Source organism: Streptomyces sp. ME19-01-6 (assembly GCF_033793745.1).
Classification (GTDB): Bacteria; Actinomycetota; Actinomycetes; order Streptomycetales; family Streptomycetaceae; genus Streptomyces.
Genome location: NZ_JARAXF010000008.1, coordinates 115,344 through 316,839, shown reverse-complemented (window position 1 = coordinate 316,839; position 201,496 = coordinate 115,344). Strand labels below are relative to the sequence as shown.

General features: G+C 73.4%; 145 protein-coding genes and 8 pseudogenes. 89 read left to right on the top strand and 64 right to left on the bottom strand.

The features are described from left to right. The 7 genes from PV419_RS21570 to PV419_RS21540 all read left to right on the top strand — a co-directional run. Positions 1-2,464: SDR family NAD(P)-dependent oxidoreductase (locus PV419_RS21570; RefSeq protein WP_319691271.1), on the top strand; the 2,464-nt coding region annotated here is incomplete at its 5' end. A gap of 50 nt (positions 2,465-2,514) precedes the next feature. Further along, positions 2,515-9,036, top strand: coding sequence for an SDR family NAD(P)-dependent oxidoreductase (locus PV419_RS21565; RefSeq protein ID WP_415925358.1), 6,522 nt, complete (start codon positions 2,515-2,517; stop codon positions 9,034-9,036). Between the two features lie 154 nt (positions 9,037-9,190). After that, entirely contained in the window at positions 9,191-19,978 is a 10,788-nt protein-coding gene (locus PV419_RS21560; RefSeq protein WP_415925357.1) for an SDR family NAD(P)-dependent oxidoreductase, read from the top strand. 66 nt (positions 19,979-20,044) lie between these two features. Next, a complete protein-coding gene (locus PV419_RS21555; protein WP_319691267.1) occupies positions 20,045-30,067 on the top strand; it encodes an SDR family NAD(P)-dependent oxidoreductase in 10,023 nt (3,340 codons plus the stop codon). Between the two features lie 77 nt (positions 30,068-30,144). Beyond that, complete coding sequence (locus tag PV419_RS21550; protein WP_319691265.1) at positions 30,145-31,938, top strand: carbamoyltransferase; 1,794 nt, start codon at positions 30,145-30,147, stop codon at positions 31,936-31,938. A 39-nt stretch (positions 31,939-31,977) separates the two neighbouring features. Further along, a complete protein-coding gene (locus PV419_RS21545) occupies positions 31,978-33,699 on the top strand; it encodes an ABC transporter ATP-binding protein (protein WP_319691263.1) in 1,722 nt (573 codons plus the stop codon). Next, on the top strand, positions 33,696-35,126 hold the full coding sequence (locus PV419_RS21540) for a hypothetical protein (protein ID WP_319691261.1): 1,431 nt from the start codon (positions 33,696-33,698) through the stop codon (positions 35,124-35,126). The genes PV419_RS21545 and PV419_RS21540 overlap by 4 nt, the downstream gene beginning before the upstream one ends. A gap of 107 nt (positions 35,127-35,233) precedes the next feature. On the opposite strand, the gene rfbB is transcribed toward PV419_RS21540, so the two are convergent. Both rfbB and rfbA read right to left on the bottom strand, forming a co-directional pair. Continuing rightward, a complete protein-coding gene (rfbB, locus tag PV419_RS21535) occupies positions 35,234-36,211 on the bottom strand; it encodes a dTDP-glucose 4,6-dehydratase (RefSeq protein WP_319691259.1) in 978 nt (325 codons plus the stop codon). A gap of 10 nt (positions 36,212-36,221) precedes the next feature. Further along, a complete protein-coding gene (gene rfbA / locus PV419_RS21530; protein WP_319691257.1) occupies positions 36,222-37,091 on the bottom strand; it encodes a glucose-1-phosphate thymidylyltransferase RfbA in 870 nt (289 codons plus the stop codon). A 640-nt stretch (positions 37,092-37,731) separates the two neighbouring features. On the opposite strand from rfbA, the gene PV419_RS21525 reads away from it, so the two are divergent. Genes PV419_RS21525 through PV419_RS21510 form a run of 4 tightly spaced genes read left to right on the top strand, consistent with a single transcriptional unit; the run spans position 37,732 to position 42,254 of the window. Next, complete coding sequence (locus PV419_RS21525) at positions 37,732-38,850, top strand: diaminopropionate ammonia-lyase (RefSeq protein WP_319691255.1); 1,119 nt, start codon at positions 37,732-37,734, stop codon at positions 38,848-38,850. Then, complete coding sequence (locus PV419_RS21520) at positions 38,847-40,238, top strand: M20 family metallo-hydrolase (protein WP_319691254.1); 1,392 nt, start codon at positions 38,847-38,849, stop codon at positions 40,236-40,238. Before PV419_RS21525 ends, PV419_RS21520 begins: the two co-directional genes overlap by 4 nt. Positions 40,239-40,248: 10 nt before the next feature. After that, complete coding sequence (locus PV419_RS21515) at positions 40,249-41,574, top strand: sensor histidine kinase (protein ID WP_319691252.1); 1,326 nt, start codon at positions 40,249-40,251, stop codon at positions 41,572-41,574. After that, positions 41,571-42,254, top strand: a complete 684-nt coding sequence (locus PV419_RS21510) for a response regulator transcription factor (protein WP_319691250.1) — start codon at positions 41,571-41,573, stop codon at positions 42,252-42,254. The genes PV419_RS21515 and PV419_RS21510 overlap by 4 nt, the downstream gene beginning before the upstream one ends. Before the next feature lie 39 nt (positions 42,255-42,293). Here the strand turns inward: PV419_RS21510 and PV419_RS21505 are convergent, their stop codons facing one another. The 4 genes from PV419_RS21505 to PV419_RS21490 all read right to left on the bottom strand — a co-directional run bounded on the left by PV419_RS21505 (position 42,294) and on the right by PV419_RS21490 (position 45,745). After that, entirely contained in the window at positions 42,294-43,184 is an 891-nt protein-coding gene (locus tag PV419_RS21505; protein WP_319691248.1) for a DUF2797 domain-containing protein, read from the bottom strand. 50 nt (positions 43,185-43,234) lie between these two features. Further along, complete coding sequence (locus PV419_RS21500; RefSeq protein WP_319691247.1) at positions 43,235-43,498, bottom strand: DUF6332 family protein; 264 nt, start codon at positions 43,496-43,498, stop codon at positions 43,235-43,237. A 100-nt stretch (positions 43,499-43,598) separates the two neighbouring features. Beyond that, on the bottom strand, positions 43,599-44,336 hold the full coding sequence (locus PV419_RS21495; protein WP_319691245.1) for a maleylpyruvate isomerase family mycothiol-dependent enzyme: 738 nt from the start codon (positions 44,334-44,336) through the stop codon (positions 43,599-43,601). A gap of 56 nt (positions 44,337-44,392) precedes the next feature. Beyond that, positions 44,393-45,745: an MFS transporter gene (locus PV419_RS21490; RefSeq protein WP_319691243.1), complete on the bottom strand. Its 1,353-nt coding sequence runs from the start codon at positions 45,743-45,745 to the stop codon at positions 44,393-44,395. A 2-nt stretch (positions 45,746-45,747) separates the two neighbouring features. On the opposite strand from PV419_RS21490, the gene PV419_RS21485 reads away from it, so the two are divergent. Beyond that, on the top strand, positions 45,748-47,013 hold the full coding sequence (locus tag PV419_RS21485; protein ID WP_415925353.1) for an ROK family protein: 1,266 nt from the start codon (positions 45,748-45,750) through the stop codon (positions 47,011-47,013). Between the two features lie 63 nt (positions 47,014-47,076). On the opposite strand, the gene PV419_RS21480 is transcribed toward PV419_RS21485, so the two are convergent. The 5 genes from PV419_RS21480 to PV419_RS21460 all read right to left on the bottom strand — a co-directional run bounded on the left by PV419_RS21480 (position 47,077) and on the right by PV419_RS21460 (position 50,413). Further along, a complete protein-coding gene (locus PV419_RS21480) occupies positions 47,077-47,997 on the bottom strand; it encodes a phosphotriesterase (RefSeq protein WP_319691240.1) in 921 nt (306 codons plus the stop codon). Positions 47,998-48,026: 29 nt separating this feature from the next. Beyond that, on the bottom strand, positions 48,027-48,629 hold the full coding sequence (locus tag PV419_RS21475) for a DUF4865 family protein (protein WP_319691238.1): 603 nt from the start codon (positions 48,627-48,629) through the stop codon (positions 48,027-48,029). Positions 48,630-48,671: 42 nt separating this feature from the next. Next, on the bottom strand, positions 48,672-49,262 hold the full coding sequence (locus tag PV419_RS21470) for a TetR/AcrR family transcriptional regulator (RefSeq protein ID WP_319691236.1): 591 nt from the start codon (positions 49,260-49,262) through the stop codon (positions 48,672-48,674). A 65-nt stretch (positions 49,263-49,327) separates the two neighbouring features. Next, entirely contained in the window at positions 49,328-49,870 is a 543-nt protein-coding gene (locus PV419_RS21465; RefSeq protein ID WP_319691234.1) for an ATP-binding protein, read from the bottom strand. Between the two features lie 213 nt (positions 49,871-50,083). Beyond that, on the bottom strand, positions 50,084-50,413 hold the full coding sequence (locus PV419_RS21460; protein ID WP_319691298.1) for a hypothetical protein: 330 nt from the start codon (positions 50,411-50,413) through the stop codon (positions 50,084-50,086). Positions 50,414-50,596: 183 nt separating this feature from the next. Between PV419_RS21460 and PV419_RS21455 the strand changes: the two genes are divergently transcribed. Continuing rightward, a complete protein-coding gene (locus PV419_RS21455; RefSeq protein ID WP_319691233.1) occupies positions 50,597-51,727 on the top strand; it encodes a PLP-dependent cysteine synthase family protein in 1,131 nt (376 codons plus the stop codon). 46 nt (positions 51,728-51,773) lie between these two features. On the opposite strand, the gene PV419_RS21450 is transcribed toward PV419_RS21455, so the two are convergent. Beyond that, a complete protein-coding gene (locus PV419_RS21450; protein WP_319691231.1) occupies positions 51,774-52,247 on the bottom strand; it encodes an SRPBCC family protein in 474 nt (157 codons plus the stop codon). Between the two features lie 224 nt (positions 52,248-52,471). Next, entirely contained in the window at positions 52,472-53,308 is an 837-nt protein-coding gene (locus tag PV419_RS21445; protein WP_319691229.1) for a DeoR/GlpR family DNA-binding transcription regulator, read from the bottom strand. 311 nt (positions 53,309-53,619) lie between these two features. On the opposite strand from PV419_RS21445, the gene PV419_RS21440 reads away from it, so the two are divergent. Next, a complete protein-coding gene (locus PV419_RS21440) occupies positions 53,620-55,860 on the top strand; it encodes a hypothetical protein (RefSeq protein ID WP_319691296.1) in 2,241 nt (746 codons plus the stop codon). Here the strand turns inward: PV419_RS21440 and PV419_RS21435 are convergent. From PV419_RS21435 to PV419_RS21410, 6 genes are all read right to left on the bottom strand, one after another. After that, positions 55,830-58,265 carry a right-handed parallel beta-helix repeat-containing protein gene (locus PV419_RS21435; RefSeq protein ID WP_319691227.1) on the bottom strand — a complete coding sequence of 812 codons (2,436 nt, stop codon included), beginning with the start codon at positions 58,263-58,265 and terminating at the stop codon, positions 55,830-55,832. The two genes, PV419_RS21440 and PV419_RS21435, sit on opposite strands and share 31 nt — an antisense overlap. 170 nt (positions 58,266-58,435) lie before the next feature. Beyond that, positions 58,436-59,038 (bottom strand): hypothetical protein, encoded by a 603-nt coding sequence (locus PV419_RS21430; RefSeq protein ID WP_319691226.1) that lies wholly within the window; start codon positions 59,036-59,038, stop codon positions 58,436-58,438. A 109-nt stretch (positions 59,039-59,147) separates the two neighbouring features. After that, the gene (locus PV419_RS21425) at positions 59,148-60,866 is read right to left on the bottom strand and encodes a GAF domain-containing sensor histidine kinase (RefSeq protein WP_319691225.1); all 1,719 of its coding nucleotides are present in this window, start codon (positions 60,864-60,866) and stop codon (positions 59,148-59,150) included. 88 nt (positions 60,867-60,954) lie between these two features. Then, the gene (locus PV419_RS21420) at positions 60,955-61,851 is read right to left on the bottom strand and encodes a universal stress protein (RefSeq protein ID WP_319691223.1); all 897 of its coding nucleotides are present in this window, start codon (positions 61,849-61,851) and stop codon (positions 60,955-60,957) included. A 122-nt stretch (positions 61,852-61,973) separates the two neighbouring features. Further along, positions 61,974-62,387, bottom strand: a complete 414-nt coding sequence (locus PV419_RS21415) for an ATP-binding protein (RefSeq protein ID WP_319691294.1) — start codon at positions 62,385-62,387, stop codon at positions 61,974-61,976. 256 nt (positions 62,388-62,643) lie between these two features. Beyond that, positions 62,644-65,025 (bottom strand): phosphoketolase family protein, encoded by a 2,382-nt coding sequence (locus PV419_RS21410; RefSeq protein WP_319691221.1) that lies wholly within the window; start codon positions 65,023-65,025, stop codon positions 62,644-62,646. A gap of 136 nt (positions 65,026-65,161) precedes the next feature. Between PV419_RS21410 and PV419_RS21405 the strand changes: the two genes are divergently transcribed. The 3 genes from PV419_RS21405 to PV419_RS21395 all read left to right on the top strand — a co-directional run bounded on the left by PV419_RS21405 (position 65,162) and on the right by PV419_RS21395 (position 67,087). Beyond that, positions 65,162-65,611 (top strand): cyclic nucleotide-binding domain-containing protein, encoded by a 450-nt coding sequence (locus PV419_RS21405; RefSeq protein WP_319691219.1) that lies wholly within the window; start codon positions 65,162-65,164, stop codon positions 65,609-65,611. A gap of 54 nt (positions 65,612-65,665) precedes the next feature. Next, complete coding sequence (locus tag PV419_RS21400; RefSeq protein ID WP_319691218.1) at positions 65,666-66,262, top strand: TlpA disulfide reductase family protein; 597 nt, start codon at positions 65,666-65,668, stop codon at positions 66,260-66,262. A gap of 108 nt (positions 66,263-66,370) precedes the next feature. Next, complete coding sequence (locus tag PV419_RS21395; protein WP_415925352.1) at positions 66,371-67,087, top strand: response regulator; 717 nt, start codon at positions 66,371-66,373, stop codon at positions 67,085-67,087. 254 nt (positions 67,088-67,341) lie between these two features. On the opposite strand, the gene PV419_RS21390 is transcribed toward PV419_RS21395, so the two are convergent. Together PV419_RS21390 and PV419_RS21385 are read right to left on the bottom strand one after the other, a co-directional pair. After that, positions 67,342-68,232 carry an MOSC domain-containing protein gene (locus tag PV419_RS21390; RefSeq protein WP_319691214.1) on the bottom strand — a complete coding sequence of 297 codons (891 nt, stop codon included), beginning with the start codon at positions 68,230-68,232 and terminating at the stop codon, positions 67,342-67,344. Between the two features lie 81 nt (positions 68,233-68,313). Continuing rightward, positions 68,314-68,826, bottom strand: a complete 513-nt coding sequence (locus tag PV419_RS21385; protein ID WP_319691213.1) for a DUF6643 family protein — start codon at positions 68,824-68,826, stop codon at positions 68,314-68,316. Between the two features lie 226 nt (positions 68,827-69,052). Here PV419_RS21385 and PV419_RS21380 point away from each other — a divergent pair, with 226 nt between their 5' ends. After that, positions 69,053-70,378, top strand: a complete 1,326-nt coding sequence (locus PV419_RS21380) for a TerD family protein (protein WP_319691212.1) — start codon at positions 69,053-69,055, stop codon at positions 70,376-70,378. A gap of 9 nt (positions 70,379-70,387) precedes the next feature. On the opposite strand, the gene PV419_RS21375 is transcribed toward PV419_RS21380, so the two are convergent. Beyond that, positions 70,388-71,617 carry a glycosyltransferase gene (locus PV419_RS21375; protein WP_319691210.1) on the bottom strand — a complete coding sequence of 410 codons (1,230 nt, stop codon included), beginning with the start codon at positions 71,615-71,617 and terminating at the stop codon, positions 70,388-70,390. Positions 71,618-71,684: 67 nt separating this feature from the next. Here PV419_RS21375 and PV419_RS21370 point away from each other — a divergent pair, with 67 nt between their 5' ends. From PV419_RS21370 to PV419_RS21335, 8 genes are all read left to right on the top strand, one after another. Continuing rightward, on the top strand, positions 71,685-72,509 hold the full coding sequence (locus PV419_RS21370; protein ID WP_319691209.1) for a glutamate racemase: 825 nt from the start codon (positions 71,685-71,687) through the stop codon (positions 72,507-72,509). A gap of 180 nt (positions 72,510-72,689) precedes the next feature. Then, positions 72,690-73,259 (top strand): hypothetical protein, encoded by a 570-nt coding sequence (locus PV419_RS21365; RefSeq protein ID WP_319691208.1) that lies wholly within the window; start codon positions 72,690-72,692, stop codon positions 73,257-73,259. Between the two features lie 141 nt (positions 73,260-73,400). Beyond that, positions 73,401-74,417, top strand: coding sequence for a methyltransferase (locus tag PV419_RS21360; protein WP_319691206.1), 1,017 nt, complete (start codon positions 73,401-73,403; stop codon positions 74,415-74,417). Positions 74,418-74,883: 466 nt separating this feature from the next. After that, positions 74,884-75,765, top strand: a complete 882-nt coding sequence (locus PV419_RS21355; protein ID WP_319691205.1) for a TauD/TfdA family dioxygenase — start codon at positions 74,884-74,886, stop codon at positions 75,763-75,765. Further along, complete coding sequence (locus PV419_RS21350; RefSeq protein ID WP_319691204.1) at positions 75,656-76,549, top strand: thioesterase II family protein; 894 nt, start codon at positions 75,656-75,658, stop codon at positions 76,547-76,549. Before PV419_RS21355 ends, PV419_RS21350 begins: the two co-directional genes overlap by 110 nt. Before the next feature lie 140 nt (positions 76,550-76,689). Next, a complete protein-coding gene (gene hppD / locus PV419_RS21345; protein WP_319691202.1) occupies positions 76,690-77,835 on the top strand; it encodes a 4-hydroxyphenylpyruvate dioxygenase in 1,146 nt (381 codons plus the stop codon). Then, positions 77,832-79,013, top strand: a complete 1,182-nt coding sequence (locus tag PV419_RS21340; protein ID WP_319691200.1) for an alpha-hydroxy acid oxidase — start codon at positions 77,832-77,834, stop codon at positions 79,011-79,013. Before hppD ends, PV419_RS21340 begins: the two co-directional genes overlap by 4 nt. Continuing rightward, complete coding sequence (locus PV419_RS21335; RefSeq protein WP_319691198.1) at positions 79,010-80,386, top strand: PLP-dependent aminotransferase family protein; 1,377 nt, start codon at positions 79,010-79,012, stop codon at positions 80,384-80,386. The genes PV419_RS21340 and PV419_RS21335 overlap by 4 nt, the downstream gene beginning before the upstream one ends. Before the next feature lie 16 nt (positions 80,387-80,402). On the opposite strand, the gene PV419_RS21330 is transcribed toward PV419_RS21335, so the two are convergent. Beyond that, positions 80,403-81,449 (bottom strand): O-antigen ligase family protein, encoded by a 1,047-nt coding sequence (locus PV419_RS21330; protein ID WP_319691197.1) that lies wholly within the window; start codon positions 81,447-81,449, stop codon positions 80,403-80,405. Between the two features lie 248 nt (positions 81,450-81,697). Here PV419_RS21330 and PV419_RS21325 point away from each other — a divergent pair, with 248 nt between their 5' ends. From PV419_RS21325 to PV419_RS21315, 3 genes are all read left to right on the top strand, one after another. Continuing rightward, a complete protein-coding gene (locus PV419_RS21325) occupies positions 81,698-82,177 on the top strand; it encodes an NUDIX domain-containing protein (RefSeq protein ID WP_319691196.1) in 480 nt (159 codons plus the stop codon). 55 nt (positions 82,178-82,232) lie between these two features. Further along, complete coding sequence (locus PV419_RS21320; RefSeq protein WP_319691195.1) at positions 82,233-83,060, top strand: 3-hydroxybutyrate dehydrogenase; 828 nt, start codon at positions 82,233-82,235, stop codon at positions 83,058-83,060. Between the two features lie 116 nt (positions 83,061-83,176). Continuing rightward, positions 83,177-83,308 (top strand): hypothetical protein, encoded by a 132-nt coding sequence (locus PV419_RS21315; RefSeq protein WP_319691193.1) that lies wholly within the window; start codon positions 83,177-83,179, stop codon positions 83,306-83,308. On the opposite strand, the gene PV419_RS21310 is transcribed toward PV419_RS21315, so the two are convergent. Next, positions 83,309-83,608: a hypothetical protein gene (locus PV419_RS21310; protein ID WP_319691192.1), complete on the bottom strand. Its 300-nt coding sequence runs from the start codon at positions 83,606-83,608 to the stop codon at positions 83,309-83,311. Between the two features lie 2 nt (positions 83,609-83,610). Here PV419_RS21310 and PV419_RS21305 point away from each other — a divergent pair, with 2 nt between their 5' ends. Further along, positions 83,611-83,946 (top strand): LacI family DNA-binding transcriptional regulator, encoded by a 336-nt coding sequence (locus tag PV419_RS21305; RefSeq protein WP_415925351.1) that lies wholly within the window; start codon positions 83,611-83,613, stop codon positions 83,944-83,946. Here the strand turns inward: PV419_RS21305 and PV419_RS21300 are convergent. The 4 genes and pseudogenes from PV419_RS21300 to PV419_RS21285 form a co-directional block, all read right to left on the bottom strand. Beyond that, a complete protein-coding gene (locus tag PV419_RS21300; protein WP_415925350.1) occupies positions 83,876-84,760 on the bottom strand; it encodes a glycoside hydrolase family 5 protein in 885 nt (294 codons plus the stop codon). The two genes, PV419_RS21305 and PV419_RS21300, sit on opposite strands and share 71 nt — an antisense overlap. 98 nt (positions 84,761-84,858) lie before the next feature. Next, a pseudogene (locus PV419_RS21295) lies at positions 84,859-85,680 on the bottom strand (family 43 glycosylhydrolase); the annotation flags it as partial. A 74-nt stretch (positions 85,681-85,754) separates the two neighbouring features. After that, positions 85,755-85,980: pseudogene (locus tag PV419_RS21290) on the bottom strand (IS5/IS1182 family transposase); the annotation flags it as partial. A 93-nt stretch (positions 85,981-86,073) separates the two neighbouring features. Beyond that, complete coding sequence (locus PV419_RS21285) at positions 86,074-86,229, bottom strand: hypothetical protein (protein ID WP_319691189.1); 156 nt, start codon at positions 86,227-86,229, stop codon at positions 86,074-86,076. 104 nt (positions 86,230-86,333) lie between these two features. On the opposite strand from PV419_RS21285, the gene PV419_RS21280 reads away from it, so the two are divergent. Together PV419_RS21280 and PV419_RS21275 are read left to right on the top strand one after the other, a co-directional pair. After that, positions 86,334-87,149 carry a phytanoyl-CoA dioxygenase family protein gene (locus PV419_RS21280; protein WP_319691187.1) on the top strand — a complete coding sequence of 272 codons (816 nt, stop codon included), beginning with the start codon at positions 86,334-86,336 and terminating at the stop codon, positions 87,147-87,149. Then, positions 87,146-87,484, top strand: coding sequence for a hypothetical protein (locus PV419_RS21275; protein WP_319691185.1), 339 nt, complete (start codon positions 87,146-87,148; stop codon positions 87,482-87,484). The genes PV419_RS21280 and PV419_RS21275 overlap by 4 nt, the downstream gene beginning before the upstream one ends. Positions 87,485-87,666: 182 nt before the next feature. On the opposite strand, the pseudogene ribA reads toward PV419_RS21275, so the two are convergent. Next, positions 87,667-88,060, bottom strand: a pseudogene (gene ribA, locus PV419_RS21270) (GTP cyclohydrolase II RibA); the annotation flags it as partial. Between the two features lie 50 nt (positions 88,061-88,110). On the opposite strand from ribA, the pseudogene PV419_RS21265 reads away from it, so the two are divergent. Continuing rightward, positions 88,111-88,227, top strand: a pseudogene (locus tag PV419_RS21265) (helix-turn-helix domain-containing protein); the annotation flags it as partial. A 285-nt stretch (positions 88,228-88,512) separates the two neighbouring features. On the opposite strand, the pseudogene PV419_RS21260 reads toward PV419_RS21265, so the two are convergent. The 5 genes and pseudogenes from PV419_RS21260 to dhaK form a co-directional block, all read right to left on the bottom strand. Then, positions 88,513-88,656, bottom strand: a pseudogene (locus PV419_RS21260) (maleylacetate reductase); the annotation flags it as partial. Positions 88,657-88,690: 34 nt separating this feature from the next. After that, positions 88,691-91,261: a polysaccharide lyase family 8 super-sandwich domain-containing protein gene (locus tag PV419_RS21255; RefSeq protein WP_319691183.1), complete on the bottom strand. Its 2,571-nt coding sequence runs from the start codon at positions 91,259-91,261 to the stop codon at positions 88,691-88,693. 122 nt (positions 91,262-91,383) lie between these two features. Beyond that, the gene (locus tag PV419_RS21250) at positions 91,384-91,818 is read right to left on the bottom strand and encodes a PTS fructose transporter subunit IIA (RefSeq protein ID WP_319691181.1); all 435 of its coding nucleotides are present in this window, start codon (positions 91,816-91,818) and stop codon (positions 91,384-91,386) included. 33 nt (positions 91,819-91,851) lie between these two features. Continuing rightward, the gene (gene dhaL, locus PV419_RS21245; protein WP_415925349.1) at positions 91,852-92,499 is read right to left on the bottom strand and encodes a dihydroxyacetone kinase subunit DhaL; all 648 of its coding nucleotides are present in this window, start codon (positions 92,497-92,499) and stop codon (positions 91,852-91,854) included. Positions 92,500-92,565: 66 nt separating this feature from the next. Next, on the bottom strand, positions 92,566-93,558 hold the full coding sequence (dhaK, locus tag PV419_RS21240; protein WP_319691180.1) for a dihydroxyacetone kinase subunit DhaK: 993 nt from the start codon (positions 93,556-93,558) through the stop codon (positions 92,566-92,568). A 141-nt stretch (positions 93,559-93,699) separates the two neighbouring features. On the opposite strand from dhaK, the gene PV419_RS21235 reads away from it, so the two are divergent. From PV419_RS21235 to aroQ, 16 genes and pseudogenes are all read left to right on the top strand, one after another. After that, entirely contained in the window at positions 93,700-95,799 is a 2,100-nt protein-coding gene (locus tag PV419_RS21235; protein ID WP_319691179.1) for a pyridoxamine 5'-phosphate oxidase family protein, read from the top strand. A gap of 194 nt (positions 95,800-95,993) precedes the next feature. Continuing rightward, positions 95,994-96,908: a sugar ABC transporter permease gene (locus PV419_RS21230; protein ID WP_319691177.1), complete on the top strand. Its 915-nt coding sequence runs from the start codon at positions 95,994-95,996 to the stop codon at positions 96,906-96,908. Then, positions 96,905-97,762 (top strand): carbohydrate ABC transporter permease, encoded by an 858-nt coding sequence (locus tag PV419_RS21225; protein ID WP_319691175.1) that lies wholly within the window; start codon positions 96,905-96,907, stop codon positions 97,760-97,762. The genes PV419_RS21230 and PV419_RS21225 overlap by 4 nt, the downstream gene beginning before the upstream one ends. Continuing rightward, the gene (locus tag PV419_RS21220) at positions 97,759-99,105 is read left to right on the top strand and encodes an ABC transporter substrate-binding protein (RefSeq protein ID WP_319691174.1); all 1,347 of its coding nucleotides are present in this window, start codon (positions 97,759-97,761) and stop codon (positions 99,103-99,105) included. The genes PV419_RS21225 and PV419_RS21220 overlap by 4 nt, the downstream gene beginning before the upstream one ends. After that, entirely contained in the window at positions 99,102-99,824 is a 723-nt protein-coding gene (locus PV419_RS21215; RefSeq protein WP_319691173.1) for a glycerophosphodiester phosphodiesterase, read from the top strand. Before PV419_RS21220 ends, PV419_RS21215 begins: the two co-directional genes overlap by 4 nt. Before the next feature lie 162 nt (positions 99,825-99,986). Then, on the top strand, positions 99,987-101,186 hold the full coding sequence (locus PV419_RS21210; protein ID WP_319691171.1) for an acyl-CoA dehydrogenase family protein: 1,200 nt from the start codon (positions 99,987-99,989) through the stop codon (positions 101,184-101,186). 163 nt (positions 101,187-101,349) lie between these two features. Continuing rightward, entirely contained in the window at positions 101,350-102,210 is an 861-nt protein-coding gene (locus tag PV419_RS21205; protein WP_319691288.1) for an aminoglycoside phosphotransferase family protein, read from the top strand. A 247-nt stretch (positions 102,211-102,457) separates the two neighbouring features. Then, positions 102,458-102,679, top strand: a pseudogene (locus PV419_RS21200) (iron chelate uptake ABC transporter family permease subunit); the annotation flags it as partial. A gap of 110 nt (positions 102,680-102,789) precedes the next feature. After that, a complete protein-coding gene (locus PV419_RS21195) occupies positions 102,790-103,014 on the top strand; it encodes an iron chelate uptake ABC transporter family permease subunit (protein ID WP_319691169.1) in 225 nt (74 codons plus the stop codon). A gap of 89 nt (positions 103,015-103,103) precedes the next feature. Then, positions 103,104-104,006, top strand: coding sequence for an oxygenase MpaB family protein (locus PV419_RS21190; protein ID WP_319691167.1), 903 nt, complete (start codon positions 103,104-103,106; stop codon positions 104,004-104,006). Between the two features lie 60 nt (positions 104,007-104,066). Beyond that, entirely contained in the window at positions 104,067-106,274 is a 2,208-nt protein-coding gene (locus PV419_RS21185; protein WP_319691166.1) for a serine/threonine-protein kinase, read from the top strand. 67 nt (positions 106,275-106,341) lie between these two features. Continuing rightward, complete coding sequence (locus tag PV419_RS21180; RefSeq protein ID WP_319691164.1) at positions 106,342-107,895, top strand: NAD(P)/FAD-dependent oxidoreductase; 1,554 nt, start codon at positions 106,342-106,344, stop codon at positions 107,893-107,895. Between the two features lie 98 nt (positions 107,896-107,993). Beyond that, the gene (locus tag PV419_RS21175) at positions 107,994-109,097 is read left to right on the top strand and encodes a nitronate monooxygenase family protein (protein ID WP_319691162.1); all 1,104 of its coding nucleotides are present in this window, start codon (positions 107,994-107,996) and stop codon (positions 109,095-109,097) included. Positions 109,098-109,173: 76 nt separating this feature from the next. Next, complete coding sequence (locus PV419_RS21170) at positions 109,174-110,733, top strand: acyl-CoA synthetase (protein WP_319691160.1); 1,560 nt, start codon at positions 109,174-109,176, stop codon at positions 110,731-110,733. A gap of 19 nt (positions 110,734-110,752) precedes the next feature. Continuing rightward, positions 110,753-111,448: an alpha/beta hydrolase gene (locus PV419_RS21165; protein WP_319691158.1), complete on the top strand. Its 696-nt coding sequence runs from the start codon at positions 110,753-110,755 to the stop codon at positions 111,446-111,448. Further along, the gene (gene aroQ / locus PV419_RS21160) at positions 111,445-112,131 is read left to right on the top strand and encodes a gamma subclass chorismate mutase AroQ (RefSeq protein WP_319691156.1); all 687 of its coding nucleotides are present in this window, start codon (positions 111,445-111,447) and stop codon (positions 112,129-112,131) included. Before PV419_RS21165 ends, aroQ begins: the two co-directional genes overlap by 4 nt. 30 nt (positions 112,132-112,161) lie before the next feature. On the opposite strand, the gene PV419_RS21155 is transcribed toward aroQ, so the two are convergent. Beyond that, complete coding sequence (locus tag PV419_RS21155; RefSeq protein ID WP_319691154.1) at positions 112,162-113,211, bottom strand: saccharopine dehydrogenase family protein; 1,050 nt, start codon at positions 113,209-113,211, stop codon at positions 112,162-112,164. 133 nt (positions 113,212-113,344) lie between these two features. Between PV419_RS21155 and PV419_RS21150 the strand changes: the two genes are divergently transcribed. Continuing rightward, positions 113,345-114,328 carry an AraC family transcriptional regulator gene (locus tag PV419_RS21150; RefSeq protein ID WP_319691152.1) on the top strand — a complete coding sequence of 328 codons (984 nt, stop codon included), beginning with the start codon at positions 113,345-113,347 and terminating at the stop codon, positions 114,326-114,328. Here the strand turns inward: PV419_RS21150 and PV419_RS21145 are convergent. Further along, complete coding sequence (locus PV419_RS21145) at positions 114,280-115,911, bottom strand: acyl-CoA synthetase (RefSeq protein WP_319691150.1); 1,632 nt, start codon at positions 115,909-115,911, stop codon at positions 114,280-114,282. The genes PV419_RS21150 and PV419_RS21145 overlap by 49 nt on opposite strands. Positions 115,912-116,073: 162 nt before the next feature. On the opposite strand from PV419_RS21145, the gene PV419_RS21140 reads away from it, so the two are divergent. The 5 genes from PV419_RS21140 (at position 116,074) to PV419_RS21120 (ending at position 120,709) form a co-directional block, all read left to right on the top strand. Beyond that, positions 116,074-116,880, top strand: coding sequence for a crotonase/enoyl-CoA hydratase family protein (locus PV419_RS21140; RefSeq protein WP_319691148.1), 807 nt, complete (start codon positions 116,074-116,076; stop codon positions 116,878-116,880). A gap of 104 nt (positions 116,881-116,984) precedes the next feature. Further along, positions 116,985-117,944 carry a Zn-ribbon domain-containing OB-fold protein gene (locus tag PV419_RS21135; protein WP_319691146.1) on the top strand — a complete coding sequence of 320 codons (960 nt, stop codon included), beginning with the start codon at positions 116,985-116,987 and terminating at the stop codon, positions 117,942-117,944. After that, positions 117,941-119,041 carry a thiolase domain-containing protein gene (locus PV419_RS21130; RefSeq protein WP_319691144.1) on the top strand — a complete coding sequence of 367 codons (1,101 nt, stop codon included), beginning with the start codon at positions 117,941-117,943 and terminating at the stop codon, positions 119,039-119,041. The genes PV419_RS21135 and PV419_RS21130 overlap by 4 nt, the downstream gene beginning before the upstream one ends. A gap of 100 nt (positions 119,042-119,141) precedes the next feature. Further along, positions 119,142-120,308 carry a thiolase domain-containing protein gene (locus tag PV419_RS21125; protein ID WP_319691142.1) on the top strand — a complete coding sequence of 389 codons (1,167 nt, stop codon included), beginning with the start codon at positions 119,142-119,144 and terminating at the stop codon, positions 120,306-120,308. Positions 120,309-120,466: 158 nt separating this feature from the next. Beyond that, on the top strand, positions 120,467-120,709 hold the full coding sequence (locus PV419_RS21120) for a DUF397 domain-containing protein (RefSeq protein ID WP_319691141.1): 243 nt from the start codon (positions 120,467-120,469) through the stop codon (positions 120,707-120,709). Positions 120,710-120,734: 25 nt separating this feature from the next. Here the strand turns inward: PV419_RS21120 and PV419_RS21115 are convergent, their stop codons facing one another. The 3 genes from PV419_RS21115 to PV419_RS21105 all read right to left on the bottom strand — a co-directional run bounded on the left by PV419_RS21115 (position 120,735) and on the right by PV419_RS21105 (position 124,676). Beyond that, complete coding sequence (locus tag PV419_RS21115) at positions 120,735-123,056, bottom strand: hypothetical protein (RefSeq protein ID WP_319691139.1); 2,322 nt, start codon at positions 123,054-123,056, stop codon at positions 120,735-120,737. Positions 123,057-123,179: 123 nt separating this feature from the next. Then, entirely contained in the window at positions 123,180-123,908 is a 729-nt protein-coding gene (locus PV419_RS21110; RefSeq protein WP_319691138.1) for a leucine-rich repeat domain-containing protein, read from the bottom strand. Between the two features lie 33 nt (positions 123,909-123,941). Then, positions 123,942-124,676, bottom strand: a complete 735-nt coding sequence (locus PV419_RS21105) for a maleylpyruvate isomerase family mycothiol-dependent enzyme (RefSeq protein WP_319691136.1) — start codon at positions 124,674-124,676, stop codon at positions 123,942-123,944. Positions 124,677-124,724: 48 nt separating this feature from the next. Here PV419_RS21105 and PV419_RS21100 point away from each other — a divergent pair, with 48 nt between their 5' ends. Continuing rightward, a complete protein-coding gene (locus PV419_RS21100; RefSeq protein ID WP_319691134.1) occupies positions 124,725-125,327 on the top strand; it encodes a CGNR zinc finger domain-containing protein in 603 nt (200 codons plus the stop codon). Positions 125,328-125,383: 56 nt separating this feature from the next. Here the strand turns inward: PV419_RS21100 and PV419_RS21095 are convergent, their stop codons facing one another. Then, positions 125,384-126,457 (bottom strand): isoafricanol synthase, encoded by a 1,074-nt coding sequence (locus PV419_RS21095; RefSeq protein WP_319691132.1) that lies wholly within the window; start codon positions 126,455-126,457, stop codon positions 125,384-125,386. Positions 126,458-126,707: 250 nt separating this feature from the next. Between PV419_RS21095 and PV419_RS21090 the strand changes: the two genes are divergently transcribed. The 3 genes and pseudogenes from PV419_RS21090 to PV419_RS21080 form a co-directional block, all read left to right on the top strand. Beyond that, a complete protein-coding gene (locus PV419_RS21090; protein ID WP_319691286.1) occupies positions 126,708-129,698 on the top strand; it encodes an ATP-binding protein in 2,991 nt (996 codons plus the stop codon). Between the two features lie 151 nt (positions 129,699-129,849). Continuing rightward, complete coding sequence (locus tag PV419_RS21085; RefSeq protein ID WP_319691131.1) at positions 129,850-130,350, top strand: hypothetical protein; 501 nt, start codon at positions 129,850-129,852, stop codon at positions 130,348-130,350. A 39-nt stretch (positions 130,351-130,389) separates the two neighbouring features. Next, a pseudogene (locus PV419_RS21080) lies at positions 130,390-132,506 on the top strand (glycosyl hydrolase family 95 catalytic domain-containing protein); the annotation flags it as partial. A gap of 83 nt (positions 132,507-132,589) precedes the next feature. Here the strand turns inward: PV419_RS21080 and PV419_RS21075 are convergent. Continuing rightward, positions 132,590-134,599, bottom strand: coding sequence for a peptidoglycan recognition family protein (locus tag PV419_RS21075; RefSeq protein ID WP_319691129.1), 2,010 nt, complete (start codon positions 134,597-134,599; stop codon positions 132,590-132,592). Between the two features lie 232 nt (positions 134,600-134,831). Continuing rightward, positions 134,832-135,923: an aminoglycoside phosphotransferase family protein gene (locus tag PV419_RS21070; protein ID WP_319691127.1), complete on the bottom strand. Its 1,092-nt coding sequence runs from the start codon at positions 135,921-135,923 to the stop codon at positions 134,832-134,834. Between the two features lie 227 nt (positions 135,924-136,150). Here PV419_RS21070 and PV419_RS21065 point away from each other — a divergent pair, with 227 nt between their 5' ends. Further along, positions 136,151-137,671 (top strand): hypothetical protein, encoded by a 1,521-nt coding sequence (locus tag PV419_RS21065; RefSeq protein WP_319691126.1) that lies wholly within the window; start codon positions 136,151-136,153, stop codon positions 137,669-137,671. Positions 137,672-137,707: 36 nt separating this feature from the next. On the opposite strand, the gene PV419_RS21060 is transcribed toward PV419_RS21065, so the two are convergent. Beyond that, positions 137,708-139,243, bottom strand: coding sequence for a PP2C family protein-serine/threonine phosphatase (locus PV419_RS21060; protein ID WP_319691125.1), 1,536 nt, complete (start codon positions 139,241-139,243; stop codon positions 137,708-137,710). A 319-nt stretch (positions 139,244-139,562) separates the two neighbouring features. On the opposite strand from PV419_RS21060, the gene PV419_RS21055 reads away from it, so the two are divergent. The 8 genes from PV419_RS21055 to PV419_RS21020 all read left to right on the top strand — a co-directional run bounded on the left by PV419_RS21055 (position 139,563) and on the right by PV419_RS21020 (position 152,485). Then, the gene (locus PV419_RS21055) at positions 139,563-140,978 is read left to right on the top strand and encodes a HEAT repeat domain-containing protein (RefSeq protein ID WP_319691124.1); all 1,416 of its coding nucleotides are present in this window, start codon (positions 139,563-139,565) and stop codon (positions 140,976-140,978) included. Between the two features lie 164 nt (positions 140,979-141,142). After that, positions 141,143-142,273 (top strand): glycosyltransferase family 1 protein, encoded by a 1,131-nt coding sequence (locus PV419_RS21050; protein ID WP_319691123.1) that lies wholly within the window; start codon positions 141,143-141,145, stop codon positions 142,271-142,273. Positions 142,274-142,307: 34 nt separating this feature from the next. Continuing rightward, entirely contained in the window at positions 142,308-143,612 is a 1,305-nt protein-coding gene (locus PV419_RS21045; RefSeq protein WP_319691122.1) for a glycosyltransferase, read from the top strand. A gap of 544 nt (positions 143,613-144,156) precedes the next feature. Continuing rightward, positions 144,157-145,464 carry an SGNH/GDSL hydrolase family protein gene (locus tag PV419_RS21040; protein ID WP_319691121.1) on the top strand — a complete coding sequence of 436 codons (1,308 nt, stop codon included), beginning with the start codon at positions 144,157-144,159 and terminating at the stop codon, positions 145,462-145,464. Beyond that, entirely contained in the window at positions 145,461-149,075 is a 3,615-nt protein-coding gene (locus PV419_RS21035) for a hydantoinase B/oxoprolinase family protein (RefSeq protein ID WP_319691120.1), read from the top strand. The genes PV419_RS21040 and PV419_RS21035 overlap by 4 nt, the downstream gene beginning before the upstream one ends. A gap of 199 nt (positions 149,076-149,274) precedes the next feature. After that, positions 149,275-150,927, top strand: a complete 1,653-nt coding sequence (gene abc-f, locus PV419_RS21030) for a ribosomal protection-like ABC-F family protein (protein WP_319691285.1) — start codon at positions 149,275-149,277, stop codon at positions 150,925-150,927. Positions 150,928-151,014: 87 nt separating this feature from the next. Next, positions 151,015-151,965, top strand: a complete 951-nt coding sequence (locus tag PV419_RS21025; RefSeq protein WP_319691119.1) for a phosphotransferase — start codon at positions 151,015-151,017, stop codon at positions 151,963-151,965. 265 nt (positions 151,966-152,230) lie between these two features. Continuing rightward, on the top strand, positions 152,231-152,485 hold the full coding sequence (locus PV419_RS21020; RefSeq protein WP_319691118.1) for a WhiB family transcriptional regulator: 255 nt from the start codon (positions 152,231-152,233) through the stop codon (positions 152,483-152,485). A gap of 11 nt (positions 152,486-152,496) precedes the next feature. Here the strand turns inward: PV419_RS21020 and PV419_RS21015 are convergent, their stop codons facing one another. Beyond that, the gene (locus PV419_RS21015) at positions 152,497-153,549 is read right to left on the bottom strand and encodes an iron-containing redox enzyme family protein (protein ID WP_415925356.1); all 1,053 of its coding nucleotides are present in this window, start codon (positions 153,547-153,549) and stop codon (positions 152,497-152,499) included. A 2-nt stretch (positions 153,550-153,551) separates the two neighbouring features. Further along, positions 153,552-155,162 carry an FAD-dependent oxidoreductase gene (locus PV419_RS21010; RefSeq protein WP_319691117.1) on the bottom strand — a complete coding sequence of 537 codons (1,611 nt, stop codon included), beginning with the start codon at positions 155,160-155,162 and terminating at the stop codon, positions 153,552-153,554. A gap of 149 nt (positions 155,163-155,311) precedes the next feature. Here PV419_RS21010 and PV419_RS21005 point away from each other — a divergent pair, with 149 nt between their 5' ends. Both PV419_RS21005 and PV419_RS21000 read left to right on the top strand, forming a co-directional pair. Continuing rightward, complete coding sequence (locus tag PV419_RS21005; RefSeq protein WP_319691116.1) at positions 155,312-155,977, top strand: HemK2/MTQ2 family protein methyltransferase; 666 nt, start codon at positions 155,312-155,314, stop codon at positions 155,975-155,977. After that, positions 155,949-156,200, top strand: a complete 252-nt coding sequence (locus PV419_RS21000; RefSeq protein ID WP_415925348.1) for a CDGSH iron-sulfur domain-containing protein — start codon at positions 155,949-155,951, stop codon at positions 156,198-156,200. The genes PV419_RS21005 and PV419_RS21000 overlap by 29 nt, the downstream gene beginning before the upstream one ends. 43 nt (positions 156,201-156,243) lie before the next feature. On the opposite strand, the gene PV419_RS20995 is transcribed toward PV419_RS21000, so the two are convergent. Both PV419_RS20995 and PV419_RS20990 read right to left on the bottom strand, forming a co-directional pair. Continuing rightward, positions 156,244-157,179 (bottom strand): S1 family peptidase, encoded by a 936-nt coding sequence (locus PV419_RS20995; RefSeq protein WP_319691115.1) that lies wholly within the window; start codon positions 157,177-157,179, stop codon positions 156,244-156,246. A 307-nt stretch (positions 157,180-157,486) separates the two neighbouring features. Next, the gene (locus tag PV419_RS20990; protein WP_319691113.1) at positions 157,487-157,993 is read right to left on the bottom strand and encodes a mycothiol transferase; all 507 of its coding nucleotides are present in this window, start codon (positions 157,991-157,993) and stop codon (positions 157,487-157,489) included. A gap of 217 nt (positions 157,994-158,210) precedes the next feature. Between PV419_RS20990 and PV419_RS20985 the strand changes: the two genes are divergently transcribed. After that, positions 158,211-159,617, top strand: a complete 1,407-nt coding sequence (locus PV419_RS20985; RefSeq protein ID WP_319691279.1) for a S1 family peptidase — start codon at positions 158,211-158,213, stop codon at positions 159,615-159,617. 36 nt (positions 159,618-159,653) lie between these two features. Here the strand turns inward: PV419_RS20985 and PV419_RS20980 are convergent, their stop codons facing one another. Genes PV419_RS20980 through PV419_RS20970 form a run of 3 tightly spaced genes read right to left on the bottom strand, consistent with a single transcriptional unit; the run spans position 159,654 to position 162,591 of the window. Then, on the bottom strand, positions 159,654-159,941 hold the full coding sequence (locus PV419_RS20980; RefSeq protein ID WP_319691112.1) for a DUF1876 domain-containing protein: 288 nt from the start codon (positions 159,939-159,941) through the stop codon (positions 159,654-159,656). 22 nt (positions 159,942-159,963) lie between these two features. Beyond that, positions 159,964-161,361, bottom strand: coding sequence for a nicotinate phosphoribosyltransferase (locus PV419_RS20975; RefSeq protein ID WP_319691111.1), 1,398 nt, complete (start codon positions 161,359-161,361; stop codon positions 159,964-159,966). A gap of 45 nt (positions 161,362-161,406) precedes the next feature. After that, the gene (locus PV419_RS20970; RefSeq protein ID WP_319691110.1) at positions 161,407-162,591 is read right to left on the bottom strand and encodes an acyltransferase family protein; all 1,185 of its coding nucleotides are present in this window, start codon (positions 162,589-162,591) and stop codon (positions 161,407-161,409) included. A 261-nt stretch (positions 162,592-162,852) separates the two neighbouring features. On the opposite strand from PV419_RS20970, the gene PV419_RS20965 reads away from it, so the two are divergent. Next, positions 162,853-163,764, top strand: a complete 912-nt coding sequence (locus tag PV419_RS20965) for an endonuclease/exonuclease/phosphatase family protein (RefSeq protein WP_319691108.1) — start codon at positions 162,853-162,855, stop codon at positions 163,762-163,764. Here PV419_RS20965 and PV419_RS20960 read toward each other — a convergent pair. Further along, positions 163,761-164,639, bottom strand: a complete 879-nt coding sequence (locus PV419_RS20960; RefSeq protein WP_319691107.1) for a LysR family transcriptional regulator — start codon at positions 164,637-164,639, stop codon at positions 163,761-163,763. The two genes, PV419_RS20965 and PV419_RS20960, sit on opposite strands and share 4 nt — an antisense overlap. A 130-nt stretch (positions 164,640-164,769) precedes the next feature. On the opposite strand from PV419_RS20960, the gene PV419_RS20955 reads away from it, so the two are divergent. From PV419_RS20955 to PV419_RS20945, 3 genes are read left to right on the top strand one after another with little or no spacing between them, the layout of a single operon-like run. After that, positions 164,770-165,138 carry a nuclear transport factor 2 family protein gene (locus PV419_RS20955; RefSeq protein WP_319691105.1) on the top strand — a complete coding sequence of 123 codons (369 nt, stop codon included), beginning with the start codon at positions 164,770-164,772 and terminating at the stop codon, positions 165,136-165,138. A 2-nt stretch (positions 165,139-165,140) separates the two neighbouring features. After that, complete coding sequence (locus PV419_RS20950) at positions 165,141-166,277, top strand: flavin-dependent oxidoreductase (RefSeq protein ID WP_319691103.1); 1,137 nt, start codon at positions 165,141-165,143, stop codon at positions 166,275-166,277. A gap of 10 nt (positions 166,278-166,287) precedes the next feature. Further along, a complete protein-coding gene (locus PV419_RS20945) occupies positions 166,288-166,974 on the top strand; it encodes an alpha/beta fold hydrolase (RefSeq protein WP_319691101.1) in 687 nt (228 codons plus the stop codon). Here the strand turns inward: PV419_RS20945 and PV419_RS20940 are convergent. Beyond that, positions 166,965-167,996, bottom strand: a complete 1,032-nt coding sequence (locus PV419_RS20940; RefSeq protein ID WP_319691100.1) for a hypothetical protein — start codon at positions 167,994-167,996, stop codon at positions 166,965-166,967. The two genes, PV419_RS20945 and PV419_RS20940, sit on opposite strands and share 10 nt — an antisense overlap. A 91-nt stretch (positions 167,997-168,087) precedes the next feature. Next, positions 168,088-169,038 (bottom strand): sensor histidine kinase, encoded by a 951-nt coding sequence (locus PV419_RS20935; RefSeq protein ID WP_319691098.1) that lies wholly within the window; start codon positions 169,036-169,038, stop codon positions 168,088-168,090. 230 nt (positions 169,039-169,268) lie between these two features. Here PV419_RS20935 and PV419_RS20930 point away from each other — a divergent pair, with 230 nt between their 5' ends. The 4 genes from PV419_RS20930 to PV419_RS20915 all read left to right on the top strand — a co-directional run bounded on the left by PV419_RS20930 (position 169,269) and on the right by PV419_RS20915 (position 172,374). Beyond that, positions 169,269-170,150 (top strand): alpha/beta hydrolase, encoded by an 882-nt coding sequence (locus tag PV419_RS20930; protein ID WP_319691096.1) that lies wholly within the window; start codon positions 169,269-169,271, stop codon positions 170,148-170,150. 180 nt (positions 170,151-170,330) lie between these two features. Then, a complete protein-coding gene (locus PV419_RS20925) occupies positions 170,331-170,654 on the top strand; it encodes a hypothetical protein (RefSeq protein ID WP_319691094.1) in 324 nt (107 codons plus the stop codon). Positions 170,655-170,708: 54 nt separating this feature from the next. Beyond that, complete coding sequence (locus PV419_RS20920) at positions 170,709-171,539, top strand: SAM-dependent methyltransferase (protein WP_319691092.1); 831 nt, start codon at positions 170,709-170,711, stop codon at positions 171,537-171,539. A 67-nt stretch (positions 171,540-171,606) separates the two neighbouring features. Next, the gene (locus PV419_RS20915) at positions 171,607-172,374 is read left to right on the top strand and encodes an N-acetyltransferase (RefSeq protein WP_319691090.1); all 768 of its coding nucleotides are present in this window, start codon (positions 171,607-171,609) and stop codon (positions 172,372-172,374) included. Between the two features lie 57 nt (positions 172,375-172,431). On the opposite strand, the gene PV419_RS20910 is transcribed toward PV419_RS20915, so the two are convergent. Together PV419_RS20910 and PV419_RS20905 are read right to left on the bottom strand one after the other, a co-directional pair. Further along, positions 172,432-175,263 (bottom strand): AfsR/SARP family transcriptional regulator, encoded by a 2,832-nt coding sequence (locus PV419_RS20910; protein WP_319691089.1) that lies wholly within the window; start codon positions 175,261-175,263, stop codon positions 172,432-172,434. Positions 175,264-175,448: 185 nt separating this feature from the next. Continuing rightward, positions 175,449-176,303 (bottom strand): pentapeptide repeat-containing protein, encoded by an 855-nt coding sequence (locus PV419_RS20905; protein WP_319691087.1) that lies wholly within the window; start codon positions 176,301-176,303, stop codon positions 175,449-175,451. A gap of 140 nt (positions 176,304-176,443) precedes the next feature. On the opposite strand from PV419_RS20905, the gene PV419_RS20900 reads away from it, so the two are divergent. Further along, positions 176,444-176,899, top strand: coding sequence for a helix-turn-helix domain-containing protein (locus PV419_RS20900; protein ID WP_319691085.1), 456 nt, complete (start codon positions 176,444-176,446; stop codon positions 176,897-176,899). Positions 176,900-176,950: 51 nt separating this feature from the next. Here PV419_RS20900 and PV419_RS20895 read toward each other — a convergent pair whose 3' ends face one another. The 3 genes from PV419_RS20895 to PV419_RS20885 all read right to left on the bottom strand — a co-directional run bounded on the left by PV419_RS20895 (position 176,951) and on the right by PV419_RS20885 (position 179,007). After that, on the bottom strand, positions 176,951-177,304 hold the full coding sequence (locus PV419_RS20895; RefSeq protein WP_319691083.1) for a hypothetical protein: 354 nt from the start codon (positions 177,302-177,304) through the stop codon (positions 176,951-176,953). A gap of 117 nt (positions 177,305-177,421) precedes the next feature. Further along, positions 177,422-178,063: an NAD(P)-dependent oxidoreductase gene (locus PV419_RS20890; RefSeq protein ID WP_319691082.1), complete on the bottom strand. Its 642-nt coding sequence runs from the start codon at positions 178,061-178,063 to the stop codon at positions 177,422-177,424. A 2-nt stretch (positions 178,064-178,065) separates the two neighbouring features. After that, complete coding sequence (locus PV419_RS20885; RefSeq protein ID WP_319691079.1) at positions 178,066-179,007, bottom strand: EamA family transporter; 942 nt, start codon at positions 179,005-179,007, stop codon at positions 178,066-178,068. Positions 179,008-179,053: 46 nt separating this feature from the next. Between PV419_RS20885 and PV419_RS20880 the strand changes: the two genes are divergently transcribed. Further along, positions 179,054-179,551 (top strand): MarR family transcriptional regulator, encoded by a 498-nt coding sequence (locus PV419_RS20880; protein WP_319691078.1) that lies wholly within the window; start codon positions 179,054-179,056, stop codon positions 179,549-179,551. Between the two features lie 68 nt (positions 179,552-179,619). On the opposite strand, the gene PV419_RS20875 is transcribed toward PV419_RS20880, so the two are convergent. Genes PV419_RS20875 through lxmK form a run of 3 tightly spaced genes read right to left on the bottom strand, consistent with a single transcriptional unit; the run spans position 179,620 to position 182,995 of the window. After that, on the bottom strand, positions 179,620-180,582 hold the full coding sequence (locus tag PV419_RS20875; protein ID WP_319691076.1) for a hypothetical protein: 963 nt from the start codon (positions 180,580-180,582) through the stop codon (positions 179,620-179,622). A gap of 38 nt (positions 180,583-180,620) precedes the next feature. Next, the gene (locus PV419_RS20870) at positions 180,621-181,847 is read right to left on the bottom strand and encodes a T3SS effector HopA1 family protein (protein WP_319691075.1); all 1,227 of its coding nucleotides are present in this window, start codon (positions 181,845-181,847) and stop codon (positions 180,621-180,623) included. Then, complete coding sequence (lxmK, locus tag PV419_RS20865; RefSeq protein WP_319691072.1) at positions 181,844-182,995, bottom strand: class V lanthionine synthetase subunit LxmK; 1,152 nt, start codon at positions 182,993-182,995, stop codon at positions 181,844-181,846. The genes PV419_RS20870 and lxmK overlap by 4 nt, the downstream gene beginning before the upstream one ends. Positions 182,996-183,305: 310 nt before the next feature. Between lxmK and PV419_RS20860 the strand changes: the two genes are divergently transcribed. Continuing rightward, positions 183,306-183,470, top strand: a complete 165-nt coding sequence (locus tag PV419_RS20860; protein WP_319691071.1) for a hypothetical protein — start codon at positions 183,306-183,308, stop codon at positions 183,468-183,470. A 117-nt stretch (positions 183,471-183,587) separates the two neighbouring features. Here the strand turns inward: PV419_RS20860 and PV419_RS20855 are convergent, their stop codons facing one another. Further along, complete coding sequence (locus PV419_RS20855) at positions 183,588-184,049, bottom strand: helix-turn-helix domain-containing protein (protein ID WP_319691070.1); 462 nt, start codon at positions 184,047-184,049, stop codon at positions 183,588-183,590. Positions 184,050-184,208: 159 nt separating this feature from the next. Between PV419_RS20855 and PV419_RS20850 the strand changes: the two genes are divergently transcribed. Beyond that, positions 184,209-186,857: a LuxR C-terminal-related transcriptional regulator gene (locus tag PV419_RS20850; protein WP_319691069.1), complete on the top strand. Its 2,649-nt coding sequence runs from the start codon at positions 184,209-184,211 to the stop codon at positions 186,855-186,857. Here the strand turns inward: PV419_RS20850 and PV419_RS20845 are convergent. Continuing rightward, on the bottom strand, positions 186,805-188,085 hold the full coding sequence (locus tag PV419_RS20845) for an MAB_1171c family putative transporter (protein WP_319691068.1): 1,281 nt from the start codon (positions 188,083-188,085) through the stop codon (positions 186,805-186,807). The two genes, PV419_RS20850 and PV419_RS20845, sit on opposite strands and share 53 nt — an antisense overlap. Continuing rightward, positions 188,078-188,641 carry a ParH-like protein gene (locus PV419_RS20840; RefSeq protein ID WP_319691067.1) on the bottom strand — a complete coding sequence of 188 codons (564 nt, stop codon included), beginning with the start codon at positions 188,639-188,641 and terminating at the stop codon, positions 188,078-188,080. The genes PV419_RS20845 and PV419_RS20840 overlap by 8 nt, the downstream gene beginning before the upstream one ends. A 254-nt stretch (positions 188,642-188,895) precedes the next feature. Between PV419_RS20840 and PV419_RS20835 the strand changes: the two genes are divergently transcribed. The 6 genes and pseudogenes from PV419_RS20835 (at position 188,896) to PV419_RS20810 (ending at position 201,429) form a co-directional block, all read left to right on the top strand. Next, positions 188,896-189,375: an AraC family ligand binding domain-containing protein gene (locus PV419_RS20835; protein WP_319691065.1), complete on the top strand. Its 480-nt coding sequence runs from the start codon at positions 188,896-188,898 to the stop codon at positions 189,373-189,375. Between the two features lie 427 nt (positions 189,376-189,802). Continuing rightward, entirely contained in the window at positions 189,803-191,092 is a 1,290-nt protein-coding gene (locus PV419_RS20830; protein ID WP_319691064.1) for a beta-ketoacyl synthase N-terminal-like domain-containing protein, read from the top strand. A 67-nt stretch (positions 191,093-191,159) separates the two neighbouring features. Continuing rightward, complete coding sequence (locus PV419_RS20825; RefSeq protein ID WP_319691063.1) at positions 191,160-197,660, top strand: type I polyketide synthase; 6,501 nt, start codon at positions 191,160-191,162, stop codon at positions 197,658-197,660. A 66-nt stretch (positions 197,661-197,726) separates the two neighbouring features. Next, positions 197,727-199,161 (top strand): annotated as a pseudogene (gene mptB / locus PV419_RS20820) (polyprenol phosphomannose-dependent alpha 1,6 mannosyltransferase MptB). Next, positions 199,158-200,408 (top strand): glycosyltransferase 87 family protein, encoded by a 1,251-nt coding sequence (locus PV419_RS20815; RefSeq protein ID WP_319691061.1) that lies wholly within the window; start codon positions 199,158-199,160, stop codon positions 200,406-200,408. The pseudogene mptB and the gene PV419_RS20815 overlap by 4 nt, the downstream one beginning before the upstream one ends. 61 nt (positions 200,409-200,469) lie before the next feature. Then, positions 200,470-201,429, top strand: coding sequence for a lysylphosphatidylglycerol synthase transmembrane domain-containing protein (locus PV419_RS20810; RefSeq protein ID WP_319691059.1), 960 nt, complete (start codon positions 200,470-200,472; stop codon positions 201,427-201,429). Positions 201,430-201,496 lie beyond the last annotated feature (67 nt).

The following is a 201,496-nucleotide window of genomic DNA, read 5'->3' as shown; positions in this document are numbered from 1 at the left end:
CGAGTACTGGTTGCGGCATGCGCGACAGGCCGTGCGGTTCGCCGACGGTCTGGCATGGCTGGGCAGGCAGGGCGTCACCGACTACGTCGAGATCGGCCCCGACACCACGCTGACCGCGCTGGCCGCCGATCACCTCGCCTCGGTCAGCACCGAGATCCCCTCCCTCGCGGTGCCGACCACCCGGCCCGACCACGACGAGATCACCACGTTCACCCAGGCTCTGGCCCGGCTGTACACCCGGGGCACGGCCGTCGACTGGCCCACGCTGGCCCCGGCCCCCCGGCTCGACCTGCCCACCTACGCCTTCCAGCGGCAGCGCTACTGGCTGGAAGCGCCCGAGCCCGCCGGCGACCGCGGCCCCGCCACGGCTGACCGGGCGTTCTGGTCCGCGGTGGAGAGCGAGGACGTGGACGCGCTGGCCCGCACGCTGGGCGTCGACGAGGAGGAGCGGCGCTCTCCACTGCGGGAGATGCTGCCCGTGCTGTCGGGCTGGCGTCGCCGCTCCCAGGAGCGTTCGGCGGCGCAGGACCTGCGCTACGCGGTGACATGGCGGCCGATCGCCGAACCGGCCGCCACGCTGACCGGCACCTGGCTGGTCGTCACCGCGGGCGGGGCGGCCGCCGAGCTGTGCCTCGAAGCCCTGGCCCGCCAAGGAGTCGACGTCGTGCGCGCCGACGTCACCGGCGACGCGCCCGACGCCATCGCCGACCGGCTGCGCGCCGCCCGGCCCGACACGCCCGTGCGGGGCGTCCTGTCGCTGCTGGCGCTCTCCGGCACCACGGACCCGTCGTGGGTCCTGGGCTCGGGCTTCGCCCTCGTGCAGGCGTTGGGCGACCTCGAGGTCGCGGCGCCCCTGTGGTGTGTGACGCGCGGCGCGGTCGCGGTCGCGGGCGACCAGGACGTCGACCCCGACCAGGCCCAGCTGTGGGGGTTCGGCCGGGTGGCCGCCCTCGAACACCCCGACCGCTGGGGCGGTCTCGTCGATCTGCCCACCGAGGCGGATCCGCGCGCCGCCGCCCGGCTGTGCGCCGTCCTGGCGGGCGCCACGGGCGAGGACCAGGTGGCCGTCCGTACGGGCGGACTGCTGGCCCGGCGGCTGACGCGGGCGCCACAGACCGCCGCCGACCCCGGACCTCGCTGGACACCGCGCGGAGCCGTGCTGGTCACCGGCGGCACCGGGGCGCTGGGCGCGCATGTCGCCCGTCGGCTGGCCGACGCCGGGGCCGAACACCTGGTCCTCACCAGCCGCCGGGGCCCGGCCGCGGCGGAGGCCGCCGCGCTGGAGGCCGAACTGACCGGGCTGGGGACCCGGGTGACGGTGGCCGCCTGCGACGTCGCCGACCGGGAGGCGCTGGCCGCCCTCCTCGGCGAACTCGCCGCGGACGGCGTCAAGATCAGCGCGGTGATGCACACCGCGGGCACCGCGGCGCCCACCGGCATCGCGGACACCGGCCCCGAGGAGGTGGCGGCCATCTGCGGCGGCAAGGTCGACGGCGCCCGCCACCTCGACGAGCTCTTCGCCGACACCGACCTGGACGCCTTCGTGCTGTTCGCCTCGACGGCCGGGGTCTGGGGCGGCGCCGGCCAGGGCGCGTACGGCGCGGCCAACGCCTATCTCGATGCCCTGGCCCAGCGGCGCCGGGCCAGGGGCCGCACCGCCACTTCGATCGCCTGGGGACCCTGGGGCGGGGGCGGCATGGCCGCGCGCGACGACGCCGAGGCACATCTGCGCCGGCGCGGTGTTCGCCCGCTCGCGCCGCAGGCGGCGCTCGATGTCCTCCAGCAGGCCATCGACCACGACGAGCCGCTGCTCACCGTGGCCGATGTCGACTGGGAGCGGTTCGCGCTGTCGTTCACCGCGGCGCGGCCGAGCACCCTGCTCGACGAGATCCCCGAGGTCAAGCGGGCCCAGGCACCCGCCGAGCCCGCGCCGGAGACCGCGGCGCGGCTGGACCAGCGGCTCGCCGGGCTCTCCGGCCCCGAGCGGCAGCAGGCGCTGGTCGAGCTGATCCGCACCCAGGCGGCCCAGGTGCTCGGACACGCCACCATCGACGGGATCGAGCCGGGCAAACCCTTCCGGGACCTCGGCTTCGACTCGCTGGCGGCGGTCGAGTTCCGCAACCGGCTGGGCGAGGCCACCGGGCTGGCCCTGCCCGCCACATCGATCTTCGACTATCCGACGCCCCGTGAGCTCGCCGGACATCTGCGGGCCGCACTGGGCGAGGACGAGGTCACCGAGGCCTCGGTACTCGCGGAGATCGACCGGCTGGAGGGCAGTCTCGCGACGGTCGCGGCGGCCGGAGCCGGCTCCCACCCGGACATCGTGGCCCGGCTGGAGGCGCTGCTGGCGCGCTGGGGCGGCGGCACGGGTGAGACGGCCACCCAGACGACCACGGCCGAACACATCCGCTCCGCGACGAGGGACGAGGTCTTCGACTTCATCGACAACGAGCTCGGAGTCTGAGCGTGAGCGGCGAGCAGGAAAAAGGGCGCAGGACACGGATGGGATCCACGATGGGTGACGACGACAAGACTCTCGACTACCTCAAGCGGGTGACCGCCGACCTGCACAAGGTCCGTGGGCGGCTGCGCGAGGTCGAGCAAGCCGAGCGGGAGCCGATCGCCATCGTGGGGATGGGATGCCGGTTCCCCGGAGGCGCCGGCTCCCCGGAGGACCTGTGGCGGCTGCTGGCGGACGGCACCGACGCCATCGGGGAGTTCCCCGCCGACCGCGGCTGGGACCTGGGCGGCCTGTTCGGCGCCGACCAGGGACAAGGCGGCACCTCGGCCACGCGGGCCGGCGGATTCCTGTACGAGGCCGCCGAGTTCGACGCGGAGTTCTTCGGGATCTCGCCGCGCGAGGCGGTGGCGATGGACCCGCAGCAGCGGCTGCTGCTGGAGACGTCCTGGGAGGCCCTGGAGCGGGCCCACATCGACCCGCGGTCGCTGCGCGGCAGCCGGACCGGTGTCTTCGTCGGCACCAACGGCCAGGACTACGCGACGCTGTTGCTCGGCGCGCCCCAGCAGGAGGTGGCGGGCCATGTGGGCATCGGGAACGCGGCCAGTGTCGCCTCCGGCCGCATCTCCTACACCCTCGGCCTGGAGGGGCCGGCCCTCACCGTGGACACCGCCTGCTCGTCGTCGCTGGTGGCGCTGCACCTGGCCGCGCACGCGCTGCGCACCGGGGAGTGCACCATGGCGCTGGTCGGCGGGGTGACGGTGATGTCGACACCCAGCATGTTCACCGAGTTCAGCAAGCAGCAGGGCCTGGCGCCCGACGGCCGCGTCAAGGCCTTCGCCGCCGGGGCGGACGGCACCGCGTGGGGCGAGGGCGTCGGCGTCCTGCTGGTGGAGCGGCTGTCGGACGCGCGCCGCAACGGCCACCAGGTGCTGGCCGTGATGCGCGGCAGCGCGGTGAACCAGGACGGCGCGTCCAACGGGCTGACCGCGCCGAACGGTCCGTCGCAGCAGCGGGTGATCCGCCAGGCCCTGGCCAACGCCCGGCTGTCCGCCGCCGAGGTGGACGTGGTCGAGGCGCACGGCACGGGTACGTCGCTGGGCGATCCGATCGAGGCGCAGGCGCTCCTGGCGACGTACGGTCAGGACCGGCCCGAGGACCGGCCGCTGCTGCTCGGCTCGGTGAAGTCGAACATCGGCCACACCGCGGCCGCCGCGGGCGTGGCGAGCGTGATCAAGACGGTGATGGCGATGCGCCACGGCACCGTGCCGCCCACCCTGCACGTGGACGAGCCCACCCCGCACGTCGACTGGAGCGCGGGCGCGGTGCGGCTGGCGACCGCCGCCACCGCATGGCCCGACAGCGGGCAGCCCCGCCGGGCCGGAATCTCCTCGTTCGGCGTCAGCGGTACGAACGCCCACATCATCCTCGAGCAGGCGCCCGCGGCCGACGAGCAGCCCCCGGAGGCCGACCGGACGGCGCCGCTCGCCGAGGCGGGAGCGGCGCTGCCGTGGGTGGTGTCCGGGCACACTCCGGCCGCGCTGCGCGGTCAGGCGGCGCGGCTGCGCGAGTTCGCCACCGCCGCGGACCCGGCCGGCGTCGGCAGGTCCCTGGCGCTGAGCCGGGCGGGCCTGCGGCACCGTGCCGTCGTCCTGGCCGGGGACCGGGACGGGCTGCTCGGCGGGCTGGACGCGGTCATCGCCGACGAGCCGTCCGCGCACGTGGTGACCGGCTCGGCCGCAGCGGACGCCTCCGGCGTGGTGTTCGTCTTCCCCGGTCAGGGCTCCCAGTGGGCCGGTATGGCCACCGAACTGCTCGACTCGGCACCGGTGTTCGCCGATTCGATGGACAAGTGCGCCCAGGCGCTCGCGCCGCACCTGGACTGGGACCCGATCCACGCGCTGCGGAACGCGGAGCCGCTGGAGCGCGACGATGTCGTCCAGCCCGTGCTGTGGGCGGTGATGGTGTCGCTGGCCGCGCTGTGGCGCTCCCTCGGCGTCGTCCCGTCCGCGGTGGTGGGCCACTCGCAGGGTGAGATCGCCGCCGCGTGCGCCGCCGGCGCGCTGTCGCTGGAGGACGGGGCGCGGCTGGTGGCGCTGCGCAGCCGGGTGTTCGCGGAGCACCTGTCCGGCAAGGGCGCCATGGTGTCCGTCGCGGCGTCGCCGGGGCGGGCCGAGGAGCTGATCGAGGGCCGAGAGGGCGTGTGGATCGCGGCGGTCAACGGTCCGGAGTCGACCGTCGTAGCGGGCGACCTCGACGCCCTCGCCGAGGTGCGCGCCGCGGCGGAGAGCGCCGGGCTGCGGCCGCGGAAGGTCGGGATCGAGTACGCGTCGCACACCCCGCACACCGAGCGGGTGCGGGACCAACTGCTGGAGCTGGCCGCGCCCGTGACCCCCCGGGCCGGTGAGGTGGCGATGTACTCGACCGTCACCGCCGCGCCGGTGCGCGGCGAGACGCTGGACGCCGAGTACTGGTACCGCAACCTGCGCGAGCCGATCCGCTTCCAGGACACCGTCCGCGCCCTGCTCACCGAGGGCAACACCGTCTTCGTGGAGGTCAGCCCGCACCCGGTGCTGCTGCCGCCGGTGCAGGACACGGCACAGGACAGCGGCCGGGACGCGGTCGTCACCGGGACCCTGCGGCGCGACGACGGCGGGACCCGGCGCATGCTGACCTCACTGGCGCACCTGTGGGCGCACGGGGTGGACGTCGACTGGCGCGCGGTGTTCGGCGACGGCACACCGGTGGACCTGCCGACGTACGCCTTCGAGCGCCGCCGGTACTGGCTGTCGGGGTCCGGCCACGGGGCGGGGGACGTGTCCGGGGCCGGGCTGTCGCTCGTGGGGCATCCGCTGCTGGCCGCGGGCGTGGAGGTGGCCGAGGACGACCGGTTCGTGTTCACCGGCCGGCTGTCGCGGGACACCCACCCGTGGCTGGCCGACCACACGGTGCTCGGCCAGGTGCTGGTGCCGGGCACCGCGCTGGTGGAACTCGCCCTGCGGGCCGGGCAGCACACCGGCTGCGAACAGGTCGCGGAGCTGGTGCTGCAGAGCCCCCTGACCCTGTCCGCGGAAGGGGCGGTCGACATCCAGGTGACCGTCGGCGGGCTCGACGAACACGCGCAGCGCCCGGTGCGCGTCTTCTCCCGCGCCGCCGCCGGGGACGACGGCGTACCGGCCGAGTGGACCGGCCACGCCACCGGCACCCTGACGGCTGATCCGGCCGCCACGCCCCCGGCCGCCGCACCAGGGGTGTGGCCGCCGGAGGGCGCCCATCCGGTGAGCACCGACGGGCTGTACGAGCGACTGCGGGACTGGGGCTATGCGTACGGCCCGGTGTTCCGCGGGCTGCGCGCCCTGTGGCGGCGCGGCGAGGAGCTGTTCGCGGAGATCGCGCTGGGTGAGCAGGGCGCGGACGAGGCCGGACGGTTCGGGGTGCACCCGGCCCTCGCGGACGCGGCCCTGCACTGCCAGGTGGCCTCCGCCCTCGACCACGGCACCGAGGTGGAGCCCCGGCTGCCGTTCTCCTTCAGCGGTGTCCGCCTCCACGCCACCGGCGCCACCACCGCACGCGTCCGACTGGCGCCGAACGGCGCCGACTCCGTCTCGGTGACCATGACCGACACCGCCGGGCTGCCCGTGCTGACCATCGACGCCCTGGCCATGCGGCCCGTGTCGGCCGCCGGCCTCGAGCCCGGGCCCCGCCTGGACGCGCTCTTCCAGCTCGACTGGACCGCCCTGCCCGCGGCTCCGGCCGAGGAGCCGCGCCTGGCCCTGCTCGGCGAGGGGCCGCTCGGCGAAGGGCCGGCGATCGACGGCGCGCGGTCCTTCGCGGACCTGGCCGCGCTGCGGGACGCCGTACGGTCCGGCGACCCGGCGCCGGACGTGGTGATCCTGCCCCTTCCGGACGCCGGCCGGCAGGAGATTCCCGCGGCGACCCGGACCGCGGCGGGCACGGTGCTGGCCGCCGTCCAGGACTGGCTCGCCACCGAGGAGATGATGTCGGCCTGTCTGGTGGTGGTGACCCGCGGCGCGGTGTCCGCAGCGCCGGGCGACACGGTCGACGTCGCCCAGGCCGCGGTACGGGGTCTGGTGCGCTCGGCGTGTTCGGAGAACCCCGGCCGGATCGCTCAGCTGGACCTGGACGGCGACGTCCGGTCGGCGGCGGCGCTGGCCGAGGTGGTGGCCGCGCAGCTGGCGGCGGGCGAGCTCGAGGCCGCGGTGCGGTTGGGAGAAGCGCTGGTACCGCGGCTGGGCCGGGTGGCGCGGGAGACGGCGCTGACCGTACCCGAGGGCGGGGCGTGGAGCCTGGACGTGGACGGCAGCGGGTCCCTGGAGGGCCTTGGCCTGGTGTCCTGCCCGCAGGCCGAGGCGCCGCTCGCCGAGGGGCAGGTACGCCTGGAGGTGCGCGCCACCGGAGTGAACTTCCGGGATGTGTTGCTCGCCCTGGGCGTGGTCAAGATGGCCGAGTCCTTCATGGACGTGGCCTTCGGCTGCGAGGGCGCCGGCGTGGTGGTCGAGGTCGGCCCCGGCGTCACCCGCTTCGCGGTCGGCGACCGGGTGATGGGGCTGCTGTCGGGTTCGTACGCCGGGCCGCTGTCGGTCACCGACAGCCGGACCCTGGCGCCCATGCCGCGCGGCTGGTCGTTCGCGCAGGCGGCGGTGGTGCCCACGGTGTTCATGACCGCCTACTACGGGCTCCAGGACCTGGCCGGGATCCGCGAGGGGGAGTCGCTGCTGGTGCACGCGGCGGCGGGCGGCGTGGGCATGGCGGCCGTGCAGCTGGCCCGCCACTGGGGCATCGAGGTGTACGCGACGGCCAGCGAGCCGAAGTGGCCGGTGGTGCGGGGGACCGGCGTGCCGCCCGAGCGGGTGGCCAACTCGCGCACCCTGGAGTTCGGCGAGCGGTTCCGCGCCGAGACCGAGGGCCGTGGCGTCGATGTCGTACTGAACTGCCTGGCCAGGGAGTTCACGGACGTCTCGCTCGATCTGCTGGCGCCGGGCGGCCGGTTCATCGAAATGGGCAAGACCGACATCCGGGAGGCCGATGCCGTCACCGCGGCCTGGCCGGGCGTCGTGCTCTACCGCTCCTTCGACCTCGGCGACGCCGGCCCGGACCGGATCAACGAGATGCTGGCGCACCTGGTGGAGCTGTTCGACCAGGGGGCGCTGACCCCGCTGCCGGTGACCGCCTGGGAGACCCGGCAGGCCCCGGAGGCGTTCCGGTACTTCAGCCAGGCCCGCCACATCGGCAAGGTCGCGCTCACCACGCCGCCCGGCCCGCTGGACGGCACCGTGCTGGTCACCGGCGGCACGGGCGTCATCGGCGCCGCGGTGGCCCGCCACCTCGCCACCGCCCACGGCGTACGGGACCTGGTGCTGACCAGCCGCCGGGGGGCGGACGCGCCCGGCGCGGCCGACCTGGTGGCCGAGCTCGCCGGACTCGGCGCCACCGCACGGGTGGTGGCCTGCGACGTGGCCGACCGTGAGCCGCTGGCCCGGCTGCTGGCCGAGCTGCCCGCGCTGCGCGGGGTGGTGCACGCCGCGGGCGTCATCGACGACGGGGTGGTGTCGGCCCTGACACCGGAGCGCCTCGACGCGGTGCTGCGGCCGAAGGTGGACGCGGCGTGGCATCTGCACGAGCTGACCCGCGACCGTGACCTGTCGCTGTTCGTGCTGTTCTCCTCGGCCGCGGGGGTGTTCGGCGCGCCGGGGCAGGGCAACTACGCGGCGGCGAACGCGTTCCTGGACGCGCTGGCGCAGCAGCGCCGCCGGGCGGGGCTGCCGGGGCAGTCGCTGGCCTGGGGCCTGTGGGCCGACCGCAGTGAGCTGACCGGGGACCTGGACCAGGCGGACCTGGACCGCATGGGCCGCACCGGTGTGCAGCCGCTGTCCACCGAGAACGGGCTCGCCCTGTTCGACACCGTCGTCGCGCGCAACCAGGCCCACACCGTGCCGGTGCGCCTGGACGTCTCCCGGTTCACCGGGGCCATCCCGCCGCTGCTGCGGGGGCTGGTGCGCGGCGCCGCCAAGCGGGCCGTCGCCGACGCCTCGGTGGCGTCCGCGGCCGGCGGCGGGCTGGCCGAGCGCCTGGCGGGCCTGGCGCCCCAGGAGAGCGAGCAGCTGCTCACCGACGTGGTGCGCACCCAGGCCGCGGTGGTGCTTGGCCACGACGACCCCGCCGCCGTGGGCGCGGAGCGGCCGTTCAAGACGATGGGCTTCGACTCGCTGACCACCGTGGAGCTGCGCAACCGCCTCAACTCCGCGACCGGTCTGCGGCTGCCGGTCACGGTCGTCTTCGACTACCCCACGCCCGCCGCGCTGGCCGCCCATCTCCGACACCACCTGGTGCCCGAGATCGACCCCGTGGAACTGGCCGCGGCCGGGATCGACCGGCTGGAGGCCGTCCTCGCCGAGGTCACCGGCGACGACCCCGGCCGGGCGGAACTCACCACGCGGCTGCGTGCCCTGCTGGCCAAGTGGACGGACGCCGAGGCCCGGGACGACGGCCCCGACCTGGACTCGGCCACGGACGCGGAGTTGTTCGACCTCATGGACAACAGGCCGTGGACCAGCTGACCCGACAGGCGGGCCGCCCCGCTCCCACACGACGTGCCCCGTTGATCGCCACAGATCGTTGAAGAAGGCCTCGATGTCGAACGAGCAGAAGCTCCGCGAATACCTCAAGCAGGCGATCGCAGACGCCCGCGACGCCCACACCCGGCTGCGCGCGGTGGAGGACGCCGCCCGCGAGCCCATCGCCATCGTCGGGATGAGCTGCCGGTTTCCCGGAGGGGTGAGCTCGCCCGAGGAGCTGTGGGAGCTGGTCGCCGACGGGCGCGTGGGCATCGCGGACTTCCCGGCGGACCGCGGCTGGGACCTGGGCGCCCTGTACGACCCCGACGGCCTGCGCCCGCGCAGCTCCTACATCCGTAAGGGCGGGTTCATCGACGGCGCCGCCGACTTCGACGCCGAGTTCTTCGAGATCTCGCCCCGCGAGGCGCTGGCGATGGACCCGCAGCAGCGGGTGCTGCTCGAAGCGTCCTGGGAGGCGTTCGAGCGGGCCGGCATCGACCCCGGCGAGCTGAGCGGCGAGAAGGCGGGTGTCTTCATCGGCGGCGTGCTGTCCGGCTACGGGGCCGGCGGCCCGGGCGGCCCGCAGGACAGCGAGGGCTATCTGCTGACCGGCAGCGCCTCCAGCATCCTGTCCGGGCGGATCTCCTACACCTACGGCTTCGAAGGGCCCGCGGTCACCGTCGACACCGCGTGTTCCTCGTCGCTGTCCGCCCTCCATCTGGCGATGCGCTCGCTGCGCACCGGCGAGAGCTCGCTCGCCCTGGCCGGCGGGGTGATGGTGATGGCCACCCCGGACGCGTTCACCGAGTTCAGCAAGCAGCGCGGGCTCGCCAAGGACGGGTACTGCAAGGCGTTCGCGGCGTCCGCGGACGGCACCGCCTGGGGCGAGGGGGCCGGGCTGCTGGTGCTCCAGCGGCTGTCCGACGCCCGGCGGGAGGGCCGCCGGATCCTGGCCGTCGTCCGGGGCTCGGCGCTGAACCAGGACGGCGCGTCCAACGGGCTGACCGCTCCCAGCGGTCCGGCCCAGCAGCGGGTGATCCGTCAGGCGCTGACCGGCGCCGGAGTGTCAGCGTCCGAGATCGACGTCGTGGAGGCGCACGGCACCGGCACCACCCTGGGCGACCCCATCGAGGCCCAGGCCCTCATCGCGACGTACGGTCAGGACCGGCCCGAGGACCGGCCCCTGCTGCTCGGCTCGGTGAAGTCGAACGTCGGCCACACCCAGGCCGCGGCGGGCGTCGCCGGGGTCATCAAGATGGTGATGGCCCTGCGCCACGGTGTCGTACCGCCGACCCTGCACGTGGACGAGCCCACCCCGCACGTCGAGTGGAGCGCCGGAGCCGTCGAACTGGCCACCGAGCGCGTCCCCTGGCCGAAGACCGGCAGGCCCCGGCGGGCGGCGGTGTCCTCGTTCGGCATCAGCGGCACCAACGCCCACGTCATCCTGGAGCAGGCACCCGACGAGGCCGAGGACGCCGAGGCCCCCGAACCGCCCGCCGAGCCGCTGATCAGCGGTGGCCCCCTGCCCTGGACGCTGTCCGCCAAGAGCGGGCCCGCGCTGCGCGGCCAGGCCACCGCGCTCCGCGCCTTCCTGACCGGTGGCGAGGCGGACGCCCTGTCGGATCCCGCCGTCGCCGCCGCGCTGGCCTCCACCCGGGCCGCCCTCGGCCACCGCGCCGTCGTCCTCGCCGCCGACCGCGCCGCGTGCCTGACCGAACTCGACGCGCTGGCCGACGGAGCCGACGACACGGCGGATACGGCGGACACCGTGCGCGGCGTCGCCAGGCCCGGGGCGAAGACGGCGCTCGTCTTCCCCGGCCAGGGGTCGCAGTGGGCCGGCATGGCCACCGGGCTGCTGGAGTCGTCCCCGGTGTTCGCCGAGTCCTTCCGGGAGTGCGCCGAGGCGCTGGCTCCCCACGTGGACTGGGACCTGCACGAGGTGGTGCGGGACGAGACGGCGCTCACCCGCGTCGATGTGGTGCAGCCCGCGCTGTGGGCGGTGATGGTGTCGCTGGCCGCGCTGTGGCGCTCCCTCGGCGTGGTCCCCGCCGCGGTGGTGGGCCACTCCCAGGGAGAGATCGCCGCCGCGTGCGCCGCCGGTGTGCTGTCCCTGGCGGACGGGGCCCGGCTGAGCGCCCTGCGCAGCAGGGTCATCGCCGAGGACCTCGCCGGCCAGGGCGGCATGGTCTCGGTCGCCGCGTCCGTGGAGCGGACCACCCAACTCATGGGGGACCGCGACGGCGTGTGGGTGGCCGCGGTCAACGGCTCGGCCGCCACCGTGATCGCCGGTGCGCCGGACGCGCTCGCCGAGGTGGTCGCCGCCGCCGAACGCGAGGGGGTGCGGGCCCGCACCATCCCCGTGGACTACGCCTCCCACACCCCGCACGTCGAGCCGCTGCGCGAGCGGCTGCTGGAACTGGCCGCGCCGATCACCCCGCGCGCCGGGACCGTCCCGATGCACTCCTCGGTGACGGCCGGACCGGCGGACCCCACGGCCTGCGACGCGCGGTACTGGTACCGCAACCTGCGCCAGCCGGTGCGGTTCGCCGAGACGGTGGACTCCCTGCTGGAAGCCGGGGTGGACACCTTCGTCGAGGTCAGCCCGCACCCGGTGCTGACCGCCGCGATCGAGGACGTGGCCGCGGCCGCGGGTCGGCGCGATGTGGTGGTCGCCGGGTCGCTCCGCCGCGACCAGGACGAACGCGCCGCGCTGACCAGGTCGGTGGCCACGCTGTGGACCCGGGGTGTCGATGTCGACTGGTCGGCGCTCCTCCCGCCCGCCACGGCACCGGTCGACCTGCCCACGTACGCGTTCCAGCGGCAGCGGTTCTGGCTGCCGGCCCCGGCGCTCACCGGCGACGCCTCGGACCTGGGGCTCGACCCGGCCGACCACCCGCTGCTGACCGCCGCGACCCGCCCCGCCGGCGCCGACTCGGCCGTGCTCTCCGGCCGCCTGACCCTGGCCGCCCAGCCGTGGCTGGCCGATCACGCGGTGCTGGGCTCGGTGCTGCTGCCCGGCACCGCGTTCGTGGAGCTGGCCCTGGCGGCGGGCCGGGAGTTCGGCTGCGGGCACCTCGCGGAGCTGACCCTGCAGACCCCGCTGACCCTGGGCGGGACCGCGGGCGTCACCCTCCAGGTGCAGATCGCCGAGGCCGACGCGTCCGGCGCGCGGACCGTGACCGTCCATTCCCGCCCCGACGACGCCACCGGCAGGGACGGAACCGACGGCCCGGCGGAGTGGACCCGGCACGCCGCCGCGACCCTCACCCCCGACACGGCACCGGCCCCCGCCGAGCCCGGTCCCCTGGGCGGGACCTGGCCGCCGCCGGGAGCCTCGGCCATCGAGGTGGGGGACTTCTACGACACGCTCTTCGAGCGCGGCTACGAGTACGGCCCGGCCTTCCAGGGACTGCGGGCGGTGTGGCGGCGCGGCGACGACGTGTTCGCCGAGGTGGCGCTGGCGGACGACACCACGGCGGAGGGCTTTGTCGTCCATCCCGCCCTGCTGGACGCCGCGTTGCACGCCACCGGACTCGGCGGGCTCTTCGGGGACGAGGGCGCGGTGCGCCTGCCGTTCGCCTGGTCCGGGGTACGGGCCTGGGCGACCGAGGCCCGTACGGCACGGGTGTGGCTGACGGCCGCGGGCGAGGACGCCGTACGCGTCCGGGCCGCCGACGCGAGCGGCGCCCCCGTCGCGGCCGTGGACCAGTTGGTGCTGCGCCCCCTGGCGACCGCGCCGGGGAGCTCGGCCGCGGCCCGGTCGCTGTATGTGCCCCGCTGGGACCGGTGGCAGCCGCAGGGGCCCGTGGCGGCGGCGCGGGTGGCGGTGTGGGCCGACGGCGCCCCGGTCGAGGACGCCCTGGCCGAGGGCCCGGACGTGGTGCTGCTCGACTGCGCGGCCGTGGCGGTGCCCGACGACGACGTCCCCGGCGCGGTACGGATCCTGAACCGTGCGGTGCTGGCCCGGATCCAGGAGTGGCTGGCGCACGAGGGCGCCACGGCCGCGCGGCTGGCCGTGCTGACCCGCGACGCGGTGCCGGCCGAGGCGGGCGACCGCGTGGACCCGGTGCACGCGTCGGTGCACGGGCTGGTGCGGTCCGCGCAGTCCGAACACCCGGACCGCTTCTGGCTGATCGACGGCGACGGCGCCCAGGTCCCGGCCGAGGTGGTGGCCGCGCTGGTGGCGGCGGCCGAGCCCGAGGCCGCTGTCCGCGGCGACCGGCTCTTCGTCCCCCTGCTCACCCGGCCCGGCGCGCCCGCCACCGAGGCCGCGGCCCCGTGGTCCGGCGAGGGCGCAGTACTGATCACCGGCGGCACCGGAGTCGTCGGCTCGGCCGTGGCCCGGCACCTGGTGGCGGCACACGGCGTCACCGAACTGGTCCTCGTCGGCCGCCGCGGGGCGGACGCGCCCGGCGCGGCGCGGCTCGCCGCGGAGCTGACCGAGGGGGGCGCCCAGGTGCGGCTGGCGGCCTGCGACGTGGCCGACCGTGACGCGCTGGCGGTCCTTCTCGACTCCATTCCGAAGCTGCGGGGCATCGTCCACGCGGCCGGCGCCCTGGACGACGGCGTGGTCACCGACCTGACGCCCCAGCGCCTCGACACCGTGCTGCGGCCGAAGACCGACGCCGCCTGGCACCTCCATGAACTCGCCCGCGACGTGGCCACGTTCGTGCTGTTCTCCTCGGCCGCCGGGACGTTCGGCACCCCGGGACAGGCCAACTACGCCGCTGCCAACACCTTCCTGGACGCGCTCGTCGTCCGCCGCCGCGCCGAGGGTCTGCCCGCCCACTCCCTGGCCTGGGGCCTGTGGGAGGAGACCAGCGAGCTGACCGCCGGTCTCGACGAGGTGGACCGGCGCCGGCTGAGCCGGGCCGGGCTGCGCCCCCTCACCACGCAGGAAGGGCTCGCCCTCCTGGACCACGCCCTCGCATTCGACCACCCCCACACGCTGCCCGTCCGGCTCGACCTGCCGCGTGCGTCGACCGACGGCCGTGAGCCGCCGCGGCTGCTGCGCGCCCTGGTGCGCACCCCCGCCCGCCGCGCGGCCGGCGCCGCACCGGCGGGCGGCTGGCGGGAGCGGTACGACGCGGCACCGGAAGACGAGCGCGAGGACCTGCTGGTGGCCCTGGTCCGGGCGCAGGCCGCCACCGTACTCGGCCACACCGGTGCCGACGCGATCGCCACGGACCGCGGCTTCAAGGACCTCGGCTTCGACTCGCTCACCGCCGTGGAGCTGCGCAACCGCCTGGACGAGCTCACCGACATACGGCTGCCCGCCACCTTGGTGTTCGACTACCCCAACGCGGGCGCGCTGGGCGGCTACCTCCACTCGCTGCTGACCGGCCGGGCGCCCGGGCACGACGAGGTGGCGCGCCTGGTCGCGCCGGACGAGCCCATCGCGATCGTCGGGATGAGCTGCCGGTTCCCCGGCGGGGTCGACTCCCCGGAGGACCTGTGGGACCTGCTCGTCCAAGGTGGCGAGGGGCTGGGCCAATTCCCCACCGACCGCGGCTGGGACCTGGAGGCGCTGTACGACCCGACCGGCGAACGCCCCGGCAGCTCCATGGTGGACCGGGGCGGCTTCCTCGACGACATCGCCGACTTCGACGCCGCGTTCTTCGGCGTGGCGCCGCGTGAGGCGGTGGCGATGGACCCCCAGCACCGGTTGCTGCTGGAGCTGTCGTGGGAGGCGATCGAACGGGCCGGTATCGACCCGACGCGCCTGCGGGGCAGCCGTACGGGCGTGTTCTCGGGCCTGATGTACCACGACTACGCGGCCCGGCTGCGGTCCGTACCCGAGGACGTCGCCGGATTCCTCACCGGTGGCAACGCGGGCAGCGTGGCCACCGGCCGGGTGGCCTACACGCTCGGCTTCGAGGGCCCGGCCGTGACGGTGGACACCGCGTGCTCCTCGTCGTTGGTGGCGCTCGACATGGCGGTCGCCGCGCTGCAGCGCGGCGAGTGCGACCTCGCCCTCGCGGGCGGTGTGACCGTCTTGGCCACGCCGGTGGTCTTCGCCGAGTTCACCCGCCAGCGCGGCCTGGCCCGGGACGGCCGCTCCAAGGCGTTCTCCACCGACGCGGACGGGATGGGGGTCGCCGAGGGCGCCGGCCTGGTGCTGGTGGAGCGGCTGTCGGACGCGAGGCGCAACGGACACCGGATCCTCGCCGTTGTACGGGGCTCCGCGGTCAACCAGGACGGCGCGTCCAACGGCCTGACCGCGCCCAACGGCCCCTCGCAGCAGCGGGTGATCCGCCAGGCGCTGGCCAAGTCGGACGTCACCGCGGCCGAGGTGGACGTGGTGGAGGCCCACGGGACCGGCACCTCCCTGGGCGACCCGATCGAGGCCCAGGCGCTGCTCGCCACCTACGGCCAGGACCGGCCGCAGGGCCGTCCGGTGCTGCTGGGCTCGGTGAAGTCGAACATCGGGCACACCCAGGCGGCCGCGGGCATCGCCGGGGTCATGAAGATGGTGCTGGCGATGCGCCACGGCACCGTGCCCGCCACCTTGCACGTGGCCGAGCCGAGCCGGCACGTGGACTGGACGGCGGGCGACGTCGAGCTGGCGACCGCCGCCGTTCCCTGGCCCCAGACGGGCGGCCCGCGCCGCGCGGCGGTGTCCTCGTTCGGGATCAGCGGCACCAACGCCCATGTCGTCCTCGAACAGGCACCCGAGCCCGAGCCGACCGCCGAGCCGGCGCCCCCCGCCGTCGACGCGCCGGCCGGCGCGGTGCTGCCGTGGACGCTCTCGGCCAAGTCGGCCGCCGCGCTCCGCGGCCAGGCCGCGCGGCTGCGCGACGCCGCCGAGGGCGTCGACCTCGCGGCGGCCGCGGCCGCCCTGGCCGCCACCCGGGCGGCGTTCGACCATCGCGCGGTGGTCCTCGCCGCCGACCACGCCGGGTTCGCCGGTGGCCTCGACGCCTTGGCCGACGGAGAGCCGCTCGACGGCCAGGTGGTGACCGGCACGGTGCGCCCCGGCGCCACCGTGGCGTTCGTCTTCCCAGGACAGGGCGCCCAGTGGACGGGCATGGCGCTCGGGCTGCTCGACTCCTCGCCCGTCTTCGCCCAGTGGCTGGAGCGCTGTGACGAGGCCCTGTCCGCCCACACCGACTGGAACCTGCTCGACGTGCTGCGCGGCGCGGACGGCGCCCCGTCGCTGGAGCGGGTCGACGTGGTGCAACCGGCGCTGTGGGCCGTGATGGTGTCGCTGGCACAGCTGTGGCGCGCCGTCGGCGTGACCCCCGCGGTGGTCGTGGGCCACTCGCAGGGCGAGATCGCCGCGGCCTGTGTGGCGGGGGTGCTGTCCCTCTCCGAGGCGGCCCGGATCGTGGTGACCCGCAGCGCCGTCATCGCCGGCCAACTGGCGGGCCGCGGCGGCATGGCGTCGCTCGCGGTGCCCGCCGACCGGGCGCGGGAGCTCATCGAGCAATACGCCAACAACGCCAGCAAAGCCGACAACGCAGACGACGCAGACGGCGTCGGCGCGGTCTCGGTGGCCGCCGTCAACGGCCCCGCCGCGGTCGTCATCGCGGGCGACGAGGAGCCGCTGCGTCAGGTGCTCGACGGTTGCGCGGCGGACGGCGTGCGCGCCCGCCGGATCCCGGTGGACTACCCCTCCCACGCCCCGCAGGTCGAACTGGTCCGGGACCCGCTGCTGGCGGAGTTGCGCGACATCACCGCCGGCCCGGCCGACATCCGGTGGCACTCCACCGTGACCGGGGAGCCGATGGACGGCCCGGAGGCCGACGCCGAGTACTGGTTCCGGAACCTGCGCGAGCCCGTGCGGTTCGCCGACGTGGTGGCCGCGCTGGTGGACCAGGGCGTGGACACCTTCGTCGAGGTGAGCCCGCACACCGTGGTCACCGCCGCCATCGACGACATCGCCCTTGCCGCCGACGGGCGCGAGGTGGTCGTGGTCGGCACGCTGCGCCGTGAGGAGGACGAGCGCACCGAACTGCTGCGCTCGGCGGCCACGCTGTGGACGCGCGGCGTCCCGGTCGACTGGCCCGCGCTGCTCCCGGGCACCGCCGCCCCCGTGGACCTGCCGACGTACGCCTTCCAGCGCGAGCGGTTCTGGCTGGAGGCGCCGCAGGAGTTTGGCGACGCGAGCGGCGTCGGGCTGCGGCCGACCGGCCACCCCGTACTGACGGCCGCGGTCACCCCGGCCGGCACCGACACCGTCCTGTTCACCGGGCGGCTCTCGGTCGCCGGTCAGCCCTGGCTGGCCGACCACACGGTGCAGGACACCGTGGTCCTGCCGGGCGGCGCGCTGCTCGACTGGGCACTCCACGCGGCACACCACCTCGGGGCGAGCGGAGTCGCGCGGTTCGAACAGGACACGCCGCTGGTCCTCGACGCGACGGGCGCCGTACGGGTGCAGCTGATGGCCGGCGCGCCGGACGAGACGGGCCGCCGTGAGCTGACCGTCCACTCGCAGCCGGAAGACCAGCCGGAAGAGCGGGCGCACGACCAATGGACCCGCCACGCCGTCGGTGTACTGGAGCCCGCGGACCACACGACAGACACGACATACACGACAGACACGGGGAACACCGGGGACACCGGATTCGCGGAACTGGCCGGCGTATGGCCGCCGTCGAAGGCGACGCCGATGGACGTGACCGGCCGCTACGACGAGCTGTTCCAGCGCGGCCACGCCTACGGCCCGGCGTACCAGGCGCTGCGTGCCGCCTGGCGGCGCGGCGACGAGGTGTTCGCCGAGGTGGTCGTCCCCGAGGAGGCGGCGGGCGGCGCCGGCTCGCGGGCCGCGCTCCTCGACGCCGTCTGCCACGCCTGGCTGCCGGGCGACGCGGACCGGGCCGACCCCGCCGAACCGGTGCTGCCCGCCGCCTGGTCCGGGGTGCGGCTGTGGGCGGACGGCGCCCGGTCCGTACGGGTGGCGCTGTCGCCCGCGGGCGAGGACGCCGTACACATCCGGGCCGTCGACGACCTCGGCACCCCCGTCCTGAGTCTGGACCAGGTGGCGCTGCGACCGGTTGCGGCCGAGCGGCTGCGGCCGGCCGGGGCGACCGCCGCGCGCTCGCTGTACGCGGTGAACTGGCAGCCGTGGGATCCGGCGCGGCCCACCGGGCCCACCGCGCCCGCGGAGCGCGCGGCGCCGGCGGGCCCGACGCGTGCGCGGCTGTGGCCGAGCGAGGCATCGATCGAGGAGATCGCGGCGGCCGTCGCCGAGGGCGTCGACCTGGTGCTCTGGGACTGCGCGGACAGCCGAGCGCACACCTCGGCGGCCGATGGCGATGTGCCAGGCCGGGTCCGCGAACTGCTCACCGACGTGCTGGAGCGGGTGCGCGAGTGGCTGGCCGACGAGAAGCTCGCCGACACCCGGCTGGTCGTGGTGACCCGCGGCGGGGTCGAGGTCTTCGACGCGGACACGGTGGATCTGTCGCAGGCGGCGGTGCACGGGCTGCTGCGCTCGGCGCAGACCGAACACCCCGACCGGCTCTGGCTGGTCGACAGCGACACCGGCGCCGAGGACATCCCCCTCGACGTGCTGGCCGCCGCGATGGCCGGGCAGGAGCCGGAGCTCGCGATCCGGCGGGGCGCGGTGTTCGTCCCCCGGCTGGCCCTGGCGGACACGGACACCGGGGCCGGGAACACCACCACCGGCGCCCTGCCGCCCCGGGAAGGCGCGGTGCTGGTCACCGGCGGCACCGGGCTCATCGGTGCGGCGGTGGCCCGCCACCTCGTCTCCGTCCACGGCGTCACCGACCTGGTGCTGGCCGGCCGACGCGGGATGGACGCCCCCGGAGCGGCCGAACTCGCCGACGAGCTGACCGAGTTGGGCGCGCGGGTACGGATCGCGGCCTGCGATGTCGCGGACCGCGCCGCCGCCGCGGAACTGGTCGCGGACATCCCCGCCCTGCGCGGCGTGGTGCACGCGGCCGGTGTCCTGGACGACGGCGTGGTGACGGCGCTGACGCCGGAGCGGCTGGCGACGGTGTTGCGGCCGAAGGTCGACGCGGCCTGGCATCTGCACGAGCTGACCGGCGACGACCTCGACATGTTCGTGGTGTTCTCCTCGGCCGCCGGTGTGCTGGGCGCCCCGGGGCAGGCGAACTACGCCGCGGCCAACGTCTTCCTGGACGCCCTGGCGCTCCGGCGCCGGGCCGCGGGTCTGCCCGCGGCCTCGATGTCCTGGGGGCTGTGGGGCGAGGCGAGCGGGCTGACCGCCGCGCTCGGCGAAGCCGACCTGAGGCGCATGAGCGGCGGTGGCCTGCTCCCCATGAGCACCGAGGAAGGGCTCGCGCTCTTCGACCACGCTCTCGCCTCCGGCCGCGCCCACACCGCGCCGATCCGGTTCGACCCCGCGGGTCTGCGCGGCGACGCGGCCACCGTCCCCGCGCTGATGCGCACTCTGGTGCGCATCCCGCTGCGCCGCGCCACCACGCTGGACGCCCAGGCGCTGCGCCGGCGGCTGGCCGAGGTCGACCCCGGCGAGCGGCTGGAGACCCTGCTGAACCTGGTCCGCGAGCATGTCGCCGCCGTGCTGCGGTACGCCGAACCGACCGAGATCGCGGCCACCCAGTCCTTCACCACCCTGGGCTTCGACTCGCTCACCGCCGTGGAACTGCGCAACCGGCTCGCCCGGGTGGCCGGCACCCGGCTGCCCACCACGCTCGTCTTCGACTACCCCACCCCCGAGCTGCTCAGCGGCCATCTGCTCGGGCTGCTGCTGCCCGAGGCGGAAACCGGCGAGTGGGGCACCGAGCCCTTCGACCGCCTGGAGGCGATGCTCGCCGAGGAGCAGGACGACGCCGAGGTCAGGAAGGTGACGGCCCGGCTGGAGACGCTGCTCGTCCGCTGGCGGGAGCGGTCGGGCGCCCGTGACACCGCCGGGGAGCCCGACACCGGCGTGGACCAGCTCGGAGCGGCGAGCGAGGACGACCTTCTGCGCTACATCGACGACGAACTCGGGCTGAGCTGATGCGCGCGATCGAGCGGGCGCGCGCGACGCCCACGCACGAGTGCCGTTCTATGAGGGGTTTGGAACATGGCTGAGAAAGAGCAGGTCGTCGAGTACCTGAAGCGGGTGACGGCGGACCTCAAGCGGACCCGGCAGCGGGTCCGTGACCTGGAGGACGCGCAGCGGGAGCCGATCGCCATCGTCGGGATGAGCTGCCGGTTCCCCGGACACTCGAACACGCCCGAGGAGTTCTGGGAGTTCGTACGCGACGGTGGCGACGCGATGGGCGGCTACCCCGACGACCGGGGCTGGCGGCCGACGGGCTCGGACGCGGGTCCCGACGGGCCGCCCGGCCGGGGCGGGTTCATCGACGCGGCCACCGACTTCGACGCGGGCTTCTTCGGCATCTCCCCGCGCGAGGCACTGGAGATGGACCCCCAGCAGCGGGTGCTGCTCGAGGCGTCCTGGGAGGCGTTCGAGCGCGCCGGCATCGATCCGGCCACCTTGCTGGGCAGCCGGACCGGTGTGTTCATCGGCGTCAACGGAGCGGACTACCCGGGCCTGCTGAACCACGCCGGGCACGAGTCGCTCGGCTATCTGCTGACCGGCACCGCCTCCAGCGTCGTCTCCGGCCGTATCGCCTTCACCTACGGCTTCGAGGGTCCTGCCGTCACGGTGGACACGGCGTGCTCGGCGTCGCTGGTGGCACTGCACCTGGCGGCCCAGGCGCTGCGCTCGGGCGACTGCCCGCTCGCGCTCGTGGGCGGGGTGACCGTGATGTCGACGCCCGGCGTCTTCGCGGAGTTCGGCAAGCAGCGTGGGTTGGCGGTGGATGGCCGGTGCAAGGCGTTCGCGGCGTCGGCGGACGGTACGGCGTGGGGTGAGGGCGTCGGTGTGCTGTTGGTGGAGCGGTTGAGTGATGCGCGGCGCAATGGGCATCGGGTGTTGGCGGTGGTGCGGGGTTCAGCGGTGAACCAGGACGGCGCGTCGAATGGGTTGACGGCGCCGAATGGTCCGTCGCAGCAGCGGGTGATTCGGGATGCGTTGGCGGGTGCGGGTGTGGTGGCGTCGGATGTGGATGTGGTGGAGGCGCACGGTACCGGGACCTCGTTGGGGGATCCGATTGAGGCTCAGGCGTTGTTGGCGACGTATGGGCAGGGGCGGTCGGGTGGTGGGGCGGTGTTGTTGGGGTCGGTGAAGTCGAATGTCGGTCATACGCAGGCGGCCGCGGGTGTGGCTGGTGTGATCAAGATGGTGATGGCGATGCGGCATGGGGTGGTGCCGCCGACGTTGCATGTGGATGAGCCGACGCCGCATGTGGACTGGTCGTCGGGTGCGGTGGAGCTGGCCACCGAGCGTGTTGCCTGGCCCGAGACCGGTAGGCCGCGGCGTGCGGCGGTGTCCTCGTTCGGGATCAGCGGCACCAACGCCCATGTGATCCTGGAACAGGCACCCGCCGAAACCGTGACTGAGCCCGCGTCTGAACCCGACGCGGAAACGCGGTCGGACCACGGCGTGCTGCCGTGGCCGCTCTCGGCCAAGTCGGAGGCCGCGCTGCGCGGGCAGGCCACGCGGCTGCGCGACTTCGCGAGCGCCGCCGCCCCGGATGCCGCCGAGGTGGCCGTCGGGCTCGCGACCGCTCGTACGGCCTTCGAGCACCGCGCCGTCGTCCTCGCCGAGGACGCCGCCGGATTCGCGGAGGTGCTGGACACCCTCGCCGAGAAGGCCGTCACCGGCCGTCACCATGTGCGCGGCGCCGCTCTCCCCGGCGCCAGGGCCGCCTTCGTCTTCGCGGGGCAGGGCGCGCAGTGGGCGGGCATGGGACGGGAGTGGTACGACGCCCTCCCGCCCTTCGCCGCGGCGTTCGACGCCGTGTGCGCCGAGGCCGACGCACAGCTCGACGTCCCCCTCGCGGACATCGTCTTCGCCCCGCGGTCCTCCCCGCACGCCGACCGGGTCCACCGGACCGAGTACACGCAGATCGCCATGTTCGCGATCGAAGTCGCGCTGTTCCGCACCCTGCGGGCCTGGGGAGTGACCCCCGACGCCGTGCTCGGACACTCGATCGGTGAGATCGCGGCGGCCCATGTGGCCGGGGTGCTCTCGCTGGCCGACGCGGTGACGCTGGCCGTGGCCCGCGGCAGGCTCATGCAGCGGCTCCCCGACGGCGGCGCCATGCTCGCGGTCGACGCCGGGGAGGCCGAGGTCGAGCGGTGGCTGTCGAACGAGCCCGCGGACCAGATCGCGGTCGCCGCGGTCAACGGCCCCTCCGCCGTCGTCGTCTCGGGCGCCGACGACGTGGTGCGACGCATCGCCGACGCCGCCGAGGCGGCCGGGCGGCGCACCCGGAGACTGCGGGTCAGCCACGCGTTCCACTCTCCGCTGATGGAGCCGATGCTCGAGGATTTCCGCTCCGTTCTCACCGGGCTGGCCTGGTCGACGCCGACGCTCCGGCTGGTGTCCACCGTCACCGGGGCGGAGGTCTCGGCCGAGGAGGTGATGTCGCCGGAGTACTGGATCCGCAACGCCCGTGAGGCGGTCCGCTTCCAGGACGCCGTACGCTCCCTGGAGCCACGCGCCGACGTCTTCCTCGAGATCGGCCCGCACGCGGTGCTGACCAGGGCGATCGAGGACAGTCTGCGGGAGGGGTCGGCGGCCGTGGCCGCGGTCGCCCACCGCGAGCGGCCGCAGGTCGCCGGCCTGCTGCGGGCCGTCGGGACGCTGTGGACCCGCGGTGTCGAGGTGGACTGGTGCGCGGTGCTGCCCCCCGTGCCGGGCCGCGCGGACCTGCCGACCTACGCCTTCGACCGACGCCGCTTCTGGCCCCGGATGTCCTCGCGCGGGGCGGCCGCCGACATCGCGTCGGCCGGGCTGACCGGTGTCGACCACCCGTTGCTCGGGGCGGTGGTCAGCGTGGCGGACGGCGATACGGCCGTGCTCACCGGCAGGCTGTCCCTGGCCACCCACCCCTGGCTGGCCGACCACGCCGTGCTGGGCGCGGTGCTGCTGCCCGGGACGGCCTTCGTCGAACTGGCCCTGCGCGCCGGGCAGGACCTGGGCTGTGGGCAGGTACAGGACCTCACCCTGGAGACCCCGCTGGTGCTCGACGCCGCGGGCGCCGCACAGGTGCAGGTCGTGGTGGGCCGGGCCGACGCCGACGGACGGCGCCCGGTGTCCGTCCACTCGCGCCCCGAGTCGGCCGACGACGGCGCGGAGCAGGGACAGCCGGAGTGGACCTGCCACGCCCAGGCCGTGCTGGCGCCGCTGAACGAGGGCCCCAGCACCACCGACTTCGGGGCGGTGACCGGCCGGCTCTGGCCGCCGCGCGACGCCACGCCCGTCGACACGGAGGACTTCTACCCGGCGCTGGCGCGCCAGGGCTATGCGTACGGCCCGACCTTCCAGGGGCTGCGCGCGGCCTGGCGGCGCGGCGAGGACTTCTTCGCCGAGGTGGTCCTGCCCGAGGACGCCATCGAGGAGGCCGAAGGGTTCGGCGTCCATCCCGCACTCCTGGACGCGGCGCTGCACGGCATCGGGCTCGGCGTCTTCGCCGAGAACACCGACATCGGCGCCGACGCCGGGGCCACCTCGCGGCTGCCCTTCGCCTGGTCGGGCGTGCGGCTGTGGGCGAGTGGCGCCCGGACGGTCCGGGTGTGGCTGCGGACCGTGGGTACGGCCGCGGTACGGGTGAGGATCGCCGACGCGACCGGCGCCCCCGTCCTGGGGATCGACGAACTGGTGCTGCGCCCGGTGACCCCGGACCAGGTGCGCTCGGCCCGTACGGCGGTGGCCGGCTCCCTGTTCGCCCACCGCTGGGAGCCCTGGGAGGCGGTGGCAGTGGCTGCCGGCGGGCATCGGCCGGTGTGGTGGGCCGAGGGCATGTCCGCCGGGGAACTCGCGTCGGCCGTGGCCGACGGCGCCGACACCGTGCTGCTGGACGGCACGGACCCGGCCGGCCCCGGCGCCACCGTGCCGGAGCGGGTGCGGGGCTCGGTGGCGCGCGTGCTGGAGCGGATCCGGGAGTGGCTGGCCCACGACGGACTCGGCGGCGCCCGGCTGGTGGTGACCGTACGCCGCGGGGTCGAGGTGACTGCCGGGGGCGGGATCGACCTCGCCGGGGCGGCCGTCCACGGTCTGGTGCGCTCGGCGCGCTCGGAGCACCCGGACCGCTTCGCGCTCCTCGACATGGACGCCGATGCCGACGACAACGTGCCCATGGACTTGGTCCGCGCGGCGATCGCCACGGGCGAGACCGAGATCGGCGTCCGCGGCGCCCGGTTGTTCGTGCCCCGCCTGGCCCGTACGGCCCTCCCCGCCGCCGACGCGCCGGCGCCGTGGTCCGGCCGGGGCACCGTGCTGATCACCGGAGGCACCGGGGTCATCGGCGCGGCCGTCGCCCGGCACCTGGTCACCGCCCACCAGGTCACCGACCTGGTGCTGGTCGGCAGGAGCGGCCCGGCCGCCCCCGGCGCCGCCGAGCAGGCCGAGGAACTGCGCGGCCTCGGCGCCACGGTGCGGCTGGCGGCCTGTGACGTCGCGGACCGGGACGCCGTCGCCGAACTGCTGGCCTCCCTCCCCGAACTGCGTGGGGTGGTGCACGCGGCCGGTGTCCTCGACGACGGCATGGTCGCCGCCCAGACACCAGAACGCCTCGCGGCGGTCTTCCGGCCGAAGGTGGACGCCGCGTGGCATCTGCACGAGCTGACCGGGGGCCTGGAGCTGGACTTCTTCGTGCTGTTCTCCTCCGCGGCCGGAATCTTCGGGTCGCCGGGGCAGGCCAACTACGCGGCGGCCAACACCTTCCTCGACGCCCTGGCCCGGCACCGGCACGGTCAGGGCCTGCCCGCGCAGTCGCTGGACTGGGGACTGTGGGCCGAACTGTCCACGATGACCGGCGCCTTGAGCGACACCGACGTCAAGCGGCTGAACCGCGGCGGACTGCGGGCGCTCTCCGCGGACGAGGGGATGGCGCTGTTCGACGCCGCAGCCCGGCTGCCGGAGCCGGTGCTCGTCCCGGTACACCTGGACCTGCGCGGCCAGAGCGCCCCGCCCCCGCTGCTGCGCGGGCTGGTCACGGCCCCCCGGCGGCGGGCAACCGCCTCCTCGGCCGCGGACTCGGGCTGGCGCGACCGGCTGCGGCGCCTGTCGGAGGGGGAGCGGTCGGCGCTGCTGGTCGACCTGGTGCGGGACCACGTCGCCACCGTGCTGGGGCATGCCGCGCCCGAGGACATCGCGCCCGGGCAGTCCTTCGCCACCTTGGGCTTCGACTCGCTCACCGCCGTCGAACTGCGCAACCGGCTGGCCGAGGACACCGGTGTCCGGCTGCCCACGACGCTGGTGTTCGACTACCCGAGCCCCGAGGCGCTGGCCGCGTTCCTCGGCTCGGCGCTGGTCGGCACGGTCGACGAGGGCGACGGGCCGCGGGCGACGCTCGCCGCGGCCGACGAGCCGATCGCGATCGTCGGCATGAGCTGCCGCTATCCGGGCGATGTGCGCTCCCCCGAGGACCTGTGGGACATGGTCCTGCACGGCCGCGAGGGCATCGGTGGCTTCCCCGCCGACCGCGGTTGGGACTTGGACGCGCTGTACGACCCGGACGGCGCCGGCGCGAACACGACGTATGTGCGGGAGAGCGGCTTCCTCTACGACGCCGCCGATTTCGACGCCGCGTTCTTCGGTGTGGCCCCGCACGAGGCGGTGGCGATGGACCCGCAGCACCGTCTGCTGCTGGAGCTGTCGTGGGAGGCCGTCGAGCGGGCCGGTATCGACCCGACGCGTCTGCGGGGCAGCCGGACCGGCGTGTTCACCGGCCTGATGCACCACGACTATGTGGCGCGGCTCCAGGAGGTGCCCGAGGAGATCGCGGGCTATCTGAGCAACGGGACCGCGGGCAGCGTGGCATCGGGCCGGATCGCGTACACCTTCGGCTTCGAGGGTCCTGCCGTCACGGTGGACACGGCCTGCTCGTCTTCGCTGGTCGCGCTGGACATGGCGGTGAGCGCGCTGCGGCGCGGGGCGTGCGACCTCGCCCTGGCCGGCGGTGTCGCGGTCGTCTCGACCCCCGCCGCGTTCACGGAGTTCGGCAAGCAGCGTGGGTTGGCGGCGGATGGCCGGTGCAAGGCGTTCGCGGCGTCGGCGGACGGTACGGCGTGGGGTGAGGGCATCGGTGTGCTGTTGGTGGAGCGGTTGAGCGATGCGCGGCGCAACGGGCATCGGGTCCTTGCCGTCGTCCGGGGATCCGCGGTCAATCAGGACGGCGCGTCCAACGGTATGACGGCGCCGAATGGTCCGTCGCAGCAGCGGGTGATTCGGGATGCGTTGGCGGGTGCGGGTGTGGTGGCGTCGGATGTGGATGTGGTGGAGGCGCACGGTACCGGGACGCCGTTGGGGGATCCGATTGAGGCTCAGGCGTTGTTGGCGACGTATGGGCAGGGGCGGTCGGGTGGTGGGGCGGTGTTGTTGGGGTCGGTGAAGTCGAATGTCGGTCATACGCAGGCGGCCGCGGGTGTGGCTGGTGTGATCAAGATGGTGATGGCGATGCGGCATGGGGTGGTGCCGCCGACGTTGCATGTGGATGAGCCGACGCCGCATGTGGACTGGTCGTCGGGTGCGGTGGAGCTGGCCACCGAGCGTGTTGCCTGGCCCGAGACCGGTAGGCCGCGGCGCGCGGCGGTGTCCTCGTTCGGGATCAGCGGCACCAACGCCCATGTGATCCTGGAACAGGCACCCACCGAAACCGCCACGGGAACCACCGCTCAACCCGCTGCTGAACCCACTGCCGAACCCACCGCGGACACCGCCGAGCGGCCCTCGGTGGTCGTCGAACCCTCCCCGGTGGCGCCGCCGCCGTGGGTGCTGTCGGCCCGCTCGGCCGCCGCCCTGCGCGGCCAGGCCGAGCGGCTGCGGGAGTTCGCCACCTCCCCGGCGGGCGCCGAGGTGCCGGCGGACGACATCGCCGCCGCCCTGGTGGAGACCCGGACCGTCTTCGGCCATCGGGCCGTCGTACTCGCCGCCGACGGCGCCGGGTTCGCCACGGGCCTGGACGCCCTGGCGGGCCAGGACACCAAGGAGACGGACGTCATACGAGGCGTGGCCCGCAACCGCACGAAGGTCGCGTTCGTGTGCCCGGGGGAGACCTCGGCGTGGGCGGGAATGGCCACCGGACTGCTCGACTCCTCGCCGGTGTTCGCCAAGGTGATGGGGGAGTGCGCGGAGGCGCTGGCGCCGCACACCGGCCGGGATCTGCTCGACGCGCTCCGGGGCGGGCCCGAGACGCTTGAGCGCCGCGACATCGCCGTCCCCGCGCTGTGGGCCGTGGCGGTCTCGCTGGCCGAGTTGTGGCGCTCGGTCGGTGTCACGCCGGCCGCCGTGGTCGGCCAGGCGCACGGCGAGATCGCCGCCGCGTGCGTGGCCGGTGTGCTGTCCCTGGCCGACGGGGCGGCGCTGGCGGCGTGGCAGGGTCGGTGGTCCGCGGCCGAGCCTGCGGCGGACGGCGAGCGGTCGCCTGAGGCGGGCCCGCTGGTCATCTGCCGGAGCGGGCGCGTCCCGCTGTACTCGTCCGCCACGGGGCAGCCGTTCGACCCGGCGCGCGCGGACGCGGACCACTGGCACCGGCACCCGGGCGCACCGGACGGGTTCTTTGACGCGGTCGGCCTGCTGGTGCGGGACGGTGTGGACACTTTCCTCGAGCTGAGCCCTCATCCGGTGACGACCGACGCCGTCGGTGACCTGGCGGCCGCCGCCGGACATGACGCGGTCGTGGTCGGGTCGCTGCGGCGCGGACACGACGACCGGGCCGCGCTGACCCGGTCGGCGGCGACGCTGTGGGTCCACGGCGACGGGGTGGACTGGTCCGCCTTGGTGCCGCGCCCGGCGCGCCCGGTCGACCTGCCCACGTACGCCTTCCAGCGGCAGCGGTTCTGGCTCGAGGCGCGCCCGCGCGCCGGGGACGCGAGCGGCGTCGGCCTCGACGCGGCGGACCACCCCCTGCTGGCGGGCGCGGTCATGCCCGCCGAGGGGGACACCGCCCTGTTCACCGGCAGGCTCTCGCAGGCCGGCCAGCCATGGCTCGCCGACCACGCGGTGCTGGGCACGGCCGTGCTGCCCGCCGGCGTGCTCGTCGACTGGGCGCTGTACGCCGGACGCCGGCTGGACTGCCCCGAGCTGCGCGAACTCACCCAGGAGGCGCCGCTGATCCTCGGCCCCGACACCGCCGCACACGTTCAGGTGCAGGTGGGCCCGGCCGACGAGGGCGGCCACCGCGTCCTGACCGTCCACTCCCGCCCGGAGTCGCCCGGCGAGGGCGAGACCGCGGGGTGGACGTGCCACGCCCGCGCGGTCGTGGCCCCCTGGACCGAGGGCTCGGAGACCACGGAAGGGCAGGAGGTGCCGGAGGGCTTCGAGGAGCTCGCGGGCGCCTGGCCGCCGCCCGGCGCGGCGGCGGCTGAGGTGGCGGGCCTCTACGACGCGCTGGCCGAGCAGGGCTTCACGTACGGCCCCGCGTTCCGGAGCCTGCGCGCCGCGTGGCGGCGCGGCGCAGAGGTCTTCGCCGAGGTGGCCCTGGCGGAGGGGACCCCCGCGAACGGCTTCCGCCTCCACCCGGCGCTGCTCGACGCCGCCCTGCACACCACGGGCCTGGGCGAGTTCCTCACCCTCGACGACGCGCAGGTGGCGATGGCGCGAGCATGGTCCGGGGTGCGGCTGCACGCCGCGACCGCCGCCACTGCCACCACCGCCGTCCGGATCCGGCTCTCCGGCGCGGGCGAGGACGCGGTGGGCGTCCGCCTCGCCGACCGCGAGGGCCGCCCCCTCGCCGGTGTCGACCGCTTGACCCTGCGTGCCGTCCCCACGGCCGCCTTCCAGCCGGCCCCCGGGACGGGCGCCGCTCGGCCGGCCCGGCCGGGGAGGCCGCCGCGGGAGCCGGAGGGGAACACCCTCGCCCTGGTACGGGAGGCCGCGCCGGACAAGCGCCGCCGGCTGCTGGAGGACCTCATCCGCGGCGAGCTGGCCGCCGTGCTGCGCCACGGCGTGGGCGCGGACATGGACATCGACCCCGACGTGGAGTTCCTCGACCTGGGGGTGGACTCGCTGGCGGGCATCACCCTGCGCGACCGGCTCGGCCCGCTGCTGGACCTGGAACTCCCGGCGACGACGATGTTCGAGTACTCGACCACGGCCCGGCTGGCCGGCCATCTGGCGGACCTCGTCGGCTCCGGCGCGGCGCCCGGCGGGCGGACCGCGGACCGCGCGGCTCCGCCCTCCTCTCCCTTCGACAGCATCGAGGCGCTCTACCGCGAGTCGCACGCCCTCGGGCAGGCGGGGACGGCGGGCATGGACCTCATCCAGGCCGCCGCGCGACTCAGGCCGTCCTTCACCGTCGAGACCGCGGCGGACCACGTCCCGCGGGCCGTCCGGCTCGCCAGGGGCGACGGCAGCCGGGCGGCGGTGGTCTGCGTGCCCGCCATCACCGCCACCGCCGGTCCAGTGCAGTACGCCCGGCTGTCGCAGCTCCTGCAAGGTGAGCGGGATGTGCTCTCGCTGATCAACCCCGGTTTCGCCGAGGGGGAGTTGCTGCCCGACTCGTTCGAGAGCTTCGTCGAGCTGCAGATCGCCGCGGTGCGCGAGTCCGTCGGGGACGGCCCGTATGTGCTCCTCGGACACTCGGCGGGCGGGCTGATCGCCTACGCCCTGGCGATGCGGGCCGAGCGGGCCGGGCTCGCGCCCGCCGCGGTCGTCCTCATCGACACCTTCCAGGCCGACAGCGAGTTCTCGGCCAAGACGGTGGCCGCGATGAACGACGGCCTGTTCGCCCGCGAACACATCCTCGGACCCGACGCGCTCAGCGGTGTGCGGCTGACCGCGATGGGGCGCTACCACACGCTGATGGACCAGTGCGAGGTGGCGCCCGTCGAGAGCCCGACGCTCTTCCTCGGCGCCGAATCCCCGCTGCCCCACCAGGACAGCGGATTCGACGGCGACAGCTGGCGGCCGTCCTGGCCGTTCCCGCACACGGCCGCCACCACCCTCGGCGACCACTTCACGGTCATGGAGGACAACATCGCCGTGACCACCGAGGCGATCGAGCGCTGGCTCACCGAACAGGGACTGTGACCCGGGCGCGACACCGTCCCTCCACCCATGCACGAGCCGCGGCCAAAGACGACCGCGGTCCGGAAAGGAAAACAGAAATGATCATTCTGGGATACAACGGCTTCTCGCAGATAGCGGAGTTGTTCGGCCGGCTCTACGGCTACACCGCCGACAGCGTCGACCGCCACAGCTTCCTCGGTCATGACGCCGCCGCCGCCCTGTTCGTCGACGGCGAGCTGGTGGCCGCCGTCGAGGAGGAGCGGATGAACCGGCAGAAGAAGACCACCGCCTTCCCCGCGAACGCCATGCGGTGGTGTCTGGAGCAGGCCGGTATCTCCTACGAGGACGTGGACTACTACGCCTTCGGCTGGAACTTCACCGCGGAATTCGCCGACACCGCCCTCATGGGCCTCGCGAGCGCGCCGATCCCGCCCGAGTACAAGTTCCAGGCGATCGGCTCCTTCGGCGAGCTGTGGAACGGTGCGCTGGGCAGGACCGCGCTGATCGAGGACTTCACCCGCCACACCGGCTACACCCTGCCGGACGAGAAGCTGATCACCGTCCCGCACCACCGGGCCCACCTGGCCTGCGGCCGTACCTTCTCCGGCCTCGGCGACGCCGCCTTCCTTATCAACGACGGCCAGGCCGAGTCGGACAGCGCCATCATGGGCGAGGTCCGCGACGGCAAGGTCGAGGTCTTCGACCGGTTCACCATCGACGCGAAGAACTCGCTCGCTCAGCTGTTCGCCAACGTCACCCGCTACCTCGGCTTCACCCCGAACAACGACGAGTACAAGGTCATGGGCCTGGCCGGGTTCGGCAAGGCGCCCGATGAGAAGGAGAACCCCTTCCTGACCGATGTCCTCACCCTGGAGGAGGGCGGCCGGTACTCCCTGGCCCTGGCGAACGACCCGCGCGGCCCGCGCGCCTACGACCCCCTGTTCGACCAGCTGTTCGGCGGCAACGACGACAACCGCCACGGGTTCGACTTCCGGGTCCGGCTCGCCTGCGCGGCGCAGCAGATGATCGAGGCGGTGACCGCCCACCAGCTGCGCGCGCTGGCCGAGGCCACCGACCTGCGGGACCTGATCTTCGAGGGCGGCCTCGCCCTGAACTGCGTCAACAACACCAAGCTACTGGAGGACCTGCCCTTCACCCGGGTCGAGGTCAGCTTCGGGGCGAGCGACCCCGGCGTCTCCATCGGCGCCGCCGCGCACGTCGCACGGGAGAAGTCGGTCGCCCTGGCGCCGACCGAGTCGCCGTACCTCGGCCCGGAGTACGGCGAGGAGGAGATCCGCGCCACGCTCGAGGAGTACACCTCCTCCGTCACCTGGGAGCAGCTGCCCGGCGACGAGGTGGTGAAGAAGACCGCCGAGCTGCTGAGCGGGAAGACGGTCATCGGCTGGTTCCAGGGCCGGACCGAGTACGGTCCGAGGGCGCTGGGCAACCGCAGCATCCTGGCCAACCCGTCCTACGCGGACATGAAGGACACCATCAACAACCGGGTCAAGCACCGCGAGCCCTTCCGCCCGTTCGCGCCGATCGTGCTGGAGGAGAACGCGCCGCGGGTTTTCGAGATGGGCAGGAAGGAGCGCTCGCCGTACATGACCTTCGTCTTCCCGGTGCGCCCCGAGTACACCGAGAAGATCGCGGCGGCCACCCATGTCGACGCCACCTCGCGCATCCAGACCGTCACCGACGACAGCAACCCGCGACTGGCCGCGCTGCTGCGCGAGTTCACCTCACGCACCGAGGTGCCGTGCCTGGTGAACACCTCCTTCAACGTGGCGGGCGAGCCCATCGTCTGCTCCCCGAAGGACGCGGTCGAGTGCTTCCTGGGCACGGACATCGACCACCTGGTCATCGGCGACTTCCTGGTCTCCAAGCGATGAGGGACCAGAGAACGGCGGCCGACGCCTGGGGGGCCGCACATGGCTGACCGACAGACCCCGGCCGCCGCGGCGGCCGGGGGTGTCCAGTGGCGGGCCCGGGTGGCCTCACTCCTGGAGATCGCCGGTGCGGTGGCCACCGTGGGCGCGATGATCCTCGTCGTCGAGATCTGCCGGGAGCTGCTCACCGCCGACCCCGACACGGGCCGCCTCGAGGGGCTCGTCCTCACCGCGGTCGCCACGGCGGTGCTCGCACTCGCCGTGCAGATCACCGGACGGACGCTGAGCCGCCAGGCGGCCCAGCTCAGTCAGGAGCTGTTCCATGGCGGGGTGGCCGCCAGGCTGCGCGCCCGCCCCGCCGCCCGGTCGCTCCACGCGGCGTGGCGGGCCCAGAGCGCCACCCTGGGCGGCGACATCGCATCGGCCGGGGTGATGGTCGGCCGGGCGGGGTCGGAACTCGTCTCCGCGCTGCTGGTGTTCGTCCTCTCGATCGGCTACCTGTTCTGGGTCGACTGGCGGATGGCACTGGTGACGCTGTTGCCGATCCTGCTCGGGTTCGTCACCTTCGGCGTGATCTCCGCACGCTTCTTCAAGGAGATGAAGGACGAGTACGTGGCGTCCATCGGCGCCGTCGACGCGGTGCGCCCCACCATCGGCCTGGACGCCCGGATCAACCGCGCCGGCGCGCGGGCGCGCACCGCGGCGGTGACGCGCACCTCCGCCCGCCGGCTGTCCGAGGCCACCGACGGGTTCAGCGACTTCTTCCAGGTCCGCATCGGTGCCCTGCTCGGCGGCCGGGCCATCGCCGAGATCGCCTTCTCGCCGCTGACCGTCCTGGTGTTCGTGCTGTGCGGAGGAGCACTCATGGTCCGGGACGGCTCGCTGGCCCCCGGTGACCTTGTCCCGTTCCTGGTCGTGGGCGCCGGACTGGCGGCCCCTCTGCTGGCCAGCACCTACTCCATGGAGGAGGTCGGCGAGGGAAAGAAGGCCACGGCACGGCTGACCGCGTTCGCCGCGGGCGTCCCGGCGCCCGCCGAGGGAGACCAGCCGGCGGCCGAGGGAGAACAGCCGGCGACCGACCCCGCCGAACAGGACGCCCCCGTGGACGCCCCCGCGGACGGCCTCGGGCTCGAACTGCCCGAGCGCGGGGTGGTGACGGTCATCGCACCCACGCCCGAAGGCGCGGGCCGGGTGGCCGACTGGCTCAAGGCCGAGACGCCGCCCGAGCGGTTCGCCGCGGTGGAGGCCGAGCCGGCCGTCGTGATCGGGCCGGTCGGCGCGTACATCACCGCCGACCGGCCCGGCGGCACCGCTCAGGACGCCGAGCGGGCCGCGCGCACCGCCGGGGTCCACGACACCGTCGCGGCGTTCCCCCGGGGCTACGCCTCGGACGTGGGCGCCGAGGTGTCCCTCTCCTATCCGGAGCTGCAGCGGCTCGCCCTGGCCAGGGTGGTCGCGGGGGGCGGCCACGAAGTCGTCCTGCTCGACCAGCGGGCGTTCGGCGGTGACACCGGGGTGCTGCGGGCCGCGGTGGACGAACTGCGGGAGCGGGCGGCCGTGGTCGTCCTCAGCCCCGGGCCCTCGGCCGTCACCGACGGGCGGCTCATGGTCGTGGAGGACGGGCGGGTCGTCGAGTCCGGCACCCACGAGCAGTTGCTCCGCGAGGGCGGCCGGTACGCGGCCATGCTCGACGGGCGCCCGGACATCCCACAGGCCGTCCCGGCCGCTTCCCGAACCGCTACGTCCCAGGAGGGCAGCCGATGAGGGCCGTTCTCGCCCGCTACCTCCAGGCGTCCGGCACCAGGGCATTGGTCTCGCTGCTGATGTTCCTGGTCCTCGGCGCGATCACCCAGGGCATCGCCTTCACCGTGGTGGTCCCGATCGCGGATGACCTCCTCACGCCGGACACGCCGGTCCCCTGGCCGTGGATCGCCGTCCTGGTGGCGATCACGGTGGTGTACTCCGTACTGCACTACCGGAGCGTTCCGATGGGCAACCGGATCGGCGCCGACCTGGTCACCACCCTGCACCGGGCCGTCGCCGACCGCGCGTCGGCGCTGCCCACCAGGTCGCTCGGCCCGGTACACGCCGACCGTCTCGCCTCGCTGAACGGCAGCGCGGTGGTCGTCCTGATGGGCCTGCCCGCACATGTGCTGCGCCCGCTGGTGGCGGCCGTCGTCACTCCGCTGACGGTGATCGTGATCAGCGTGTTCGTCGAGCCGTGGCTCGCGGCGACACTCGCGGGCGGTCTGCTGGTGGTGGCCGCGGCGTCCTTCGCGACGGCCCGGCTGCTCACCCGGGATGAGGAGCCGGAGGGAGCCGAGTGGCTACGGCGGACGTACGAGCGTCCCGCCGCCCCGTACGGCGGCCGGCGGGGCGCGCTGTTGCCCGCCACGGGGCAGGTGCTCCTGTGGCGGATCGTCGAACTCGCGGTGTGCGGTGCCGTGGCGGTGTGCGCGGTGCTCGCGACCGGGGACGACGTGTCGGCCCAGAAGGGCGTCGCGCTCATCGTGCTCGCGGCGCTCACCTTCCGGCCGGTCATGGAGGCCGCCCTGCTGACCAGCACCGTCGTCAACTCGCGGGCGACGCTCACCACGATCGGCAGGCTGATCGACGCCGGTGACCCGGAGCCGCCCGCGGCCGGGTGGCCCGAGACCTGCGACGTCGAGTTCGAGGACGTCGGCGTCGCGGTCGGGGAGAGCACGGTGCTCGCCGGGGTCTCCTTCCGGCTTCGGGCGGGCACCACCGCGGCGCTCACCGGCACACCGGACGGAGTGCGCCTGACCCTGGGCGATCTGCTGACGGGCGATCTCCGGCCCACCTCGGGGCGGGTGCTGATCGGCGGGGTGGACGTCGCCACCATCGCCGCCGCCGAGACCGAACGGCGGCTGTGCCGGGTCTCGCCGGCGGAGCCCGCCGCGTCCGACGGGGCGGTGGGCTCCGTCGCCGACCGCTGGCGGCTCGCCCTGGAAGGTGCGATCGCGGCCGACCCCGCCCTGGTGGTCGTGGACGCGACCGCTGGTGCGGAGGCGTTCGCCTCCGAGCCGGCGCTGGCCGAGCTGTTGTCCACACTCGTGCGGGACCGCACCTGCCTGGTGATCGGCGGCGACGGATTCCTCGCGCCGCTCTGCGACGAGGAGCTGGTGGTGGAGGGCGCTCGCGTCGCCGTCCGCGCCCCCGAGGTGAGGTGACCTGGCGGCGCGCTGCGGCCGCCATACGGAGAACGCCGGGCCGGTGCCGTTCCCACGGCATCCGGCCCGGCGTCCCGGACTCCTACGCGACACTCATCGCTGGTCGCTCATCGCTTGAGCGGTTCCCACCAGTCGCGACGTTCGGTGTACCACTCGACGGTGGCGGCGATGCCCTCGTCCCACGACGTCGCGGGCCGGTAGCCCAGCTGGTCGGAGATCTTCGCGCAGTCCATCGCATAACGGAGGTCGTGCCCCTTGCGGTCCGCGACGTGCTCGACCATCGACCACTCCAAGCCGAGCCGCTCCAACAACCGACCGGTGACCTCCCGGTTGGTCAATTCCGTACCGCCGCCGACGTTGTACACCTCGCCCGGCTTTCCGCCCTCGGCCACCAGCGCTATGCCCCGGCAGTGGTCGTCCACGTGCAGCCAGTCCCGCACATTCTCGCCGTCCCCGTACAGCGGCACTTTCCTGCCGTCGAGAAGATTGGTGACGAAGAGTGGAATGACCTTTTCGGGATACTGGTGAGGACCGTAGGTGTTGGAGCCCCGGGTGACGCAGACCGGCAATCCATGGGTCCGGTGCACGGCCAGAGCCAGAAGATCGGACGACGCCTTGGAAGCGGAATAGGGGGAATTGGGCCTGAGTGGCTCTTCCTCCGTCCAGGGCGAGTCCCCGGTTTGCAGTGATCCATATACCTCGTCGGTGGAGACATGTACGAATTTCCGTACGCCGGCCTCGGTCGCCGCATTGAGCAGGGTATGCGTGCCCAGGACATTGGTTCGCACAAACTCTTCGGCCCCGGTGATGGATCGGTCGACATGAGACTCGGCTGCGAAATGCAGCACGAGGTCCGTCCCCCGCAGCAACTCCCCGACCAGGCGGGCATCGCAGATATCGCCCTCGACAAAACGCAGCCGGGGGCTGTCCGCGACGCTTGCGAGATTCGCCTTGTTCCCCGCATAGGTGAGCTTGTCGAGTACTACTATGTTGGCCTCTGTGAAGGTCTCGTAGTGACCTTGCACCGCCTGCCGGACGAAGTGCGAGCCGATGAAACCCGCACCTCCGGTTACCACTATGCGCACTGGTTGCCCTTCAGTCCTTGCCGGCAATTTCCATCAGATACCTGCCGTAATCCGTCCGCGCTAACTGCCGGCCCAGTTCATAACATGCGTCGGCGTCGATGAAACCCTTGCGGAAGGCGATTTCCTCGAGGCAGGCGATGCGCACGCCCTGGCGTTGTTCGAGCACCTGCACATACTGCGACGCCTGCAGCAGCGAGTCGTAGGTTCCGGTGTCCAGCCAGGCGAAGCCGCGCCCCAAGTTGATCAGCCTGGCCTTGCCCCGCTCCAGGTAGACCCGGTTGACGTCGGTGATCTCCAGCTCGCCGCGGGCCGACGGCTGTACGTTTTTCGCGATGTCCACCACGTCGTTGTCGTACAGATAGAGACCGGTCAGCGCCAGATTCGACCTGGGAGCGGCCGGCTTCTCCTCCAGGGACATCAGATTCCCCTGCTCGTCCACTTCACCGATGCCGTAGCGCTCCGGATCGCCGACCGGATAGCCGAAGAGCACACAGCCTGTCACGTCGGCCATTTCCTTCTCCAGCAGCCGACCGAATCCCGGACCGTGAAAGACGTTGTCACCCAGCACCAGGGCCACCGAGTCGTCGCCTATGTAGTCGGCCCCGATGAGGAACGCCTCGGCAATTCCGTTGGCGCGGGGCTGCTCGGCGTACTCGATACTCAGACCGAGCCTGCTGCCGTCTCCCAGCAGATCCCGGAACATGCTCAAATGGGAGGGCGTTGAAATAATCAGGACATCCCGTATGCCGCCGATCATGAGCACGGAAAGCGGATAATAGATCATCGGCTTGTTGTACACGGGAAGCATCTGCTTCGAGACCGCATATGTCAGCGGATGCAGGCGCGTGCCGCTGCCTCCGGCCAGGACTATGCCCTTCATGTGACCAACTCTCCATAACTGGCAAGGATTAGCGCGGACATCTCCAGTTGGGTGGCCCGTGACATATCTAATTCGCTTGCGAGAGCAGGGGTGTCGGCCTGAGGCGAGGCGCTATCAACGGGCGCTCTGCGGACGGGAAATCCGACCAGGGTGACGTCGAGACCTGGCGCTGCGGGACTGATGCTTTGGTTCGGGATCGACCGTACGGCTATCTGATCAGTTCTGTCAAATGTGACGGTGGATTCGTCCGGGGTAAAGACGAGTTCTCTTGCGGCTGTTGTGCCGCCCTAACCCGTTTCCGTCAATCGATAAGTCACCGGGTGGGGTCGGCGGGGCCGTCCGAAAACATGGCGACCGCCTGCCGGAGGGCCTGTCGGCAGGCCGGATGGCGGGGCGCCGGCTTCGGCCGCGGCGTACGGCGGCGAGCCGCCTGCGCGCCCGAGCACCGGGCGGCGGTGCCCCGGGCTCCATGACCCAGGGGTGGCCGGCCGGCGCGCGCAGCGCCGCCTGCGGGCCCTCGGCGTCCACCTCCCCCGCCGCCCACCGGCTCCAGCAGCCCTTACTGCATCGCTTTTTCTGATGAATACAGATCGGAAACATGCGCTGGACCGAGGGAAAGGACACGGCGCACGATGGGCGGGTGCCTGAGATCGCTTCCCCCCGCTCGCTGCCGTGGTTCGCGCATCCCGCCGCCCGGACCTGGACCTGCGACCCCGCTCCCACCCGCGTACGCGACTTCCACGCCGCGCTGCCCGGCTACGCGCCCACCCCGCTGCTGGAACTCCCGCATGTCGCCGATGAGTTGGGGGTGGCCCGCGTCCTCGTCAAGGACGAGTCGTCCCGGCTGGGCCTGCCCGCGTTCAAGGCGCTGGGCGCGTCCTGGGCGGTACACCGGATCCTCGCCGAGCGGACGGGCGACCGGGCGCCGGCCGAGCCGGTCACGCTCGTCACCGCCACCGACGGCAACCACGGCCGCGCCGTGGCCCGCACCGCCCGGCTGCTCGGCCAGCGCGCCCGGGTGTTCGTCCCCGAGGGCGTGCACCCGGCCGCCGCGACCGCCATCGCCGCCGAAGGGGCGCGGGTCGTCCGGGTCGCCGGGCCGTACGACGAGGCGGTCCGCCGGGCGGCCGCCGAGGCCGCCGCGCCGGACGCGGTCCTCGTCCAGGACACCGCCTGGCCCGGCTACGAACGGATTCCCGGCTGGATCGTGGAAGGCTACTCCACCCTCTTCGCCGAGCTCGACGCACAGCTGGCCACCGCCGGGGCCGGGCCGGCCGGGCTGGTCGCCGTGCCCGTCGGCGTGGGTTCCCTCGCCCAGGCCGCCGTCACCCACTACCGCGGCCGCCCCGCCAAGGGTGCCACGGCCCTGCTGGCGGTCGAGCCCGAGGCGGCGGCCTGCGTCCTGGAGAGCCTCCGCCGACGGGAGCCGGTCAGCGTGGCGACCGGCGAGACGACCATGGCGGGCCTCAACTGCCAGACCCCCTCCAGCATCGCCTGGCCCTGTCTGCGCGACGGCCTGGACGCCGCCGTCGCCATCACCGACGCGGACAGCGCCCGGGCCGCCCGCGACCTCGCCGCCCTCGGCGTCTCCTGCGGCCCCTGCGGCGCCGCCTCGCTGGCCGGCGTCCGCGCCGCGCTCACCGGCGAGGGCGCCGAGGCCCGGCGTACCGCCCTGGGCCTCGGGTCCCACTCGAGCCTCGTCCTGCTCAGCACCGAAGGCGCCGACGCCAACCCCCATCTCCCGGAGCACCGTTCATGACCACCCCGGACACCCTCACCCCCGCGGTCACCGTCGACGGGAGCCGCCTGTGGCGGTCGCTGATGGACCTCGCCGAGATCGGCGCGTACGACGACGAGCGCACCGGCCTGCGCGGAGTGAACCGCCTGGCCCTCACCGACGCGGACGCGGCCGGGCGGCGCCTGGTCGTCTCCTGGATGGAACAGGCCGGCCTGACCGTGCGCGTCGATGCGATGGGCAACATCTACGGGCGCCGCGAGGGTACCGACCCCACCGCCCGCCCGGTCCTCACCGGCTCCCACATCGACAGCGTCGCCACCGCCGGCGCGTTCGACGGCTGCCTGGGCGTGCTCGGCGGCATCGAGGCCGTCCGCACCCTCGACGAGCGCGGCATCACCACCCGCCGCCCCCTGGAGGTCGCCGTCTTCACCGAGGAGGAGGGCGTCCGCTTCGGCACCGACATGCTCGGCAGCGCGGTCGCCGCGGGCCGCCTCCCGCTCGCCCACGCCCACGCCCTCACCGACCGCGACGGCGCCACCCTCGGCGCGGAGCTGGCCCGCACCGGGTTCGCCGGCCCCGCCGACGAGCGCCTCGATCCACCGCACGCCTATGTGGAGTGCCACATCGAGCAGGGCCCCGTCCTGGCCCGGGCCGGGGTGGAGATCGGCGTGGTCACCGGCGTCCAGGGCATCTCCTGGCAGGAGATCACCGTCCACGGCCGCGCCGCCCACGCCGGCACCACCCCCACCGAGCTGCGCGCCGACGCCGGTCTCGCGGCCGCCCGGATCGTCGTCAGGCTGCGCGAGATGGTCGACTCCGGCGCGTACGGCGATCTGCGGGCCACCGTCGGCCACCTCACCGTCCACCCGGACCTGACCAACATCGTCCCGGCCCGTGCCGAGCTGACCGTCGACCTGCGCAACCCCGACGACGCGCGGATGGCCCGTGCGGAAGCCGACCTCGCGGACTTCCTGCGGACCCTGGAGGGGGAGGAGCCCGGCTTCGGCATCACCACCCGCCGGATGGCCAGGACCTCCCACGTCCCCTTCGACGAGGGCGTGCGAAAGGTCATCGCCCAGGCCGCCGACGACCACGGTCTGCGGCATGTCTCGCTGCTCTCCGGCGCGGGCCACGACGCCCAGGAGATCGCCGCCCTCTGCCCCACCGCCATGATCTTCGTCCGGGGCGAGTACGACGGCATCAGCCACAACCCCCGCGAGTACTCCACCCCCGAGGCCTGCGCGCACGGCGTGGACGTCCTGGCCACCACCCTCGTACGGCTCGCCTGTGACGACGTGATTGGCCAGGCCCTCTCCCCCCGGCCATCGCGCGCCCGTGCCACATACTCCACCGGGAGTACGTCCGGCCACCGCCCCGGGGCGACGCCGCCCGGGCCCGAGCCGGTCTAGCGTTGCGGGTATGCGTGAATTCTCCAGGGGACGGCACCCCAGGTCCGGGCGGGCGGCCGCCCCGACCTGGGGCCCTCCGTGGCGGAGCGCGGGCCCCGAGGCCCGGCCCGCCGTCCGCCTGCCGTGGCGCTCCTCGCTGGTCGTCGCGTTCCTCCAGCTGGTCGGGACGCAGTTCGCCGCGCAGAGCCAGCCCGAGCGTGCCGACCTGGGCCTCGTCGGCCGGGCGCTGCTGGTGGCCGGGCCCGCGCTGCTCCTGGTACGCCACCGCCACCCCCGGCTCGCCGTCCTCGGAACCTCGGCCGTCACCGCGCTCTACCTCGGCGCCGGATATCCCTACGGCCCCGTCTTCCTCAGCGTCGTCGTCGCCTGCTTCGCCGCCGTCGCCGCCGGGCGGCGGGTGGCCGCCTGGAGCGCGCTCGGGGCGCTGTGGACCGCCCATCTGCTCATCGCCCACTGGCTCTGTCGATGGCTGCCGCCCGGGGGCGACGGCCCGGCCGCCTGGGGGCCGGAGGCGGTCGTCGCGGCCTGGGTGGTGGCGGTCGTCGCCGCCTCCGAACTCGCCCGCGTACGGCGGGAGCAATGGGCCCGCGAGCGGGCCGAGCGGGAGGCGGCGGAGCGGCGCCGGGCCGACGAGGAGCGGCTGCGCATCGCCCGCGAGCTGCACGACGTCCTCGCCCACAGCATCTCGGTCATCAACGTCCAGGCGGGCGTCGGCCTCGCCCTCCTCGACCAGGACCCCGAGCAGGCCCGCACCGCCCTGACCACCATCAAGGCGGCCAGCAAGGAGGCGCTGGGCGAGGTCCGCCAGGTCCTGGACACGCTCAGGGCCCCCGGGGCCGCACCCCGCTCGCCCGCCCCCGGTCTGGACCGGCTGGACGAGCTGACCGAACAGGCCCGTGGCACGGGCCTCGCGGTGAGCGTGGAAGTGGACGGCGTACGGACCGCCCTGCCGCCCGGCGCCGACCTCGCCGCCTTCCGTATCGTCCAGGAGGCCCTGACCAACGTCGTCCGCCACTCCGGCTCCCGCACCGCCCGGATCCTGCTGCGCTACGCCCCGGCCGAGCTGGAGCTGCGGATCGACGACGACGGTCCGGCGACCGCCGGCGGCATGACCACCGGCATCACCGGCGGCATGCCCCGTGGCGTCACCGGCGGCGGCAACGGCCTGGTCGGCATGCGTGAGCGGGCCGCCGCTCTCGGCGGCACGGTGACGGCCGGGCCGCGCCCCGACGGCGGCTTCCGGGTCCGGGCCCGCCTCCCGCTCACCGCCGCTACGGTGTCCCCGATGCCGCGGCACGAGGCGCCGTCGGGCGAAGCGACCTTGGAGGCCCCTTGAGCCCCTCGACCCGTGTAGTGCTCGCCGACGACCAGGTGCTGGTCCGCGCCGGGTTCCGCGCCTTGCTGGACGCCCAGCCGGACATCGAGGTGGTCGGCGAGGCCGCCGACGGCGAGTGGGCGGTGGCCCAGGTCCGTGAACAGCGTCCGGACGTGGTCCTGATGGACATCCGCATGCCGCGGCTCGACGGCCTCGCCGCCACCCGCCGGATCACCGAGGACCCCGCACTGGGCGAGGTGAAGGTGGTCATGCTGACCACCTTCGAGCTCGACGAGTACGTCTTCGAGGCGATCCGCGCGGGCGCCTCCGGCTTTCTGGTCAAGGACACCGAGCCCGAGGAGCTGCTGCGCGCCGTACGGGCGGTCGTCGCGGGCGACGCGCTGCTCTCGCCCGGTGTCACGCGCCGGCTCATCGCCGAGTTCGCCGCCCGGTCGAAGGAGCCGGCGCCCGCCGCGGCGCTCGCGGAGCTGACCGAGCGGGAGCGGGAGGTGATGGCGCTCGTGGGCATCGGTCTGTCGAACGAGGAGATCGCGCGACGGCTGGTCGTCAGCCCGCTCACCGCCAAGACCCACGTCAGCCGCACGATGATCAAACTGGGCGCGCGCGACCGCGCCCAACTCGTCGTCCTCGCCTACGAGTCGGGCCTGGTCCGCCCGGGGTGGCTCGGGCCCTCTTTGTGAAGGCTCGGTTCGCCACCGGGCCCGCCTCACGGGGGCCGGTCAGAACAGCGCCTCCGGTGCCGCCGCCTCCCGCACCGGCGCGGCCACCTCCGCCGTGGTGGCGGCGTCCGCGGGGGCCGCGGCCAGGGGCCAGCCCGCCAACTGCCGGGTGTCGAGCAGCAGGGAGCGTCCGGCCGAGTCGGTCAGATGGACGTCCGGCCCGGCCACGGCCTCCACTCGGCCCGCGACAATACGGCCGGGGCCGAGGCGGATGACGCCGTGCGCCGGGCGCACGCGGTCCAGGTGGAAGACGGCGTCATGGTGGACGGGCGCACACGGACCAAGGGCGAGGGACTCCGGGAGGCTGTCCAGGGCACGCGCCCGCGCGTGGAGCGCGGCGAGCGCCGCCGCGCGCTCCCGCTGGGGCGGCGGGGCCTCGCGCGCGGCGCGCTTGGCGGCGTACGGGAACCGGTCCGGGACGCCGAGCGCGGCGCCCAGCACGGCCTCCGCCCGGCGCGCGGCCATCAGGGGGCCGCGTCCGAGCAAGGTGTAGGAGAGCGCGGCCTGTTCGAGCAGCCGCGCGCCCTCACGCTCGGCCGCGGTGATCCCGACCTTGATCAGATCCGGGCCGAACCAGGCGAGATAGACGTCGTACGGGCGCGGGTCGTCGGTGCGGGTGTCGGCGGCGACGGAGCACGAGCGGTCCAGCCGCGCGCAGTCCGGGCACTGGGCGGAGACGGCGGACGCGGACACCTCGGCGCCCGCCGGGCACGGCGTGTGCCGGGCGCCCCTGCGCACACCGACGCACGTGCGTGCGTCGCTCACCATGGTGAAGGCCAGCGGGCGGCCGGGCGACAGCGGGGAGACGCGGTCGCCGTGGGTGGGGTGGTGCCAGGCCAGCGCGGGGCCCGAGCGGTCCCAGCGCGGCCCCGCGCACCGCCACTGGGTCATCCGGTTCCTTTCCTGCCCCCGGGGCGTCAGTTTCTGTACGGGGACGGGAGTCAGCCGCGCCGCTTGCGCGGCAGCCACCACAGGACCTGGAGGACCCGGGCGAAGAACCCGGCGGTGGCCGTGCCGGCGGCGGCCGTCAGCCAGGTCTTCTCCGCCGCTCTGCCCAGGTCGCCGAAGAGCGCCGGGCTCGCGCAGACGAAGAACAGCAGGGCCGCCAGCAGGGCGCCGGTGACGACCGCGAACATGATCTCCACGGTGGCGGCGTCGCGCTCGGCCTGGGTGCGAGGACCGCTCATGGGGTGCATGCCTGTCATTCCACCAGCCTAAGGTCCGTCGAGGCGCAGGAGGACTGCGGCGTACGCAGCTGAAAAAATGCCCTGAAGAGCGGAGCGGACACCGGCCGCCCCGCTCACCTCAGAAGCCCGAGCGCTCCCGCCACAGCTCGGCCAGCGATATGTCGCCCGTGGCCCGCAGCCGCTCGAGCGGCAGGCGGTTCCACAGCGTCAGATACAGCTCCTCCACCGGGCCGGACAGCTCGCAGTCGGCGTCTTTGGCGTCGCCGACCTCGGCGCGCGGGGCGCCCTCGGACAGCCGTACGGTCCACACGACCTCGGCGTCCGTGGCCCGCAGCCGCAGGGTGCGCGGCGCCTCCGTGCGTACCTTGCTCCGCCCCGTGGCGTGGAATCCGGCCAGCAGCTCATCGAGGCCGTCGGCGGCGAAGGCCGGGTCGACGGGGGAGAGGTCCTTGCCGAGCGCCGACTCCGCGTCGACCCGGTGGACCGCCGTCTCGTGCGCCTGCCGCCGCGCCCAGAACGCGAGCGGTGAGTGGGAGGTGGGCAGTATGGTGAAGTACCGCCCATCGGGGTCGGCCTCGGTGAGCGCCCTGACCAGCGCGCCGTGGCCGTCGCGGAACCAGGGCGTCAGATCCGCGTCCTCGGGCTCCTGGCCCGGCTGGGGCCGCACCAGCTCGGTCAGCCCCTCGGTGACGGTACGGGTCACCCATCGGTGCACCATCCCGATGTGTGCCAACAGATCCCGTACCCGCCACTCGGGGCACGTGGGCACCTGGGCGTCCGGTCCGGCCTGCTGCGCGGCGTCGGCCAGCAGCCGTCCTTCCCGGTCCAGGACGTTGATCAACTCGGCAGTGTCCATGGCGGGATTCTGCCAGTCGTGACCGACATCCGGCGCGCAGGGCAGGGGAGATGGGCTCAGGCCCGGTCGTCGGCGGGCCGCCCGGCTCCCCGCGCGCCGTACGCCACGGCCGCCGCCACCGCCGCCAGCAGGGCGACCGTGGTCAGGGCGGTCGGCAGGGAGAGCCCGTCGGCCAGGAAGCCGATGGCCGGCGGGCCGAGCAGCATGCCTCCGTAGCCGAAGGTGGAGGCCGCGGCGACCCCGCTCGGCCCGGTCAGGGCGCCCGCCCGCGCGATGGCGACCGGGAAGAGGTTGGCCAGGCCGAGACCGGTGACCGCGAAGCCGAGGAGCGCGAGCCAGACGGTGGGGGCGAGCGAGCCCAGCAGCATGCCGGCCGCGGCGGTGGTGCCCCCCGCCACCAGCGTGCGGGTCTGGCCGAGCCGTTCGAGGAGCGTGGTGCCGCTCAGCCTGCCGACGGCCATCATCAGGGCGAAGACCGAGTAGCCCGCCGCGGCGACCCCCGGGGACGCGTCCAGGTCCTGGTCCAGATGGAGCGCGGCCCAGTCGGCCATCGCCCCCTCGCCGTACGCGGTGCACAGGGCGATCAGCCCGAAGACGGCGACGAGCCGGCGCGCCGCGCTCCGGGAAACGGCCCCAGGCGTCCGCCCGGCCGCTGCCGCGCCCTCCGCCGCTGCCGCGCCCTCCGCCGCTGCCGCGCCTTCCGCCGCTGCCGCGCCTTCCGCCGCTGCCGCGCCTTCCGCCGCTGCCGCGCCTTCCGCCGCTGCCGCGCCTTCCGCCGCTGCCGCGCCTTCCTCGGGCGGCGCCGGTACGGGTACGGGGACCGGGAGGCGGATCAGCGCCCGGCCCGCGACCGCCGCGAGCAGCAGCCCGGACGCGGCGAGCAGAGACAGATGGGTGGTGGGGCTCAGCCGCCCCGCTATCAGCCCGCCCAGGGCCGCCCCGGCCATCCCGCCCAGGCTGAACGCGGCGTGGAAGCCGGGCATGACAGGGCGGCGCAGCGCGGCGATGAGATCGACGGCCGCGCTGTTCATGGCGACGTTGAGCCCGCCGAACCCGGCCCCGAAGACCAGCAGGACCAGCCCGAGGGCGAGCGCGGAGCCGGTCAGCGGCGGCAGCGCGACGCTGAGCGAGAGCAGGACGGCCGCGGCCACCGTCGTGGGGTGGCTGCCGAAGTGGCGGCAGAGCCGGCCGGTGACCATCATGGTGGCGACCGCGCCCGCGGACACGCCGAGCAGGGCGAGCCCGAGGGCGCCTTCCGAAGCGCCGGTCCGGTCCTTGATCGCGGGTATCCGGACCACCCAACCGGCGAACACGAATCCGTCGAGGGCGAAGAACGCGGTGATGGCGATGCGCAGTTGGGCCAGCGATCGGTCCGCCGCGGCGGGGCGCCGCCTCACCGGAATGACCATCCATGTTTTGTTTCGTGTCGACACAAAGTGAGAATAGGGGCGTGACCCAGACACGGACAAGGCTCGAGCGGGGCCGCAGCGCTCTCGGCCCGGCGCTGGAGCTCGTACACACCGGCCGGGCGCCCACGCGGGCGGTGCTCACCACCGAACTCGGCGTGACCCGAGCGACCGCGGGCGCCGTCGCCGCCGAACTCGAAGCGCTCGGCCTGATTCAGGTCGACTCGCGCCCACTCGGGGCCGCCGGGGCGCAGGGCCGCCCCTCGCACCGCCTCTCGATCGCCCCCCACGGCCCGGTGGCCGTCGCCGCCCAAGTGCACGCCGACGGCTTCCGCGCCGCTCTGGTCGGGCTCGGCGGCCGGATCGTGGCCACCGACCCCGGCTGTATGACCGTGCCCGCCGATCCGGCGCATGTCATCGACGCGGTCGTCGAGGCCGGGGCCCGGCTGCTGCGCGCGAGCGGCCGCCGCTGCGTGGGCGCCGGGCTCGCGGTCCCCTCCGCGGTGGCCGAACCGGAGGGCACCGCCCTCAACCCGCTGCACATCGCCTGGCCCGCGGGCGCGCCCGTGCGCGAGCTGTTCACCCGGAGCCTCGCGGCGGCGGGCGTCCGCGGCCCGTCCGGGGCGCCCCTCACCGGACTCGCCGGCAACGACGTCAACCTCGCCGCGCTGGCCGAGCACCGACACGGGGCGGGCCGCGGCGCCCAGCACCTGCTCTGCGTCGCCACCGGCCACCGCGGCGTCGGCGGGGCGCTGGTCCTCGACGGGCGGCTGCACACCGGCAGCGCGGGCCTGGCCCTCGAGGTCGGCCACCTGGCCGTCAACCCGGAGGGATCGCCCTGCCACTGCGGCAGCCGCGGCTGTCTGGACATCGAGGCCGACCCGCTGGCCTTCCTCGTCGCGGCCGGGCGCGACCCGGGACCCGAGGTGTCCCTCCTGCAGCAGGCGCGGGATCTGCTCCGTGAGGAGTACGCCGACCCGTCGGTGCGGGACGCCGCCGACCTCCTCATCGACCGGCTCGGCCTCGGCCTCGCCGGGCTCGTCAACATCCTCAACCCCGACCGCATCATCCTCGGCGGGCTGCACCGCGAGCTCCTAGAGGCCGACCCGGAGCGGCTGCGGTCGGTCGTGGCCGAGCGCAGCCTGTGGGGGCGCAGCGGGGGCGTACCCGTCCTGCCGTGCACCCTGGACCACAACAGCCTGGTCGGTGCGGCGGAGTTGGCCTGGCAGGCGGTACTCGACGACCCGCTCGAGGCGCTCGGCGCGGCGTGACCCGGGGTGCGACAGGGGGCCGGGCCCCGGGCCCGCCTCGAGCCCGCGTCCCGGGCCCGTGCCTCAGCCCGCGCGCCAGGCCGTGGCCAGGGCGCGGGCCGGGTTGGCGGTGAGCATCTGGCGCACCACGTCGGCCCCCAGGGCGAGTTCGAGCCGCGGACGCAGCCGGCGGAGCAGATGCGGCATGCCCGGGCCGCCGTTCACCGACCGGGCCGCGGCCGTGGTCGTGTCGCCGCCCAGCAGCAGTTGGCCGGCGTGCCCGGCGTCCACGAGCGCGGCCAGCGCGTCGGGCAGCCGCCAGTCCGTGGCGTGGTTGGCGCGGGAGGGCCCGTCGAAGGCGAGGAACGCCCCTGCCTGGGCCGCCTGTTGGTGCACGACCGAGTCCGGCGAGCGGTTGAGGTGGCCGAGGATCACGCGCTCCGGCGCCACCCGGTGCTCGCCGCACAGCAGGTCCAGGACGTCCAAGGCGGCCGTCCCCAGCTCCAGGTGGACGGCGATGGGCGCGCCGGTGCGGTGGTGGGCGTGGGCGGCCGCTGCCATCGTGCGGCGGGCGTGGGCGCCGAGGCCGTGGAAGCCACCCGCGACCTTGATCAGCCCGGCGCGCGGGCCCGTGCCGCCGATGCCGCGCGTCAGCTCGTCGACGAAGAGCTCGGCCAGCCCGTCGAGCACCTCTTCGACGGTGCCCGGAGGGTAGTGGTGCGCCTGGTGCAGCCCCGTCGCGGCCACCAGATGGACGCCGCTGGCCCGGGAGAGCCCGGCCAGCTCGCCGGCGGCCCGCCCGAGGCCGTAGGGCGTCCACTGCACCACCGCGCCCCCGCCGAGCCCGTGGAAGGCCCGCAGTTCCGCGCCCGCCGCGGCCACGTCGGCCAGCTCCTGTCCCGGCAGCAGCGCGCTGCGGAAGAACAGGTGGTCGTGCGCGTCGCAGACGCCCAGCGCGTCGCCTGGGACATCGCCGAGCACGGTCCGTACGGCGGTCTGTTCCATGTCCTCTCCCATGGCCTGCTCGGCCGCGCTCACCACTGGTGCCCGCGCGGGAGCCGGGCCAGGTCCGGCGCGGACAGATGGAGCACCTGGTAGCGGTCGCCGGGGGCGTCGGGCGGGGCGGCGTCCTCCCAGAGGGTGAAGTGCAGCAGCTCCCAGCCGCGCGGGTCGATGCCGAGGGCCGTCGAGTGCGCGCCGTCCGCACGGGCCAGCCGCCGCAGCTCCTCCAGCGCGCCCTCGACCGCGCCCGCCGGACCGCCGCCCGACGGGTCGGCGCTCGTCGGGACGGCCACGGAGTGGCGGGTGGCGGTGCGCGGTACGGCGGCCAGGGCCGGTCCGTGCTCGAAGGCGAGTCCGTGCCAGTTCTCGACCGCGGGTCGGCCGAAGTCCCGGACGATGCCCTGGAATCCGGGGCCCCACAGGAAGCGGTTCATGGCCTCCGGCGCGGCCCACAGATAGAACGGCGCGTACTGGTTGACCGGGGAGCCGTCGACCCCGCACTCGCGGATGCCGTACGCCTTCAGCCCGAGCCCCGGGAAGTCGTCCAGCGCGGGACCCTTCGACTCCACCCGATGCCGGATGATCTTCATGTCGTAATCGGCGGGCAGGGTGATCCGGTATTGCATGGCGTGCAAGGAGAACTCCTGTCGTGTCAGGGCGGGGGAGCGCGCGGCGCCTTACGCGGCGGACCGGCGGGCGCGGGCGGCGAGCAGATCCAGCAGGCCCTGTACGGCGCTGTCGAAGGGCGCCGGCGACCCCGCGGCGCGGGCCACCACATAGCCGCCCTGGACGGTCGCGACGACGGAGGCGGCGGTCCGCTCCGGGTCCAGCCCCGCGTCGAGCTCCCCGCGCTCCACGCCCTCGGAGACGATCCCGGCCAGCCGTGCGCGCAGCCAGTCGAGCGTCTCCGCCACCGGCTCGCGCAGCGCGGGGTCGGCGATGATGTCCGGATCCATCGTGAGCCGGCCGATCGGGCAGCCCCGCAGCACCTCCCGCTCCCGCAGCAGATAGGTGCGGACGCGGTCGTACGCGGTCCCGGGAGCGGAGAAGCACGCCTCGGCCGTGGCGCGCACCTGCTCAGCGGTGCGGCGGATGGCGGCGAGCGCGAGGTCGGGCTTGCCGCTGAAGTGGTGGTACATGCTGCCCTGGCCCGCGCCCGCGCGCTGCTGGATGGCCTTGGGGCTGGTGCCCACGTAGCCGCGCTCCCACAGCAGGTCCTGGGTGCTCTCGATCAGCCGATCCGCAGTGCTCATGCGGTCAGTGTACATACTAGTAAGTACAGAGGGGGTGCGATGCCGGGCCCGCCACGGTGCCGGACCCGGGGGCGCGCGGCTCAGTGGTGCGCGGCGGACCGGGCGGCGGGCGCCCGCTCCCGGACCCCGGCCGGCGGCGCGGGGCGGGAGAGGTCGGCGCGGTCGGGTGGGGCGGTGCGGCCCGCGCCATACGCCGCGAAGGGGGACTTGGCGGGGGCGGCGGGCTGTGGCACGGCCAGGGTGAACCACACGACCTTCCCCGTGCCGTCGTCCCGGGCGTGCATGCCCCAGCTCTGGCTGACCGCGGCGACCAGGGCGAGCCCGCGGCCGTGGGTGGCCAGCAGGTCGCACTCGCGGACGCGGGGCAGCCGCGGATCCTGGTCGCGGACCGAGACCGTCAGACGGTCCAGCATGAGGGCGATCTCCACCGTGCACTGCTTGTCGGGCTCGGCGTGCCGGTGGACGTTGGTGAGCAGCTCGGTGACGGCGAGCGCGGCGGGATCGATGAGCGGATCCAGATGCCAGTAGCGCAATTGCGCGGACACGATTCTGCGGACCTGTCCGATCCGCGACGGCAGGGCCTGCAGCTCCACCGTGCAATGCCTGCTTGGACGACTGATCACGGCTGCGACTCCCTGAAGAAGTTGGGGCTAGCCTGATTCAGATGCGGGCGTCGAACACGTTCAGCAGTGGTGGCTGCTGGGCGCGACCGGGAGAGGCCGGTTCTCAGCGTCACCGCCCGTTGACCCTCAGTGATACCGGTACGCGTCCAGGGTCGGCCCCGCCGCCCGCATGCGCAACTCAGGGGGCGCCTCCCAGCGGCATCGGGGGAGGTGTCAGCCCTTGGGCGAATGGCCTCGCGCGTTGCGGATCGCGTCGAGGAAGCGGCTGGCGGCGCCGGGCGCGGCGGCCTTCGCCGCCGCGTCCCGCTGGCCCAGAGTGAGGCGGTAGCGGGTGCCGTTGACCGTCGCGAGGGCCTGGTCGCTGTCCGCGAACCACGGCTTGCTCGCATGGACCGACTGTACGGGGGCGCTGTCGATCTCCCGGCCGTAGCTGGTCAGCAACTGCAGCCTGCCGTCCTTGATCAGGACCTGTCCGGCATGCGTGACCGAGCGCAGAAACCGCTCGATCCGCACCCCGCGGGCGTTGAACTCGGTATCGGCCACGATGACCGCCTCCCCGGTGACTCTCGCCGGCATGCGCGCCGCTCTCCCACGTCTTCCACATCTTCCCTGCTGCGCAGTGTGCCCGGGACGGGCCCGGGATGCCAGGGCGCACTGGTGCCCACTTATGATCCGAAAAGGTCCGAGTGCGCCACTGGGGGCGGCACAGGAAGCAAGGAGCGGCGCGTGGAGAGCACAGCGAGCGCGGTCGATGAGACCGTCGGCACCATCGACGTCGACCGCAGCGATCCCCACTACCGGGAGTGGCTCAAGGAGGCGGTCCGCAAGGTCCAGGCCGACGCCAACCGCTCCGCGGACACCCATCTGCTGCGCTTCCCGCTGCCGGAGCGGTGGGGGATCGACCTCTACCTCAAGGACGAGTCCACCCACCCCACCGGCAGCCTCAAGCACCGGCTCGCCCGCTCGCTGTTCCTCTACGGGCTGTGCAATGGCTGGATCCGCCCCGGCAGGCCCGTCATCGAGGCGTCCAGCGGCTCCACCGCCGTCTCCGAGGCGTACTTCGCGCGGCTGATCGGCGTGCCCTTCATCGCGGTGATGCCGCGCACGACCAGCCGCGAGAAGTGCCGCCTGATCGAATTCCACGGCGGCCAGTGCCATTTCGTGGACGACCCGCGCACGATGTACGAGGAGTCCGTCGCGCTCGCGGCCAAGTCCGGCGGCCACTACATGGACCAGTTCACCTACGCCGAACGGGCCACCGACTGGCGCGGCAACAACAACATCGCCGAGTCGATCTACCAGCAGCTGCGCCTGGAGCGCTACCCCGAGCCCGCCTGGGTGGTGGCCACCGCCGGCACCGGCGGCACCTCCGCGACCATCGCCCGCTACGTCCACTACATGCAGTACGACACCCGCGTCTGCGTCGCCGACCCGGAGAACTCCTGCTTCTTCGACGGCTGGGTCCACGACGACGCGGCGGCTTCGAGCCAGCACGGCTCGCGCATCGAGGGCATCGGCCGGCCCCGGATGGAACCCAGCTTCGTGCCCGGCGCGATCGACCGGATGATGAAGGTCCCGGACGCGGCGAGCGTCGCCGCCGTACGCGCTCTGGAGCGGGCCATCGGGCGCAAGGCGGGCGGCTCCACGGGCACCGGGCTGTGGAGCGCGCTGAAGATCGTCGCGGAAATGGTCGCCGGGGGGCGCACGGGCAGCGTGGTCACGCTCCTGTGCGACCCTGGCGACCGCTATCTCGACAAGTACTACTCGGACGACTGGCTGCGGGAGCAGGGCCTGGACATCACGCCCCACGCCAAGGCCATCGACACCTTCCTCGCGACGGGCCGCTGGCCCGGCTAGCGCCCGCCCCGGGCCGGCCGTGGCGGCAGCCGGCCCGGGCCGGCGCTCAGGCGGCCAGCCGGTGGTCCAGCGCGCGCACCGCGTCGCGGAAGGCACGCCGCAGGCCCGGCCGCAACAGCCGCAGGGTGCCCCGCAGCGGCGCCACCCCGTCCACCGCGAAGGTGTACCGCACCAGGGAGCCGGTGCCGGAGGCGGACGGCACCAGCCGCCACTCCTCCAGCAGGGCGCGCAGCCCCGGCACATTGGTCCGGTCCACGCGGTAGGCGTAGCGCTCCGCGGGGTCCGCCGCCATGACCGTCTCGACGAAGCGGGTACCGCCCTTCAACCGGATCTCGCGGCCCCCGCCGTCGTCGGTGGACCGGGCGGTGGCGACCTGGCGGTACCACCGCGGCCAGTTCTCGACGTCGGTCAGCGCCTTGAACACCGCCTCGGGCGGGGCGGTGGCCTCGGCGACGAAGACCAGCCGCAGCGGGGCCGTGCGGACATAGTCGAGACCCACGGGACGCAGACGATGTCTCATGCCGCCCACCGTAACTGGCGCCCCGTCAGATTTCTGCCACGCCAACCGGCTCGATGGCTCCGTCCCCCCGCTCAGTCCCAGGGCGCTCCAACGCGCGGCGAGACATGCGCCCCCTTTTCCCGCTCAGTCTCGGCGCTTCTACGCGCGGGCTTCCCTCGTCGCTGCGCGCTCCTCCGTCGCTGCGCGGCTCCTCAGTCCAGCCCGCGCAGCGCCCCGAGACACGCTCACATGGCGGCCTCACCCGCCACCACCAGCTCCCCCGGCAGATGCTCCAGGATCTCCGCCCGGGCCTCCTCGGGCAGCCCCGGATCCGTCACCAGCGCGTCCACGTCGTCCAGCGACGCGAAGGAACTCAGGCCCATCGTGCCCCACTTGGTGTGGTCGGCGACCACCACCACCCGCCGCGCCGAGCGGACGAAGTGCCGGTTGGTCTCCGCCTCCGCCAGGTTCGGGGTCGACAGGCCGGCATCCACCGATATCCCGTGCACCCCCAGGAACAGCACATCGAAGTGGAGCGAGCGGACCGCGGCGTCCGCGACCGGACCCACCAGTGTGTCCGAGGGGGTGCGCACCCCGCCGGTGAGCACCACCGTCGCCGCTCCCGGGCGCGGCTCCGCCCCGCCGCCCGCGGCCGACCGCTGAGCGTTGTAGAAGACGTCCGCCACCCGTACCGAGTTCGTCACCACGGTCAGGTCCGGCACATCGAGCAACTGCTGCGCCAGCGCGAACGCCGTGGTCCCGCCGGCCAGCGCGATCGCGGTGCCGGGCGCCGCCATCGCCGCCGCGGCCTTGGCGATGTCCTCCTTGGCGCTCAGCTCGAGACCCGACTTGGCCTCGAACCCCGGCTCGTAGGTGCTCGCCTCGGCGACCGGCACCGCGCCGCCGTGCACCTTCTCCACCATGCCCAGCCGGGCCAGGGCGTCCAGATCGCGACGGACCGTCATGTCCGACACGTTCAGCTTGCGCGTCAGCTCGTTGACCCGCACCCCGCCGCGCCGTCTCACCTCGTCGAGGATCAGGGCACGCCGCTGCTCGGCGAGGAGATTCTGGTTGTCGCTCACCGCGGCCCGTCCCTTCCCGTTTCCCGTATGCCTTCATCTGGCTTCATCCGCCCGCGGGCACATCTTCGCATGCCGCCGGGCCCCACGATCTCCCCCGAACACGGGATTACGATTTCGCCACGCCCGGCGCTGCGGCGTCGGGCACGCGCGCCGAGGGCACGATCCTGGGCAGAACAACCACACCGGGATCGGGGGGCACGGTGGCAGCAACGACACGTGCGAGTGCGGACACGGCGGCGGATGCGGGCGGGCAGCCCCCGCCCGACCTGGAGTTACTGGTCCACGGCGTCGGCGGGGCCACCCCGCAGGAGATGCTCACCGACCCGCGGACCGTGCTGGTCACCGGCGACGAGACCGCGGGGATCTACCGGCGCGTCGAGGACGCCGACGCCGAGGACCGCCCGCAGGACTACCGCGAATCGCCGGTCCGCGAGGCCTACTGCTGGTCCAACCTCACCTCCGGCAACGGCGCCCGGGCGCTGTGGCTGCTCCTGCTGCCCTTCATGGTCGCCAACCTCGCCCACTGGATGCGGCCCGCCGCCGACCGGCGTGAGCGCACCGTCCGCACCTACGGCCTCCTGGTGCGGCTGGTCGCGCTGAGCCTGACCGTCCTGCTGATCGCCGGGGCCTGCGAGGTGGCGCTCGACCTGGTGGCGTGGCAGTGCGCCGGCTCGCAGGCCTGCGGGGGCCACAGGTCCTGGCTCGGTTTCATGTCGCCGCAGGACCACGGCTGGTGGAGCCAGCCCGGCCGCCGCCTCGCCCTGGCCTCGCTCGTGCCCACCGCGCTCGGCGGGCTGCTGTGGTACCTGTCCAACCGCACCTGGAGCGCGTACGAGTCACAGCCCCCGCTGCGCAGGCCGGTGGACGAGTGCGACCCCGCCTCGGGCAATCGCGCCGCGCTGTGCCTGCCCGGCTTCTGGTACGGCCGCAGGATCGTCGCCCGGCTGCGCGCCGCGCACACCGCCGCATGTTTCCTGACCATCGCGGCGGGCCTCACCGTGGCCACCGCCGCCCATGACCGCGAGCCGGGCGGCAGCGCCCTCCTCGACGCCTCCGGCCGGCTGCTGCTCGCGCTGCTGGTCGCGGGCGGCCTGCTCGTGGTGTATGTGGTGTGCCGCCGGGGCCGCAGCGAGACCCGGTTCGACGACGAGCTGGATCGGGTCACCATCACCGCCCTGCCCGGCGCCGCCCTCGGCCTGCTCGTCCTGGCCATGCTGTACGCCGGCTGGTCCCGGCCCGGCTGGACCTCCCAGGGGCGGCTGCCGGGCGACGCGACCTTCGGCGTCCTCGCGCTCGTCCAGGGCACCCTGGTCGTCGCCCTGGCCGGCTGCGCCCTGGCGCTGCGCCGGGCGGCGCCCCTCGGGCGCACCCCGCTGCGCGGCCTGGCCGGCCCGGCCGTGGCGATGTTGGCCTGCGGTCTGGGCGCGGTGCTCTCCGGCGGCGTCGCCCAGCGCGTCGCCGACTGGCTGGACGGCGGCGCCACGCCCGGCATGGACAGCGGCGCCCCGATGGAGGGCCCTCCGGTCCTGCTGTCCTGGCAGGCCGCGGTCATCCCCGCCGTGCTGCTGGTGGTGGTGCTGGTGGGCCTGTTCTTCGCCGTCCGGGTGTGGCGGGTGCGGCGGCGGCTGGTCCGCACCGTGCCCGACGGCTATCCGGGGGAGCGGCCCGACACGGTGCGCACCCGCAAGATCGCGGGGGTGATCGCCCGCGCCGGGCTGACCGATTCCGCCCCGGGCATCGTCGGCCCCGTCGCCCTGTTCACCCTGCTCCTCGGCGCGGCCGCGGTCGCCGGGGCCTGGGCCACCCACCAGGTGCCCGGACGGGCCGCCGACGGCGCGCCCCCGGTCGTCGAGGCCGCCGCCCAGACCGCGCAGGCGCTCGGCTCCTGGCTGATGGGCCTGGCGTTCCTGCTGCTCGTCACCTGGGCCCGCCGCGCCTACCGCAGCCCCTCGGCCCGCCGCACCATCGGCATCCTGTGGGACGTCGGCACCTTCTGGCCGCGCGCCGCCCACCCCTTCGCGCCCCCCTGCTACGCCGAGCGGGCCGTCCCCGACCTGACCTGGCGGATGGAGACCTGGACCCGGCGCCACGGCGGCCGGCTGGTGATCTCCGGCCACTCCCAGGGCAGCGTGCTGGCCGCCGCCGCGGTCTGGCAGGTGGACCGGCGCACCCGCGGCCGGGTCGCGCTGCTGACCTACGGCTCACCCTTGGAGCGGCTGTACGGGCGCTGGTTCCCCGCCTACTTCGGCACGGCCGAACTGTGCTCCCTGCACGACGAGGTGCGCTGCTGGCGCAACCTGTGGCGGTACACCGACCCCATAGGCGGCCCCATGCGGCTGCCGGACGGCACCGGGCCCGAGGTGGACCACGACGGGCTCAAGGACCCCCTCGCCTACGGCCGCACCCCCGACCACCCGCTGCCCGCCCCGATCCTCGGCCACGCGGACTACCAGGCGGACCCCGTCTTCGACCGGGAGCGGGCCGGGCTGCTGGCCCGTCTCCCGGAACAGCACCCGGCGCCTCACAAGAGCTCCGGCAGGTCCTCCGGATAGAGCAGCGTGAGTTCGTCCGTGCTCGGGTCGGTCAGCTGCGCCACCCGGCCCGCGTGCCGCTCGACCATGGCCTCGAAGGTCTGGCGGGCGGTGCGCCCGTTGCCGAACGCAGGGCCCTTGGGGATCGCCGTGAAGTACTTCAGCAGCGCCTCGGCCGCGCCCTCACCGATCCGGTACTCGTGCTCCTCCGCCTGCTGCTCCACGATCCGCAGCAGCTCCTCCGGGGCGTAGTCCCCGAAGGTGATGGTGCGCGAGAAGCGGGACGCCACGCCCGGGTTGACGGACAGGAAGCGCCGCATCTCCTCGGTGTAGCCGGCCACGATGACCACCACCGCCTCCCGGTGGTCCTCCATCAGCTTCACCAGCGTGTCGATCGCCTCGCGGCCGAAGTCCCGGCCGGAGTCCTCCGGCGACAGCGCGTACGCCTCGTCGATGAACAGCACGCCGCCGCGCGCCCGGTCGAACGCCTCCTGGGTACGGATCGCCGTCGAGCCGATGTGCTCGCCGACCAGGTCCACCCGGGAGACCTCGACCAGATGGCCGCGCTCCAGCACCCCGAGCGAGGCCAGGATCTCCCCGTAGAGCCGGGCCACCGTGGTCTTGCCGGTGCCGGGGGAGCCGGTGAAGACCAGATGGCGGCGCACCGACGCGGCCTTGAGCCCCGCCTGCTGCCGGCGCCGGCCCACCTCGATCATGTCGGTGAGGGCGCGCACCTCGCGTTTGACGCTCTCCAGGCCCACCAGCGCGTCCAGTTCGCCCAGCACGGCCTCGGACGGGCGCACCTCCACCGGAGGGGCGGCGGGCGCGGCCGGGGCGGCGCCCTCGGCGGTGCGCTGCGCCGGAATGCTCCCCAGCAGCCCGCCGGTCGACGTGGCCGTCTCCACCGCGGGCTTCCCGGCCGCTGGGGCGGCCGACAGCGCGGCGGGCGTGGCCGCGCTCTCGTCGCTCGTGCAGTCCTCCACGATCGGACCGGCCTCGGAGAACTCGTAACCGCCGCGCGAGCACCGCTCCGTACGGCACCGGGTCAAGGTGGTCCGGCAGCCGTCGATGATGTGGAAGCCGTAGCCGCTGCTGCCGGTCACCCGGCAGTTGTGGAAGGTGCCGCGGCCCTCGGCCGACACATAGAAGCCCGCCTCGGCGGGGGAGGTGACCGTGGTGCGCTCGACCGTGGGGTCGGCACCCTTGGTGACGATCACGCCCGTCGCGGCCCCGTCGATGGTGCACCCCGCCAGCGTGCCGCCGCTGCCGTGGTCGCGGAACCAGGCGCCCGTGGCCGCCTCGCGGATCCGGCAGTCGTCCAGCTGCGCGGTCGCCCCGTCGCTCACCGACACCGCCGTGTTGCGCACCTGCGACAGATCGCTGTCGACGACGTCCACGCGCGAGCCCCGGTCGAGCACGAACAGCGCGTCCGGCACGTCGTGCACCCGGCAGGAGTCGAGGACCGCCGTAGCCCCGTCGCTCACCCACACCGCGGGATAGTCACCCGTACTCTCGTGCAGCTCGCACTGGTTGGCGTCCACACGCGTGCCCGGGTCCCACACCGACAGGCCGTTGCGCCCGAACCGGCGCACCTTCGAGCGGGTCAGCGTCAGCACCGACCGGGACCGCAGGTCGATCGCGTTCTCCGGGACGTCGTGGATGTCGCAGTCGGCGAGGGTGAGCACCGCGTCCGTATCGAGGTTGACGCCGTCGGCGGTCGTGCGGTGCACCCGGCAGTCGGTCAGAGATCCCGCGGCGCGCCCCGAGACCTGCACACCGGCGCCCCTGACCTCGTACACCTCGCAGCCGACCGCCTCCAGCGCGCTGCCCTCGCCGGTCAGCGACAGCCCGGCGCCCGCGGCGTGGTGCACCCGGCAGCGCTCGAGCCGCGGATGTCCGCCGCCGCGCACATCGACGCCCGACTGGCCCGCCGCCATCACCTCGCAGTCCTCGAACACCCCACCGGCCCCGTCGAGCACGCTGACCCCCACGCCCGCCGGATTGTCCACGGTGCAGCGCCGCACGGTGGGCCGGGCGCCGCCGCGCACCTCGATCCCCGCCGCCGAGCGCGTCGCCACCCGCACATCCGCGAGCTCCGGGGCGCCCTCCTCGACGAGCAGCGCGGGCGAGGCCGAATCCTGGCCCTCGATATGCAGATCCTGGATCACCGCGGACGCGCGTATGGTCAGGGCGACACCGTCGGCCGGGGCGATCCGTACCGAGCCGCGCCCCGAGCCCTCGGGGCCGCGCAGGGTGATGGCCCGGCCCACCACCAGATTCTCGCGGTAGGTGCCGGGGGAGATGGAGAGCACATCACCGTCCCCCGCGGCCTCCAGGGCCGCCGAGAGGGAGGCGTACTCTCCTGTGCGGCGCCGCCACCGCGACGTTCCGCTGTGCGTCACCTGGACGACCGAGCCCTGTGCCATGGTGCTGCTGTGCCCCCACCTCGTGCGTATGCCGGCTGCGTGCGACTGTGCCGCTGTGCTGCTGTGAAGGCCCCACCGTAGCGTGCGCGAGGGACCTGGAGTCGACGTGCCCGGAACGCTCGGCCGCGACCCGGCGACTTGGCGCGGGGCGACGCGGTGGCACACGCCCGTCAGCTGCCGGCACCCGCCCGGCCCCAGTCCTGGCCGGCCCGCTCCCACGCGGTGTCCCACTGGGCGTGACGCCGGCGCATCAGCCGCCATACGACCAGCCGCCGGGTGCCCTCGAACAGCCCCGCCGTGGCCGCTCCCGCCCCCAGCCCGGCCAGCACGGCATGGGTGGCGGCGGTCGCCTCGTCCAGCGGGCGGCCCGTCGGCCGGCCCCGGCCGTCGGTCCAGATCCGGAACCGCTCGCCCGCGTCGGCGCCCGGGTGGGTGCCGAGCGCCCCCGAGTGCTTGCTGCCGTCCGGGCCGGTCCACTTGGCGAACACCCGGCGGTGCGCGTCACGCGCCGAGGCGGTCTCCGGGTCGGAGTCGATACGAGGGTGCGGCAGGACCTTCACCACGGTCGCCGTGACCAACTGCCGCTGCGCCCGCTGCTCGCGCACGGCCTCCTGCAGCGCCCCGTGCGTGAGCGAGCCCGTCACCCAGCCCACCCCGGGGGCCACGAGGACGATCAGCAGCACGGCCAGCAGCGCCGCCCATGCCTCGGCGAGGTCCGTCCTACGGCGCAGCGGGTTGCGCCGCCAGCGCCACAACCCCCGGATCGTCCGCATGCTCACGCACCCCCTTCCCCATTCGTGGATACCGCATGCCGGGCCGGAAATACGGGGATTCGTCGAAGAGAGAGCAATATCACGAGGTCGGGCCTCCCGTCGCGTAAGGTCAGCCGGTTGCCCGGGGTACCCGCCACACCAGCCGCGTACCCCCCGCCTCGGGCGCCTCGATATGCAGCGTGCCGTCGTGGAGTTGTGCTCTGGAGCGCATGTTGACCAGGCCGCCGCTGGGCGTGCTGCCGCCCATGCCCACCCCGTCGTCCGTGACGGTCAAGGTGACCTCCGCCCCGACACTCAGCCGTACGTCCACCCGCCGCGCGTGCGCGTGCCGGGCGGTGTTGCTGAGCGCCTCGGCGAGCACCGCCAGCACCTGGTCGGCCACCTCGTCCGGGACATCCGCGTCGACCGGGCCCTCCACCACCAGCGACGGGGTGAAACCGAGCACATCGGACGCCGACCGGATGGCTTTGACCAGGCGCCACCGCAGGCCGGTGGCCTCGGCGTCGCCGTCCCCGACCACCCGCAGCGCGAAGATCGTGGAACGGATGATCTTGATGGTCTCGTCCAGGTCGTCCACCGCCCGCCCCACCCGCTCCGCCGCCTCGGGATGCTCGATCAGCCGGCCCGCGCTCTGCAGCGTCAGGCCCGTCGCGAACAGCCGCTGGATCGCCAGGTCGTGCAGATCGCGCGCGATCCGGTCGCGGTCGTGACGCAGCGCCAGCCGCTCGGACTCGGCGCGGTGCCGGGCCAGTTCCAGGGCCAGCGCCGCCTGCGCGGCGAACCCGGAGAGCAGCGCCACCTCGCGGTCGTCGAACGGCGGCCGCCCGGCGAGCCGGCACAGCCGCAGCGCCCCCGAAGTCCGCTCGCCCGCGACCAGCGGCACGGCCACCAGCGGGCCGAACTCCCCCTCCCGGGCCGGGATCGGCCAGGCCCGCGGATCGTTCCGTACGTCGCCGCTGACCGTGGGCAGGCCGGTGCGCGCGGCCAGCCCGGCCAGCGACCCGTCCGACGGCACCACCTGCCCGCCGAGCCGCTCCGCGTCATGGCCCTCGGCCACCTCCACCAGCAGGCTGCCGGTCCCCTCGGCCGGCAGCAGCACCGCCGCCGAGTCGGCCAGGGACACCTGCAGGGCGAGGCGGGCGATCAGGCTCAGCGCCTCGCCCGACGGGGCGCCGGCCAGCAGCGTCCGGGTGATCAACCCCGACGCCTCCAGCCACTGCTCGCGGCGCCTGCTCTCGTGATACAGCCGGGCGTTGTCGATGGCCACGCCCGCGGCGACCGACAAGGTGGTCAGCACTGCCTCGTCCTCGGGATCGAAGCCCGCGCCGCCGCGCTTCTCGGTCAGATACAGAATCCCGAAGACCTCGTCGCGGATCCGGATCGGCACCCCCAGGAACGACCGCATGGGCGGATGGTGTTCCGGAAAGCCCCGGCTGGACGGGTGGGCGGCCAGATCGGTCAGCCGCAGTGGCTGCGGACGGCGGATCAGCTCGCCGAGCAGGCCGTGGCCGCCGGGCAGCGGCCCTATGCGCCTCGCCAGGTCCTCGGATATGCCCACCGGCAGAAACTGCGACAGACGGTGCTGGTCGACCACGCCCAGCGCGCCGTACTCCGCGTCGGCCAGTACCATCGCGGCCTCCACGATCCGCCGCAGCACCTGCTCCAGATCCAGCTCGCGGCCCACGCTGAGCACCGCCTCGAGCAGGTTGTGGGTACGGCCCTGCGTGGCGCGCGCGGCGTCCAGCCGCGCCTGCAACTCGTCGAGGAGCTGGTCCAGACGCAGTTGGGGCAGTGCCGGATGGCGCCCCTGATCCGCAGTGCCCGACACCTGGCCTCCGTCGTGCCCCTCAGCCGCTTGGCGGCAGCCTAGCCGCGCCGGAGGCCCTGGAGGGGCGCGAGCGCCCAAGTCGCCGGGCTCAGTTCTGCGGAACCACCGCCACCGGACAGTGCGCATGGTGCAGCACCGCGTGATTGACCAGGCCCAGCTGCATGCCGAAGTGGCCGTGCCGCCGCTGCGCCCCCACCACCAGCAGGTCGGAGTGCGCCGAGGCGTCCAGCAGCGCCTTGCGCGGCGACGCCTCGACCACGCGGTGCGCCACCGGCACGGGCGACAGCGCCGCCGCCGAGGCGCCGCCCAGCGCCTCGTCCAGCAGTTCGACGGCGCGCCGCGCCCGCTCCTCGGGGCCTCCGTGCTCCCCGGCCGCCTCGGCGGCCGGGGAGCGCCAGGCGTGCACCGCCTCCAGTTCGCAGCCGCGCAGCCGCGCCTCGCGCAGCGCGAAGGCGTTCGCGGCCGCGCCCGCGGCGTATTCGGGCCCGCCGGGGCGCTCGTGCTCGGCGATGCCCACCGTCACCCGGTTCAGCCGGCCCTGCACATTCTCCGGGCGGCCGCGGACCACCACCACCGGGCAGTGCGCGCGGGCCGCGATCCCCAGCCCCACCGAGCCCAGCAGCAGGGACGCGAACTCCCCGCGCCCCCGCGAACCCACGACCACCGCGTCCCCGCTCTGCCCGGCGCGCAGCAGGGCCGTCACCGCGTCTTCGGGCGCCACGTCGGTCATCACCTTGAGCGACGAGGCGCGCCGCCCCGCCCGCTCGGCGGCCATGGCCAGCACGGTCTCGCTGCGGACCCGCTCCGCCGGGCGGTCCGGCGAGGTGGCGGGGATGTAGCCCTCGTAGCGCTCCCACAGGGACGCGTGGACGATGCGCAGCGGCAGCCGGCGCCGCGCGGCCATGTCGGCCGCCCAGTCCAGCGCGTCGAAGGAGGCGTCCGAACCGTCCACCCCCACCACGACGGGAAGCTCCACCGTGCCCACCGCCTCTCATATCAGCACATGGATGTGTTCCCACCCATTGTCCTGCCGGGAGTCGACCCGGGGAGTCGGGACCGGGCAGGGCGCGTGGCGGCCAGTGCGCACCAGGTGGGCGGCGGACCCGTTCAGCGCAGCCGCATGGCGAGCGTCACGACGGCCCCCACGGCCCCCACGGCCCCCACGGCCCCCACGGCGCCCGTGCTGACCGCGAGCCGGTCGGTGACCAAGCGGGTCAGCCACAGCCCGCGTCCGCTGGTCGCCCCGTCCAGGCCCGGCAGGATCCGGGGGATGACGTCCTCGGAGAAGCCGGGGCCCGAGTCGCTGATCCGGCACTCCAGCTCGTCGCCCACCCGCCGCAGCAGCAGGGCGCCCTCCCCGCCCGCGTGCTCCACCGCGTTGGTGGCGACCGCGTCCACGGCCAGGACGAAGTCGCCCCGGCGCGTCTCGGCCAGCCCGGCCCAGGCCGCGCACTCCTCGACCCGCACACGCAGCAGCGGCAGCTCGCGTGCGGTGAAGCGGCGCTGCAGCAGACATTCCATGGCTTGATCGGCGGACCGCAGGCGGAGTTGCGCCGGCACCGGTGCCTCCCGTTGACGAGTGCGAGCGACAGCAGGGTCGATGAAGGAGCCGAGGGTACGGGCCGTACGCCGCCCGCGCACGCCAGGACCGAGGATGACGGCTCGGGCACCCTTTGTGACCGAAAGTGGACGTGTGGTGCCCGCAACCTACTCAGCCGCGTACCGCTTCCCATCGGCTACCGCTTCTCACCAGCCCTTCAGCCTCCTTCAGCCCCCTTCAGCCCGGCCAGCTCCACTCCACCACCTCCGGCAGATCCACGCCGTGCCGCCGGATCCAGTCGTGGTGGCGGTGGCGCATGTCCTCCATGGCCTGGCGCAGCCCGGCGGCGCGGACCGCGAGCCCCGGCACGCGGTCCAGCACGTCCATGACCAGCCGGTAGCGGTCGAGGTCATTGCGGACGACCATGTCGAAGGGCGTGGTCGTGGCGCCCATCTCCTGGTAGCCGCGCGCATGGATCCGCGGATGGACGGCCCGCCGGTAGGTGAGCCGGTGGATCAGCCACGGATAGCCGTGATACGCGAAGATCACCGGTCGGTCGCGGGTGAACACCGCGTCGAACTCGCGGTCCGTCAGCCCGTGCGGATGCTGCTGACGCGGCAACAGCTTGGTCATGTCGACGACGTTGACGACCCGGACGGCCAGCTCCGGCAGGCGCGTGCGCAGGATCGACGCCGCCGCCAGCGCCTCCTGGGTGGGCACGTCCCCCGCGCAGGCGAGGACCGCCTCCGGCTCGCCGCCCGGCCGCTCCGTTCCCGCCCACTGCCAGATGCCGAGGCCGCGCGCGCAGTGGTCGCGGGCCTGCTGCAGGCCGAGCCAGTCGAAGCAGGGCTGCTTGCCCGCCACGACCACATTGACCACGTCCCGGGTGCGCAGCACATGGTCGGCGACGCACAGCAGGGTGTTGGCGTCCGGCGGGAGGTAGACGCGCACCGTATGCGGGTCCTTGTTGAGGATGTGGTCGATGAACCCGGGGTTCTGGTGCGAGAAGCCGTTGTGGTCCTGCCGCCACACATGTGAGGTCAGCAGGTAGTTCAGGGCGGCGATCGGGGCCCGCCAGGGGATCGTGCGGGCGGTCTGGACCCACTTGACATGCTGGGCGGCCATGCTGGCGACGATGTCGGTGAACGCCTCGTACGAGGAGAACAGACCGTGCCGCCCGGTCAGCAGATACCCTTCCAACCAGCCCTGGCACAGGTGTTCGGACAGCACCTCCATGACCCGGCCGTGCGGCCCCAGGTGCTCGTCCGTCTCCGCCGTCTCGGCCTGCCAGGCCTTGTCCGTCACCGCGTACACGTCCTGCAGCCGGTTGGACGCCGTCTCGTCCGGCCCGACCAGGCGGAAGTCGCGGCGCTCGGCCGTGTCGGCCATCACCTGGCGCAGCATCCCGCCGAGCACCCGCGTCGGCTCGTGCAGCCGGATGCCGGGCTTGTCCACGGCGACGGCGTGCCCGGCCAGGTCGGGCAGCGGCAGCTCGCGCAGCAGGCGACCGCCGTTGGCGTGCGGATTGGCGCCGAGCCTGCGGTCGCCGGCCGGCACACAGGCCAGGACCTCCGGGCGCGGGCGGCCGTCGGCGCCGAAGAGCTCGTCCGGACGGTACGAGCGCAGCCACCGCTCCAGCTGCCGCAGCCGCCCCGGATCCTCCCGGATCCCGGAGAGCGGCACCTGGTGGGCGCGCCAGGTGCCCTCCACAGGGACCCCGTCCACCTCGGCCGGGCCGGTCCAGCCCTTGGGCGTGCGCAGCACGATCACCGGCCAGTGCGGCCGCTTCCGCGCCCCGCCGCCCTCGCGCGCGGCCCGCTGGAACGCGGCGATCCGGTCCAGCGCGAGGTCAAGCGCCGCCGCCATGTCGTGGTGCGCCTGCGCCGGGTCCTCGCCGACGGCGGCGGTGACGTACAGCGGCTCGTGGCCGTAGCCGCGCAGCAGCTCGTCCAGCTCCCCCTCGGGCAGCCGGGCCAGTACGGCCGGATTGGCGATCTTGTAGCCGTTCAGATGCAGCACCGGCAGCACGGCGCCGTCGTACACCGGATCCAGGAACTTGTTCGCGTGCCAGGAGGCGGCCAGCGGCCCGGTCTCCGCCTCCCCGTCGCCGATCACACAGGCGACCAGCACGGTGGGGTTGTCCAGCGCCGCGCCATAGGCGTGCGCGAGGGAGTAGCCGAGCTCACCGCCCTCGTGGAACGAGCCGGGCACCTGCGGCGCGGCATGGCTGGGCACCCCGCCGGGCGTGGAGAACTGGCGGAAGAGCCGGGTCATCCCGGCCACGTCCCGCCCCACGTCCGGACACAGCTCCCCGTACGATCCCTCCAGCCAGGCCCCGGCGGACACGGCCGGCCCGCCGTGGCCCGGGCCCCAGACGCACACCGCGTCCAGGTCACGCGCCGAGATCACCCGGTTCATATGCGTGTAGACGAGGTTCAGCCCGGGACAGGTGCCCCAGTGGCCCAGCAGCCGCGGTTTGATGTGCTCGGGGCGCAGCGGCTCGGCCAGCAGCGGATTGCCGGTCAGATAGATCTGGCCCGCCGCCAGATAGTTCAGCGCCCGCCAGTGGGCGTCCAGGCTGTGCAGCTCGCGGTCGGTGAGCGTGACGTGCGGTCCCATGCGTGACTCCGTGAGAGCGGGAGGCCTTGAGGACCTGTCTACGACGATGCCACACGCGGGACGCGGCCGCCCTTCGGCCCGCCCTCACGGGCCGCGCCGAAGGGCGCGGAGGGGCGGGAGACGGCACAGTGAGGTCATGAAGGGACTTCTCAACTCGCTCAAGACGGAGCACCGCGATCGGCTGATGGCGCTCGCCCGCGATGTGTCCTTCCCCTCGGGCGGCCGCATCTTCGAGGAGGGCCGCACGGCCGACCACTTCTGGATCATCCGCACCGGCGCGGTCACCCTCGACCTGCACGTCCCCGGCCGGCGTGCCGCGGTGATCGAGACGCTCGGCCCCGGTGAGCTGATCGGCTGGTCCTGGCTCTTCCCGCCGGACACCTGGCACCTGGGCGCGGAGGCGCTCAGCCCGGTGCGCGCGTATGAATTCGACGCGGAGGCGGTGCGCCGGCTGTGCGACGAGGACGCCGAGCTCGGCTACGCGCTCGCCCTCGCCTGCGCCCAGGTGATCGGACACCGGCTGCAGTCCGCCCGCACCCGCCTGCTGGACCTGTACGGGCCGTACGCCGGCGGCATATCGCCGTGAGGGGACCGGGGACCCGGACGCCGCGGCGCATCCGGGACCTGCGAAGCTGACCACATGAACACCCGTCATCTCACCTCCGGTTCGGCCGCTGTGCTGGCCGCCGTCCTCCTGCTGTCGGCCTGCGGGACGGGGACGGGCTCCTCCGGGGACGACGCCTCGAAGTCGGGCGGCGGCAACGAGGTGATCAGCAGCTACTCCCCGGGCGAGCGCAAGCAGCTGCGCCAGATCTCCGGCAAGACGCTCGAGGGCAAGCCGCTGGACCTCGCGGACTACAAGGGCCACGTCGTCGTGGTCAACCTCTGGGGCTCGAATTGCGGGCCGTGCCGGGCCGAGGCGCCCAATCTGGTGAAGGTGGCCAAGGAGACCGAGGCCGAGGGCGTACGGTTCGTCGGCATCAACACCCGGGACCCGAGCCGGGAGGCGGCCATCAGGTTCGAGGAGGAGTACGGCGTCTCGTACCCCAGCCTCTACGACCAGATGGGCAGGCTCGTGCTCAAGCTCCCCAGGGGCAGCGTCAACCCGCAGACCATCCCCTCGACCATCTTCCTCGACCGCGGCGGACGGCTCGCCGCCCGGGCGCTGGTGCCGCTCAGCGAGCGGGATCTGCGCAGGGTGCTGCGGCCGCTGATCGCCGAGAAGAAGCAGGTCTGAGGCGGCCCGCAGGCAGGTGTTCGGCGGCCGAGGGCCGAACGGCCCTTACCCCGCGCGGCGACGGGCGCGAAGCTGGGCGGCGGATCACGACCGGCGCGACCGCGCGCCATGGAGGGAGAGGCAGTGGCCCAGGCAGCCGACCCCGCGAGGCCCGCTGACCGCATCGGCGTCTTTCTGCTCGACGACCACGAAGTGGTGCGCCGCGGACTGCGCGATCTGCTCGACGCGGAGCCCGACCTGTGTGTGGTGGGGGAGGCGGCCAACGCGCGCGAGGCCATCGCCCGCGCCCCCGCCGTCCGGCCCCAGGTCGCGGTGCTGGACGTACGGCTCGGCTCCTCGGCCGAGGGCGGCGACCACGAGGGGATCGAGGTGTGCCGGGAGCTGCGGGCCCGGCTGCCCGAACTGGCCTGCCTGATGCTCACCTCCTTCGACGACGACGAGGCGCTCTTCGACGCCATCATGGCGGGGGCGGCGGGCTATGTGCTCAAGCAGATCAACGGCTCCGACCTGGTGTCGGCCGTACGCACCGTGGCGGGCGGCCGGTCCATGCTCGACCCGGGTGCGACCGCGCGGGTGATGGCCCGGGTGCGCGGGCCACAGCTCAGCGGGCCGGTCGAGCTGGAGCGGCTGTCGCCGCGCGAGCGGGAGATCCTGGAGCTCATCGGCGAAGGGCTGACCAACCGCCAGATCGCCGAGCGGCTGTTCCTCGCCGAGAAGACGGTCAAGAACCGCATCTCGGTGATCTTGTCAAAGCTGGGCGTGGGACGGCGCATTCAGGCCGCGGTCATCGCCGAGCGGATCAGGGACCGGCGCGCGAGCGAGTGACATCGCGGTGGGCCGGCAACGCGTGGGGCCGACGTCGCGTGGGGCGCGAGGCCGGACTCCCCTTCCGGCCCCGCGCCCCCACGCCGCACGGGGGCGCGCCCGCCCGTGTGGCTCCGCACCGCAGTGGAGTGGGAGCCTGGCGCGCCCCGGTGGCGAAGGTGGTTCCCAGGCGCTGGTGATCAGCATCGAGGAGCCGCGTACGCACCGGGAAGGGGCCGAACGGCCCTGATGGCCGGGCCGGACGGGGCCATCGGCTACTCGAGGATCTCCACCCGGTCGCCCACCCGCAGCGTCCCCGCGCCGCGTCCGTCCCCCAAGGGCCCCGCGGTCCGGGGGAGTTCGGGGAGCTCGGGCAATTCCGGGACCAGGTTCTGGCCGAAGAGGAGCTGATCGGCGGAGCGCCGGTGGCGGGCCAGTGTACGCAGCGGCTCCTTGCCGCGCTCGGCGGTCTCCTGGTCGGTGGTGGTGATCACACACCGGGCACAGGGGTTGGTGACGCGGAAGACGACCTCGCCGATCCGTATCCGCCGCCAGCCGTCCTCGGCCCAGGGCGCGGTGCCCTCGACCACCACATTCGGCCGGAAGCGGTTCATCGGCAGCGGCCCCTCGTCAGGGTGGTCCCCCTGGGCGATGAGCGAGTTGAGCGCGTCCAGCGACGCGGTGGTGGTGAGCAGCAGCGGAAACTCATCCGCGAGGCTCACGGTCTCGCCCGCGCGCGCGAACTCCGGAGTCAGCGGCCTGCGGCGCGCCGGGTCGTCCAGATGGACCAGGCGGACCGGAGAGCCCAGAAAGCCGCTGAACCACTCGTCGGCCGCCGCGCCCGCCGAGACCACTTCGACCGCTTCCTTGTGCAGCCACACGGTCGACACCGCCGCGGCGCCGTCCCCCGGCTCGGGCACGGCGACGGTCAGCGGCTCATGCCCGGCCGCGCCGAGCCGGATCCCGCCACCGGGCAGCGGCTCGGCGGAAACCAGCGCCAGCCGTGCCTGTTGGCGCTGCGTCACATACTGACCGCCGGGCTCGACGACCATCCACCTCCGGTCTCCCGCAAGCCCCCACGGCTCGACGACCGCCTCGAGGGGAGCGGTCCCCCCAACCGACTTGATGGCGTACACGTGGATGGCGCTCAGCGCTGGATCGACCATGCCGACAATCTTGCCAGCCGGGTCCGACAATGTGGTGCCCACGTCATGCCGCCCGACCCGGGCCCCGCCGCGCCGGGTGGCTCAGTAGCCGGCCCCCGGCTGCTGCGGTCGGCCGGGGTACTGCTGACGGCCGTAGGGGTCCTCGTACGGCGACGGCGACTGCGACGGCGCGGGGGCCGCCGGCCGGGGCGCGGCGGGGCGCGGCATGGCAGGCCGCATCGCCTCGTAGCCCGTGGGCGCCGCCGGACGCTGCTGCTGCGGGGGCTGCTGCGCCCCCGGGTAGCCGCGCGGACCGTTCGCCTGCGGCGGGATGTACGGCGAGGGCGTCTGCTGCAGCCCGTTGGGCTGTGGCTGACCTCCGCCCGTCTGGTATCCCTGCGAGGGGTTGTACTGCGAGGAGGGCGCGGCCGGCAGTGCGGGCAGCGCGGAGGGGAGCGCCGGGAGGTGGCTGCCGGTGTCGTACGGCGGGGCCACCCGGATGGGCGCGATCTGCGGTGTCCCCCGCTCGGCGACGAGACTGTCGTAGATGGGGGTGTCCGGGAAGGACGACGAGGAGTAGTAGCCGCTGCCGTAGCTACCGCGGGGGGAGGTCATAGCCCATAAGTTAAGCCCACGATGTGCCGATTGGGGAGTCCGGTAAGAGGGTTGTTTTACCGGCTGGGAGCGGTCGGGGTTCCCCAATCCTGGCGAACCAGGGAAAAACGGTCGGCAGGGTACGTTGAGATCCTGTAAAAAGCGCGTTTTCGGCGAGTCACCGGCCGCGGTCCGATGATCGTGCGTCCGTGATCGAATGAACAGAACAGAAAGGCAGGGGGACAGCATGGCGATGCGCAAAGGCAGCAATGTTCCGGTTCCGGCGTCGGCGGTGCGGGTCGAACTGGGCTGGCGCACCGGCCCGGGGGTGCCGGACGTCGACGCCTCGGCGCTGCTGCTGGCATCCGGAAAGGTCCGTTCCGACGCGGACTTCGTCTTCTACAACCAGCCGGCACACTCCTCGGGCGCCGTACGCCACGAAGGCAAGCGGACCGCGGGTGACACCGTGACCGACACCCTTTCGGTGGACCTCGGCAGGGTGGAGCCCGCCATTGAGACCGTGGTGCTCGCCGCGTCCGCGGACGGCGGCGGCTTCGGCCGGGTCCCGGGCCTTTCCATCCGGGTGCTGGACGCCTCGGGCGGTGCGGAGCTCGCCCGGTTCGACAGCGAGGACGCCACCGTCGAGACCGCGTTTGTGCTCGGCGAGCTCTACCGGAGGCAGGGCGCGTGGAAGTTCCGCGCCGTCGGCCAGGGGTACAGCAGTGGACTCGCCGGCCTCGCCACCGACTTCGGCATCAGCGTCGACGAGCCCCAGCACGCTCCCGGCCCCGCCTCCGTCGCCGCCCCGCCCGCCGCCCCCGTGCAGCCGTCCGCGCCGCTTCCGCCCCCGCCGCCCGCCGTGCCGCCGACCGCCCCGGCGTACCCGGCCGCCGCGCCGCCGGCGCCCGGGCACCCGGCTCCCGCTTCCGCGCCGGTGAGCCTGTCCAAGGTCACCCTGACCAAGGAGGCCCCCTCCGTCTCGCTCACCAAGCAGGGCGGTACCTCAGGCGCCATGAGGGTGAACCTCAACTGGCAGGTGCGCAAACAGTTCCAGGGCTGGGCCCAGAAGCTCGGCAAGGCCATCGCCATGCACGGGGACCTCGACCTCGACCTGGGCGCGCTGTTCGAGCTCTCCGACGGCAGCAAGGGCGTGGTGCAGGCGCTCGGCAACTCCTTCGGCTCGCTGCACCAGCCGCCGTTCATCCAGCTCGACGCCGACGACCGCACCGGCGCCCGGACATCCGGCGAAAACCTCACCATCAACCTCGATCAGAAGAACGCGTTCCGCCGCATCCTCGTCTTCGTCACGGTCTACGAGGGTGCTCGCAGCTTCGCCAACCTCAACGCCACGGTCACCCTGCAGCCGCAGCACGGCGCACCCATCGACTTCTCGCTCGACGAGTGCACCGTCCCCTCCCCGGTCTGCGCCCTCGCGCTGATCACCAACAACGGCGGTGACCTCGTCGTCCAGCGCGAGGCCCGCTACCTGGTGCCCGAGCGCGGCGTCAGCCCCCAGCGCACCCTCGACTACGCCTACGGCTGGGGCATGAACTGGACACCCGGCCGTAAGTGAGACGGGCTGTCAGGGCGCGGCGCCGGGGCGGGCGTAGGTACGTCCCTTCCACGCGGCGCCGCGCCCCTGGTAGTGCCGCACCGCCGAATCCACGGTCATCAGCAGATACAGCAGCGCCGTCAGCGGCAGCAGCGGCGCCAGCCACAGCGTCTGCCGGTAGTAGCGCAGCATCGGGACGTACGTCACGGCCATCAGCGCCCACGCGGCCCCGCCCGTAGCCCACAGCGCCGGACGGTCCGCGAGCAGCCCCGCGCACAGCGTCAGCGGGGGCACCAGGTACACCAGCGCCAGGCCCGCCACCGTGGCCACCAGCAGCAGCGGATTGTGCCGCAGCTGCGCGTAAGCGCTGCGCGAGACCATCCGCCACAGCTCGCCCAGCCGCGGATACGGCCGCACACTGTCCACCCGGTCCGCGAGCCCCAGCCAGATCCTCCCCCCGCTGCGCTTCACCGCCCGGGCCAGCGCCACGTCGTCGATGACCGCCTGCCGGACGGCATCCGGGACCCCGGCCCGCTCGGCCGCCTCCCGCCGCAGCAGCACACACCCGCCCGCGGCCGCCGCCGTCCGCGCCCCCGCCCGGTTGACCCACCGGAACGGGTAGAGCTGCGCGAAGAAGTACACGAACGCCGGGACGATCAACCGCTCCCACGCCGTCACCACCCGCAGCCGCGCCATCTGCGACACCAGATCCAACCCGGAGCCGCGCGCCGCCCGCACCAACTCGCGCAGGGAGTCCGGCTCATGCGCGATGTCCGCGTCGGTCAGCAGCAGGTACTCCGTGTCCGGGCGGCCCTCGGCGAGCGTCATGCCGTGGCGCACCGCCCACAGCTTGCCCGTCCAGCCCGGCGGCGGCTCACCGGGCGAGTCCACGGTCAGCGGCAGTCCGCCGTGCCCATCGGCGAGTTGACGGGCCAGCTCGCCCGTGCCGTCCGTACTGCCGTCGTCGACGAGGAAGATCTCCGCCGGCCCGGGATAGTCCTGCGCCAGCAACGACGGCAGGCTCACCGGGAGGACGGCGGCCTCGTCCCGGGCGGGGACGACGACGGCGACCGGCGGCCAGCACTCCTCAGTGGCGAGGTCCACCGGGTCATGGCCCGGGGCGACGGGCTCACCGCCGGGGCCCACCGGCGCGCCTCCGCTGGGCAGCCGGACGTCCGTACGCCAGAAGAAGCCCTGGCCCAGCAGCAGCCACAGCCACACGGCGAGTGACCCGACGGCGATCCACGTCAGCGCGTTCACCGTGGCAGTCTGCCCGAACAGGAGCCCGGCCGCCGGGCGCACCGGGGCGATCCATTAAAGTAACCGGGTGAAGATCGCGCTCATGGACTCCGGAATCGGCCTGCTCCCGGCAGCGGCCGCGGTGCACCGGCTCCGGCCGGACGCCGATCTCGTTCTCTCCTCGGATCCCGACAGCATGCCCTGGGGCCCCCGCACCCCCGAAGACGTCACCCAGCGCGCGCTGGCCTGCGTCCGCGCCGCCGCCGCGCACCGCCCCGACGCGCTGATCGTCGCCTGCAACACCGCCTCCGTGCACGCGCTGCCCGCGCTGCGGGCCGAGATGGAGCCGGCGCTGCCGATCATCGGGACCGTGCCCGCGATCAAGCCCGCGGCGGCGGGCGGCGGACCCGTCGCGATCTGGGCCACACCCGCCACCACGGGCAGCCCGTACCAGCGTCGGCTCATCCGCGACTTCGCGGACGGGGTCACCGCGACGGAGGTGGCCTGCCCGGGGCTCGCCGAGGCCGTACAGCGGGCCGACTCGGCGGCGATCGACGCCGCGGTGGCCGACGCCGCGGCCCGCACTCCGCGCGACATCCGGGCCCTCGTCCTGGGCTGCACCCACTACGAGCTGGTCGCCGACCGCATCCGGGCCGCCGTCCAGCCCGCCGACGCCCCGCCGATCGCCCTGCACGGATCCGCCGGGGCCGTCGCCGCCCAGGCCCTGCGCCGGATCGGCGCCGCGCCCACCCCTTCGGGCGTGGGGGCCCAGGCGGCCTCGTCGGCCCTCTCCGGCCTTTCCGGGGGGCGGCTCACCGTGATCCTCAGCGGCCGCGAGGCCGCGATGCCCGAGGTCGCCCTGGCCTACGCCGAGGGCCGTCTGCTGGCGGCCGAGCCCCTGGCCCGGGGCTGACACCCCCTGGCCCGGGGCTGACACCCCCTGGCCCGGGGCTGACACCCCCTGGCCCGGGGCCGAGCGCCCGGCGGGCGGGGCGGGGAAATTCCGCGGTTCTCGTGGCCTTGCCGGGAAACCTCCCATGGTCCTTACCACAGTCCTCTGCCGGGGTAGCCGAACATGAGTACCCTGCCAGCTATGAGGCACCACGGCGAGGACGACGAGCGCGATGAGCGGGCCGCGGCCGGGCGGTCCCCTGAAGTGTGGACCGGGCGTGCGCACAACCGCGCCCAGTGGTTGCTGGCCGCCGGGGGCGCCGCTTGCGTGGCGCTCGGCATCGACCTGGCCGTCGCCTCTCCCTGGACCTCGGGCCTGGCCCCCCTCCTCATGTCCGTGATCGGCTGCCTCGCGGCCGGACTGCTGATGCTCTTCGGCACCCTGGCCTTCGTCCATGTGGCCGTACGGGTCGACGAGGAGGTCCTGGAGGTGCGCTGCGGCCACATGGGGCTGCCCCGCCGCCGGATCCCGCTCAACGATGTGGTCCGCGCGGACTTCGCACCTCAGGTCACCCCGTGCCAGTGGGGCGGCTGGGGCTACCGCTGGCGTCCGGAGAAGGGCACCGCGGTGATCGTGCGCCGTGGCGAGGGCCTGGTGGTCCGGCTCGGCGACGGCCGGATCTTCACCGTCACGGTGGACAACGCCGAGGCCGCGGTGCGCGTGATCCGCGACCGCCTGCGCGGCATCTCGGCCGGGGCCTCGCAGGCCTAGACGCTGTCCGAGGCCACCGTCTATACATGATCCCGAATAACGGCCTGGAAGGCATGCCCTTCCGGGCCGTTCTCCCGTGCGGCCCCGCTTCGTTCAAACGAAGGAAGTCGATATGAGAAGCGATATGAGAGAGGTCGGCAGATGAGCGCACTCACACCGGAAGCACTGCTCGCGGACTACCTGGCCCTGGCGGACGACAGCTGCGTCGCCGTGCTGCCGCACGTGCTGCGCATCACGGCCGAGCTCGGTATCGCCGACGTCATAGCGACCGACACCGTGACCGTCGAGGACATAGCCACCGCCACGGATGCGGACACCGAGTCCCTTCACCGCCTGCTGCGTGCCCTGGTGTCGGTGGGCCTGCTCATCGAGGACCCGTCCCGCTCCTTCCGGCTGACCGGGAGCGGACACCGCCTTCGCGCGGATACCCCGAACAGCGTCCGCGAATCCGTGCTGAACACCGACTCCCAACGAGCCTGGCTCCGCGGTATCGACACCATCCGCAGCGGGCGCTCGGTCTTCGACAGCGTCCACGGCGGGGATTTCTTCGCACACAAGAATTCCGACGGCGACGCCGATCGAGCTTTTCTGCGCCGTATGCGGGAGCGGACCGGACGGCTGTACGGACAGTTCTCCTCGACGCCCGACTGGCAGCAGTCGGACATCGTCATGGACATCGGGGGCGGCGACGGCTTCATGCTGGAGCGCATCCTGCGCGAAGCCGGCCACGTCAAGGGAATTCTCTTCGACCGGCCGCCGGTCGTCGACATGGTCAGGGACGCCGAGCATATCCGCGCACTGGGAGAACGCTGCAGACTCGAAAAGGGCGACTTCTTCGAATCGCTGCCTTCAGGGGCCGACACCCATATGCTGTGCAGTGTGCTGCACGACTGGACGGACACCCAGGTGGTCACCATTCTGCGCAACAGCAGGAAGGCGTTGCGGGACGGCGGGCGGCTCATGATCGTGGAGATGTTGGTGCCGGAGGGAAAGGAATGGCACCCCAGCCGATGGAGTGATATCGGAATGATGGTGCTCACCGGCGGTCGTGAACGAACGGCAGCGGAATTCGAGGCATTGCTGAGCGATTCCGGATTCGCTCTTTCGAAGGTGACTCCAATTTCCGACTCCTACTTCTCGGTTCTGGAAGCGAGGTAGGTTCTTCCGGGTGGGGATCCTGCGCTTTCTCGGCGCGATCCGATGTGCCTGGCGGAGTGGTTGTGTCCGGTGGCGCGGTGCATGGGCACCGCGCCTGACCCGTCCGGTGTGTGCTTGATTTACCCCTCAGCCTGCTCTGAACGCAGGGCCCTTGGGTAAGACACCCCTTTTCATCTGCTTGGTGCCGATGTCGAGGACCCTGGTTGACCCGGTGCACTCGCCCGCTCACCCCGCGTTCCGCGGGCGTGCAGTTGATGGCGCGTCACCCGCCGAACTTGTGCAGGAGACTCGCCTCCGCGGGAGCCGATAGGCCAGTAGGGTCAGTCACCGCACAACTCAGGTCATGCCAGGCCTGCTTGGGATTGGTTGACGTCCCTGATGGGGGCGACAGCCACGTTTGAGAGGATCCGGACGGTTGATAGCCCCGAGTTGGCAGCCTCGTGAACTGACCCCGGACAGCGGGAGTGTGTCAGCGAACCCGGCCGGGCTGGTGGACCTGTTAAAGCTGGTCGATCTGGCCGATTTGCTGGTGAAGGAGAAGGCCCTCGTCTTCCGTGGATTCGCCATCACCCCTGAGTCATACGAGGAGGTGGCCACCGCCGTCCTGCCCCGCCGCCTGGCGTACATCCACGGGAACTCCCCGCGTACCAAAGTCGGACAGAACGTCTACACATCAACCGAGTACCCGCCCGAGTTCACCATCTCCATGCACAATGAGATGTCCTACGCGCATACTTGGCCGTCACGCCTGCTGTTCTTCTGCGAGCAGGCCCCGACCAGCGGCGGCGCCACTCCCGTGGTCGACGGACAACTCTGGCTGGAGTCCATAGATCCCGGGATTCGAGATGCGTTCGCGGGAGGAGTCCGGTACATTCAGAATCTCCATGACGGTTACGGGCTCGGTAAGAGCTGGCAGGCCACGTTCGAGACCGACAACCCCGCCGAGGTCGAGACGTTCTTGGACACCGCCGGAGCCGACTGGAAATGGAAGGGCGACGGCACTCTGTGGATCAGTCAGCTGCGCCCGGCCACGGTACGGCACCCCGTCACCGGCGCCGAGGTGTGGTTCAACCAGGCTGATCAGTTCCACGTCGCAGGCCTGGGCGACGACGCCCGGGAGTTGGCTGAGTTGTTGTCCGAAGACGAGATGCCGCAGTCCGTCACCTTCGCCGATGGCAGCCCCATTCCCGCCGAGTACATCACGCACATCCAGGAGACCGGGCTTCGTCTGGCCGTCGATGTGGATTGGCAGGCCGGCAGTCTGCTCCTCATCGACAACATGCTTGTGGGACACGGGCGACGGCCGTTCGCCGGTCCACGTCGGGTGTTGGTCGCGATGTCGGACTGACAGCGTTTACATCGAAAACGGGGACGAATTGCTCAGCACGGAGTTCAATTCAACAGATCGCTGGATCCGCCGGAACAGAACTTCAAGCAAGTTGCGTATGCGCTTGGTCTGCTTCCCTCACGCCGGTGGCTCCGCCAATTACTTCTATTCATGGTCAGATTTTTTGCCGGACGATGTCGAGTTGCTCTCCGTCCAGTACCCGGGCCGCCACGAACGCCTCGCCGAAGCCTGCGTCGAAAAAATGGACGAACTCGTCGCCGGGATCACCAATGCTCTGTCGCGTTTCCTCGATCGCCCCGTCGTTCTTTTCGGACACAGTATGGGGGCCTCGGTGGCCTTCGAAGTCTCTCGTCAACTGGAGAGAACCTTCGGGATTACCCCGACGATGCTGTACGTCTCGGGACAGGAAGCTCCCCACACTCCGCTGAGACGGGATCCGGTCAGCGGCGATGACGAAGCCCTGCTCTCCGAAATCCGCAGGATGAACGGCGGCAACGCGGAGGCGCTCGACAACCCGGACCTCAGGGACTTGGCGCTACCTGCGATACGCGCCGACTTCCGCCTGCTCGAGGCGTACCGCCCACAGCCGGTCAGGTCGATCTCGGCACCCATCACCTCGTATGTCGGGGACATGGACGCCGACGTGGACTTCGACAACGCGCGGGCATGGGCGCAGGCAACGCGAGGGACTTTCCGCTTCCAGACCTTCCCTGGCGGGCACTTCTACCTATCGGATTGCAAACCCGGGTTCGTCTCCGATCTCGTCCGCAGAGCAGAACAGTAGTCTGCCTCAGCAGGCCCACTCGTAACTTCCGTCAATCCTCGCCCTGGCGGCGACTGCTTCCTGCTCGATTACCAAGATGCGGTGGCTGTCGCGTCAAAGAACTCCAAGGAATCCTCAAGGAATCAAGGAGCGCATTTCGCATGACTGACGGCGCCACCCCCACCACGTCCGCCACCTCCACCACCCACTCTGCCGCGGTCGTCGTGGACGACTCCGGCCTGACCGGCCTGACCTTGGACCACATTGAGTTCTTTGTGGCCGATCTCGAGGCGACAGTGAGTGACCTCTCCGCCGGTTACGGACTGGAGGTGCTCGTACCGCCGACCCGTGGCAGCCGTGGGGGAGACCACCGGTCCGCGTTGCTGGGACAAAACCGTATTCGACTGCTGGTGACCGAGGCCATCTCCCATGACCATCCCGCGCGGGCCTATGTGGAGCGGCACGGCGACGGCGTCGCCGACATCGCTCTGCGCGTCACGGACGTCCGAACCACGCTCGCCGAGCTGTTGGCCAAGGGGGCCGTGGAGGTGGCGCCGCCTCGGGAAGAGGACGGGTGTGTGACCGCGGCGGTGGCCGGCTTCGGGGATGTGATCCACACGCTGGTCGAGCGGCGCCCCGGAGGGTCGGCCGACCGCCTTCCCGGGCTGCCCGAGCCACACCCGCTGACGACGGAGGACGCGGTCGGGCTGCTGAACGTCGACCACTTCGCGGTGTGCCTCCCGCTGGGTGAGCTGTCTCCGGTCACGAGCTTCTACACCGACGTCTTCGATATGCCGGTTGTCTTCAAAGAGCGCATCGAGGTGGGTCCGATGGGGATGGACTCGGCTGTGGTGCAGAGCCGTTCGGGAGAAGTGACCTTCACGCTGATCGAGCCGATGTCGGGAGCGCGCGCGGGGCAGATCGAGAGCTTCCTCGCCGATCACGGCGGGGCCGGCGTCCAGCATGTCGCGTTCGCTACGGATGACATCGCGCACAGCGTCGGCACGATGGGCGGCCGTGGTGTGCCCTTCTTGAGCACTCCCGCGACGTATTACGATCTGCTCACCGCTCGGCTGACGCCGCTGCGCCACTCAGTGGAGCAGCTACGGGAGTTGAGTGTGCTGGTGGACGAGGACCACGACGGTCAGCTCTTTCAGATATTCACCCGTTCCGTACATCCCCGGGGGACGTTCTTCTTCGAGGTCATCGAACGTATGCGGGCTCGCACGTTCGGCAGCAACAACATCCGGGCGCTCTACGAGGCGATCGAGCTGCAGCGCGCGGCGGCGAAGGAGGAAGGGGAGTGACCACGCTCCCCGCCGACCAGGGATCAGACGACCGTGCCGGCGCGGAGTCGACTGATCCCGTCATGGCCGCCCTTTCCGTGGCCGACTTCGCGGATCTCGCGCGTACGGTGCTCAGCGCCGAGCTCTGGGACTGGCTCGACGGCGGCGCGGAGCGGGAACGGACACTGGCCGGCAACCGCCGCGCGTTCGACGGTGTCGCGGTGGTGCCCCGTGTGCTCGCCGATGTTTCGTCCTGCGACCCTGCGTGTTCCCTGGCGGGCAGCCCGGCCGCGCTGCCCTTGGCCGTGGCGCCCATCGCGTATCAGCGCCTGTTCCATCCCGAGGGGGAGCTCGCGGTCGCCCGGGCGGCGGCGGACACCGGGGTGCCCTATACGGTGTCCACGCTCAGCAGCGTCCCTATGGAGGAGATCGCGGCCACCGGCGCCACCACCTGGTTCCAGCTCTATTGGCTGCGGGACAGGGGCGTCGTCCTCGATCTGGTCCAGCGGGCCGAGGCGATCGGGAGCGAGGCGCTGGTCCTGACCGTGGACGTGCCGGTCATGGGTCGGCGGCTGCGCGATATGAGGCACGGTTTCGCGCTGCCACCGACGATCCGGGCGGCCAACCTGGACGGTGGAGCCATGAGCAGCGCGCATGAACGCGTCGAGCGTGGTTCGGCCGTCGCGGCACACACCGCGTCGGCCTTCGCGCCATCGTTCACCTGGCATGACATCGAGTGGCTGCGGGAGCGCACCGGTCTGCCTGTGGTGGTCAAGGGGCTGTCGCATCCGGCCGACGCCCTGCGCGCGGCCGAGCTCGGGGCGGCTGCGGTGGTGGTGTCCAACCATGGAGGGCGGCAGCTGGACGGGGCCGCGCCCACCGCCATGGCGCTTCCCGGTGTCGTGGAGGCGGTCAGGGGCGCGTTCGGGGAGAGCTGCCAGGTGCTGGTGGACAGCGGGATCCGGAGTGGGGCCGACGTGTTGAGCGCGCTGGCCCTGGGCGCCTCGGGTGTGCTGCTGGGCCGTCCCGCTCTGTGGGGGCTCGCGGCCGGCGGCGAGGCGGGGTGCGCGCGTGTCCTGTCGCTGCTGGGGGAGGAGTTCCGGCATGCCATGGCCCTGGCGGGGTGCCCCGACCTGGCCGCCGTGGCCCGACTGCGGACGACGACCATGCCATGCCACTGTGGGGGTGACCACCAATGACCGATTCCGGTGCCCGTGCCACCGATACCCGTGCCACGGATGTTCACGACGTGCGGCTGTCGCAGCTGCACGGCTCGCTCGCGGACCCCGCGATGGCCTCGATGAACTTCCTCAACGAGGTAGCCATCCGGTTTCCGAACGCCATTTCGTTCGCGGCCGGGCGCCCGAGCGAGGAGTTCCTGGACTTCGCCGAAGTCCACCGCTACGTGGACGTCTTCTGCGACCATCTGCGCCGCGAGCGGGGCATGACCGAGACCGAGGCGAAGCGGACGGTCCTCCAGTACGGCCGGACCAAGGGCATCATCCATGAGCTGGTGGCCAGACATCTGGAAGTCGACGAGGGCATCTCGGTCTCCAGCGATTCCCTGGTCATCACGGTGGGTTGCCAGGAGGCGATGTTCCTGGTGCTGCGGGCGCTGCGCACCGGCCCGCAGGACATCGTCCTCGCCATCTCTCCCACGTACGTCGGGTTGACGGGCGCGGCGCGCCTCGTCGATCTCCCCGTCCGCCCGGTCCGAGGGGGCGACCGGGGGATCGACTTCGACGACCTCGGCGCTCAGATCGCCGAGGCCCGCGCTTCCGGCCTGCGGCCACGGGCTCTGTACATCGTGCCGGACGTGGCCAACCCGACCGGTATCAGCGTGGATCTCGAGGCGCGGCGGGAGCTGCTGCGGGTGGCCGAGGCGGAGGACCTGCTCCTGCTGGAGGACAACGCGTACGGTGTGTTCGCCGGAGCGGACAGGCTGCCGTCGTTGAAGGCGCTGGACACCGGGCGCAGGGTCGTCCGGCTCGGCTCGTTCGCCAAGACGGTCCTGCCGGGGGCCCGGGTGGGCTACGCGGTCGCCGATCAGCGTGTGGTGGACGAGAACGGTGGCACCTCGCTTCTCGCCGACCACCTCTCGACCATCAAGAGCATGCTCACGGTGAACACCTCGCCCTGGGCCCAGGCCGTGGTCGGCGGGGCGCTGGTGGAGCACGGCTACAGCCTGCCGGCCGCGAATCGCCGGGAGATCGATGTATACCAGCGCAATCTCCGGCTGATCCTCGAAGGGTTGGCTCGCCGCTTCCCGAAGGACACGGCGCGAGGGCCCCAGGCCCGGGGGCCCGAGGCGCGGCAGCCCGAGGTCAGCTGGAACACCCCCGCCGGCGGCTTCTTCCTCACCCTGACCGTCCCGTTTCGGGCGGATGACGAGCTGCTTGAGTACTCCGCCAAGGAGCACGGCGTGCTGTGGACCCCCATGTCCCACTTCTACGGCGGTGACGGCGGACACGAGCAGATCCGTCTCTCCTTGAGCCAGCTGACCCCGGAGACCATCGAGGTCGGGCTGGACCGGTTGGCGTCCTTGGTGCGGGAGCGCGCGCGGAGGCGGTGAACGGAGCGGCGCACGCTCAGTGTGCCGCCGGGACCGGACCCAGAGCCGTGGCCTCGCCCGCGAGTGGCCCCGGGTCCGCCTCCGGCAGCCGCGCCGTGGCCAGCCCAGCGATCAGGCCGGCCCCTGCGGTCACCTCCGGGAAGCTGAGCGCGTTGCCGAGGGCCGACTCGACGGCCAGTGCGGTCAGGGCGGCGGCCGCCGTCAAAACGGCCGGTGTGCGGCGGGGCGAGCGCCACAGCGCGTACAGCAGCCAGCCGAAGGCCGCGGCCAGCAGGGCAAGGCCCGGCAGCCCCTGGCCGGCGGCCTGCTGCAGCGGGGCCGAGTACGGCGTGTCGTCCACGGCGGCCGACCGCTGGGCGGTGGGGCTCAGTTCGCCGAACCGGTCGGGCCCTGCTCCGCGCAGCGGCGCGTGTTCGGCGATCTGGACGGCGTCGTGCCACAGCCGTACCCGGTGCTCGCCCAGCCGGTCGTGCAGGGGCGCCGAGAGCGCGCCGGGGAGGGCGTTCTCGGCCATGGCCCAGCAGCCGCCGACGGCTACCGCCGCGACCAGGGCCAGCCCGGCCAGCCCCGGCAGGCGGCGGCGGGTCCGGGCGACGGTGAGCGAACACAGCAACACCAAAGCCCCGGCCGCGCCGCCCACCGTCGAGCCGGCGATCAGGGCCATGGCCGGAATCGCCACGGCCAGCAGGCGCAGGGCCAGCCGGAGCACGGCCGACCGGGCGGCCCAGGCCGCGCCGCAAGCCGCCCCGACGGCGAGTGTGAACTGCGCCGCATGGGCGCCGCCGTGGCCGCTCACCCCGTCCGGGACGGTGCAGGCCAGGCCGAGGCCCGCGAACGCGGCGGCCGTGGCGGAGGCGACCGGCAGCAGCGATCCGGCGATCCGGCCGCACGCGTAACCGGCGGCGACGGCCAGCACGGCGAGCAGGACGCCTTCGGGGCGGGCGGTGCGGCCCACGGCGCAGATCAGGGCCCAGGCGGCGCAGCAGCCGAGGACCGCGGCGCCCACGAGGTCGGGCGCGCTGTTGTGTTCCCGTACGACAGGCCGTGCCGCTGAAGACGCCATCCCGTTCGACCCCCCGAGTCGTGACGGGCACCGCGTGCCGGGCCGGCCGTCGGCGGGGGCCGGGAGGCCCGCCGGAGGCGACCAAAGGCCGCATGCGGGCCAGGACGGATACCGTAGCGACTGTGACCGGATATGTGTATATGTTGCGCAGAAACGATGCGGCAGATGTGTGTCGACTGTGCGGAAGGCATCCGGTTGTGACGTGAATGGCCTCCGGTGCCGCTCGCCCGGACCGATAGCCTCAGTGCATGCCTACTCCCGACTTCATCCGCGAGCTGCGGGCCACCGCCGGTCACCAACTGCTGTTCCTGCCGGGTGCCAGCGCCGTCGTCCTCGACGAAGAGAACAGAGTGCTGCTCGGGCGCCGAGCCGACAACGGCCGCTGGGCGCTCCCCTCCGGCATCCCCGACCCCGGCGAGCAGCCCGCCGAGACGGTGGTGCGCGAGGTGTACGAGGAGACGGCGGTGCGCTGTGTCCCCGAGCGCATCGTGCTCGTCCACACCGCGGAGCCGGTGACCTATCCCAACAAGGACGTATGCCAGTTCGTCGACATCTGTTTCCGCTGCCGCGCGGTGGGCGGTGAGGCGCGGGTGAACGACGAGGAGTCCCTGGAGGTGGGCTGGTTCGCGCTCGACGCGCTGCCGGAGTTGGACGAGTACGCGCTGATCCGGATCAAGCGGGCCCTGGAGGACGGCCCGACGTGGTTCGATCCCAGCGTTCCGGAGTGAAGTACGTGCCGGGCACACATGGGTCGGGCCCCGGCCGCCGCCTGGCCTGCCCCTCATGAGCGCGTCCACCACACCGGGCCCCGCCGCCGGGGCCGCCCCCGGCCTCGGCGGCCGTACCGCACTCGTCACCGGGGCCGCCGGCGGCATCGGCCGGGCCTGCGCCCTCCGGCTGGCCGCCGCCGGGGCCACGGTCCTGGCGGTCGACCGAGACGAAGAGGGGCTGGCGGGGCTCGCGGGGCTCGCCGCCCTGGCGGCCCGGGCCGAGCGGGCGCCCGGGCTGCCGGGGAGCGTGCGGACGCGGACGCTCGACCTGACCGACGTCGACGCGGCCGAGCGGGCCGCCGCGGGCGTCGACATCCTGGTCAACAACGCCGGGCTGCAACTCGTGCGGCCCATCGAGGACTTTCCGCCCGAGGTCTTCTCCCGGATGCTCACGGTGATGCTGGAGGCCCCCTTCCGGCTGATGCGGGGCGCGCTGCCGCATATGTACGCCCAGGGCTGGGGGCGCATCGTCAACATCTCCTCCGTCCACGGGCTGCGCGCCTCGGCCTACAAGTCGGCGTACGTGGCCGCCAAGCACGGGCTGGAAGGGCTCTCCAAGGTCGCGGCCCTGGAGGGCGCCGCCCACGGGGTCACCTCCAACTGTGTCAACCCCGGCTATGTCCGCACCCCGCTCGTGGAGCGGCAGATCGCCGACCAGGCCGCCGCGCACGGCATCCCCCCGGAGCGGGTCGTCTCCGAGATCATGCTGGCCGACTCCGCGGTCAAGAGGCTCGTCGAGCCCGAGGAGGTCGCCGAGGCCGTCGCCTACCTCTGTGGCCCGCACGCCTCCTTCATCACCGGCGCCTCGCTCGCCATGGACGGCGGATGGACCGCTCACTGAGCGGCCGGCTGCCCGGGCGTACGGCGGCCCGACCGGCACGGCGGGCGCCTGAGCGGGCGTCGGGGCCGCGCCCGGGCACTGGCGGGGCCGAGCCCGGCGGGAGTACCCCTGTGACCATGTCCGATGATCAGCCGGAGACCCCGTACCTGGAACTGCTCGCGCGCGGCGCGCACGACTCGACGCCCTCGAAGCGCACCACCGCGGGCGTTGCCGCCCAGGACGGCGGCAGATCGAAGGTGCGCCGGTAGTCACCGGTCGGGTTCTCGTCCGGCACGTACGGGGGCCAGCGGGATGGGGTTCGGGACGTTCAGGTACACGGGCTTGCCATAGCCGCGCAACTGCCACTGGGAGGGGACGGCCAGCCGGTCCCAGCCCCTGTCGTGGAAACCGGGAGCCTCGAAGCCGTCGGTCTCGTCAAGCCCGGTGACCGAGAACCGGAAAGCCCAGTCGCCGTTCAGATCGATCCGCGGGACGTTGGTCGCCAGTGCGGCGCGAGGGGCCTCCTTGCCGTAGCCGGGCGAGAACTCCTCTGCCGGACAACCAATCACAAGTGCCTTCGACGGGCGAGACGGAAGAACGGAAGAGCAGCGGCGAGGGGCCGGCGGCGGTCACCATCGCGTACATCGCCGAGTCCGCCGGTGTCTCCGTCCCCACGGTGTCAAAGGTGCTCAACGGCAGGCCCGGGGTGTCGGACGAGACCCGGAGCCGTGTCGAGGAGCTGATCCACCGGTACGGATACCGCAAGCCGCCGAAGAACCGCAGCAACCTCGTGGAGCTGGTGTTTCGCGAGCTGGAGAGCATGTGGGCCGTGGAGATCATCCGTGGTGTCGAGCGGGCGGCGCGCCGGAACAAGGTCGGTGTGCTGGTGTCGGAGCTGAACGGGTAGTAGCCGTAGTAGTGCACGGTGGCCGCGAGGTTGGGGTCGTTGAGCGCCTTGATCTCGGTGTACAGCGCGTCCGTGAACACCTGGTCGGACGCGCAGTGCACGGTGGGCAGGAAGAGCAGACGGGTCGCGTTGTTGCCGCCGGACTGGCGCACCACGCTGCGGAACGCGGTGTTGAGTTCGCTGTTGTACTGAATGGCCTGGGCGTCGGTGGTGTTGTCGAACTGCGGCTCTCGTTGTTGCTCTCGAAGAGCAGGGACTGCGGGTAGTTCTTGAAGGCGGCGGCGATCTGGGTCCAGGTGGCCTTGAAGCGGGCCAGCACGCCGTCATGGTTGGTGGCGATGGTGTTGATCCACTGCCACGAGTCGTGGTGGACGTTGATCACCACGTACAGGCCGTCGGCCTGCGCCCAGTCGACCACCTGCTTGACGCGGCTCATCCATGTCGCGTCGATCGTGTAGGGAGCCGAGGAGGACTGGTGACCGCTCCAGGTGACGGGGATGCGGACACTGCGGTAGCCCTGGGCCCTGACCGTGTCGAACAGGGCCTTGGCGGCCTTCGGGTTGCCCCAGGACGTCTCGTCGGGGATGGCGTCGAGGGTGTTGCCCAGGTTCCAGCTGGGCTGCATCGCCGCCACCGTGTCCGCCGGCCCCGCGGCGAGCTGCGGGAGCCGTATCGGGAGCGGGCCCTTGTGGGCGGGGGCGGCGAAGGCCGCGGTGCTGGTCACCCCGATCATGGTGACCAACGCCAGCAGCAGGCCGAGCAGGCGGCCGGGGCCGCGGCTGCGGCGACCGGTGAGGTGGTGCGTTCTCTTCATCTTTGACCCTTCTCTGTCGGCCGGGCAGGGGGTCCGCCCGTGGGGGGAGGTGCGTTCAGATGGTCGAGGGAGGGCGCCTGACGGCGAGCGGCGCCTGGTCAGGAGCCCTGTGAGGTGTAGTCGAACCAGTCGAAGTGGACCGTGCCGGCCGCGGCGTACATGCCGATGACCCGTCCGGTGAAGCCGCCGGCCACCTCGGTCGACAGGTAGCGGCCGTCCAGGGAGCCGAGTCCGGCGAAGGTGCCGTCCGGTTCCTCGACGCCGAAGGTGAGAGTGTCGGGCCGGGTGCGGGGGCCCTGGCCCGGGGCGGGGGAGACGCGGACGCCCAGCATCACGGGGCCGGTGGGCGTCGGCCGGGAGGCCAGGACCGTGCGCAGGGTCCCGACGCGGGCGAGCACCCGTACCTGTCCCTCGGACGCCTCGATCTCGTAGTGGTGCTCCTCGTCCAGGCGGACGGCGAGACCGCCGCGTCCCTGTTCCGCGTCGACCCGGGTGCGCGCCTCGCATGCCAGGTGCTGCTGGCGGCGGCCGACGAACACGGCGTCCGGCTCGTCCAGGGAGCCGCCGCGGGCACGCAGGGTCAGCCAGCCGGAGCGTTCCTTGGTGGTGCAGTGCTCCGGGGAGCGGCCACGCGGGGAGACCCACTGCGGCCGCAGTTCGCTGAGGTCGAAGTCGTCCCGCACGGGCTCGACCGGACCGGGGACCAACGGCCAGGCGGGCGTGGACAGTTCGGACGGGACCTCGCCGACCACAGGCCAGCCGTCCACCCACTCCACCGGCACCAGGAAGGTCTCCCGGCCCAGCACATGCCAGCCCGGGGTGCCGCCGCGCGGCCGGACGGCCAGCAGCACCATCCACCACGAGCCGTCGGGCGCCTGGACCAGGTCCGCGTGCCCGGTGTTCTGGATCGGCCGGTCGGTCGGCGTGAGGTCGCGGCCCGGCGGGCGTCTGAGGGGTGTTGCCATCCAGGGGCCGGCTCCTCTGTCCGGTTGGCCTCGCGCAGGGCGCGCAGCAGCTCGGGGGCGCGGGCGGCGAGGAGGTCGACGACGGCTGTCGTGTAGGCGTGGGTGTCGTGCCGGCGCAGGTACACCAGGCCTGACCAGGGCACGCTGGTGCGGTGGGAGCTTGCAGCGGCGGTCACCCTCGCGGGTGACGATGAGCATCGTGACCCACTCGACCAGGGCGTGAGGCAGGTCGGGTGCGGCAGAATACGGAACCAACGCGGCTCCTGTGCCTGAGGGTTGAGACTTCGAATACCTCCCCCAACGGCACGGGAGCCTCGTGCGGTTGCGGGCACCGGTCCCGTCACCCGATCAGTGGCCATACTGAAAAAGCTCACTGTCACCTTGAGCGAGAAAACACTGCCCTGTCCGGAACAGCAACAGCTCGCGTTCGGGCCCGGTGTCCTGGATCAGCGGCATGCTCAGCGGCTTGCCTGCCGAGACCGTGAGGGCGAGAACCGTGCGCATGGCCACATCTACTCCTTCGGCGTCGGGACTCATGGTGAGATTCGACCACTGAAGGGTGAACGCGGCCCACCCGGTGAGCGACGGCCGCACCTAACGTGACGGTCATGGAAAACAGTCAGGAGCTGCTCAGCTCGGTCCAGATGGCGCGCTTCGTGGCGCGTGGGTCGCTGCGCCTGGACGCGGTGGTCCCGGCGGAGATGAACGCCGAGGGCCTGGCGGTGCTGGCGGACGGGGTTCCGCCGGTGCCGTACGGGACACCGGTGTCCAAGGCGTACGCGGAGAATTCCTTCGCCCGCAGACTACTGGAGCTTCCGCAGGTGTCAGGGGCCCTGCACAGCCTGGTGGGTCCGCAGCCGACGGTGGACCATCACGCCGTGCACATCCGCGAGCCCCACGGCGGCGAGGCGCAGCCGCTGCACGGGGACGCCATCATCGACGTCCGGCCGGACGCCTTCGACGTACAACTGATGTACTACCCGCAGGCGGTGACGCTGGAGATGGGCGGCACCCTGAGCGTGCCGGGAAGCCATCTGCGCCGCATCAACGAGTCCGACACCGGCCGCTACCAGAACCTGCGCGGCCAGGACCGGCTGGTCTGCCCGGCCGGCACGGTGGTGTTTCTGCACCACGGGCTCTGGCATGGTGGCAGGCGCAACGACAGCGACAGAGTCCGCTACATGTTCAAGATCCGCTTCAACCCGACGGTTCGTCAACGGCTCCTGTGGGACACCTCGGATCTGGACGACCCGCAGGTGGCCCGGGAACTGGACGCGACGTTCCCCTGGTACGAATGGGCGACGGGCCGCCTGGAGCGCTACAACCGGATCCTGCTGTGGCGGGAACTGACCGGCGACGACGACTTCGACATCGACTACTGGGTGACCCGGGTCTCCAACCGCCCGCAGGGGGCAGCGATATGACGACCGAATCGACCCACCTCGCCCCCGCACCGGGCACGGCCCCCGCCGCGGTGCGGCGGCAGCAGGTGCTGGTGCTGTACCTGGGTACCTCCGCCCTCGACTCCAACGTCGTCGGTTGGTCGTTGTATGACGGCACCGGCCTCACCTCACCGACCACGGGCGACAGCGACGAACGGCCCTACGAGTCCGGGCTGGCGGCGCTGCACGATGGCTGGCGACTCATCCAGGCCGCCCAGCTGATCCCGCCTCATCCGGGCCACGAGTACGACGTCTCCTTCCTCAAGCACGAGTTCTTCTTCGAACGGATCTGTGATGTGCGGACGGACCGCCCGTAGGCCCTCCGGGCACCGCACCACCGCCAAAGCCTCCGGGACCTCGTCGGGCCCAAGGGGGATTTACGGTAGGAAGACGCAGATCAGGGGCACATGTGGCGGGACACCATAGTTCGGGGCCCGGCTACTTGCCCGGCGGAAGTCCGGGGGCGGCGCTGGGTTGATCGTTCCGCGGGTCAGCCGGCCAGGCCGAGGGCCAGGTTGGCCTCGTAGGTGTCCAGGCCCTGGTCCTGCGGGGCATAGGCACCGAGCTTGTTGTAGAGGCCGATGCCGCGGACTTCCTGACGCAGGAAGAACAGGACTCCTTCGGCGGTGGCGATTGCCTCCGTGGCCTCGCGCAGCTGGGGCCCGCAGTCGCACGTGCGGAGCCGAAGACGTCACCGGTGAGGCACTCGGAGTGCAGACGCACCAGCGGGGTGGCCGCGGACGGGTCTCCCGGGGCCAGGGCGACGTGCTCGGCGCCGTCGGCCAGGCCGTTGCATGTGATCACCTCGGCGGTTACGTGGTGCCGTCGGAGAAGCGCAGCGGGATATGGACCCGGGCGCTCGCCGACGGCCTCGGCGAAGCGAGCCGCCGCATGGTCGCCGGACCCGGTTTGACCTGCGAGGAAGAGATCCGATGAGGGCCAGGTGAGGACACCGAACAGCGAGTCGGTTCTCGCGCGGGCCGTACGGATTTTCGAGGCGTTCGCGCCGGAGGAGCCGGCGCTGACCGTCTCGGAGATCTCCCGGCGCACGGGGCTGCGCGTGGCGACCGCGTCGCGGCTGGTGGCCGAGCTGGTCTCGTACGGGTTCCTGCCCCGGGACGCTGACCACCGGGTGCGTATCGGGGTGCGCCTGTGGGAGCTGGCGACCCGTGCCGCGCCCTCCCTGCCGCTGCGGGACGCGGCCGTGCCGTTCACCTCCGGCCACGTCGGATTCGGCATGGGCATCCACCAGTGCAGGTGTCAGCATGCCGCCCGTCTGACGGCACACCCCACCGCCACCCCAACAACACCCTGCGCTCGTGGGCGTCCCTGCCCGTGCGCGTCCAACGGGCGCGTCGACTCCCGTGGTCTTGTGTGCTCCGTCCGTCAGCCCCCGGACGCTGGTCGCCTCCGAGCCCGCGTACGTCGTCGGTACGGCCACGATGGGGATCCCCGTGGTCAGGGCGACCGCCTTGGCCAGGCCGGTCGTCCTCGAATCGCAACCTGGCCTGCCGCGGCTGGTGTCAGCGCAGTGTCGCCGTGAAGCTCCGCCCGTAGGCGTGGCGGGTGGCGACACGGATCCGGGTGCCGCCGGGGACGCGGTCGACCCGCACGCCCTCGTCCGCCGGGCCGGCCCGCAGGGCGCGGCCCCGGATGACGACCGAGACCGTGTCGCGCTCGGTCGTCGGGTCGGCCACCGCCATCGAGACGGTGCCGTCGCGCCCCTCACGGAGGATCACCGACGCCGGGCCGTCGATCGACAGGTGTCCGGCGTGGTGGTCGCCGGGGGCGAAGACGTTGACGGCGACCAGGCCGAGGCCCTTGTGCCGCACCGCCTGGACGCGCGCGGTGTTGGCCAGGACGGACACCGGCCCGCGGGCGTACGCCATCAGCTGGCGCTCGGACGCGTTGGGGACGAGGGCGTAGGCCATCGAAGCGGGCGGCGCGCCGGCCGGCTGCTCGACGGATACGGAGAAGACCTGTTTGGTCACCATGGTGTCGGGGTTGGACAGGCGCACGGCACGGCGGCTGCGGGAGACCGTCTCGAGTGCCACGGTGGGCCGCCGCCCGTTCAGGAACACATATCCGACCGCGGTGCCCTGGTCCGCGTCGGCGTAGCGCAGCCAGGCCAGCGGGGCGGTACCGGTGCCGGACCAGGGGGTGCCGTCGCGCAGCCGCCCGGTGAGGGTGAGGGCGTCCGACGCCCGGGCGACGCGGCTGACGCGGCTGACGCGGCTGTCAAGGGTTGTTGTCACCGCGCGCCCCGCCGGGTCGCCCACCCCCGCGGCGAGGACGACGATCTCGTCGTCGAGCATGAACCACGACTTGGTGGCGCGGGCGTTGCGGTAGGCGACGAAGTCGTCGGGCAGGGTGCCGGCCTGCTGGGCGGCGTACGCGACGTCGTCGGCCTGGACGAGCCCGGCCGCGCCGTACGCGCCGAGACAGGCGCCGCCGGAGAGTCCGCCCGCGCCGCGGGGGAAGTACACGTAGGTGTTCTGCGACTCGGAGGAGGAGGTGAAGCCGCGCTCCGGGCTGTCGTACCACAGGCCGCCGTAGAGCTCGGGGATCGTGCGGCGGGTCTCCACGGGGGCGGTGACGCCGGCCAGACGGTAGGGCGAGACGGTGGTGAAGTAGTCGACGCCGAAGGCCTGGGTCTGGTCCTGGCCGGAGAGATAGAGGTAGTGGGCGCCGTCGCCCTGGAACCAGGGCAAGAGGTTCTCGCCGTTCATGTACTCGTACTTGCTGATCCTCGGTGAGCTCCGGGCCAGGGCGAAGGCATAGCCGGGGCGCCGGTGGACCGTCTTGTCCATCGCGTTGAACGCGACATTCCGCTCGGCCGGGTTGAGGTCCTTCGCCGGGATTTTGGCGTCGGCGAGGATGTCGGTGTAGCGGGCGACGGTGACGGGGGAGAGGAAACGCGCCGGGTCGAGGGCGGCCCGGGAGGTCTGCCGGACGTACTTGACATAGCTCTTGAGAGCGGTGGCGTCGGCCCCGGCCGCGTAGCCGGAGAGATCGACGACGGCCTCGACGACCTCCGCGACATCGGTGTATCCCGTGGTGGTCCGGGACACCCCGCGGCCCTTGACGATCTCCATCATCCAGCCCTCGAAGATCAGCGGGGCGAAGCCGCGCACCACCCAGTCCCGCACCGTCCCGACGAGGTCCACGCCCTGGGCGTAGCCGGTGCCTTCGAGGATCTTGACGGCCTGGACCATGCGGGTGAGCAGGCCCTTGCCGTAGGAGCCGGTGTAGGCGACCGAGGCGTGCTGGATGAAGGAACCGTCGGCGTAGAAGCCGTCGGTGACGTTGTGTCTGAGGTGGTACGGATCGATGGTGGCGAGGACGGTCAGCTGGTCGGCGACAGCCTTGGTGACGCGGGCGTCGTCGACGAGCACGGCGCCCTGGAGGATCCGGTTGGTGGTGATGTCGGCGAGGTTGGCGCCGGTGTGGAAGCGGGAGTCGAGGTCGACGTCGCCGGCCTTGCCGTTGCGGAGGTAGGCGTCCATCGAGGCGACGCAGGTGGCGGTCAGATCGGGGCGGTACGCGGCGAGCTCGTCCCTCAGGAGGACGAGGGTCCGGGTCAGATGGGAGGAGATGCCGATCTCCCAGTTGAACCAGTTGCCGTAGTAGCCCTTCGACTGGTCGCCGTAGTAGTCGTCGTGGAGCCGGACCAGGCCGTCGATGACCCGCCGCTGGACGGCCGGGTCGCCGCCCGGGGCCGCGCCGCCGGGGGCGCGGGTGGCGAGGGCGATCTCGTACAGGTACTGGAAGGACGCCGTCAGGTTGGTGTCACTGCTCCCGAGCGGGAGGCCGCGGAACAGCTCGCCCGGCCCGGCGCCGTCCAGGGCGGTCAGCCGGGTGCCGGCGGTGGAGGCGATGGAGGCGAGCTTGGCGGCGACCTCAGGCCGGGCGTTGGAGCCGGCGGTGCCGGCGAGGACGGCGACGGTGTTGTCGATCAGCGTGGCGTGGTCCGCGGCGGCATCGGTGGGTGTCGTGTCCCGGGGCGCCTGGGACCAGGCGCGCTGCGGCGGCGCCACTGCCGACAGGGTCGCCGCCGGGACGATCGACAACAGGGCACGACGTGAGATCCGCACGGGACGCTCCAGGGGTTGGCCGGAAGGCGCTCGGCGCATTCAACCAACCGTGACCTTCCCTGTCACCGGTCCGGACGATGATTACATGTTCATGCCCGGGGATTGTCACGGCCCGTCCCGGATCAGACCTTGCGGTAGTCGTACGCCTCCTCGGCCGCCCGCGCGACCGCGTCCACGTCTGCCCCCGCCGAGGCGGCGACGACCGCCGCCACCGCGCCCTCCACCAGCGGCGCGTCCACCAGCCGGGAGCCCGGGGGCAGCTCGTCGCCCTCGGCCAGCAGCGCCTTCACGGTCAGCACGGCGCTGCCCAGGTCGACGAGGACCGCCACGCCCGCGCCCTGGTCGACCGCGTGAGCCGCCTCGGCGACCAGCTCCGGGCTGGTGCCGAGCCCGCCGTCCGAGGTGCCGCCGGCGGCGGTGACCGGTGCGGTGCTGCCGCCGCCGGCCAGTCCGGTGGCCAGCTGCGCCACCGACTGGGCGACCGCGGCGCTGTGCGACACCAGCACCACACCGACCCGCTTCTCCGTGTCCGCGCCGCTCAGCACGTCATCGCTCATGAGGCCCCTCCCTCCCGCTCAGTCCTGGCGCGCTCACACCGCCACCTCCGCGAGGGCCGCGAACAGCAGTGCCGACGATGTGGCGCCGGGGTCCTGATGGCCGATGCTGCGCTCACCCAGATAGCTGGCCCGGCCCTTGCGCGCGAGCAGGGGCACGGTGGCCAGCGCACCCTTGTCCGCGGCCTCGCTCGCCGCCGCGAGGGACCCGCCCTCCGCGGCCAGCGCGTCCACCGCGGGGACGAGCGCGTCCAGCATCGTCTTGTCGCCGGGCGCGGAGCCGCCGAGCTGGGCCACCGCGTCCACGCCGGTCCGCAGCGCGTCGGCCAGCTGCCGGACGGTGATCTGCTCCGCGTCGCCGAGCGCCTTGCCCGCCCGCCGCAGCAGCGTCCCGTAGAGCGGGCCCGAGGCGCCGCCCACCTTGGAGATCAGCTGACGCCCCGCCAGGATCAGCACGGCCCCCGGTGGACCCGGTGGCTCCTTCTCCAGGGCTTCGGTCACGGCCGCGAAACCGCGCTGCATATTGCTGCCGTGGTCGGCGTCGCCGATCGCCGAGTCCAGCTCGGTCAGTCTGGCGGCCTCGCGGCTTATGGCCGCGGCCGCCGCGGTGAGCCAGCGGTGGAAGAAGGCGGTGTCGAGCACCGGTTCGCCGGTGGTTTCCCTGCTGGACACGGAGTTGGACACAGGCGCCTCCTCAGTCAATGGCCAAACGACGACAGCGTACGTATCGGCGGACGGGGCCGGTCCCGGTCAGCAGCCCCAGCGCAGCCCGGCGGCCCGTACCGGCGCGTCCCACAGTCGCAGCAGTTCGTCGTCGATCCGGCACAGGGTCACCGAAGCGCCCGCCATGTCGAGCGAGGTGACGTAGTTGCCGACGAGCGTACGTGCCACCGCAACCTGGCGCTCGCCGAGCACCCGGTGTACCTCGGCGGCGAAGCCGTACAGCTCCAGCAGCGGCGTCGCCCCCATGCCGTTGACGAGGACGAGGACCGGGTTGTCGGGCCGCAGGTCCGCCAGCACCGCGTTCACCGCGAAGTCGGCGATCTCGTGGGAGGTCATCATGGCCCGCCGCTCGCGCCCGGGCTCGCCGTGGATGCCGACTCCCAACTCCAGCTCCCCGGCCGGGAGGTCGAAGGTCGGGCCGCCCTTGGCGGGGGTGGTGCACGCGCTGAGGGCGACGCCGAAGCTCCGCGACGACTCGTTGACCTGCCGGGCGAGCGCCGCGACCCGGTCCAGCGGCGCGCCCTCCTCGGCCGCCGCGCCGGCGATCTTCTCCACGAACAGCGTCGCCCCGGTGCCCCGCCGCCCGGCCGTGTAGAGGCTGTCGGTCACCGCCACGTCATCGTTGACCAGGACCTTGGCGATCTGCACGCCCTCGTCCTCGGCGAGCTCGGCCGCCATGTCGAAGTTGAGGACGTCGCCGGTGTAGTTCTTGACGATGAACAGGACTCCCTTGCCGCTGTCCACGGCGGCCGCGGCCCGCACCATCTGATCGGGCACGGGGGAGGTGAAGACCTCGCCGGGACACGCCGCGTCCAGCATCCCGGGCCCGACGAACCCCCCGTGCAGCGGCTCGTGCCCCGATCCGCCGCCGGAGACCAGCCCCACCTTGCCGGCGACCGGGGCGTCCCGCCGGACGACCACCCGGTTCTCGACGTCCACCGTCAACTCGGGATGCGCGGCGGCCATTCCGCGCAGAGCGTCGGCGACCACGGTTTCGGCAACGTTGATCAGCATCTTCATATGCGTGTCCGTTCTCCGCCGGGTGGAGCTGTGCGCGGGATGAAAATCCTACGGATCTCCGGCGCTCATGGCACCCCTTGGGTGCTGAGCCGAACGGATCAATAAGGAGAAAAGGGTACAAAACCATCATATGGTTCGCGCATGGAGAATACTGTCGCCCCGGCGGCCGCCACCCCGCGCCCGCGCCCGCAACCCTTCGAGCCGGCGCGCCATCGCCGCCCCGCGCCCTGGCTCGCGCTGGTGGCCTCCGGTTACGCCCTCGTCCAGCTCCTCGTGGTCATCCCGCACACCGCGCACGCGCTGGGCTGGGACGAGTCCGTGTACGTCTCCCAGGTCGACCCGCGCAACCCGGCCGCGTACTTCAGCGCCCCGCGCTCCCGCGGCATCAGCATGCTGGTCGCCCCGGTCGTCGCCGTGACCTCCTCCATTCCGGTGCTGCGGGTACTCCTCGCGGTGCTGTCCGCCGCCGCCCTGTATGCCGCCTTCCGGGTGTGGCGGCGGATGCTCGACCACGGCACGGTCGCCCTGGCCGCACTCCTGTTCGCCGGGCTGTGGATCACCCAGATCAGCGGACCCGCGGTGATGCCGAACCTGTGGGTGGCGCTCGGCGCGGTGGCCGCCGTCGGCTGGTTTCTGCGCGCCCCCGCCGAGCGGAACGCGCGCTGGTGGCTGGCCGCCGTCATCGCGGGCGTCACCCTCGTACGGACTCCCGACGGGGGCTGGCTGGCCCTGCCGCTGCTGGTCGCGGCCGTGGCCATCAGGGCCTGGCGGCCGGCCCTGCCCGCGCTGCTCGGCGGGCTCGCGCTGGGCGCGGCGCAGTGGGTGGGCGAGGCGTACGCCCGCTTCGACGGCATCCTGGAGCGGCTGAGCGTCTCCAGCGACGTCGAGGGCGGCATGGGGTTGCACTTCAACGTCGGTGCGGCGCTGCGCAGCCTGAACGGGCCGCAGCTGTGCCGTCCGTGCGAGGTCCCACTGCGCCACCCGGAGCTGACCGTGTGGTGGCTGGCGCTGCCGCTGCTGACCGCCGCCGCGATCGTCATCGCCGTACGGGACCGCCGCGACCGCCGGGAGCGCGTGGCCCGCCCGGGCGCCCCGCACCACGGCCACCCGCTCGCGCTGACCGTCCTGCCGATCGTCTGCGCCGCCTCGCTCGCCGTCCCGTATCTGCTGCTGATCGGCTACTTCGCGCCGCGCTTCCTGATGCCCTCCTACGCCCTGCTGGCGTTCCCCGTGGCCGTGCTGGTGCTCCGCGCCGTCCAGGCCGCGCGCTCTCCGCAGCCCGTGGCGGTCGCGCTCGGTGTGATCGTCACCCTCCAACTGGCCTCGCAGCACGTGGTGCTCGGCCGCTCGGCGGCCCAGTCGGAGAAGGTCAACGAGAGCTACCGGACGGCCGCGGCCGGGCTGCACCGGCTGGGACTGCGGTCGCCGTGCCTGGTCGCCGGCGACCACGCCCTGCCCGTCGCGTACCACGCGGGCTGCGCCTCCGCCCAGACCAGCGGGAACAACCGGTCCACCACGCCCTCGGCGCTGGTGCTGCGGTCCGCCCGGGAACCCACCGCCGTGCTCACCCAGCGCTCCCGGCCGCGTCCCCCGGCCTATGCGCAGACCTGGGTGGCGTATCGGCTGCCCGGGACGGACTGGATCGCCCATCTGCCCCCGGATCAGGCGCGCGAGCTCCAATCCCGACAGAAGGTGTCCGGTCATCCCGGGAGCATGGGTTCTATGGCGACTGCGACGACGACCAGTTGGGCCGGGTTCGAGGCGGCGGAGCCCGCGTTCTCCGCCGTGGTGCGGGAGCGGTTCCAGCGCTACCGGCACCATGTGCTGGCCACCCTGCGCCAGGACGGCAGCCCGCGCGTGACCGGCCTCGAAGTGGACTTCCGCTTCGGCGAGATGTGGCTCGGCATGATGCCGGACTCGCGCAAGGCCCTGGACCTGCGCCGCGACGCGCGCTTCGCGATCCACGCCAACCCGGGTCCTGACACCGGGATGGACGGCGGCGACGCACGGGTCGGCGGGCGCGCCGTGGAGGTGACCGACCCGGAGATGCTCGCCCGCTTCGCCGCGGAGGTGCATCCGCCGGAGCCGTTCCACCTCTTCCGCGTCGAGGTGACCGAGGTGGTGCGCACCGCCGTGGAGGGCCGCGACCTGGTGCTGCAGACCTGGCGTCCGGGCGAGCCGGTGCGGACGACCCGGCGGGGCTCGGACGACACTGCACAGGGCGGGGAGGGCGGGAGCTGAGGCCCGTGTTTCCGGGTCTGTTCACGAACCTGTTCACGGAAGGAGTGAGAAAAAGCTACGCACGCATGTGAAGTAGGCCAAGTTGTAACACGACAAGGTGTTTCCTTCTCATCAACTCTGTTGGTATCCCTTGGGGCTGTCACCAGCACGTCCCAGGGGACCCTCGGGGCGCAGTTCGGAAGGATCAACTCCCCTTGTCTGCCATCGAGGACGTCGGCCGCCGTCTGCGCGCCAGGCGCAGACGGCGCGACTATCTGCTCTTCGCCGCGTTCGCCGCCCCGAACTTCTTTTTCCTGTTGCTCTTCGCCTACTGGCCGGTGGTCTACAACGGCTATCTCAGCCTGACCGACTGGGACATGATCTCCCCGGCCAAGGACTTCGTCGGGCTCGGCAACTACACCGATCTGCTGACCGACCCCGACTTCCGCTCCACCTTGTGGACCACCGTCGTCTTCGTCGTCGGCATCGTGGCCGGCGGCATCGTCCTGGGGCTGGCCACCGCGCTGCTGCTCAACCAGAAGCTGCGCGGCCGGAACGTGGTGCGGACGCTGACCTTCGCCCCGTACGTACTCTCCGGGGCCGCCGTCGGCACCCTGTGGCTGTTCGTCTTCGACCCCAACTACGGGCTCATACGCCCGCTGATGGCCCCGCTCGGGCTGACCGCCCCGGCGATGATGACCGACTCCAAGTGGGCGCTGACCGGCCTGATCCTGGTCTACCTCTGGAAGAACATCGGATTCGTCGCCGTGGTCTACCTGGCCGGCCTGCAGGGCCTGCCCAGGGAGGTGTACGAGGCCGCCGCGCTGGACGGCGCCGGGCCCTGGACGCGGCTGCGCCGGATCACCCTCCCGCTGCTCTCCCCGGTCACCTTCTTCCTCCTGGTGACCTGCACCATCAGCACCTTCCAGGCGTTCGACGTCCTGGCCGTGATGACCGGCGGCGGTCCGGGCACCTCCACCTCCGTCCTCAGCTGGTTCATCTACGACCAGGGGTTCCGAGCCTTCGACGCGGGGCGCGCCGCCGCCGGCGCGATGATCATGTTCGCCGTGCTCCTGCTGATCACCGCGGGACAGGCCCGCTACCTCGAGCGAAAGGTGCACTACCAGTGACGGCCCTCGACCCGGCGGCGCCCTCCCGCCGCCCCGGCGGCCGGGCCCGGCGCCTGGGCCTGTACGCGCTCCTCGTCCTGGTCGCGCTCATCGCGGCCGGCCCGTTGTACTGGCTGGCCTCCTCGGCGCTGAAGACCAACCCCCAGATCTACGCCTATCCGCCCCACTGGGTCCCCACCGACCTGCGCTGGAGCAACTTCTCCGACGCCTGGAACGCCGCTCCCTTCGACCGGTTCTTCCTCAACTCCCTCGTGGTCTCCGTCGTCGGCACCGCCATCGAACTGTGTTCCGCGCTGCTGTGCGCGTACGCCTTCGTCTTCCTGCCCTTCCCCGGCAAGAAGTGGCTGTTCCTGTTCCTGCTGGGCGCCATGATGGTCCCCGGCCATGTCACCCTGCTGCCGAACTTCCTGACCGTCGCCCAACTGGGCTGGGTCAACACCTGGGCGGGCCTGATCGCCCCGGGCCTCGGGTCGGTCTTCGGCACCTTCCTGCTGCGCCAGCACATGCTGACGCTCCCCAAGGAGGTCATGGACGCGGCCCGGATCGACGGGGCGGGCCATCTGCGCACCCTCTTCCGCGTCGTGCTGCCCATGTCGCGGCCCATGGTGATCACCGTCGCCATCGTGGTCATGGTGACCAAGTGGAACGACTTCATCTGGCCGCTGATCGTGACCAGCAGCGCCGATATGCGCACCCTGCCGGTCGGCCTCCTCTTCCTGCGCGACCAGGAGACCTACGCCAACTGGGGCGCCATCCTGGCCGGCACGGTGATGGTGATCCTGCCGGTGCTCGTCGTCTTCTTCATCGCCCAGCGCTACATCATCGCCGGGCTGACCCAGGGAGCCGGGAAGTGAGCCAGAGCCTCCCCAGCCGCCGGCGCTTCCTGGCCCTCGCGGCCGGGGCGCCCACGGCCGCCGCGCTGCTGAGCGCCTGCGGCTCCACCACCGGGCCGGTGGACCAGCCGGGCGGATCGGTCCCCGACCGCTACGCCGGGCGCACCCGCATCGTGCTGTGGTCCACCTTCGCGGATGTGCCCGGCCGCGCCCTCCAAGGTCTGGCGGACAAGTTCAACCGCGACCAGCGCGACATCTATGTGGAGGTCCAGTTCCAGGGCACGTACGACGAATGCGCCCAGAAGGCGGTCGTCGGGCTGCTCGCCGGCCAGGCGCCCGACCTGTGCGTGCTGTCCGATGTGAAGTGGTACCGCTTCTACTTCGGGGACGCGCTCGAGCCCTGGGACGAGTACATCGACCCCGGCGAGCTGCGCGCCACCTACAACGCGAAGCTGCTGGGGGAGGGGCGGGTCAAGGGCCACCACTGGTGGCTGCCGCTGGCCCGCTCCACCCCGCTCTTCTACTTCAACCGCACCCTCTTCAAGAAGGCCGGGGTGCCCGACCGGGCGCCCGAGACCTGGGAGGAGATGTACGGCTGGGCGAAGGACATCACCCGGCTGAAGACCCAGGGCAAGCGGGTCGCCCTGGAGGCATATCAGAAGATCGACGGTGACTGGCAGTTCCAGTGCACCGCCTGGCAGTGGGGCGGCGCGTACTCCAAGGGCCTGGACGTCACCATCGACCACGAGGCCACCGTCGCGGCCGGGGAGTGGCAGCGCAAGCTGGTCCACAAGGACCGCATCGCCTATATGTCCACCGACCCCGCCGGAGACATGGGCAACCAGCTGATCGCCACCCTGATCACCTCCACCGGCGGGCTGCGGAAGATCTCCGAGATGGCCAAGGCGGGCGGCTGGGAGCTGGGCACCGGATTCCTGCCCCGCCACACGGAGTTCGGGGTGACGACGGGCGGCGGCGGGCTCGGCATGTTCAAGCGGGTGCCCAAGGAGCGCAAACAGGCCGCGGCGGAGTTCGTACGCTTCCTGGCGCGGCCGGAGAACGCGGCCCAGTGGACCGTCCAGACCGGCTATATGCCCGTGGTCCCGGCCGCCACCAAGTCCCCGGCGCTGGCGAAGCTGCTCGCCGAGGACCCCAACTTCTCCACCGCGGTCAAGCAGCTGCCGCACACCCGCAAGGGGGACCAGGTGCGGATGATGGTGCCCAACGCCAATGTGCAGATCTACACCGGGCTGCAGAAGATCTGGACCGGCGACACCCCGGCGCACCAGGCGTTCTCCGACGTCGCCACGCGGCTGCGCAAGGGGGTGGACCGGCACCGCCAGTCCATCGAGGAGCACCTGTGACGCCGCCCGCGACCGCCGCCGCACGCCCGGCCGCCCGCCCGCTGGTCTACGGCCACCGGGGTGCCAAGGCCGACGAGCCGGAGAACACCCTGCGCTCCTTCCGCCGTGCGCACCGGGTCGGCGCCGAGGGAGTCGAACTGGATGTGCGGGTGTCCCGCGACGGCCACCTCGTGGTGATCCACGACGCCACGGTGGACCGCACCACCGACGGCACCGGCGAGGTCGCCTCGCTCTCGCTGGCCGAGCTGCGGGAGCTCGACGCCGGCCAGGGCGAGCGGATCCCCACGCTCCACGAGGCCCTGGACGCCTTCCCCGGCCTGGTCCAGGTGGAGATCAAGGCCCCCGAGGCGGTGGCCGCCCTGACCGAGTTCGACCGGCACACCCCGCTGCCCGCGCGCGTGGTGCTCACCTCCTTCCACGCCGAGGTGCTGGACCGCGCCGCGCGGCTGATGCCCCAGGTGGAGCGGGGGCTGATCACCGCCCATCCCACGGAGGAACTGCCCGCGCGTGCCGCGGAGGTGAAGGCCACCTGGGTCTGCCCCGAGCTCACGTCCGAGTTGACGGCCGACCTGGTCGAGCGGTGCCACGCCCAGGGGCTGCGGGTGGACGCCTGGCCGGCCGCCGACCCGCCGCGGCTGGCGCGCTGTGTGGCCCTGGGCGCCGACGCGGTCACCACAGACCATCCCGCGCTGATCGACGGGTGGCTGCGAGCGGTCTGACCACTCGCAGCCGACTGTCGGTCCAGCCGGGATGCGGCCCGGACGCCGCCTCGGCGGATGCGGCGTCCGGGCCCCCGGGCCTTCCGTATTGTTGGAACACGTTCTACCGTGCCCCTCGTTTCCAGGCGCCTACGCGGCGTACGCGAGACTCCAGGAGGGGCCGTGCACCTCGACTACACCCCCGAGCAGCGGCGACTGCGCGCCGAGCTGCGCGCGTACTTCACCGAGCTGGTCCCCGAATACGCCTACGCCCGTTACGCCGACCCCGCCGGGCAGAAGCGGTTCTACCGCGAGACCATCCGCCGCCTCGGCGCGGACGGCTGGCTGGGCGTCGGCTGGCCGCGGGAGTACGGCGGGCGGGGGCTGGGCCCGGTGGAGCAGTTCATCTTCTTCGACGAGGCCGCCCAGGCGGGCGTCCCGCTGCCCCTCATGGCGCTCAACACGGTCGGGCCCACCCTCATGCGCTGCGGCACCGACGAGCAGAAGGAGTACTTCCTGCCGAAAATCCTCTCCGGGGAGATCGACTTCGCCATCGGCTACAGCGAACCCGACGCGGGCACCGACCTCGCCTCGCTCAAGACCCGCGCCGTGCGCGAGGAGAACGATGGCGACGCCGAGACCGGCCACTACCTCGTCAACGGCCAGAAGACCTGGACCACCAACGGCGACACCGCCGACTGGGTCTGGCTCGCGGTCCGCACCGACCCCGATGCCAAGCCTCACAAGGGCATCACCATCCTGCTGGTGCCGACCAGCGACCCCGGCTACTCCTGCACCGTCATCACCACCCTCGCCTCCCACGACACCACCGCCAGCTACTACGAGAACATCCGGGTGCCGGCCACCCGCCGGGTCGGCGCGGAGAACGAGGGCTGGCGGCTGATCACCACCCAGCTCAACTACGAACGGGTCACCCTCGCCGCCCACGGCACGATGGCCATCCGCGCCTTGCGCGGCGTCCAGCAGTGGGCCGCCGACACCGAGCTCGCCGACGGCCGCCGCGTCATCGACCTGGGCTGGGTGCGCGCGCGGCTGGCCCGTACCCACGCCAGGCTCGACGCCATGAAGCTGCTCAACTGGCAGATGGTGGTCGCCCTCCAACACGACGCGCTCACCCCTCAGGACGCCTCCGCGGTCAAGGTGTACGGCTCCGAGGCGCGCCGCGACGCGTACGCCTGGCTGATGGAGGTCGTCGGCGCGGCGGGCCCGCTCAAGGAGGGGTCGGCGGGCGCGGTGCTGCACGGCGAGCTCGAACGCGGCTACCGCAGCAGTGTGGTGTTCACCTTCGGCGGCGGCAACAACGAGGTGCAGCGGGAGATCATCTCCTGGATAGGCCTGGGGATGCCGAGGGTGCGCCGTTAGCGCCTTTTGTGACGAGGCACCGTAGTTGGCACTGAGGCGGGACAGATGGCATCAAGATCGCCGCACTCCAGGAAGTGCCAGTGTGCCGAGCCACCATAGTTGGCACCCGGCCACGCTGGTTGGCATCGCCCTCGCTCATCCATGCCAAGATTCGAGGGTGGAGATGAACGACGTCACGCGTGCGATCGCGGCTGCGACTTCGGTCGCAGCATCGCTCGGCCTGCCGACCAAGGACGCAATCGTTCTCCACAACTCGAACAAGCTGGCACTGCGGCTGACGCCATGCGACGTCCTTGCCCGGGTCGCCCCTGTGGGACAAGAGGTTGCAGCGTTCGAAGTCGAGCTCGCTCAGCGGCTCGCCGAGGTCGGATGCCCGGTGTGTCCCTTGGAGCCTCGGACGGACCCGCGTGTGTACACGCGCGATGGCTTCGCGGTGACGCTGTGGACCTACTACGAGCCCGTGACACCTCACACCTCACCAGTCGACTACGCCAAGGCGCTGGAGCAGCTGCACGCCGGCATGCGCAAGGTCGATGTGCCGAGCCCGAGGTTCACGGACCGGATCACGGAGGCGGAAGAAGTTGTCGCCGACCCGGATCGCTCGCCGGAGCTCGCCACCGCGGACCGCGTGTTCCTCAGCGGCAGGCTGGCAAGCCTGCGACGAGCGATCGACGACCGCGGCGCAGTGGAGCAGCTGCTCCACGGCGAGCCGCATCCAGGCAATGTGCTCAGTACGAAGAACGGCCCGTTGTTCATCGACCTTGAGACGTGCTGCCGTGGACCCGTCGAGTTCGATCTCGCCCATGTTCCCGAGGCGGTCTGCGAGCACTACCCAAGCGTTGACCAAGGGCTGCTGGACGAGTGCCGGCAGCTCGTTATCGCGATGGTCGCCGCGTGGCGTTGGGAGCTTGGCGACCAGTTCCCGAATGGGAGGCGATTCGGAGAGGAATTCCTGCGCTTGCTGCGCGAGGGTCCTCCCTGGCCGACACTCGGCACAGTGACCAGGCGACTGGATGGTCTGTAGAAATCGCCGAAGGTCACGTGAAAGCGGCAAGGAACCAGTTAGGTGCGGGTCGAGCGTGACGAGTTCGAGGTGGCGATGCGCGCCATGCGGCGGATCAGCGAGCAGATCCACGGCGATGTCTTGCCGGCAGGACTACTGCGCGGAGCGAAGGTCTCAGTCGGGCCGCTGCGGGAGCACTACTGGAATCTGTTAATCGGTTGGGGACCTTCGGGACGGGGTACGTCGCGGCCTGCACGGCTACCGGCTGGTGCTGGTCGGGATCGGGGTGAGCGCCCTGCTCCAGGGAGTGAACGCCTATCTGCTGGCCAAGGCCAGATTCACCCGGGCCGCCCAGGCCATGGTGTGGCTCAACGGCAGCCTCAACGGACGTGGTTGGCAGGACGCCCGCCCGGCCGCCCTCGGACTGCTCGTGGTGCTGCCGCTGGTCGTGCTCACCGCGAGCAGGCTGAAGATCCTGGAAAGGGGAGACGATGTGGCGGGCGGGCTCGGGGTATCCGTCCAACGCACCCGGCTGCTGACGCTCGTACCGGCCACCCGGCCTGCGCCGGGGCCACCGCCGCCGCCGGCCCGATCCCGTTCGTGGCGCTCGTCGCCCCCCAGCTGGCCCGGCGGCTCACCCGCCTCCCCGGGCCCAGTCTGTCGGCGGCCACCTGCACCGGAGCCCTGCTCGTGGTCACCGCGGACTTCGCCGCTCAGCGAGGCGTGCATGAGGCGCGACTGCCGGTCGGCGTGGTGACCGCGGTGATCGGAGGGCTGTACCTGGCGCTGCTGCTCCGGCGGCAGCGCCGAGCGGGCCGGATCTGAACCGTCGGGTACCCGCGACCCGGCCGATGGCGGGCGCCGCGGAGCCTCTCGCCCCCCAGGTCGTAATCTGGCCGCGGGAGGTGGTGGCCATGGCGCGAGGCCGGAGCGCGGGCGACCCGGGGCTGTACGGACCCGACTCGGTCACCTGGCAGACGCACGGCGACCCCATGATGTGGATCGCGGGCGTGCGCGCGCTCTACCTGCAGGCGCTGCACCCGCTCGCGGTGCGCGGCGTCATTCAGAACTCCGATTTCCGCAAGGACGCCTGGGGCCGCCTCCTGCGCACCGCCCGCTTCGTCGCCACCACCACCTACGGCACCACCGAGGAGGCCGAGCGGGCGGGCGCCCGGGTGCGCGGCATCCACCGCCGGCTCACCGTCACCGACCCCGGCACCGGCGCCCGGCACCGCGTCGACGACCCGGACCTGCTGCTGTGGGTGCACTGCGCCGAGATCGACTCCTATCTCCGTGTGGCGCGCCGCTCCGGCCTCCCGCTCACCGCCGCCCAGGCGGACGCCTATGTGGACGAGAACCGCGTGTCCGCCCGGCTGGTCGGCCTCGACCCCGACGGTGTGCCCGCTGATACGGCGGAGCTCGCCGCGTACTTCGAGAAGGTGCGCCCGGCGCTCGCCCACACCCCCGAGGCCGGGGAAGTCGACGCCTTTTTGCGCAAGCCCCCCGTTCATCCCCTGTTCGTGCCGGCGCGCGCGGTGCTATGGGGGCGGGTCGCCGCGCTCGCCTACGCCAGCCTGCCGCCGTACGCCCACGAGTTGTACGGCCGCCCGGCACCCGCCCCCGCCGTCGTCACCCGCCGTCTGCGGGCGGCGGGCCGGGTGCTGCGCCGCATCCCGCCCACCCTCCGCTGGCAGCTGCCGCCCAAGCGCATCCTGCGGGCCGTCGAACGGCTGGGTCCCGGCACTCGTCCGTCGGTCTACAAGTTGCGCCAAAACGCGGCCATACTGGACAACGGGGATGCGTCGAGGGCTCCATGACGGGCCGTCGGCTTCCACGGGGGCGGCGGGAGCGGCACTCCCGCCGGAGGCAGGGGGACCATGGCGGACACCAGGCTGATCCAGGGCCGGTACCGGCTGCTTGATCCGATCGGGCGCGGGGGAATGGGCGAGGTGTGGCGGGCGCTCGACGAGTCGCTCGGGCGGCGCGTCGCCGTCAAGTGCCTCAAGCCGATGGGGCAGCAGCGGGACCCGTCCTTCATGGACGTGCTGCGCGAGCGGTTCCGCCGCGAGGCGCGGGTCGCGGCCTCGCTGCAGCACCGCGGGGTGACCGTGGTGCATGACTTCGGGGAGCACGACGGCGTCCTGTATCTGGTGATGGAGCTGTTGGAGGGGCGCAACCTCAGCCAGCTGCTGGAGGACAACGAGCGGCGTCCGCTGCCGGTCCCCGATGTCCTGGACATGGCCGGCCAGCTCGCCGTCGCCCTCGCGTACACCCATGACCAGGGCATCGTCCACCGGGACCTCAAGCCCGCCAACATCATGCGGCTGGCCGACGGCTCGGTGAAGATCTGCGACTTCGGCATCGCCCGGCTCGGCCATGACATCGGCTTCACGGCCCGGCTCACCGGGACGGGCATCGCCATGGGCACCCCGCACTACATGTCGCCCGAGCAGATCGCGGGCGGCGCCGTCGACCACCGCAGCGATCTGTACTCCCTGGGCTGTGTGCTGTACGAACTGGCCACCGGCGCGCCGCCGTTCGACCTCGACGACGCCTGGGCGGTGCTCGTCGGCCACCGCGACACCCCGGCCGAGCCGCCGCGCCGGACCCGGCCCGAGATACCCGAGCCCTTCGAGCGGGTGGTCCTCGACCTGCTGGCCAAGGACCCGGAGGACCGCCCGCGCGACGCCTCCGACCTGGCCAAGCGGATCGCCCTGGCCCGCGCGACCTGGGGGGCCGGGCAGCCCCTCGTCCCGGCGTGGACCCTGCCGGGGACCGGCGCCGAGTTCCCCGCGCAGCGGCCGCCCGGCCTGCCCGTCTGGGCCCGGGAGATGACCGCCGGCACCGCGGCGAACCCGGCCCGCTGGGCCGGGGCGCGGCCGGGCCCGCCGCTGGAGGCCGCCGCCCTCACCGCGGCGTGGACCGGCGGCCCGGCGCCACCGCCGCCCACGCCCGGCGTTCTCGTCGACCTCAGGGCCAGGCACCACGCGGGGCTGAGCCTCGGCCGGCTGGGGCGCTGGGAGGAGGCGGGCCGTATCCACCGGGAGGTCGCCGCCGAGCGGGAGCGCATCCTCGGTTCCGACCACCCCGACACCCTGGCCAGCCGCTACGAGGCGGCCTTCGCCCTCGGGCGGCTGGGCCGTCACGGCGACGCGCTGGGCGAGTACGGGCGGGTGGCGGCGGGCCGCGAGCGGGCGTTCGGCCCCGAGCACCCGGACACGCTGGCCGCCCGGCAGGAGACCGCGTTCGCGCTGAGCCGGCTCGGCCGTCACTTCGAGGCCCACCAGGTCTACGCCGCCGTGCTCGCCGCCCGCGAGCGGACGATGGGCGCCGACCACCCCGACACCCTGCGCTGCCGCCACAACCTCGCCTTCATCCTGGGCCGGCTGGGCCGGCTGGAGGACAGCCACCGCACGGCGTGCGAGGTGGCCGCCGCCCGCGAGCGCGTCCTGGGCCCCGACCACGCCGACACCCTGGTCACCCGGTACGAGGTCGGATACGCCCTCGGCCGGCTGCGCCGCTGGACCGAGGCGCTGGACACCTACCGCGAGGTCGCCGCCGCCCGCGAGCGGACCCTCGGCCCCGACCATCCGGACACCCTCGCGACCCGCTACGAGGTCAACATCAGCCTGGGCCGGCTCGGCCGCAGCGCGGAGGCCCTGACGCTCTACCGCGCCCTCGTCGAGGACCGCACCCGCGCCCAGGGCCCGACCGATCCGGAGACCCTGCGCGCCCGGCACGGCCTCGGCGTCAACCTCGGCCGTCTGGGCCGCTGGGAGGAGGCGCTGACCGAGGCCCACGAGGTCTCCGCCCTCCGCGAGCGCGTGCTGGGCCCCGACCACCTCGACACCCTGGTCAGCCGGCGAGAGGTGGCGGTGGCCCTCGGCTGGCTCGGCCGCTGGACCGAGGCTCTGGAGCTCTACCGCCGGGTCGCCCGGGCCCGTGCGGACGTGCTGGGCGCGGACCACCCCGACGCCCTCGGCAGCCTGGGCGACGAGGCCAAGTGCCTGGAGCGGTTGGGGCGGGCCGAGGAGGCCGTCGAGCTGTACCGGCGGATGGCGGAGGTGCGCCGACGGCGCGAGTGAGGCCCGCCGCCGTCGCACGCCGTGCCGCGTCCTGGCCCCGGCGATCAACGCGTGCTAGTCAGTGGGTATGCCTCACAGCGACGCGTACGACGCCGTCATCGTCGGCGGCGGCCACAACGGTCTGGTCGCCGCCGCCTACCTCGCCCGCGCCGGCCGCAGGGTGCTCCTCATGGAGCGGCTCGGCCACACCGGCGGCGCCGCCGTCTCCACGCGCCCCTTCGCCGGGGTCGACGCGCGGCTCTCCCGCTACTCGTATCTGGTGAGCCTGCTCCCGCGGCGGATCGTGGACGACCTGGGCTTGCGCTTCTCCGTCGCCAAGCGGACCGTGTCCTCGTACACCCCCGCCGTCCGGGACGGGCGCCCCACCGGGCTGCTGGTGGGAGGCGGCGCGGCCCGCACTCGTGAGTCGTTCGCCCGGCTGACCGGCTCGGACCGGGAGTACGAGTCCTGGCAGCGCTTTTACGGGATGACCCGGCGCGTGGCCGAGCGGGTGTTCCCGACCCTCACCGAGCCGCTGCCCACGCGCGAGGCGCTGCGCGCGCGGATCGGCGACGAGACGGCCTGGCGGGCGCTGTTCGAGCGGCCGCTCGGCGAGGCGGTCGAGGCGGAGTTCGAGGACGACCTGGTCCGGGGCGTGGTCCTCACCGACGCCCTGATCGGCACCTTCACCCACGCCCACGACCCGTCGCTGCGTCAGAACCGCTGCTTCCTCTACCACGTGATCGGCGGCGGCACCGGCGACTGGGACGTGCCGGTCGGTGGCATGGGCGCGCTGACCGACGCGCTCGCGGACGCGGCCCGCGCGGCGGGCGCCCGGATCGCCACCGGCTGTGAGGTGACGGCCATCGCCGCCGACGGCAAACTCGCGGAAGTGATGTTCCGTGACGCGGAAGGGGAGGGTCTGGTGGGGGCCCGGTACGTACTCGTCGGGGCCGCACCGCAGGAGCTGGCCAGGCTTGTGGGAGACGAGCCGCCGGACCCGCCCGCCGAGGGCGCACAGCTCAAGGTGAACATGCTGCTGCGCCGGCTGCCCACGCTGCGCGACCCCGACGTCGACCCGCGCGAGGCGTTCTCCGGGACGTTCCACATCGCCGAGGGCTACGGCGACCTGGAGGCCGCCTACGGCCAGGCCGCGACGGGCAAGCTGCCGCTGCGGCCACCCTCGGAGATCTACTGCCACTCGCTGACCGACCCGTCCATCCTGGCCCCCGAGCTGGCCCGCCAGGGCTACCAGACGCTGACCCTGTTCGGGCTGCACACCCCCGCGCGGCTCTTCGCCGCGGACCACGACGTGGCGCTCGCCGCGCTCCTGGAGGCCACCCTCGAACTGCTCGACGCCCAGCTCGCCGAGCCGATCGCCGACCTACTGGCGTACGACGCCGAGGGCATGCCCTGCATCGAGGCGAAGAGCCCACTGGACCTGGAGCGGGAGCTGCGGCTGCCCGGCGGCAACATCTTCCACCGCGAGCTGGCGTTCCCGTACGCCCAGGAGGGGACCGGCCGCTGGGGTGTGGAGACGCGCCACCCCAATGTGCTGCTGTGCGGGGCGGGCGCGGTGCGCGGCGGCGGGGTGAGCGGGATCCCGGGGCACAACGCGGCGATGGCGGTGCTCGGCCGGTAGCGCCGCGTCCAGCTCCCAAAGACCCGCCCCCAAGAAAATCTGACGTTGCGTCAGAAAAACTCTTCCTTCGTCCGGCGCCCTGCGGCATCCTGCCGCCCATGGAGACGGAGCTGAGCAACAGGCTGGGTGTCGAGCACGCCATCTTCGGCTTCACGCCGTTCCCCGCCGTGGCCGCCGCGATCACCCGGGCCGGCGGGTTCGGCGTGCTCGGCGCGGTCCGCTACGGCGCGGCTGAGGAACTGGCGCGCGACCTCGACTGGGTGCAGGAGCACACCGACGGCAAGCCGTACGGCGTCGATGTCGTCATGCCCGCGAAGAAGGTCGAAGGGGTGACCGAGGCGGACATCGAGGCGATGATCCCCGAAGGACACCGCCGGTTCGTCCAGGAGACTCTCGCCAAGCACGGCGTTCCCGAGCTCGCCGAGGGCGAGGCCTCCGGCTGGCGGATCACCGGCTGGCTGGAGCACGTCGCCCGCAGCCAACTGGACGTCGCGTTCGACTACCCCGTCAAGCTCCTGGCCAACGCCCTCGGCTCGCCGCCCCCCGACGTCGTCGAGCGCGCCCACGGCCACGGCATCCTCGTCGCCGCGCTCGCGGGCAGCGCGCGCCACGCGCGGCACCACAAGGACGCGGGGCTTGACATCGTGGTCGCACAGGGCTATGAGGCGGGCGGCCACACCGGCGAGATCGCGTCCATGGTGCTCACCCCGGAGGTGGTCCGGGCGGTGGACCCGCTGCCCGTGCTGGCGGCCGGCGGCATCGGCAGCGGCGAGCAGGTCGCCGCCGGGCTCGCGCTCGGTGCGCAGGGCGTCTGGCTCGGCTCCATCTGGCTCACCACCGACGAGGCCGCGCTCACCTCGCCCGCCCTCACCCAGAAGCTGCTGGCGGCCGGGTCCGGCGACACCGTCCGCTCCCGCGCCCTCACCGGCAAGCCCGCCCGGCAGCTGCGCACCGAGTGGACCGACGCCTGGGAGGCCCCCGAGGGCCCCGATCCGCTGCCGATGCCCCTGCAGGGACTGCTCGTGGCCGAGGCCGTCTCGCGCATTCAGAAGTACGAGGTGGAGCCGCTGCTCGGCACGCCGGTCGGGCAGATCGTCGGCCGGATGGACACCAAACGCCCGGTGCAGGCCGTCTTCGACGACCTGACCCGCGGCTTCGAGCGAGCCATCGACCGCATCAACCGCATCGCCGGACGAGCCTGAGTCCGCCCGCCCCCGACCACCCCCAACGAAGACCGCCCCCTGCCTGATACGCCGCCAGAAGGAGGATTGGACCCTCATGTCCCGTACACCCAACGGCTTCTGGGCCCAGGCCGCGCTCGAACCCGACCGCACCGTCCTCATCGCCCCGGACGGTGAGGAATGGACCGCCGCCCGGCTGCACGCCGCCTGCAACCGGCTCGTCGGCGGGCTTCGCGCCGCGGGGCTGCGGCGGGGTGACTCCTTCGCGGTGGTGCTGCCCAACGGCGTCGAGTTCTTCGCGGCCGCGCTCGCCGCCACTCAAGCCGGGCTCTATCTGGTGCCCGTCAACCACCACCTGGTCGGCCCCGAGATCGCCTGGATCGTTTCGGACTCCGGCGCCAAGGTGCTGATCGCCCACGAGCGCTTCGGCGAGCAGGCCACCCTGGCCGCCGACGAGGCCGGGCTGCCCGCCACCCAGCGCTACGCGGTCGGCGAGGTCGGCGGCTTCCGCCCGTACGCCGAACTGCTGGAGGGCCAGTCCGACCAGCCGCCAGCCGACCGCGAGCTGGGCTGGGTGATGAACTACACCTCCGGAACGACGGGCCGCCCGCGCGGCATCCGGCGCCCGCTGACCGGGGCCCTCCCCGAGGACGCCCACCTCGGCGGCTTCCTGCGCTTCTTCGGCATCAAACCCCGCGACGAGGAGCCCGACAACGTCCATCTGGTGTGCTCACCGCTCTACCACACCGCGGTGCTCCAGTTCGCCTCCTCCTCCCTGCACATCGGCCACCGGCTCGTCCTCATGGACAAGTGGACGCCCGAGGAGATGCTGCGCCTCATCGACGCGTACCACTGCACGCACACCCATATGGTCCCCACCCAGTTCCACCGGCTACTGGCGCTGCCCGAAGAGGTCAGGCGGCGCTACGACGTGTCGTCGATGCGCCACGCCATCCACGGCGCCGCGCCCTGCCCCGACCACATCAAGCGCGCGATGATCGACTGGTGGGGCGGCTGTGTCGAGGAGTACTACGCGGCCAGCGAAGGAGGCGGCGCCTTCGCCACCACCGAGGACTGGCTCAAGAAGCCGGGGACGGTCGGCAAGCCCTGGCCGATCAGCGAACTGGCGATCTTCGACGACGAGGCCAACCGGCTCCCGGCCGGTGAACTCGGCACCGTCTACATGCGGATGACCACCGGCGGCTTCGCCTACCACAAGGACGAGGCCAAGACGCGCAAGAACCGCATCGGCGACTTCTTCACGGTCGGCGACCTCGGCCTGCTCGACGAGGACGGCTATCTCTACCTCCGCGACCGCAAGATCGACCTGATCATCTCCGGCGGCGTCAACATCTACCCGGCCGAGATCGAAGCCGAACTGCTCACCCACCCCGCCGTCGCCGACGCCGCCGCCTTCGGCATTCCGCACGACGACTGGGGCGAGGAGGTCAAGGCGGTCGTGGAACCCGCCCCGGGGCAGGAGCCGGGGCCCGCCCTGGAGCGGGAGCTGCTCGCCCACTGCGAGGGGCGGCTGGCCGGATACAAGCGCCCCAAGTCGGTGGACTTCGTCTCCGAGATGCCGCGGGACCCCAACGGAAAGCTCTACAAGCGGCGGCTGCGCGAGCCGTACTGGGAGGGGCGTGAGCGAGTGGTGTGACGCGGGTAGTCTCTGGCGTATGCACACACTTGACAGCGTCGAGGTGGATGGGATCGAGCTGGTCTACCGGGTCTGGGGGGCGCGTGACGCTCCCCCCGTCCTGCTGCTGGCCGGTCTTGGCGCGGACGGCGCCGACTGGCTGGGAATCGCCCCCGAACTCGCCCGCACCCTGCGTGTGTACGCGCTCGACCTGCGCGGCCACGGAACCAGCGACTGGCCCGGGGACTACGCCCTGGAGCGGGTGCGCGACGACGTCGCCGGTTTCCTCGCGGCCCTCGGCGTGACCCGCGCCTCGGTCGTCGCGCACTCCTACGGCGGCGTGATCGGCTATCTCCTCGCCCAGCGCCATCCCGGCCTGGTCGAGCGGCTGGTGATCGAGGACGCCCCGCCGCTGTGGCCCCAGGACCCGCCGCTGGAGGTGCCCGAGCGCCCGGAGGGGCGGCTGGCCTTCGACTGGGCGGTCAAGACCCAGTTCACCGAGCAGCGCAACGCGCCCGATCCGCGGTGGATCGAGGGGCTCTCGGCGATCACCGCCCCGACCCTGCTGATCGGCGGCGGCCCGGCCAGCCACATCCCGCAGGAGCTGCTGGTCGACATGGCCGAGCGAATACCCGACTGCCGCCTGGTCACCATCGACGCGGGGCATCTCGTCCACGAGAACCGCCCCGAGGAGTTCCTGGCCGAGGTGCGCCCCTTCCTGGAGGCGGGGAAATGACGCTGAAGGGGGCGCTGTGCCGCGCGCTGACCGCCGCCGCGGCCCTCGGGCTGATGGCCGCGGCGGCGCCAGGCGCGGCCGCGGCCGAGGCGGCTTTGGCCGTTTCCGTCGCTGCTCCGGCTTCCGCCGCCCCGGCTTCGGCTTCCGCAGGGGCGGCGACGCGTCCGTACGGTCGGCTGCTGCCGATCGCCGACCTGTCCGCCCAGCGACTGCTGACCGCCGATCAGGTGGCGGCCGCGAAGTATGGATATGCGGCTCCGCCGCGCGGGGGCACCGGCAGCCCCATCGATGACCCGGTGCGGGAGCGGCAGGTGCTGGAGTCCGTGGCCGAACAGGCCCGCGCGCTCGGCGCGGACCCGGAGGCCACCGTGCGGATCTTCCGCGACCAGATCGAGGCCAACAAGGCTGTCCAGCGCGGCCTGTTCCGCCGGTGGGAGGCCGACCCCGCCCAGGCGCCCACCGAACGCCCTGACCTGACAAAGGTCCGGCTGGAGATCAACCGGATCAACGGCGAGCTGGTCAGGGCCATCGCGGACTCGGCAAAGGCGCGGGCGCAGCGGTCCTGCACGGGATGGCTGACCGCGGCCGCGGCGCGGGTACGCCTGGACAGGCGGCTGGACGCGTTGCACACGGTGGCGCTGAAGCGGGCGCTGCGGTCGGTGTGCGCCCCGAACGGCACCTGACCGCAGCCGCCTCCCGCGGGGATCTTGGGGCTACGCTTCCGCCGCCTCGCCGACGGACCAGCTGACGCCGTGGTCCCCGAGGAAGTCGAGGAACCCGGCGGCGTCGAAGGCCTGGGCGGGGGCGAGGACCCCCGAGGGGGCGCCGTCGGTGGCGAGCCGGCGGGCCGCCTCCACGGCGATCACGGCGGTGGTGCCGTATGCGTCGGAGCCCCGCACCTCGCCCCGGGCGCGCCGGCCGTCCGCGCCGAGCACCTCCACCGCGAAGGCCCACCGCATCGCCTTGCGCTCCGCGGCCGTCGGGCCTTCCGGCACCTTCTCGGCCAACTCGGGGGACAGTCCGGTGAAGACCTCGTACACCTTCTGGGACGTGAGGCCCTCCACGTGCCGGGTGCGCACATGGCGGGGGACGGTCACCACCGCCGGCAGCGCGAACCGTACGACGGGCGTCGGTGCCGAGCCGCCGGGCAGCACGATCTCCTTGTTGCGGGCGGTCGCCCGCGGTGACAGCTCCCCGCCCTCGTAGCCGAGACCGCCGTCGAGCAGCGTGTCCCTCATCGCGCCCATCGAGCGGATGGTGCCCCGCGAGGCGCCGCCGCTTGTGATGTCGACGGCGATGGCGATCTCCTCCGCCTCGCCGTCCACCCGCGCGGCGGTCAGGGCGGCGATCAGGTCGCTGGGGAGGCCGTCGTCGGTGACGCCGGGGATGACGGCGACCCCGGCGCGCTCGGCCTCCGCGCCGAAGGTGTCGAAGATGTGCCGGATGTAGAGCTGTTCGCCCGTGGTGTCGACATAGTGACTGCCCGCGGCGATGGCGGCGCGCACCACACCCTCTCCCCACCGGGCGAACGGCCCCGCGCAGTTGACGACGGCGTCGGCGTCGCGGAAGGCGGCGACGAGCGCGTCGTGGTCCTCGGCGTCCGCGACCCGTATCTCCACATCCTGGAATCCGGCTTCCGACGCGGCCGCGCGCAGCCGCTCGGCGCCGCGCCCCACCAACACCACGTCGAGGCCGCGGCGCTGCGCTTCCGCGACCGCGAGCCTGCCCGTGTAACCACTCGCGCCAAAGACGGCGATCTTCACAACGTTCTCCTCAAGGTGTTCCTTCTGGCTTGTGATTCACCGTAAGGAGAGGCGAAGAGATCCTGGATGCCTCACAGTCTTGGGGCCATGTCCGTCCGTCTCCCGAACGTCGCGGCACGGATATGGTGCCCCCATGGATGTCCTCAGTGAAGCGATCACCGCCATGCGCACCGGTCGGCCACACGCCGGGCGCACGGAGAAGAGCGGCCCCTGGGGAGTGCGCTTTCCCGACTCGGAGGGTGCGGGCTTCCATGTCGTGCTGCAGGGAGCGTGCTGGATGCTGCCGGGCGACGGCGAGCCGGTCGCGCTGGGCCCGGGGGACGTGGTGTTCATGCCACACGGGCGCGGATACGGCCTCGCCGACAGCCCCCGCACCCCACTGGCCGAATTCCGCGGCTCGTTCCCCGATCCCTTCGCCCGGGACGCCGGCGGTCCGGACGCCGACGGGGCCGCGGTCGCCGACGCGGCCCCGCGCCCGGACACGCTGTTGCTCTGCGGCGCCTACTTCCTCGACAGGGCCCGGCCGCACCCCCTCCTGGGAGATCTGCCTCAGGCACTCCACATGCCGGCCCGGCTCGGCCGCCACCCCGAGCTGCGCTCCGCCGTCGAACTGCTCGGCGGCGAGCTGGAGCGGCGGCGCCCCGGCGCGAGCGCGGTGCTGACCTCGCTGCTCGACACGCTCCTGCTGTATGTGCTGCGCGCCTGGTACGAGGAGCAGTCCGACCGCACGAGCACCGGCTGGGCCGCCGCTCTGCACGACCAGGCCGTCTCCGGAGCGCTGCGCGCCATCCACCGCGACCCCGCCCGCCCCTGGACCGTCGAGACGCTGGGACGGGCCGCGGGGCTGTCCCGGGCGGCGTTCGCCCGGCGCTTCACGGAGCTCGCCGGGCAGCCGCCGCTCGCGTATCTGACGTGGTGGCGGATGACGCTGGCGGCCCGGCTGCTGCGCGAGTCGGAGCTGCCGCTGCGCGCGGTGGCCGAACGCGCCGGGTACACCTCGGAATTCGCCTTCGCCAAGGCGTTCAAGCGGGAGTACGGGGTCGCGCCCGGAGGCTACCGGCGGCGCGGTCAGGAGTCGGCCGGGGCGCCGGCCGCGACGTCCCTCGCCCAGCGGTAGTCCGCCTTGCCGCTGGGCGAGCGCTGGATGTGGTCGCTGAAGACCACCGTACGCGGGATCTTGTAGCCCGCGAGCCGGGTGCGGCAGTGCGCCCGTACGGCGTCGGCCGTGAGCCGTGCCGCGCCCTGGCGGGGCTGGACGACGGCCGCGACGCGGCTGCCCCAGCGCTCGTCCGGCACACCCGCCACCAACGCGTCGTACACGTCCGGATGGGCCTTCAGCGCCTGCTCGACCTCCTCCGGATAGACCTTCTCGCCTCCGGTGTTGATGCACTGCGAGCCGCGCCCCAGGACCGTGATCACGCCGTCCTCGTCGACCGTGCCCATGTCGCCGAGCAGTACCCCGCGCTCCCCGTCCGCCTCGAAGAACGTCTCGGCGGTCTTCCTCGGGTCGTTGTAGTAGCCGAGCGGCACATGGCCGCGCTGGGCGATGCGGCCGGGTTCGCCGGGCGCCACGGGCCGGTACGTCGCCGGGTCGACCACCGAGGTGCGGGCGTTGACCCGCAGCCGGAAGCCCCTTCGGGGGCCGGCGTCCTCGGTGGCGGTGCCGTTGAACCCGGACTCCGAGGAGCCGAAGTTGTTCAGCAGCATGGTGTGCGGCGCCAGCTCGGCGAACTGGGCCCGCACGGTGTCCGACAGCACCGCGCCGGAGCTGCTGACGCTGAACAGCGAGGAGCAGTCGGTGCCCTTGAGGGGGCCGGCCAGGGCGTCCACCAGGGGGCGCAACATCGCGTCGCCGACCAGCGAGACGCTGGTGACCTTCTCCTTCTCGATCGTACGCAGCACTTCTTCGGGCACGAATTTACGGTGGATGACCACCTTCTGGCCGAAGTTGAAGCCGATGAAGGCCGTGAGCGTGGAGGTGCCGTGCATCAGTGGCGGGGTGGGGAAGAACACCAGGCCCTCGCCGCCCGCCGCCACCCGCTCCGCCAGCTCCTCGGGCCGGGCGACCGGCTCGCCGGTCGGCGCACCGCCGCCGAGACCGGAGAAGAACAGGTCCTCCTGCCGCCACAGCACGCCCTTGGGCATGCCCGTGGTGCCACCGGTGTAGATGATGAACCGGTCATCGGAGGAGCGCACCGGGAAGTCGCGCACGGGCGAACCCGAGGCCTCGGCCTCCTCGAAGGGCAGCGGGGCGGGGTCGGGAACCGGGCCCTCCCCGGCCGGGGCGCCGACCCGGATGAGGTGGCGCACGGTGTCGGTGCGGGGGAGCGCGGCGGCCACCCGGTCGCCGAACTCGGCGTCGTACACCAGCGCCGCCAGGTCGGCGTCCCGGTAGAGATAGATCAGCTCTTCCTCGACATAGCGGTAGTTGACGTTCACCGGTACGGCCCGGACCTTCAGGCAGGCGAGGGAGGTCTGGAGATACTCGACGCCGTTGTACAGATGCAGGCCGACATGTTCGCCCGGTGCGATACCGGTGTCCCGCAGATGGTGGGCGAGCCGGTTGGCGGCCGCGTCGAGCTGGGCGTAGGTCAGCCGCCGCTCGGCCCCGGTGCCGGGGTGGTCGAGATACACCAGCGCCTCTCTGTCGGGCACCGTGTCGACGATCGACTCGAACAGGTCGGCAAGGTTGTACTCCACGGCTCCTCCTGACCTGACATCGGGCGGCTTGGCGGTCATTGGAGCGCCGTCCGGAAGAGATGTGAAGGCACACGGCCAATAAATCTGACTGAGCATCAGATTTCTCTTGAAGTCGTCCGGCGCCTCCTGCAACCTGTTCTAGGTCGAGACGGGAGGACTGCCGTGACAAGCGGGACCGAACACCTGACGGTGGAGCGAGCCGGCGCGACGCTGGTGCTCACCCTGAACCGTCCGGAGGCCAAGAACGCGCTCTCGCTGCCGATGCTGGTCGGCCTCCACGACGGCTGGACACAGGCCGACGAGGACGACGACATCCGGTCGGTGGTGCTCACCGGGGCCGGCGGGGTCTTCTGCGCGGGCATGGACCTCAAGGCCCTCGCAGGCGGTGACGGGATGGCCGGACAGCACTACCGGGACCGGCTCAAAGCCGATCCCGACCTGCACTGGAAGGCGATGCTCCGGCACCACCGGCCGCGCAAGCCGGTGATCGCCGCCGTCGAGGGGCACTGTGTCGCGGGCGGCACCGAGATCCTCCAGGGCACCGACATCCGCGTCGCGGGCCGCGGCGCCACCTTCGGGCTCTTCGAGGTCAGGCGCGGCCTGTTCCCCATCGGCGGCTCCACAGTCCGCCTCGCCCGCCAGGTCCCGCGCACCCACGCGCTGGAGATGCTGTTGACCGGACGGCCGTACACCGCCGAGGAGGCCGAGCGGATCGGGCTGATCGGCCGGACCGTCCCCGACGGCACGGCCCTGGAGACGGCCCTGGAGATCGCCGAGCTGATCAACGCCAACGGCCCGCTCGCCGTCGAGGCCGTCAAGGCGTCCGTCTACGAGACGGCGGAGATGACCGAAGCCGACGGCCTGAAGTCCGAACTCGAACGCGGCTGGCCCATCTTCGCCACCGCCGACGCGAAGGAGGGCGCGAAGGCCTTCGCCGAGAAGCGCCCGCCGGTCTACCGACGCGCCTGAGCGCGCACCCCGCGCACTCCGTGCACCCCTCACACCGCAAATCCGCGCACTCCGCGAGCGCACTGCCCGGCCCGGCGAGCGCCGAAGAAGAGGAGACGCAGACCATGAAACCGGCTCCCGCGCCCGAGGTGCTTTCCGCCCCTCTGGTCGTCGAGTTCCCCTTCACCCGCTCCCTCGGCCCCGTCCAGAGCGCGTTTTTGACCGGGCTGCGCGAGCGCACCGTCCTCGGCGTACGGACCGCCGACGGCCGGGTGCTCGTGCCCCCCGTCGAATACGACCCGGTCACCGCCGAGGAGATCCGCGACCTCGTCGAGATCGCCACCACGGGCACCGTCACCACCTGGGCCTGGAACCCCGACCCGCGCCGGGGACAGCCCCTCACCACCCCCTTCGCCTGGGTGCTGGTGCGGCTCGACGGCGCCGACACCGCCCTGCTCCACGCCCTCGACGCGCCCGGCCCCGACGCCGTGCGCACCGGCACGCGGGTGCGAATCCGATGGGCCGAGGAGCGGACCGGCGCCATCACCGACATCGCCTGCTTCGAGCCGTACGAGAGCGCGCCGGACCCGCGGACCACCTCGCACGGTGGTGAGTTCGCCGACCCCGTCCAGGGGATCGTGGCGCCTGCCCGTCTGGACTACGTGTACTCGCCCGGCCGCGCCCAGTCCCGCTACATCGCAGCCCTCTCCGGCCGGCGGACCCTGGGAGAGCGCTGCCCGTCCTGCCGCAAGGTGTACGTCCCGCCCCGCGGCGCCTGCCCCACCTGCGGCGTCGCCACCGACGAACAGGTCGAGGTCGGTCCGCGCGGCACCGTCACCACCTTCTGCATCGTCAACATCAAGGCTAAGAATCTCGACATCGAGGTGCCGTACGTCTACGCGCACATCGCCCTGGACGGCGCGGACCTCGCGCTCCACGGCCGCATCGGCGGCATCCCCTACGACCAGGTGCGGATGGGGCTGCGCGTCGAGCCGGTGTGGACCGAGGGCGGGCGCCACCCCGACCACTACCGCCCCACCGGCGAACCCGACGCGGACTACGACACCTACAAGGAGCTGCTGTGAACCCGAGGCGCGTCGCCATCGTGGCCTTCGCGCAGACCCGCCACCGGCGCCGGTCCGCGGAGCTGTCCGAGGTCGAAATGCTGATGCCGGTCCTGCACGAGGTGCTCGGCGCGGTCGGCTTGCGCACCGGCGAGATCGGCTTCACCTGCTCCGGCTCCTGCGACTATCTCGCCGGCCGCGCCTTCTCCTTCACCATGGCGCTGGACGGCGTCGGCGCCTCGCCGCCCATCTCCGAGTCGCATGTGGAGATGGACGGCGCCTGGGCGCTGTACGAGGCGTGGGTCAAGCTGCTGGCCGGAGAGGCCGACACGGCTCTCGTCTACTCCTACGGCAAGTCCTCGCCGGGAGAGCTGCGCGACGTCCTGACCCGCCAGCTCGACCCCTACTACCTCGCCCCGCTGTGGCCGGACCCGGTGTCCCTGGCCGCCCTCCAGGCGCAGGCGCTCATCGACGAGGGAACCACCGACGAGCGCGCCCTCGCCGGGGTCGCCGCGCGCAGCCGCAGCGCCGCGGAACACAACCCGCACGCCCAACTGGCCGGATCCGCGGCACCGGACGCGCTGCTCGAGGACCCCTACCTGGTGCGGCCGCTGCGCCGCCACGACTGCCCGCCCATCGGCGACGGCGCGGCCGCCGTCGTCCTCGCCGCCGGCGACACCGCGCGCCGCCTCTGCCCGCGCCCCGCGTGGATCCGCGGCATGGATCACCGCATCGATCCACACGGACTGGGCGTACGAGACCTCACCCGCTCCCCGTCGACCCGGCTCGCCGCGCGTAACGCCGGTCTGTTCGACGATGCGGAGGCGCCCGTCGACACCGCCGAACTGCACGCGCCGTTCACCTCGCAGGAGGTGATCCTGCGCCGCGAGCTGGGCCTGGGCGAGGGCGTACGCGTCAACCCGTCCGGGGGCGCGCTCGCCGCCAACCCCATGATGGCCGCCGGGCTGATCCGCCTCGGCGAGGCCGCGGCCCGCATCCACCGCGGCGAGTCCGACCGGGCCGTCGCGCACGCCACCTCCGGGCCGTGTCTGCAGCACAACCTGGTGGCGGTCCTGGAGGGAGAACGGGACGGGCAACCGGAAGGGGACCAGGCATGAGCGTGTCTTGGCGCACCGTGCGGGCGGGACTGAGGAGCCGCGCAGTGACGAGGGAAGCCCGCGCGTCGGAGCGCGACGGGACTGAGCGGGAGGGAGGGGCATGAGCAAGGAGCCCATCGCCGTCGTCGGGGTCGGCCAGACCAAGCACACCGCCGCCCGCCGGGATGTGTCGATCGCCGGGCTGGTCCGCGAGGCCGCCGTACGCGCCCTCGAGGACGCCCAGTTGACCTGGGCGGACATCGACGCCGTCGTCATCGGCAAGGCGCCCGACTTCTTCGAGGGCGTGATGATGCCCGAGCTCTACCTCGCCGACGCGCTCGGCGCGGTCGGCAAGCCCATGCTGCGGGTGCACACCGCGGGCTCGGTCGGCGGCTCCACCGCGCTGGTCGCCGCGAACCTGGTGGCCGCCCGCGTCCACCGGACCGTCCTCACCCTGGCCTTCGAGAAGCAGTCGGAGTCCAACGCCATGTGGGGGCTCTCCCTGCCCGTCCCCTTCCAACAGCCGCTGCTGGCCGGGGCGGGCGGCTTCTTCGCCCCCCACGTCCGGGCCTATATGCGGCGGACCGGCGCCCCGGCCACCGTTGGGTCGCTCGTCGCGTACAAGGACCGCCGCAACGCCCTGCGCAACCCCTACGCCCACCTGCACGAGCGGGATCTGACCCTGGAGAAGGTGCAGGCCTCCCCGATGCTGTGGGACCCCATCCGCTACTCGGAGACCTGCCCGTCCTCCGACGGCGCCTGCGCCATGGTGCTCACCGACCGGGCCGGCGCGGCCCGTGCGCCCGCCGCGCCCGCCTGGGTGCACGGCGGCGCCATGCGCAGCGAGCCGACGCTCTTCGCGGGCAAGGACTGCGTCTCGCCGCGGGCCGGTCAGGACTGCGCGGCCGACGTCTACCGGCAGGCCGGGATCACCGACCCGCGCCGCGAGATCGACGCGGTGGAGATGTATGTGCCGTTCAGCTGGTACGAGCCGATGTGGCTGGAGAACCTGGGCTTCGCCGCCGAGGGCGAGGGCTGGAAGCTCACCGAGTCGGGCGTGACCGAGATCGGCGGCGATCTGCCGGTCAACCCGTCGGGCGGGGTGCTGTCCACCAACCCCATCGGAGCTTCCGGGATGCTCCGCTTCGCCGAGGCCGCGCTCCAGGTGCGCGGGCAGGCGGGGGAGCACCAGGTGGAGGGCGCGCGCAGGGCGCTCGGGCACGCCTACGGGGGAGGGTCGCAGTTCTTCTCGATGTGGCTGGTGGCGGCCGAGCCCCCGGCCGGCTGACCGCGCTGACCGCGCCGCGGGCCGGCCCCCGCCGGATATCTGCCGTCGTCCTGCCGTACGCCCGCGTGTGCGGTGGCGTCCTTCTTTCGCGGCCTGTGCGGCACCGGTCGCGATCGCTAGGGTGGGGCGGGGACGACGATCCGGGAGGAGCCAACCACGTGGCCGAAACCACCACCGAACTGCCCCTGGCAGGCAGCGCCGAGAAGCCCGACCTCGATCTCACCACAGCCCAGTGGAGGTCGAGCAGCCAGGGCGTGGGCGATGTCGAGATCGCCTTCGTCGAGGGCTATATCGCCATGCGCCACGGCCGCCGGCCGCAGGACCCGGCCCTGATCTTCTCCCCCGCCGAGTGGCGCGCCTTCGTGATCGGCGCGCGCGACGGCGAGTTCGACCTGACCTGAGCCGAGGCGTCTCGGGGCCGAGGCGTCACGGGGCGAGCTGTCCGAGCACCTCGGGCAGCTCGCCCTCGTACACGACCGTCAGCCGCCGTGTCACCCGCGTGATCGCCACATACAGATCCTGCCCGCCCTTGGGGGACTGGGACCGGATCCCGGCCGGGTCCGCGACCACCGCGCGGTCGAACTCCAGCCCCTTGGCCTGGGCCACGGTCAGCAGCACCAGCGGGGAGTCCAGCGCGTCGGGCCGGTCCCCGAGGACCGCGCCGGGCAGCGCCCGCGCCAGCGTCTCCACGGCCCGGTCCGCGGCCACCACAGCGAGCCGGCCGCCGTCCCGCCCGGCCAGGTCCGCCAGGTCGGCCTCGACGGCCCGCGCCACCTCGCGCTCCAGTCGGCCCCGGGGGGCCCGTACGGCCACCGGCCGCCGCCCTTCCCGGCGTACCGACTCCGGGGCCGAAAGCTCGGGTGCCACCTCGGCCAGCACCTCCGCGGCCAGGTCCATCACCTCGGCCGGGGTGCGGTAGTTGACCGTCAGCCGCTCCTCGCGCCATCCGCCCCGGGTGTACGGATCGAGCATCTGCCCCCAGGAGGTGGCTCCGGCCGGGCTGCCGGTCTGGGCCACATCGCCGACCACCGTCATCGACCGCGTGGGCACCCGCCGCATCACCATCCGCCAGGCCATCGCGGACAACTCCTGCGCCTCGTCCACGATCACATGGCCGAAGGCCCATGAGCGGTCGGCGGCGGCCCGTTGCGCGGTGGTGCGCACCGGCCCGGTGTCCAGGTGGCGGGCGGCGAGGGCGGCGGCGTCGACCGGGGCGGGCCCTTCGTCCTCGCCCTCGTCCAGGCCGACGATCCGCAGCACCTCCCGCGCGTAGCGCTCCTCCTCCCGCCGCTCCTCCTGGGCCGCCCGGGCCCGGGCCCGGGCGGCGGAGTCGTCGGTGCCCAGCAGCTCCGCGGCCTCGTCCAGCAGCGGTACGTCGCCCACCGTCCACGGCGCGTCCGGCGCGCGCAGCAGCGAGGCCCGCTCGTCGTCGGTCAGCAGCGGCGCGGCCGAGCGCAGCCTCTCGGAATCCGAAAGCAGCTCCGCGATCAGCTGTCGCGGGGTGAGCGGCGGCCACAGCGCGTCGAGCGCCGCGCGGACCGGCGGCTGTGCCCACAGCTCCGCCGGGCCGTGGCGCAGCTCCTCCTCGTCCAGCGGCCGTCCGTGCTGCCGCGCCCGCTCCCGTACGAGGGCGTGGAGCAGGTCGAGCACGAAGCGCTTGCGGGCCACGTTGTGCGGCGCGCGCAGCGCCTGTGCGCGCTTCCGGGCGCGTGCGCACGCCTGCCGGGTCAGCCGCAGCGACCGCGCCTCGTCCTCCAGCGGGACGTCGACGGGGCCCCCGGGCAGTACCTGCAGGTCCCGTACGGCGGCGGCGATCACCTCCACCATCCGCGGGTCGCCCTTGACGACCGCGGCCCGCGCCCCGTCCTCGGCCGTCGCAGACACCCCGGGGAACAGTCCGCCCAGCGGGGTGAGTACCACGTCGGTCTCGCCGAGGGAGGGCAGCACCTGGCCGATGTAGTGCACGAAGGCCGCGCCCGGGCCGATGACCAGCACGCCGCGGCGTGCCAGCGTGTCGCGGTAGGTGTAGAGCAGATACGCCGCCCGGTGCAGCGCGGCCACGGTCTTTCCGGTGCCCGGCCCGCCCTGGACGACGAGCACCCCCTGGAGCCCGGACCGGATCACCCGGTCCTGCTCGGTCTGGATGGTGGCCACCACGTCCGTCATCCGGCCGGTACGGCCCCGGCGCAGCGCGGCCAGCAGCGCGGCCTCGCCGACCAGCCCGCGCCGCTCGGCCTCGCCGATGCCGTCGAGGTCGAACACCTCGTCGTCGACGCCGGTCACCCTCCGGCCCCGCGTGTGCAGATGGCGGCGGCGCACCAGGGTGCCGGGGGCGGTGGGGGAGGCGGCGTAGAAGGGGCGGGCGGCCGGAGCCCGCCAGTCGACCAGCAGCGGCTCGTGCGCCTCGTCGCGCAGCCCGATCCGGCCGATGTAGTGGCTGGCGCCGCCCGCGTGGTCCGCGTGGTCGATCCGCCCGAAGCACAGGCCGCCCTCGACCCCGTTGAACCGGGCGATGTTCCGGGCCTGTTCATCGGCCCTCACCTCGCGCTCGACCAGCGCCTGGCGTGTTCCGCCGTGCGCGCCGGCGCGCAGCACCGTGCTCAGGGCTTTCTCTTCCCGCTCGCGCAGTGTCTCGAGCCGTTCGTACAGGGCGGTCACATATCTCTGCTCGGTGCGCAGGGCCTGAGCGAGGGCTGAGGGGGTGGACGGGACGGAGGGGGCTGCTGCGGCGGCTTGACGGGCTTTCATAGCGCTGATATACTCCCGTTATGGCGACTTCTGTTTGGTGAAGTTCGCGCATCAAGTGATGGAGCGTATCAGCTTCCGTGCCCGAACGGCCCATCCGCGGGCCGAACGGCGCCGAATTGGTCCTCAGGTGAGCACGGCACAGCCCCTTTCCCTGAGTGCCCGCAGTGGCCGCATTTCGTCTCCTCGCTCCTCGAATCCGTTCCAGCGCAGATCGAGCTTCTCCAGGGACGGCAGCTCCGCGATCCAGTCCGGGATCCCGCGCAGCCGGTTGCTCCGCAGGTCGAGTTGGCGCAGCTGCGGCAGCGAGCGCAGCGGCTCGGGCACCGATTCCAGGGCGTTGTCCCGCAGTTCGAGGTGGCGCAGCCGGGTGAGCGCGGTGAAGGCGGCAGGCAGGGATGTGATGCGATTGCCGCGCAGCCACAGCTCCCGCAGCCGGCCGAGCCGCCCGATCGACTCGGGCAGCCCGGCCAGCTCGTTGTGTTGCGCGCGCAGCTCCACCAGGCCCGCCATGTCGCCGATCTCCGGCGGCAGTTCAGCGATCCGGTTCTCGCCGACATTGAGATACCCCAGCCGGTCCAGTCGGCCGAGCTCGGGCGGCAGCCGGGTCAGGCGGTTGTCGTGCAGATACAGATACCGGGTCAGGCCCCGCAGTTCGCCGAGCTCGCCGGGCGCTTCGGGGAGCTCGTTGTGCCCCAGGTCGAGCGTGTGCAGCCGGTGGAGGCGGCCGATGCCCGGGGAGAGGCGGGTGAGTCCGTTGTCCGCGAGGATCAGCACCCGCAGCCCGGTGCGCTCCCATACGTCCTCGGGTACCTCGCCGAGGCCCGCCTTCCAGAGGTTGAGTACATCCGTCATGAGGCCGGACTCTATGAGCCGACCGGGCGCGATCTAAGGCCAGGGGCGGAGGTCGGGGAGCGGGGCCGGGTCGCTGTCCAGTGGGCCGGTGGGGGCGCGTCCGGCCAGCCACGCGGTGAGATCGGTCAGCCGCCCCCGTACGGTCAGCGGTTCGCCCGATCCGTAGGCGCGCCGCTCCGGCCCGTCGGTGGCCTCCAGGGTCAGTCGGGTCTCGAGCGGCGCGCGCGGGGCGAGGAAGTCCAGCGCGTGCGCGCAGAAGTCGCGCAACCAGTCGCCGGGGCCGTAGCCGAGCAGCGCGTCCGCCGTGTGGATCTCCAACTCCCGCCACCAGCACAGCAGAACGCCCCGCACCTGCCCGTCGCGGTAGCGGACGGGCCGCTCCCAGTCCCGCGGGCCCACCGCGGTGAAGGCGCCCTCCGCCTCTGTGAGGGCCTCGGTCACGGTGTGCCGCAGCTCGTCCGCCGAGCGCTTCGCGCCCGCCTCGATCGCGGCGTCCCGGGTCGGGCGGCCCCCGTCGTACACCTCGACCAGCTCGCCCCGCATCGCGAACCTGGCCTGCCGGGCGAGCGCCGACCCGACGCCCCCGATGTGTGCCAGCACATGCGCGCGGCTCCAGCCGGGCAGCGCGCTCGGCTCGTGTGCCGCGGCCTCGGTCAGGCCGTCCAGCAGGGTGCGCAGCCGCTGGTGTCCGGCGAGTACGGCGGCGACCACCCGCGCCGCGCCGTCGGCGGCCGTGCCCGCGTCTGTGTTCGTGTTCGTCTCGTCCATGCGTCCCCCAGGGGCTAATGGTTGGATCGGGAGGCTACCATTAACCCCATGTCCGATGACCGACTCGCCCTCGCGCTCGCCGTCACCATCCGCCACGACGGGAACGGCGGGGCGGCCGACGACCTGACCGCGCCCGAAGGGCTGACCGCCTGGGTGCGCGAGCTGGCCGAGCCGCTGCGGGACGCGCTGGACGCCCAGGACTTCACCGCGGACGCGGCCGCGCTCGACGCCGTACGCGATCTGCGCGCCGCCGTCCGTGCCCTGTTCGCCCGCGCGGTGCGGCCCGGCCCGCCGAGCTCCGCCGACGCCCACCGGCTGCTACCCGAAGAGCTCGCCGTGACACGGCTGAACGCGGCGGCGGCCCGGGCGCCCGGTGCCCCGCGCCTGGAGTGGCCCGAGGGCGGTGCCCCCGTGGTCCGCGCCGCCCGGCCGCCGGGCTTCACCGACGCCGACCGGCTGGTGGCGGCGCTCGCCCGCGACGCCATCGGGTTTCTCGCCGGGCCGGAGCGCGAGCGGCTGCGGGCCTGCCCCGCCCCGCGCTGTGTGCGCTACTTCGTCAAGGACCATCCCCGCCAGGAGTGGTGCAAGCCGTCCTGCGGCAACCGCGCCCGCGTCGCCCGCCATCACCGCCGCCACCGGGCCGAGTCCTAGAACGGAGTCCTGGAACGGAGTCCTGGGACAGAGCTGGAGCCGGCAGGACTTGGCCGTCAGGACGCCGGCGCCACGCACATGCCGAGCCCCGCCCAGGGCCGCTGCCGCCCGCGGCTCACCGCCGCGATGCCGCGCTCGTCGTACCGGGCCGTCTGGTACGACCACGCGAGATTGCCCCGCATCACATGCCGCATGCCGTCCACGTAGTGCGTGACGTGCCGCAGGGTGTCCGCCCCGACCCCGGCGAGGAGCGCGGGCAGCCGCGCGGCGGTCTCCTCGAACCACCGGTAGCGGGCGTCGGCGAGGCCGGCGATATGCCCCACGGCCTCCTCCAGGGTCCCGCCCGTGAGCTCCCGCTGGACGATCACGCTGTTGTGGACGTCCCCGGCGGCCAGCTCCTTGGCGAGGGAGACGATGTCATTGGTGAAGACCACCACATCGTCGGTGGCCTCCCGCATCCGCACGAGCGGGAAGCCGCCGTGCACCGCCTCCGGCAGGGCGTATCCGCCGAACCGCTCGTTGAGGTCCAGGCACGGCTGCACGCCGATCGAGTGGCGGCGCAGGGCCAGCACCGCCTCCACCGAGCGCGGGCGGCTCCCGGTGCGGCCCAGCGCCTCGCGGTGGTAGGAGTGCAGATACTCCATCCAGTGGTGGCGGAAACGTTCCCGCCATGCCCGCGGCCTGCCGTGGTGAATGCGCCGCCACAGGTCGCGGAAGCTCTCGACGAGAGGGCCGCCGGGGGTGTGCCCGGTGGCCCTCCCGGCCGGCGCTTCCGCCTCCTTTGTCGCCCGGACGATGGCGTCCAGCAGCCGTGACACCTCCCGGGGACGGCATCCCAGCTCCCCGTCGAACTGGTCGTCGAAGACGAAGTACCACCCGCACAGGTCATTGGCCAAGGCCAGGTCGGCGCCCGTCTCGCCCGGGTAGAAGTGCGCCGCCAGCAGATCGAACCGCAGCGCGTCGTACTCCGCCACCGACGCGTCCCCCTGGAAGACCCCGTACCGCGACAGCCACTGGATGGTGTGCCGCCGCGCGGCCTCGGCGTCGGGGCTGATCAGATCGGCTGCCGGGCAGCCGAAGAGCGCCGCCGGCCGGGCTGACGGTGGTGGTGGTGAACCTGCCGTGTCCATGGTCCGTATCCGCCCCCTCAAGGACATACGGGACCGCGTCGGCGCCAGGGACCGGCCCCCTCCGCGCCACGGTCCTCGCTGCACCCGGACATGGTGGCGCGGCCCCTGGCCCCTTCGATAGGGCGCCTGTCGAATTGGCGTGTGCCAATGGCAATGCCGCCAGAAAATTCCCCCCAACGGCGCTACGGAGCGTCCCGGGCGGGCTACGCTCAGCTGTACCTGCCGAAGGGGTACGAGCGTGGCGGAGAACATGACACGACAGGGCCGGGGGCGCCGGACGCTGCTGGAGCGGGAGTCCGAACTCAGCGCGGTGGACGTCGCGTTGACCGAGCTGTGCGGGGATCCGGCCGACGAGCCGGCCGGGCCGCGCACCGGCGGGGTCATCGCGTTCGCGGGGCCCGGCGGCGCCGGCAAGACCGCGCTGCTCGGCGAGGTCCGGCGGCGGGCCGCCGCCCGCGGCTGCACGGTGCTCTCCGCGCGCGCCGGCGAGCAGGAGCAGGGCGTCGCCTTCCACGTGGTGCGCCAGCTCTTCCAGCCCGTGCTCGCGGCGACCGGCGAGGAGACCCACCGCAAGATCCTCGGCGGCTGGTACGACATCGTCGCGCCCGCCGTGGGCCTGGTGGTCTCCGCCGACGGCGGTTCGCCCGACCCGCACGGGGTGCGGGACGGCCTGGACTGGCTGGTGACCCGCTTCGCCGTCCAGCAGGCCCCGGTCGTCATGATCCTGGACGACGCCCACTGGGCCGACACCGAATCCCTCGACTGGCTCATCCGGTTCGCGCCCCGCGCCGTGGACCTGCCCATGCTGCTCGCGGTCGGCTACCGCCCCGAGGAGCTGTCCGCCGACGCCGCCGCGCTGCGGGGGCTCACCGAGCGCCAGGGATCGCGGCCCCGGCCGCTGGCGCCGCTCACCCCGGGCGCGGTCGGCCGGATCGTGCGCGAGGTGCTCGGCGCGGAGGCGGACGAGTCCTTCTGCCGCGAGTGCTGGGCGGTCACCGGCGGCAACCCCTTCGAGGTCGTCGAGCTCACCGCCAAGGTCCGCGAGCGCGATCTGAAACCGCAGTCGGTCAACCTCACCCATCTGCGCGAGCTGGTCTCCGCCAAGGACAGCGGCCTCAACGACCGGCTGACCCGGCTCGGCACCGCCGCCGTCCGGCTCGCCTGGGCCGTCGCGGTCCTCGGCAGCGAGGCCACCCCGGCCCTGGCCTCGGATGTCGCGGGCCTGTCCACCACCGAGATCGCCGAGCTGGCCCCACGGCTGGCCGACGCCCGCATCTTCGCCCCGCCGCGCCCGGCACCGGAGGATCGGCCCTGGCGACCGCCGACAGGAGACGAAGCGCTCCCGAGGCCGGCCGAGCCGAAATCGCTGGAGTTCCTCCATCCGCTCATCGCCACCGCCGTCTACCGCGCGATCCCGGGCGCCCTGCGCGTGGCCATGCACGGCAGCGCCGCCGCCACGGTCCTGGCCGCGGGCCGTGGCTCCGGGGCAGCCGGCCGGCATCTGCTGGAGCTGCACCCCGAGGCCGACCCCTGGGTGGTGCGCCATCTGCGCGCGGCCGCGCGGGAGTACCTGCGGGCCGGCGCGCCCGACGCCGCGCGCCGCTGCCTCGCCCGGGCGCTGCGCGAACCGCCCTCGCTGCAGGAGCGGCCCGCCCTGCTCTACGAACTCGGCTGCGCCGCCCAGCTCAGCGAGCCCGCCGTCACCGTCAACCACCTGCGGGCCGCCCTGGAGGAGCCCGCGCTCGGCCCCGACCTGCGCGAGTCGGTCACCTACCGGCTGGCGCAGGCGTACGGCCACAGCGGCCGCATGGAGGAGGCCGCGCAGGTCGTGGCCGCCGGGGCCGGGCGGGCCACCAGCGCCCGCACCCGGCTGCGGATGCAGGCCGAACAGATCATGTGGAACATGTTCCGCGCCGACGGTCAGGACTCGCCCGCCCGCTCCCGCCGGCTGGCCCGGCTGGTGGACCGGCTCTCGGGCCGTGGCATGGCCGAGCGCTATCTGCGGGGCCTGCGCGCCTTCGACGCGATGACCCGCGGCGAACCGGCCGCCACCGCCCTGCGCTACGCCGACGAAGCCCTGGGCGACGGCCTGAGCTGGACCGACGACGAGTGGGGCTTCGAGGTGCCCATCCTGGTCGCCCTGACCTTCCTCCACTGCGACCAGCCGGGGCGCGCCGAGGAGCTGCTCGCGGACGGCGTCGCGGAGTGCGAGCGCAAGGGCTGGCGCGGCGCGCACCTGGCGTTCGGCCTGACGCTCCTCGGCTATGTCCGCTACCGCCGCGGGGCGCTCGCCGAGGCCGAGGAACTCGCCCGCGAGGGGTTGCGGATCGCCGACCTGGTCGGGCCGGAGACGCCCGCCCACTGGACCGCCGTCGGCACCCTCCTCGAGACCCTGCTCGGCCGCGGCCGCGTCGAGGAGGCCCACGAGTTCGCCGCCGAGCACTCCTGCGGCGGGAACGTCCTCCAGGCACTGCTGTGTCCGGACGCGCCGACCGTACGCGGCGAACTGCTGCTGGCCCGCAATATGCACAGCGAGGCCCGGCAGCGGCTCGCCGAGGTCGGCCACCGGATGGACCGGCGCGGTATGCGCAACCCCGCCTGGTGCCCCTGGCAGCTGCACCTGGCCCAGGCCCTGGCGCTCACCGAGCCACGGCAGGCCGCCGAGGTGGCCCGGGACGCGGTGCGCCGCGCCCGCCAGTTCGGTGCCCATTCCATGATCGGCCGGCCGCTGCACACCGCCGGCCTCGTGGCCCAGGGGCCGGAGCGGCTCAGGCTGCTGGCCGAGGCCGTCGACCACCTCGAACGCTCGCCGTCCGCCTACGACCTGGCCGTCGCCCAGGTCGACCACGGCGCCGCCCTGCGCCGGATCGGGCTGCCGCAGGAGGCCGGGGAGCGGCTCTACCGCGGGCTGGAGGGCGCGGTGCGGTGCGGGGCCGACGCGCTCGCGGCGCGGGCCCGCGACGAGCTGTCCGCCACCGGGCTGCGCCCGCTGCAGCTGCGCGCCGACCACGGCTCCCCGCTCACCTCGCAGGAACAGGCCGCCGCCGAGCGGGCCGCCCTCGGCTGGGCCGACGACCGGATCGGCGACGAGCTGGGCCTGGAGGAGCGCGAGGTGGCCCAGGTGCTGTCCGGCGTCTACCGCAAGGTGGGCACCGACCGCACCGGGCTGGCCAAGGTCCTGGGCGCCGCGTCCGGCCTCGCCATCGGTGCCCGCGTCCCGCGCCCGGTGTCCGGACGCTGACCCGGGCCGCCCGGCGCGCGCGTCCGTCGGTGCGGGGCCGTCGGCGCGCGTGCGCCGGTGCGCGGGCGGCGGCGTGGGGCAGCCGGTGCGGGGCCGCCGCCTTGCCGCTCCCCAGGGCGGATTCCGGCGCCGGGGCACGTACCATGTCCGCATGTCGTTCCTCCGCCGCCGCAGCCCTGCCACGCCCACCGGTCCGGACTTCGACGTCCTGGCCATGGACCCGGGGGACTGGCCCGGCGATCTCGGGGCCGGGCTGCTGCCCGCGCCCGACGGCAGCTGCCAGGGCGTCTTCCTGCGCTACGACCTGTTCGGCGGGCGCGGCCCCGCGATGATCATCGGGAATCTGCCCGAGGGGTCCCCGGCTCGCGAGCTGGCCGAGGGGCAGGTTCCGTTCGAGGTGACGCAGCTGCTGGCGGCCCTCGGAAACGACGAGCCGGTCCATGTGGTGGACACCGAGGACACCCCGGTCATGCACGAGGACAACCTCCTCATCGTCCGCCGCATCAAGCTCTCCGAGGGCCGCATCGCCTGTGCCCAGTTCGACCGCAGCGACGGTGTCCTGGTCACCATCGCCAGCTGGGACCGGCCCATCACCGACGACCTCTACCGGCTGCTCAAGCCGCTGCCCGCGGAGATGTTCCAGCAGGGCTGAGGCCCGACAGCACGGTCCGTCGCACCGAGGGGGGTGGCGATGCGGCTCCACCACGCACACCCGGACGAGACGTCCTCGTGTGACAGCTTGTGCGACACACTCTGGTACGACAGGCCCTCCGAGATCCCCCGGCAAGCGCTGGGCGGTGCCCCCTGGGAGAGCCAGGCGCTGCCCCTCGGCAACGGCACACTCGGCGCGACGGTCTTCGGCGGGCTCGCCCGCGAGCGCATCCAGTTCAACGAGAAGAGCCTGTGGACCGGCGGCCCCGGCGTGCCGGGCTATGACTTCGGCGACTGGCACGAGCCCAGGCCCGGCGCGCTGGAGGCGGTCCAGCGGCGGATCGACGAGGACGGCGCCGCCGACCCCGCCGAGGTGGCGGCCCGGCTCGGCCGGGCCAGGACCGGCTACGGCGCCTACCAGACCTTCGGCGACCTGTGGCTGGAGTTGCCCGGCGCGCCCGAGGCCCCCGACGGCTACCGCCGCGCGCTCGACCTGCGCAACGGCATCGCGACCGTGGTGTACACCGCCCAAGGGATGCGTCATCAACGGGAGTTCTTCGCGTCGTACCCCGATGGGGTGATTGCCGGACGGCTGAGCGCCGACCGCCCCGGCGCGGTCGGCTTCACCCTTCGCTACACCTCACCGCGCGCCGACCACCGGGTCACGGCCGAGGGCGGACGGCTGACCGTGCGCGGCGCCCTGGCGGAGGGCGGGCTGCGGTTCGAGGCCCAGGTGAGGATCGTGGCCCAGGGCGGCACCGTCACCGCCGGGGACGACGGAACGCTCACCGTCGCGGGCGCCGACGGCGCCTGGTTCGTCCTCGCGGCCGGCACGGACTACGCCGACACCTACCCCCGCTACCGCGGCGCGGACCCCCACCGGGCGGCCACCGAGGCCGTGGACGCCGCCGCGCGCGAGCGCTACCAGTCGCTCGTCGTACGCCATGTCCGCGACCACCGGAGGCTGTTCGACCGGATGTCCCTCGACCTCGGCGGGCAGGCCCCGGCCGAGGAGCCCACCGACCGGCTGCTGGCCCGGTACACCGGCGGCGACAGCCCGGCCGACCGGGCGCTGGAGACGCTGTACGTCGCGTACGGCCGCTATCTCCTCATCGCCTCCTCCCGGCCCGGCTCCGCGCTCCCGGCCAACCTCCAGGGCCTGTGGAACGACAGCACCGCCCCGCCGTGGTCCGGCGACTACCACACCAACATCAACCTCCAGATGAACTACTGGCCGGCCCACCTGCTGGGCCTCGCCGAGACCACCGAGCCCCTGCACCGCTTCATCACCGCCCTGCGCGCCCCCGGCCGCCGCTCGGCGCGGCGGATGTTCGGCGCGCGCGGGTGGGTGGTGCACAACGAGACCAATCCGTACGGCTTCACCGGCGTGCACGACTGGCCGACCGCGTTCTGGTTCCCCGGGGCCGCCGCCTGGCTCGTCCACCACCTCTACGAGCACTACCGCTTCACCCTCGACACCGGCTTCCTGCGCGAGGTGGCCTATCCGGCGATGCGCGAGGCCGCCGAGTTCTGGCTCGACTCCCTGCGCACCGACCCCAGGGACGGCACGCTCGTGGTGACGCCGAGCTACTCGCCCGAGCACGGCGACTTCACCGCGGGCGCCTCGATGTCCCAGCAGATCGTCCACGACCTGTTCGCCGCCACCCTGGAGGCGGCCCATGCGCTCGGTGACGACCCCGACGACCCCGCTCACCCCGCCTGCCCCACCTTCTGCGATGACCTCCAGCGCGCCCTGGACGCCCTCGACCCGGGGCTGCGCATCGGCTCCTGGGGCAGTTGCAGGAGTGGAAGGCCGATCTGGACGACCCGCAGGACGACCACCGCCACGCCTCCCACCTCTTCGCCCTCCACCCCGGGCGGCAGATCCAGCCGGGGACGCGCTGGGCGGACGCCGCCCGGGTGTCGCTGGAGGCGCGCGGCGACGGCGGCACCGGCTGGAGCAAGGCCTGGAAGATCAACTTCTGGGCGCGGCTGCGCGACGGCGACCGCGCACACCGGCTGCTCGCCGAGCAGCTGATCCACTCCACGCTGCCCAACCTGTGGGACACCCACCCGCCGTTCCAGATCGACGGCAACTTCGGAGCCGCCGCCGGAGTCGCGGAGATGCTGCTGCAGAGCCACCACGGCGTGGTGGATGCCGCGTCACGCTCGCGGCCCTCGGCGGCCACACCTACACCTTCACCGCACGCGGCTGAAGCGCGCCCGAAGCGAGCTCGCGACTACCGGTCGGAGCGCTCGATCCGCACATCGGCGGCCCGTACGAACGCCACCCGGTGCCCGAACTGGATCTGGTAGTACGTGTCCTGGCCCCGCACCACCTTGTGGCCGGCCGGGTCGAAGGTGGTCGCCCACAGATACTCGCCCTGGGTCTTCAGCCCCAGCGCGTACCGCTGCCCCGCGAGCAGCTTGTACGGCAGCGGCGAGACGGCCTGCACCGGCACACCCTCCGGGTACGCCTCCTGCTCCGGGTAGGCGCGGCCGTACACCGGCACGTCCGCCGCGCCGTCCTTGGGGGTCACGACCAGGCCCTTCCCGTTCACCGCGGTCGGCCGGCTCTTGGGGTTCTCGAACCAGGCCTTCTGCCCCAGGTACCAGATGGCCGTCCAGTCGCCCTGGTGCTCCGCGACCGCGAACCGCTGGCCGGTCGATGCGCGGGCGCCGGTGTCGTTGACACCGGTCGTGGAGTCCGCCCCGTCGGGGCGCAGGCCGATGTCCTTGACCAGCGGGGCGTCCGCGCTCGGCGCGGTGTGCAGCCGCACCGCGCCCGAGCCGTGCGGGGCGCACGGCTGTCCGGCGGTGTCGCAGCCGGTGTACACGGGCTGGTGGGTGTCGTAGTCGGGGCGGATGGTGACCAGCCCGCCGCTCGCACCCGCGGTGGCGTGGAAGGGCGCGCCCAGAAGGGTGAAGTAGTGGGCCCAGTCCCAGTACGGGCCGGGGTCGGTGTGCATCCCCTTGATGTTCGGGGTGGTGGTGCCGGGGACGTTGTCATGGCCCAGGATGTGCTGGCGGTCCAGCGGGATGTCGTACTTCCGGGCGAGATAGCGCACCAGCCGGGCCGAGGCGCGGTACATCGCCTCCGTGTACCAGGCGTCGGGGGCGGTGAGGAAGCCCTCGTGCTCCAGGCCGATCGACTTCGCGTTGACGTACCAGTTGCCCGCGTGCCAGCCGACGTCCTTGAGCGCCATGTGCTGCGCGATATGCCCGTCGGCGGAGCGCAGGGTGTACTGCCAGGACACATACGTCGGGTCCTGGATCAGCTTGAGGCAGACGTCCCAGGTGCCCTCGGTGTCATGGATGACGATGTAGTCGATGCTCTGGGACTCGGGGCGGTTGCCCAGGTCGTGGTTGCCGTAGTCGTTGTCGCCGAACTGCTCGTACGGTGCCGGGATCCACTCGCAGGAGACGCCCTTGGGAGCGTCGACGTTCGGATCCCGCGCGACGGACGGCAGCCCCAGCGCCCGCAGCTGCCGGGTGTCGGGGGACACCTCGGGCGCGGCCGGAAGCGAGACCGCCTCGCCCGAGCCCGTGGTACGCGCCGCGCCGCCGCGGATCACCTCGAAGACGTCGTCGGCGAAGACGGCGGCCGCCGTGGCGTTGTCGGAGCCGGAGTAGGCCGCCACCGCCGCGTACCAGTCGGCCGGGTCCTGGCTCTGCGGCAGTCCCAGCTTCTTCTGTTCGGCGGCCAGCAGGGCCGCGCCACCACGCACGTTGACCCTCTCGTCGCCGCGCAGCGCCTCGGGGGACAGCCCGGTCAGCTCGGCGGCCCGCTCCAGGGTGCGCAGCCGCGCGGGCAGCTGCCGCGGCTGGGGCACCTCGGTGCCGGGCACCTCAAGGGGGCGCGCCAGGTCGCCGCGCGCGTCCTCGGTGCCGTGGCTGTGGTGCGGTGTGCGGGTCAGGGCGGTGGTCGCGTCGGTGAGGTGCATGGGGCCGTAGCCGCCGGTGACGCTGGGCGCGCCGCCGTGGCCGTCCCAGCGCGACTGCAGATACGACACGCCCAGCAGTACGCTCAGCGGGACGCCGTACTCCTTTGCCGCGGCGGCGAAGGCCCGCTGCAGGGCGTCGCTCCCGGACCGGTGCTCATCGGCCAGGGCGGCCGGGGCCTCAGCCGCGAGGGGGAGGAGAAAGGCGGCCGACGCGGCGGCACCGGCCGTCCGCAGGGCGGTCCGTCGCGTGGGGCCGGACGCCGGTCTGTTCGGGTCGTGCGCGCTGTCCTGAGCGGATCCTCGCATTGCAGCCTCCTCTAAGACGGGCCGAGCGTGCGCTTGGTCGTGGGTGCACGGCCGAGCCCACCTAGAGGTATCCGGTGCCAGGCGATCCGTCAATCATGCTCGCCCGCCCAGGTGTTCGCACGTCAACGCCCGTGCCGCGGTTGCGCCCCTTTGTTGGAGCTCGGGTTGCCCGGCACGGGCGGACGGGCCTGCGGCGCGTCACTGGTCTGGACCTGTGACGCGCCCCCGCGGCTCAACGGGTCCCGACCGCGGCCCGCACGGCGCGCCGTGCGAGGGAGCAGTCGTCGTGCAGGCGACGCAGCAGCAGACGCTGCTCCTCACCGGCCCCGACCGCGCCCGGAGCCAGGGGGGCGGGGTCGTGCATGGTGCGCTGCACGGCGGTTTCGTACTGACGGATCTCCCGCGTCAGTACGAGCATCAGATTCACCAGGAAGGCGTCCCGCGCGTCGGGCCCCGCGGCCTGCGCCAGCTGGCTGATCTGGCGCCGCGGCCCCGGGGCGTCCCCGAGCGCGGTCCACAGCGTGGCCAGGTCGTACCCGGGCAGATACCAGCCCGCGTGGTCCCAGTCGATGAGCGCCGCCCCGGCCGGCGAGAGCAGGATGTTGTTCAGCAATGCGTCGCCGTGGCAGAACTGGCTCTGGCGGCCGGAGGTGTGCACGAGACCGCGCAGCAGCTTGCGCAGATCGCCCATGTCCCGGTCGGTGAGCAGCCCGAGCTCGTGGTAGCGCGTCAGCCGGGCCGCGTAGTCGATCGGCGCGTCGAACAGATCGGCGGGCGGCCGCCACAGATTGATCCGGCAGATGGCGCCGAGCGCGGCCCGCACATCGGCGCGCGGCGGCGGCTCGGTGGGGTGGCGCTGGGACGCCGCCACGCGCCCGGGCATCCGCTCGATGACCAGGGTGCAGTTGTCCGGGTCCGCCGCGATCAGCCGGGGCACCCGGACCGGCGGCCGGTGGCGTACGAACGCCCGGTACATCGCTATTTCCCGCCGGAACCGCTCGGCCCAGGCCGGGGAGTGGTCCAACAGGCACTTGGCGACCGCGGTGCTGCGGCCGGTGGTGCCGACCAGGAGCACGGACCGCCCGCTGCGCCGGAGCACCTGGACGGGGTTGAACTCCGGACAGATGCGGTGGACCGACGCGATCGCCGTGCGCAGCTGTGCTCCTTGCGGGCCGGACATGTCGAGTCTCCCGCTCAGCGGGCCGGGGCCCGGGGCCCGCCTCGCTCGCCCGCCGAGGGCGGGATCCAGGAACGGCCCGGCGCCGGGCGGCTGCCGACGGTACGGCCGGGGTGGGGCGGACACGGAGGACGATGCTGCGTACATGGACAATACAGATCCCTTCGCGTGCCGACGAGTCGCGCGCCTCCCGGCCCCGGGGTGAGACCGCACCCTGGGGAATGCGGTCCGCCGGGCCGGGTGGCGCGGTCCTACACCACACCCGCCCGCGGGTGGCACACCATCTGGCGGACCCTGGCGAACCCTGGCGAATAGTCGCACGGGCCGTGACAGGCCGGTTACTGTCAAGTCAGCCGAGAACCTGGGGGCTTGACGTGACGAGGGAACCCAACACCCGTCTCTCGGACCTGTTCGGCCTCGCCGGCTGGTCCAAGGGGGAACTCGCGAGGCTCGTGAACCGGAAGGCGGCGGCCATGGGCCATCCGCAGCTGGCGACCGACACCTCGCGGGTGCGGCGTTGGATCGACACCGGTGAGATACCGCGCGATCCCGTGCCCAAGGTTTTGGCCGCCCTGTTCACCGAGCGCCTCGGTCGAGTCGTGACCATCGAGGACCTCGGGTTCGCACGGCAGGGGCGCGCGGGGAAGGGGCAGTCCGCGGACGGGCTGCTCTGGGCGCCCGAGTCCACGGCCGCGGTCCTCACCGAATTCACGGGAATGGACCTTATGTTCAACCGACGCGGCTTGGTGGGTGCGGGCGCAGCGCTCGCCGCAGGATCAGCCATCACCGGTGCCATGCACGACTGGCTGCACAGTGACCCGACTCTGGCCACCGACGCCCCCCGTGCCGACGATCCGCTGTCCGCGGACTTCGCCGGCTTCGACCGCTACGAGGCGGCCCCCGTGGGCTCCCAGGAGATCGACGCGCTGGAACACTCGGTCGACATCTTCCGTGCCTGGGACGCCGCCCGCGGCGGGGGACTGCAGCGCAAGGCCGTGGTGGGCCAGCTCAACGAGGTGGGCGGGATGCTCGCCTACCGCCACCCCCCGGCGCTGCAGCGCCGGTTGTGGGGCGTCGCGGCCGATCTGGCCGTGCTCGCCGGCTGGATGTCCCATGATGTGGGCCTGGAGCCCACTGCCCAGAAGTACTTCCTCATCGCCGCGCACGCGGCCCGTGAGGGCGGCGACCGCCCCCGGGCGAGCGAGGCGCTGTCCCGCGCCGCCCGGCAGATGGTCCACCTGGGCCGGCCGGACGACGCACTCGATCTGATGAAACTCGCCAAGTCCGGTGCGGGCGAGGAGGTATTGCCCCGCACCCGCGCGATGTTCTGCACCATCGAGGCCTGGGCGCAGGCGTCGATGGGCCACGGCCAGGCGGTGCGCCGCACCCTGGGCCAGGCGGAGGAGCTGTTCGTCTCGGACAAGGGGGATGTGCCGCCGCCGAGTTGGATGCAGCTGTTCAACGAGGCGGATCTGCACGGCATGGAGGGGCTGGTCTACCGCACGCTCGCGGAGCATGAGTCCGGTGCCGCGGCGGTCGCGCAGCAGCATGCCAAGGAGGGGCTGCGGATGCGGGAGGAGGGCCGCGACCGGTCGCAGATCTTCGACCACATCTCGATCGCCTCGGCGTGCTTCCTCGGCGACGATCCGGAGCAGGCGGACAAGTACGCGCGCCTGGCCCTGCTGACCATCGAGCACAACTCCTCCCACCGCACCTGGGACCGGCTGCGCGAGATGTACCGGCTCACCGGCCGGTACTCCACGCGCCTCGATATCCAGAGACTGCGCGAGGAGATCGAGCACCGGGCGCCGAAAGGGCTGGGGCCCAAGGGTTCCGGTTCGAAGACACCGGGCGGCGGAACACCGGGCGGCGACGGCAGAACGGCCGTCGTCTGACGCGCTACGAGCAGACCCGCGCGATCGGCTGACGCGCTATGAGCTGATCCTCGCGATCAGAACGCACGCGTCGTCCTCACGCCGCTCGTCCTCGAACGCCTCCACCACGGCCCGTACGCACTCCTGTGCGCTGCGAGCGGTGGCGAACCGCGGTGCGAGCCCGAGCAGCCGCTCGGCCCCCACGTCACCGTCGGCATCCGCGCCGAACGGCCAGAGCCCTCCGGTGTGCAGCACCAGCAGATCGCCGGGCTCAAGCCGCTCGCCGTGCTGGGTGTATGTCGCGCCCGGCGTGGCGCCGAGCAGTACACCCTCCGGTGGCTGGAGGGCGCGCCCCGTCCCGTCGCGGAAGAGCAGCGGGGCGGGGTGCGCGGCCTGCGCCCACTCCAGGGTGCGGGTGACGGGGTCGTACCGGCCGCACACGGCGCTGCCCAGGGCGGGTTGCGCGGAGGCGTCGAGCAGTTGGTTGAGCCAGCCCATCAGGGCGCCCGGCTCCACTCCGGCCACCGCCATGCCGCGCACCGCGCCGAGCAGCATGGCCACGCCGGAGGTGGCGGCCACGCCGTGGCCGGTGAGGTCGCCGACGCTGAGCAGGGTCCGGCCGTCGGGCAGCTCGAGCGCGTCGTACCAGTCGCCACCGATCTGCGTGCTGGTCGAGGCGGGGAAGTAGTGGGCGGCGAGGTCCAGGGCGGTCGCGCCCCCCGGGGAGAGCCGCGGGGAGCCGCGCCACACGGGCAGCACGGCCTCCTGCAGCTCGACCGCCACCCGGCGCTCGGTCTGCGCGATGTGCCGCTGCCGCCGCAGCGAGTCACGGGTCTCGCGCACCGCCCGCTCGCTGCGCCGCAGCTCGCTGACGTCCCGCAGCACGGCCCACATGGACGCGGTGCTGCCGTCGTCGTCGAGCACGGGCTCGCCCGACATGTGGACCGTGCGCACCACGCCGTCGGCGCGCACGACGCGGAATTCCCCGTCGATCGGCTTGCCGTCGACCAGACAGTCGGTGACCAGCGCCGTCAGGGTCGGCTGGTCCTCGGAGAACACCCAGGAGGGCAGCTCGTCCAGGGTCAGCCCGCCGTCCTCGGGGGCCCGGTCGAAGATCTGGTACAGCTCGTCGGACCAGGTCACGGCGTCGGTGAGGAGGTCCCACTCGGCGCTGCCGACCCGGCTCAGCAGCGAGCCGTGCCCCTGGGGCCCGGCGTCCCGCGCGGGCGTGGCGTAGGCGGAGCCCGGCGGCGGGGGCGGTTCGGGGGCGGAGCGTGCGCCGGGCCCCCCATTTGTCGCCGTCTCCACCTCCGAGGGCGCTTCGGCCTCGGCCGGGTCGGTGGGCAGCCCCTCGCGCAGCTGGTCCAGATGGTGGCCCAGGTCGTCCAGATGATGGACGGCCAGATCGCACAGCGCGCGCTGCCAGCGCAGCTGGGGGTCGTCCGTATGGTCGATGTCCGCCGTGGTGTCCCGGCGGACGGCGTCGACGCCGCCGCGCAGCCGCCGGGTCTGCGAGATGAGCGCGTCGACCGTGTCCCAGGGAGGCTGGGGAGGCTGGGCTGCGGAATGGTCCGCGGAGCGGGGGGGCGGCATGACGTTCTCCGATACGGGCACGGCGTGGCCGGGTCGTGAGGGTGGGACCGGTTACGACTCTTGCACAGGCTGCGACGTTGCGTAAGCGGTTTGGCAATACCCGATACGGTGGTGCTTGTGGCATATGCCAGTGGCTGTCCGGGGCAAGTCGGTGCGGTTCGGTGGAATCGACTGTTCCAGGTAGGCTGCGGCGCTCGGGATCTCATGGTCCAAGGCGTTGATCCACGTTCATCGCGCATATCACGCCTGGACACCGGCAAGAATGCCGATCGACGGAAATCCCGTTGCCAGCGAACCCCCCGCACCGGATGCTGACCTCATGTTCGATCCAGACATAGCGCCCAGCGGCACCCTGCTCGGCCTCCTCCAGCGAGGCCGCGGCGACGGGACCCTGCACGCCCTCGCGGCGCCGCGGGCCGAGGCGCTCGCGGCACTGCACCACTGTGTGCTGCGCGACCCCCGGCGTGACTGGCAGGTGGAGAACCGCTCCTTGTACTACGCCCGGCTCTGCCTCGACCTCGACGCCGGGCTCGACGAGATCGAACAGCACCTCTTCGACCCCGACGACCTCATCGACACCGCCGAGGAGCGCACCGGCCTCGCCCTCGCCGTCCTCGGCCACCTCGCCTCGTACGGCCGCGAGGACGCCCTGCGCCTCCTCCGCCGCTATGTCGCGACCGGCGGCAACTGGCAGTGGGCGCTGGATGAGCTGGCCCTGCGCGACGAGGACCCCGAACTGCGCGCCCTCGCCCCCGCCGTCCTCGCCAGATACCCCGAGACCTCCGAAGGGGACGCCGAACTCGCCGCCGCCGTGCGCGGCGCCTACGAACCTCGGCCCTGGCGGCTGTGGGCCGACGACCCCCGGCACGGGGCCCGGGTGCGCGCCGCCCAGGAACAGGGCTCCTTCGACCGCTGGCAGCGCCAGCTGCGCCCCTCGGGCCCGCGCCCCGGCTGGAGCGTTCACGACGTCCTCCTATGGGCTCAGCAGGAGGACGACCTGCGGCCCGGCGCCCGCCGCCCGGACGCCGCGGCCCGCTGCCTGGCCGCCGTCGCCGGTCCCGAGGACCGGCCCGAGCTCCTCGCCGCCGCCGCGGCCGCACCCGACGCGGCCCGTGCCGCGGCGCTGCGACACCTCGCGGAGACCGGCGACCCGGAGGTGCTCGACCTGATCGAAGCCGCCGTCACCGACCCCTCCGCCTCCGAGCTGGTCTCCCAGGGGGCCCTCGCCGCCTTCGAGCGGATGCGCAGCATCGTCGCCCTCGACCGGGCCCGGCGCGGGGCCCAGCGCCCCGACGCCCTCGGCGCCGCGGCCGCCGCCATGCTCGCCTCGCGGGGCGGCCAGTACGACGCGCCCCTCGTGCTCTCCGCCCTGCGCGGCACGGTCCGGGCCGAAGGCCCCGACTCCCAGGCCCTGTGGACCCTCGTCGACGGCGCCGGACGGCTGAGGATCGTCTGCGCGGCCCCCGTGCTGCGCCACATCTACCGCGAGACCGCCTCCTCCCACCTCCGCGGCCGAGCGGCGCGCGCTCTGGCCGCCACCGACCCGTCCTTCGGCGCGGGCTTCGCGGTCGAATGCCTCTGGGACTGCGAGGAGAGCACCCGCGAACTGGCCGCCCGGCACGCCACCACCGCCGACGCCCGCGTCGTCGAGCAGCTCCGCAGACTCGCCGCCGACCCGGCGGAGGAGGCGGAGGTCCAGACGGCGGTCCGCAGCCGCATCGGCCCCGAGGACTGAGCCGGGTCCGCGACGTCGCGTCGGATCAGCCCGCGGCGTCAGGGCGCGCGGAGATCGCGGGCCGGCGGAGACCGGAGGAGGCAGGGCCTAACGCTCATGGGACGTTCCACGTCCCGAAAGCTGCACGATGCCGGGGCCACCCTTCGTACGCCGAGAACACCGGTATGCGTGTCGCCATCGTCACCGAATCCTTCCCGCCCGACGTCAACGGCGTCGCTCACTGCGCCCTGCAGACCGCCCGGCACCTGCACCGGCGCGGCCACCACCCGCTCGTCATCGCGCCCGCCGCAGCGCACGACGGCCCGGCGGACCCCGACGCCTCCCGCCCCTACCCCGTCCTGCGCATCGCCTCCCTGCCCCTCCCCGGCTACCCCCAGGTGCGCGTAGCCCTCCCCAGCCGACGCCTCGCCGCCGCCCTGACCGCCCACCGCGCCGACGTCGTCCACCTCGCCAGCCCCTTCGTCCTCGGCGCCCGCGGCATGACCGCCGCGCTGCGGCTGCGCGTCCCCGCCGTCGCCGTCTACCAGACCGACCTGGGCGGCTACGCCCGTACGTACTTCGGCGCGGGCGAGAGCGCGGCCTGGCGCCGGATACGCGCCGTGCACACCGCGGCCGACCGGACCCTCGCCCCGTCCACCGCCGCCGCCCGCGACCTCGATGACCACGGAGTGCCGCGGGTCCGGCTGTGGGCGCGCGGCGTCGACACCGAACGCTTCACCCCCGAGCGCCGCGACACCGAGCTGCGCCGCACCCTCGCCCCCGGCGGCGAGCTGATCGTCGGCTACGTCGGCCGGCTCGCCCCCGAGAAGAACGTCGAGCTCCTCGCTTCGGTCTGCGCGCTCCCCGGAGTCCGGGTGGTCATCGTCGGGGACGGCCCCAGCGAGCCGGGGCTGCGCGCCGCGCTGCCCGGGGCCCGCTTCCTGGGGCGTCGCACCGGCGACGAACTCGCCCGCGTCTTCGCGTCCCTGGACGTCTTCGCGCACACCGGCCCGCAGGAGACCTTCTGCCAGACGGTGCAGGAGGCCCAGGCGAGCGGCGTCCCCGTGATCGCCCCCGCCGTCGGCGGTCCGCTCGACCTGGTCGACCACGGCCGCACCGGCCTGCTGGTGCCGCCCCGTGACGCGACCGCGATCGCCGACGCCGTCTCCCTCCTCGCGGCCGGCCCGCGGCTGCGCTCGGCGCTCGGCGGCGCCAGCCGCGAAGCGGTCCAGGGCCGCACCTGGGAGGCGGTCGGCGACCAGCTGATCGAGCACTACACCGAGGTGCTCGCGGCCCGCACGGCGGTGGCCGCATGAGCCGGCGCGCCAAGACTGGGCGGGAGGGAGGGGCATGAGCGCCGCACCGCCGCGGGCGGGCACGTCGGCCCACGACCCGAACAGTGTCCGCACACCCCTGCGGATCGTCAGGCTCGCGAACTTCGTCACCCCTTCCTCCGGCGGGCTGCGCACCGCGCTGCGCGAGCTCGGCGCGGGCTACCGGGCGGCCGGGCACGAGCCGGTCCTGGTCGTGCCGGGCGCACAGGCCTCGGACGAGCTCACCCCCCAGGGGAGGGTGATCACTGTCCCGGGGCCCCAGGTGCCCGGCACGGGCGGCTACCGCGTGCTGACCGACCGCAGACGGCTGACCCGGCTGCTGGACGGGCTCGCGCCCGACCGGCTCGAGGTGTCCGACCGGACCACCCTGAGGTGGACGGGGGAGTGGGCCCGCCGCGCCCGCGTGCCCTCCGTGATGGTCTCCCACGAGAGCGCCGACGGTGTGCTGCGCACCTGGGGCGTTCCCGAAGCCGCCGCCAGGCGAGCCGCCGACCGGCTGAATCGGCGCACCTCGCGGGCGTATTCGCGCGTCGTCTGCACGACGGAGTGGGCGGCGCGCGAATTTGTACGGATCGGCGCGCGCAATGTCGTACGCGCCCCCTTGGGCGTCGACCTGGACCACTTCCACCCGGCCCACCGCGACCCGGCGCTGCGCGACCGGCACCGGGGCGGCGCCGCGGTGCTCCTGGTGATGTGCTCGCGCCTGTCGCCCGAGAAGCGGCCGGGCCGTGCGCTCGACGCCCTCGCCGAGCTGGGCCGGCGGGGCGTCCGCGCGGCGCTCGTGGTCGCGGGCGACGGCCCCCTGCGGCCCCGCCTCGAGGCCCGCGCCCGCGCGGAGGGGCTCCCGGCCGCCTTTCTGGGCCATGTCGCCGACCGGGGCGCGCTCGCCGCGCTCCAGGCCGGCGCGGATGTCGTGCTCGCCCCGGGGCCCGCGGAGACCTTCGGGCTGGCCGCGCTGGAGGCGCTGGCGTGCGGTACGCCCGTCGTCGTGAGCGAGCTGTCCGCCCTCCCGGCCATCGTCGGTCCCGCGGGGGCGACGGCGGCCGACCACGGCGCGGCGTTCGCGGACGCCGTCGAACAGGTTCTGTCCCGCCCCGAGCCCACCCGCCGCGCGACGGCCCGTGCCCGCGCCGAGCGCTACAGCTGGCCGCAGGCGGTGGCCGCGTTCCTCACGGCCCACGACGCGCCGCCCGCCCACGGCGGGCTGTTCTCCGGCGGCGATGCCTCCGCTCACGGCCGAACCGGTGACGCCGCTTCCCCGGAGCAGGGGGCGCACACGGACGGCCGGCCGGTCGGCCCGGCCGCCGGGACCGCGCGATGAGCGCGGGCCGCGTCGGCGCCGCCCGGCGTTGGACCGTCCGCTGCGCAGGCCCTGTCCGGGCGCTCTTCTCGGGCCCGCGATGCCGGTTGCGGCTCTCCGAGCTGCTGCCGGCGGTGCCCCCGGCTGGGTTGTCCGAGTCGCCCTCCGCGCCGCGGCAGGGGGTACCTCCCAGCGGTAGCTGGGGGAGGCATGTCGACCGCAGCGCCCCGTATGAGGGCGATCCTCCACCGGCCACCGCAGGGGGGTGCCCCCTCCCGGCCACCGCTCGGAGGGGGCACCTCCCGGCCGGAGCCCGGGGGCGCCGCCAGCATCTGCCGCCGCGGGCCCTGCGGCGGCAGCCGCAGAAGGGACCTCCCGGCGGAAGGCTGGGGGAGTCCCGGCCTCGAAGGCCGCCCGGACGCGACCTGGGCGCGCGGGGCGTGGCCAACAGGCCGCCGCTTTGGCGCGCGTCCCGAACGCGGCCAGGCACTCCCGAAGACACGGCCGACCACCCCGCGTTTCGCGGGGCGATGTCGGCGGGGTCGGGCCGCGCGGGGCGGCGGTCATGACCGTGGTGCGGGGCCCGGGCGCCCCGGGACCGGCGGATCCGGCCGGGCAGGAGGGCCGGGAGGTCCCACCGGACGGCGTCGTGGTGGCGTCGCGTACCTCCGTACGGCGAGCCGTCGGGGAGCGGCCGGGCGGGGAGGCGGCCGAGCAGGGCGGCCAGGACGGTGAACCATGCGGCCTGACCGTGGGCCCGCTTCCGGCGCGCTCTCCACGGCCGCCGGCTTCGGCCGCCCCGGCCGTCGTCGCCGAGTGCGATGGCGTGCCCGCCGCTGCGGTGCGCGTCCCGGACGAGCCGAGCGGCCGTCCGGCCGCACAGCGGCCGCGGACCCCGGGCCCGCCCGTCGTCGACCGCTCACCGCACGTCCTGCGCTTCGCCGCGCTCGGCGACTCGCTGACCGAGGGGATGGGCGACCCCGCGCCCGGCGGGGGGTGGCGCGGCTGGGCCGTGCACCTGGCGGGCGGGCTCGCGTCCCGGCCGGGGGCCGTGGAGCTCGTCAACGTCTCCCGCAGTGGTGCGCTCTTCACCGATGTCGTCGACGGGCAGCTGGCCGCCGCCCGAGCCGCCCGACCGCACCTCGCCTCGGTCGTGGCCGGCGCGAACGACACCCTCCGCGCCGCGTTCGACATCCGGCGGGTCGCCGAAGCGCTCGACACGGTCATCGGCACGCTGCGCGCCGAGGGCGCCGTGGTGCTCACCGCGTGTCTCCCCGACCCCGGCCGGATGCTGGGGCTGCCGACGCCCCTCGCCCGGCCCCTGGCCCGCCGGATGCGCGCCGTGAACACCGTCGTGCACACACTGTCCCGGCGGTACGAGGCCGTGCACGTACACCTTGCGGACCACACCTGGGTCGCCGAGCGGGCGGCGTGGAGCGTGGACCGGCTGCATCCGAGCGAGCTCGGACACCGGTTGCTGGCACGGGAGTTCCACGCGGCCCTCACCGTGCGCGGGCTGGCCACCGGCCACCCGCCCGCCGAGGCGCTCGACGGCCCGCCGCCCTCGCTCCTCTCCGGCACCTGGTGGATGGCGACACGCGGCACCCGCTGGGTCGCGGACCGCTGCACCGACCTGCTGCCCGACCTGCTCCGGCTGGCGGCGCTGGAGTGCCGCCACGCCCTGCTGGGCACCGGCCACCGGCTCGACGCCCGGGACCGCCGGGAGACCCGCGCCGCCCTCGCGGCGATCACGCACGAACGGACCGCCCACCGGCCCCACGACACCGATCACGCCGACCACGCCTGCCACGCCGACCGGGCCGCCCGGGCCGACGGGGCCGACGGGGCAAATGGGGCGACAATGGCGGGGTGACGACGGGACGCTGGGAGTTCTGGATCGACCGTGGCGGGACGTTCACGGACGTCGTGGGCAAGCGCCCGGACGGCCGCCTGGTGGCCCGCAAGCTGCTCTCGCACGACCCCGAGCGCTACCCGGACGCGGCCGTCGCCGGTATCCGGCTGACGCTCGGACTGGCACCCGACGAGCCCATCCCGGCCGACCGGATCGCAGTCGTCAAGATGGGCACCACCGTCGCCACCAACGCCCTGCTGGAGCGCACGGGTGAGCCGACCGTCCTGGTCGTCACCGAAGGCTTCCGGGACGCCCTGCGCATCGCGTACCAGAACCGCCCGCGCCTGTTCGACCGCCGGATCCTGCTGCCCGAGGCGCTGTACGACCGGGTCGTCGAGGTGCCCGAGCGGGTGGACGCCCACGGTGGCGTGGTACGCGAGCTGGACCTGGACGCCACCGCACACGCGCTGCGCGCCGCGTACCGGGACGGCTTCCGCAGCGCAGCCGTCGTGCTGGTGCACGGCTACCGTCACACCGCGCACGAGCAGGCCGTCGGGGCGGTGGCCCGCGAGCTGGGCTTCACACAGGTCAGCTGCTCACACGAGGTGAGCCCGCTGATGAAGCTGGTGCCGCGCGGCGACACCACCGTCGTCGACGCGTATCTCTCCCCGATCCTGCGCCGCTATGTCGAGGACGTGGCCGCCGAGCTGCGCGGCATCCGGCTGATGTTCATGCAGTCCAACGGCGGGCTGCGCGAGGCCTCGCACTTCCGGGGCAAGGACGCGGTGCTGTCCGGGCCCGCGGGCGGGGTGGTCGGCATGGTGCGCGCCTCCGGCGAGGCGGGTCACCACCGGGTCATCGGCTTCGACATGGGCGGCACCTCGACCGATGTCTCCCACTACGCGGGCGAGTTCGAGCGGGTCTTCGGCACCGAGGTCGCGGGGGTGCGGATGCGCGCCCCGATGATGAACATCCACACCGTCGCGGCGGGCGGCGGCTCGGTGCTCCACTTCGACGGGCGGCGCTACCGCGTGGGACCCGACTCCTCCGGAGCCGTCCCGGGCCCGGCCTGCTACCGGCGCGGCGGCCCGCTGACCGTCACCGACGCGAACGTGCTGCTGGGCCGTGTCCAGCCAGGCCACTTCCCGGCGGTCTTCGGCCCCCACGGCGACCAGCCCCTGGACGCGGAGACGGTGCGTACCCGCTTCGCCGCGCTCGCCGGCCGGATCGCGGAGGCGACGGGCGACCGGCGCGGGCCGGAGGAGGTCGCGGCCGGTTTCCTGGACATCGCGGTGCTCAACATGGCCAACGCCGTCAAGAAGATCTCCGTGCAGCGCGGCCACGACGTCACCCGCTACGCGCTCACCAGCTTCGGCGGCGCGGGCGGCCAGCACGCGTGCGCGGTCGCCGACGCCCTCGGCGTGGGCACCGTGATCGTGCCGCCGCTCGCGGGCGTGCTCTCCGCGTACGGCATCGGCGTGGCCGACGCCACCGCCATGCGCGAGCAGGCCCTCGAGACGGAGCTGAGCGAGGCCACCCTGCCGCGGGTGCGCGAGACCTGCGCGGGGCTGGAGATGCGGACGCGCGCCGAGCTGCGCGCGGACGGCGTCCCCGAGGAGACCGTGACCACCTCGGCCCGGGTCCATCTGCGGTACGCGGGAACCGACTCCGCCCTCCCCGTCCCCCTGGACACCGTCGCGGCGATGGCCGAGGAGTTCGTACGGGCGCATCGCGCGCGCTACGCCTTCACCATGGACAAGCCGCTCGTCGCCGAGGCGGTGTCGGTCGAGGCCGTCGGCGCGGCGGGCCCCACGGCCCCCACGGGCGGGTACGCGGACGGCCGGCCGGCGCGCGCGGGCGCGCCACGCCCGGACGCGACCGTGCGGATGTTCACCGAGGGCGCCTGGCGTGACACCCTGCTGTACGAGCGCGCCGGCCTGCGCTCCGGGGACGCCGTCACCGGTCCGGCGATCATCGCCGAGGCGGACGCCACCACCGTCGTCGACCCCGGATGGCGGGCCGCCGTCGGCGAGCGCGGCCATCTGCTGCTCACCCGGGTGAGGCCGCGTCCGCGCACCGTGGCGGTCGGCACCGAAGTGGACCCGGTGATGCTGGAGGTGTTCAACAGCCTCTTCATGGCGATCGCCGAGCAGATGGGCCTGCGCCTGGAGAACACCGCCCACTCCGTGAACATCAAGGAGCGGCTGGACTTCTCCTGCGCCCTCTTCGACGCCGGGGGAAATCTGATCGCCAACGCCCCGCACATCCCGGTGCACCTCGGGTCCATGGGCGAGTCCATCAAAGAGGTGCTGCGGCGCAACGGGGACGCGATGCGGCCGGGCGATGTGTACGCCATCAACGACCCGTACCACGGCGGCACCCACCTGCCGGACGTCACCGTCGTCACCCCCGTCTTCGACGAGCAGGGCGCGGAGCTGCTGTTCCTCGTCGCCTCGCGCGGCCACCACGCCGAGATCGGCGGCATCACCCCCGGCTCGATGCCCGCCTTCAGCCGCGGGATCGAGGAGGAAGGTGTCCTCTTCGACAACTGGCTGCTGATACGGGACGGCCGGCTCCGCGAGCGCGAGACCCGCGAGCTGCTGACCTCGGGGCCGTATCCCTCGCGCGCCCCCGACGCCAACCTCGCCGATCTGCGGGCCCAGATCGCCGCCAACGAGAAGGGCATCCATGAACTGCGCCGGATGATCGGACAGTTCGGCCTGGATGTCGTGCACGCCTATATGGGACACGTACAGGACAACGCCGAGGAGTCGGTCCGCCGCATCGTCGCGCATCTCAAGGACGGCTCGTACCGCTACGAGACGGACAGCGGCGCGGTCATCGAGGTGGCCCTGCGGGTGGACCGCGCGGCGCGCGGGGCCGTGCTTGACTTCACCGGCACCTCACTGCAGCAGCCGGGCAACGCCAACGCGCCGAGCTCGGTGGTGATGGCGGCGGTGCTCTACGTCTTCCGGACGCTGGTGGCCGAGGACATTCCGCTCAACAGCGGCTGCCTGAAGCCCCTCGAAGTCCGCATCCCTGAGGGCTCGATGCTCGCGCCCGTCCTCCCGGCCGCCACGGTCGCGGGCAACGTCGAGACCTCACAGGCCGTCACCGGCGCGCTGTACGCGGCGCTGGGCGTCCAGGCCGAGGGCTCCGGCACGATGAACAACGTCACCTTCGGCAACGACCGCGTGCAGTACTACGAGACCGTCGCCAGCGGCTCGGGCGCCGGGGACGGCTTCGACGGCGCGGACGCCGTGCAGACCCATATGACCAACTCCCGGCTGACCGACCCCGAGGTCCTGGAGTGGCGCTACCCGGTGCGCGTGGACGCCTTTGAGGTGCGGCGCGGCAGCGGCGGCCGCGGCCGATGGCGCGGCGGCCACGGCGTCACCCGGCGCATCCGCTTCCTGGAGCCGATGACCGTGGCGCTGCTGACGGGCCATCGGCGGGTACCGCCGTACGGCATGGCGGGCGGCGAGCCGGGCGTGTGCGGCGCGAACCTGATCGAGCGCGCCGACGGCTCGCTGGACAGGCTTGCCGGCTGCGACGCGGCCGAGGTCGGGGCGGGGGACGTGCTCGTCGTCCGCACCCCGGGAGGCGGCGGTTACGGGCCGCCGCGCGGCTGAGGGCTTCCCAGACCTCACCACCCCCGGATGAACGAGGGTGCTGCGGATCACGGACTTCGCGACACGCACGCATTGAGGCGAGACGATTCGTCTTGTTATGGTGGGGGCATGGCTTTCCTCTTCTTCGTCTGAGTCCGGGCACGGCCGATGCCGCCGTTTCTGCTGCCCGTAGACCCTTCGCATGCCCAGGGAAAGTCATATGCGCGAACGCGCCCATACTGCCGTGCCCACCGTCGCCCCCGCTGCCGTGGCGCAGCTGTCCGTTAAGGACGTCACCAAGTCCTATGGCACCCGGACTGTCCTCGACCGGGTCTGCTTCACCGTCCGTCCGGGTGAGAAGGCCGCCGTCATCGGCGAGAACGGCTCCGGCAAGTCCACCCTGCTGCGGCTGCTCGCCGCTGCCGAGGTACCGGACGCCGGGGAGATCACCGTCAGCTTCCCCGGCGGCACCGGCCACCTCGCCCAGACCCTCGACCTCGGCGCGGACTGCACCGTGCAGGATGCCGTCGACCTCGCCCTCGCCGAACTGCGCGACATGGAGTACCAGTTGCGGATGGCGGAGGAGTCCCTCGGCGAGGCAGCGGAAGAGGATCTCGCCGCGTACGGCGAACTGCTGATCGCATACGAGGAACGCGGCGGATACGAGGCGGACGCCCGTGTGGATGCCGCGATGCACGGGCTCGGGCTCGCCCAGATCACCCGCGACCGCCTGCTCGGCTCGCTGTCCGGCGGCGAGCAGTCGCGGCTCGCGCTCGCCTGCGTCCTGGCCGCCGCACCCGAACTGCTGCTCCTCGACGAACCGACGAACCACCTTGATGCGGCGGCCGTGCGCTGGCTGGAGGAGCACCTGCGGGCACACCGCGGCACCGTCGTCGCAGTCACCCACGACCGCGGCTTCCTGGAACGCGTCGCCACCACGATCCTTGAGGTCGACCGGGATGCGCGCACGGTGCTCCGGTACGGCGACGGCTGGGCCGGCTACCGCGCCGCGAAGGCCGCCGCCCGGCGCGGCGCGGAGCAGCGGTACGCGGACTGGGTCGAGGAGGTGGCCCGCATGGAGGAGCTGCTCGAGACCGCAGGGAGGCGGCTTGCCACCACCGGCCGCGACCCGAAGCAGGGTTTTGGCAAGCACCGCCGGTCCAGCGAGGCGAAGCTCGGCGGGCAGGTGCGCTCCGTCCGGGAGCGCGTGGCCCAGCTGCGGCGCAACCCGGTGGCGGAGCCGCCGGCACCGCTCCGCTTCACGGCGGCGCTGTCGGCGGCAGACGGCCCCGCCCAGGGCCCCCTCGCCGAGTTCGACGGCGTACGGGTCGGCGAGCGGCTGCGTCTGGACGGGCTCCTTGCGATCGCGCCCGGACAGCGGCTGCTGGTCACGGGCGAGAACGGCGCGGGCAAGACGACGCTCCTGCGCGTCCTGGCGGGCGACCTGGAGCCGGACGCGGGCACGGCACACCGCCCCGCCCGGATCGGCTACCTCGCGCAGGAACTGCCCGCGCACTCCACGCGGCTCCCGCTGCTCGCCGCGTTCGCTGCCGGGCGGCCAGGACTGCCGGACGAGTGCGCCGAACAGCTCCTGGCACTGGGCCTGTTCCGGGAGGAGGATCTGCGCGTCCCGGTCGCCGCCCTGTCCGCGGGCCAGCAGCGGCGTCTGCAGATCGCCCGCCTGGTGACCCGGCCTGCGGACCTCCTCGTCCTCGACGAGCCGACCAACCACATCGCGCTCGACCTGGTCGAGGACCTTCAGGCGGCGCTCACAACGTACCCAGGAGCGGTGGTCATGGTGTCGCACGACCGCGACTTCCGTGCACGCTTTGAAGGGGAGCAGCTGGAGCTGCACGCCGGCCGCAGGTGCTGACCCCTCGGGTCCTCCTCCGCCGCGAACGGCCCTCGCCCCCGCCCCGACCTGGCCAACAGCCGGAAAGCCCGCTGAAACGATGGAGCCATGACCACCTTCCTGACACCACAACAGCTCGTCGGCCGCACCTCCGCCGCCGTCGACGCGGCCGTCGCGGCAGGGCGCGAGTTCGGCCTGACCGTCACCGACCCCACGGTGCTCCACGACGTCTTCTCCGTCGTCGTCCACCTGACGCCCTCGCCGGTCGTGGCCCGGATTCCCACTGTCCTGCCGCACCCAGACGACCTGGCCGCCCTCGCGCGCCGCCAGCAGGATGAGCTGGATGTGACACGTTGGCTCGCCGACCAGGGAATCCCCGTTATCGCGCCCAGCCCGCTCCTGCCGCGGGAACCCGTGCAGCGCGATGGTTTCTCGATGACGTTCTGGCCGTTCGTCCCGGAGGACCGGGACAAGGAACCCGACTACGTGGCGAACGCCGAGAGCGTCGCCGACCTACACGCGGCAATGCGCACCTACCCGGGCCGCCTGGAGTTTCTGTCCACGGCCGATCCGCGGTTCATCGCAGAAAGCCTCGCCCGGCTCGACCAACACCCCACCCTGATCGGTGCGGCCGAGCTGGACCGCGCCCGCCGCGAGTGGCAGATCCTCGAACCCCTCGTGCGCTCGCGCGCGGCCTTCGTGGCCCGGTTCCCGGGCATCGACCTCCAGCCCGTCCACGGCGACTCCCCGCCCGCGAACATCTTCTCCGGGGTGGACGGCGACCTCTACGCCGACTTCGAACTGGTCACGCTGGGGCCCGTCGAGTGGGACCTGGCCGCTCTCGGATCCGAGCACGTATCCGCCTACAACCGCGGCGCGCGGCGCAATGGCATGAGGCCGCTCAACGAGGAGGTCCTGGGCTTCGTCAACGCCCTGGGCATGCTGCGGGTCGTCGCCACTCTCACGCTGGTCCCGCAGCTGCCCAAGCTGATGGAGTACCTCAAGCCCGCCGTCGACCACTGGCAGACGATGCCCTTCGCGGGTGGCATGAACAGCTGACACCGACCGTAGTAGCGTCACGCAGAGCTACTTGTCACTTCGCCGTAGCTTCGGGAGCGGAGGGCCGCGCCGCAGCGCCGTTCCGGGTGCCCGAGCGACTACCTGGCTGACGCACCGTCATATTCGCGCCGGCCGAGGTCGGCGCCTCAACGGCCGTTTGCCGCCCCGGTCATGGGGGACCCGCCACTCGTCAGGCCCGCCGAGCCCGCCCGCTGCCGGGCCGGGAGCGGGCCCCGTATGGCGTTCAACAGCTGGAGGAGGGACCATGGAGTGGTGGCGGCACGCCGCGTGCGTGCACGAGGACCCGGAAATGTTCTTCCCCGTGGGTGTGGCCGGGCCGGCGGCCCAGGAGCAGCAGGCGCGGGCCAAGGAGGTCTGCGGCCGCTGCCCGGTGCGCGAGGAGTGCCTGGAGTACGCGCTGAGCGTGGGGGTGACCCACGGCGTGTGGGGCGGCACGAATGAGGAGGAGCGCCGGGCGCTGCGCCGCCGGGCCCGGCGCCATGGGGCGTCCCAGCGGTAGCCGGGGGAGCGTCAGGCGTCGAGCGACAGCCGCAGGGACGAGCGTCCGCTGTCCCATGCCGTGAGCAGGCGGTCCGACCAGCGCGCCTCCAGGTAGTTGGTGGCCTGGACACCGAAGGCGACGTTGGCGGCCTGGTCCGGCTCCCGGGCGAGGAGGTCGCCGATCACACAGCGGCGCATCAGCTGCTCATGCACCGCGTCGGCCTCGATGTGCTCGGTGAAGAAGCGGACGCACCGGGGCTCGGCGCCCAGTCGCTCCAGGGCTTGGGCCAGCCGCAGTGAGCCGGGTGACGAGGTGATCTCCAGGACGGCGAAATGGCCGGCCATGGCGCCGCGCAGCGAGCGGTGCAGGCCCAGCAGCGACATCAGGTTCACGGAGGCGAGCGTCGCGGCGGGCGCGTGGTCCACATAGCGGCCGTAGGCCGGGTCCAGACCCGCGCCGGCCATGAGATCGGCGAAGAGACGGGCGTGCACCCGGTCACCGTGGCCCGCCCCGAACTCGTCGAACTCCACCGCCACCAGTGACGCCTTGGCCTGTCCCGTCAGCCGGGGAATCAACCAGGCTTGCGGATCGGCCTCCTTGAGCTGATAGAGCGAGCGGTGGACCAGGTACTCCCGCATCCGCTCCCAGGTGCCGCGGCTCTTCAGCCGGTGGGAGACCCCCGGCGTGCCCGGCACCTCGACGAGCAGCCCGTCGAGCTCACCGGCCACGTCCGCACCGCCCGGCACCGCGTCGCGCAGCGCGGTGAGGAACCGGCCCTCCAGCGCCTCCCGCAGCCGCATCAGATCCGGCTGCCACTCCCAGTCCTCGGCGACCCCGGCGAACCCGCGGTAGTGCAGCTCGTAGCAGAGGTACAGCGCCAGCTGGAGGTCCTCGCCGAGCGGGTCGGCGGCCTGGGCCCGCTTCCTCGGCAGCGCCGAAGGCGCCGGGGGCGGGGCCTGGGCCAGCGCGCCGCGTACGGCGGCGGAGATCGGTCCGCGGGCCCGCGGCAGCGGCGGCCCCGCCGGGGGCGGGCCCCCGGCCGGACCGGTGGACGCGCCCGTGAAGATGCCGCCCGCGCCCACGGTCACCGCCGATCACCCCCGAGAGCGCCGGAGCCGTCGGCGTCACCGGGTTCGGGCGCCGTGGGGTCGGGCACGTCGTCGCGGCGCGCCAGCGGGCGTACCGCCGGGCCTTGCAGAACCTCTCCGTCCGGGTCGAACCGGGACCCGTGGCACGGGCACTCCCAGGTCCGCTCGGCGTCGTTGAAGCGCACCAGACAGCCCAGGTGGGTGCAGCGCGCCGACAGCGTGTGCAGCGCGCCGTGCTCGTCGCGGTGGACGGCGCGCTGCCGGCCGCCGACGCGGACGACCGCCCCGCCGCCCGGGGCGATGTCCCGGACCGCCTCGGCGCCCGCCGCCGACAGCCGGTCGCCGACGAAGTGGCGGGCGACATGGGCCTGCAGCCCCAGCATCGCCGGGGTCTCGCGCAGCGGGCTCAGCCGCCCCGGGTCGTACAGGCCGGTCCACGGCGGCGGCGAGCCCGTGAGCCGCCCCGCCAGCAGGCGGCCCGCGCACACTCCGCCGCTCAGGCCCCATCCGCCGAAGCCGGTCGCCACATAGGCGTGCCGGGAGGCCGGGTGCAACCGTCCGATGAACGGCACATGGTCGGTGGTCCAGTTGTCCTGCGCCGCCCACCGGAAGGCGGGCTCGACGCCGGGGAAGCGCCGGCGGGTCCAGGAGATCAGCCGCTCGTAACGCCCCCGGACGCTGCCCGTGCCGGGGATGAACTTCTCCCCGGTGACGATGAGCAGCCGCTGTCCGTGGCCGTAGGGCGCGGTGCGGACCGAGCGGGTGTCGTCCTCGGGGGTGAGGTACATGCCCAGCGGGTCGCGGTCGGCCGGGAGCACGGCCGCGACGACCAGCTCGCGCTTGGGCTCCAGCCGGGCGAACAACAGCGAGCGGTCGAAGATCGGGTAGTGCGTGGCGACCACGATGTCCCGGGCGCGGACCGACGCCCCGCGGTCCGTGGTCAGCCGGCACGGATCGCCCTCCTTGAGAGCCACGACCCGCGAGTTCTCGAAGACGAGGGCCCCGCGCGCGGCCAGGTCCTCGGCGAGGGCCAGCACATATTTCCGGGGGTGGAACTGCGCCTGGCCCGTCACCTTGACCGCGCCCGCCACGGGGAACGGCAGCCCCGTCTCGGTCACGAACGAGGCGTTAAGACCGGCCGCCCCGGCGGCCTCGGCCTCGGCCCGTACCGCCCGCAGGGTCTCCTCCGTCTCGGCATAGGTGTACGCCGGGACGTCCTCCAGATCGCAGTCGACACCCAGCTCGGCGCTGACCTCGACGACCCGGTCCACCGCGTCGGCCTGGGACATCGCGTACAGCCGGGCCGCCTCCTCGCCGCGCGAGGAGCACACGTCCTGGTAGTTCAGGCCCTGCAGGGCGGAGAGCTTGGCGGTGGTGTGGCCGGTCACCCCGGCGGCCAGCCGGCCGGCCTCCACCAGCGCGACATGGCGTCCGGCGCGGGCCAGCTCCCACGCCGCACAGATGCCCGCCATCCCGCCGCCGACGACGGCGACGTCGACGTCCGGGCAGGCCGGCCCGGGGCCGGGCTCCAGGGTGGGGTATGCGGGTCCGGGCGCCGACTCCATCCAGTACGACGAGGGCGCGAACCCGGTGGGAAGACTTGTCATCGGCAGACTCCTCTCCCGCCCGCGAGTGCCCTCGATCGCCCTCCTCGATCGCCCTCCTCGACCGCCTTCTCGGCGCCCGGGCGCATTCCGGCGCGCCCCGGCCCCGGCGACGCCGTTTCGGCGGCCGGATCCGCGGTACTCGGACGGGCATGCGCTTGATCCGACCGTCCGGGGTGTATCCACCGCAGGACGACACCGCGCTGCTGGCCGAGGCGGTGCGCCGCGAGCCGGGGACGGCCGGCGGCCGGGTCCTGGACGTCGGGACCGGGACCGGCGCCCTGGCGCTGCTCGCCGCCCGCTGCCGGGCCGCCCGGGTCGACGCCGTCGACATCTCGCCGCGCGCGGTGGCGACCGCCTGGCTGAACGCCCGGCTGTGCCGCGCCCCGGTGCGCGTACGTCTGGGCGGTCTGCCGGACCCGGCCACCGGAGGCCGCTTCGACGTGGTCCTGGCCAACCCGCCATACGTGCCCACGCCGCCCTCCGGGCTGCCACCGCACGCGCGTGGCCGCTCCTTCGACGCGGGGCCCGACGGCCGGGCGGTGCTCGACGACCTGTGCGCGCGGGCGCCGTCCCTGCTGCGCCCGGGGGGTGTCCTGCTGATCGTGCAGTCGGCGCTGAGCGGGGCCGGAACCACGCTGGAACGGCTGCGGGCACAAGGGCTGCGGACGGAGGTGACGGCGCGCCGGGTGGTCCCGTTCGGCCCCGTGCTGCGGGGGCGGAGCACATGGCTGGCCTCCCGGGGGCTGATCGCTCCGGGAGAGGACAAGGAGGAGCTGGTGGTGATCCGTGCCGTCCGTACCGCCCACGCCGCCTGACCCGCCGACCGGCCCGCCGGCCGACCGGGCCCCGGCGCGGCGTGTCATCGTCGATCCCCAGGGTCCAGTGCTGGTCGAGGGGCCGGTGGAGGTCGTCATGGAGGACGGCACCACCGTGCGCTCCGACCGGGTGGTGGTGGCCGTGTGCACCTGCCGCCGCAGCGGACGCTATCCGTGGTGCGACACCAGCCACCGCCGCCGCGCCCGCCCGGACAAGGGCTGACCGGCCGCCCGGGCGGGCGGCCGGTCGCCGTGGCAGGGGTGCCTCAGGGAATGGTCGCCCCATGGTTGTTGAGCGCCTCGACCACCGGCTGGTAGTACGTGACGCCGCCCAAGGCGCAGTTGCCGCTGCCGCCGGAGGTCAGGCCGATGGCGGTGTTGCCGGAGAAGAGCGGCCCGCCGCTGTCCCCGGGCTCGGCGCACACATTGGTCCTGATCATCTGGTAGACGATGTTGCCGTTGCCGTAGTTGACCGTGTAGTTGAGCCCGGTGACGGTGCCGCCGTGCAGGCCCGTGGTGCTGCCGCTGCGCTGAACGAGCAGGCCCACGGAGGCGCTGCCGGTACCGGTGATGGCGCGGTAGGTGCCGTTGTAGAGGTTCACGTTGCTGGGGTGCAGCACCAGCGGATTCGTGTACGAGACGTAGCCGTAGTCGTTGCCGGGGAAGCTGGAGTAGGCCGTCGGGCCGATGGGCACACCGAGCCTGGCGGACCAGTTCGGATAGCCGTTGGTGCAGTGACCGGCGGTCAGGATGTAGTACGAGGTACCGATGTGCGTGTTGAAGCCGGCGGAGCAGCGGAAGCCGTTGGACGAGTAGATCGCGTCTCCGCCGGAGAGCAGCTGGGTGAGTTTGCCTCGGGTGCGCTCGATGTGCAGGGCGCCGCTGCTCGGGCCCGCCGCCTTCTTGAGCGCGGCGATCTCGGAGGCCGAGACGGTGCTGTCGACGTCGACGCGGACGGAGCCGCTGTCCTCGTCGACGGTCCACGCGGTCCCGCCGACGTCCGCGGCGAGGATCGCGTCGCTCGCCGCCTTGAGCTCCGAGGCGCTGTAGGTCCGCTCGGAGTCCGCGAGAGCGGCTCCCGGCGCGGTCAGCGCGAACACGGCGGCCAGACCCGCCAGGAGGGCCGCTGCCCGAAGGCGTCTCGCCGCGCGGGCGGGGCGGCTCGCCGGGCCGCTTCTTGGGAGCGGGTGCTTGATCCTCACGAATGTCCTCCTGATGCCGGGGGAGAGGAGGTCCGCGCCGCGGTTCGGTGTCCCGTGGTGGCGCGGGCTCAGCGGGTGAATCCCTGTTGGCAACAGTGATGTCGGTATTCGCCCGGAACAAGGGGGGTTGGGCGGTACCGAAGGGTCGTGAGGAATGGCTCGACCACGGCGATCGTGCCCGCACTCCAGCGTGCGCGCCGCCGCGCCCGGACGTGCGCCTCGGGCGCGGAGTGCTCGCGCTCGGCCCGAGGCCCGCAGGGCTCCGCGAGCGTGGAGACGCGCCGCCGGCGCGCCACCCGTCGCCGGGCTACCGTCGCCGCAGCACGCCGCGGATGAAGGCGGCCTGCCCGGCGTGCTGCAGATCGTCGGAGATGACGCTCACCAGCCGGACTCCCAGCGTCACCGGCGGGGTCCACGCCTCGTCCACGACGATGTCCAGATCGGGGTCGCGCAGCCCCCGTACGAAGTCGACCGTGCGCTCGTGGACGGCGTCGTGGTACCCGAGGAGCAGCTTCGGGGACACCCGGACGGCGGCCACGTCCTTGGTCCGGTGCCCGTAGCCCGTGGCCGCCGCTGAGAAGGGCAGCTCGAACCGGTCGTACCAACCCTGCTCGGTCCAGACCTGCTCGGTCTCCGCGATTTCGGAGACATGGTCGTCCTGAACCCGTGTCAGGTGCCACACCAGCCAGGCGACGGTGTTGGCCTTGTCGTCGAGGCGAGTGGCCAGCTGGTCCACCGTCAGCCCCCGCACCGCTTCGTGAACCGTCTCCTGAACGCGGCTGAAGGCGTCGGCCAGGACGTCTGCGCTTTTCATTCTCACGATCGTAGGCCGCCCGTCCCCGTGACGCGGGAGCGACAGGCGCGCCAGCGCTGGCGGCGCTGCGTGAGGGCGCGTGTTCTTCGGCGATCGAGCGACTTGACGTCGGGAGTGAGCGGAACGGCGCCACGGTCCGTATGGAAGGGAGGCCCATGCCGTCCCGGGCCCCGGCGGCCGGGGGCGGCGCCGTGAACGACGTTAAGGAGGCAGGGTGGTGGGACACACGCGGCGCAGGGCGCACCGTGTCGCACGCCTCGTGGCCATCGGGGCCGTGGTGTGCGGCGGTCTGATGGTCTCTCAGGCAGCAGCGGACGGATCGCCCGCCCACGGGTCCGGCGGCGATCCCACCCGGGTCCTGGAGACGAGAGACACCCGGGACGCCGAGCTGGCCAGGAGCCTGGTGGACAAGCTCGGCACCTCGCGTACGGCGGGCGGCTGGATCGGCTCCGACGGGCAGGCGGTGGTCGCGGTGACCGACGCGGAGGCGGCGGCCGAGGTCAACCGGGCGGGGGCGCGGGCCAAGCAGGTGCGGTACAGCATGCGGCAGCTGCGCTCGGCGACGGAGACACTGCGGGAGGCGCCCCGGGTGGCCGGGACCGCGTGGGCGGTGGACGCCATGTCCAACGAGGTGGTGGTCCTCGGCGACAGCACCGTCTCCGCCGACCAGTGGTCACGGATGAAGGGCGTCGCCGGGGGGATCGGCGGCGAGGTGCGCATGGAGCGGACCACCGGCTCCTTCACCACCCGGACCGCGGGCGCCGAGCCGATCTTCACCCAGGGCGGGCGCTGCTCGGCCGGCTTCAACGTCACCAACGGCCAGGCCGGGTTCATCCTGACCGCGGGCCACTGCGGTCCGAACGGCACCGCGTGGTTCGCGGACACGCAGGGAAACACCAGGGTCGGCACGACGGTCAGAAGCGACTTCCCCGGCAGCGACTTCTCCTTGGTGCAGTACCAGAACGCCTCCTTGGACCAGAGCAGCGTGCTGAACGTCGGAAACGGGCAGGCCGTGCGGATCACTGGTGCGGCAGACCCGGTCGTCGGCCAGAAAGTGTTCCGCAGCGGCAGCACCTCAGGGCTTCGCTCCGGCTCGGTGACCGCGTTGAACGCGACGGTGAACTACCCCGAGGGCACCGTCAGCGGGCTCATCCAGACCAACGTGTGCGCCGAGCCGGGCGACAGCGGGGGCCCGCTCTTCGCGCAGACCGTGGCGCTCGGCGTGACCTCCGGCGGCACCGGCGACTGCACCAGCGGTGGTGTGACCTTCTTCCAGCCGGTGACCAAGGCGCTGACCGCTCTCGGCGTGTCGATCCCGAACGCCCCGGCGAGCGACGGCGACGCGGCGGACACGGCGCCCACCACCCCGGCCAACGGCTCCGGCGCGGGCGCTCCGGCCGATCCTGGCGCAGCGGGCGGCGCGGGCGGCGCGGGCGGCCAGGTGAACCCGATCATTCCGGGCACCCAGGGCGACACCTCGACGCTCGCCGGGGTCGTCGCCTACGCACAGAGCCTCGGCCCGGGGCTGGCGCTCATCGGGGCGGGACTCCTCGGGTTCCTCGCCACGCTGCTCATCCGGCCGGGCCGCCGGGGGTACAGCGGCTATTCCACGCGGTGGGGGTGAGGTCTCCCGGTCGGCGGCGTGCCGGTGGCGCACCGCTCACAGCGCCCACCCCGGCGCCGGCCGGATCCGTGGCCGGTGCGCGGTGATCTCGCCCTCGATGTCGCGTTCCGCGGCGATCAGCAGCTGTTCGCCCAGGTCGTGCATGGCCCGCCCGGCCGCGAGCTCGTCGCCGATCTCCGGCACATCGTGGTCCTCGGGGCTGCACCGGGCGACGCCCCGGCCGGTGAACGAGGTTTCCCTCGTGTCGAGCACCACGCGCGCCTTGGTCGTTCCCTGGTCCTCGTAGAGGTAGAGGTGGACCTTCCACTCCACTGTCTGCGGCATGGCCGACTCCTCACCTGATCTCTCACCTGATGGTGGTCCGGTGTGATCCGGACGCGGCTTGTTCGGGGCTTCCCGGCCGCGCGGCGCCGCCGAGCTCGCGGTCGATGCGGCCGCGTACCTCCGTATCGAGCGCGGCCAGGCGCTCGGAGACGACGGGGCGCTGGGCGGCGGGGGCGCGGATCCGGCGGGCCGGGTGCGGGAGGTCCGCGAGATCGGCGTGGAACCGCTGGTGGCTCTCCGCCAGGGTGGCGCGTTCGCGGGTGCGCTCGCCGCCGCGCATCACCGTCTCCAGCACCGGCCGGCCGTACGGGGCGCCGTCCTCGTCCGCGAGTCCGATCACGTCCGGCTGTCCGGTGCGGCGGAAGACCTGCTTGGGGCCGGGGGCCGTGACCTTCGCCGCGGAGAGCTTCATCACCGGCCGTCCGTCGTACGCGACCAACTTGTAGGCCGAGTCCAGGTACGGGGCGTCGGCGGAGACCCCGACGCGGGTGCCGACCGCGTAGATGTCGATGGGCGCCGCCGAGCGCACCAGATCCTCCACGGCGTACTCGTCAAGACCACCGCTGACCACGATCCGCACATCCTCGAGACCGGCGGCGTCGAGGATGCCCCGCGCCCGCCGGGCGAGGAGGCCGAGGTCCCCGCTGTCGAGCCGGATGGCCGAGCCGGGGGCCCGGGCGCCCCCATCCAGGTCCTGCAGCACCCGCGCGGCCGTGTGGACCCCCGACTCGGTGTCGTACGTGTCCACCAGCAGCGTCATCGGTCCGGGGTGCGTCCGGGCGAAGGCCCGGAAGGCCGCCTCCTCCGATGCGAAGGCCTCCACGAACGAGTGGGCCATCGTGCCCACCGCGGGTATCCCCTCGGCGCGGGAGGCCGCCACATTGCTCGTCGCGGTGAATCCCACCACCGCGCCGAGCCGCGCCGCGTGGAAACCGGCCTCGGGCCCATGGGTGCGGCGCAGCGAGAAGTCCACGACGGGACGCCCTGCCGCCGCGAGGACACACCGGGCGGCCTTCGAGGCGATCGCCGTCTGATGGCTGAGCCGGTTGAGCAGATACGTCTCGACCAGCTGGGCCTGCGGCAGCGGTGCGGTGACCTCCAGCAGAGGCTCCCCGGCGAGCACGACCCGGCCCTCCGGCACCGCCCGCACCTGGCCGGTGAACGCGAGGCCGAGCAGCGGCCGCAGCTCGTCGGCCGGCCGCTGCAGCACCGCGGCGAAGTCCTCGACGTCCTCGGGGCCGACGCGGAGGCCGGACAGGAAGTCCAGCGCGGACTCCAGGCCCGCGGCGACCAGGAAGCCGCGGTCGGGCGGCAGGTCCCGGACGAAGAGGCTGAAGGTGGCCGGGCCGGTCATTCCCTCGCGCAGATAGGTCATCGCCATCGTGACCTCGTAGAGGTCAGTGGTCGTCGCCTCGGACATCGACGGCACCTCCTCAGTGCCCGCCTCGCGCGGATATCACCCACTCTAGTGAGTGTTTTGCGCTGCTTTGATGTGTTGTGCCTTGTTTGTGGAGTTCTCGGTGGTGTCCTTGGCCGTGTCCTCGGTGGTGATTTCGGCGGTGCCCTTGGTGGTGCCCTTGGCCTCGCGCTGGAAGGCCCAGGCCATCCGGGGCTCGACCAGGGGGCGGAAGACGCGCCGGACGGGGGCGGTGCACAGTGAGCTGATCATGGCGATCGCCCCGGCCGTGACCGCCAGCTCGCCGAGGGGGGTGTGCAGCCAGGGATGGTCGTACCAGTGCCAGAAGCGGGACGACTTGATCACAAAGCCGTGCAGCAGATAGCCGTACATCGTCCCCGTGCCCAGTGCGGTGATCCACAGCTGCCGCCCGGGCACCCAGGCCAGGAAGGCGGCCGTCAGCAGCAGCGCCAGCAGGAAGAGCGCGGGTGTGGTGAACGCCCCGGCCCAGGCCGGCGCGCCCAGGCCCGCCACGCTCCCGCGGTGGTAGAACCACCCCGCGTCGAGCCGGGGCGCCAGCGCGTACGCGGCGATCAGTGCCCCGGCCCCGACCGGCAGCGCGGCCAGCCGGGCCCGCCGGGTGCGCAGCCGCGTGAAGTGCTCCGGCCGCAGCCGCAGCCCCAGAACGAAGCAGGGCAGAAACGCCAGCACCCGCTGCAGGGCGAGATCGCCGCCCACATCCGGCGAGACCGAGGCGAGGACGGCCAGGGCCAGCGCGATCGGCACCGGGTGGCGCAGGGCCAGCCACAGCGGCGTGGTGAGCCGCCAGATGAACAGCGCGACCAGGAACCACATCACATACCAGGGGTCCAGCAGGCTGATCGGATAGCCCGGGTCGTCCTGTGCCCAGCGGTAGAAGAGGGTGTACGCGACCTCGAAGACGATGTACGGCACGGCGACTCCGGTCAGGAGCCGCCGCAGCCGCCCGGGCCCCAGGTCGAAGCCGCGCGAGAAATACCCCGATATCAGCGCGAAGGCCGGCATGTGGAAGGCGTACACCGTGAGATACACCGCGGTGACGGTCCGACTGCCGTAGGTGAGCGGTTCCCAGGCGTGGCCGCAGGCCACCAGCACGATGGTGAGGTACTTCGCGTTGTCGAAGTACGGGTCGCGCGTGCGGCTCCCGGCCCCGCCGCCTCGGGGCGGCGCGGCGGCCGGCGGCGTTTGCGCGCGCGTGGCACTGTCCTGCTGCACTGAGTCTCCCGGACACCTTTTGAGTAAAACGTCGGATCGAACGTCATCGGACCCGGGGGCGCCTGCCCCGGCTCGGCCTCCTCATGACAGATCACCGCGAGGAAATCGCCGCGGGGAAATCGCCACGAGGAGAGGCGCGATGGGTGGCCCGGTGGCCATCCGCGGGTATTCCTACGTTTCGATCCACGGTCACCGCAGGTCACTTCGCCCACACCGCGAGGCCCGAGACTTGAGGCCATCGCCGGACCTTACGGAGGAGCCATGCCCGCACCTGTGTTCAGCCGTCGCCACGGCATGCGCGCCGCGGCCGCCGCGGCCCTCGCCCTGCCACTCGCCGTCCACCCCGAGGGCGCCGCCGAGGCCGACTCCGGCTCGGAGCGCGACGCGCGGCTGCGCGTCATGACCTTCAACCTCCGCTTCGCCTCCGACACCGAGCCCAACTCCTGGGCGCAGCGCCGCCCCGCGATGCGGGAGTTGCTGCGCCGCGAGGCGCCCCAGCTGCTGGGCACCCAGGAGGGGCTGTACGGCCAGCTGCGCGACATCGCCCACGACGCGTACCGGTCGGGGTTGCGCTACGACTGGCTGGGCACGGGACGGGCGGGCGGCAGCCGTGATGAGTTCATGGCCGTCTTCTATGACACCGATCGGCTCGAACCGCTCGAGTACGATCACTTCTGGCTGTCCGACACCCCGTATGTGATCGGGTCCAACACCTGGGGCGGGGCGGTGGTCCGCATGGTCACCTGGGTCCGCTTCCATGATCTGCGCACCGGTGGGCAGTTCTACGCCCTCAACACCCACCTCGACCACCGCAGCCAACCCGCCCGCGAGCGCGCCGCCGCCCTGATCACCGAGCGGCTCGGCGGCCTCGACCCGGCCCTTCCCCACATCGTCACCGGCGACTTCAACGTCGCCGCCCACGGCAACCCGGTCTACGACGCGATGCTCGACGGCGGCTCCCTCGTCGACTCCTGGGACGCCGCCGAGCGGCGCAGCGCGCAGTACGCGACCTTCCACGGCTACCGGCCGCTGGTCCCGGACGGCGACCGGATCGACTGGATCCTCACCTCGCCGACCGTGCGCACCCACTACGCCGCCATCAACCCCTACTCCCGCGACGGCCAGTTCCCCAGCGACCACCTGCCGGTGCAGGCCGTCATAGAGCTGCCCTAGCCCCCGATCAGTCGCCGGGCGCGTCCGACGAGGGCGCGCGCGGCGGGGCTGATGGGGCCTTCGGCACGCCAGGCGAACGCGAGGGCGCCGCGCAGCGCGGGCCGGGTGATCGCGAGGGTACGCAGGTCCTCGCGCCGCCGCGCGATGCCCGAGGGCACGATCGCGATGCCCAGTCCGCGCGCCGCGAGCTCGGCGAGCACCGTGGGGGTACCGGCCTCGAAGGCGATATGCGGGGTGAAACCGGCCGTGGCGCAGGCCTCGTCGAACAGCGAGCGGATGCCCGTGCCCAGGGGCAGGCTGATCAGCACCCGGTCGCGCAGCGCGTCGAGCGGGATCGTCGACCGCTTCGCCAGCTCGTGGTCCCGGCTGACGGCCGCGACCACCGCGTCCTGGGTGACGATGTGGATCCCGAGGTCGGCCGGGGGCGTGGTGCCGCAGGCGATGATGGCCGCGTCCAGCCGGCCGCCGCGCAGCGCGTCGACGAGCCGGTCGGAGCTGTCCTCAATGAGGGTGATCTCCACTGCCGGGTGGTCCTCGTGGAACTCGGCCAGCAGCGTGGGCAGATCGACGTTGTGGGAGGTCACCGTGCCGATGGCGACATGCCCGCGGACCAGCCCGGTCAGCTCCTCCACCGCCAGCCGTACCCCGGACACCGCCGAGAGCGCGGCCCGGGCGTAGGGGAGGACCGCCGCGCCCACCTCGGTCGGCCGCACGGAGCGCCCCGAGCGGTCCAGCAGCTCCTGCCCGAGTTCATGCTCAAGGCGTCTGATCTGCGCGCTGACGCCCGGCTGGGCCACGTGGAGCCGCTCAGCCGCCCTGGTGAAGTTGGCCTCCTCCACCACGGCCACGAAGTATTCGAGCTGCCGGAGTTCCATAACGGCCGATGCTATAACGATTGCTTCTGGTGAGCAGCACAACCAGCTCTTGGACTTCTAGATCGCGAGGCCGCAGAGTGGAGGTGTCAGCACGAGAAGGACGCGAGAGAGCAAGAGAGAGGGAGCGGCCATGACCGACCAGGCCATCACGCGCGAGCGCGCCACCGAGCCCGAGGACCTCACCCGCCTGTTCGTGGAGCGGGCCAACGCCGGCGATGCCGAGGGCCTCGCCGAGCTGTACGAGCCCGACGCCGTGCTCGCCTTCCCGCCGGGGTCCCGGACGGTCGGGCGCGAGGCGATCCGAGCGGTGTTCGAGCGGATGCTGGCGCAGGTGCCCCACTTCGTACCGGAACCGGCGCTGCCGACCGTCCGCAACGGCGACCTCGCCGTCACCTCGACACGGCCGGCCGACAACACCGGCGGGCGGGTCCAGGTCGTACGGCGGCAGCCCGACGGGAGCTGGCTGCGCGTCATCGACCGCCCCGAGATCAGGGACTGACCATGCGGGTGCTGATCGCCGGAGCCGGGATCGGCGGGCTGACCGCCGCCTTGAGCCTGCACGCCGCGGGGATCGAGGCCACCGTGATCGAGGCCGTCCGCGAGTTGCGCCCCCTGGGCCTGGGCATCAATCTGCTGCCGCACGCCGTGGGAGAGTTGACCGCGCTCGGCCTCGGCGACGACCTCGCCCGGATCTCGGTCGCCACCGCCGAGAACGTGTACTGCGACCAGTTGGGGAACACGCTCTTCAGCGAGGGGCGCGGGCTCGCCGGGGGCTACCGGTGGCCGCAGTACTCCGTGCACCGCGGCCGGCTGCAGTCGCTGCTGCTGGCCGCCGTGCGCGACCGGCTCGGCCCGCACGCCGTACGCACCGGCACCCGGCTGCTGGACTTCGAGCAGGACGCCGACGCGGTCCGCGTCCGCGTGCCCGGGGCCGAGATCGAGGCGGCGGCACTGGTCGGCGCGGACGGTCTGCACTCGGCGGTGCGCGAGCGGCTGCACCCGGGCCAGGGACCGCTGCTGTGGTCGGGGGTGCGGATGTGGCGCGGGGCGGCCGAGGCCCGGCCGTTCCTCGGCGGCCGCTCGGCGGTCATCGCCCGCGGCCCGGGCAACGCCGAACTGGTCATCTATCCGATCGGTCCGTCCCTGATCAACTGGGTGGCCATGGTGCCGGTGGCCGAGCCGGGGCCGCTGCCCGGCGACGCCAACTGGAACACCCCGGGCCGGGCCGAGGAGGTGTTGGAGCACTTCGGCTCCTGGGACCTGGGCTGGCTCGACGTACCCGCGCTGATCAACAACAGCCCGGCGATCCTCGAATACCCGATGGTCGACCGCGACCCCCTGCCGGCCTGGGGCGAGGGGCGGGTCACTCTGCTCGGCGACGCCGCGCACCCCATGTACCCGGTCGGGGCCAACGGAGCGTCGCAGGCCATCGTCGACGCCCGGGTGCTGGCCGGGGAACTCACCCGTGACGTTCCCCGCGGCCTGGCCGCCTATGAGAAGGCGCGACGGGAGGCCACCGCCGCCGTCATCGCCGCCAACCGCGAGATGCAGCGCACGGGGGACGCGCGGTCCCCCGAAGAACTCGCGCGGATCACCGCCACCTACCGGCGCGCCACGCGCGCCGACCACCACCGGTGAGGAGCACCACATGGCCACGTTCGTTCTCGTCCCCGGCGCCTGCCACGGCGGCTGGTGCTACGAACAACTGGACGCACAGCTGCGGCAGCACGGCCACCGTGTGCACGCGCTCACCGTCACCGGCTTCGGCGACCACGCGCGGCCGATGAGCGGCACGGTGAACCTCGACACCAACATCCAGGACGTGGTCGATGTGCTGACGGCCGAAGCCATCGAGGACGCGGTCCTGGTCGGGCACAGTTACGGCGGGATGGTGATCACCGGGGCCGCGGACCGGGTGCCGGAGCGGGTGGACTCCCTGGTGTATCTGGACGCCTTCGTGCCCGAGGACGGCGACTCCTGCTGGACGCTGACCTCCGGCGAGCAGCGGGAGTGGTATCTGAGCGTGGGCGAGACCGGCTACGCCGTACCGCCCCTGCCGTTCTTCGATTCCCGCGCCACCGCCCATCCGCTCGCCTCGTTCCTCCAGCGGATCCGGCTGACCGGCGACCTCGGGCGCTTCCGGCGCCGCGACTATGTGTACGCGACGATATGGGACGGCGCGTCGCCGTTCGCCTGCACCTACGAGCGGCTCCGCGAGGACCCGCGGTGGACGGTGCACGCCGTGGAGGGCCGGCACAACCTCATGCGGGACGCGCCGGACGACCTGCTGAAGATTCTGCTCGAGGCGGCGCCGGAGCCGCGTGTTCAGGTGTGATGGACCCGCCTCCAGGCGTCGAGCAGCCGGGCGGCCGAGCCGCCGACCGGCCCGACGGTGTCCGCGAGGGTGGCGGCATCGGGCAGGTGCGCCGCGTCCACGGCGGCGACCACCGCGCCCGCGTCGTCGACGGTGGCCGAGCAGACCGCCAGCAGATAGTCCGGCACGGTCAGTTCGGGGTCGGTGCAGCCCACCAGAGGTGTGCCAACCGCGGTGACCAGCGGGAACACCGTCCCGGGGATGCCGATGGCCGCCTCGGCCCGTGCGGCGGCCGTAACCGACGGGACGTCACTGATCTCGTAGCGGTCCCACAGGCGGCGGTCCTCGCGCGGGTGCAGACCGACCAGGATCCGCTTGCCCGCCGCGGCGAGCTTCTCCGCACCGGCCAGCAGCAGTTCCGTGCCCGGGGCCGCGTCTCCGGTGGCGTCCGGGTGCGTGACGCTGGTCAGGACGAGCACCAGACCGGGCTCCGGGCGGCGCGGCGGGAGACCGTCGGTCTGCGGTGAACCGACCACCCGGACCGGCCGCCGCGTCCCGAGGTACTGGGCGAACGCCCGCGCCTCGGCGGGCGAGGAGGCGGTCAGCAGCCGAAGCCGCGGACGCAGCTCCCGCGCCCGGGGGGCCTCGGCCGGCTTCTGGTAGGCCAGGGCGCTCGCGGCCAGCGGGAGCCGCCGCAGCCGGGCCGCGCAGTCCGCCGGCCAGTCCCCGGCCCCCGTGACGACGAGCAGATCCGCCTTCGGGGCGTCGGCCGGTGTGGCGACCGGGGTTGGGTCTCCCGGGGTGATCTGGGTGTAGTCCGGTACCAGCTGGGTCAGTTGCCAGCGCCGCCGCGCCACCTCGGCGAGCAGTGGCTTGACGTGGTACGTACCCCAGGGCTCATTGGCGGCCACCAGCACCCGAAGCGGCCTGCCGGGTGAGGGTCCGGCGGCCGCGGCCGGGTCCGTACCGCCGAGCAGCAGCCCCGCGGATCCGCCCAAGACCCCGCCGAGCACGGTGCGACGTGACACCTGAAGTCCGTTCATGACCGGCACGGTAGCGGCGTGGCCCGATGGACGAGGCGACGGCGCGTGAACACCTCCACAACACGCGCCATCGCCTTCACCGCCGGGACGCTCAGATACGGGTGCGCAGCCTGATGACGGTGCCGTCCGCGTCGGACTGCATCTGCACCACATCGCACAGCATGCGGACCCCCCACAGCCCGAACGCGGGCTCCGAGTCGGTCGGCGGAGCGAAGCCCCACAGTGCGTCCGGGTACCAGTGGCCGGGGCCGGAGATCTCGCTGACCAGGTCGCCGTTGTCGGTCCACATCCGGACGGCGGCCGGCGCGCTCCCGTGCCGGACGGCGGTGGTGGCCACCTCGGCCACGGCGGCGACCATGTCGCGCAGCGCGTCGCCCGTCAGCCCGTGGCGGTCGGCCCGCTCGTGGGCGAAGGCGCGCAGGGCGTCCAGATCGGCCGTGTTGACCGGCATCGTCTCGGCCAGCCGAGGGGCGCGGGGGAGCGGTCGGCGGTCGCAGGTGGCGATGAACGGGCCCGGATCGGTGTACTCCGCGCTCTTGCGGGGCGCGTGTCCGTCGATCATCTCGGGGTGGGTCTGGCGCGCGTAGTCGAGGATCTCAGGGTGCAGCGCCTGCCGGTCGTAGCAACAGATCACGCGCGCGCCGGAGTCGCTGAACGCCGCGTTGACGATGGACTCGTAGCGCGCCCACTCCACCACCTCGAGCGGGGTGCGCCCCTGCCACACCGGCTCGGCGACCAGGCGGGCCCGGCGGGGCTTCTCGGCCTTGACGTACGCGTCGTACGCGGCGATGGTCCGCACCGGGTGCTGGTACCAGTTGAGCGCGTCCTCGAACTGCACCGACGAGGCGTCCTGCCCCAGGGCGTCCCGCAGCGCGATGATGTTCGCCTTGGAGGCGACCACGGCGACGGCGTCGTCGGCTTCGAGACCGGCGCGCAGGAAGGGCACGCCGACCGAGACCACCTCCTCCTCGTCGTGGTAGAGGAATCCACGGTGCACCATGGAGTCGCGGTGCTCCGCGACTCCACTGCTCTGGCCGGTCATAGGGCCTCCCTCGCGCTGCGCCGGAAAATCGCACACGTGTCCGTGACTCGGAAGTCGGGACGGCGTGACGCGCAGTCTGCCACCCTCGCCTGTGTGCCGCACGGGGACCCTCAACATCGAACAATGCCTGAACGCAACGGTGTTGCGCGACGAACGGGCCGGGCGGAGGGTTGGCTGAGGGGCGCCCGCCGCGCATGGACGCGCCCCAGGGGGTGGCATAGCATCCCGGCGTGACACAGCTGAAGTACGTCAACGCTCATGAGCTTGAGTTCGGATATCTCGAAGCAGGCCCGGCCGGCGGGCCGTTGGCGCTCTGCCTGCACGGTTTTCCCGACACCGCGCACACCTGGCGCCATCTGCTGCCCGCCCTCGGCGACGCGGGCTACCACGCCGTCGCGCCCTTCCTGAGGGGCTACGCGCCCACCGGCATACCCGCCGACGGCGCGTACCAGGCCGGCGCGCTGGCCGCCGACGCCAACGCGCTGCACGACGCGCTCGGTGGCGACGGCGACGCCGTGCTCATCGGACACGACTGGGGCGCGATCGCCACCTACGGCGCCACCGCCCATTCCCCCCAGCGCTGGCGGCGGGCCGTCACCATGGCCGTCCCTCCGCTCGGCGGGGTGCTGGCCGACTTCTTCAACTTCGACTACGGCCAGTTCAAGCGCTCGTTCTACATCTTCCTGTTCCAGACGCCGCTGGCCGAGGCCGGGGCCGCGGCGCACGACATGGCGCTCATCGACGGCCTGTGGCGTGACTGGTCGCCGGGGTACCACCACGCCGAGCAGGACATCGCGCACGTCAAGGAGAGCCTGCGGGAGCCGGCCAACCTCGAGGCCGCCATCGGCTATTACCGCGCCCTGTTCGACCCCTCACGGCACCTGGAGAAGTACGCCGCCGAGCAGGAGGCCATCACCCGGACCGGGGAGCGGCCCACCTTCTACCTGCACGGCACGGCCGACGGATGCATCGGCGCCGACGTGGTCGGCAGCGCGAAGGACCACCTCCCGCCCGGCTCGCGCATCGACCTGGTCGAGGGGGCGGGACACTTTCTGCACCTGGAGCGGCCCGAGGCCATCAACCGGGAGATCCTTGCCTGGCTGGCCGGCTGAGGGCCCCTCTTTTGAGGGCTCGGTTCGCCTCACTCGCCAGGTGGCGGCCACCTGGGCGGCGGATCCTGTATACCGGGTCCGCCGCCCGGTTTACCGCCGCTATACCGCCGCTACCCCACCCTCTCCGATGCTGGACACATCGCTACAGCCGCCCGGTAGGGATGCGTCGGGAGAGGGCCAGTGAACGTCGACGAGCAACAGCAACAGCACACCGAGCACGATGCCCTTTACGCCTGGAGCACCTACCAGGTCTCCGGAGGAGTGGAAGGATCCGGCCCGAGCGGCACCTGCCGAGCGGAGAAGACCGCACGGGCCTGCCTCGAAGCGGCGCTGCAGGCCTCGGCGGTCCACTCGGACGTGTACTCCTGGGGGCAGCTCAGCCGGGTGCGGGCGGACGTCGATCTGCCCTTCCATCTGTGGTCCCGCGCCCCGGTCGCCTGGGCCGAGCCGGGGCCGCGGGAGACGGTCACCTGGCGGCCCGGGCTCGCGCCGCACGGACAGTGACACGTAACGGCATGTGGTGAGGCGGTGGCAGTGTTCGTGGCAGGGGAATTCGGGATGAACAGCAGCGGGGCCGGCATCGGGCTCAGGACACCGGGAATCCGGCAGCACTCCGGACACGGCAGCCACCAGAGGCGTGAGGCGAACCCGGCCCGGGTCTACAACTATCTCGTCGGCGGCAAGGACAACTACCTCGCCGACTACGAGCAGGCCCAGCGCTTTCTGAGGGTCGCCCCCGAGGTCAGGGACACCGCGCTGTCCAACCGCCGGTTCCTGGCCCGCGCGGTGCGCCATGTGGCCGCAGACGGCATCGCCCAGTTCCTGGACATCGGCGCGGGCCTGCCGGTGAACCCGAACGTCCACGAGGTCGCGCAGGCGGTCAATCCACGGGCCCGGGTGGTCTACGTCGACAACGACCCGATCGCGGTGAGCCACGGACGGGCGCTGCTGGCCGGCCACGGCACCACGACGATCAGGGCCGATCTGCGCACCCCCGAGCAGATCCTCGCCCACGAGGAGCTGTGCCGGCTGCTCGACCCCGAGCAGCCGGTGGCGATCGTGCTGACGTTCGTCCTCGACTACCTCGCCGACGCGGACGACCCCTCGGGGCTCGTCGCCCGGCTGATGGACTGGGCCGCGCCGGGCAGCTGTCTGATCCTGTCCCATGTCACCGGCGACTTCACCCAGAACCCGTTCCGGGACTGGTCCGGGTTCACCGGCCCCGTCGCGTCCGGGGCGCGCGACCGGTCGCGGATCCTGGACTTCTTCACCGGGCTCGACCTCCTCGACCCCGGGCTGGTGCAACTGCCGCTGTGGCGGCCGGGCATCGGCGCCGAGCACGACCCGTCCCGGGTCTGGGCCTACGGCGGCGTCGCCCGCAAGCCGTGACCCCCAGGGGAACGGCCCCGGACAAAACATCTGGCCCGGCCGCCGCGGCTGTGGCAGCGTGCCCGCCGTGACAGAAATCGACATCCTCCGGATCACCCCGCTCGCCGACCGCCCGTCGTTGATCGACCGTGTATATGAGATCACCGAGACATGGCCCGAGTTCATCACCCATGACCTGGTTTCGAGCGCCTTCCTGACCCGGGTGGTGCAGGAGTTCCCCGAGCACTGCGTGGTGGCGACCGACGGCGACCGGGTCGTGGCACGAGGGCTCAGCGTGCCCTTCAACGCCGAGCTCGACGGCCGCGAGGAGACGCCCGACCAGGGCTGGGACCGCGTGGTGACATGGGCCTTCCGCGACCGGCGCGGCGGACATCCGCCCACCGTGGCCAGCGCGCTCGAGATCACGGTGGACACCGAGTACCTCGGCCGCGGTCTGTCCTACCGCATGCTGGAGGCGCTGCGCGCCACGGCCGCGCGGCAGGGCCTCGACACGCTGCTGGCCCCGGTGCGTCCGACGGCCAAACACCTGCGGCCACACGTCCCCATGGCCGACTACATCCGCGGGCGGCGTGCGGACGGACTGCCGAGCGACCCCTGGCTACGGGTACACCTCAAGGCCGGCGGCACCATCGAGAAGGTCGCTCCGGCCTCGATGACGGTCAGCGGATCCCTGGCGCAGTGGCGGCAGTGGACCGGTCTGCCCTTCGACCGCGACGGCGACGTCGAGGTGCCCGGCGGTCTGGTGCCGGTGCGCTGCGACACCGCCCAGGACCGCGCGGTCTACGTCGAGCCGAATGTGTGGATCCGCCACGGCACGCGTCCCCACCAGGACTGAGGAACCCCGGCCGACAGCGCGGGCCCGGCCCGGGTCTCAGCGCGGGCCGGGGACCGATCAGCGCGGGCCGGGGCCGATCTCAAGCGTCATACAGGCGGGGAAGAGCCCGCTCCAGGTGTGCCCGCGCCAGCTCTCGTAGGTGCCCGGCCGCTTCCATACGGGCAGGCCCTCGTCCAGGTGCGTCCGCCCCTCGGCGAACCTCCCCTGCTCCATGTACGTGATCCCCATCTCGTACAGGGCGAACCCCTGGTGGTGGATGTCGCCGGTCCGCCGCGCGCCCTCCAGGCTCTCCCGGAAGCAGGCCAGGGCCTCCTCGGGGTGGCCGAGACCGCGGTGGGCCCGGCCGAGGTTGCCCAGGCCGATCACCTCCGCCGCCGGGTCGCCGACCTCCCGGGCCAGGGCCAGCTGGCGCTTCTGCACATCGATGGCCTCCTCGTGCAGCCCCAGCTCGCACAGCGCGTCGGCGAGGTTGCACAAGGACCGCAGCTCGCCCTCGCGATGGTTCAGTTCACGCCAGATCCCCAGCGCGGACTCCAGACACTCCCGGACGTCGTCGTACGCGCGCTGCAGCCAGCAGGCGCCCGCGAGGTGGTCCAGCCCCCACGCCTCGCTCTCCGGGTCGCCGAGGCGGCGCGCGGCCTGGATCGCCAGCTCGTTGACCGTCTGCAGGTCCTGGGCGTGCGCCCGCGGATAGAGAAACCACTGCAGCGACTGCGCCAGCCGCACGCCCAGGCGCGCGACCGGCTCCGGCCGCTCCACGGCATAGGCCACGGCGGCCAGCAGATTGTGGAGTTCGGCCTTCAGCCAGGCGTCCGCCTCCACGCTGTCGCCCAGTGGGACCACGGCGCCCTCGACGGGGCGCCTGGGCCAGGGGCGGAGCGGATCGAGCAGGGTGACCGCGCGCTGGGCGGTGGCCAGGTAGCAGGACAGCCCGCGCGCCACCGCCGCCGACTGCTCGGCCTCGGAATCCTCCTGCTCCGCCCGCTCGGAGGCGAACAGCCGGAGCAGGTCGTGCATGTGGTAGCGGATCGAGTCCGGGCTCTCCAGGAGCTGCGCGTCGACCAGCCGCTCCAGCGCGCTCTCGGCCCGGCCCGCGCTCAGCCCCAGCAGGGCGGTGGCCACCGGCAGGCTCACATCGGGCCCGGGCAACGCGCCCAGCAGCCGGAACGCCCGCGCCGCGTCGAGGTCGTCGGACCGCCGGCCCTCGCGGAAGCCGTCGTAGCTGACCTGGAAGCTGGTACGCACGGCCAAGTCACCGAAGCTCAACTCGTCCAGCCGGCCGCGCGCGTCGTGGAGCTTGGTCACCAGGGTGCGCAGCGGTCGGCCGGGGCGGGCGGCCAGCCGGGCCCCGGCGATCCGCAGCGCCAGCGGCAGACCGCCGCACAGCCGGGTGATGGCCTCGGCCTCCTCGGGCTCGGCCCGGACCCGCTCCGCGCCGACGATCCGCTCCAGCAGCGCCACGGCCTGGTCGCGGGGGAGGACGCCCAGGTGCAGATGGGTGGCGCCTTCGAGGGTGGTGAGCATCTCGCGGCTGGTGACCAGCGCGCTGCAGCCGGGCCCGGCGGGCAGCAGCGGGCGGACCTGCTCCACGGAGGCGGCGTTGTCCAGGATCACGAGCAGCCGCCGGCCCGCCGCCAGCGAGCGGAACTGGGCCGACGCCTCGTCGGTGGAGCTGGGGACACTGGAGCCGTCCACCCCGAGGGCGCGCAGAAACCGGCCGAGCACCTCGCCGGGGTCGAGGGCCGTCAGCCCCGCGGTGGCGCCGTGCAGATCGACGTAGAGCTGGCCGTCGGGGAACCGGTCGGCGAGCTGGTGCGCGGCATGGATGACCAGACTCGACTTGCCGACCCCGCCGGTGCCGTCGATGGCCGCGATCACCACGGGCCGCCCGCCCGTGCCCCCGTCGCCGCCGTCGGCCGCGGCGGCCCCGGAGCCGTCGTATTCCTCGGCTTCTTCGATCAGCGTGCGTATCACGGCGACCTCGCCGTGGCGCCCGGTGAAGGCGGGGCTGGCGGGCGGAAGCTGGCGGGGGCCCCGGGGGGCGGGCCGGGCGGCCCGAGGGGGTGCGGCGGGCGTTCCCGAGCCACCGCTGGGCGGTGCCCCCTCCGCCGCGCGGTCCGGCGGCATGAGGGTCTCATCGGCGGCCAGGATGCGCTGGTGCAGCCGCCGCAGCGCCGGGGTCGGCTCGATACCGAGCTCCTCGGCCAGCGACCGGCGCAGATCGCGGTACGCCGCCAGGGCGTCCGCCTGCCGTCCGGACCGGTACAGCGCCAGCATCTGGCGGCCGCGCAGGTCCTCCCGGAAGGGGTGTCCGGCCGTCAGGGCCTCCAGCTCGCCCAGCACCGAGGCGTGGCGGCCGCACCGCAGATCGGCCTCGATCCGGGCGTCCACGGCCTCGAGGCGGCACTCCTCGAGCCGCGCGGCCTCCGCCTCCACGGCCGGGGCCGGGGGAACGTCCTGGAACGGGACGCCGCGCCACAGCCCCAGCGCCTCGCGCAGCCGCTCGGCGGCGGCCTCGGGCGCGTCCCGGTCCAGACCGCGCCGCCCCTCCTCGACCAGCTGCTCGAACCGGTGCGCGTCGAACTCGGCCGCCTCCACGGCGAGCCGATACCCGTGCGCCTTGTAGCCCTGCTTGTCGGTGATCAGGACCTCGCCGGACTCGTCGCCCAGGGTCTGCCGCAGCCGCGACACGTAGGTCTGCAGCAGCTTGCCCGCGCTCTGCGGGCGCCCCCGCTCGCCCCACAGCTCGTCCATGAGCCGCTCGGTGGGCACGGTCCGGTTGGCGTGGCACAGCAGCACCGCGAGCAGCATGCGCCACTTGGCGGGGCCGAGGGAGACCCATCGGCCGCCGTCCCCCAGCTCAAGCGCCCCCAGGACCCGATACCGCACCCGTTACCTCCGAGGCCCTCGGCCCAAGCCCGGCCCCTGTCTCGTCTGTCGTCTCGTCTGTTTCGCCGATACGTCAACTCATCGCTCCGGCAACGGTTATACCTCTCCACCGGCCGTTCCCGTGCATCATCCACCGCGCGCGGAGTGCTCTCCTCCGGTCCTGTGGGTGAAGTTGTCCGAAAACGCTAGGACGGCCAGTGGGCCGGGCGGCTCAGCGTCCGGGGCAGCCTGGTGGTGGTGTCTCCCTTGGCCGCGTTGAGCTGGGCCTGGGTGAGGAAGATGGATCCGGTGAGGTCGGCGCCGGTCAGATCGGCGTCGCGGAAGTCCACCCCGATCAGATCGGCCGACCGCAGGTCCGCGCCGGTCAGATCGGCCGCGATGAGACAGGCCCCGCGAAGGTTGGCGCCGCGCAGATCGGCGCCCCTCAGGCGGGCGCCGATGAGATCGGCCCCCCGATGGTTCTTCTTGCGGCCCGGGACCCGGGCCCGCACCAGCTCGCCGGCGCGCAGCAGCAGGGCGTTCACATCCTGGCGCAGCGCCGCCACGTCCAGCCGGGCCAGGGACTCGGCGCTGCCGCGGGTGAGGCCGTCGAGGTCCGCCAGCGCGCGGCGGAGGTCGCCGTGCACCGGGCGGGCCGGCGGCAGGGTCAGCGCTTCGGTCACGTACCACAGCAGCTCGTGCAGGGCCCGCATGACGGGGAACACCTCGAACATCAGGGGCGCGGTGTCGGGGGCCTCCCGCCAGTCCCGGCCGCCGAAGGTGGTCCCGGACACCTTCTGGCCCGCCCCGAAGCAGTCGAAGACCGTGCAGCCGGAGAAGCCCCGCTCGCGCAGTTGCGCGTGGATGCCGCAGCGGAAGTCCGCCTGGAGGTTCGTACACGGACGCCCGGCCGCCTTGTCGACCGCGAAATCGGCCGAGGCGGCGAAGGGCAGGGCGACGCAGCACAGCCCGAAGCAGTTCGCGCAGTCGGCCCGCAGGGCGAGCCGGTCGGGGTCGGCCGGGGGGGCGGCGACCGAAGGGGTTTCGCGCTTCCGGGACAACGTGCCTGATCTCCTGCCGTGAGGTGAGCACCACCGTGCCGTGCTCGGGACGGGTGTCCATTCTCTCCGAGGCCCCGGCAAGCCGCGTTGGCGGGCGCCCATGGTTTGAGAATCAAATGCACTGCCCGTACGCTGCGCGTATGAAGGATCCGCGACCCTGCTCCATCGCCGACTCGCTCGCCGTGGTCGGGGAGAAGCACTCGCTGCTGGTACTCCGCGAGGTGTTCCTCGGGGTGCGGCGCTTCGACGCCATGGTCCGCAACATCGGCGCGCCGCGCGACATCCTCGCGGCCCGGCTGCGCCGTCTGGTGGAGGCGGGGGTGCTGGAGAAGTTCCCCTACAACGAGCGGCCCCAGCGCTTCGAGTACCGGCCCACGCAGGCCGGCTGGGAGCTCGAACCGGTGCTGCTGATGCTGATGAAGTGGGGCGACCGGCACCTCGCCGACCGGCCTCCGGTGGTGCTGGAGCACTCCTGCGGAGCCCAGTTGGAGCCCGTCGTGATCTGCGAAGCCTGCGGCCGGCGGGCGACCCGGGACACGCTCACCCCCCGCGTCGAGGCGCCGGGGTGGACCACCACCGGCCCCGAGGCAGGCTGAGCCGCCCGGTGCCCGGGCGACGTCGGGCACCCTCCTCGGCGAGGTCGTCCGTCAGCGGCGGTGCCACAGCCGGCGGACCCGGCGGCCGAGCCCTCGGCGCCCGGCGCGAGGGCGCGACAGGGCTGGACGCCCGCCGCACTCTCCCGCCTGGGCGGCCACGCCGCGGCCAGGACGCCAGGGATCGTCCGGCGACGGAATCGGCATCTTGCGTTCCGCCTGTACCTGGATCTCGTAGTGGGAATCGTGGCCAGTCGCGTGCCAGGCCTGGTCGTAGACGTCCACGATGGAGCGGATCGCCGACCCGGCGACACCGCGGCGCCGGACGAGGACGGCCAGCCAGCTGAAGAAGCCCATGACCACGGCGAGAGAACCGACGACCATCAGGAACGGAAGTAACTCACCCATGCGGGGAGCCTACGCCGGGGCCGGTCGGCGCGTACCGGCCCCGGCGTGAGTGGGCTTTCCCGCGAGGGTCCCCGAAGGGCCCTCGAAGAGCCCCGGCGGGGCCGCGGGAGAGCGCGCTCAGGCCTGTGCGACGGTGAATCTGGCCCGGTGGTGCCGGGGGCGCTCGGCCTCGTCCAGGAGGGCCACCGCGAGGTCTTCCATGGAGATGCGGGATGTGCCGTCGGCGTCGACAAGGAGCTCGTCGGTGCCCAGCCGGTAGGCGCCGGTGCGCTCGCCGGGTTCGAGCAGGGCGGCCGGGCTCAGATAGGCCCAGTCCACCTCGGACTCCTTGTGGCACGCCTCGAGTTGGTCGGCGCAGGCCAGCGCGATGCCCCGCCAGGCGGCGGGGAAGTCCGGCGCGTCGACGACCAGGGTGCCGCCGGTGCCGGGCACGGTCAGGGTGGCCGCCCCGCCGACGACCAGCAGCCGGACGCCGGTGCTCGCCACCCCGGCGAGCAGCGCCTTCGTGGCGGTGACGAGCTCGTCCTCGCTGCCGGGCGCGGGCCGGGTGGCGGTGATCACGAGGTCCTGGCCGGCGCTCAGCCGGACCACGTCCTCGACGTCCGCAGCGTCGCCGACCCGGGCCGTGGCGTCGGCGGGCAGATCGCCCAGCCGGTCCGGGTTCCGTACGACGGCGGTGACCTCATGGCCCCGGGACAGCGCCTCGGCCACCACACGGCTGCCCACGCTCCCGGCCGCTCCGAAGACGGTGATACGCATGGTTATCGGTTTCCTTTCGGCTCGGCCATCCGGCGGACGGCGAGATCGCTGAGGGGATGGGGCGGCCGTATGCGGCCGTCATCGGCGCGGCGGGCCGGGTGGGTCTGGGCCATGACCATGGCGGCGAGGATCACCGCCCCGCCCAGGGCCTGCCACGGGGTGAGTTCCTGGCCGAGCGCGAGCCAGCCGAGCACGGTGGCGACCAGAGGGCTGAGCAGCCCGAGGAAGGTGACGTCGGTGGGGGACAGGGCGCGGATCCCGCGGAACCAGAGGGCATAGGCCAGGGCGGCGCCGACGATCGAGAGATAGCCGTAGCCGGCCAGGTTCTCGGGGGTCAGTGTCGTCGGGGGCGGCCCTTCGACGACGAGGGCGACGGGGAGCAGCAGCAGGCCCCCGGCGACCAGTTGCCAGCCGGTGGTCGCCAGCAGGGGTGCGGGGGAGGTCCACCGCTTGCTGAGGACGACGCCGGTGGCCATGACGAGCGCGCCCCCGGCCGCGGCGGCGACGCCCAGGGCGTCCAGGTGCGCGTCCGCCCGCAGGACGAGCAGGCTGACGCCGGCCACCCCCGCCACCCCGGCGATCGCGGTGCGCCGGGAAAGACGCTCGCCGAGCAGGCCGGAGGCGAGGACGGCGACCAGGAGGGGCTGCAGGGCGCCGACGGTGGCGGCGACCCCGCCGGGCAGCCGGTAGGCGGCGACGAACAGGAGGGCGAAGAACGCCCCGATGTTGAGGGCTCCGAGCACCAGTGCGCGCCACCACCACATCCCCTGTGGCAGGCGCCGCGTGAGCAGGACGAGCAGCAGGCCCGCCGGCAGGGCGCGGACCACCGCGGCGAGCAGGGGGCGGCCCGGAGGCAGCAGTTCGGTGGTGACGAGGTAGGTGGTCCCCCAGACGCCCGGCGCGAGCGCGGTCAGCAGGACGACCTTGATTCGATTGCTTAGCACTAAGACAAAGTATCTCAGCGCTAAGGAATTGGCTAGGCTGGGGGTCGTGACGGATCACGTGGACCTGGTGCTGGAGCAGTGGGGCGCGGAGCGCCCCGATCTGGATGTGTCGCCGATGGCGGTGATCGGGCGCCTGAAACGGCTCTCGCGGCTGATCGAGGCCGAGACGCGCCGTACGTTCAGCGCCCATGGGCTCGACGCCGCGTCCTTCGACGTGCTCGCCACGCTGCGCCGCAGCGGGCCGCCGTACCGGCTGACCCCCGCCGAGCTGATGCGGACGGCCATGGTCACCTCGGGCGCCATCACCCAGCGCCTCGACCGCCTCGAAGCCCGCGGCCTGGTGACCCGCACCCCCAGCGAGTCGGACGGCCGGGTGGTGCATGTCGCCCTCACCGACGAGGGCCGCGCGCTCATCGACCGGGCCCTGCCCGACCACCTCGCCACCGAGAGCCGGTTGCTCGCCGCCCTCGGCAAGGCCGACCACGACGCCCTCGCCGACACGCTCCGCAATCTCCTGGAGTCGCTCGGCGACACCAGGGGCTGAGCGGACGGAGTGGGCTGAGCGGCGGCCGCCCCCTGGTAGCGGCCGCCGCGGGATCGCCCGACGGCCGGTCAGCCGATGCGGATGCCGAGCGAGTAGGCGGTGAGCGACGAGGGGTCCGACGCGAGGTGGTCCTTGGAGGCCGCGCTGAAGCTCGGTGTCTGGGTGGTGGCCGGTTCGAGCTTCCAGAGCAGGTTGCCCGCGTTGTGGTAGTGAACCTCCGCGCCACCGCCCGTCAGTGCGTAGCCGGGGGCCACCGAGGCCACGGCCGCCGGGTGCGAGGTCTGGGTGGAGTCGGACCTGGAGATGCTGGTGAGGACGCGGCCGACCGGGAGGTTTCGCTGCAGGGCGATCGCGAACACGCGGAGATTGGCCGGGTCGGAGGCCAGATGGTCCTTCGACCGCGCCTTCCACGAGGTCTCGGTGGCGGGGAAGGAGGCCGTGGCCAGATTGCCCTGACCGTGCCACTCCACCTTGAAGCCGCCGCCGACCAGCACGTAGTCGGTCGACGACGGAATTCCTGCCTCGGCCTCCGGGTGCGGGGCGGTGCCGCTGTCCGCGCGCGACACGTACACCGACCGCAGCAGCTCGTCGCGGCTCATTCCGGCGATCTTCAGGCCGATGACATAGGACACCAGCTCATGTGGCTGGGCGGCGTGATGGTCCTTCGAGCCGACGGTCCAGCCCGACAGGTCGTCGGTGGGGTATGAGGCGGTCAGCAGTGCGCCCTCGGGGTACTCCACCGCCGTGGCGCCGCCCCCGATGGCGATCATGTCTCCGTCGCCGACCAGCACGGTCTCGTCGATCCAGTGCTGTTGGGCGGGGCTGCCGCGGTGCGAGAACACCGACACCGTCACCAGGCCCGAAGCGTCGTGGAAGGTGTTCAGCCGCGTCCCGACGGTGTTCAGCACCTGTCGCGCCCCCGCTGCCGAGGCCTTGGGCGAGGCCGCGGCCGCCCCGCTGCCCATGGCGCCGATGGCCGAGGCCCCCGCCACGGCCGTCGCCGCCCTCAGTAAGTCTCTTCTGCTCCGCATCGGTTCTCCGCTCGTCGAAGGTCACGCATCACGTTGGGTCAGGACGGACAGGAAGCCGACCGCAGGGTCAGCAGGGCGGCGGCGGGCAGCCCGGGGGAGGAGTGGTTGCGGGCGGGTTCGGCGGGGTCCGCTGCCGCGCTGTGCAGCGAAGCCGCGATCTCCCGGGCCAGATCCGTGCGTTCGCGGTCCGCCATGTGTCGTACGACGCCCTCGGCGACCGCCGCCGCGCGGTGCTGGCCGAAGCTCTGCCCGCGCCACCCGGGCCGGGGGTCCCGCGGTTCCCAGGCGAGGGCGATGCCCGGGAGCAGCCGCCGCGCGAAGACGGAGGTGTCCGCGCCGATGCCCGGCAGCCGGCGCACGGCCGCCGCCAGCGGAAACACCACGTCCGCGCGGTCCGCGTCGAGGTAGACCACGATGGCGTCGCGGCGCGGATACGCACACGGGCGCGAGAGGACCTTCGCCCGGTACGGCACGGACCGCGCGCCCAGCTCCGCCAGCAGGGCACCCCATACCCGTGGGGCGGCGTCCGGGTACCGCAGATGGACATAGATCCGCAGCAGCTCGCGGTCCGCCCTGTCCGCCGGCCGCCCGTCGACCCCGTCCACCAGCAGAAACCCCGGTGACAGCGTCGGACGTACGGCGGGCAGTTCCACGACCACCCGCGCGCCCGCGACGTCGGCCACGGCGCCCCCTGTTACTGCTGGGAGATACTCCCTTCCCGCGCCGGCCGGGGGTCCCGGCCGCGTTGCCGGAGTCGCCCGCCACCCCGCGTCCGCGGCATGGCGACCGAAGCGCCCGCGGCGAGGGCGATCCTCCGCAGTGTCATGGTCCCCCGGCCTCCGGCCGGGCGGGGACACCTCCCGGCGGCCCGGCACCGCCTCCGGCGGCAGGCCTACCCGCACCCGCCCCAGCTCCACCGTGAGGGGGCCGCCGCCGGGCGGGGCGGCGGTGTGCACCACCGCCTCCACGGCGGTGTGCGAATGTGGTGTCGCGGCGACCAGCCGGGCCTCGAAGGCGTGGTCGCGGCGCGGCAGCCGGGCCGGTGCATCGGGCTCGGGCGCCATCCCCGCGTGCCACCGCTCGTACAGCGCGGTGGTCAGGGCCAGCCGCACCTCCCGCGCGGTGTCGCCCGGGATGCGGCGCTCCTCCAGCCAGACCTCGGGGGCGCTGTCCGGCCGGAGGCCGCGCAGGCGCAGATGGGTCAGCGCGGCGCGCAGGGCGGGCGACAGCGGGCCCGGCCCGGTGCGCCCGGAGGTGTCCGTCATGCGTCGTCCCCCAGCCCGAGTACGTCGCTGAACCGCCCGGGCGCGAGCAGCGCGGCGCGCCCCACGCCCGCCGTCCCGCGCTGGACGGCCGTCAGCCGCGCGCTGTGCGTGGCGGTGGCGAGCACCCGGTCGAACAGATGCCATCCCGCGTAGGCCACCGCTCGCTCCGCGAGGCTTGGGCCGGCCGTCGCCCGCACCTCGCGGTACCCCTGCCAGAACGCGGCGATCAGCGGCCGTACGGCGTCGAGCCGGTCGGCGCCGCCGCGTACGAGGGACGCGTGGATGCCGCCGTCGGCGCCGGTCGGGTCTTCCGGGGTGTCGGGTTCGAACTCGGTGAACATCAGCGTGGCCGCGCGGAACAGCCACTGTCCGACGAAGCCACCGATATCGCGGGCCGGATCGGCGAGGCGGAACTCCTCCCAGTCGCACAGATGCAGTTCGTCACCGTGCAGCAGAAACTGATCCAGCCTCAGGTCCCCGTGCGCGGCGGCCGGTGCGGCGGCGCCCGAGCGCTCCCCGAGCGCTCGCAGCGCGGCCTTGAGGTCGTCGTCGTGCTGCAGCAGCGCCCAGAACCCGAGCTCGGCCGCGCTGCTGCGGGTGTACTCCGCCACGGTCAGGGCGGACAGCCGGGAGGCCAGGCCCCGCGTCCGGCGGGCTCCCGCCCCGGGCACGCCGGCGGGGTGGAAGTCGTGCAGCTCTCCCACCGCCCGCCCGGCGCGGCGTGCCAGCGCGGCGTCGAACCGGTCCTCCTCCGCCAGCGCCGCCCCGGACACCGCCCCCTCCAACCGGGCGTAGACCAGGACCAGCGCCTCACGGTCACCGCCGAGGAAGGCCGGAGCGCTCCAGCTCAGCGGCCCGGCCGCGGCCCGCGCCACCTGGAACGCGTAGGCCCGGTCGAAGCGCCCCGTCGCGTCGGGCGCCCGCCGGTCCAGCCGTTTCACGAAGATCTGATGGCCGTCCTCGGTGCGGCCGGCCCAGTTGTCGTTGCGACCCGGGTGGCTGACGAGCTGGTGCGGCACCAGCGGCCGGAAGCCGAGCCGCGCCAGCGTGAGGCGTACCTCGGGCGCCTCGGCGAGCGGTACCGGGGCGAGATCGTGCCGCGGGGCGTCCGGTGCGCCGTACACGTCCGCCGGAATCGTCGCTGTCATGCCCGAGACGCTAGACATGGCCGGGATCAGGCGGAAAGTGACAGGACTTCGCCTGACAGGCCTTCGCCCGGAGCGGCGGGGCCGTCGCAGAGGGGCAGGAATCTGTCAGTTTCGCGCGGCGGGCGCTTCCCGTCCCGCGCCGACTGCCGCCGTCCCTTCGAGGTTGGGCCAGTTTCCTGCGGGTGTCCAGGCCGGGCGACGGCTGCTGGGATCGGGGTGTGGACGGGGAGGCGGGCCGGGGCGGATCCGCGCCCCGTCCGCGCTTTCTCGACATCGTCCAGCACACCACGACCAGTACGAGGAGTCAGTCATGAGCGCCATCGACCTGATGGGCGGTTACGCTGCCTACACTACGCCCGACGCGGCCGTGGCGGAGCTCGCCACCACCGGAAACAGCCCGGCGGACGCGCAGTCCACCATCACCATCGTCACCACGACACTCTCGCTCATCACCACCATCACCGCCGGCGACTAACCGATGTGAACGGCGGTGGGCGTGAGCGGTCGTCACGCCGTCTCCGCCACATCCCGGTAGGCCCGAGCGGGCCCCCGACGCACCTCGTCGGGGGCCCGCTGCGGTGTCACGCCGGTGTCAGCTCCCGTCGCGGCGGCGCCTCGCGCCCTTCTCCGCCTCCGCCGCGGCCTCCGCCTCGCGCCGGGCGATGGCGTCGATGACATCGCTGATCGTGCCCAGCCCCTCGGGTGAGAGGTTCACCGCGCGCAGCGCCACATCCCGCACGCCCGCGTCGCGCAGCGCGCCGAGCAGTTCGAGCTCGCGGGCGATCTCCGCGCCCTGCTCGTCGTCGAAGAAGTAGGCCGGGGCGACCTGGAAGAACTGCGCCAGCGCCTCCAGATGGCGCTTGGTGGGGTTGTCCCGCCGTCCGGTGCGCAGCTGCCAAAGGTAGGTGGCCGAGAAGGTCTCGCCGGTGGCCTCGCGACATGCCCGGGCCACTTCCTCATGGCTGTACTGCTGGCGGTCGGGCCGACGCACGATCTTGAAGAGAGTGTCGATCTTGTCGGCCAGCGCCGACGGCGTGGGCTCCTCCCCTGTCACGGCGCACCTCTCTCGTTCGCGCCCGCCGCGGCTCGGCGGGCGGCAGCAGACATAGGTCTTCAACGTGCCGCCATTCATTCTAGTTGACAGGCGACCCAGCTGGTGTGCAGGATTTTCCACATAACATTCATCTCAGCTCACACACTCGTGGAGCCGTCCATGACTGATCCGCCCGACCGCGAGATCTTCGGACGGGACCGTGAGATCTCCGAGCTGCTGGCGCTCCTGACGGACACGGCCACGCCCGGCGTGGTGCTCTCCGGCGGGTCCGGCATCGGCAAGACGCGGCTGGCCCGAGCGGTGGCGTCCGCGTACGCGTCGGCGAGCGGGGCCGAGACGTTTCGCTTCGACGGCTCGGCGCACGAGGACCCCGGCGCGGAGCTCTTCCGGCTCGTCGAGCGCCTCCGCGAGCGCCCAAGCGCCGCCAGGGACGGGGGTCCTGGCGGCACCGGCGCACCGCCGCTCGTCCTCGCCGAGGGGCTGGCCCCGGCCGGTCACGGGGGTCTGCCGACCGCGGTGGCGCGCACCGGCGTCAGGCTGATCGTCACCGCCCGCGAGCCCCTGGCCGCCGCGGCCGCTGCGGCCTCTGCGGGCTTTGCGAGCCGTACGGTCGGGCCGCTGCCCGTCCCGCTCGACTGCTCGGCGCTCGACCTCGACGGCATGTGCCGCATCCCGTCCGTGCGGCTGTACGTGGCCTCCGTACGCGCCCTGAACCCCGCATTCCGCGTCCAGCACCACAACCAGGAGGCGGTCGCCCGCACCTGCGCGGAGCTACGAGGCATCCCCGGCGCCCTGGTTCTGGCGGCGCGGATCGCCGCCCTGGAGGGGCCCGAAGTGCTCTGGGCCGCGCTGGACGGGCGGTTCGACCCCGGACCCGAGGGCGCCGCGTTGGCCGTCGGCGACAGCGGCAGCCTGGCGCGGCTGCTCGACGCGTACGGCGGCCCGGCCCCCGCCACGGCGTCGGCCCGCGTCACGGCCTCGGCCCCCGCAACGGCCACGGACCCGGGCCCGTCCGTACGAGCGCGGCGCCACCCCGAACTGGGCGACACCGAACGCCGACTGCTCGCCTGCTCCCGGCTCTTCAGCGGCGGAGCCGGGCCCGAGGCGCTGCGCCGGATCGCCGGCGTCCCCCTCAACGCGTTCCCGGCGGCGCTGGAGACCCTGCTGGGCCGCCATCTGCTGAGCGTGTCCGCGCTTCCGTCCGGCCGTCTCGACGGCTTCACCCGCACCCGACTGCACATCCCGTTCGAGCCGTCGGCCCCCGCCGCCGGGCCGCATTCCGCGCCCGCCCTCGACAACCCGCGCCTTTCGCACGCCCGTTACTACGCCGAGCTGGCGCGCGCCGCCGCACGCCGCATCGCCGAGGGCGACCAATACGCCGGGATCACGGCCTTCCGGAGCGAGGAGCGCAACATCCGCTGCGCCCTGGACACCCTGATCGGCGCCGGCGCGGCGGACGAGGCGATCGCCTTGGTCGACCAGGCGCGTACGTACTGGTACGCGTCGGGCGCGCCGTTCACCTGGGCCGAGCGGCTGACCGCCCTGCCGGAGGCCCCGGCCGACACACCCCGGCGGGCCCGGCTCAACCTGCTGCTGGCCGAAGCGGCGATCCGGGCCGGGGAGCCGGAGGCGGCCCTGGCCCTCCTCGGCCAGGCGGATGCGGACCGGGCCGCCGCGGACGAGGGTGGGGCCGTCGGCGATCCCGAAGGAGCGCTGCTCGCGGCCCGGTTGCTGCACCTGAGAGGCATCGCCGAGGCTCCGCACCGACCCCGTGAGGCGCTGGCCGCCCTGCACACGGCGGTCGCGGCCTACCGGTCGCACACCGGCGACCGACACGCCGCCCACCGCGTCATGCTCGACGCCTCGCTCGCGGAGTTCCTCCACGGCAGCCTGGCGAAGGCCACGTCCCTGGCGGTGGAGGCCCTGTCGGGCGCCACCCGGCGCCGCGACGCCCTGGCCTCCGGCACCGCTCTGCTCCAGCTGAGCGTCTTCGCCGCCGCGCGGGGCCGCGAGGCCGAGGCGGACGGCTACTTCGACCGGGCCCTGGGCGGTCTGCGGACCCTCGGCGCCGCCGCCGTGCTCGGCGCCCTGCTCTCGGTGTTGGGCACGCCGCTGCTGCCCAGGACCGCCGCCCGCGCCGCCGACGTGGTCAGATGCCTGGGCGGCTGCCACGCGGCGCGCGGCGTCGGCGGGCTGCTCGACGAGGCCGCGTACCCGGACTTCACCATAGGGCGGCTGGAGGGGCACATGCGGCGCCACCTGGGCGAACAGGGCGTCCTCGCGGCCCTGACGGACGGGGCCGGGACGCCGCTGCCCGTTCTGGTCAAGGAGTTCGCGGCCCGTCGCGGCCTCTTACGGCCGGATCCGGACCCCGACCCGGATCGGAACACCCAGAACGCGACCCCGGACCGCAGCGACCCTGACCCCCGGCATTCCGTAGACCCCCGCTCCCGCCCGGACCCCGGCCCCCGCTCGGGCCGTACCCCTCATCCGTACGCGGGGCCGCCCGCCGCCGACCGCCCCCCGCCCGCGCTCGGGTGCGGCGGCCCGCTGCCCGGTGACCCGCTCACTCCCCGTCAGTCCCAGGTCTCCGCCCTGATCACCCTCGGGCTGAGCAACAAGCAGATCGCCCGGCGGCTGCAGATCTCGGAGTGGACGGTGGTGAATCACATCAGGGAGACCATGCGGAAGCTGGGCTGCTCCTCGCGGGTCGAGATCGCCAACTGGGTGCATCACACGACCGACGCCTCCGGGCTCAGCCCTTCCGCCCCGGCGCCGACGCCGGTGCCCGCTCCGGCCCCCGGCTGAGCCGGAGCTCAGCGGGCACCCGGGCGGGTACGGGCCGCTCCGCGGCGGACCGGGCGAACGCGTCGGCCACCCGTACCAGCCAGGCCGCCTCGGCCTCGACGGTGCCCCGGACCGGCCGAACCGCGGGGCCGGAGGCGGCGCCGGCCGGGTCCGGCCCGCCGGGCAGTACGCCGCTCCTCGCCGCCTCGATCGCCGCCGCGACGGCGGCGGCCTCCGCCTCCGCGGCGCCGACCTCCTCGGCCTCGACGCCCACCCCCACGTCCTCCCCATCCGCCGCCGTGCCCGGTGGGGCGGCGTACGGGCGCAGCGCCAGGTAACCGTCGCGGATCTCGATCACCCGGCGGTACAGCGCGAACTCCGCGCTGCGCGGCGGCAGCCACGACAGCCGGCGCGCCCGCGTGCGCAGGGCGATTCCGGGGACGGTGGCGTGGAGCGCCGACCACAGTGGCTCCAGCGCGCGGTAGCGGCGGTACGCGCGCATCCAGCGGGCGGGCGCCGTCAGGGCCCCGCGCCACCGGGCGGCGGTCGCCCCCAGACAGGCCAGCACCAGGCAGGAGGCGGCCAGCACGATCGCGACCGGGTCCACGCCCGCGCCCTGACGGCCGGTCCGCGCCATGTTCGCGACGCCCGTCAGGCCCCACAGTGCCCACAACCCGCCGACGCGCGCGCTCGCGGTGACCAGCCGCAGCCCCGTACGGAACGGGCCCGGGCCCGAGCGCCGGATCTGGGCGTGGACCGGCAGCGCGAACAGGGTCAGGCTCCACAGGCTGTACAGCGTGAAGAGCACGTCGAACGCGACAAGCCCGATCCTGCCGGCCGCTCCCGGGGCGACGACCTCGCCCTCCTCGACCACCGCGCCCGAGGCGAGGAAGCACGCCGCAGCCGCCGCGCACACCGTCACCGTGACCCGCACATGCCACCGCGACGGGATGTGCCGTGCGTCGGGCAGATCAAGGGCCATCGCCGCCAGCGCCAGCCAGGCGAGCGCGGCCATCTCCAGTTCGCGGCCGACGAAATGGGGCCACGCCTCGGCCGCAGCGGGCAGTACACGGCCGGCGGCCGCAACTGTCGCCGGGGCGAGGACCGCCATCGCGGCACCCATGCACAGCCCGAACAGGCACAGTTGGCGGGTGCCCGGCGCGAACCGGCGCCTGCGCGCCAGCCGGAGTTCGTACCAGCCCACCGCCATCGCCGCGGCGGCGGGCAGGTAGGCGAGCAGGTCATCCATGGCCCTGGCCACGGTCCGAAGGCGGCGCCCCGGCCGGTCCGCCCGGCGGCGCGAGCCGTTCCGGCGGCGCCCCGACGAGCGAGCCGAGCCGGGCCTGGCCGGGGCTGGGCGCGCCCGGACCTCGGTCCTTGCGCAGCGCCCGCTGCAGAATCAGGGAGGCCAGGAACTCGGCTTCCTGCTCCTGCGGCTGGGTGTACACGGTACGGCCGAGCACCCGGCGCACCAGGGAACCCGTCAGATGGGGGGTCAGCAGGCCCAGCGAGGACGCGTCGGCCGTGCCCTCGTGGCCCCACAGCAGGTGGGCGGTCTCGTGCAGCACGATGTGCTGCCGGTGGAGAGCGGTCGTGTCGGCCGCGTAGAGGATGTAGTCGGCCCGGTCGGTGGTCGCGAGCAGGCCGCAGGGGAGGGAGTGGCGTACGGTGACCGGCAGCAGTTCGATCGGGCGCCCGCGCCGCTCGGCCAGCAGCGCCACGAAGGCGACCGGGTCGAAAGGGCTCGGCAGTTCGAGGCCGTCGGCGACCCGGCGGCTGCGCCACCATAATCGCGCTCGGTTCACCGGCCGCCCACCAGCGCGCGCATAAGCCGCCCCCTTCAACTGCCCGCGATTCCGCGGCACTGGCGACTGTACCGGCATCCGGTGGATCCACAACCGCGAGAAGTGGCCTTACTCCCGGCCGTGCCCGCCCTCACGGGTGCACCGCGCGACGCTATTTAATGCGCATGCTAAATTCCAGTTATAGGCGGACGGTGCTCGTGTGGTATGCGTCTCATGGTCTCGCGGGAGGAACGGAAAGGAGCGGTGGGAAGCTGATGCCGTCGGTTTCTGGTGTGCTGGGGAGGATGTCGGATCTGCTGCGCGGGGTCGTGGCGGACCGGGGCGGGGCGTTGTGGCGGCTCGCCGCCGAGGGGCGCCAACTCGACTCCAACGTGATCCGGTTGCCCGCCGACGCCAAGGTCGACTTCCATGTGGAGCCCGACCTCGACGTGCTGCTGTATGTGACCGCCGGCAGCGGATGGCTCGACGTGGCGGACACCCGGCAGGAACTGGAGCCGGGCTGTGTGACCTGGCTGCCGCACGGCGCCCGCCGTGCGCTCTCCGCCGGCGCGGACGGCCTGGTCTACCTCACGGTGCACCGCCGCCGCCCCGGCCTCGCCATCCGTACCGCCGCCCCGGAAGGGGGCGAGCCGGCCTGCCTGCTCAACCGGGTCTGCACGGAGTGCGGCCGACTCGCGCAGGAGTCCGACGCCCGCTACTGCGCCCGCTGCGGCACCGTCCTGCCGTCGGACTGACGCGCCGCCGATTTCGTACCGGCATGACCGGAGAGGCGTCGCGGCCGTCCAGAGCGGCGGCGCCCCCGGTCGCGACGGTGGTACCGCACGGCCGCCGGGCGCGCGAAGCGGAGTGGGGAGCCGGGGCTGTCCGCCGTTCTGCCGATGCGCCGTCTTCGGGATTCCATTCGGCGGGGTACCAACTTATCCCGTCCTGTACCACCTTGTGTTTCGGCGCTCCCTTTCTCTGGGCGCCGCCGCGGCGTAGCGTTGTCATTTCCACAAAACGTTGAAGCGTGATGTGGCCTTCTCCCGGCTCGCTGAGATCAAGAACTCGCGGCTGTCTCCATCGAAATGGACCCAAGGAAATGACTGTGCGCAGCTGTGGCAGGGCGTCGTGAGCCCGCCGGAAACTTCCCGCGAGGTTCGCGGAAGCCCCAGGGACGCCGTGGTGACCGGCCTGGGGTTCTGCCTGCCGGGCGACGACGGGCCGGCCTTCACCGCTGGTCAGGTGTGGAACATCGCCTCACGGGGCGGCTGCTGTCTCGCACGGAACGGGACGTACTACGGCTCGGTCGATCTCTCCGACGACATGTTCGCGGAGCGCGTTCCCGGCATCCCGGAATTCTTCTCCCGTCACTTCACCGACGCGCACCGATTCGGTTTGGTGTCGCTGGCGGAGGCGTGCGCGGATGCCGAACTTGACCTCCAGGCCGGCGACCTGGGGGAGGCGGCGCTTCTGGTCGGGCGCGGCGGGGTCGACAGCAATGTCGAGAGTTATCTGGCGGCACTGCGCGCCGACCCCGTGCACACCTCGCCACTCGACGCGCTGGAATTATTCGTCGCGGGCGGACAGGCCGGCACTCCCTCCGATGTCGCCGTGGTGCAAGGGGCGTTGACCCGCACCACTGGCCCCTGTTTCACGGTGGCCTGCGGCTGCGCGTCCGGATCCGTGCAGCTCGGCCACGCCCAGCGCTTGATCGAGGCGGGCGAGATCGAACTCGCGGCGGTGACCGGTGTCGATGTCTTCAACAGAGAGGTGATCCGGACGGCGGAACGCCTGTTGGAGGGCGCCCGGCGCGCCCATGAGGCGATGGGCGGTGAGCCCGGCATGCTGGGTCTCACCCCCTCGTCCGACGCCGTGATGCGGCCGTACGACCGGCGCTCCGAGTGCATCAACTACGGCGAGGGCTCGGCGACCGTCATCGTGGAGAGCCGCGAGCGCGCCCACCGGCGCGGCGCGCACATCTATGGCCAGGTGCTCTCCACCGCCCTGACCCGCGACGGGCTGGCGAACCCCCTGGGCGCCGATGACACCGGTGCCCAGTTGGCGAACGCCGTGCGCCGGTGCCTGGGAGAGCGGTGGCGGATCGAGCAGGTGCCCTACATCCACAGCTGTGGCCACGGGGACTCGGCCGTGACCGCCGTGGAGGCCGGCGCCGTCCGGGCCCTGTACGGGGCGGCGGCGGACACAGTGCTGATCACCTCGCAGGACGCGTGCTTCGGCCACCACGGAGCCCCGGCCGGCTGCCTGGGTGCCGGCCTGACGCTGATGATGATGGAACAGGGCGCGGTGTGTCCCACCGCGAACTGCGAACAGCCCATGGACAAGCTCCCCTTCGACCCGGTGCCCGGGACACGCGCCCGGCCGCTCGACTTCGACTATGCGCTGTGCTTCAGCTACCAGACCGGTGGTGTGAAGCACGCAATGCTGCTGGGCAGCCCGGACGCCACCTAGCGCCGGCCCCAGCGCGGAAACACCCCTCACGGCCCACCCCGCCGTCGCACAACCCTCGGAGAACCCGATGAGTCAGGACACATACGCAGCCGGGCGGCCGCCCGGCCAGGACCCCGGCCGTATCGCGCTGGTCGGCATGGGCTGCCGGTTCCCGGGAGAGGTCGACTCGCCCGCCGCGCTGTGGCGGCTGCTGATGGACGCGCGGGAGGCGCTGGGGGATCCCCCGGCCGAGCGGGCGGAACTGTGGGCACCGCACGGTGGGCAGGAGCTCGGCGCCCAGACCCTGGCGGACGGCACCCCCGTGCCCGTGCGCGCCGGGTATCTGCGCGACGTCGCCGGCTTCGACGCCGACTTCTTCGGCGTGTCCGGCCGCGAGGCGGACGTCCTCGACCCCCAGCACCGACTGCTGCTTGAGGTGGCCTGGGAGGCGCTGGAACACGCCGGGATGCCACCGGAGCGGCTGGCCGGCACCTCAACCGGCGTCTTCACCGGGCTCAGCTACCACGACTACCTGGACTGCCTCGACTGGCAACCGCACGAACAGGAGGGCTCGATCCTGGCGAACGGGCACTGCGTGGCGGCCGGCCGGATCTCCTACCTGCTGGGGCTGCACGGCCCGTGCGTCGCCCTGGACACCGCCTGCTCCTCGTCGCTGGTCGCCGTGCACCTCGCGGCCCAGGCACTGCGCGCGGGGGAGTGCGATCTGGCCCTGGCCGGCGGGGTCACCCTGATGTTCGACCCCAAGATCACGCGCTCGTTCACCCGGATGGGCATGCTCTCGCGCAGCGGGCACTGCCACGCCTTCGACGCTGCCGCCGACGGCTTCGTACGCGGCGAGGGCTGCGGGATCGTGGTGCTCAAACGTCTCGCCGACGCCGTACGGGACGGCGACCGGGTCCTGGCCGTGCTGCGCGGCTCCGCCGTCAACCAGGACGGCCGGTCCGACGGACTCGCCGCGCCCTCGGCCGCCGCCCAGCGCGCCCTGTACGAGGAGGCGCTGGCCCGGGCCGGGGTCGCCCCGCGCGAGGTGGGGATGGTCGAGGCGCACGGCCCCGGCACCCCGGTGGGGGACCCGGTGGAGTTCGCCAGCCTGGCCGAGGTGTACGGGAGCGGCCCCGGCCGGTGTGCCCTGGCGTCGGTCAAGACCAACCTGGGACACCTGGAGCCCGCCGCCGGGGTGGCCGGGCTGATCAAGGCGGTGCTGTGTCTGGGCCGGGGAACCATCCCGCCCAACCTGCACTTCACCCGCTGGAACCCGGCCATCGAGAACGCCGGTGCGACGCGGCTCTTCGTGCCCACCGAGCCGACGCGCTGGCCGACGCTCACGGCCTCCCGACTGGCCGCCGTGTCCTCCTTCGGGTTCTCCGGCACCAACGCCCATGTGCTGCTGGAGGAGCCACCCGCCACGTCGGCGCGCCGGCGCGTGCGGCCACCGCGGCGGGAGCGGGACGCGACGCCCCTGGTCTTCCTGGTGCCGGCCGGCTCCCGGGCGGCACTGCCGGTCGCGGCGGGACGCCTCGCGGACTGGCTGGAGGGCGACGGCGCGGCCGTACCGCTGCGCGACATCGCCCACACCCTCGCCGTGCGGCGCAGCCCGGGTCGCGGGCGGCTCGGCGTCATCACGGCGTCGCGGCGCGAACTCGTGCAGGTTCTACGCGCGTCGCAGGCGGGTCGGGACCATCCCGCCGCGGTGACCGGGGAGGTGGGGGCCGCGGTGTCCCGGCGGCCGGTGTGGGTGTTCTCCGGCCAGGGCTCGCAGTGGCCGGGCATGGGGCGCGGCCTCCTGGACCAGGAGCCCGCCTTCGCCGCCGCGCTCGCCGAGGCCGATGAACTGATCGCCGAAGAGGCCGGGTTCTCGGTGCTCGACGTGGTGCGCTCCGGCGAACCGGTGACCGGCTGCGCCCGTGTCCAGCCGGTGCTGTTCGCTCTGCAGACCGCGTTGGCGGCGGTCTGGCGCGCCCACGGTGTGGAACCCGCCGGGGTCATCGGACACTCCATGGGCGAGGTCGCCGCCGCGGTCGTGGCCGGGGCGCTGTCCCTGGCCGACGGGGTGCGGGTGATCTGCCGCCGCTCCGCGCTGCTGACCCGGGTCGCCGGGCGTGGCGCGATGGCCACCGTGGGGCTGGGCGCCGACGACGTACAGGCCGAACTCGACGCCCAACTCGACGCCGAATCCGGCGCCACGGGAGCCGCGGTCACGGTCGCGGTCATGGCCGCGCCCGACGCCACGGTCGTGGCCGGAGACACGGCGCGTCTGGAGCGTCTGGTCGCCGACTGGGAGGCGCGCGGCATCCCGGCCGCCCTGGTCGCGGTGGACGTCGCCTCGCACTCCCCCCAGGTCGATCCGCTCCTCGCCGATCTGCGCGAGGCCATCGCCGATCTGACACCCCGCAGGCCACAGGTGCCGTTCTACTCCACGGTGCTGGACGAGCCGCGCACCGTCCCCGCCTTCGACGCCGACTACTGGTGCGCCAATCTGCGCCGCCCGGTCCGGTTCGCCGCGGCCGTCGCCGCCGCGGCCGCCGATCGCCACCTGGTCTATGTCGAGATCGCCCCGCACCCGGTCGTCACCCACTCCGTCGGCCGCTGCCTGGAAGGCGTGGAAGGCCTGGACAGGGGACACGTCGTGCTGCCCACCCTGCGCCGCGACGAGGACGAGACGGCCACCTTCCGTACCCAACTGGCCGCTCTGCACTGCGCGGGCGTCCCCGTGGACTGGACACGGCTGTACCCACGGGCCGCCCTCGCCGACGTCCCCACCATGACCTTCGACCGCAAACGCCACTGGACCGAGCCCGCCCTCCCGGCCGTTCCGGGCCGGCAGCCGGGCCCGGCCGCCGGCCCGCTGCCCGGCAGCCACACGGAGGTGCCCGGCGATCCGGTCCGGCACACCTGGCACGGCGAGGCCGGGACCGCCGCGCTGCCCTGGCTGGACGACCACAAGGTCTACGGCACCCCCGTGCTGCCCGGAGCCGCCCACTACGCCCTCGCGCTCACCACCGCCTGCGAGGTCTTCGACGCCCGGCCCACCGAAGTCGAGGTCACCGATGTGCACTTCCGGGAGCCGCTCCGGCTCGCCGAGCGCACCGACATCACCACCACGCTCACCCTGGCGGCCGCTGACCGCGCCGACTGCGAGATCTTCGGACACGGCGACGACGGCACCTGGGTACGGCAGTCCACCGCGGTGGTGCGCAGGCTGACCGGACCGCCGAGGCTCCGCGCCGCGTCCGTGGAAAACCTCGCCCTGCGCCATCCGGTCCCCCTCGAACCGGCCTCCCTGTACGCCAACATGCGGGCCCGCGGGCTCCACCACGGGCCGGCGTTCAACGGGATCACCCAGATGCACGCCTCCCGCCGCGGTGACAGCTTCTGGGCGCGGGTCGAGATACCCGAGGCGGCGCGTACCCCCGAGCATGCGCTGCGCGTTCACCCCGCCCTGGTCGACCTGTGCGGCCAACTCCTCATATCGGGGCTGCTGCACGAGACCGACCACGGGCTGATCCTGCCGGTCCGGATCCGCTCCGTACGGGTCCTCGGCGATACCGCGACCGCGGTGTACTGCCATGCCCGCGTCGTCGAGGCCACGTCCGACACGCTCATCGGCCACATCCGGCTGCTCGACGAGGCGGGCACCCCCGTCCTGGCCATCGACGGGCTGCGGCTGGTGCGCCACGCCGCCCCCGAGACCACCGAGGTCGATCACTGGTTCCTCGAGACCGGCTGGCACCGTGCCGAGCGGCCGGCACCCGCGGCCACCGGCCCGGCGGGTGACTGGCTGGTCGTCGGCGAGGGCGGAACGGACGCCTCGGCGCGGGAGCTGGCCGACGCCCTGCGCGCGGCCGGGGCGCGGGCCGACGTCTGCAACTGGCCACCGGTCCAGCCCGTGCACCGCCTCGATGCCTTCCGTGAGACCATGGCCGACCGCCTGGCCCGGGGCGTCACCACCGCCGTGGTCCTGCTGAGCGGTACGGGAGCCGGCACGGACCCGGACACCGAAGCCCTCGCCCGCACCCGCAGGACGCTCGGCGCCGCCCAGGCGATCGCCGCCCGCGGGGCGGAGCCGCCGCGCGTGTACGTGGTCACCCGCGGCGCCCGGGCCGTGGCGCCCGGGGAGGTGGCCGATCCGGCGCAGAGCCCGCTGCGCGGGCTGGTGCGGGTGCTCGCGCTCGAACACCCGCGGATGCGGGCCACGCTGGTGGACACCGCACCGCCCACCGCCGGGGCCGGCGCCGAGGCCATCGACACCGCCTGGCTGTCGGACCTCGCCGCGGAACTCCTCGCGGACGCCCCCGAGGACGAGGTCGCGCTGCGCGGGCCCACCCGCCATGTCGCGCGGTTGGCCTACGTGCCGCTGACGGACGCCGAGCGCTCCGCGGCCGCCGCCCGCACCGTGCGCTACGGCGTGGACGGTTTCCGGCTGCGGGCGGGCCGCCTGGGGGACCTGGGCAGCCTGGAGCTCGCCGCGACGGGACGGCGTCGGCCGGGTCCGGGCGAGGTGGAGCTGCGCGTGTCCGCGGCCGGGCTGAACTTCCGGGATGTCCTCACCGCCATGGGGCTGCTCCCCGGGGACAGCGACATCCGCTACCGGATCGGCTTCGAGTCTGCGGGAGAGGTGACCGCGGTCGGGGCGGGCGTCACCGACCTCGCCGTCGGCGACCGGGTGCTCGCCGCGGATGTGAACGGTGGCGCGTTCGGCTCGTTCGCCGTCGTCCCCGCCGAGGTGGTCGCACCCGCTCCGGCCGGTTTCGACGCGGTCTCCGCCGCGGGGTTGCCCATCGCGTTCCTCACCGCCTGGTACGCCCTGCGCCATGTCGCCCGGCTGGCCCCGGGGGAGCGGGTGCTGATCCACTCGGCCACCGGCGGAACGGGGCTGGCCGCCATCGCGGTGGCGCGGCTGCTGGGCGCCGAGGTGCTGGCCACCGCGGGCAGCGAGGACAAGCGGCGCTTTCTGCACGGCATGGGCATCACCCACGTGATGGACTCGCGCTCGCTGGACTTCTGCGCGCAGGCCCGGGCGGCCACCGGAGGGGAGGGGGTCGACGTCGTCCTCAACTCACTGTCCGGCGCGGCGATCCGGGCCGGGCTCGAAGCGCTGCGACCCTTCGGCCGCTTCGTCGAACTGGGCGTGCGCGACATCCTCTCCGACGCCCCGCTGGGCCTGGCGCCGCTGCGCCACAACATCACCCTGAGCACCGTGGACCTCGGCGAACTGCAGCGCGACCGCCCGGCGGTGTTCGGCGCGGCGCTGCGTGAGGTGGTCGCCGAGTTGGCCGAAGGGCGGCTGGCGCCGCTGCGGTGCACGGCGTTTCCGCTGTCGGCGGCCACCGACGCGTTCCGGCTGATGGCGGGCGCCGGCCACATCGGCAAGTTGGTGCTGACCCTGCCGGAGGAGGGCGAGGCCGGCGCCGTGCTGCCCGACGGTCCCCAGCCGGTGTGCGAGGGCGCGGCGTATGTGATCACCGGCGGTCTGCGCGGCCTGGGTCTGGCCACCGCGCGCTGGCTGGCGGCCCGGCGCGCCGGACACCTCGTGCTGGGTGGCCGCACCGCCCCCACGGCCGCCACCGCGCGGGCGCTTCGGGAACTGTCGGCCGACGGGACCCGGATCACCGTGGTGCTCGGCGACATCGCCCGGCCGGGCACGGCCGAGCGCCTGGTGGCCGCCGCCACGGCGGACGGGATGCCGCTGCGCGGGGTGGTGCACAGCGCCATGGTGCTGGACGACGCGGCGGTCACCAACATCCGCGACGACCAGCTGCGGCGGGTGTGGGCGCCCAAGGTCACCGGGGCGTGGCGGCTGCACCAGGCCACCGCCGGGCAGCCGCTCGACTGGTTCGCGGTGTTCTCCTCGATGGCCTCCCTGTTGGGCAACCCCGGCCAGGGCGCGTACGCCGCCGCGAACGCCTGGCTGGACGGGTTCGCCGGCTGGCGCTCCGCGTGCGGGCTGCCCACCCTCGCGGTCAACTGGGGCCCGTGGGGCGAGACCGGCGTCGCCACCGGCTTCGCCGACCGCGGTTACGAGACCATCCCCACCGACCGGGGCATCCGGGCGCTGGACGCCCTGCTGGCGCACGGTCGGGTGCAGACCGGGGTGATCCCCGGTGAGCCGCGCACCTGGATCCCGGTGGCCGGGCGGCAGTCGGCGCTCTTCGGCCCGCTGCTCCCCAACGACGCTGTCGGCACCGACGGCACCGACGGCACCGACGGCACGCAGAGCACGGGTGACGTGGGCGACTGCGACGACATCCGCGCCCGGCTGGCCGCACTCCCCGCGGGCCTGGCTCGCCGCTCGGCCCTGGAGGCGTACTTGGGCGACCACATCCGCACCGTCCTGCGGCTCAGCGGCTCCACGCTGGACCCGCAGACCTCGCTGAAGGCCCTCGGCTTCGACTCCCTGCTGGCCATGGAATTGCGCGTGCGGCTCGAATCCGCCCTGGGCGTCAAGCTCGCCGCCAACTTCGTCTGGCAGCACCCGACGGTGGCGGAGCTCGCTGTCGGACTCGCCGAGCACATGGGGTTGGACATCGCCGGGGGCACGCCAGGCGGCCGACACCTGGCCGCCGACTGACGGTGACCGCGACGTCAATTCTCGGCCACACGGCGGGCCAATCCTGGTCAGGTGCCGGTCCGTCGTGTGTTCCTTCGCCGTGTCGCCCTTGCCGACCTCCCCCGCCAGTCTCTGCTGCTCGGGCTCGTGGGCTCGTTGGCACTGGCGACGGGAGGACGGACCGCCGGCGCGCTGCCCGTGGCGGACGTCCTGGTCCCCGATTCCGGCCGCGCCGCGATCGGCCTGGTCAGTACGTACTTCGGCCTCGTACTGCTGGTCGGGGCCTGGCTGTTGCTGGGCCGCGCGGTACGCGGCCCCCGGCCGCCCACCCCGCGCGCCCTGCTGCTGACTCTGGCTGTCTGGGCCGCCCCGCTACTGCCCGCGCCCCCGCTGTTCAGCCGGGACGTCTACAGCTATCTCGCCCAGGGCGCCATGGTGGACGCGCGCATCGACGTGTACGTACACGGCCCCGCCCGGCTCGGCGGGCCGCTCGCCGCCGAGGTGGCGCCCCTGTGGCAGCACACCCCCGCCCCCTATGGCCCGGTCTCCCTCGCGTTCGAGACGGCCGTCGTGGGCGCCTCCCGCGCCGAGGTGTCCGCCGGGGTGTTCGGCATGCGCCTGGTCGCGCTGGCCGGCGTGGCGCTGATGATCCTCGCCCTCCCGGCGCTCGCACGCCGCTGCGGCACCGATCCGGCCGCCGCCCTGTGGCTGGGGGCGCTCAATCCGCTGTTGCTGCTGCACCTGGTGGGCGGGGCGCACAACGACGCCGTCATGATCGGGCTGCTCGGCGCCGGGCTGGTGGCCGCGACCGGCCGGTGGCCCGCCTGCGGCGCCGTGCTGGTCACCCTGGCCGCCCTGGTCAAGGCGCCCGCCGCGCTCGGGCTGCTGGCCGTCGCCGCGCTCTGGGCGGGCCTGCTGACGGGGAGATGGCGGCGTACCCGGGCCGCGCTGGCCACCGGCGCCCTGGCGCTCGGCACCACGGGCGCGGCCACGGCCGTGGCCGGCACCGGCTACGGCTGGATCACCGCCCTGACCACCCCGGTCTCCCCGGACAACTGGGCGCTGACCAGCGCCCTCGGCCGCGCCACCGGCGCCGGTCTGGACGCCCTCGGCAACGGTCTCGCGCCCGCTGGCCATCCCGGCCTGGCAGGCGCTGGGCCTGCTGGCGACGGCGGTCACCGTATCGGTCGTCTGGCTGCGATCCTCCCGCTCCCGCCCCGTCTACGCGCTGGGGCTGAGCCTGACGGCGGTGGCGGTGCTCGGCCCCGCCATCCGCCCCTGGTATCTGCTGTGGGGGCTGTTCCTCATCGCCGCGGCCGCGCCGAGCGGGCCGGTGCGCCGCGCGGTCGCCGCCGTGAGCGGGGTCCTCGCCCTGGCCGTACTGCCCAGCGGATTCGCGCCGGACCGACAACAGCTGACCCTCGCGGTGTGCGGCGGAGCGCTGGCGCTGCTCACGCTGTGGTGCGTCAAGCGGGCCCCGAGACTCCCCGCCGGGGACCGCTGGTCGGAGCACGCGGCATGACGGGGCCCACCACCAGGCGCGGCCGGCTGCTGCTGACGCTCGGGCTGACCGCGGCCGTAACGCTCTTCCTTGCCACCGTGCCGCTCCACCGCGACTGGTTCGACCTGAGCGTCTACTACGGCACCGTCGGCCACTGGCTGCACGACGGCGGGCGCATCTACGACTACACGGTGCCCGGCGCGGACGGCACCGACTACGGCTTCACCTACCCGCCCTTCGCGGCCCTGTGCATGCTGCCGATGGCCCTGGTGAACTGGCCGGGCGCGATCGCCATCTGCGTGCTGCTCAACCTGGCCGCCTCGGCGGTCGTGCTGTACTGGCTGACCGGTCCCCTCCTGCGCCGGCACGCCCGGCACCGGTGGTTCGGCTTCGCCGTGGTGGCCTGCCTGTTCGCCCTGCTGGAGCCGGTCCGGGACACCTTCAGCTTCGGCCAGGTCAACCTGGTCCTGCTGGCGCTCGTGCTGTTCGACGCCTGGCTGCTGTCCACCGGCCGAGGCGAGTACGCCGGGTTCGGCATCGGCCTCGCCGCCGCGATCAAGCTCACCCCGGCGATCTTCATCTGCTATCTGGCCGTCACCGGGCGCCGGCGCGCCGCCGGGACGGCCGCGGGCACCGCGGCGGCCGCGACCCTGCTGGCCGCCTGGGTGGCGCCGACCGCGTCGCGGGACTACTGGACCGAGGACCTGTGGGACACCGACCGCATCGGGGCCGCCGCATACGTCTCCAACCAGTCGTGGCGCGGGGTGCTGGCCCGGCTCGCCGACCCCGTCCCGCCGAGCGGCGTCGTCTGGGCGCTGGGGGCGCTGGCCGTCCTGGCCGTGTGGGCCCATCGCGTGCGGCGCGCGGCGGCCGCGGGGGACGAGGCGGCGGGGTTCGCGCTGACCGGCGTCGCCGCCTGCCTGGTCAGCCCGATCACCTGGGTGCACCACCTGGTCTGGCTGATCCCGGCCCTGACCGTGCTGGCCGGCACGGGGCTGCGACCCGGCGCGCCGCCGGCGCGCCGCCGCCGGCTGCTGTCCACGGCCGCCGCGGTGTATGTGATCCTGTGCAGCAGCGTGGTGTGGCTGTGGCGCTTCCACCCCACCGGCGTGGACGGCTTCCTGGGTGGCAACGCCTACGTATGGATCTGCGTCGGCCTGCTGCTCGCCCTCCCGGTGCGCGAGCCGGCCGCCGCCCTTTCGCCACCGCCACGCCGGCCGGATGTCGACCGGGGTACCCCCAAAAGCCTTCCACGGCGGACACCCTGACCGCACCGCCCCCGGTCTTCTCGGCCCCCCTCAGCACCTGTGAGCGCATATGCCCGCGACGATGCCCGAGCGGCAGAGCCTCCCCGCCCACCGGCGGCTTCCGCTGCGCCGGATCCTGTGCCTGCTGCCGATCGCCATCGTCTCCGTATGGGTGATCGGGCACTGGCCGCTCATCGGATCCGGCGCCCGTCAACTTCTTGACGCCAATCCTTACTGGCTGCTCGCGGCGGTCGCCACGACCGGTCTCGGCTGGGTCGCCGTGTCCTTCGCCCGGCAGGGAACCGTCCTGGAACGGCTGCCTTGGGGGCGGCTGTTCGCCACCCAGTTCGCCGCGGGGGCGGCCAACCACCTTCTGCCGTCGGGGATCGGCGCGAGCGCGGTCAACATCCGCTTCATGACCGGCTGCGGCCTCCCGGCCGCCCGCTCCTCGGCGGCGCTCGCCCTGTACTTCCTCGCGGAGGCCACCGCCCGGGTCGGGCTGCTGCTGGTCCTCCTGGTCGCCTTCCCCGAAGCGCTCAGGCTCGGGCCGCTGCTCCCGGACCGGATCGGGGCGGCGCTGCCGTTGACCGCCGGGGCGGCGGTCTGCGCCCTGGTGGCCGCGGTCCTGGCGATCCGTCCGGTGCGCCGGATCGTCCGCACCTTCTGGGTCACCGCGCTCAGCGACGCCCGCTCCCTGCACGCCCGGCCGTCCAGGGCGCTTGCCCTGTGGGGTGGTTCACTGGCCTTCCCCGTGCTGCAGGCGGCCGGGCTCGCGGCGGTCGCCGTCGCGGTGGAACTGGACGTGCCGTCCTGGCATGTCGTGCTTGCCTATCTGGCCGCGACGGTCGTGGCCGCGGTCGTCCCGTCGCCCGGGGGCATCGGGTCCGTGGACGCCGCGCTGGTCATCGCGCTCGTCGCGGCAGGGGCCCCGGCGGACGCCGCCACCTCCGCGGTGCTCGCCTACCGCTTCATCACGGTATGGCTCCCGCTGATCCCGGGAGCGCTGGTGCTGGGAACTCTGGTGCGCTGCAAGGTCGTCTGAGCGCCGTCCGCGCCGCGTCCGCGCCGCCGAACCGCCGTTGCCTTCCGCCCCATGCGTGACTCCTCAC

Bases quoted from the DNA above. Each gene is read 5' to 3' on its own strand.
- PV419_RS21565 (WP_415925358.1), top strand. From the start codon at position 2,515: ATGGGTGACGACGACAAGACTCTCGACTACCTCAAGCGGGTGACCGCC.
- PV419_RS21555 (WP_319691267.1), top strand. From the start codon at position 20,045: ATGGCTGAGAAAGAGCAGGTCGTCGAGTACCTGAAGCGGGTGACGGCG.
- PV419_RS21550 (WP_319691265.1), top strand. From the start codon at position 30,145: ATGATCATTCTGGGATACAACGGCTTCTCGCAGATAGCGGAGTTGTTC.
- PV419_RS21545 (WP_319691263.1), top strand. From the start codon at position 31,978: ATGGCTGACCGACAGACCCCGGCCGCCGCGGCGGCCGGGGGTGTCCAG.
- PV419_RS21540 (WP_319691261.1), top strand. From the start codon at position 33,696: ATGAGGGCCGTTCTCGCCCGCTACCTCCAGGCGTCCGGCACCAGGGCA.
- rfbA (WP_319691257.1), bottom strand. From the start codon at position 37,091: ATGAAGGGCATAGTCCTGGCCGGAGGCAGCGGCACGCGCCTGCATCCG.
- PV419_RS21520 (WP_319691254.1), top strand. From the start codon at position 38,847: ATGACCACCCCGGACACCCTCACCCCCGCGGTCACCGTCGACGGGAGC.
- PV419_RS21515 (WP_319691252.1), top strand. From the start codon at position 40,249: ATGCGTGAATTCTCCAGGGGACGGCACCCCAGGTCCGGGCGGGCGGCC.
- PV419_RS21505 (WP_319691248.1), bottom strand. From the start codon at position 43,184: ATGACCCAGTGGCGGTGCGCGGGGCCGCGCTGGGACCGCTCGGGCCCC.
- PV419_RS21500 (WP_319691247.1), bottom strand. From the start codon at position 43,498: ATGACAGGCATGCACCCCATGAGCGGTCCTCGCACCCAGGCCGAGCGC.
- PV419_RS21495 (WP_319691245.1), bottom strand. From the start codon at position 44,336: ATGGACACTGCCGAGTTGATCAACGTCCTGGACCGGGAAGGACGGCTG.
- PV419_RS21490 (WP_319691243.1), bottom strand. From the start codon at position 45,745: ATGGTCATTCCGGTGAGGCGGCGCCCCGCCGCGGCGGACCGATCGCTG.
- PV419_RS21485 (WP_415925353.1), top strand. From the start codon at position 45,748: ATGTTTTGTTTCGTGTCGACACAAAGTGAGAATAGGGGCGTGACCCAG.
- PV419_RS21480 (WP_319691240.1), bottom strand. From the start codon at position 47,997: ATGGAACAGACCGCCGTACGGACCGTGCTCGGCGATGTCCCAGGCGAC.
- PV419_RS21470 (WP_319691236.1), bottom strand. From the start codon at position 49,262: ATGTACACTGACCGCATGAGCACTGCGGATCGGCTGATCGAGAGCACC.
- PV419_RS21450 (WP_319691231.1), bottom strand. From the start codon at position 52,247: ATGAGACATCGTCTGCGTCCCGTGGGTCTCGACTATGTCCGCACGGCC.
- PV419_RS21440 (WP_319691296.1), top strand. From the start codon at position 53,620: ATGCTCACCGACCCGCGGACCGTGCTGGTCACCGGCGACGAGACCGCG.
- PV419_RS21435 (WP_319691227.1), bottom strand. From the start codon at position 58,265: ATGGCACAGGGCTCGGTCGTCCAGGTGACGCACAGCGGAACGTCGCGG.
- PV419_RS21430 (WP_319691226.1), bottom strand. From the start codon at position 59,038: ATGCGGACGATCCGGGGGTTGTGGCGCTGGCGGCGCAACCCGCTGCGC.
- PV419_RS21415 (WP_319691294.1), bottom strand. From the start codon at position 62,387: ATGGAATGTCTGCTGCAGCGCCGCTTCACCGCACGCGAGCTGCCGCTG.
- PV419_RS21410 (WP_319691221.1), bottom strand. From the start codon at position 65,025: ATGGGACCGCACGTCACGCTCACCGACCGCGAGCTGCACAGCCTGGAC.
- PV419_RS21405 (WP_319691219.1), top strand. From the start codon at position 65,162: ATGAAGGGACTTCTCAACTCGCTCAAGACGGAGCACCGCGATCGGCTG.
- PV419_RS21400 (WP_319691218.1), top strand. From the start codon at position 65,666: ATGAACACCCGTCATCTCACCTCCGGTTCGGCCGCTGTGCTGGCCGCC.
- PV419_RS21395 (WP_415925352.1), top strand. From the start codon at position 66,371: ATGGAGGGAGAGGCAGTGGCCCAGGCAGCCGACCCCGCGAGGCCCGCT.
- PV419_RS21390 (WP_319691214.1), bottom strand. From the start codon at position 68,232: ATGGTCGATCCAGCGCTGAGCGCCATCCACGTGTACGCCATCAAGTCG.
- PV419_RS21385 (WP_319691213.1), bottom strand. From the start codon at position 68,826: ATGACCTCCCCCCGCGGTAGCTACGGCAGCGGCTACTACTCCTCGTCG.
- PV419_RS21380 (WP_319691212.1), top strand. From the start codon at position 69,053: ATGGCGATGCGCAAAGGCAGCAATGTTCCGGTTCCGGCGTCGGCGGTG.
- PV419_RS21365 (WP_319691208.1), top strand. From the start codon at position 72,690: ATGAGGCACCACGGCGAGGACGACGAGCGCGATGAGCGGGCCGCGGCC.
- PV419_RS21360 (WP_319691206.1), top strand. From the start codon at position 73,401: ATGAGCGCACTCACACCGGAAGCACTGCTCGCGGACTACCTGGCCCTG.
- PV419_RS21350 (WP_319691204.1), top strand. From the start codon at position 75,656: ATGTGGATTGGCAGGCCGGCAGTCTGCTCCTCATCGACAACATGCTTG.
- hppD (WP_319691202.1), top strand. From the start codon at position 76,690: ATGACTGACGGCGCCACCCCCACCACGTCCGCCACCTCCACCACCCAC.
- PV419_RS21335 (WP_319691198.1), top strand. From the start codon at position 79,010: ATGACCGATTCCGGTGCCCGTGCCACCGATACCCGTGCCACGGATGTT.
- PV419_RS21330 (WP_319691197.1), bottom strand. From the start codon at position 81,449: ATGGCGTCTTCAGCGGCACGGCCTGTCGTACGGGAACACAACAGCGCG.
- PV419_RS21325 (WP_319691196.1), top strand. From the start codon at position 81,698: ATGCCTACTCCCGACTTCATCCGCGAGCTGCGGGCCACCGCCGGTCAC.
- PV419_RS21320 (WP_319691195.1), top strand. From the start codon at position 82,233: ATGAGCGCGTCCACCACACCGGGCCCCGCCGCCGGGGCCGCCCCCGGC.
- PV419_RS21315 (WP_319691193.1), top strand. From the start codon at position 83,177: ATGTCCGATGATCAGCCGGAGACCCCGTACCTGGAACTGCTCGCGCGC.
- PV419_RS21300 (WP_415925350.1), bottom strand. From the start codon at position 84,760: ATGAAGAGAACGCACCACCTCACCGGTCGCCGCAGCCGCGGCCCCGGC.
- PV419_RS21285 (WP_319691189.1), bottom strand. From the start codon at position 86,229: ATGCGCACGGTTCTCGCCCTCACGGTCTCGGCAGGCAAGCCGCTGAGC.
- PV419_RS21280 (WP_319691187.1), top strand. From the start codon at position 86,334: ATGGAAAACAGTCAGGAGCTGCTCAGCTCGGTCCAGATGGCGCGCTTC.
- PV419_RS21275 (WP_319691185.1), top strand. From the start codon at position 87,146: ATGACGACCGAATCGACCCACCTCGCCCCCGCACCGGGCACGGCCCCC.
- PV419_RS21250 (WP_319691181.1), bottom strand. From the start codon at position 91,818: ATGAGCGATGACGTGCTGAGCGGCGCGGACACGGAGAAGCGGGTCGGT.
- dhaK (WP_319691180.1), bottom strand. From the start codon at position 93,558: ATGAAGATGCTGATCAACGTTGCCGAAACCGTGGTCGCCGACGCTCTG.
- PV419_RS21235 (WP_319691179.1), top strand. From the start codon at position 93,700: ATGGAGAATACTGTCGCCCCGGCGGCCGCCACCCCGCGCCCGCGCCCG.
- PV419_RS21205 (WP_319691288.1), top strand. From the start codon at position 101,350: ATGAACGACGTCACGCGTGCGATCGCGGCTGCGACTTCGGTCGCAGCA.
- PV419_RS21190 (WP_319691167.1), top strand. From the start codon at position 103,104: ATGGCGCGAGGCCGGAGCGCGGGCGACCCGGGGCTGTACGGACCCGAC.
- PV419_RS21185 (WP_319691166.1), top strand. From the start codon at position 104,067: ATGGCGGACACCAGGCTGATCCAGGGCCGGTACCGGCTGCTTGATCCG.
- PV419_RS21180 (WP_319691164.1), top strand. From the start codon at position 106,342: ATGCCTCACAGCGACGCGTACGACGCCGTCATCGTCGGCGGCGGCCAC.
- PV419_RS21175 (WP_319691162.1), top strand. From the start codon at position 107,994: ATGGAGACGGAGCTGAGCAACAGGCTGGGTGTCGAGCACGCCATCTTC.
- PV419_RS21170 (WP_319691160.1), top strand. From the start codon at position 109,174: ATGTCCCGTACACCCAACGGCTTCTGGGCCCAGGCCGCGCTCGAACCC.
- PV419_RS21165 (WP_319691158.1), top strand. From the start codon at position 110,753: ATGCACACACTTGACAGCGTCGAGGTGGATGGGATCGAGCTGGTCTAC.
- aroQ (WP_319691156.1), top strand. From the start codon at position 111,445: ATGACGCTGAAGGGGGCGCTGTGCCGCGCGCTGACCGCCGCCGCGGCC.
- PV419_RS21150 (WP_319691152.1), top strand. From the start codon at position 113,345: ATGGATGTCCTCAGTGAAGCGATCACCGCCATGCGCACCGGTCGGCCA.
- PV419_RS21135 (WP_319691146.1), top strand. From the start codon at position 116,985: ATGAAACCGGCTCCCGCGCCCGAGGTGCTTTCCGCCCCTCTGGTCGTC.
- PV419_RS21125 (WP_319691142.1), top strand. From the start codon at position 119,142: ATGAGCAAGGAGCCCATCGCCGTCGTCGGGGTCGGCCAGACCAAGCAC.
- PV419_RS21115 (WP_319691139.1), bottom strand. From the start codon at position 123,056: ATGAAAGCCCGTCAAGCCGCCGCAGCAGCCCCCTCCGTCCCGTCCACC.
- PV419_RS21110 (WP_319691138.1), bottom strand. From the start codon at position 123,908: ATGACGGATGTACTCAACCTCTGGAAGGCGGGCCTCGGCGAGGTACCC.
- PV419_RS21105 (WP_319691136.1), bottom strand. From the start codon at position 124,676: ATGGACGAGACGAACACGAACACAGACGCGGGCACGGCCGCCGACGGC.
- PV419_RS21100 (WP_319691134.1), top strand. From the start codon at position 124,725: ATGTCCGATGACCGACTCGCCCTCGCGCTCGCCGTCACCATCCGCCAC.
- PV419_RS21095 (WP_319691132.1), bottom strand. From the start codon at position 126,457: ATGGACACGGCAGGTTCACCACCACCACCGTCAGCCCGGCCGGCGGCG.
- PV419_RS21090 (WP_319691286.1), top strand. From the start codon at position 126,708: ATGACACGACAGGGCCGGGGGCGCCGGACGCTGCTGGAGCGGGAGTCC.
- PV419_RS21085 (WP_319691131.1), top strand. From the start codon at position 129,850: ATGTCGTTCCTCCGCCGCCGCAGCCCTGCCACGCCCACCGGTCCGGAC.
- PV419_RS21075 (WP_319691129.1), bottom strand. From the start codon at position 134,599: ATGCGAGGATCCGCTCAGGACAGCGCGCACGACCCGAACAGACCGGCG.
- PV419_RS21070 (WP_319691127.1), bottom strand. From the start codon at position 135,923: ATGTACGCAGCATCGTCCTCCGTGTCCGCCCCACCCCGGCCGTACCGT.
- PV419_RS21060 (WP_319691125.1), bottom strand. From the start codon at position 139,243: ATGCCGCCCCCCCGCTCCGCGGACCATTCCGCAGCCCAGCCTCCCCAG.
- PV419_RS21055 (WP_319691124.1), top strand. From the start codon at position 139,563: ATGTTCGATCCAGACATAGCGCCCAGCGGCACCCTGCTCGGCCTCCTC.
- PV419_RS21050 (WP_319691123.1), top strand. From the start codon at position 141,143: ATGCGTGTCGCCATCGTCACCGAATCCTTCCCGCCCGACGTCAACGGC.
- PV419_RS21045 (WP_319691122.1), top strand. From the start codon at position 142,308: ATGAGCGCCGCACCGCCGCGGGCGGGCACGTCGGCCCACGACCCGAAC.
- PV419_RS21040 (WP_319691121.1), top strand. From the start codon at position 144,157: ATGACCGTGGTGCGGGGCCCGGGCGCCCCGGGACCGGCGGATCCGGCC.
- abc-f (WP_319691285.1), top strand. From the start codon at position 149,275: ATGCGCGAACGCGCCCATACTGCCGTGCCCACCGTCGCCCCCGCTGCC.
- PV419_RS21025 (WP_319691119.1), top strand. From the start codon at position 151,015: ATGACCACCTTCCTGACACCACAACAGCTCGTCGGCCGCACCTCCGCC.
- PV419_RS21020 (WP_319691118.1), top strand. From the start codon at position 152,231: ATGGAGTGGTGGCGGCACGCCGCGTGCGTGCACGAGGACCCGGAAATG.
- PV419_RS21010 (WP_319691117.1), bottom strand. From the start codon at position 155,162: ATGACAAGTCTTCCCACCGGGTTCGCGCCCTCGTCGTACTGGATGGAG.
- PV419_RS21005 (WP_319691116.1), top strand. From the start codon at position 155,312: ATGCGCTTGATCCGACCGTCCGGGGTGTATCCACCGCAGGACGACACC.
- PV419_RS20990 (WP_319691113.1), bottom strand. From the start codon at position 157,993: ATGAAAAGCGCAGACGTCCTGGCCGACGCCTTCAGCCGCGTTCAGGAG.
- PV419_RS20980 (WP_319691112.1), bottom strand. From the start codon at position 159,941: ATGCCGCAGACAGTGGAGTGGAAGGTCCACCTCTACCTCTACGAGGAC.
- PV419_RS20975 (WP_319691111.1), bottom strand. From the start codon at position 161,361: ATGTCCGAGGCGACGACCACTGACCTCTACGAGGTCACGATGGCGATG.
- PV419_RS20965 (WP_319691108.1), top strand. From the start codon at position 162,853: ATGCCCGCACCTGTGTTCAGCCGTCGCCACGGCATGCGCGCCGCGGCC.
- PV419_RS20960 (WP_319691107.1), bottom strand. From the start codon at position 164,639: ATGGAACTCCGGCAGCTCGAATACTTCGTGGCCGTGGTGGAGGAGGCC.
- PV419_RS20955 (WP_319691105.1), top strand. From the start codon at position 164,770: ATGACCGACCAGGCCATCACGCGCGAGCGCGCCACCGAGCCCGAGGAC.
- PV419_RS20950 (WP_319691103.1), top strand. From the start codon at position 165,141: ATGCGGGTGCTGATCGCCGGAGCCGGGATCGGCGGGCTGACCGCCGCC.
- PV419_RS20945 (WP_319691101.1), top strand. From the start codon at position 166,288: ATGGCCACGTTCGTTCTCGTCCCCGGCGCCTGCCACGGCGGCTGGTGC.
- PV419_RS20940 (WP_319691100.1), bottom strand. From the start codon at position 167,996: ATGAACGGACTTCAGGTGTCACGTCGCACCGTGCTCGGCGGGGTCTTG.
- PV419_RS20935 (WP_319691098.1), bottom strand. From the start codon at position 169,038: ATGACCGGCCAGAGCAGTGGAGTCGCGGAGCACCGCGACTCCATGGTG.
- PV419_RS20920 (WP_319691092.1), top strand. From the start codon at position 170,709: ATGAACAGCAGCGGGGCCGGCATCGGGCTCAGGACACCGGGAATCCGG.
- PV419_RS20900 (WP_319691085.1), top strand. From the start codon at position 176,444: ATGAAGGATCCGCGACCCTGCTCCATCGCCGACTCGCTCGCCGTGGTC.
- PV419_RS20895 (WP_319691083.1), bottom strand. From the start codon at position 177,304: ATGGGTGAGTTACTTCCGTTCCTGATGGTCGTCGGTTCTCTCGCCGTG.
- PV419_RS20890 (WP_319691082.1), bottom strand. From the start codon at position 178,063: ATGCGTATCACCGTCTTCGGAGCGGCCGGGAGCGTGGGCAGCCGTGTG.
- PV419_RS20875 (WP_319691076.1), bottom strand. From the start codon at position 180,582: ATGCGGAGCAGAAGAGACTTACTGAGGGCGGCGACGGCCGTGGCGGGG.
- PV419_RS20870 (WP_319691075.1), bottom strand. From the start codon at position 181,847: ATGACGGACACCTCCGGGCGCACCGGGCCGGGCCCGCTGTCGCCCGCC.
- lxmK (WP_319691072.1), bottom strand. From the start codon at position 182,995: ATGACAGCGACGATTCCGGCGGACGTGTACGGCGCACCGGACGCCCCG.
- PV419_RS20860 (WP_319691071.1), top strand. From the start codon at position 183,306: ATGAGCGCCATCGACCTGATGGGCGGTTACGCTGCCTACACTACGCCC.
- PV419_RS20850 (WP_319691069.1), top strand. From the start codon at position 184,209: ATGACTGATCCGCCCGACCGCGAGATCTTCGGACGGGACCGTGAGATC.
- PV419_RS20845 (WP_319691068.1), bottom strand. From the start codon at position 188,085: ATGGATGACCTGCTCGCCTACCTGCCCGCCGCCGCGGCGATGGCGGTG.
- PV419_RS20835 (WP_319691065.1), top strand. From the start codon at position 188,896: ATGCCGTCGGTTTCTGGTGTGCTGGGGAGGATGTCGGATCTGCTGCGC.
- PV419_RS20825 (WP_319691063.1), top strand. From the start codon at position 191,160: ATGAGTCAGGACACATACGCAGCCGGGCGGCCGCCCGGCCAGGACCCC.
- PV419_RS20815 (WP_319691061.1), top strand. From the start codon at position 199,158: ATGACGGGGCCCACCACCAGGCGCGGCCGGCTGCTGCTGACGCTCGGG.
- PV419_RS20810 (WP_319691059.1), top strand. From the start codon at position 200,470: ATGCCCGAGCGGCAGAGCCTCCCCGCCCACCGGCGGCTTCCGCTGCGC.